The organism is Chromatiaceae bacterium, from assembly GCA_024235395.1.
GTDB lineage: Bacteria > Pseudomonadota > Gammaproteobacteria > Chromatiales > Chromatiaceae > Thiosocius.
In genome coordinates, this window is sequence record JACKMK010000002.1 from 1 (window position 1) to 230,686 (window position 230,686).

Genomic DNA, 230,686 nt, shown 5'->3' on the forward strand with positions numbered 1-230,686 from the left:
TACGCGGCCGCGCATTATGGGCCAGGATCGGGCGCGACTCAACCGCGGGCGGCTGTCCAGGCGTAGGGCGCCGGGTCGACGATCGGTGTGCGTTCGAGGACCAGGTCGGCCAGCAGGCGCGCCGAGGCGGGTCCGAGTACGATGCCGTTGCGGAAATGGCCGGCGTTGACGAACAGGCCGTCGATCGCCGGGTGTCGACCGATATAGGGGACACCGGCCGGCGATGACGGTCGCAGGCCGGCCCAATGCGCCTCGACCCGACAGTGCGCGAGCAGCGGAAAACGTGCCGTGGCGATCGCGTACAACTCGTCGTACGCCGCGCGCGTCGTGGACTTGTCGAATCCAACGTCCTCGATGGTGCTGCCGAACAGCGTGCGCCCGTCACGACGCGGTATCACATATCGGTTGGCGTCCAGCACGATCCGCTGGATGCTGCCCGGCGCCGCATCGAACAACAGCATCTGCCCGCGCATCGGACGCACATCCGGCGGGGTGGGCAGGGTGTCCAGCAGCTTGCGGCTCCACGCGCCGGCACATACCACGGCCGCATCGGCTTCGTGGCGGGCGTCGCCTGTGTCGAGGCCGCGGTAGCGTCCGCCTCCGAGATCGAGTTGCCGTACCGACGTCTGGCTGTGTATCGGGACGCCACTGTCTAGCAGGTGCCGATGCAACGCGCGCGCCAGGCGAGGGTTGCGCACCTGTGCCACGGTTGGCATCCAAAGCGCCCGGTCGGCCGGTTGCGCCGCGGCGGGTTCCAGCCGGGCGAAGGTCTGTCGATCGATCGGCCGTACATCGCGCGCGTGCTGTGCTGCCCATGCGAACGCCTGGTCGGCCTCGTCGGGCGCCACCAGGATCATCCCGTTGACGGTGTACTCGGGATCGATACCGGTATCGCGCGCCAATTGGGAACAGAATTCCGGGTAAACTGCCTGACTCCAGGTCGCCAGATGCGTGACGCTATCCAGATAGCGCCAGGGAAACAACGGCGACACGATGCCGCCACCGGCCCAGGAGGATTCGCGACCGGGCTCGGCACGCTCGAACAGCGTCACGCGCAGGCCGCCACGATGCAACTCGAGCGCGGTCAGCATGCCGATCACGCCGCCGCCAACGATATGGATGTGATTCATGGACTGTGGATGGCTGCCGCTAACTGCTTATCGGCGCGCCGCAGTGCGGCCGTGGCCACGCGGTAGCGGTCGCCAATAACGACACCGTTCGTCGGGAAATAGCGGCAGTCTATCACCTGCGGCGGGATGCCATTAGATAAAAGTGCTATATCGCCAACTATGAGTACGAAACAACAAGGTCTCACACTGGTCGAGCTGATGGTCACGCTGGCCGTCGCGATCGTACTGCTCGCGGTCGGGATGCCGTTGTTCACCGGCGTTGCCGCAAACAACCGTGCGGTTGCGGAAGCAAACGCGTTGACTGCGGCGCTGAAACTGGCACGCAGCGAAGCGGTCAAGCGTCGCGTGACGGTCGTGGTGTGTTCGGATGATGCCGGCGCCTGTGGGGATGCCGCGGACTGGAAGGATGGCTGGATGGTGTTCGTCGACGAAAACGGGAACAGCGTAGTTGACGTCGATGACGAGGTACTACGCACCTGGGCGGCCCTGTCCACTGAGTCCAGTATCACGGTTACCGATGGGCCGACGGTCGCGTTTCAGGCGGCCGGTGATGTAGCGGCCCAGGTCACTTTCGAGTTGTTCAACTCGGCTGTCACGGCCACGGACGTCAATGACAAGAAGCGTTGCACGACGGTGGCAGACTCCGGGCAGATACGCAGTACGCGAGGGGCCTGTCCATGAAGCGGGGAACGAATACCGTGATCACCGATACGGTCATTGCCGGGCAAACGGCACAGAGTGGCTTCACGCTGCTCGAGGTACTGGTTGCGCTCATTGTGTTGTCGATCGGCCTGTTGGGTCTCAGCGGTCTGCAGACCACGTCGCTGCGCAGCAATCACAGCGCGTCGCTGCGTACCCAGGCCACGATCCTAAGCTCCGATATCGTCGATCGCATGCGTGCCAACCGCCAGGCGGCGGTGGGTCTCGCGAAATCGTATGACATCGATTTCGGCGACGTTGCCCCAACAGGCACCTGCGCATCCAGCTGTTCGGAGACACAGGTGGCCGCGCGAGACCTGTTCGAGTGGCGGGCTTATGTCGAACGCCTGCCGGGTGGTCAGAGCAGCATATCGGTCGATGACGACGGCGTGGTGGAGGTGCAGATCCGCTGGGCGGACAACCGCAACAGCGATGCCGCCGCCAAATTGAACTTCACGACGCGGACGATGATATGAAAGGACGGTTGCAGATGCGTCGCCAGTCCGGCCTGACGCTGGTCGAATTGATGGTCGCTATGACGTTGAGCATGGTGCTACTGGCCGGAGTGATGGTGCTGTTTTCGGGCAACAAGATCAGCTATCGGATGCAGGAGGGGCTTTCCGCGATCCAGGACAGCGGTCGCTATGCGATGGCACAGATCAAGCGCGATATCGAATCGTCCGGGTTCGGTGGTTGTCTCACCGAAGACCTCAAGGTTGATATCAAGCCGATACTCGCTATTTATGGGAGTGTTGTGCCTGCCTATGTAGGGGAATTTCAGAACGGCATCCGGATCACTGCCGACAACGATGTGTCGGGTGCGGACGTCGATGGCGAGGCCGTTGTCGACGGTACCGATGTCCTGCAGATCCGCGGCCTGATGGGCGGCACGGTGTTCTACGCCGCGCAGCGCATGTTTCCGAACAACCCGATAACGTTGCTGGGGGATGCCACCGACGAGTTCGCGACCGACGATTATGCCGTGCTCAGCGACTGTAGTGGCGCCGATATCGTCCAGGTTGCTGCTGATCCCACGTTCGCTGACAACAAGACAACAATTACCCACTTGCCGACACTACTGTCTCGCAAGTTCGGTTCGGATTCCGAGCTTGCTGCTTTGTCGCTGCGTACCTATTTCATCGGTACCTCGGCCGGGGTCAACAACTCGGGCGCCGCGGTGCGTGCGCTGTACCGCTCCGACGGCACTACCGTGCAGGAGATCGTTCAGGGTGTCGAAGACATGCAGATACTGTTTGGCGTCGATACCAATGCCGACGGTGTTGCGGATGCCTTCCAGGCCCCGGACGCAGTGGCCGATTGGAGCGGAGTCGTCAATGTGCAGGTGTCGCTGCTGGTCAATAGTATCGACAATACGACGGAGGAGGCGGCGCAATACATCTTCCGCCCGGACGATCCGGCGCCCCAGTTGCCGGCCACCGACGACCGCCTGATGCGGCAGGAATACACCGCGGTGATGACACTGCGTAACAACGTTTTGTGAGCAGATGCAGATGAATCGCAACAGCTTAGGAAATCCGGTTCTCAGGCAAAGGCAGCAGGGTGCCGTGCTGATAGTGGCACTGGTGCTGCTGCTGGTACTCACCGTGTTGGGCACGGCCGGGATCCAGGACACGATCATCACGGAGCGCATGGCCGGCAACCAGCGCGACCTCGCTTTGTCGTTCGAGACGGCGGAACTCGAGTTGCGTCGCTGGGAGAAACGGATGGACGAGGCCCCGGTCGTATTCTCGGCAACCGTGCATGGCTACGAGGTGACCGACGTCACGATCAGTGTCGACCCGGACGACAATACCAATTATGCCGATTCGACGGTGTCCACCAGCGAATTGTCGACCTATGTCGACACCCTGCCGCGTTATTTCCTGGAGCGGTTACCGGAGATACCGCTGCCGGACAGCAGTATCGTCCAGGGTTTTCAGGAAAAGCCGCCGGTGCTGCAGTACTACCGGGTGACGGCCAAGGGGTTCGGCGTGACGCCGAGCACGGAGTCAATATTGCAGAGCACCTACCTGCCGCCGTTCTGATGCGGTAGGTCCGGGTGTGATGGAAGGCGGTCTATTGCGCACGCGGTACTCATCGGCCGCTGCAATCGAGGTGACGATATGGACAACATGAAACGTAAACTGCTCGCCACCTTCTCGGTGGTGTACTCAGCCATCGCGGCGCAATCGGCGCACGCGGTCGCGCCTGCCAGCCTGGCGCAGGTGCCGCTTTTCCTGGTGAACTCGGCCGAACCGCAGGTGATGTTGAATATGTCGAACGATCACCAGCTGTTCTACAAGGCGTACGACGACTGGTCGGATGTCGACGGCGACGGTGTCATCGATATCACCTACGACCACGGCATCACCTACTACGGGTATTTCGATAGCTTCGTCTGCTATGACTACGATGGTGTCGCCGACCGCTTCGAGCCTGCGGAGGAAACGTCGGACAAATATTGCGACTCGGTAAGCGGCGAGTGGAGCGGGAACTTCTTGAACTGGGCCTCGATGACCCGTATCGACACGGTGCGCAAAATCCTGTTTGGCGGTGTGCGTTCTACCGATACTGGCTCGCTGACGGTGCTCGAGCGCGCCTTTCTACCCAACGATGCGCACAGCTTCGCGAAGTACTACGCGGAAGAGACCGCTGGCGAGATCGCCAAGCTGACGCCGTGGGATGTCGCCGAGATTACTATCTGCAATACGACTTACGGCACGGCGGGGTACTCAGAGGATTCTACGCAGCCACCGTTGATGCGTATCGCCGAAGGCAATTTCGCGCTGTGGGCGGCAAACGAGCGCTGGCAATGTCACTGGGACGGGGAGGCTGAAGGCACCAGTGACGGCGGTACGAACAACGGAAACAATCCCGACGACACTGGACTCGCGGCGGACCCCAACAATCCGGATTGGGATGACGACCGGCTTGGTGATGGCGACTACATAGTGCGTGTCGAGGTTTGCTCGTCCGATCCGGACAAAACGGCGACCGAGAAATGTAAGGTGTACCCCGACGGCAACAGAAAGCCCATTGGACTGCTGCAGGAGTATGGCGACGATGGCCAGATCGCTTTCGGCCTGATGACGGGCAGTTTTCAGCACAACAAGACCGGCGGTACATTGCGCAAAAACGTCGGGCCGATCACCGATGAGATCAATGTTGATACGAATGGTACCTTCAAGACGGCACCGGCGGCGGGCAATATCATCGGCAACCTGAGTGCGCTGCGGATCAGCGGTTACTGTTACAACTGTTTCGGTGCGCAGGGTACCTACAACTCTACGGGCGGTGACAACTGTATCTGGGGTTTGAATTCGTTCAACAACGGCCAGTGCACCAACTGGGGCAACCCGCAGTCCGAGATCTATTTCGAGAGTCTGCGCTACTTCGCCGGAAAGACGGCGTTAGGAATCTACCAAGCCGATGATTCCTCATATCTGTCAGACTTCATTACAGCGACGTCCTGGGTCGACCCGTTGAGCGAGGCGAACTACTGTGCGCCGCTGAACATCATCCAGTTCAATGCCAGCGTGTCGTCGTACGATTTTAACGACGACGAGTATCCCCAGCTTGGTGATCTCGAGGATCTGACAAGTATCAATACCTGGACGGACGACATCGGTGTTGCGGTGGATGACGTCGACGGTGCCGGTGAGGGCATTGATGATAACGAGTTTTTCATCGGGGGCGGAACCTATACGACCAACGGACTGTGTACTGCGAAGACCCTGCAGCACCTGTCAGCCGCCAAGGGGTTGTGTCCGGAAGCGCCGCGCGCACAAGGTAGCTACAAGATCGCCGGTCTGGCCTATTACGCCCATACCACTTCAATTCGTGACGATATTGATGACACCGACGGTGTCCCGGCGGAGATCAAGGTCAAGACCTACGGCGTGACGCTGGCGCCCGCGGTACCAAAGATCGAGGTGCCGAACCCGGCCAATCCCTCTCAGGCGCTGGTGACCATTCTGCCGGCGTGTCGTAACCAGAGCGTCGGCGGAAACTGCGCGATTGTGGACTTCAAGGTTGTGCAGAAGCACACCGAGAGCGTGGATTACGAGGGCGTCTATACCGGCAAGTTCTACGTCAACTGGGAAGATAGTGAACAGGGGGGTGATTACGACCAGGATATGGCGGGAACATTGAGTTACGAGTACAACTCCAACAACAACACCATCACCGTGATCACGAAGACGTTCGCCGACTCGACGCCGTACAAGATGGCGTTCGGGTATATCTTGAGCGGTACTCTCAATGACGGTTTCCACGCCCATTCCGGGATAGAAGATTTCGACGAAGAGGTGGATACTACGGGGGTGGCGACCTGTGGCAGTGGAGGGGTGAACTGCTCGGTCGATGAGCCGGCGACGTCGGTTACCTATACGCTTGGTACAACCGACGCCGAACTGCTCAAGGATCCACTCTACTACGCCGCCAAATGGGGTGGTTTCGAAGAGGACGAGTTTACGGTCTCGGAAGGCGGTACGCGCCCAGACGCTGCCGCGGAACCGAACGATAGGCCCGATCAGACGTACGAGTGGGATGACAACGGTGACGGCTTGCCGGATGCCTACTTCTACTCGACCAACCCGGCGGAGCTCGAGACATCGCTCGCGGCGGTATTCCTCGACGTGACCTCGGGTACCGCGGCGGCGTCGTCGACCGCGGCGAACTCGTTCCGCGTGTCGACCGGGACGACGATCTTCCAGGCACGCTTCAATCCCCTGGCGTGGACGGGTGAGCTACTGGCATTTCCGGTGAATCCTCTGAACGGCCAGTTGAGCGACACCCCCTCGTGGGATGCGGGCGCGAAACTACAGTTGCAGGCCTGGGACAGCCGCGTGATCATCACCAACAACGCCGGCACCGGTGTGCCGTTCGCGTGGTCGTCGCTGAATACCACGCAGAAGACCTTCCTGATGATGGACCCGGACACCCTGACGACGGACGCCGATTCTGTCGTGGCCGCCGCCATCGGCGAGGACCGGCTCGAATACCTGCGCGGCAACACCGACCACGAACTGCAGAATGGCGGCCAGTTCCGCGACCGCCTGCGCAAGCTCGGCGACCTGGTCAACTCGTCGCCTGCGTATGTCGGCGCACCTGGTTTCAATTATCCAAACTGGCTTGAAAAGTACGAAAACACCTCCGATCCCACCGTGGTGACCAACAGTTCGGCGGAGACCTACAGCGAGTACACCACCCGGATGGCGGCGTTGAATACCGGCGCCGGCCGTACGCCGATGCTGTATGTCGGCGGTAACGACGGCATGTTGCACGGTTTCACGGCCTACCCGGAGGCCGCGCTGGGCGGTATCGAGAAGCTGGCGTTCGTGCCCAATGCGGTGTACGCGCGCTACGAGGATTCGCCGCAGACGCCGTCGCTGGGTCAGCTGACCTCGCCCGACTACGAGCACCGCTACTTTGTGGATGGCTCGCCGACCGTCGGTGACGTGCTGATGACGGACAACGACTGGCACACGATTCTGGTCGGCGGCCTGAATGCCGGCGGTCGTGGCATCTACGCGCTGGACGTGACCAATCCGTCGGCCTATACCGAGGCGTCGGCGAGCAACATCTTCTTGTGGGAGGTGGAGACCACGTCCGGTGGTGATTTCGATCACCTGGGCTACACCTACAGCCGTCCGGCGATCGTGAAGAACCACAGCGGGACCAATGCCTATACCTACGAGGCTGGCGAGGGCAAGTGGGTCGCGATGTTCGGCAATGGTTACGCGAGTGCGTCCGGTTACGCGGTGTTCTACGTCGTCAATGCCGAGACCGGTGCGCTCGTCGACAGCGTCATCCTCGACGACACGGGTGACAACGGTCTGTCGACCGTTTCACCGGTCGACCTTGACGGCGATTACAAGATCGACGTGGTGTATGCGGGCGATCTGAAGGGCAACCTGTGGAAGCTGATCCCGGATGGCACCCTGACGGGCTGGCGCGCGGATTTCGTCGGCAGTACTTGTGCCGATCCGTCCACTGCAGACGACTTCTGTACGCCGTTGTTCGCGGCCCCAGTGGTTGATGGGGTGGACCCGCGACCGATCACGATGCGGCCCGAGGTTGGGCGGCACCCGGACGGTCTGCCGGGGACCATGGTGTATTTCGGCACGGGTTCCTATTTCAAGTCGGGCGACAACGTCGGCGATGCGGATACCCATTCGGTCTATGGCATCTGGGACCCGTGGGACAGCTGCTTCGATCCGGCCGACGGTTCGCGGCGCATCCGCTGCGCATCCAGCTACTCGAAAATAGTCGATGAATCGCCGGTGACACCCCCGACTACGCCGTCGATCAGTCGCAGCAACCTGTTGATGCAGTGCGTCACCGGGACCGACGGATCGACCTGTATGTCCAAGGTCACGTCGCCGGGGCCGTCGAACACGACGACCGGCCTGATCAACGACTTCGAGATCCGGCTGGTGTCGCAAAACGTCCTGGATGTCTGGGACTGGGATGCGAGCCGCGGCGTCATGGGTTGGTACCTCGACCTGCCGGACTATGGCGAGAAGCAGGTCACGCGGCATACATTGCGCGGCGGCCGCCTGATCTTCGTCACGATCATTCCGTCGGACCATGCGTGCGAAGACGGTGGTGAGAGCTGGCTGGTGGAGATGGACGCCCGTAGCGGTGGTCGGCTCGACGAGACGGTGTTCGACCTGGACGGCGACGGTTTCTTCTCGTACGACGACAACTGGGAGGGTAGCACCAGTGGGCCCGGTGGGGCGGTACCAGGTATCCCGGCGACGATGAAGCGGTCCAAGGAGGGCATCACGCAGCCGCCGAGCATCGTCGACGACGGCAAGGGTGAGAAAGAGTACAAGTACGCGAGCGGTTCCAAGGGCGGTGTCGAGGTCACGACCGAGTCGCGTGCTTCGTCGGCGCTGGGCCGCAAGTCCTGGGTCCGCCTCAAGTAAGGCGCGCGAGGTCAGTGATGCAAGCAAGACAGACGGGATTGACGCTAATCGAACTGATGGTGGTGGTCGCCGTGATGGCGGTCATCGCCGCGGTGGCCTATCCGATGTATACGAGCCAGGTGCAGAAGTCGCGGCGCGCCGACGCGATGGTTGCGCTGGAGACGATCGCCATGGCCGAGGAGCGCTATTACACGATAGCGGGTGAGTACGGACCCCTGGCATCACTACAGATCTCTGCAGACCTCCTCAGCGGCGATTCAGAGCAGGGTTACTACGACATCACGGTGAGCGTGACCGGCGCCGACGACGAACAGTTCACGGTGCGCGCCGAGCCCAAGTCGAGCGGGCCGCAGGCACAGGACGGCGATTGCACCTGGTTCGAACTCGACCAGTTGGGCGATCGGACCGCTTCTGACACTGGCAGTACCAAGTGTTGGGGCAAATAAGGCAACCCGACGCGGGCGGTCAGCGCTGACCGTCCGTGCCGGCGTCGAGCGTTTCTCCGGAATCCATCGCGCTCAGCAGGTTCTTCGGCAGCGCAAACACCACCGTCTCGCGTTCCCCGGCGAGTTCCTCGGCCGGGTCGGCGCCCCACGCCTGCAGCTGCCGGATCACATTGCCGACCAGGACCTCGGGCGCCGAGGCCCCGGCGGTGACGCCGACCCGCCTTACACCGTCCAGCCAGCTGCGACGTATGTCTTCGGGACCATCGATCAGATACGCCTGACGCTGCTGCTTCTCGGCGATCTCCTTGAGTCGGTTCGAGTTCGAGCTGTTCGGTGACCCGACCACCAGGACCAGGTCGCACTGTTGCGCCAGCCGTGTCACCGCGTCCTGGCGGTTCTGGGTCGCGTAACAGATGTCGTCCTTTTTCGGCCCCTTGATATCCGGAAAGCGCCGTTGCAGGGCCTCGATGACCCGAGCGGTGTCGTCCATGGACAGCGTGGTCTGGGTGACGAACGCGAGTTCGGTCGGGTTGCGGATTTCGAGATTGGCGACGTCGTCCGGCGTCTCGACCAGGTAGATACCAGCGCCATCGGCGCTGCAGCGGTACTGACCCATGGTGCCTTCGACCTCGGGATGGCCCTTGTGGCCGATCAACACCACCTCGTGCCCGGCCCGGCAGTGCCGCGCAACCTCCAGGTGCACCTTGGTGACCAGTGGGCAGGTTGCGTCGAACACCGTCAGGCGGCGCCGCGCCGCCTCTTCGCGTACCTGCTGCGATACCCCGTGGGCGCTGAATATCACGGTGCCGCCGTCGGGAATCTCGCTGAGCTCGTCGACGAACACCGCGCCGCGATCGCGCAACCGCTGTACGACGAATCGGTTGTGTACGACCTCATGGCGCACATAGATCGGTGCGCCGAAGGTGTCGAGTGCGCGCTCGACGATCTCGATCGCACGGTCGACGCCGGCACAGAATCCGCGCGGGTTTGCCAGGAGAATCTTCACGCCGGGATTGTCGAGCCGCGTGGCGCGCAATTCAAGGCGCAACCGCCAAGTCCCCCGACGATCGTGCGGTTGTACCGGCAAACGACCGGTTTCCGCCATCGGGTGAACGAAGCAGCGGCGCCCTTCGCGGACTTGGTGCAGAATGCAGGCATGTTGTCTGTGGCAGTGCTCGCTCGGTTGAAGTCGGATTCGGGAAGCCGTCACGTCTCGCGCGTGGCGTTCACCGCAGACGGTGATGGCATAAACCTGTGGACGCGGTAGGCGATCCGGACGGTATTTCGGTGGCGTCCGACGTGACCCGGCTCGGCGGCGCGGCGCAGGCGCTGTTCGAGCGCGGCGAGCGCGCCAGTTTCGACCTCGGCGCGGACTGGTTTGAACTGCTCGTCCGGCACGGGTTGCCGGATGGATGTGAGCCGCGATTCTACCAATCGTCCACCGAGGACGACGTGAGGTGTGTGCTGCCGGTCTTCGTCTGCCCGGGTGCGGTGAGCGGGCTGACAACCTTCTACACGAGTCTGTATCGCCCGCTGATGGCAGAGGGTGCGGTCGCGGCCGATTTGGCAGGACTGGTACGCCGACTCATGCGGGATACGCGATCGGGGTCGTTGCGTCTCGATCCGATGGATCCATCGCACCCGAGCTTTGTCATGACTGTCGATGCGATGCGTCTGGCGGGACTCAGGCCGTTCAGTTTCTTCGCATTTGGCAACTGGTACCTTCCGGTCGCCGGACGTGATTACCAGACCTATCTGGCCGGTTTGCCGTCGCGCCTGCGCAACACCCTGCGCCGGCGGGAAAAGCGCTTTCGGACCGAACTGCACGGAAGAATCGAAATGGTGCAGGATGGTGATGGCTTGGCGGAAGCGGTGAGTATCTGGCAGGCCATCTATGGCTCCAGTTGGAAGCGCGAGGAGCCGTATCCTGACTTCATGCCGCAATTGATCGCGCTGTGTGCGAGGCGGGGCTGGTTGCGCATGGCGATAGCCTACCTCGGCGATACCCCGGTCGCTGCACAGATTTGGATCGTCAACGCAGGGCACGCAGCGATCTACAAGCTGGCCCATGACGAACGCTATGCCCGGTACTCGGTGGGGACCCTGTTGACGGCGCGCCTGATGCAGCACGTGCTCGATGTCGATCGTGTCCACGAGGTCGACTACCTGATCGGCGACGACGCCTACAAGCGCGACTGGATGGATGCACGTCGCGAACGGCACGGTATCGTCGCCTTCGATCCCCACAGCCTGCGCGGGCTGGCCGGTATTGCCCGACAGCGGCTGGGCGATCTCCGGCGTCGCTTCATCGCGCGTCAGCGCAAAGACTAGGCCACCGATTCGATGACCGATGAACTCTACCGATTCACCTTTGAGCATTTCGGCGTACGCGGCGAAATTGTTGTACTGGATGCAAGCTGGCGCGCCGTTCTGGAGCGCCACGACTATCCGCCCGCTGTCGGCAGCTATCTGGGGCAGGCGCTCGCGGCAGCGACCCTGCTGTCTGGAACGATCAAGTTCAAGGGGTCCCTGATTCTGCAGATCCAGGGTGAGGGGCCACTGCGTACCCTGGTCGCGCAGGCAACCGAGCAGCGCCTGATTCGCGGGATGGCCCTGGCAAGCGGCACCGTTCCTGCGGGCGATCTACGCGCGGCTTTTGGCGAGGGACGCATCGTTCTGACCGCTGAATCCTCCAAGGGGGATCGCTACCAGGGCGTGGTGGCCCTGGATGGCGGCAGCCTCTCCGCCGTGGTCGAGAGCTATTTCGGTCAGTCCGAGCAGCTTCCGACCCGGATCTGGTTGGCGGCGAACGGAGAACGCGCCGCGGGCTTGCTGCTGCAGCGTCTGCCCGGCGACATCGACGGGGACGCCGACGGCTGGCAACGAGCCGCGCTGTTGGCCAATACCGTGACGGACGATGAGCTGTTGCAGCTGTCGCCAAAAGACGTACTGCGTCGTCTGTTCCACGAGGAGACCCTGCGCCTGTATTCCCCGGAGCCGGTCGCGTTTCGCTGCAGCTGCTCGCGCGGGCGCATTGCCGACACCCTGCGCACGCTGGGACCGCAGGAGATCGCGTCGATCATCGAGGAACGGGGGCAGGTCGAGGTGGCCTGTGAGTTCTGCAACGCCAAATACCATTTCGATGCCGTGGACGCCGCGGCGCTTTTCGCCGACGGTATCGTCACGGATTCGTCAGACACACAGCACTGATGCGCGCCGCAGCCGGTTGGTCGTGCCTATCAGTCCGCCAGCCAGTAGAACCGATACGGCGGGATCACCAACTGGTTCTTGAAGTGGGTGGGCGACTGACCGGAATACAGGTCGCGCAGGCGTCCATATTCGAAGTGCCCGCGATTGCCCAGATCGCTCAGGTCGAGTGACTGGGGACGGTTGTCGAAATTGCCCACCACCAGCACATTCTCGCTCGGCTGGAACGGATTGTTGCGCATGAATACGAACAGGTGCGGGTTGCCGGTCTCGATCAGCGTGCGGTTGTTGTAGTCCGCGAACGCCGGCGTGCTCTTTCGCACCGCGATCATTTTTTGCAGGCCGTCGAATATGCGTTGTTCGACCGACCCGTGGCGGTGCCGCATGTCCGCCTTTTCCCAGTCGATCCGGGGGCGGTGCATCCAGCGGTTGTCCTTTGCCTTGTTCTCATCCTGGAGGAAGGTGCAGTCGTTGAGGGTGCCGATCTCGTCGCCGTAATACAGCAGCGGTATCCCACCGAACGACATGATCATGCTGTGCAGCAGCAGGATGACCTCGATGCTATGCTGGATTGCCGTCTCGTCGCCACTCTCCAGCGCGGTCTCGAGCCCGGCCAGCGATGCCAGCGACCCTGAGATACGTGCGTCGCCGGTCTTTTCATTGCGTCCGAACGGTTGACCTCGGGCAGGCGAACCTTCGTAGACGCCGGTGAAATAGTCGACCAGGAAGCGTCGATGCGAGACCGGGTCGTAGTCGCACTTCACGATATCCGCGTCGTCGAATCCGAGTCCGATATCGTCGTGGCAGCGCACATAGTTCAACCAGGTCGCGCGATCCAGTTTGTCCGGCAGGCTGCGGATACTCTGGTCGAGCAGTTTCGCATTCTTGGTCGCGACCGCCTCCCACAGTAGTGCCATGAAGGTAGCGTTGTAGGCGATCTCACATTCCTTGGCGATGACCGCGTCTTCACCGAAGTATTTGATGATCTCGACCGGCGCGACGATCGCCTCCGCGATGAACAGCACGCCGGGCGCAGTGACCTGGCTGCAATCTTTCATCAGCTGCAGGATGAGGTGCGCCTCGCGTTCGTTCTGACAGATGGTGCCGATCTTCTTCCACAGGAATGCGACCGCATCGAGCCGCACGATATCCGCACCCTGGTTGGCCCAAAACAGGACGATGTCGAGCATCTCGATGAACACGGCGGGATTGCTGTAATTCAGATCCCACTGGTAGTTGTTGAACACCGTCATCACCCATTTGCCCATCGTCTGGTCAAAGGTGAAGTTGCCGGGTGCGGTTTCGGGGAAGACCTCCGGCATGGTCTCCTCGAACATGTCCGGGACATCGCGGTTGTCGAAGATGTAGTAGTAGTCCTGAAAGCGCTGTTCCCCGGCCCGTGCGCGTTGTGCCCACTCGTGCTCATCCGAGGTGTGATTCACGACCACATCCAGCGTCAGCAGCATATTGCGGCGGCGCATGTTCTGCGCCATTCCGCGCAGGTCATGCAGGGTGCCGACGCGCGCATCGATGTCGCGGAAATTGCTTACTGCGTATCCACCGTCGCTGGCGCCTGCCGGGCATTCGAGGATCGGCATCACGTGCAGCATGTTCACCCCGAGTTCCTGCAGGTAACCGAGGTGGGAACGCAGTCCCTGGAGGTCGCGGGCGAAGCCGTCGGCATACAGTGCCATCCCCACCCACTCCTGGCTCAAGAACCAGTTGTGGTCTTTCTCGCGCAGGCTGTCGAGCTGCTTCAGTTCGCTGTGACGTTCGATATAGCGTGACGCCATCACCTCGACCAGGCGGACCATCTGGGCGACGAAATCCTCGCGCTGGCCGTAAAGATGGTGGAACAGCGAATGGATGGCATAGAAATTGGCGCCCAGCCGCGTATAGAAATGGCGCAGATCGCGTTTGCGGATGTCCGGTTTGAGCTCGTCAAGGATCTGATTGAGGAGCGAATGCGATACCTGTTCGTACATGACGACCTGCAGCAGTTCAGTTAACGGTTTTCCATAGATCAAGATAGGGCGCGTAGAAGCCGCGCTCGGCGACCGTTGCGCCACGCAGACCGACGATGGCAGACGCGAACTGTTGCGCGCGTTGCAAAGTCAGGTCGAGAGGCCATCCGTTGAGCATGCCGAGTATGGTCACCGACGTGAAAGCATCGCCCGCACCGACCGTGTCGACGACCCTTGTAGTGGGTTCAGGGCGCGCACTGAATCGGGCTCCCTCTTTGGTCAGGATCTCTGCGCCGTCCGCTCCATGAGTGAGCACCAGCCCGTGCAGATCGTGGATTTCGAGGAACCTTTCTGCCGCGTCGCTCCCCTGGATGTCAGGCTGCAGCAACGCGAGCTCATCGGTGTTCAGCTTGACCCAATCCGCGTCTTTCAGCATCTCGTGCAGATGGCTTGCGTTCCACCATGGCGGGCGCAGGTTCACATCGACGAATACGATCTCGGCGCCGTGAGCCTTCAGCTCGGCAACGGCATGTCGCGATACGTCACCGCGCAGAGCCAGGCTGCCGTGATACAAGAGGTTGAAGTCGGCCGCGGGGGTCGGCTGGATCGCATCGTAGGCGCAAGGTTCGACGATATCGTAGTGCGGTTCGCCATCGCTGAACTCGACAACCACGCGGCCGGTAGGCAGCTCTGGATCGGTTTGCAACCCGCTGATATCCATCCCCCAATCACGCATGGCCCGGCGTACCTGATCGCCTTCGGTATCGGCACCGACGCGGCTCACGAAGTGCGGCGCCTGACCAAACGCCTGAAGGTGCCAGGCGACATTGAACGGCGCGCCACCAAGCACCCGCACGCCATCCGGAAAATGGTCAAACAGGACTTCGCCGAATATGCATGGGCGCGCCGCAGTCATGGCTTGCCTCCATCGTCTTCGAACGCCATCCACTCGACGACGTCGGGGTAGAAGTGCGCAATGCCCTCGAGCATGCCGCCGCTGTAGTTGCCATTGAGCCCCTTGAATCCGCCCTGCGCGATGTACAGGCGCTCCGGGTGACCGGTCTCTGCCGCCAGCATGCTGGCCATTTCACGGACCTGTGTCTGGCTGTTGGCGACCAGTACCGCGGGAATCGGGCTGGCCAGCACCTCGATGTCGTTACCGCTGTCTCCGCAAAAGACCGTGTTCGTCTCGTCGAAACCGTGCATCTTCATCAGCGCCTGGATCGCGTGAAACTTGGACGCGCGGGCCGGCAGCACGTCGAGCAGACCGATACCTGCCGGCTCGTCCACGCTCCAGATGAGGCGGGCCGCCACGTCGTGCTGTCCGAGTCGTGCCTCGATCAGTTTCGACAGGCTCTGCCGGTCGATGTGAAGCGGTACGTAGTAGCTCACCTTGTAGTCGTTCTGCTTGGTACTTTCCTGGAGACGCAGTCCGGGCATATCGATCAGCAATGACTTGATATCGGCATGCCGGCGCCCGCCCCAGTCCTTGGCGATCTCGGTCTCCCATTGCTCCTGTCGGATCCATTCGTGCCTGGGGCCGATTTCATAAATGGTCGTCCCGACGTCGCCGATCACGTAATCGGGCTGTGGCAGTTGGTAGAACGTAATGGCCTGTTCGACCAATGCCCGGTGGCGGCCGGTGACGTAGGTCAACATCACTTCGGCGCGGGTCGCGATTGCCCCAAAATGGCGCCGACCCGTCGGCGATTCCGATTGCGGGCCGTTCGGAATCAGGGTGCGGTCGAGGTCGGTGCAGATCAGCAACCGGTCAGTCATCGTTTTGCGGCAGCCTGCACGCGCCGAAGAAGTCGTAGTGGTCGATGGCTTCCATTATGCCCAGGGCATGCGGTTGCGCGGCGAAATAGATGCTCTCCTGGTCGACCAGCTGTGAGAGTTCCTCGTGATGACGGTTGGCGACCACCGCCGCGAGCGTGTTGCCGCGCATCAAATCCTCGTCGGCTCCCGAACCTCCAACCGCAAGGATGTGTTCCAGTGGTATGTCGAGTCGCTGTGCGACATAGCGCAGCGCCTGGCCCTTGGACGCCCGCGACGGCACCACGTCGAGAAACTGGCCGAATGAAATGATGACGTTCGCGGTCAATTCCTCCTGGCGCAGCAGGGTGTTGATCTCGTCCAGCGAAGGCGCTATCTGGGGATCGTAGTAATACGACAGTTTCAACGGTGTCTGTTCATTCTTGGGCTGGCGTTGCACGCCCGGCAGATCGGAAAGCGTCCTGTGCACCTGTTGCGGATTCCACAGGTGGTCGATATGCACTGCCCAATAATCATCCTCGGTCAGTGCGCGCCCATAGTGAATGCGTGTGCCCAGACTGCTGATCAGCACGTCGGGCGTGGGGATCCCCTGCTTCTTCATCAGCGCCAAGGCCGAGTCGATGCGTCGACCCGTGGCGACCATGAACGTCACGCACTTGCGGTTCTCGCGCATTACCTCGACGAAACGTTTCAGCGCAGTCGGATTGCCGATCAGATTCTGATCCAGGTCGGTGCATATCGCGCGGTCGCGATACCGGATCTCGCGCGGCGCCGTGGGGACGACCGTCGGCGAGCGGTAGCGTTCGGTCAGTTCGCGTACCTCGTCCAGATAGGCGCCGGCGTGTGCCGACCACGCGTAGTGGCGACGGACGCCATCGATTCCGCTGCGCGATGCCCGTGTCCACGCATTCGGGTCACGCAGCAGGTGAAGCAGCGCATTGCCGATCGCCGTCTTGTCGAGCGGATCCACCAGCAGGCCGTTGTTGCAGTTCGAGATGATGTCCACCGGGCCACCGTTTTCGGTCGCGACCACCGGAAGGCCGCTGGCAGCGGCCTCGAGCAGCGTCAGGCCAAACGGTTCTGTCAGTGCCGGATTGATGAACACGCCCTTGCGCGCCGCGGTCAACCGGTAGATCTCCGGCACCTCGGCGGCGCGATGGCTCTTCGGTATTGCGACCCGGCCGTACAGGTCGTAGGCGTCGACCAGCAGCAGGATGTTGGTCAGCACTGTCTGGGCACCGCTCTCGAGATCCCGGATGTCGTCGCGGTTGCCGGCGACGATCAACAGGTTGGCCAGGTGCTTGAGTTGCTGCGATTCACCGTACGCCTCGATCAGCGTAAGGATATTCTTGCGTTCGTCGGGTCGCGAAAGCGCCAGGATGAGCGGTTTCTGGGGGTTGGTCAGAAACCTGTCGACCTGCGGGGCGAACGCAAAGGTCTCGTCCTTGTGCGGTGGATGGAACTGCTCGAGGTCCGTTCCCGGCGGGATGACCACCATCCGTTTCGGATCGTAGTAGCTGTACAGGCCGTATTGCTCTTCGATCTCGTTGTGCGTGCTGGTGACGACGAGGTCGGCATTGGCCAGTACCTCTTCTTCGGCGTCGATCCGTCGGCTGATGTTGTACGTCTGCTCGATCGCATCGCGCGAAAGACCACGCGCGAGCAGTCGCTTGCGTTTGTCCCGTCCCAGCGAGTGGCCGGTATGTACCAACGGAATGCCCAGCAGATGGGAAAGCCGCACGCCGACATATCCGGCATCGGCGTAATGGCTGTGTACCAGGTCGGGCTTGCGCGCCTGGCCGTTCAGCCAGTCGCTCAGATTGTCGGTAAAGCTGTCGAGATGGTCCCACAGCTGTTCCTTGGGCAGGTAAGCCTCCGGACCCGCGTCGATTCGCACGATCCGGGCCTTGGGCGAGAGTTCCTCGATCGGCTGCGCGTACTCGGGATTGACCGCCGGATCGACGACTCGGCGCGTGACCAGATCGACCTGTGCCACGGCATCGTTGGCAGCGAGCGCGCGTGCGAGGTCGACGACGTATTTGGTCTGCCCGCCGGTGTCGGCATCGCGTCCAAGCTCGAGGTCATGCCCGCGGATGAGTCCGTGGACGCTGATCATCAAAATATATCTGCCGGCAGTGTCGGACATGATCAAGGTGTCGATGGGTGGTACGCGGGCAACGCAGCCCCGTGTTGGAATCTGTATTTCGTCGTCAGCTTATTTTTGGAGTATGCGCCAACAGATGCAACTTGGCATCTGCGCTCGGCGGAACGATAGCGGTCGGCTGCCGATCAACCGTCCATCGGGACGCTGCACCGAACTGGTGCTACCGGATTCGACAAGGCGCAGCTTGATCGGGCGGGGCCGTTTCGGTGGGCGAGGTTTGTCGTACAGGTTCGCTTGTGTAGAATCACCCAAAAATACCAGAAGAACTCATGGAGGGGCTGTGTCGCCAACATCTCACCTCAAGGCGGCATGCGTCGCGCTTGCCGCGTCGTTTGCGGTGCACTGCACGGTGTCCGTGGCCGACGATCTGCCGGCAGTGGCCATCAAGGAACCCAAGGTCGGCGAAAAAGTAAACAGTGCCGCACAACGCCATCTGAACATTGAACGGCTTTGGGCGGAACTCGAAGCCTCATTCCGCGCGACTCGTAAGCTCAGGGTGCTGAGCCGCGACAAGGAGGTCATCGCCGATATCCGTGAGGAACAGCAGTTCGCAGAGTCGGATCTTGCCAAGGGCGATGCGGCGGCCACCGGCGAGATGAGCAACGCTCACTATCTGATACTGCCCAAGGTGCAGGACTTCAAGTTTTACCGATCGGTGCAGCCGCTCCCGAATTTCGACAACAAGTACAAGCGCCAGGATTCAGGGCTTTTGCAACTGACCGCGCAGATGGTCGATACGACGACCGGTCAGGTCGAGACGACTTTCGATCTGTCGAGCCGCTTTGCTACCGCGTCGGAGATTGTAAACACCCGCGCCGGTGTCCCCAACTCGACGCATTTCACGAAGATGGCGAAAGATGTCGCGGCACAACTGGCCGATCAGTTCGTCGCCGCGGTATTCCCAATGAAGGTGGTGCAGCGCACCCGGTCCAACCAGATCATCATTAACCGCGGATCCGACGGTGGCATGAAGATGGGAGACGAGTTCGACGTCTTTTTCGCTGGCGAGGAGTTGATCGATCCGGATACCGGGAAATCGCTCGGTTCGAGCGAAGAGTTCGTCGGTACCGTAAAGGTGGTGCGCATCAATCCGAAGGTGACGTACGCCAAGATCGTATCGGAAGTCGATCCGCAGAATGCGCCGATCGGAATCGGTGACATCGTGAGAAAGCCGCAAAAAAGATAACGTCGTCGACGTCTGGCGCGTCAACGAGACCCAAGGCTGCAGGGACGGGGAGATCACAACTAATGTCGCTCAGACGCATCGCGCTTACTTTCGCCTTCGTGTTGGTCTCAAGCGTCGCCGTCGGCGCGCCGCAGGCACTGCAGGTTGCAGATAATCAGGTCAGGATGGCGGTGATGGGTCAGGATGATTTTCATCCCGACCGTGCAGCCCCCGGCAATGTCCGCAGCCTGCCAGACGGACTCGCTGCCCGGTTGATCGAGCACCTGAGCGCCACACAGCGATTCTCGATTGTCGAGCGTGCTGCGCTGCGCCGTGTCGTTCGCGAGCAACAGTTCGGCAAACAACGCACTGCGACCGACCTTGATCGCGTGATCGAGAAAACGGTCGAAAACCTGCCGGCAACCAGCGGTTGGACCATCGCCGCGGCGGCGACCGCGGCCGATCACAACGACGTGCTCAAGGAGTTCCAGGACCTCGGCACGACGGTCGGAGCGGATTACATCGTCTACGCGGTGCTGGAGAAACACCGGTTTTCGACTGAATCCAGCGCCGTACCATTCAGCGACCGCGGTCGCAGCATGACCTCGAACCGGATAGACGCGAGGCTCCGCTTGCGCGTCATCGAGACACGTCTGGGTCGGGTCATCGGTGCCGATAGCATCCGGGCACAGGTCAGCGAGGCCGTATTTACCGGACGCGAGGCAAGCAACGACGAATACGCGATGTTCGACCACCTCGGGCAAGAAGCGGCGTTGCGTGTACTCGATATCGTATTCCCTGCGCGAATCGTGGATCAGGACCCGTGGGTGATCAACCGCGGCAGCAATGAACGGGTGGCGGTTGGCGATCGTTTCCGGGTCGTGCGCGAAGGCAAGGAGATCAAGGACGACTCCGGCATCGTCATCGGTCGCCTGAAATCCCAGATCGGGAGTGCACAGGTTGCGCAGGTCCAGGAGACGATTGCGGTACTGACGCCCGTCTCGGGCGAGTTCGCGGTGAACGACCTGGCCGTGCAGGAACGCGACGATGCGACGACCGCGGCGCCTGCCACCAGCGCGCCGCCGGTTGCGCCAGGTGCCGCATCGGCAGCCGGTGGGTCGGGCGAGCGTCCACGCCTGGCGGTGGGATTGGTGAAGGCGTACTCGACGGCGACGACCGGCACGGACGCGAACCTGCACATCCCGGCATTCACCGACACGCTGATTTCCCGGCTGGCACAGACCCGGCGATTCCAGCTGATCGACCGGCAGGAGGTCGACCAACTGCTCGACGAGCAGCTGGCCCAGGCGATGGCCGAGAACCGCGACCTGCCGTCGGCCGTCGGGACCCTGGCCGGCGCGGATTACCTGGTGATCGGCAGCATCGCGAATTTTGCGATCGAGCGGCTGACGTCGAAGTTGCCGGGTTCGAACCGGATCCTCGTGACCCACCAGGGCAGGGTCGAGGGCAATATGCGCATCGTCGATGCGCGTAGCGGCGAAGTGCTCGATTCGCGCAAGGTGTCGATCAAGGAGGAGCTCGCGGAACCGGCTTCGGCGAACCAGGTGGTCAGTGCCTTGGCCGACGCCTACGCGGATCAGACCGTAGTGAACCTGATGAATGCGGTATTCCCGATCAAGGTCGCCGCGGTCGTGTCGGGTGTTGCCTATATCAACCGTGGCAGCGACGGTGGGCTCTCGGTCGGTGAGGTGCTGAACGTGGTACGTCCCGGACAGCCGATCATCGATCCGGATACCGGGGTCCAACTCGGCGTTGCCGAGACGGAACTCGGCCGGGTCACCCTGGCCGAAGTCGAGGACGCCCGATCCAAGGCGCCGGTCGGCGACCTGTCATTGCAGACCGGTGACATCTTGAAACGCCAGCCCGCGGCGCGCGGTCAACGCAGTGGGTCGGTCGCGACCGCAGCACCGCGGCGCAGCGGCGGTGATGCCGAGCGGCCCGACGGGACACCGCTGACCCTCGCAGTCGGCAAGATCCGCATCAATGAACGAGGTCGCAACCACGCCGTGCGCGGCGCCAACATCACGCGCGTGACCAACGACCTGATGGTGAAACTGTCGCAGTTCCCCGAGTTCGATGTGATGGAACGCGCCGAAATCGACCAGATCATCGATGAGAAGGCGCTGACCAGCATCGCCCAGGGTGGCTCGTTGCCGGGTGCGATGCGTGAACTCGAGGGTGCCGACTACCTGGTGATCGCCCAGATCGACGAGTTCCTGATCCGTACGGAACGCAAACAGGTCCCTTATACCGACGAGATCCAGACGCGCTATTTCGGCACTGTGGAATCGACCCTGCGACTGGTCGACGTGCATACCGGCAAGCTGGCGGCTGCGGACAAGATCCGCCTCAGTGAACGGGTTCGAGATGTGCCCGATGCGGCGCTGGCTGCCGCCGATCTGCTGGATCTGTATACCTCTGAGCTGGTGCACCGGATCAGCGACACTCTGGTTGCGCGGCAGCGTGGTGAGGATACCCGCCCGGATCGGCCGCTGGCTGATGTACCGCCTGCAAGGCCCCAACCGCGGCCGGTCAAGCGCCCCAATTTCTAACGAACAGGAGTCAGCACGATGTGCAGCATGCGAGCTCTGGCATTCGTTGCCGCTGCGGCGCTCACCGGCACCGCTTGGGCGTTCAATCCGCTCGAATCGTTCGGCAAGGCCATGCAGGACGCAATCCAGCAGCCACCGCAGCGGCAGGCGGCACCACCGCCACCGGCCGCAACCCGTACGGCCGATCTGGGCATCGCGATGGCTGCACATCGTCAGGTGGTGTACGAGGGATACGCGAAGGATATGCTGCCGATCAAGCGTCTGATCGCAGACGGCAAGGCGGCCGAGGCACTACGCGCTCCGCTGCCCAAGAATGGCAGTACCGGCAAGACCGATCTGCTTGGTAACCTGGAGCTCGGCACCATCGCAATCGATGCCCAAGTGCTCGAAGATGCGAAAAAGTACTTCGAGCTCGCGGAGCGCGGACTGAATCTTCGGGACGACCGCAGTACCGTCGGCGATTTCTTCTCGGGTGCATCGAGCACTGTACTGTCGACGCTGACCGGAAACGCCGAGCTTGGCGAGTACGAAGGCGCCGGTTTTGAGCGGGTCTTGATGCTCAACTACAAGTCTATCGCCCATCTGCTCGATGGCGAGCGCAGCGCCTACAACGTGACACGTCGGGCCATCGATCTGCAGAACATCGAAAAGAAGAAGTTCGATGAGTTGGTGCGCGAGGCCAAAGCCAAGATCAAGGAAGAGGAGCAGAAGCAGAAAAAGAAAGGTGCCGACATCGGTGCCTACGGATTCGAGGAGGTGGTCGAGGAGCAGTACCAGGCTACGGAGAAGCAGGCGTTGTCCGTTCCCCATGCCTTCGTCAATCCGTTCGGCTTCTACATCGCCGGCGTGGTCCAGGAGTTGGACAGCTACGAAGACAGCAGCCTGCGCGACAACGCCCGCATATCCTACGAGAAGGCACTGGAACTGAATCCGAAGAGTACGGCGATCAAGCAGGCGGTGAAGGACCTGAAAAAGCCCGCCAACAGGGACCGCCGGTTGGTCAATGTGATCATTGGCGACGGGTTCGCGCCGGAGAAAAAGCTGCTGAAGTTCGACCTCAGCCTCGGTGCGTCCCTGCCAACCAATGTCGAACTGCCGATCTACGAGCCGGTAACGAGCCGGGTGCACCGGGTCGAGATTCAAACGACCTCGGGCAAGCGGTATGCCACCGCATCGGAGGTCGCAGACATCACGGCACTCGCATTGAGGTTCCAGAAGGATTCCGGGCCCATCCAGCAACTGCGCATGGTCACCACCGTGGTGCGCAATCTCATCGAAGGTCAGGCCTGGAACCAGGCTCAGCAGCAGGCCGGCGTGTTTGGTTCGGTGCTCGGCAAGTTCAAGGATGCGCGCGACGAGATGGCGCATCCCGACATGCGGTCGTGGTCAACGCTGCCGTCACGCCTGCTGGCGGCACGCATATTCGTGCCCAAGTCGGTCTCCCGCATCAATATCGTGGCGTATGACGCCAAGGGCAGAAAGCTCAGCACGGAAACGGTGCAGATCGACAGCAGCAGTCACAACGTCGTGTTTGCGCGCACCCTGGACAACATCATTTACACGTCTTCGAGCAAACCAATGTGGGTCAAGTCATGAGAAGCCTTCGCTTACTGATACGCGGTCTTGTCGGCGTTTCGTCGATTGCCGCGCTGGTTGCCTGCAACACAGTCGGGGCAGGCGACCCGAACATTCGTCACTACGAGCAGAATACGATCAATGCATCGAATCCGCGTGCACGCTTTGTGCTCGGGTCCAAAGACCTTGTCGACCGCATCGCGATGACCGATGCCCGGATCGGCGCTGCGGGTGAGCTGGCAAAGGCCGAGGTCACGGTGCAGAACCTGAGCAACGACCGTTACACGCTGGAATACCAGTATGCGTGGGAAGACAAGGACGGTTTCAGCATTGGCGAGAATCAAGTCTGGAAGCGCTTCGTGCTGGCGCCGCGTGAATTGAAGAGTTTCAAGTCCGTCGCCAGCAATCCGAAGGCCTACGGTTTCACGATCACGGTGCGTTTGCCCGATGATTTCTTCATCCATCAAGAAAAGTATCTGGAGCGCAAATAGGCGCTGGGGAGTCGAGCAAGAATGAACAGAACCGGAAAACTGGTCGCAGTCACTTTCGTCGTCGCATTGGGCGCCGGTTGCCAGTCCAACGTGCCCAAGTTCGGCGGTCAGTCGAACGTGTCGATCGTCGATTCGGGAAGCCGCGAGCACCTCCAGGCCGAACTGACGATGGCTGACTACACCGAGTTGGCCGAGAAGGTGACGACGAAGATGCTCGATTCTTCGCTGGTGGAGGGGTGGAAGGGCAAGAAGCCGCGATTGATCCTGGCCAAGTTGCGCAACAATACCGACAACGAAAACATCCGCATGTCGGACATCTACGACCGAATCACCGAGACGCTGCTGAATTCCAACACGGTCCGCCTTGTCGACCAGTCGGCCACGAGCTTCGACTACGTCGTGCGTTCGGAGTTGTCGTCCAATCGCCAGTACGGCGCCAACGGTGAGGAACTCGTCGGCTACAAACTCGAACTGAAGCTGTTCACCATCAGCGGCGAGTTGAAAGGACAGTGGTCGGGACTGCTCACGCTCGCCAAGGGGCAGAAGCGGTTCCTCTGATCGCATCCATCGACCTGGAGGTCGGGGCCGGTTGCCGGGGTGCTGTCCGGCAGCCGGCCTTTTCATATCCGGACCCGGTTGGCGGTCGCGACTCCGCGACCGAAGCGCATTTGATGCTGCAAAAAATTGCAGATAACTGCAGAATTTTCGTAAGCAGCAAAACTTGTGCAATGCCAGTCTCGCCGCACCGCGCGGCAGATTGCACTCGCCCGCAGACCTGCCAGAATCGACCTTCTGTTCCAGCAAAATAAAGCGCGATTCACGCGCCGGCACATCGACGGAGGATGACCCCATGCAGCGAGCCCTGCACATAGACCCGGTCAAGTGCACCGGCTGTCTCCAGTGTGAAATGGCCTGTTCCTACGAGAACGAAGCCGTGTTCAACCCCGCGCGGTCGCGGATCAAGGTGTTCACCTTCCACGACGAAGGGCGTTTTGCACCTTATACCTGCACCCAGTGCGCCGAGGCCTGGTGCCAAAAGGCCTGCCCCGTAGAGGCTATCCAGGTCGATGCGGCGACCGGCGCCAAGGTGATCGTCGAGGCGCGTTGCGTAGGCTGCAAGGTGTGCACCATCGCGTGCCCGTTCGGCACCGTGAATTACAACTCGGCGACCGGCAAGGTCATCAAATGCGACCTCTGCGGCGGTGATCCGGCCTGCGCCCAGGCCTGCCCGACCGCGGCGATCACCTACATCGACGCCGATTGGACCGGGCTGGACAAGATGCGCGCATACGCCGGGCAGAGCCTGGCCGGCACCGCCTGAGGAGGAAACAGACATGGCCTGGACGAGAAAGATCCTGCGTGTAAACCTGACCAACGGCAGTTGTACCTCCGAGGCGCTCAACATGGCTTGGGCCAACGAGTATCTCGGGCAGCGCGGCCTGGCAACCAAATACCTGTCCGAAGAGATCGATCCGAAATGTGATCCGCTCGGTCCGGACAACAAACTGATCATGACCACCGGTCCCCTGACCGGGACCATGGCGTCGACCGGTGGCCGCTATTCGGTGGTCACCAAGAGTCCGCTGACCGGTCTGGTCGCGTGTTCCAACTCCGGAGGATTCATCGGCGCGGAGCTGAAGAACGCCGGTTGGGACATGATCATCTTCGAGGGCCGCTCGGCCGAACCGGTGTATCTGTACATCGAGAACCAGCAGGCGGAACTGCGCTCGGCGGCCGACATCTGGGGCAAGTCCGTGTGGGAGGCCGATGAGATCCTGCACAAGAAGCACCAGGACCCGCAGCTGCGTATCGCCTGCATCGGCCGTTCGGCGGAGCAGGGCTGCCTGTACGCGGCCGTGGTCAACGATCTGCACCGTGCCGCGGGGCGCTCCGGCGTCGGCACCGTGATGGCGTCGAAGAACCTCAAGGCGGTCGCCGTTCGCGGCAATCTCGGGGTCGGCAATATCCGCGATCCCAAGGCGTTCATGGCCGCAGTCAATGCCGGCAAGCAGGTGCTGGCCGAAAACGCGGTGACCGGCCAGGGCCTGCCGACCTATGGCACCCAGGTGCTGATGAACGTGATCAACGGCATGGGGGCGATGCCAACCCGCAACATGCGCGAGGTGCAGTTCGAGGGCGCGTCCAAGATCTCCGGTGAGGCCATGCACGAGCCGCGTCCCGGCGACGGCAAAGCGAACCTGACCACCAACGCCGGCTGCTTCGGGTGCACGATCGCGTGCGGGCGCATCTCGACCGTCGACAAGGGGCACTTCAGCGTGCAGAACAAACCCGAGTACTGGGGCAACTCGGGGGGTCTCGAATACGAGGCGGCCTGGGCGCTCGGTTCGGATACCGGGGTCGACGATCTGGACGCGATCACCTACGTGAACTTCGTCTGCAACGAGGACGGTATCGATCCGATCTCGTTCGGCGCGACCGTGGCGGCGGCGATGGAGCTCTACCAGGCCGGCGCGATCAACAAGGACACCACTGGCGGCATCGACCTGTCGTTCGGCAGCGCCGCGTCGCTGGTCCAGATGGCCGAACTGACCGCGCGTGGCGAAGGGTTCGGCAAGGATCTGGGGCTGGGTTCGAAGCGCCTGTGCGAGAAGTACGGCATGCCGGAACTGTCGATGACCGTCAAGGCGCAGGAATTCCCGGCCTACGATCCGCGCGGCATCCAGGGCATGGGACTGGCCTACGCGACTTCCAACCGCGGCGCCTGTCATCTGCGAGGCTATACCGTGGCCTCTGAAGTGCTTGGCATTCCGGTCAAGACCGACCCGCTGGCGACCGAGGGCAAGGCCGAGCTGGTCAAGGCATTCCAGGACGCGACCGCGGCGGTGGATTCGTCCGGCCTGTGCGTGTTCACCACGTTCGCCTGGAGCATGGAGAACATCGCGCCACAGGTCGATGCGGCCTGCGAGGGCGACTGGAGCGTCGACAAGATGCTCGAGGTCGGCGAGCGCATCTGGAACCTGGAACGTGATTTCAACCTGCGTGCCGGCATGACCGCGGACCAGGACACCCTGCCGAAACGCCTGCTCAAGGACGCGGCCAACGTCGGGCCGGCCAAAGGCCGGGTCAACGACCTCGACAAGATGTTGCCCGAGTACTACGCGTTGCGGGGCTGGACCACCGACGGCCAGATAACGCCCGAGACACGCGCACGCTTCGGACTCTGACCGGGCCCGTGACCGACCGCCGCGCGCCATCCGGCAGCGCGGCGGTCGTCGTCCTTTCATTGCGGAGGCGCAATCCATGCAGCATCTGATCATCGGCGCCGGGCCGGCGGGCGTGAATGCCGCCGAGGCCCTGCGCAAACTCGACCCACAGGCAACGATCCGGATCATCGGCGACGAACCTGAGCCGCCGTATTCACGGATGGCGATCCCCTACCTGCTGATGAACAACATCGACGAACATGGCACGCATCTGCGCGACCGTGCCGATCACTACGCACAGCAGCGGATCGACGTCGCACAAGGTCGGGTCATCAAGATCGATCCCGCTCAACATCGCGTGACGCTCGACCACGGCGACAGCATCAGCTACGACCGGTTGCTGATCGCCACCGGTTCGAGCCCGGCCCATCCACCCATCCCCGGTATCGACGCCGAGCATGTCTCGAGTTGCTGGACACTCGCCGACGCCCGCGCGATCGCGGCGCGCGCCGCCGCCGGCAGCCGGGTGGCGCTGATCGGTGCCGGCTTCATCGGCAGCATCATCCTCGAGGCGTTGGCGCGACGCGGGGTGCAGCTCACCGTGATCGAACAGGGCGAGCGCATGGTGCCGCGCATGATGGGTCCGCAGGCCGGTGGTCTGTTGCAGACCTGGTGCGAGTCGAAAGGCGTGACGGTGCTGACCGGTGCCGGCGTCGAGTCGATCGAGTCCAAGGGTGTTCGACTGGCGGGTGGACGCTTCGTCGATGCCGACCTGGTGATCACCGCGACCGGGGTGCGGCCAAATGTCGGTTTTCTCGATGGCAGCGGTGTCGAGGTCGACCAGGGCGTGCTGATCGATCGACAGTTCCGTACCAACGTGGCCGACATCTACGCGGCCGGCGATGTGGCCCAGGGCCTCGATTTCTCGACCGGCGACTACGCCGTGCACGCGATCCAGCCGACTGCGACCGATCACGGTCATCTCGCGGCACTCAACATGAGTGGCCACGACGCACGCTACGAGGGTTCGCTGAACATGAACGTGCTCGATACGCTCGGCCTGCTGTCATGTTCTTTCGGTCGCTGGGAAGGCACCGATGGTGGCGAGCAGGCCGAGCTGTACGCACCGGATGATTTCCGCTACCTGTCGCTGCAGTTCGACGACGACCACCTGGTCGGCGCCAACGCGGTCGGGCTGTATCAGCACGTGGGCGTGCTGCGCGGCCTGATCCAGCGGCGTACGCCCCTGGGCATCTGGCGGCAGCGGCTGCTGCGCGACCCGACACGCCTGATGGAGGCCTACATGGCGACCACCCAGGTGATCTGAGCACGATGCAGGTGCATCTGGAGCTGTACGCCGCGCTCATGCGCTACCTGCCGCCCGGCGCCGATCGACACCGGGTGACGGTGGACATCGAGCCCGGCGCCACCGCGCACGATCTGCTCGACCGTTACAAGGTGCCGCGCGAGCAGGCCCACCTGGTGCTGCGCAACGGGGTCTTTCTGCAGCCGGCGGAGCGCGACGGGCTGGCGTTGGCCGAGGGTGACCTGGTCGCCGCCTGGCCACCGGTGGCGGGCGGGTGAACGAACCCGCGGCGCGGGTCGTTGAGCGTGAAATGGGTTACACGTCCACCGAGTTCGCGGCAGTGCTCCCGGCCGCGATGCGCGACTGGACGGTCGCCGGCGGTCCCCGTCGGTGGCAGGTCTCGGGCCCGCGGCAACGGGCGATCGCGACCATCGAGATCCGTGCGCTGCCGGCGCGCGTGATCGGCGCCCTGCGCATCCCGGTCCTCGCCGTGAGTATCGACCTGAGGGCTGCGTCGGATACGCTGGCGATGGAGTTCATGCGCCGCTTCGAGCGCGGCTTCCACCGCGGCGGTGGTTGACGCGGAGCGCGCGCAGCGTGCTTATCCGTTTCCCGAATCTCGGTTCAATCATCGCGAACGCGCGCTGACGCCCTTCGGAGGGGCTCACGCGTCGCGTCGCGGACAGCGCCTGAGATCCAGCGTAAGGCCATCGACGGCGCTGGCCGGGGGCACGGCGCCGGCCGGGCATTGCGCCGCTGCCACCTCGCGCGTCTGCAGGCGTTCGGCGCGTCGCCCGGCGGCGTCCTTCCAGTCCACCGGCAGGCCGCTATAGGGCAGGCCGTGCGGATGCCAGTTGTGCAGTGTCGCGAGCAGCGCCCGGTCGTGTTGCGGGTGATGCAGTACCAGCTGCAGTGGGTCGAGTGGTGCGATCGCCGGATGCAGCCCGCGCCATGGCATGAAGTCGCGATAGCGCAGTCCACACAACCGGATGGCACCGTCGGCGTCGTGTTCGGGATGCAGCGGCACCTCGTAACCGGCGGCCTGCAGGCGCCATCGTTCCAGCGGCGGACCCGTATCCTCGGTGCGTCGCAGGCTCACCTGGATACGGATCGTGCTCGAGTCGACCGTGCGCGAACCACCGGATTCCTGCGAGGCGACGTCCCCGACCAGCGGCCAGAACTCCACCGCGCGTTCGATGATCAGCTCGCAACCGCCGAAACGGGTCTGCCAGGTCGCCTGGTGCGGCGCCTGCAACAGCAGCGTCCGCACGTTGGCGTCGAGTCCCAGGCCGTGTCTGCCCAGGTCAACGAAAACCGCGTTGAGATCCTGGCGCAGGTAGAAAGGCAGCGCGTAGCGGTCGTGCAGCACGTCTCCCCAGTCGCGCAATCCCGATACGGGATCGGTATCCGCGAGCAACGCGACCAGCGCGCGCAGCAATGCAGCGGTCGCTGCCGCGTGGCGCGCGGAGATCGGCATGCGAAAGGCGCGGAATTCGACCAGCCCGAGTCGCCCGCGACCGGGCAGGTAGGGGTTGCACAGCTTTTCGATGTTCAGTTCGCTGCGGTGGGCGTTGCCCGACGGGTCGGCGAGAAAAGGCGCGAGGCTGGCCCACAGCTGCTCCGGTGACGCCGATGGCTGCTGAGCCAGCTGTTCGAACGCGACCGCGAGTTCGCGAAAGTTTTCGCGGGTACCCTCGTCGGGCCGCGGCGACTGGCTGGCGCTGCCGACGTAATCCGGCGCAAACCAGTATGACAGGGCGGGGTGCCGGTTGAGGTAACGCACCAGGCGCGGCAGCAGCGCCGGGCGGACGAAAAACGGGCTGCCGGCGGGCGCTGGCCCGCCCACCGTGAACTGGCCGCCGCCGCCGGAGTCCGAGACGCCGCCGTTGTACTGCAGGCGATAGGGCGAGAGGCCGATGTCCCGGGCGACGCGGTATACCTCGTCGATCGCCGCGTGGAATCGTGCGGCGTCCGGCTCGGGGGCCTGGTTGACCTCGATCACCGCCGGATCCGGGGTGATCGTGGTCCACGCGACGCGGGCATCGACCGGCGGCGGAAAGCCGCGCAGTACCAGTTCCTCCAGACCGGCGGTCGCGGCCGCCTGCTGGATCGCGGTCAGGCAGTCGATGAAGGTGTCGACATCGGGGATTGCCGGCAGCTCGATGCAGGCCGCCTGTCCGTCGCCGATCGCGGTGCGATCGATGCCGAACAGGTAGAGTCCCAAGGCGGCGAGTTCGTCGTGCAGTCCGCCCGCGGGTGTCTTGTGGTCATGGACCGACGGGCGGCTCAGGCGGTCATCATCGCCCGCAATGGGCAACTCGGCGGTGCGGCTCAACAACAGCCGCCGACCGGGTGCCGAGTCGAACGTCAGGCACCGGCAGTGCCAGCCGTGTGCCTCGAACAGCGTGGTCAGCGCCGTGCAGAAGCGGTCGTCGCGTGTCGCGTCGGCGTTTCCGCTGGCCCGCGTCAACGGGTCGGGTGGCCCGCTCCAGAGTCGCTTGCCGTCACGTCGCCGGTAGAGGCCGAAAGACCAGCGCGGTCGCTTTTCGGCAGCGTACTGGCGACCGATGCTGCGCAGGACCACGCCGCCCGGGTGGCGGCGCCGCAGTGCATCGAGCATGTGCAGCGCATACGCCTGCTTGTCGCCGCCCAGCGGTTCGGACAGCCATTCGGGTGACTCCGCGCTGCGCAGCGTGAAGGTCGGTTCGGCGCCAATCCAGATCTGCAGACCGCCGCCGGCGACCGCGGCATCATGCGCCGCGAGTGCGTCGTCGATCGGTGCCGCGTCATCGGGCTGCCGGCGGGTTGGATCGTGCTCGCTCACACTGGGTCTGCGTGTGCCGCGGCGGGTGATTCGGTGCCCACACGATAACAGCTTGCAGCCGCGGTGCGTAACCGCTGTGCGGTCGCAAGTCGTTGGGCGTCACAGCGGGAAAGCTGTAGCGGTGACCGGGTTTCAGCGAGATCCGCACCGAAAAAAGTGTTTCTCCGGGCCGGACTCGCGCTCACTGCCCCCACGCTACGAGTCCGTCCTGGCGAACCTGACAGACCGCACCCGGTGGCGACCGGCAGCCAGCCACCGGGTACTGATTCCGCGCCGGGCCTTCCGCCCGGTTTTTTCGTCAAGGCTTCTTCACGATCGGCATCGGGTGGTCGCCTGCATGTTTCTTGGCCCGCTTGGCAGCCCTCTTCTCTTTGGCTGTATGCAAGGGCTCTTTTTTCGGTTCCTTGTTCGACCGCTGTTCGTGATTGGACATGTCGGTTTGCTCCCGCATCGTGGATCAAATCGCCGGTCGCAATGAACCTGGCGAGCGCTCACCTCCACAACGGTGCATGTGCACTTAGATCATACATCGCTGTACCGCTTGCGCACGAGGTGCCAGTAGGCGTGTGAACGACCTGGGAGCCGGGCGGAGTACGGCGGAACACAGGGCGCCTCGTTGACCGGTTGCGGGGACGTCGCCGACGCCAAGTGAACCGGGACCTCCGGGGTGGCGATTCGAATGCGCCCGGCAACCGGGTGGCACGCGCCGCCCCGATGCCCGCAGTGCCGACATGAAGCTTGATGTCGGCGTGAGTCACGCCGCCTCGACGGGTGCGGCTGCGCTCGTCCAGAACCCGGGGCAGGGGCGGCTTTGGCCGTCAGCCAGCGCTTGGGTCATCGATCATCGGGCTGCCCGGTGACGCGATGGATCCGGCTTGAAAAGAGTGGATCGGCGACGGTGTTTCGGGCGCTGCCGAAGCGTCGCCAGAACGTTGTGGCATACGCTTTCCACGATGTGGCCAATCGCCGCCGTGAGGTGTGGGATCCAGGTTTGCGTCGCTCTCGGAAAGTGTTTCGCCCCATTGCGTTCGCATGCGGCCCTTGACTAGACTGTAGCGCCCCGAGCGGCCGGCCGGCCGCTCCCGACGAGTCCTTTCGTCACCCGACTCCTGGAATCGCTATGACCGTTGCCACCGCCCCGACCGCGAGATCGCCGCGCGCTCGTGCTGACCCTGGTGCTCGGCGCCGCCAGCGCCGTGATGTATTTCGTGCTGTTTCTGTTCGCCGACGAGCTGACCGAGCTTGCCCGCCGCAGTCGAAGTGGCGACAGCAAGCTCGCCGCGCTGGTCCCGCTCGCTGTGGCGCTGGTGTTCTCGCTGGTGCACGGTGCGTTCACCGGGCATTTCTGGGACGTGCTCGGCCTTCGGCCCAAGCTGAAATAAGGGGCGCCACGATGGATAACATGTCCTTCCAGTTCATTGATTTGAACCTCGCGACGGTGGTGATCCTGTTCGTCGTGGGCTTCATCGGTGGCATGGTCAGCGGCTTCATCGGCTCGGGTGGCGCGTTCGTGCTGACACCGGCGATGATGAGCCTGGGTGTGCCGGCAGCGGTCGCCGTCGCCAGCAACATGGCGCACAAGTTCCCCAAGGCGCTGGTTGGTGCTTACAAGCGCAACAAGTACGGCCAGGTCGACATCAAACTCGGACTCGTCATGGGTCTGTTCGCGGAGGCTGGCGTACTGGTCGGCAAGAACGTGATGGTCGGCATCCGGGAGGCCTTCGGCACGGCCGGTACCAACCTCTACGTGTCGTTCATCTTCGTGGTGGTCTTGGGGATCGTCGGCAGCTTTGTGTTGCGCGACGGTCTGCGTGAGAAGCGCGGCGAGGGTTCCGGTAGCGGACCGAGACCGCTTGGGCCGCTGGCGCAACGCATACGTCGCCTGCACATCCCGGGGACCATGATCCATCTCAAGAGCATCGACGCGCCGGTCTCCGTTCTGGTCATCGCGCCGCTCGGGTTCGCCACCGGTCTGCTTGCTGGCACCATTGCAGTGGGCGGGTTCATCGGTGTGCCGGCCATGATGTACCTGTTGGGGCTGCCGGCGTTGATGGCCAGCGCAACCGAACTTGTGGTTGCGTTCATCATGGGACTCGGCGGCAGCTTCTTCTATGCGCTGGACGGTTTCGTCGACATCCGGCTATCGATGATCATCCTCGCCGGCTCACTGTTCGGCATTCAGATCGGTGCGATTGGCACCACGTACGTGAAGGACTACGTGGTCAAGTTCGTGATGGCCGCGATCATGCTGCTCGTGCTGGTCAGCCGGTTCTTCTACATCCCTGGTTACCTGTCGGACTTGCAGGTTCTCACCGGACTGTCCGACGGCGGCATCCGCATCCTCAATGCAATCGGCGAGGCATCGCTCGCGTTCGCGCTGGCGTTCGGTGCATTCATGATCATTCGCGCGCTGCGCCAAGGCATCCGCGAGCACCGCCTCGCCGAGGCGGCCGCGGCCATCACCACGGCACCGGCCGGCGCACCCACCGAGGCCGAAGTGGTGTCGGCGCCCGTGCAGGTATCGCCCCTGGCGCGTTTCGAGCGTTTCCTGGTCGCCAGTGACGGTTCAGAGTTCAGCGAGGCCGCGGTGCGCGAGGCGGTCGCGATGGCACGCAAATGCGGTGCGCAGATGCATGTCATGTCACTGGTCGCGATCGGCGTCGAACACGCTGCGCTCGGCGAGGCGGTGCTCAAGCAGGAAATGGACATGGCACAGGCGCATCTCGACGCGGTCCGCGCCCAGGCCCAGGCCGCGGGCGTCGCATGCGACATCCACCTCGTAAACGGCCATGCAGTGGATCGAGAGATAGTCGACATGGCCGAGCGCCTGAACGTCGACCTGATCGTGATGGGGCAGCGTGGGCGGCGTGGGCTGGCGCGCCTTATGCTCGGCCACGCCACCGCCCAGGTGATCGGCATGGCGCATTGCAACGTACTGGTCGTACCGCGTGACGTGAGAGTCGAGGGCCGGCACCTCGTTTTGGCGACCGACGGATCGCGCTATGCCGATGCCGCTGCGATTACCGCTGCAGGCATGGCCGGATTCTGCAAGGCGAAGATGACTGTGGTGTCTGTGGCCAGCAGCGGGCCTGGACCGGACAGCCGCGCAGAGGCCGAGCTGGTAGTGCAACGCGTGGTCGACCACATCCGTGGTGAAGGCATAGACGTCGAGGGACTGGTGCTCGAAGGCCGTCCGGATGAGCTGGTCATCGCGACCGCAAAAGAGCGCAACGCCGACCTGATCGTGACCGGTAGTCATGGCCACACCGGCCTCGAGCGTATCTTGTTGGGCAGCACGACCGAACGAATCCTCAACGACACCCTGTGCGCTGTGCTGGTCGTAAAAACATGAGGGGTTTCCGCACCGCGACTCGGTGTGATCCGACGAGGATGAAACGGCTCGCTGCAGGTACGGTTTAGGATCCAGTGGCGGTCGATGGCATCGAAGATGCGTGGCGTCCATGAACGCCAGGCGACGGTGCAACGGCAGAGTCGACGGTGTGTCTCAGTCAGAACTTTGGGAATGTCGGAATCGGTGTGTTTGATTTCCTCGTAGGTCTGGCGGCGCTGGTCTTCGGCGCCGAGCTGCTGGTGCGCGGTGCCTCAAAGCTGGCCCTTTCGTGGGGCGTGTCGTCTCTGGTGGTCGGTCTGACGGTGGTCTCCTTCGGTACCAGTGCTCCCGAACTTGCGGTGTCTGTGCAATCGGCGTGGTCCGGGCAGGTGGATATCGCCCTGGGCAACGTGGTCGGTAGCAACCTGTTCAACGTGTTGGTCATTCTCGGTCTGTCGGCCCTGATCTCGCCGCTGCTGGTACATCAGCAGCTCATCCGCCAGGAGGTGCCGATCATGATTGGCGTGAGCCTGCTGCTTTGGGCAATGGCCGTGGATGGCGGCATCAGCCGTTGGGAGGGACTGCTCCTCACCGGGCTGCTGATCGGCTACACCGTCATGCTGATTCGCCAGAGCCGGCGCGAGACTGCCACGACCCAGGTTGCCGTCGATGCCGAGTACGCGCAGGCCTTCGACGGCACGCCACGGGGTTGGGACGCGCACTGGGGTGTGCAGCTGCTCCTCATCCTTACGGGTTTGGTCCTGCTGGTGGTCGGTGCAAACTGGCTGGTGGAGGCCGCGGTTCGATTTGCCCAGGACCTCGGCGTCAGCGAATTGATCATCGGGCTGACGATCGTCGCCGCCGGCACCTCGCTGCCGGAGCTGGCCACGTCGCTGATGGCCGCCGTGCGCGGAGAGCGCGATATCGCGGTAGGTAACGTAGTCGGCAGCAACATATTCAACATCCTGGCGGTCCTGGGTGTCTCGGCGAGTGTCGCGCCAGCCGATCTTGCAGTGCCGCCGACCATGCTGGTTTTCGACCTGCCCGTGATGGTGGCCGTGGCGGTGGCCTGCCTGCCGGTATTTTTCACCGGGTCGCTGATCGCCCGTTGGGAGGGGGCGCTGTTCCTGACGCTGTATGCCGCCTATGCCCTCTATCTGATTCTCCACGCCATCGGTCACGACGGCGTACCAGGCTACGACGCAGCAATGGGCGGCTTCGTGATACCGCTGGTAGCGGTCACCCTGCTGGTGCTGGCTTGGCGGCATTGGCGGGCAGGACCCGGCCAGAAGCGGTGAGCGCTTCGGTGAAATCCGATCGGCCGACCGGGTGGGTCTCCCGCTTTTGATGCCGGCCGGCGACGCGGCTCACGCATGCCGGTTCATGCGGACAACCAAAGCCAGCTGGGCATCCCATGGATTCCGGTACACGCGTTCGTCGGTGTCCCTGCGTCGCGGCCTAAAGGAACGGCATCGGCAACCGATCTCCTGCTTGATGTCCCCGGAGCCCGTCTTACCGATGAACCTCTCCCCGTGGCTGCTCGTCGCAGCGAGTCTGGTTGCCGCACCGGCCCATGCCGGGGGTGCCGCATGTGTGATGGCCAAGTACCAGGGGGTCACGATGGACTATGCGCTGGCGGTCGGCACCGAGCATCCGTCGCTGGCGCAGGAGGCCGCGGAACGCGAACTGCGCGACAAGGGCTATGCCGATTTCCAGCAGCACCTGGACGTGATCCGCGCGCAGAACCTGAGCAATCTCGAGCATGCCCATGTGATCGTGATCCGCAGCGAATTCGAGGACTTTCGCGGCAAGCCGCGCAGCGCGATGGGTTGTGGATTCAGCGGCCGTTCCTACCGTGACGCCGAGCTCGACGCCGTACGTGACCTGCAGGCCCACTTCTGGGGCTGGAAACCGGACGCGCACGGTTACCGGGTGGTGCGCAAGTTCCAGTATTGACGCCCGTCACCGCGTCGTCGCACGGCGCCGGCGCTTATCCTGTCGCGACGCCGTTCCCGCGGCTGTCTGGCCCGGTGGCGCGTATCCGGTTTGATCCAAAACCGCCTAAAGATTAGAATATTAGCTGTTGTTTATGTAATCGGCACAGAGCCATCGGGCAGGGCGGTGAATGTTGGATCCCAGGGTGCAAATCGGCCAGGACACCGGTCGGACCGAGGTCAAGAACACGACCTGCTATATGTGTGCCTGCCGCTGCGGCATTCGCGTCACGCTGCGCGACGGCGAGGTCCGGCACATCGAGGGTAATCCCGACCATCCGCTGAACAAGGGTGTGATCTGCGCCAAGGGCGCCTCGGGGATCATGAAGCAGTACTCGCCGGCGCGCTTGACCCGGCCGCTGCTGCGTCGCACCGGCGGCGAGCGCGGCGCGTCCGACTTCGAGGAGATCTCCTGGGAACGGGCCTTCGAGATCATGCACGAACGGCTCGCCAGGCTGCGTGCCGAGGATCCGAAGCGGTTCGCGCTGTTCACCGGCCGCGACCAGATGCAGGCGCTGACCGGGATGTTCGCGAAGCAGTTCGGCACCCCGAACTATGCCGCGCACGGCGGTTTCTGCTCGGTGAACATGGCGGCCGGACTCATCTACACGATCGGCGGCTCGTTCTGGGAGTTCGGCGGCCCCGACCTCGATCGCGCCAAGCTGTTCGTGATGATCGGCACCGCCGAGGACCACCACTCGAACCCGCTGAAGATCGCGATCTCCAAGTTCAAACGCCGCGGCGGGCGGTTCATCTCGATCAACCCGGTGCGCACCGGCTATTCGGCGATCGCCGACGAATGGGTGCCGATCAAGCCGGGGACCGACGGCGCGCTGCTGCTCGCGATCACCCACGAGATCATCAAGCAGGGGCTGTACGACCGCGAGTTCCTGGTCGATTACACGAATGCCGCGGAGCTGGTGAATCTCGATTCGGCGTCAGACGACTTCGGCATGTTCATCCGCACCGACAAGCCGGTCGAAGAGGGCTGTTTCGACGCACAGAACAAGCTGTGGTGGGACCGCAAGACCAACGGCCCGGTCGACGTACGCTGCGAGGGCTGCGACCCCTACCTGCTCGGCAGCTACGCGATCGACGGGCGACCGGTGAAGACCGCGTTCCAGATGCTCAAGGAACGGGTCGAGGAATACACGCCCGAATGGGCCGCCGGTATCACCGGTATCCCGGTCGAGACGATCAAGCGCCTCGCACACGAGATGGGCGTCACCGCGCGCGATCAGAAGATCGAGCTGCCGATCCAGTGGACCGACGTCTGGGGTCGCGAGCACGGCTCGGTGTTCGGCAACCCGGTCGCATTCCACTCGATGCGCGGACTGGCCGCGCATTCCAACGGCTTCCAGACGATCCGCGCACTCGGCGTCCTGATGACGATCCTGGGGACCATCGACCGTCCCGGGGGCTTCCGTCACAAGGCACCCTTCCCGCGCCCGATCCCACCCTGTCCGAAGCCGCCGAAGGGTCCTCAGGGCGTACAGCCGAACACGCCGCTGGACGGCATGCCACTGGGTTGGCCGGCCGACCCGAACGATCTGTTTGTCGACGATGAAGGTAATCCGGTACGCATCGACAAGGGGTTCTCCTGGGAGTATCCGCTGTCGGTGCACGGCCTGATGCACAACGTCATCACCAATGCCTGGCGCGGCGATCCCTACAAGATCGATACGCTGTTGCTGTTCATGGCGAACATGGCGTGGAACTCGTCGATGAACACCGCGAAGGTGCGCGAGATGCTGGTCGACAGGGACGACGACGGCGAGTACAAGATCCCGTTCATCATCGTGTGCGACGCCTTCCAGTCGGAGACGGTGGCGTTCGCCGACCTGGTGTTGCCCGATACGACCTACCTGGAACGCCACGACGCCCTGTCGATGCTCGATCGGCCGATCTCCGAGTTCGACGGGCCGGTCGATTCGGTGCGCATCCCGGTGGTCGCCCCGAAGGGTGAGTGCAAGCCATTCCAGGAGGTGCTGATCGAACTCGGTACGCGACTGGGATTGCCGGCGTTCGTCGACGACAAAGGCGCGCGCAAGTTTCGTGACTATCCGGATTTCATCATCAATTACGAGACTTCGCCGGGCTCCGGGATCGGTTTCCTCTCCGGCTGGCGCGGCAAGGGTGGCGAGAAGTTCCTGAAGGGCGAGCCGAACCCGCGCCAGTGGGAGATGTACGCCAAGAACAACTGCGTGTTCCACTACGAACTGCCCAAGTCGTACCAGTACATGCGCAACTGGAACAAGGGTTACCTGGAATGGGCGCGCGCGCACGGTATGACCCGCTACGCCGAACCGATCAACGTGCACATCTATTCCGAGGTCCTGCAGAAGTTCCGCCTGGCGGCACAGGGCAGGCGACCGGGCAAGCGACCGCCGGCGCACCTCGCCAAGCGTGTCGCGACCTATTTCGATCCACTGCCGTTCTATCACGAGCCGCTCGAGGTCGAACTGGTCGATACCCAGGAATACCCGCTGAACGCGCTGACCCAGCGACCGATGGCGATGTACCACTCGTGGGACAGCCAGAATGCCTGGTTGCGCCAGATCCATACCCACAACTACCTGTTCGTCAGTCCTCGCCTCGGTGCGGCGCAAGGCTTCGACGACGGCGACTGGGTATGGGTCGAATCGCCGCACGGCAAGGTGCGTTGCATGGCACGGTTCTCCGAATCGGTCGAGCCCGGCACCGTCTGGACCTGGAATGCGATCGGCAAGGCGTCGGGCGCCTGGGCGCTGCACCCGAAGGCGAACGAGTCGCAAAAGGGTTTCCTGTTGAATCACGTGATCGCCGAGGAGCTGCCCCCCAGCGAGGCCGGCGAACACCTGTCCAATTCAGACCCGGTGACCGGTCAGGCGGCGTGGTTCGATGTGCGCGTCAAGGTGTACAAGGCCGATGACAGCGAGCCGCAGGCGAGCTATCCGCAGTTCAAGCCGCAACGGCGTTTGCCCGGTCAGGACGCCAAGCGTGGTCGCTGGCAGGCGTACTTCGCCGGCGTGTTCCGCCGCAAGACGGGCATCGAGTAGGAAAGGAGCGAGCCGATGACACAATTGGCCCTGGTGATCGATCTGAACGTCTGCGTCGGTTGTCACGCCTGCGTGACCTCGTGCAAGGAGTGGAACACCTCCGGATGGGCCGGCCCGATGGTCGATCACCACCCGTACGACGCCGATCCGACCGGCACCTTCTTCAATCGCGTGCAGATGTTCGAGATCGGTGAGTTCCCGAAGACCGAGACCGTGCACTTCCCGAAGAGCTGCCTGCACTGCGAAGAGCCGCCCTGTGTCCCGGTATGTCCGACCGGTGCCTCGTACAAACGCGCGGACAACGGCGTGGTGCTGGTCGACTACGACAAGTGTATCGGCTGCAAGTACTGCTCCTGGGCCTGTCCGTACGGCGTGCGCGAACTCGACGAGCAGCAGAAGGTGATGAAGAAATGCACACTGTGCATCGACCGTATCACCGACCAGAGCCTGCCGGAGAAGGAGCGCAAACCGGCCTGCGTGCTGGCCTGCCCGACCACGGCGCGGCTGTTCGGCGATGTGCATGATCCGGATTCCGAGGTATCGATCGCGATCCGCGAGAACGGTGGCTACCAGCTGATGCCGGAGTGGGGCACGCAGCCGGCGAACCACTATCTGCCACGCCGCAAGACGCGCATCCAGATCTTCGACGACGAACTGGAACGCGCCGACAATCCGCTGAAGAAAGAGGCACCGCTGCCGGCCGCAGAGGGCGAGACCCTCGACGACGTGGCGTATTGATCGGGCCCCGGAGAAGACAACATGCATCCCGCGTTTTCCGTGATCTTTCTCACCACACTGATCGGTGCCGGGCAGGGGCTGTTCATGGCACTGGTCACCGGCCAGGTGTATTCACTCGCGAATCTGCTCGAGCCACAGGACAGCGTGAGCTTCTACGCCGCGGGTAGCATGCTGGCGCTGGTTCTGCTGGGTCTCGGCCTGATCGCCGCGGTGTTTCACCTCGGCAAACCGAGCTATTTTCTCACCCGCGCCTGGCGCGGAATCACCCAGTGGCGCACTTCGTGGCTGTCGCGCGAGTTGATCGCGCTGCCGGCATTCATGTTGCTGGTCGCGCTGTATGGCGGTGCACACTATTTCGGCCTGACCACGCCGTGGCTGGTGATCAAGGGTCAGCTGCCGATCGATGCCACGCTGGTACTCGGCACCCTGGGCGTCCTGTCGGCGATCGTGCTGTTCATCTGCACCGCGATGATCTACGCCAGCCTGCGTTTTCTGCAGGAATGGCACACGCCGTTGACGGTCGCGAACTTCATGCTGTTCGGGTTGGCGTCCGGTTTCACACTGGCGGCGGCGTTCTCGGCCTGGATCGGCGCGGCACTGGTGACCTTCTACGGTGTCTGGGCGGTGATCTTCACGGTACTCGGTGCGATCACGCGCGGTTTCTCGATGTACCGCAATGCGCGCATCAAGCACAAATCGACCCTGCAGACGGCGATCGGCGTGCGTCACACGAAGATCCGGCAGAAGTCGATGGGCTTCATGGGCGGCGCGTTCAACACCCGCGAGTTCTTCCACGGCGCGACCGGTGCGACGCTGGCGACGGTCAAGCTGTTCTTTCTCGCAACGGTGTTCCTGGTGCCGGTCGTGCTGCTCGGCACCTCGAACGTGCTCGAATCCGCGTACCTGCCGATGCTCGCGTTCGTCGTGCAGTACCTGGGGTTGATGGCGGAACGCTGGTATTTCTTTGCCGAGGCGCGGCATCCGCAGAATCTGTATTACCAGTCGGTTGCCTGACGCATCGGGTAGATTGGCTGGGGCGGTTTCGTTGCGCGCGGGCGGTTTTTGAGAGCGCTCGGCGGAGCGCGCCCGCGATCCTTTTCTTTGCGTGCCCAAAGAAAAGGACCCAAAAGAAAGGGCACCCGACGACTTGTCCCTCGCCGTAGGCGAGGGGTGCCCTGTGCTTCTCGCGTCGGGCGGCGCTCGGGAACTCGCTCCCTGGCGGTCGCTCAGACACCCCTCGCTTGGATCCGCCCGCCGCTGCGATGCTCGGCGGCGTCCAAGGGTCTCAGGGAGGCAGTGGCCGGTTACGCAGCACAGACCAAGCCTTGGGGTGCCCTTTTCTTTGGTTCGTTTCTTTTGGGCAAGCAGAAGAAATGAACAAGGTTTCAGTTTCGCCCTGGTGCGCTGAGCCCAGCGCATCAACAAGAATCCCCTCCAACATCACTCAACGAGACGTGCTTCGGGTAGAAGATCCCGCGTTGCCCCGGTGACCCCGAGCATGCCGCGGTACAATCTCCGCGATCCCAACAGACACTATAAGGACGCGGACCCGATGCGCCTGATCGAGATCGTCGCCGATGCCGGCCATACCGATACGCTGTCCGGGATTGCCGACCAGCACCAGATCACCGACTACTGGTGGGGTGCGTCGGCCGAGGACGGTCGTCGTTCGTTCCGCATGCTGGTCAACGACCAGCTACGCCAGACCGTGATGGATGCGCTGCAGAACGTGTTTGGTGGATCGGAAAACATCCGCATCGTCGTGCTGCCGGTGGACGCGGTGCTGCCACGCGAGCCCGAGGACCGCGAACTCGCCGCCGCAGCGACCCGCGAGGAGTTGTACAGCCAGATCGAGAAGGGGGTGCGGATCGACAGCAGTTTTCTGCTGCTGACCATCCTGTCGACCATCGTCGCGGCGATCGGGTTGATCGAGGACAACGTCGCGGTCGTCGTCGGTGCGATGGTGATCGCACCGTTGCTCGGGCCGAACATCGCGCTGGCGTTCGGTTCCACGCTGGGCGACGGCGCGCTGGTGTGGAAGGCGCTGCGTACCAGCCTGGTGGGCCTGGGCATTGCCTTTATGTTATCCCTGACGATCGGCCTGCTATGGCCGGTCGATGTCGCGCGCGGCGAGATGCTGGTCGCAAGCCGAGAGATACTGGCGCGCACCGACGTCGGGCTCGATGGGGTCGCGCTGGCGCTGGCCGCGGGGGCGGCCGCGGTGCTGTCGTTGACCACCGGTCTGTCGTCGACGCTGGTCGGCGTGATGGTCGCGGTTGCGTTGTTGCCGCCGACCGCGACCATGGGCATGTTGCTCGGTGCCGGCTACCAACAACTCGCCGTCGGCGCGGCCTTGCTGCTCGCCGTCAACGTCGTCAGCGTGATCGTCGCCGCCAAGATCGTGTTCATGATCAAGGGTGTCAGGCCGCGTACCTGGTATCAGCGCAGCAAGGCCCGCCAGTCGACGCTGATCTCCGGAGTCTTCTGGTTGGCGCTGCTGCTCGGCCTGTTGCTGATTGTCTATGCGCGCGACAAGGTAATGCTCTGACGGCGACGAAGGATAATTAGAAGATTGCACTTCGATCAGGTACAGCGATGACGACCCCGGAACTGCTTGCCCCGGCCGGCACCCTGCGCAACATGCGCTATGCGTTCGCCTATGGCGCGGACGCCGTGTATGCGGGCATGCCACGCTACAGCCTGCGCGTACGCAACAACGACTTCCGGGAGGACAACCTGCGGACCGGGATCGACGAGGCACACCGTCAGGGACGCAAGTTCTTCGTCGCGACCAACGTGATGCCTCACGGCGCCAAGTTGAAGACCTTCGTCGACGACATAGCGCCGGTGGTCGCGATGCGGCCCGATGCGTTGATCATGGCCGATCCGGGCCTGATCATGCTGGTACGCGAGCGCTGGCCGGAGATGCCGATCCATCTCTCGGTGCAGGCGAACACCGTGAACGCCGCCGGTGTCCGCTTCTGGCAATCGGTCGGCCTGACGCGCGTGATACTGTCGCGCGAACTGTCCCTCGACGAGGTGGCGGAGATACGCCAGGCCTGTCCCGACATGGAGATCGAGGTGTTCGTGCACGGCGCCTTGTGTATTGCCTACTCTGGGCGCTGCCTGCTGTCGGGTTACTTCAACCACCGTGACGCCAACCAGGGCACCTGCACCAATTCCTGTCGCTGGGATTACAAGATCGCGCGCGAGGATCTGGACGCCGTCGCGCAGGTCCCGGTCTCTGAGATCAGGCGTCATCCGCGCGCCGACGAGGTGTATTACCTCGAGGAGCGGGAACGTCCCGGTGAGTTCATGCCGATCTTCGAGGACGAACACGGCACCTACATCATGAATTCGCGCGATCTGCGTGCGGTCGAGCACGTCCAGCGCCTCACCGAGATCGGGGTCGACTGCCTGAAGATCGAGGGGCGCACCAAGTCGCACTATTACACGGCGCGCACCACCCAGGTATACCGTCGGGCGATCGATGACGCGGCGGCCGGGCGGGCGTTCGACCCGGGGCTGCTCGCCGAGCTCGAGCATCTGGCGAATCGCGGCTACACCGACGGTTTTTTCCAGCGTCACCCGAGCCAGGAGATGCAGAGCTACCGCGAAGGGGCGTCACGCAGCACCCGGTCACAGTTCGTCGCCGAGGTGACCGGGGTGGACGCCGCGAGCGGGCTCGCCGAGCTGGCGGTGAAGAACAAGTTCAGCGTCGGTGACGAGCTGGAACTGGTCACGCCGGGCGGGAACCGGCGGTTTCGGCTGCAGGTGTTGTTCGATCGCGCGGGCAATCCGCTCGACGAGGCGCCGGGCGGTGGCTGGACCGTGAGGGTTGCGCTGCCGGCGCCGGCCGACCCGATGGGGTTGCTGACACGGATTCTGGCGTAACGTCAAATAAGCGTCGCAATTCTTGTCATTGTTGGGAATCGCGTTTGTTCTTGATCCATATTAGGGAAATCGCTTGCCACCGCGCCTATGATCCGCCGCCTTAAGGCAAATCATGGTCTGTCAGGGGGGGCGGCGTGGTTATCCAGCGGATCAAAGGCAGCGCGACTGCAGTCGTATTAGTCGGCATCTTTTCTGGCGCTCATGCGACCAACGGCTATTCGCCGACCGGTTTCGGCGCGGCGAACAAGGGTATCGCGGGGGCCGGGGTCGCCCTGCCTCAGGATGCGCTGGCCGGTGCCACCAATCCGGCCGGGATGGTGCATGTTGGCGAGCGGCTGGACGTGGGGCTCGCGGTGTTCAATCCACACCGGGGATTCACCGCGGACGACAATGGCGCCGCGAACCCACCGCCGCCGAGCGTGCCGGCCGGCAGCTATGACAGTGAGAATGACCTGTTCCTGATCCCGCATTTCGGTTGGAACACGAAACTCACCGCGGACAGCAGTATCGGCGTGCTGCTCGGTGCCAACGGCGGCATGAACACCGAATACGACACCGCCGTGTGGCGCAATTTCAGCAACCCTGCAGGCACCGCGAGCGCACCGACCGGCGTCGACTTTGCGCAGATGTTCATCGGTGTGCCGTATGCGGTGCGGCTCAACGACAGTCACTCGTTTGGGGTGATGCCGATCGTTGCCGTGCAGCGCTTCAAGGCCGAGGGACTGGAACCGTTTCGCGCCTTCTCGGTGGCACCTACGAAGCTGACCAACAACGGGTATGACCTCTCCTGGGGATGGGGGTTGCGGGTCGGCTGGCTTGGCCAGATAAACGACCGGCTGGCACTCGGGGCGTCCGCGCAGACGCGACTGCGCATGCAGCGTTTCGATCGCTACGAGGGGTTGTTCGCCGAGCAGGGCGACTTCGATGTCCCGCCGACGGTCACCGCCGGCTTCAGCTTCGACGTCACGCCGGACCTGACCCTGGTGGGCGATTGGCAGCGGATTTTCTACGGCGAGGTGAAATCGCTGAGCAATCCGAACGATACCGTGATCGGACCCGATACGCTGCTGGGGTCGGACGATGGCCTGGGTTTTGGCTGGCGCGACATCGACATCTTCAAACTCGGGGTCGTTTGGCGCTACAGCCCGCAGTTGACGCTACGAGCCGGCGTGAGCCACGCCGACCAGCTGTTCAACAACGGTGAGGCCCTGTTCAACGTGCTCGCCCCGGCCACGGTGCGTACCCACGCCAGCCTCGGGATGACCTATCGGCTCGAAGACGGCAATGCGCTGACGCTGGCGTACACCCGCGCGTTCTTCGAGAGGATCGACGGTGTGAATCCGAATTTCACCGGCCCGCAGACCGGCAGCGCGCAGATGGACCAGCACGAACTGGAGCTCAGCTGGGCCTGGATCTTCGACTGAGCCGCGTGGCTCGGACGCGGCTATTCGGGCACCGCGTCGGCGCTCGACACCATGCACGCGAAGGCCTCACGGGCGGCGCTGCCGATGCGTGCACCGCGCAGCATGTCGCGCAGGGGTACGGCGAGTTCCGGCAGACTGAGCAGGTCGCGAATACCGTGTTCGAAGGCGGTCTGACCGCGCCCGTTGGCGGCCAGGCGGTCGACGAAGCGGCGTAGCCGGTCCGCATCCAGCAGCGTCTCCCAGGCCCGCCCCGCGATCGCCGCGAGTACCTCGATGTCGACAGCCGCCGGGTGACCGAGCACGGCATCGACGGCCGCGCCGCGCGCGGCCGGCTCGCGGCCGAATGACAGGCCGCGCACCAGCGCGGCGATCAATGGGGTGTCGGCGGGTTCATCGGCGAGCGCGCGACGCAGCCGGTTCGCCAGCGCCTCGCTGAGCGGTTCGCCCAGCGGCTGACTCTCCAGGCAATGGCACAGCGCGATCAGTGGTTCGCGCGGCAGCCGCGGAAGCGCCGCGGTCAGTGGCTTGTCGTGATGCCGACACGCGACGTCGGCGATGCCCTGATAGCCGACGAAGCCCCATTGGTCCCAGCCCGGCCCACCTGAGAAATAGTCCAGCGCATGCGCATAGAACCGGGACGCCGGTAGGCCGAGTTCGACGCTGAGCAGGGCGTGGAACAGCGCCATGCGGTCTTCGCGCGGCTTGAAAGCGTAGGGGTTGTCCTGCAGGAACGCCTGCGGATCGGCACCCGTGCTGCGTGCCTGGGCCGATTCCAGGAGGCGCCGCAGCAGGTAGTCGCGCCCCGCCTGGACCAACAGCCCCTGTTCGTCGAGGTCGAGGCGCAGAAACCAGATCACCGGTTGATCGGGGGTGGCGTCCGAGGTATGCGCGAGCGCCAGCCAGGCCTTGTGTTGCATCGGCGTCGGGTAGGGCTCGCGCGCCTGTTCAAACGCCCGCAGACGGACGGGATCGAGCCGCGCGATGCGTCGTCCGAGGTCGTAGGCGCGCACCTGCAGGCCGCTGCCTTCGAGCATTCCGAGCAGCGAGTTGTCGTCAGCCATCCGAACGGGCGCAGAAGGGCGTGGATGTTGGCGCGTTCATTCGATCCAGTCCACCAGGTGGTCTTCGAGGTCGCCGGCCTCGTCTTCGCTGATCGCGCGCCGGCAGGCCCGCTGGCCGGCGCGCGCCACGCTGTCTCGGGTGCCCGATATCAACGGGTGCCATGCCGGCAGGTCGCGTCCCTCGGCGAGCAGGCGGTAGGCGCAGGTGCGCGGCAGCCAGTACGGGTCCTGCAACAGGTCGAAGGTGATCGTCACGCAGTCCGGTACGCGGGCCGCTCTGTGCGCATAGTCGCGGCAGCGGCCGGTTTCAGAATCGAGGAGGCGGCAGTGGACGTTGGTGTAATAGATCTCGCGCGTGTCCGCGTCCTCGAGCCGGTACAGGCAGCATTTCGCGCAACCGTCGCACAGCGATTCCCATTCTTCTTGGCTCATCTCGGCGAGTGGCTTGTGCCACCAGTCGGCCGGCTGGCTTCTTGACATCTGCCGATTCCGTGCTTGTTGGTAATTAAATTAGAGAATATTTATACACAGGCCGCAACACGGGGCGCAAAGTGCTGTGGGTTGCCGCGGTTTTAACAAGTGACGCATGAAAGAGTCTCTGTAACATATTGAAGATAAATGCTAATTAATGTTTTGGTCACTTTTTGGTCAATTTAACCCGGGGTGTGCCAGCATGCGGACTTGGCGGCATTGTCTTCATGTTTCCCACAGAATTTTCCACAGGCAATGTGGAAAAAATCCGCGTTCATCTAATTGAGGCCCGCGTCGCGATCACTTAATAAGGTGTCGATGTGACCGAGGATCACGATCAGGCGAGCACCGCCGGCATCGTCGTTCTCGTACATCTCTTCGGCCATCGGCCGGATCGCACAATTGGTCGGCAATGGTAGCTGGCGGCACAGCAGGTCGTGCAGCCGCGGTAGCAGGATCCACTGCAGCCACTGGTCGAAGCTCAGCGTGTCCACCGCAAACGGTTGCTCGCTGCGCAGCGCCTGTGGCGATGGGGGTTCGAGATCCCAGCGGTCCTGCGCGCGCAGTTCCATCTCGAGCGACTGCAGCAAACGGGTCAGCTCATCGCGCACGTCGGCTCCCACGGCCTCGAATGCGGGTTATCCTTGCACGCGGGTGCGGTGAAATCCACCGCGGCGGACCGAGTGGACGAGTTGGGCCGGCGACCGAATCGGGCAGCAACCGGGCGGGGTGGCGATACATTGCACGACCGCGATGCGCAATTGATCGAGCGCTTTGCCGACGCGCTATGGATGGAGCGCGGCCTGTCCGCGAATACCCTGCAGGCCTACCAGTCCGATCTGAGGGACTGCGCGCGCTGGTTGCATGACGGCTCGGCGGATCTCCTCGCTGCGCGGCGCGACCAGTTGCTCGGATATCTGGCGGCCGCGGTCGACGCGGCCCTGCATCCGCGCACCAGTGCGCGGCGTCTGTCGAGCCTGCGTCAATTCTACCGGTGGGCGGTGCGTGAACAGCTGGTCGCGTCCGACCCGAGCGCGCAGATCGATGCGCCGCGGCTTGGTCGTCCCTTGCCCAAGTCGTTGAGTGAGGCCGAGGTGGAAAGGTTACTGTCGGCACCCGATTTCGGCACCGCCGAAGGGGTGCGCGATCGCGCGATGCTCGAGGTCCTGTATGCCACGGGCTTGAGGGTCTCCGAGCTCGTCGGTCTGCAGCCTGATCAGCTCAATCTCGCGCACGGCGTGGTGCGCGTGGTGGGCAAAGGTGGCAAGGAGCGGTTGGTGCCGTTGGGCGACGAGGCAGTCGAGTGGGTAGACCGTTTCGTCGGTACCGCGCGGCCGGAATTGCTGAGTGGACGGCCCTGCGGCGCACTGTTTCCCACGCGACGTGGTGCGGGGATGACGCGCCAGGCGTTTTGGTATCGGATCAAAAAGCATGCTCAGAGCGCCGGTATCCGCCAGGCGCTCTCGCCCCACACGCTGCGGCACGCCTTCGCGACCCATCTGGTCAATCACGGCGCGGACCTGCGCGTGGTGCAGCTGCTGCTCGGCCACAGCGCGCTGTCGACGACCCAGATCTACACACACGTCGCCCGCGAGCGGTTGCGTGCGCTGCACGCCCGGCACCACCCGCGTGGCTGAAGTCCCCGGTGTCGACTCAAGGACACGCGCCGCCGGCCGCCCTAGTGGGTTATCGATGACGAGCCGGCCGCGGTGGAAGAATCTTCCGCTCGTTGCGGCCGGCGGGCACAACAGTGGCCGGCCTATGTGGTAGCCTTGCGGCGGTTTTGTTTCGGAGCCCGGTGATGCCTTCATTTGACGTCGTGTCCGAGGTCGATCTGCAAGAGGTACGCAACGCGACCGACCAGGCCAACCGGGAGGTCGGCACACGCTTCGACTTCAAGGGCAGCGAGGCGCACTTCGACCTCGATGGCGCGGTCGTCACGCTGCATGCGCAAAGCGAGTTTCAACTCGAACAGATGATGGACATCCTGCAAAAGAAGCTGGTCAAGAGGTCGGTGGACATCGATTGTCTCGAGATCGGAAAGGTCGAGACCGCGAACAACCGGGCACGACAGGCGGTCACAATAAGGCAGGGCATCGACACGGATACGGCGCGCAAGCTCGTCAAGGACATCAAGGCCTCCAAGATCAAGGTGCAGGCCCAGATCCAGGGTGAGCAGGTCCGGGTCAGCGGCAAGAATCGCGACGACCTGCAAAGCGTGATCGCGCTGTTGCGCAAGGGGAGCTTCGGTCTGCCCCTGCAATTCATCAATTTCCGGGATTAGCAAACACCCATGAACAAGCTCGTCTTTCTGTTGTGTGCCATATTGGGCACCGCGTCTCTGGCCGCGGACATCGACGCCGCGGCAGAGCAGCGCATTCGCAACTCGCTGGCGGTCCTGCTGCCCGGCCTGGTACCGGACACAATCGTCGCCTCGCCGGTCGGTGATCTCTACGAGGTCACGTTCGGCATGCGGGTGGTGTACGTAACCGGCGACGGCCGCTATCTGCTGTCCGGCAAGCTGATCGATCTCGAGACGCGTACCGAGATCACCGAGAACCGGCTGTCCGAGTTGAAGCTGAAGGCTCTGGCCGAGGTCGGCGAGGACGAGATGCTGATCTATGGTCCGGACGATGCACCTCACACCCTGACGGTGTTCACCGATATCGATTGCGGCTTCTGCCGCAAGCTGCATTCGGAAATGCCCAGTTACAATGCGCAGGGCATACGCATCCGCTACCTGTTCTATCCGCGTGCCGGCATCGGTAGCGAGTCCTACGACAAGGCCGTGTCCGTGTGGTGCGCCGATGACCGCCGCGCGGCGATGGATGCCGCCAAGGCGGGCAAGGCAATCGAGCCGCGCAAATGTGAGAATCCGGTCGCCGAACACTATGCGCTCGGTCAGGCGATGCGCGTACAGGGGACCCCCGCCTTGGTGCTCGAGGATGGCGAGATGTTGCCCGGGTACCTCCCCGCCGACAAGCTGCGTCGCCTGCTCGATCAGAGCCGGGAAGGCAAGGGTGGTTGATGCGGCCTAGACCGGCGTTTTTCCCGCTCAATCGCGCTGTGGCGTCCTGATCCGGCGATGGCGATTCACACAATCGACGTGGCGATCCGTTCCCACCAGGGGCTGGTCCGGACGCGCAACCAGGATTCGTTCCGGGTCGACAACGACCGCGGCGTGATCGTGCTCGCCGACGGCATGGGTGGACACCGCAGTGGCGAAGTGGCCAGTCGGGTGGCCGCGGATGCGGCGATCGAGGATCTGTTGACCGCACGGCACGACAACAGTACCGCGGACAGCACCCAGAGCCTGTTGCGCGTGGGCCATGCCGCCGAGGCGGCCAACAAGGCGCTGGTCGACATGTGCGAAGTGCATCCCGAACTCCAAGGCATGGGCACGACCGTGGTGCTGGCGATGTTTCGCGACGGGCGCATTTACTATGCACATGTCGGCGATTCCCGCCTGTACCGCGTCCGTTACGGTCGTATGCGTCGACTGACGCGGGACCATTCGTTGATTCAACAGATGATCGATGACGGCGTGTTCATGAATCGCGCCCAGGCGCGCGAGGCCGGCGTACGGGAGAACGTGTTGACGCGCAGCCTCGGCATGCGACGTCAGGCGGATGTGGATGTCGGTGACGCGTTGATCGAGCCGGGCGACACCTACCTGGTATGCAGCGACGGTCTGCACGGTCTGGTCCCGGACAACATGATCTCGCGCATCCTGCGTGATCCACAAGGCGACCTGGAGGAACAGGTTCAGGCGCTGGTAGACGCCGCACTGACCGCCGGCGGCAACGACAACGTCACCTGCATCCTGGCCCGGCCGCGGCTCGCCTAGCGCGCCCCGGGCGTGCGTCGCCGGTCAACGTTCCAACAACTTGCGCTTGTCGGGTTTGCCGTCCCAGTCGGCGGCGTCGGCGGGTGCGGGTTTGCGTTCGGTGATCACCGGCCAGAGCGCGCACAGTTCGACATTCAACGCAATGAAATCGCGCTGATCCGCCGGCACGTCGTCTTCGGCGAAGATCGCGTTGGCCGGACATTCCGGCTCACACAACGCACAATCGATGCACTCATCGGGATCGATCGCGAGGAAGTTCGGGCCCTCGTGAAAACAGTCGACCGGGCAGACCTCGACGCAGTCGGTGTACTTGCACTTGATGCAGTTCTCGGTGACGACGTATGTCATGCCTCCTCCCCGGTCATGCCTCCCTCCGGGTCAGCATTGCGCAACGCACGCAGTTCGTAAAGCGCTTCGAGTGCCTGTCGCGGCGTCATTTGATCCGGGTCGCACGTCGCGAGGCGTTCCCGCAGCGGGTCGTGCGCCGCGGGCCGCGCGGCGGGCGCCGCTTGAAACAGCGACAGCTGGCTGGATTCCGCCTGTGCATGCCGTTGTGCCGCCTGCTCCAACTCGCGCAGGCGGCGTCGGGCCAGATCGATCACCCGCCGCGGTACCCCCGCGAGCGCCGCGACCTGCAGGCCGTAGCTCTGATTGGCCGGACCATCGCGCAACGCATGCAGGAAGACGATCCGGTCACCGTGCTCGACCGCGTCGAGATGGACGTTGGCGATGCCCGGGTGCTCGTCGGGCAGCGTCGTCAGTTCGAAGTAGTGGGTGGCAAACAATGTGAACGCGCCGATCCGCGTGGCCAGTTCCACCGCGCAGGCCCAGGCCAGCGACAGGCCGTCGAAGGTGCTGGTGCCGCGCCCGATCTCGTCCATCAGCACCAGTGAACGGGCGCTCGCGTTGTGCAGGATGTTGGCGGTCTCCTGCATCTCGACCATGAAGGTCGATCGCCCGCCGGCGAGGTCGTCGGACGCGCCGATGCGCGAGAAGATGCGGTCGAATGGGCCGAGTTCGGCACTGGCGGCCGGCACAAAACAGCCCGCATAGGCCATCAGCACGATCAGCGCCGACTGGCGCATGAAGGTCGATTTTCCGCCCATGTTGGGGCCTGTGATGATCAGGATATTGCGCGCGTCGTCCATCGACAGGTCGTTGGCGACAAAGGGCTCTTCGACCACCTGCTCGACGACCGGGTGGCGACCGCCAACGATGTGCAGGCCGGGCGCAGTGCGGAATGTGGGACGACACAGGTCGAGGCGCTGTGCGCGTTCGCCGAAACACGCCAGCACGTCGAGCCGGGCGATGGCCTCGGCGCTCGTCTGCATTGGCGCCAGCGAAGCCGCGAGGCGCGTCAGCAGTTCCTCGTACAGCGCCTTCTCACGCTGCAGGGCACGCTCACGTGCCGATAGCACCCGGTCCTCGAAGGCCTTCAGCTCCGGGGTGATGAAACGCTCGGCAGTCTTCAGCGTCTGCCGGCGGATATAGTCCCCGGGGACCTTGTCCGCCTTGCTGCGGCCGATCTCGATGTAATAGCCGTGCACCCGGTTGTAGCTGACCTTGAGCGTGTCGATCCCGCTGCGCTCGCGTTCGCGCCGCTCCAGGTCGACCAGGAACTGGTCGGCGTTCTGCGACAGATCGCGCAGTTCATCGAGTTCGGCGTCGTAGCCGGCAGCCAGTACACCGCCATCACGCAACACGACGGGTGGGTTGTCGATCACCGCGCGGGTCAACAGTTCCACCGTCTCCGGGTGCGTGCCGATCTCGCCGGCGAGCGCGATCAGCTCCGGGTCGTCGATATCGCAAAGTTCGCCCTGCAGCGCCGGCAGGAGCCCGAGGCTGTCGCGCAGCGTTGCGAGGTCGCGTGGCCGGGCGCTGCCCAACGCGACGCGTGCCAGGATGCGTTCGACATCGCCGACCCCGCGCAGCACTTCCTGGACCGGCGCAACGCGGTCCGCATCCAGCAGGCTGGCGACGGCCGCGTGCCGTGCGCGCACCCGCCCCTGATCACGCAGCGGCTGGCTGATCCAACGGCGCAGCAGACGGCCACCCATCGGCGTCGCGGTGCTGTCGAGCAGGCCGGCGAGGCTTTGTCCGCGTCGGCCGGAGGTCGCCTCGACGATCTCCAGATTGCGCCGGGTCGCGGCGTCTATGACGATCGCGGCATCGTGACGTTCGACCTTCAATCGGGTGATATGCGGCAGCGCGCTGCGCTGGGTGTCGGCCAGATACTGCAACAGGGCGCCGGCCGCGCCGATCGCCAGTGGCAGATCGTCGCAGCCAAAACCGCTCAAGTCGCGTACGCCGAACTGGTCGGTAAGCAGGCGCACCGCTGCCGCATGTTCGAAGTGCCACGGTGCACGGCGGGTAACGGCACGCCCTCCGTTGGTCCAGGCCGGTGCTGCCTGGTCTTCGGGGACCAGGATCTCTGCCGGCGTCAGGCGTTCCAGCTCGCTGTTCAAGGTTTCCTCGCCGACCAGTTGTTCGACGTGGAAACGCCCACCTGTCAGGTCGAGCCAGGCGAGCCCGGCGACGCCGTCCAGCCGTAACAGCGCGGCCAGCAGATTGTCGCGGCGTTGGTCCAGCAGAGCCTCGTCGCTGACCGTCCCCGGGGTGACGATACGTACCACCTGCCGCTCCACCGGGCCCTTGCTGGTGGCGGGGTCACCGATCTGCTCGCAGATCGCGACCGATTCGCCCAGTCTGACCAGCTTGGCGAGATAGCCCTCCGCCGCGTGAAAGGGCACACCGGCCATCGGGATCGGTTCACCGGCGGACCGGCCACGCTGCGTCAGGGTGATGTCCAGCAGATGCGCGGCATGGCGCGCATCGTCGTAGAACAGCTCGTAGAAATCGCCCATGCGGTAGAACACCAGCCGGTCCGGGTGCTCGGCCTTGATGCGCAGGTATTGCTGCATCATCGGAGTGTGGCTATCTAGCTGGCTGGTAACGGAGCTTTCCGTCATGGTGCTGTGGGCGTGAGGCGAAAAGAGGTGCCATGGTAAGGCACTGGCGTCTTGCAAGCACCGCGGATCACCCGTGGGGGAAGGTTTGACAGCGGCGATTTGGCGCCGAATCAAGCGAGCATGAGGGAGGACGAGGCCCGAGCGATCGGTGCTAGCCGCGCAGGCGCATCGGCTTTCCGTCGGCACCTTTGGCCCTTTTCGCGGGTGGCGTCAACGGCTGGCCGGCGACCTGATCGCATCCGTCGTTGTTCGATTCGTGTGTCGACGGGTTCCATTGCCACGGCGGTACCGGGTTCTCATAGGCCCACAACCCTATGCGGTCCGCTTTGGCCACCGATTGCGCGAAGGCGTAGCGGTCAGACGGGGAACGGGTCGTAGTCCAGGCCCATCCCAATTGAACCAGCGACTGGTTGACCTCCCGCCCATCCACGTACAGGCGGATCTGGCGTGCACCTTCTTTGCTCCGACCGGTCGTCTCGTACGTGAGGGTGCCGTCGAGCAGCGCCGCCAGCACCTCGCGTGCCTGAATGCCACCGGGCTGACACAACTCCGGCGAATCGATGTCGACGAGTTGCACCAGCTCGCCGTCGAGGCGCACTTTGTCGCCGGCAACGACGTCAACGTTGGCGGCCTGTGCTAATGCGGTCAAGGCGAAAGTCGAGGCCAAAATTGCAGATCTGAACATTCGGTAGGACCGTTTGGTCGGTGGGTTCGGGGTTTGCGCTCGCTGCCGTGCGTCGGTGCTTCCGCGGCCGCGCCGGACGCCTGGTCCTGCTGATCGGCCCTTGCAGCAGCGGGCTATATATTAGTAAAATCTAATACGCGCCCCAATTACCCAGGTTAAGCGTTGCGAACACATCGTTTATCGGCCTCGCCAACCGAGGCTTGACGGTATGTTGTGTCGGACCGTCGAAAGTCGCGGTGGTTTCCGCGATTTTCCCGCTTACGGCCCCCAACGCGCGAATTGTGAGCTGGCGCAAAGAATTCACTCGGCATCCGCGGCCGCCAGCTGTCGCCACGACTCACTGGCGGATGGGTGCCGTGTGTCCCGACACGTTGCGGGGAGCGGCGGCAATGGGTGGCTCGCGAGTCGGGTCGTCAGCCGCTGTCGCGCAAGTATTCCGACTGCCCGGCGGCCATCCCCGCCGGTCCGCGGGAGTCGCTCCGGGCCGCGTCGGCGTCACCGAAACCGGTACCCCGTTCGGGTTGTGACCGGCGTCATGCAAAGTGCGCGCGACACTGGACTAACGTTGAGACGTGGCATCAAATTTAGTATCGACTAATGCGTTGGGGCGAGGACTGCCATGAACCGCGCGAGCCTTCTGATCACCCTGTTGATGGGTATCCTTAGCGTACTGCTGTGGGCGGTCGTCAACAGGCCGGACATCGAACCGCCCTGGCCGGCGAAGATCGCCGGTTTCTCCTTCTCGCCCATGCGCGGCGAGCAGAGTCCCGTGCGCCGCGAGTATCCGGAAATTGACAAGATCGACGAGGACCTCGCGTTGCTTGCCGGCGACGTATATGCGGTGCGCACCTACACCGTGGAGGGGACCATGTCCGAGGTCCCGCAGCTCGCCGCGGCACATGGCCTGAACGTCGCCCTTGGCGCATGGATAAGCAAGGACGCGGCGCGCAACGACGCCGAGATCGAGCGTCTGATCGACGTCTATCGCGAGAACCATCGGCAGGTGGTGCGCGTGATCGTCGGCAACGAGGCGATCCTGCGCGAGGAACAGACGGCCGAACAGATGATCAGCCACATCAAGCGCGTGCGGCGCTCGGTGTGGGCGCCGGTCAGCACCGCCGAACCGTGGCACATCTGGCTGGAGCATCCCGAGCTCGTCGAGCAGGTCGACTTCATCGCGGTCCACATGCTGCCGTACTGGGAAGGTATCGCGGTCGACCAGGCGGTCGACCACGTGCTGTACCGCTACAACGAACTCAAGACCGCCTATCCCGATAAACCGGTCGTGATCTCCGAGGTCGGTTGGCCGAGCAACGGCCGCACGCGTCTCGACGCAGTCGCCAGCCACGCCAACCAGGCGAAGTTCCTGCGCCGCTTTATCGCCGCCGCCGAACGCGAAGGCATCACCTACTACGTGATGGAGGCGTTCGATCAACCGTGGAAGCGCCAGATCGAGGGCGACGCCGGCAGCCACTGGGGCGTCTACGATGCCGACCGTGAGCCCAAGTTCGAATTCACCTCCGGGGTTGTCCCGGTACCCAACTGGACCAGCCTTGCGGCGATCAGCATCGGTGCCTCGGTGTTGATTCTGGCCTTGATGTTTCGCGACAGCGCGGGCCTGTCGTCGGGCGGGCGCGGCTTCCTGGCGATGGTCGCCTATGCGATCACCACCTTCGTGGTCTGGCTGTTGTACGACTTCACCCAGCAGTACATGACACCGGCGATGCTCGCGGTCGGTATCGCGCTGTTCATCGCTGCCCTCGGCGTGATCGTGGTGTTGCTCGCGGAGGCGCACGAGTGGGCCGAGGCGCTTTGGCGAAGGGAATGGCGGCGAGCCGCGTTGCCGGAACCAGCCCCCGACCATGCGCTCCCCAAGGTCTCCGTGCATGTCCCGGCGTACAACGAACCGCCGGACATGATGATCCAGACTCTGGACGCGCTGGCCGCGCTCGACTACCCCGACTACGAGGTCCTGGTGATCGACAACAACACCAAGGATCCTGCCGTTTGGCAGCCGGTGCAGGCGCATTGCGAGAAGCTCGGTGCGCGGTTCCGTTTCTTTCACGTCGATCCACTCACGGGATTCAAGGCCGGTGCCTTGAACTTTGCATTGCGCAACACGGATCCGGCGGCCGAGGTGGTCGCGGTGATCGACAGTGACTACGTGGTCGAGCGCAACTGGTTGCGTGATCTGGTGCCGGCCTTCGGTGACGCCAATATGGCGATCGTGCAGGCACCGCAGGATTACCGCGACGGTGACGAGAACCTGTTCAAGGCGATGTGCCAGGCGGAGTACCGCGGTTTCTTCCGCATCGGCATGCAGACCCGAAATGAACGCAATGCGATCATCCAGCATGGCACCATGACGATGGTGCGCCGGCGGGTGCTCGAAGAGGTCGGCGGCTGGGCGGAATGGTGCATTACCGAAGACGCGGAGCTGGGCCTGCGCATCTTCGAACGGGGCTACAGCGCGACCTACATCGCGCACAGCTACGGCAAGGGGCTGATGCCCGACACCTTCCTCGATTTCAAGAAGCAGCGCTTTCGCTGGGCCTACGGTGCGGTGCTGATCATGCGCCAGCATCTGGCGCAGCTGATGGGCCTGGAAAAGACCAAACTGACCACCGGTCAGCGCTATCACTTCCTCGCCGGCTGGCTGCCGTGGCTTGCCGATGGTTTCAATCTGGTGTTCAACCTGGCAGCGCTCGCCTGGTCGGCCGCGATGGTGCTGGCACCCGAATACGTGGCGCCGCCGCATGTCGTGTTCGCGGTCCTGCCTTTGTCGCTGTTCGCCTTCAAGATCGCGAAGATGTTCTTCCTGTACAAGCTGCGGGTGCGTGCGAGCCTGCGACAGAGTCTGGCAGCCGGCCTCGCCGGGCTGGCGCTTTCACACGTGATCGCACGGGCGATGCTGACAGGCTTCGTGACCCGCGGTGTCGGTTTCTTCCGTACGCCGAAACGGGCCAAAGCCAACGGTCTGATGCGCGCGCTGCTGGATGCGCGTGAAGAACTGCTGTTCCTCGCCGGGACACTGCTGGCGGCGTATGCGGTGACGCTGCGAATCGACGGTGCACTGCTCGACGTGCGCATCTGGTCGCTGATGCTGGTCGTGCAATCGGTGCCCTATGCGGCGGCCGTGCTGTTGTCGATGATCAGTGCCGCGCCGCGCCTGCCGGGTGGCCTGGTCGGTGCGATGCGGCGTCTGACGCATCACCATGCCTGAGGCCGGTCGTCGCTAGCCGAAGTCGTAGTGCTTTTCGACGTCTTCGAGAATCTCCCAGGTGCAGCGCATGCCCTGGGGGAAGGTGATCAGGTCACCGCGTTGGAAACTCTGCGGCTCACCCCCCTGCGGGGTGACCGTGAAGCGCCCGCGTAGTACGTAGCAGGTCTCCTGCTGCTGATAGGTCCACGGGAAGCTGGACACCTCCTTGCGCCAGATCGGCCAGTCATAGACGCCGAGCACCTCCAGTTTCATCGGCGAAGGGTTGCGTTCGAGCAGTATCTGCGCTTCGCTCATCGTCGGCTCCTGGGTGATGATGTCGGGCCTGGAGCCCAAACCGGGGCTGCAGTTTAGCGAATTGGCGATGCCGAGGGGGTGCATTGGAACGCGCGGAGATGGTGTTCGACCTGGCGAGCGGTCTGCATCGCCGCGGATGGTGGCTGACCACGGCCGAATCCTGTACCGGCGGTGGCATCGCCGCCGCCCTCACCGACGTGGCCGGTTCGAGCACCTGGTTCGAACGTGGCTTCGTCACCTACAGCAATCTCGCCAAGCAGGAGATGCTCGGCGTTTCGGCGGTCACCCTCGAGCGCTTTGGTGCGGTCAGCCGCGAGACGGCGATCGAGATGGCGACCGGTGCACTGGCACACAGTCAGGCGCAGTTGAGCGTGGCGGTCACCGGCATCGCCGGACCGGGCGGGGGTACGCCGGAGAAACCGGTCGGTACCGTGTGGCTGGCCTGGGCCACCGCCGACCAGGTGTCGGCGGTCCGCCGGCACTATCCGGGCGATCGTGCGCAGGTGCGCGCGGCAACCATCGACAATGCGCTGCGCGGTCTCGTGGAACTCGTCCGGTGAGCGCCCGGCCGCGGGTATTCTTCGCGCTGTGGCCCGGCGACGAGGTCCGTCACCAGCTGTTTCACTGGCAGACGCAGAATCTGCCCAGCGGGGTACGCCGTCTGCACCGCGATGACCTGCACCTCACGCTGCATTTCCTCGGCGAGGTCGAACCGCCCCGGATCGAGGTGCTGAAGCGGCTTGCCGACAGCCTCCGGCTGGTGGCGTTCGAACTGGTGCTCGATCGGATCGGTTACTGGCCACGGCCGCAGGTGCTCTGGGCGGGACCCTCGGCAATCCCGGTCGCGTTGGTCGATCTGCACGCGCGACTCGGCGAACGCCTGCGCGAGGCGGACTTTGCGACCGAATCGCGCGAGTATCACCCGCATGTCACGCTGGCGCGAAAGGTCCGGCAGCGGCTGCAGGTTGGGCCGCTGGTACCGCTGAGCTGGCCGGTGACCGAACTCGCGCTGCTCGAGTCGCGTCCCGGCAGCGCACCGAACTACCGCCCGCTGGCGCGTTGGACGGTCCGCTGACCGGTCTGCGCGACGATTGACACTAGAAAACAAAAAGAGAACCAACTACACTCCGCCTCATCGCAGTCACAAAGCGCTTCGGGGGGAGCTGGAATGGACGAGAATCGCAAAAAGGCACTGGCGGCCGCGCTCAGTCAGATCGAAAAGCAGTTTGGCAAGGGCTCGGTGATGCGCATGGGCGACGCGAATGCGGTGCGCAACATCGAGGTGGTCTCGACCGGCTCGCTGAGTCTCGACCTGGCACTCGGTGTCGGCGGCGTGCCCAAGGGACGCGTGGTCGAGATCTATGGTCCGGAATCGTCCGGCAAGACCACGATGACGCTGCATATCGTCGCCGAGGCACAGAAGGGCGGTGGTACCTGCGCCTTCGTCGATGCCGAGCATGCACTCGACCCGGTGTATGCCGAAAAGCTCGGTGTGGATATGGACGAACTGCTGGTCTCGCAGCCCGACACCGGTGAACAGGCATTGGAGATCACCGACATGCTGGTGCGGTCCGGTGCCGTCGACGTGGTCGTGGTCGACTCGGTCGCCGCGCTGACGCCGAAGGCCGAGATCGAGGGCGAGATGGGCGACTCGCATGTCGGTCTGCAGGCACGCCTGATGTCGCAGGCGCTGCGCAAGCTGACGGGCAACATCAAGCGCTCGAACACCGTGGTCATCTTCATCAATCAGATCCGCATGAAGATCGGCGTGATGTTCGGTAACCCGGAGACCACGACCGGCGGCAACGCGCTGAAGTTTTATGCCTCGGTACGCCTGGATATCCGTCGCACCGGTGCGATCAAGAAGGGCGACGAGGTGGTCGGTAACGAGACCAAGGTGAAGGTGGTCAAGAACAAGGTCGCCCCGCCGTTCCGCCAGGCGACGTTCGAGATTCTGTATGGCGAAGGCGTATCGCGCGAAGGCGAGATCATCGAGCTTGGTGTCGCGCAGGGTCTGATCGAGAAGTCAGGTGCCTGGTACAGCTACAACGGTGACCGTATCGGCCAGGGCAAAGAGAACGTCCGTAACTTCCTGAAGGAGAACCCGGAGATCGCGCGGCATATCGAGACGCAGATCCGCGCGACGCTGATGCCGGCCTCTGCGGATGAAGACGCCGCCGACGTGCCGGCGTTGGACGGCGACGCTTGACGCAGTCCGCGGAACGGCGGCCGGCCGCCGACGTCCTGTCGGCGGCGGTCGGTTTCTTGAGCGCGCGTGAGCACAGCCGCGCAGAGCTGCGCCGCAAGCTGCTCGCCCGCCGGCATCCCGACGACCTGGTCGAGTCGGTGCTCGACGACCTCGAGCAGCGTCGGTTGCAAAGCGATGCGCGCTTCGCCGAGGCCTATGTCGAACAACGGCTGCGCAAGGGTTATGGTCCGCTGCGTATCGACGGCGAACTGCGCGCGCGCGGCGTTGCCGTGGCGCTGATCGAGCAATTCCTCCGGGAAGACGACGATGCCTGTACCGAGCGTCTGTGCGCCATCGCCGCGCGCCGCTTCGGGGATCAGCCGACCGACGATCCGCGCGAACTGGCCAGGCGCGCACGCTTTTTCGAACAGCGCGGCTTCCCGAGCCGCTTGGTACGACGCTACCTGGCAGGCGCCGGCGAAGCGGGCATCTGTGTCTGACGCGCAGCCGGTGGCTGCGCCAGGATGGGCGTCAACCCCTAATTGACTGAAATACCACGTATTTGGCGCCATTCCGCAGATGACATTTGCGACGAAGCTGCATAACATCCCGGTTTTGCAGCTGACCAAACGCCATACATGAAGACCAGCGCCGAACTCCGTACCGCCTTCCTCGAATATTTCGCCGATCGGGATCATGCGATCGTCGAATCGAGCCCCCTGGTCCCGGGGAACGACCCGACACTGCTGTTCACCAATGCCGGGATGGTGCAGTTCAAGGATGTCTTTCTCGGCAAGGACAAGCGCAGTTACGTGCGCGCGGTGAGTTCGCAACGCTGCGTGCGGGCCGGCGGAAAACACAACGATCTCGAGAACGTCGGCTACACCGCCCGCCATCACACGTTTTTCGAGATGCTGGGCAATTTCAGCTTCGGTGACTACTTCAAGCGCGAGGCCATCGGCTACGCCTGGGAATTCCTGACCAAGACCCTGCGCCTGCCGCCGGGCAAACTCTGGGTCACCGTGTACCAGGACGACGATGAGGCGGCGGCAATCTGGCTGGACGAGATTGGTGTCGATCCGGCGCGATTCACGCGCATCGGCGACAAGCCGGGTGGCAAGCGTTTCGAAAGCGACAACTTCTGGTCGATGGGTGAGACCGGTCCCTGCGGACCCTGTTCCGAGATCTTTTTCGACCACGGACCTGAGATCCCGGGCGGACCGCCGGGAACGCCAGAGGAAGACGGCGACCGCTACATCGAGATCTGGAACCTGGTGTTCATGCAGTACAACCGCGACGCGAGCGGTGAGATGACGCCGCTGCCCAAACCGTCGGTCGACACCGGCATGGGCCTGGAACGCCTGGCCGCGGTGATGCAGGGGGTGCATTCCAACTACGAGATCGACCTGTTCACGGCGCTGATCGAGGCCGCGGCACGTGCCACCGGGACCAGTGACCTCTCTTCCAAGTCGCTGCGTGTGATCGCCGACCACATCCGCTCTTGCGCGTTTCTGATCGTCGACGGCGTGACGCCGGGCAACGAGGGGCGCGGTTACGTCTTGCGGCGCATCATACGGCGGGCTATCCGGCACGGTTACCAGCTCGGTCAGCAGCAGCCGTTTTTCTACCGATTGGTCGAGGCCCTGGACACGGAGATGGGTGCCGCCTATCCGGAGCTGACCCGCGCCAGGGACATGGTCGCGCGCGTCCTCCGACTCGAGGAAGAGCGTTTCGCCGAAACGATCGAGCAGGGCATGAAGATCCTCGACGAGGCGATCTCGGGAATCGATGGCAAGACCATTCCGGGAGAGGTCGTGTTCAAGCTGTACGACACCTACGGCTTTCCGACCGATCTGACCGCCGATATCGCGCGCGAGCGCGGCCTGGAGATCGATCAGGAAGGATTCGATCGCGAGATGGACGCCCAGCGTAGCCGGGCGCGAGCGGCCAGCCAGTTCGGCGTGACCCAGATGGCCGAGTTCGATCTCGATGGCGAGACGGATTTCACGGGTTACGACCGCTTGCAGGATGCGGCGACGGTGATCGCGCTGTACCGCGACGGCTCCTCGGCCGATCAGCTGGATGCCGGGCAGGATGGCATGGTGGTCCTCGATCGCACGCCGTTTTACGCGGAATCGGGTGGGCAGGTCGGCGACGTCGGCCTGTTGCGGGCATCTGGCGGCGGCGCGTTCCAGGTTGCGGACACGCGCAAGCAGGCCGGCACTGTGTTCGCCCACGTCGGCCGGCTGCTCGCCGGCGAACTGCGTGTCGGCGACTCGGTCACGGCCGAGGTGGATGCGCAGCGGCGCGGCGAGACCGCGCTGAACCACTCGGCGACCCATCTGCTGCACGCAGCGCTGCGCCACGTGCTCGGCGAGCACGTTGGGCAGAAGGGATCTCTGGTCGAAGCCGAGCGTCTGCGTTTCGACTTCTCGCATTTCGAACCGGTGACACGCGAGCAGCTGATAGAGATCGAACGTCTGGTGAACCAGCAGATCCGCACCAACCACATGGTCGAGACGCGCATCATGGCGCTCGAGGATGCGAAGGCATCCGGTGCGATGGCACTGTTCGGCGAGAAATACGACGAGCAGGTGCGGGTATTGCGCATGGGCGATTTCTCTACCGAGCTGTGCGGTGGGACGCACGTCAAGGCGCTGGGTGATATCGGCCTGTTCAAGATCACCATGGAGACGGGCATCGCGTCGGGTGTACGGCGTATCGAGGCCGTGACCGGTGCGCGTGCCGTCCAGTGGGTCGAGGACGACGAGGAGCGGCTGTTGCGCATCGGCGGCCTGATCAACGCCGGGCGGGACGAACTCGAGGACAAGCTGGCCAAGCTGATCGAGCGCAACCGGCGCCTTGAGAAGGAGCTGGAACAGATCAAGGGCAAGCTGGCCTCCGCGGCCGGTTCCGACCTCGCGGCGCAGGCGGTCGAAATCAAAGGGGCGAAGGTGCTGGCGGCACAACTCGACGGCGTCGACCCCAAGGCGCTGCGCGACACGCTCGACCAATTGAAAAACAAGCTGGGCAGTGCGGTGGTATTGCTGGCCGCGGTCAATGAGGGCAGGGTGAACCTGATCGCCGGTGTCACGAAGGACCTGACCGACCGCTGCCGCGCGGGCGACCTGGTCAAGCTCGCGGCCGAGCAAGTCGGCGGCAAGGGCGGTGGGCGTCCCGATATGGCGCAGGCCGGCGGCAGTGACCCGGCCGGCATTCCAAAAGCGCTCGAACTGGTCCGCAGCTGGGCCGGGGAAAAGCTTTAAGTACACCGAGAAATGGTGTTAAATCGCGCGTTCCCATGGCCCGGCGAACACCGGGCCTTCGTTGTTGGGTAGAGACACACAAGACCAGCATGGCGTTGATCGTTCAGAAATTCGGCGGTACCTCGGTCGGCACGGTCGAGCGGATCTGCAATGTCGCCGCGCGCGTCAAGCGCCACCGTGAACAGGGTGACGACGTCGTGGTCGTGGTGTCGGCGATGTCGGGCGAGACCAATCGCCTGATCGCGCTCGCACAGGAGATCAGCGAAAGCCCGAATCCGCGCGAGATGGACGTGCTGGTGTCGACCGGCGAACAGGTGACGATCGCCTTGCTGTGCATGGCGCTGCAGGAAATCGGCTGTGACGCACGCTCCTACACCGGGGCCCAGGTGCACATCCTGACCGACAGCGCGCATTCCAAGGCGCGCATCATGGACATCGACCATGCCCGGGTCTGTGCCGATATCAAGGCGGGGCGGGTGGTGGTCGTGGCGGGATTTCAGGGTGTCGACGAACACGGTGACATCACCACGCTCGGGCGCGGTGGATCCGACACCACCGCGGTCGCGATGGCTGCGGCGCTGAAAGCCGACGAGTGCCAGATCTTCACCGACGTGGACGGTGTCTACACGACCGATCCGCGGGTTGAGCCAAAGGCGCGCAAGCTCGACCGGATTACCTTCGAAGAGATGCTGGAGATGGCCAGCCTCGGTTCGAAAGTGCTGCAGATCCGTTCGGTGGAGTTTGCCGGCAAGTACAATGTGCCCCTCCGGGTGCTGTCGAGTTTCGAAGACGGCGGTGTGGGTACCCTGATCACGTTGGAGGACGAGAACGTGGAAGCGGCGAAGATTGCTGGCATTGCGTTCAATCGCGACGAGGCCAAGCTGACGATACGCGGCGTACCGGACAATCCGGGGATCGCCTACCAGATTCTCGGCCCGATCAGCGACGCCAACATCGAAGTCGACATGATCGTGCAGAACATCGCCAAGGATGGGACGACCGACTTCACGTTCACCGTGAACCGAACCGATTACAAGAAGGCGCTGGAGATCCTGAACCGGGTGTCGGCGCAGTTCGGGGCGCGCGAGGTGATCGGCGACAACCGTATCGTGAAGATCTCCCTGGTTGGGGTCGGGATGCGGTCGCACGCGGGGATCGCCAGCAAGATGTTCGCGGCGCTGTCGAAAGAAGGCATCAACATCCAGATGATTTCGACTTCAGAGATCAAGATCTCCGTCGTCGTCGACGAGAAATACCTCGAACTTGGTGTGCGTTCACTGCACGAGGCGTTTGAATTAGCTGAGGAATCTGCCGCCTGAACGACGCATTTGCCTTTCTTCTCCAACCCGGTTGTTGCTAAACTTGCGGCGCCCCTGATCCATAATTACAAGCGGGGCGTGGTTGGCAAACGGACACATCGGGCGGGCTCCTGGGATCGCGGGGTCGTTGCTTGTGTGTTGGAAAGGAGTGAGTCCATGTTGATTCTGACGCGTAGGGTTGGCGAAACCCTGATGATTGGTGATGAGGTCACTGTCACCGTACTGGGCGTGAAAGGCAACCAGGTACGGATTGGCGTCAACGCACCGCGCGACGTGTCGGTGCATCGCGAAGAGATCTACGATCGCATCAAACGCGAGAGTGTCGAATCGAAAGATTGACGACGGCCCAAGGGGCACCCGACCGGATCTGCGGCGTCGAAACGATGTCCGGTCAATTCGGGTAAGGGTGCCGGCAGTGCACAATGTGCCCCCGCCGCATCTTGGATGCATCCGAACCCGTCGGGGACGAATGGATGCGGGGCAGCGGCGGATGGTGCAAAAACGAGTTTCGGAGAGATGGCCGAGTGGCTGAAGGCGCACCCCTGCTAAGGGTGTATAGGGGAAACTCTATCGAGGGTTCGAATCCCTCTCTCTCCGCCAAATTCATAAGGCCCCCGTGCGGGGCCTTTTGAATTTGTGGGGTCGGTTGGATTCGAACCCGAGAAAGTCAAAATGGTGGTTCGACAAGCCGCCGGAGGCGGTGCAGATCGTCGTCGCGTAGCGACGGCGACCCGTAGGGCGAGGCTTCGTCTATGCTTGCCGTGTCTCGACGCCAAGGCGCCGAAGCAATGAATCATTCCGAGGAGGGAACCCCATGGTCCGTTCGATCACGCCAAACCGATTCCTCATGACGTTCTGCATCGCCGTTTCAGTGTGGCTCGCCGGTTGTGCAACGAGTGATGCCACGCTGCGCCAAGGCGGGCACAGTGAGGCCTATATCCAGGGATTTCATGATGGCCGTCACTCCGGAATGAAGGAGGCCGGCAACTACCTCGAACATGTCGTCAAAGACCACCGGCGTTTCGAGTCCGATGCCGATTACCGGACGGGCTGGCTCGACGGTGAGGATGAAGGTATGCGGATGCAGCAGGAGGCGAACGCGGCGACCGGGAATGCCAGCGCCTACCGGATGGAACGGGAGATCGATCGTTCCAGACCGGACGCAGAGGCGATCGGTCACGACGCCATGCGGGGGATCGATCCGGCCACCTTGAGGGTGCTCGAACAGAAATAGTGCCTGCGCGAGCCAACCCTCCCTGGGTTGGCCGGCGACTCAGCTCGGGACAACCGACTCCCCGATTCGGCCCCGCTCCTGGTTCCAATCCGCGATGCGAACCGGCATCGCGGAAACCACGGCGTCATCACGCCGGCGGTCGTTCAACTGCAAGGAATCGCGCCACCCGCTCTGCCGGGTATCGCAGACCGGCCGTCGCGAAAGGCGTCGCCGGGCTTGACCATCGTGCACAGACCGCGGCCCGTCGCGCGGTGGGTAGCCGGGGGAGGCCGTTGTTTGCCATCGGATACCGTTTGTCCCCTGGAGGACGCCGGGGGATTCCCATGTTGATCGAGGGTGCAGCTTCAGTAATCCCTGACTTCGTCTCGTGTCATGCCTCCCCGATTGCATGCCGGTACCGGAAGTAACCGACTCCATTGTGTGAAGTCTCGGCGCCCCGCGCCGCCAATACATATGGAACCCCGGAGCTGGCTCAGGAGCCGCCTATGGCCGCCCAAACGAAAAACGCGCAGGAGGCGTGGTCGACAGAGATCACTGTCGAAGACCTGCTTGCCGACTCCCCCTGGGACAACCAGCCCGAAGAGTGGGTTCGAGACGTCACGCTCGAAGAACTGCTGGCCGATTCACCGTTGGATGATACGCTCGAATGTGAACTCAGCGAGCCGCCGATGGGAAGAAACGATCCACCTCATCCTGCGGCAAGGTTGATCCTCCACCCGAGTGAGGTTGCCGCCATGCTCGGTATATCGGAATCGTCGTTACACGAGCTCCTGCAGCGCGACCCGACTTTCCCCCGGCCAGTGCAGGTCTTGCCGCGCGAGCCGACGATCGGGTTTATCGGTTACGAGGTCGAAGACTGGGTGATGGCTCGACCGCGGGTCGGTGCAGCCTCGCACGTTTGAGTAGCGGCTGAAACGACGACCCGTGCCACGGGATCCACGCCGGGTGACGTGCCCGCTGGCGGTCGGTCGGCACTCATCCCAATCCCTGCAGCAGCCGGTTGCGGAAACCAATGGCCTTCTCGGGATCGTCGATTTCTGTCGCCACGTCTTTGATCAGCTGTCGTAGATCGAGGTCGGCATCCGCTCCGCCAGCACGTTCCAGGTGCTCTTCCCACACCAGTGCGCCCATCGGGCCCAACACGTCGACCAACTGCTGTTCGATCTGTTCCAATGCCTCGGCGGTAGAGGCCCTGCTCGCGGCGCCGCTGCCGGCGCCGGCGGCAGGTGCCTGTGCGGCGGGCTTGACGGGTTTGCCACCGAGTTGCGCCAGCACGGTCTCGGTCGCTGGCAGGGGGGCCGGCTTGTGCGAGATCACCTTGCCATCCTTGAAATCGAACGAGCCAGTCTCGATCTCGCGGAACAAGGGGATGGCGTCGCTGCCCTTTTTCAGCCGGTATTCGAAATGAATGATGTTGCCGGCAACGATCACGATCCGCGCAAGACTGTTGGTCTCGCTGATCACGAACAGGCTGCCGGTGCGCCCTTCTTCGCATAAGGTCGAGACCAGCGTGAGCAGCTCCCGATAGTTGCGAAACGGTTGGTAGGTGTCAGGCACTAGGCTCTCCAAGACTCCGGTGTTCTACCCGCTCGGATCCGTTACGCTCGCTTCTTGCGCAAGCGTTCCATCGCGAGACGAATGCTCGCACCCATGCGATCGATCGCCGCGGCCAGTTGGCCGATCTCGTCTCCACGCTGCGCCTCGGCGATTTTGCCCGGGTTGCCGCCGCGGCTCAGTTCGTCGGCGATCGCTGTAAGCCCCTTGATCGGGCGCGACAGGCCCTGCGAGAACGAGTAGGCGACCAACGATACGATGGCCAGGGTCAACACGAGGACCATGATGCCGCGCCACTGCGCCTTCTTCAGCGGCGCGTAGGCTTCGGCACTGTCCTGCTGCGTCACTACATACCAGCCTGATGCGGAGCGTCGGACTGCGGCAACCACATCCTTTCCATCGGTGCTGTAGCTGATCAACGTACTTCCTGAATCGGGTCGCTGCAGATAGGCGGGATGTTTGCTGAAGTCGGTTGTCGCGGGGGCCGAGCCTTTCTGCTGGTGTGCAACGACCTTCCCGGATTCATCGAGTATGAACGCGAAGCCGGTGTTGCCGATCGCGGTGTTGGTGATGCGCTCCGAGAGTTCCTCGATATGCATGGCCATGGCGATCACGCCTGTCACCGAATCGCGCACCGACTGGGTGCCCTTGATCGGTGTGGCGAGGATTACCGCCGGCAAGCCGGTCGTCTTGCCGATCACGACTTGCTTCGCCAGGGGTTCTCCACGCACGACGGCCTTCACATAGGCGCGATCGCTATAGTCGGCCGGCGGTTTGTCGTCGCTGCGCCCGATATTGATGCCACGGTTGTCGGTTGTGAATACCAGGTACGACCAGTCGTACTCGTTCAGAATGGATCGCAAAACCGGCTTCTGTCGTTCCGGATCCATCGACGTGATATCGCCGAGCGCCGCGTTCTGCTGCAGCACCTTCTGATTCATTCGCACCCACTGATCGACTTCGGTAGCGAGTTGCACCGAGGTGTTGTCCAGCTGTTGATCGATAGACTGCTCCAGCCCGTCGCGAATCAGCAGATAGTCCAGGTACCAGACGACGCCCAGCGGTACCGCTGCAACGATCAACATGGTGACCAGGATCTTTCCGAATATGCCGAAACGCACGCCTTGCTTGTCGCTACTCACACTCAAATCTCCACGGTTTATTGTTTTTCCTGCATGGATACTCGTTTTCTGCGCAGATGGTCGTCTGCAATCAACGGCGGCAGGCCGCGTCGCCAAAGCGGCGGATCGCGCGACGATGCCTGTTGATCGGCGTGCGACGGACCTTTGGAGTTGCACCGCGTTCAACCCGTTTTCGGCAGCAAGCCTGTGAACATTAGGGTTTTTACGGTTGGCGGCCGAGTCGTCTCCGAGCACCAGAGGTGAAAAGACGATTGCTTGAGCCAGCGGTTGCGGGTCGCTCGAACCGGGATCCGTGAAAACCGTTCGCAAATACGAGGGTCGAGGTTTGCCGTCGGGTCCGGTCGGCCGTGGTCCGGTGTTGCGGGCGCTGGTCTAGGGACGCTCAGCAAACTGCGCGTCGAACACCTCTTCAAGGTGCGGGTGATCGCCGCGCAGGCCGTCGATCACCTGCTTGGCCCAGTCGAAGTATTCCCGGCGGCGTGCGTGCGACCAGTCGGGCGGCGGGTTGGCAACGACGTCGCGCAGGTTGGCAATCTTGTCGGCGAGTTTGATCGCTTTCGCCTGCACGCTCAGCAACGGTGCGCGCTCGATCTGTGCCTGTTTGCGGGCTCGCTTGTCCATGCTTTCGTCGTCGGTGACCTCGACGACGATCGCGGTGATCGTGGGACCGAACAGGACCGCGAGCTCTGCTTCGGTGGCCTCCGTGTCTTCGATCACGTCGTGCAGCAGTGCCGCACAGAGTGTCTCCGGATCCGTCACCTGGCCTTCGTTCACGAGCACATCGGTCAACGCGATCGGGTGGTTGATATACGGGGATGCATCCCTGTCTTTGCGCCGCTGATTCCTATGGCAGGCCGACGCGAACGCGAGCGCCTTGATCAAGAGCTTGAGCTCATCGGTCTCCATCGTTGTTCCCTGCTGATACCCGGCATCGCCATCCGAGTATGCCATCGTCGTCGTTGCTGGCAATTTCTGTACGGTCGACTAACCTTTGTACCGAACGGTACAGAATCATTCAGGAGACGACCGATGTCCGAGCGCCCCCCGTTGCCTCCCTTCGATCCCGAAACCGCGAAGCAGAAGGTGCGCATGGCGGAAAATGCCTGGAATCTGCGCGATCCGGAGAAGGTGTCGCTCGCCTACACCGAAGACAGCCGCTGGCGAAACCGTGCAGAGTTCGTCAATGGCCGCGCCGAGATCGTCGCGTTCCTGAAGCGCAAATGGGCGCGTGAGCTCGACTACCGTTTGATCAAGGAGTTGTGGGATTTTCGTGAGAACCGCATTGCGGTCAGGTTCAAGTACGAATGGCACGACGATTCGGGCAACTGGTACCGCTCTCATGGCAACGAGCTGTGGGAGTTTGACGAACACGGCTTGATGCGCCGTCGTGAGGCGAGCATCAACGACACGCCGATCCCGGAGAACGAGCGTCTGTTTCGCTGGCCTCAGGGGCCACGGCCCGAGGATCACCCGGGACTGACTGAGCTCGGGCTCTGAGCCATTGCCACCCGGGTAACCTCGATAGAAAACCATGGCGCGCAAGTTCAGTGAACGCCGCGACCTGGTTCCGATACTCGGCGAGCTCTTCCGCGAACACGGATTCGCCGGTACGAGCCTGTCGATCATCACGGCCAGGACGGGACTGGGTAAGGGAAGCCTCTACCATTTCTTTCCTGACGGCAAACAAGGCATGGCCGATGCGGTGTTGGACGATGTCGCCACCTGGTTCGAGGACGAGGTGTTCACGCCGCTGCGCGAGAGTCGGGATCCGGCGGCCGGAATCGAGCGGATGTTCGAGGCGACAGTGCGGTTCTTTCAATCCGGTCGGCGCATCTGTCTGGTCGGTACTTTCGCACTGGATGACACGCGCGACCGTTTTGCGTCGATCGTGCAGGGGTATTTCGCCGCGTGGCGGGATGCCCTCGCCACCGCATTGCGGCGACGCGGATACACTGGTGCGGCGGCGCGTGAGATCGCGGAGGACATTCTGGCCGGCATCCAGGGCGCCCTGGTGCTGGCGCGTTCACAGGACGATCCGCAGATCTTCATGCGCGCCGTCCAGCGGTTGCGCAACAGAGCGCTGGTGACCGCATATGCCGACTGAGGCCGATGCATTGATGTCCCGTTGCGAGGAATGGCGCAATCGCCTCGCGCGCCACCCCCTGCACAGGGTGCTCAACGAAGTCGGTGCGCTGCGCATCTTCATGCAGCACCATGTGTTCGCGGTGTGGGACTTCATGTCGTTATTGAAGGCCCTGCAGGCCAACCTGGCGCCATGCCAGGTGCCGTGGAAGCCACCGGCGTATCCGCAGGCTGCGCGCCTGGTCAATGAACTCGTGCTCGAAGAAGAGTGCGACCCGACATTCGCCGACCCGGCCGGTGCCGCCGTGGTCAGTCATTTCGAGGCCTATTGTCAGGCGATGGACGAGATCGGGGCCGATACCGGCCCGATCGTCCACTTCGTGCGTTGCATAGACGGCGATGGTCTGGCGAGCGCCTTGCGCAGTGACGCGGTACCGGAGCCGGCGCGCCGCTTCATGCATTTTACCTTCGACGTCATCGCGCGCAACCAGCCCGGGGAGTTGGCAGCGGCCCTTGCATACGGCCGTGAGCTGATAGTTCCGATGCTGTTTTCCGCGTTGCAGGGTCGTATCGCGCTAGAAGTCGGTGGTACGCAGCGGCTGCAGCGTTACCTGCAGCGCCATATCGAACTCGATGGCGACGAACACGGTCCGCTCGCTTTGCGCCTGGTGAATGAGGTGTGCGGCGGTGATGCTGTCGTTCGGCAGGCGGCGATGGCCACCGCCGCCGACGCCCTGCAGGCGAGATGGGTGTTCTGGAACGGCATCCTGCACGCGATCGACCCATCCGCCACGACCGGTACCGGCGCACAGCCGGAGATCTCAGGTGCCGACGCCGGATAGGCGTTGGCGTGTCAGGTGTTGGCGGGCCGTTGATGCGTCCTAGTGATCCTTGTGCTGCCGGCAGGCGTCGGACATGGGACAGGGTCCGGCATGCTGTCGATCGGGTTTGGGACAGCCGGAGAGCCCCCAGTCGTTGGCGAGCTGGCGGAAGGCGAGGCACGCGGGGCTCTTGTACCCGTCTCTGCGGCAGATCAGCGTGATGGTGTGATGCGGCAGCTCGGGCAGCAGGGTGACCGGGTAGAGGCCCTCCTGGGTGCAGGCGATGGACTCGGGCAGGATGGTGGCCATGCGGCCGAGCCGCACGGTCTCGACGATCACGCTGAGCGAGTTGGTTTCGAGCATGACGCGCGGAGTGACGTTGTGCTCGATGCAGTACAGGTCGACATGCCGGCGCAGCGCGAAATCGTCATTGAGCAGCACCAGTGATTCCTGTTCGAGCACATGCTTGTCGACCGGCGTCTGCTGGCCGGCATACGCATGGGCCTTGCCGACGGCGAGATTGAGGGTCTCGATGAACAATACCTGGGTCTCGATCTCGCCGGAGCGTGAGTCGATCGACAGGGTGTTGGTGAACGCGACGCCGATATCGATGCGGTCCTCGATGATGCCGGCCTCGATGTCGTCCTGCGGCATTTCGAGGGTGCTGACGCTGATGCCGGGGAAGTGGGTGTTGAAGGCATCGAGCAGGGGCGCGGCGAGATAGTCGGTGATCGGCGTCATGCCCAGGCGCAGTGAGCCACGGCTGAGGTCCTGCAGTTCATGGATCGCGCGTTTGCCGGCATCGAGTTCGCCGAGCGCGCGGCGTGCGTAGCCGAGGTACACCTCGCCGGCATCGGTGAGTTGGACCTTGCGACCGGAGCGATCGAGCAGCTGCACGTTGAGCGACTCCTCGAGTTGCTTGATCTGCTGCGAGAGGGTTGGTTGCGAGACATACAGTGCCTCGGCGGCGCGCGTGAAACTGTGGTGTTCGGCGATCGCGATCAGGTAACGCAGCGAGCGCGGACACAGGATATTCGGGTCCATAGCCAACCCCTATAGAACTGATCAGATTTCGATCTTGGACAATTAGATTCGCGTAGTAAATAGTTCTGCTGTCGGCAGCGTGCGCGCAGCATTCGTTTCACACACGTTGGCCAGAAAGTAGACGTTGATGAAATAAGAATATTCGGGAATGTTTGTAAATTCCCGCATCCAGGGTTCGGCAAGGCCGGAACCTGAAACCTGAGGAGTATCAAGACCGGGCGGGCCAGTGCTGCCTTTGGTGTCTTGTACCAGCGACCCACGAGTCGAACAACAAGCAGTCAACAGCGAGGAATGAGAACTATGAATCTTGGAAAGTACCTTCCGAAAGACCATGTGCGCGGGACGCTTGCGGTATCCACCGGGCTGCTGCTGACCGCTTCGTTCCCGGCGTTCGCCCACCACGCGATGGGTGGGATGACGCCTCAGACCTTCGACCAGGGCCTGCTGTCCGGCCTGGCGCATCCGGTGATCGGGCTGGATCACTTTGCTTTCCTGGTGGTGGCGATGTTGCTGACCGCTGCGATGAAGGGCAGCGCACGCTACATCGTGCCGCTGGCATTCGTCGGTGCGACGATCGGTGGCACGGCGCTCCACCTTGGTGCAGCGGATATCCCGATGTCCGAGACCCTGGTCGCGCTGTCGGTCGTCATTGGCGGCGTGCTGGTGCTGACCCGTCACTATCCGGGCGCGTTCGCGCTGGGTGCGTTGTTTGCCGTTGCGGGCATTCTGCACGGCTATGCGTACGGCGAGTCGATCGTCGGTGCCGAAGCCACCCCGTTGTTGGCCTACCTGATCGGTTTCGCCGCGATCCAGTATGCACTGATCATCGGCGGTGTGTTGGGATTGCAGAAACTGGCCGAACGTTCGGAGACCGCGCGTTCGATGGCAGCGCACATCGGTAGCACTGCCGCGCTGTTGACCGGCGGCCTGTTCCTCGCGTTGAGTTTCGCGTAACTGGGTGTGTGGGACGAGGGCCGGGGTGACTGTTTCGGTCACCCCGGTTCCTGCAACGCCCGTGCGGCATCGGCCTGCCGTTAGTCCGCGCGGTTTCCTGGGCCATGCTCTGCTGAGACGACCATGAACAAATCCGAAATGAAACAGGCGATTCTTGCGGCCAAGGTCGAGAAGGACCTGACGTGGAAGAAGATCGCCAAGGCGACCGAGTTTTCCGTCGAGTACGTCTGTTCGGCGTGTCTCGGTATGAACCACCTCGACAAGGCCGCGGCCGACGCGGTGGCCGATGTACTGGGGCTGGGCAACGAAGTGTCGGTTGCGCTACAGCAGTTCCCGCACAAGACCTGGAGCCAGTCGATACCCACCGATCCGGTGATCTATCGCTGGTACGAGATCGTCGGTGTGTACGGCGAGACCATCAAAGAGCTGATCCATGAGAAGTTCGGCGACGGGATCATGAGTGCGATCGACTTCAGCCTGGATATCGACAAGCAAGAGGACCCGAAGGGAGACCGGGTTGTCGTGACCCTCAACGGTAAGTTCCTGCCCTACAAGACCTGGTAGGGCGGACACCGACTCTTTGCGACGGGATTCCCGGGCGAGGACCAGATGGCAGACGCCGCGGCGCGCGATCCGCACCGGTTCGTCAACGAGCTGGATGCCGCGGCGATCGATCGCCTGATCAGCCGGTTGGAGAGCCGCGCCAAGGATGCGGTGTTCACCAATCTGTTCGACAAGTACGCCGCGCGGCTCGACCTGCCGAAGGATGCCCGGGTTCTGGATGTGGGCTGCGGCACGGGCGTGGTGCTGCGATCGCTCGCCAGGCGCGGTGACTTCAACGGCGAATTGTACGGCGTCGATCAATGCCAGCGCTTCGTCGAGGCGGCCGGCGGGTTTGCGAAAGACGATGTACCCGATGGGCGCCTGCATTTCCAGGTTGGCGATGCGCATCGCCTGGATTTCCCCGATGCCACCTTCGATGCAGCGATAGCCCACACACTGATCAGCCACGTGACAGATCCGCGGGGTGTACTGAAAGAGATGGCGCGGGTCGTGCGTCCAGGTGGCGTGGTCGTGATATTCGACGGCGACTACGCGTCATTGACCTACGGCTTTCCCGATCATGAATTCGGCCACCGCATGGACATGGCGCTGGCGCACGCGACGTTCAACAACGTCCGGATCATGCGGGACCTGCCGCGCCTGTTCCCCGACTTTGGGTTGACGATGCAGGCTGCGTGGGGTGATGCCGTCGCAGAGATCGGTACCGGCAGTTATTTCCGGTCGTTTGCCGAGACCTACGTGCCGTATGTGATCAAGGCCGGCATGCTCGACACGGCCGCGGTCGAAGACTGGTTTGCGGTCCAGCTGAGGGCGATCGACGACGGCACCTTCTTCGCCGCGTGCAACTACTACACCTATTTGGCCCGCCGCGTCTGACGCGGGTGGTTCGGCGACACACGCAGCCAGGCCGGTCGTACGGACCTGGTTGCAACGGGGCGGGGTCTGTCTGCGGAGAGCCGTGTATGCCTTTGTGGGAGAAACCGTGATGGCCTCAGAGACGATTCGCTGGCATTGTGATGGCCACGACATGGTGATCGGACTCGACCGCATGGGGACGGGTCCGACCGTGCTGATGCTGCCCGCGCTGAGCTCGATCTCGACACGGCGCGAGCTGCACCCCTTGCAGTTGCGTCTTGCCGACGAGTTCGAGGTGGTTTCGATCGACTGGCCGGGTTTTGGCGATCTTCCCAAGCCTTTCGTCGAATGGCGCCCGGACGTCTACGAACGCTTCGTGGCGTTTCTGTTCGAGCAGGTTGCACCGTCTCCATTCGCGGTGGTGGCCGCCGGTCATGCCGCCGGTTACGTGACCCGCCACCTGGCCGCGCATGACGAGTCGGTGCAGCGCCTGGTGCTGCTGTCGCCGACCTGGCGCGGACCCTTGCCTACGATGACGAATGGCAAGTACGGGCGGTTCCCGCGCATCGCCAAGGCCGTCGATCTTCCGCTGATCGGACCCCTGCTGTACCAGCTGAATGTCAATCGTGCGGTGGTCGGCATGATGGCACGGGGTCATGTCTATGCGGATCCGGACTGGCTCGACGACAACCGCATGCAGGACAAGCTGACGGTCACGCGTGTGCCCGGTGCCCGTCACTCGTCGGTGCGTTTCGTCGCCGGCTGCGTGGATCCGTTCTCCACCCGGAACGAACAGCTCGATGCGCTGCGTCATGTGCAGGTGCCGATGCTGAACGTGTTCGCCGACACGGCGCCGCGCAAGTCGCGTGGCGAGATGGAGGCCATCGCCGAACTGCCCGGTGTGGAGACAATCCGGCTGCCGCTCGGCAAGCTGTCTTTCTACGAAGAGTTTCCCGAGCGTGCCGCAGAAGCGATACGCGGCTTTCTTTCAGTGGACGCGGCCGCCTGACCGCACGTGCCGACGCCGGATAGGCGTTGGCGTGTCAGGAGTTGGCGGGCCGTCGATGGCGTCCTAGTGATCCTTGTGCTGCCGGCAGGCGTCGGACATGGGACAGGGTCCGGCATGCTGTCGATCGGGTTTGGGACAGCCGGAGAGCCCCCAGTCGTTGGCGAGCTGGCGGAAGGCGAGGCACGCGGGGCTCTTGTACCCGTCTCTGCGGCAGATCAGCGTGATGGTGTGATGCGGCAGCTCGGGCAGCAGGGTGACCGGGTAGAGGCCCTCCTGGGTGCAGGCGATGGACTCGGGCAGGATGGTGGCCATGCGGCCGAGCCGCACGGTCTCGACGATCACGCTGAGCGAGTTGGTTTCGAGCATGACGCGCGGAGTGACGTTGTGCTCGATGCAGTACAGGTCGACATGCCGGCGCAGCGCGAAATCGTCATTGAGCAGCACCAGTGATTCCTGTTCGAGCACATGCTTGTCGACCGGCGTCTGCTGGCCGGCATACGCATGGGCCTTGCCGACGGCGAGATTGAGGGTCTCGATGAACAATACCTGGGTCTCGATCTCGCCGGAGCGTGAGTCGATCGACAGGGTGTTGGTGAACGCGACGCCGATATCGATGCGGTCCTCGATGATGCCGGCCTCGATGTCGTCCTGCGGCATTTCGAGGGTGCTGACGCTGATGCCGGGGAAGTGGGTGTTGAAGGCATCGAGCAGGGGCGCGGCGAGATAGTCGGTGATCGGCGTCATGCCCAGGCGCAGTGAGCCACGGCTGAGGTCCTGCAGTTCATGGATCGCGCGTTTGCCGGCATCGAGTTCGCCGAGCGCGCGGCGTGCGTAGCCGAGGTACACCTCGCCGGCATCGGTGAGTTGGACCTTGCGACCGGAGCGATCGAGCAGCTGCACGTTGAGCGACTCCTCGAGTTGCTTGATCTGCTGCGAGAGGGTTGGTTGCGAGACATACAGTGCCTCGGCGGCGCGCGTGAAACTGTGGTGTTCGGCGATCGCGATCAGGTAACGCAGCGAGCGCGGACACAGGATATTCGGGTCCATAGCCAACCCCTATAGAACTGATCAGATTTCGATCTTGGACAATTAGATTCGCGTAGTAAATAGTTCTGCTGTCGGCGGCACGCGTTTTTTTATCTCGGTCATCGCCGCGACTTACGTTATCAAATGGTCACGAATAAGCCACAGACGCATCGTTGTAATAGAGCATAAGCATATTCGTAATGCTTTATAGATCGTTGAGCGCATCCAGCATCGGAAAGTAGAGAGGAGCCAAGCCTATGTCATCGTCGACCCGAGAAAAAGTGATGCGGCATCTCGATATCGTCGGTCACCTGCAACCGGCGTTGCATCTGCCCCAGCACGCACCAGCTCCGGACATGATCGATTCGGCGCACTATCGCGCCTATACCCGCTCTTCGCACGACGTTGGTGGGGAATACGACGTGCCGATCCGTTGGGAAGAGAAAGAAGAAGAACAGTGGGAACTCAATACCTTTGCGACCTGCGAGTGCCTGGCCTGGCGCGGCGTCTGGAACGCCGAGGAACGCCGCCGGCGGCAGAATGTCGACCTGGGTCAGACGATCTACCTCGGTATGCCGTACTACGGACGCTGGTTGCTGACGGCCGCACGCATCCTGGTCGACAAGCAGTTCGTCACCCTTACCGAACTGGTCAACAAAATCGATGAGGTGAAAAAGCGCTATGAGTAAGCCGCATTACGATACGGAGCATCACGCGAAGAAGGCGACCGGGGTCGGTGATCCGCAGTGCTTCGCGGGTGAAGCGGGTGCCGCCAAGTTCAAGGTGGGTGACCGGGTGAGGATCAGGGATCTCCCGGACGTGTTCTACACCCGCTGCCAGATCTACACGCGCGGCGCCGAAGGGGTGGTGACCGAGCTTGTCTATGAGAGCCCGGCTGCCGAGGACGAGGCCTGGGACAACACGGAGAATCCGGAATGGTTCTACAGCGTGGTGTTCAAACAGAAAGACCTGTGGCCGGAATACACCGACTACTACGAGAACGACACGCTCGAGACCGAGTTTTCCGAGCGCTGGCTTGAGCCCGCTTGAGACCCGGCGAACGGCAACAGAACACAAGAGGAGAGGCAAATGTCCGAACACAAACCCGCGCCGATGGTCGACGAGGTCAGCGACTTCGAAATCCTCGAGATGGCCGTCCGCGAACTGGCAATCGAGAAAGGGCTGTTCAGTGCCGAGGATCACCGGCGTTGGACCGAATACGTCCACACCCTGGGTCCGCTGCCGGCGGCGCGTCTTGTGGCCAAGGCCTGGCTGGACCCCGAGTACAAGGAACTGGCGATCAAAGACGGCGTCAAGGCCAGCCTGGAGGTTGGTGTCGACTGGATCAACGATATGCCGACCGGGTTCGGTACGCCGAGCGACTACTGCAACCTACGCGTGCTCGCCGATACGCCGACACTGAAGCACGTCGTGGTGTGCACCCTGTGTTCCTGCTATCCGCGGCCGATCCTCGGCCAGTCGCCGGAATGGTATCGCACGCCCAACTACCGGCGCCGGCTGGTGCGCTGGCCGCGCCAGGTGCTGGCCGAGTTCGGCCTGCAACTCGATCCCGAGATCGAGGTCCGGGTCGCCGACTCGAACCAGAAGACGCGCTACATCGTGATGCCGGTACGGCCGGAAGGCACCGAGGGTTGGACCGAGGACCAGTTGGCCGAAATCGTCACGCGTGATTGCCTGATCGGCGTGGCCGTGCCCAAGCCCGGTGTCACTGCTAACGCGGAGCGTCCGATACGTCCGGCGGTCCACCCGGTTGAGCACGGTCATTGAGGAGAGCGTCGATGAGTTCAACGGAAAAGATGTTTCCCGAGAATCGAAAGTTGCCGGACCTCGATACCGCACCGATCTCCATCTTGGAGAAGGTGCGGGTCGAAGGCCGGGTCTGGAGTGATCTGTGTGACCAGTATGGCGTGACCAACCCCGATCCTCCGTGGAAGGTGAATCTCGAGAGCACCTGTGACGCCCTGGCCGAAGAGGCATGCGCCTTGCCGGTACTCGAGCGCCGCTGGGAGGAAGACGAACTGTCGGAGTCTTTGTATGCCGACGTGCCGTTCCCGGAGCGGCAGTTGCTTGCGCTGGCACATTCAATGATCCGGCGCGGGATCTTCGACGAGGAAGAGTTGTCGCAGCGGATGCAGCAGGTTCACGACCGTCTGAATATGGTCTAACTAGCTGGGGTATGTGCAGATGTCGATACGTGGAGTCCGCATCTCGATCAAGGATCTGAGTCACCGGTACACGCCGAGGAGTCCGATCACGTTCGACAACGTGAATCTCGAATCACCACCCGGCGAGGTGCTGGCGATTATCGGCCGGTCGGGATGCGGTAAGTCGACGCTGTTGCATATCCTGGCCGGGTTGCTGCACTCAACCTCCGGCAAAGTCCTGCTCGACGAAGAGCCGGTCGAGAAACCGTCGCCACGTTGGGTGATGATGTTTCAGGCGCCACACCTGTTTCCCTGGATGCAGGTAAGCCAGAACGTCGGTACCGGCCTGCGGTTTGCCGGGTGGAAAGAGGCCAAGATCGCCGAACGCGTCAACGAGGCGCTGGAACTCGTCGACCTGCAGGAGTATGCCGACAACAACACCCAGGATCTCTCCGGAGGCCAACAGCAGCGCGTCGCCCTGGCGCGCTCGCTGGTGATGGAGCCGGAGCTGCTGCTGCTCGATGAGCCGTTTTCAGCACTTGATGCGTTCACCCGCGCCGCGCTGCAGCGCGACGTGCGGTCGATCGCGAAGCGGCTCGGATTCAACGTGGTGATCGTCACGCACGATATCGACGAGGCCGTCATCATGGCCGACCGTGCCGTGATCATGGCCGGTAGCCCAGGCAAGATCGTTCACGAACTCGAGGTGGACCTCGAGGACCCGCGCGACCGACAAGACCCGGCCGTTCAGGCGATGCGCGCACGCCTCATGGAAGCCTTCCAGGACGCGGCCCAAGCGAAGTCCAATGGCGCCGGCGACTCATCCGGCGATGAAGTTGTGCCCGAACCCAAACCACACCTGGTCAAGCGATAAGCCTGACCCTGCGCCGGTTCGGGCAACCGACCGGTCGGAGGAGGAAAGCGACAATGAAGAATCTGCTGACGGACTACAAGAAGCACGAAGGTGGTATCGACGATCCCGGACTCGCCCTGGATATCGATCCGCTGTTCAGCGGCGTATTGGGCACCGGCGTCAGCCGGCGCGATTTCCTGGCGACCGGCGGCAGCCTCGCCGCAGCGCTCGGTGGACTTGTACCCTCGGCCGCGACCTTCGCGGCAGAAAAGAAATTCAATCCGGTCGTGAAGATCGGCTACATCCCCATTACCGATGCGGCGGCGCTGTTGGTCGCGCACGAACTCGGCTTTTTCAAGAAGGAAGGCATCGAGTCGGAGCGTCCGACACTGATCCGTGGCTGGTCCCCGCTGGTCGAGGCGTTCGCATCGCACCGTTTCAATCTGACCCACATGCTGATCCCGATCCCGATCTGGATGCGCTACAACAACAAGTTCCCGATGAAGATCACGGCCTGGGACCACACCAATGGTTCGGCGATCGTGGTGCACAAGAACAGCGGGATCAATTCACCGAAGGACTTCGGTGGCAAGCAGTTTGCGGTTCCCTACTGGTATTCGATCCACAACATCGTTTCGCAGAAGATCATGCGGGATGCGGGCATCAAGCCCGTGATCAAGCCGCAGTCGGCAGAGCTGGCGCCGGATGAGTGCAACTTCCTGGTGCTCAACCCGCCGGACATGCCGCCTGCGCTGGCCGCCAAATCGATCGACGGTTACTGTGTCGCCGAACCGTTCAACGCGCTGGGCGAGCTCAAGGCCGGCGGCAAGGTGTTGCGTTTCACCGGCGATGTTTGGAAGGGCCATCCCTGCTGCGTGGTGGTCATGCACGAAGCCGATGCGATGGACCCGGATCGTGCGGCCTGGGCGCAGGGCGTACACAACGCGATCATCGCTGCACAGATCCACCTGGCGGAGAACCGCGAGGAGATGGCCGAGATGCTTTCGCGGGACGGCAAGAAGTATCTCCCGTTCCCGAAAGCGGTGGTCGAGCGCGCGATGCTGTTCTATGACCCGGCCTATTACAACAATCCGATGGCGATCAAACACCCGGAGTGGGGAATGGACCGGATCAACTTCCAGAGTTGGCCGTATCGCTCCGCCACCGAGCTGGTCGTCAGCGATCTCAAGAAGTCGGTGATCACCGGCGATGCCGGGTTCCTCGATACGCTCACCCCGGAATTCGTCGCCAACGATCTGGTGAACTACGACTACGTGCGCAAATCCCTCGAGGCGAATCCGGCATGGCGCAACGACCCGAGTGTGCCGAAGGGTGACGACCCGTACAACCGCGTGGAGGTGGTGGAGCTATGAGCAACGGCGCCGTACCCGCTGGAGGGATCCAAGAAACGGGATCATCCCGTGTCCTGGCGTCCACGGGACGGCGCCTCGCCAACTTCTTTGGTGGGTTGGCGATTCTGCTGGCGGTCTGGTGGATTGGGGCCTATTTCATCGCCGCCAATCCGAAGACGGAAAGCTTTGCCTCGTTCGGGCCGGTGCCGACTTTCCAGGCGTTCCCGGTGCTCTGGGAGGAAGGCAAGATCCAGAAAGCGGTGGCCGCGAGCGGTTTCCGACTGGGATCGGGATTGGCGATCGCGATCATCATCGGCGTGCCGATCGGCATCCTGATGGGGCGCAGCAAGCGGTTTCGTGAACTGAGCAACTCGCCGTTCCAGTTTCTGCGCATGATCAGCCCGCTGTCATGGATGCCGCTGGCGGTCCTGGTGTTCGCGACGTGGAATGGTTCGATCATCTTCCTGATCGCGATGGCCTCGGTCTGGCCGGTGGCGTTCTCGACCGCGGCTGGACTCGCGAAAGTGGATCCGGCCTGGTTCAAGGTGGCTCGGAACCTGGGGGCCAAGCCGCTGGACATGCTCACCAAGATCATCCTGCCGGCCATCAGCTATGACGTGTTCACCGGTATACGCCTGGCGCTCGGTGTCGCGTGGATCGTGCTGGTGCCCGCCGAATACCTCGGGGTCACTTCGGGGCTGGGGTATTCGATCGAAGATGCGCGCGAGACACTGTCTTACAACCATCTGACGGCGATCGTGCTGGTGATCGGAATCATCGGCTACGCACTCGACAGCATATGCGTGCTGTTGATCAAGCACTTCAGCTGGGAGCGCAAGTAAATGAGGCGTTCCGCGACTGATTGTTTTGGCGACGCACAGCGTTTGGGATGCAACGCGCTGTGGGCCACGACGGTACCTGAGACGGGGCGGTAGATGAGCGTCAACAACACGTCGTCAATGGTCGTAGCCTGCACCGCCAGGGTGTATGGCGCCGTATCGGCGGGGGTCGCGCACTCGACGCGTGGCCTGACGAATTTCTTCGGTGGCCTGGCCATTCTGTTTGTACTTTGGTGGATCGGCATCGCTGCAATCACGCTCGATCCCGAAATGGAGCATTTCGCCGACTTCGGGCCTATACCCGCATTCAAGGCCATCGGCTACATGTGGGAAGAGGGCACCATACAGAGTGCCGTGGTCGCCAGCGGTTACCGACTGGGACTCGGCCTGCTGATCGCGATCGGTATCGGTGTGCCGCTCGGCATTCTGATCGGGCGCAGTCGACGTTTCCGGGAGCTGAGCAACTCACCTTTCCAGCTGTTGCGCATGATCAGTCCCCTTTCCTGGGAACCGATCGCGGTGATCGTGTTCGTCACCTGGGACCAGGCGATCATCTTCCTGATTTCCATCGCGTCGGTCTGGCCGGTCGCGTTCGCCACGGCGGCCGGTCTGGCGAAGGTCGACCCGGCGTGGTTCAAGGTTGCGCGTAACCTTGGCGCCAAACCTTGGCAGCTGGTCACCAAGATCATCGTCCCTGCGATCACGTTCGACGTCCTTACCGGCATACGCCTGGCGCTCGGGGTCGCGTGGATCGTGCTGGTGCCGGCGGAGTTCCTTGGTGTCCATTCCGGCTTGGGCTATTCGATCGAAGATGCACGCGAGACCCTGTCTTACGACCATCTGATGGGGATGGTCCTGGTGATCGGTGTGATCGGCTATGTCCTCGATAGCGCCTGCGTGCTGCTGATCAAGCGTTTCAGCTGGCACCGCGGACAGACAGCCTGAACCCAGCCCGCAGGGGCATTCGGAGATGTGCTGGGTGGGTGATGCGGTTCGCCCCCGTCGTTGTGTGCAGTGACCCGGGCAGAAGAGGAGATACCAAACGGGGAACAAGGAGACCGTGATGTCAGAGTCGCGATTTACCGAAGCGGAGATCAGCGCGGTACTGCAGGAAGCCGAAAACGGGGCGGCACTCGACGAGCTTTGTCGCAGGCACGGGATTTCGGAAGCGACACTGGTTGAATGGCGCGCCAATCGCGGAAATGCGGCGGTATCGCAGGAACGCAGACTCAAGGAGTTGGAAGAGGAAAACCAGAGACTGCGATCGTTGGTCGCGGATCTGACGTTGCGCAACGAGGCGCTGAAAAACGTGATGTCCAAGAAGTGGTAGGTCGCGCCCGAATCGGACCTGCAGCAAACGAGGCAACGAAAGCATGGCTCAGCAGTTAAACATTGTCTGTGTATCAGGAACCCGCGAGAAACTTCAGATGGCAGCGATGATTGCCTCTGTCGCGGCTGCAACCGGCGACGAGGTATCCGTCTTTTTCTCGATGAACGCGCTGCCACATTTCATCAAGGGCAACGATCAGGCGGCTCCCGTAGAGGGCGAGTTCGGTGCCCTGATGGACCGTACACAGGGTGTGCCGCCGTTCAAGCAACTATTCAAGCAGGCCGCGGAGCTCGGCGATGCAAAACTCTTACCGTGTTCGATGGCGGTGGATCTGCTGCAGGTCGCGGAAGATCAACTCGAACCGGAACTCGGTCCGCCGACCGGCCTGACGCGCTTCCTGAGCGATGCCGAAGGCGGGCAGCTTCTGACGTTCTGAACGTTTGACGCGGGCAAAACCCCGGTTCGAAGAGGAACAAGACAATGAGTGAAAGTAAGGTCGTCGATGCGCGCAACACGTTCTGCCCGGGCCCGTTGATGGAATTGATCACCTACATGAAGCAGGCCAGCGTCGGTGATACGTTGGAGCTGCTGTCGACCGACGAGGGCACGGCGGCCGATGTCCCGGAGTGGGTCGCGAAGGTGGGCCATGAACTGATCAGCAATGAAAAGGTCGAGGGGGTCTGGCATGTCAAAGTCCGCAAGGCGAAATAACGCCTCGACGGCGGTGCCGGCGGGCATTCACCAGGTCGATCTGATCGCAGGACTCTATCCTCGGAGGAAGCGCCAATGAGAATTCTGATAGTGGGAGGCGGCACCGGCGGCACCATCGTTGGCAACAACCTCGCGCGACGACTCGCTGGTGAGATTCGGGAAAAGAAGGTGCGGATCACGATGCTGTCGGCATCGGACAAGCACATGTATCAACCAGGGCTCTTGTACGTCGCTTTCGGCCAGATGATGCCCGACGAGCTGTACCGCAAACAAGCCAGCCTGCTCGAATCCTGTATAGAGTTCCATGTCGATCCGGTGGAAGAGTTCCAGCTCGACCGGAACCAGGTCAAGACCAAGAGTGGCAAGACTCACGCCTACGATATCCTCGTGATCGCGACCGGGTCGCGCATCGTGCCAGAGGAGATACCGGGGTTGTCGGAAGGATCCGAGACCTTCTATTCCGAGAAAGGCGCAGTGCAGATGTACAAGCGACTGCGCGAGTTTCAGGGCGGGACCATTGCGATCGTCGTGGGCGTGCCGCATAAATGCCCGATCGCACCGGTCGAGGTGACCTTCTCGCTGCACGACTACTTCAAGGCGCGTGGTATCCGCGACAAGGTGCATATCAAGTACCACTACCCAATCGGACGCATCCATACGATCGCGAACGTCGCGACCTGGGCCAAGCCCGAGTTCGATCGCATGGGCATCGAGTACGAGACATTGTTCAACGTCAAGGAGGTCGACGTGGAGAACAAGGTCGTGCACAGCGAAGAGGGTACCGAGACCAAGTATGATCTGCTGATCTCGATCCCGCCGCATCGGGGCCAGGAAGTGATCGAGCAGGGTTCGCTCGGGACCGGCGGCTGGATTCCGACCGATCGTCACCAGCTGACGATGGAGGGTCACGACAACGTGTACGTCGTCGGCGACACGACCAATCTGCCGGTCAGCAAGACCGGTTCGGCGGCGCACTTCGAGGCCGAGGTGATCGCCGAGAATATTTCTTCGATCGTGAAGATCGGCACGCCGGTGAAAGAGTACGACGGCAAGGTGTACTGTTTCATCGAGACGGGCCACGACAGCGCGACCTATGCGATGTTCAACTATGAAAATCCCCCGGACCTGAAATCGCCGAACAGGTCGATGCACTGGTTCAAGATGTCGTACAACAAGATGTATTGGACCAGCGTCCGCGGTCTGCTGTAAGGAGCCAAACGCCATGACAACCGACACTCAAGCTGAAACCGACATGACTGTCAGTGCCGGTGATCTGGAGCAGCTCGCCGAACTGTCGTCGGTGCTCGCAGCGGCACGCGATGCCTTGTCCGACGACATGGTCAGCCGGTTGGCCTCGGCATTCAGCGAGGGGATCACACTGCTCGATCGGCTGACGCGCAACGAAGGATTGATCCACCTGCTGCAGGAGCTCGACCGCCCCGAGAACCAGCAGTTCCTGATCAGCCTGTCCAATGCGTTTACCGAGGCGAGCCGCGATCTGGCGACTGCGCCACCGGCGTCGGGTGGCATCGGGGGGCTGCTGAAACTGGTCAGCGACCCGGGCACACAGGAGGGCCTGCGCCTGATGTCCCTGATCGGGGCCCGCCTGAGCGACAGCATGCGGGAGATGCACAGCCGCGGTGGCTGAGTCCGGGTAGGCGATTGGCCGGTTTCGCCAGCGCGCGGAACCGGGCCCGGTCTTCTCCGCCGGGTGGTGTGGCGGGCCCCGACGCCCCCTCGTACGCTGACATCATCCGAGAAGGCCGTATGCCGCGCAATCCACTGAGCCACCTCAGAAATCGGCCGCGGCCCATACCTCCTGAGGTGCTCCGGGTCGTCCTGGTCGCCATCAATTGACAGCGCAGCGGAAAAAAACGAAAATTCGCGCCTCGAATTTGCGCATGTAGCTCAGTTGGATAGAGTACCTGGCTACGAACCAGGCGGTCGGGAGTTCGAATCTCTCCATGCGCGCCATTCAAAACAAAGGCTTGGCTCTTCAGGGCTGAGCCTTTTTGTTTTCGAGGCCGACGCGTTCCAGCTCAAGGGACGGCCAAGCAGAACGCCAGACTATCAAACACCAGCCGAGCGATTTAACCCATGTGTTGCGTCGGCCGGTTGGATCCGCAGCCGCAAGCCGCCGTTATCGCTCAAGAATCACAATTCCGCGCTCCGCGTGGCGCTTTGTCGTTTCCTGGTTCAGTTGTCCGGAAAGAATGGGCTGATCGAAAAGTACAGCACCAGCCCCGCGACCAGGCTGTAGAGAATGATCTGCACGGGGTTCTCTTTCAGGTTCTGTAGAAAAGTGCGGTGTCGACCAGCGCTACGCAGGCTCTCGTACTCAGCGCGTTTGTCGCGGAAACGCTGTTCCTCGTAGTCAGCCAACAACGCCTTCGCACGGTCATACTGGTGTTCGCTCTTCAGCCAGATACCCGGGGCGGAGACGCCCCAGGGTCCAGCCTGCGTCTCGTAGAAAGCTATGTGGTGCTTCTCTAACAGGCCACGGATTTCCTGAATCTCGTCCTCGGGCGCATGGCGCAATTTGATCAGTAGCTTGGACATGTTCTGCAGAGATTGTCTTTTTGGGGAGCAACAGGCAACCCCGTTGGTGACCGAAGCAAGTCCCGGCGTGATCCCACTGATTCCTTCACTCAATGGCGGAGCTGGCAATGCCATTGCTCACATAGGGTCCGACACGCTTCGCCCATCCTGCGCCCTGGGACAAAGGGAAGCGGGTCGGCCCGGACCTGATACTCACGAAACGCGCGTACGAACCACGAGGTCGGGAGTTCGAATCTCTCCATGCGCGCCATTAAAGACAAAGGCTTAGCAATTGGCTCTGGGCTTTGTTTTCTGATTCCGCGTGTAGCCATCATGGATGTGACCGCCAACTTCGGCGCCCACAACCGCTCCCCGCACTTCGCCGGGTGCGCGGCCGTCAGGTCGGCGTAGCGCAGCACCATCGCGCATCCGGCCCGCCATCGCGTACCTGGAATACGCGCGACGGTGTCCTGGTCCGCACCTGCCGACTCGGTCGAGCGGACCGGATAACTGACCGCGCCAAAGGACCTTCAGATCGTCGCCGCCATTGGAAGGGTCCGGCCGCCCGTCACCACGCTGAGCGCGTTCGTGCGTTTCGGTCTCCGGCCGTGTCACCGGGCTCAAACGATCGCTAGACTTCGGGATACGTCCCACTTCCGGGCGATTCTGCTGGTGGATCTGATAATGCTCAGCTTTTTCAAAACGACGGTGCTTGGGGGCATCGTTTTTCTGGTTCCCATCGTCATTTTCATTGCCATCGTCGACAAGGCGCTGCAGCTGACCGGTAAGCTCGCACAACCGGTAGCGGCGGCGCTGCCGGTCGACACGTTTGGCGGCGTGGCCATCGCCGAACTGGTCGCGTTGGCGATCGTTGTCGTCGTCTGTTTCCTCGCCGGCCTCGCGGCACGGTCGCCGGCCGCGAAAAGAGCGGTTAACTCCCTGGAGGCCAACGTACTGGATCACGTTCCCGCGTATGCGCTCATGAAGGCCAAGGCGGGCAGCGTGCTCACGCCCGACGATACGCGGGACCTGGCACCGGTACTGGTCAGGTTCGATGATTCCTGGCAGCTGGGCTTCGAAGTGGAGTCGCTGGACGGGGAAAAGTGCCTTGTCTATCTGCCAGGTGCGCCGGATCCCTGGTCGGGGTCGGTCTGTGCGGTGGCCCGGGGTCGCGTGACGCCACTCGATGTCACTATCAAGGATGCCAGCAATCTGATGAAACGCCTCGGCAAGGGCGCGACACAAAGCCTGAAAGAGCTACTGAAGCAATCAGAGGAGAGCGGTGCAGCGTCGTCGCATCCGTAATTCCCGCGAGGGGGTTGTTCGCAGTCGCGACGGGCCAAAAACAACACGGGCCGGCGACAAAGTCCCACGGGTGACGGAGCTTCCGATGCAAGGTTCAGAAACGGCAATACTATGGCCTATGAAACCAACCGCTCCCGCGAGCAGCGGGAAGATGCTGGCGCATCGATGATGCGCGGGTCGACCATGCGCAGCACAGCCCGACCGGACGAATCACATGACCTGCCGCTGACAGGGTCGTCCGTTCGGACAGGGGGTAACCGGTTGCCTGGCGCTATGGCTTCAAATAGGCGTAGCCCTCTTTGATCTGCAGTCGCGCGATCTCAGACAATCCCGAAGGCACTATGCTTGCTTCGTCTACGACGCGTTCCTTCGCAAGCTGTCTTGCGCCGAGCGTCGCCGCGCATACCTTGAAGGCGACGCCTTTGGCCGCCAATTCCATGACCGCCGCGTCATAGGGGTTGCCCCGTCCGTCTTCGGCGCCGTTGAGCAGGAAGTCTATCCCGGGTCCGAAAGCCACGATAACAATCCTCGCGCCAGGGCTATCGTCGAGATAGGAGTTGGCGAGCATGAGCGCCCATCTCGCATTGCGCGCCTCATCGATGTGGAAAACCATCTTCTCCCAGCCCTCGCCCGGCTCGTCTGCACAGGCGGCAGACGCCAATCCCAGCATCAGCACAACGAGTACGATTTGCTGCACCTGTCTTTGCGTGTTCATTTTCGCATCCTCCATACCGGCGGCATTTCACCGTCAGTGGCCGTTGAGCAGTGATTTCAGTGTGCCGATCACCGCAGGATCGTCCCAGTCGATTGCAGCATTCACGCCATACCGGATATTCCCTTCCGGATCGATAATGAACGTCGACGGATATGAGACGACGTTCCATTGCCGCGCGAACTGGCCGTCGCGATCCAGCAGCACGGGAAAATCGACTCTCACCCTTTCCATGAACGACTGGATATCGGCGATGTTTTCGGCGTAATTGATGGATATCAGTTCGAAGGGAAGACCAGCCATTTTGCTGCGCAGGCGATTCAACGAAGGTATCTCTTCGACGCAGGGCGGGCACCAGGTGGCCCAGAAGTTGATCAGCGTCACCTTGCCCGTGAAGTTCTCCCTTACGACGTTGTGGCCAGCAGTATCCGGCAACGCGATGGGGACCGGGTCAACACCACCCCGGAAGGGCTTCAGGGCAACATCGATACCACTCTTGACGGATACCCCGGCATCAAGCGCGACGGGTTGGGCCGGAAGGGGATGCCCCTCCAACAATGTCAGCATCCGGCTTACCTTCGCCGGCAACAGTGCCAGCTGCTCGGACATCGCGACGGTCGGTGGATCCTGATAGAAGAAACCCATCATGTCCGGTACGACTTGTGTGTACACGGGGTTGCCGTGTTGCTGCAACTTCTCCAGCAGCGTCGGCAGCTGGCTGAAGATCGCACTGCCCTTTGTCTGATAGATCAACATGGGGACATTGCTTGCCGAGACGATGGGAAGATACTCCGGCAGTTCACCCAGTGGAGGTATGGAGGCGTAGGTATAGGGTGAAAACAGAATGGCGCCCAGCAAGCCCGGATCATTCTGCCTGCGCAGTTGCCAGCCGCGGGCACCCAGCAACGCCACCACGGATCCATACGAATCCCCGGCAACCACAACCCTTTTCCCCGTGCTGTCGTGGGCAAACTCGATCATGTCCGCTGCGAAACTTCCGTCCAGTTGCCTGATCGATTCGGTCCCGTTCGGCATGAACAGGGATTCCGGGATGTTGCTCAACCAGACCTCGATCCCCTCTCGGGCAAGTCCCGCGGCCAGCGAGCGGTGGTTGCCGCGAAATCCGTATTCCGGCGCAAACCACACGATCAGGTACCGGCCATCGGCAGGGAATCGCTCGGCGGTCAGCTCTTCCCCGGAGGGCGTCGGTACGAGGATGTCATCGGCGTGACACTCGGCGCTCGCGCAAACGACAAACAACAACAACCTGAGACTCAACGAAGGTGAGGTCATCTTGTTCGGCTGTTGTCCGCATCCGGGGCCCACAGGCCAAGGTGCAGGTCGTCGGGGCTGCCCTTGCGATTCAAGCGTGACTCCAGGTGGTACATTGACGATTGATTCGCTCTGGAGTGAGGTATCTCCGGGCTTTCAGGCCTGATCACTGTCGTACTCGGTAAAGAACCGCCGCGATTCCTGAAAGTCGACAAACTCACGCTGCGCCGCTTCCATCTGTCGTGTGAGTTGTTGAAATTCCTCGTCGTCGAGCAGCTCGGCAACGTCGCGTCCCGACTGCCAGAGGATCTCCAGGACACCGTCGAAGGGGTGTCTTGCGCCGCGTTCCTGTTGAAGCACCTTGTTCGCGTCGATGTCGAGTGTGAGGTTCTTTTTTACACCGGCCGTCAGCGACAGGCCGAGCATTCTGTCGAGGAGGTCGTTGAATTCGGCGCCGTGCCAAAACGCGCGGAATGCCTCGATGGAAACATCTTCCTTACGTTTCATACAGTGGATGAATCGAATCACGATCCAGGCTCCTTCTTGGGGATATGTCCGGGTTCAAGATTAGCTCCCAACTCAAGGTCGGGCGAGGGTCTGCGTAATCCGGGGGCGCGCTGTTCCGACTTCGCGGTGAAATCTCGCCGTCGATGCGTGCCGAAAATCGGAGCCTCCATTCCCATCGGCCGACAGGCGGCCGCGCCGGACCCGTCAGGCACAGAGTGCGGTCTGCCGACGGTCGGGGAGGTGGACGATTTCGTGCGTCCAGTGAATTCCACCAGCTCGGAGCGCGGCGATTTCCCGGACCGCCGCTTTCGATGTTCGGCTGAGTGTCGGGTGTTCGCGGGTAAGAAATTGAAATCGGGGATTTATTTCTACAGCTAACCCGGTCCCTGGGAAACCTGCGCATCTTGTGTGGAAATGGGCAGACGACCACGGGGCCGGAACTATTCGGCGTTCCCTGGCTCTGAGTTAGCACCTTCAACAGGGAGTGCCTATACTCGTTGCATGTTCAGGAAGACGAACAAGGTGCTGATTGCCCTGCTCGTTTTGCTGGTCGGTATCGGCCCGATCGGCGGCGTCATGGCGGGTTCGCATACCTGTGCCCCTAACGCCGGGCAGGCAGCCATGGTGGCCCACAGCATGGTCCACGGCCATCATGAGCGTCTGACGGATACGAGCGATACCTACGATGCGTCACAGTCACCACAGGACTGCGACGGTTGTGACAAAGACTGTTGTCAGGGTGGTGTCTGCAAGATGGGGCACTGCGCCGGCACCGCAATTGTGTTGGATACATCGCCAATGCTCGCGTTCGAGCAGTTTGCATCCAGTGAAGCCGCACTGACTGGCGACCGCCCGGTCGCCGGCATGCTCACCCCACCTCTCCGTCCCCCGCAAGCCTGACTTCCTTTCGCTGACTGAACGGCTGCCTGTTCAGCAGGCGGCTTTGTCCGGTGTGCCGGTGTATTCGCATCGCACACAGCAACGAGGAAGTCGTATCTATGTCGAAGATTCTTCTGCCTTCGCGTGGCAGTTTCTCACTCTCGCGTCGTCGCTTCGTCCAGGGTCTCGCCGCCGGTGGGGCGTTGCTGGGTATGGGCGTGAGCCCGCGTCCGAGCCAGGCCGACGTGCTGCGGGCACGGATGGGACCGCAGGTACTCTCGGGCACACGGTTTGACCTCACTTACCGCCCGACGCCGGTCAATTTCACCGGCAAGGACCGTTTTGCCACCGCGATCAACGGCTCGGTGCCGGCGCCGGTCCTGCGCTGGAAAGAGGGCGACACCGTTACGCTGAACGTCACCAACCACCTTGCCGAGGACAGCTCGATCCATTGGCACGGAATCATCCTGCCGAGTTCGCAGGACGGTGTGCCGAATATCAGTGACGGGTTCAAAGGGATCAAGCCGGGCGAGACCTTTAGCTACCGGTTCACCGTCAGGCAGAGTGGCACTTACTGGTACCACAGTCATTCCGGATTTCAGGAGCAGACGGGCGCCTACGGCGCAATCGTTATCGATCCGAAGGAGCCAGAGCCCTTCTCCTACGACCGGGAATACGTGGTCGTGCTTTCGGACTGGTCCGACGAAGACCCGCACGCGATCTACGCGAAGCTCAAGAAGCTGTCGCACTACTACAACTTCCGCGAACGTACCGTCGGCGAAGCGGTGGCCGAGCTCGAGGAAAAGGGCTGGAGCGGCTTCTGGGCGAACCGCGGCATGTGGAACGAGATGCGCATGTCGGACCGTGATATCTCGGATGTCACCGGCTACACCTATACCTTCCTGATGAACGGCGTGACACCCGCCGATGGGTGGCTGGGCCTGTTCAGACGTGGCGAACGTATCAAGCTGCGGTTCGTCAATGCCGCGGCAATGACCTTCTTCGACGTGCGTATTCCCGGCCTGAAGATGACGGTGGTCGCCGCCGACGGTCAGTACATCGAGCCGGTCACCGTCGACGAGTTCCGCATGGGCGTCGCCGAGACCTACGACGTGTTGGTCGAGCCGCACGATGATCGGGCCTACACCGTGTTCGCCCAGGCGATCGACCGCTCGGGGTACGCGCGAGGGACGCTTACGCCGGACGCATCGCTGGTTGCCGAGGTACCGTCGATGGACCCCGCACCGATCCTGACCCATGGCGACATGGGCATGGCAATGGACCACGGCATGCACGGCATGGGGTCCATGGATCACAGTCCGGATGCCATGGCGGCCATGGATGACGCCAAGCCCGCCATGGGTGCGATGAAGTGTGGCGCCGCCATGATGTCGGGTATGGATCATGGGCAGCACAACATGACGGATGTGGGTCATGCCCAAGAGATGCCGATGGGGTCCGGTCCTGCCGGATACGGCAGTGCCGAACCCGTGACCCATGACGAGGTGCGGATGGGGCCGCAGGTCGACATGCTTGCCGACGCGGCCCAGTACCGGCTCGACGATCCAGGCATTGGCCTGCGAAACAACGGACGCCGCGTGCTGACCTACGCAGACCTGTTCCGACTCGGACGTACAGATGACCCGCGCGAACCCGAGCGCGAGATCAATCTGCATCTGACCGGCAACATGAGTCGATACATGTGGTCGATGAACGGGATCAAGTTCGCGGATGCCGAACCTCTGCAGCTGAAGTATGGCGAGCGGGTGCGCATCAACCTGATCAACGACACGATGATGAATCACCCGATCCATCTGCACGGCATGTGGAGCGACGTGGAGACCGGCGAGCCGGGAAAGATACCGCGCAAGCACACGGCGATCGTGCAGCCGGGCGCCATGCTCAGTTACCTGGTGACGGCGGATGCGATGGGCGGCTGGGCCTACCACTGCCATCTGCTTTATCACATGCCCGGCATGTTCCGCAAAGTCGTGGTCAGCTAAGGAGTATCGGGAATGAGAACAAGATGCTATGGCATGGCCGCGCTGGTGTTGTTGCCTGCTTTGACGCAAGCGGCTGGCAACGACGATCCGATCCTGGCGAAGGTCATGATCAACCAACTCGAGATCCGATCCACCAACGGGCCCGACCCGCGCGTGCTCGAAGCCCAGGCATGGATCGGGCGGGACCTGAACAAGCTGTGGCTGAAAGCGGACGTCGAGCATGTCGATGGCAAAACGGAGGAGGCCGAGGTGCAGGCGCTGTATAGCCGAGCCGTCGCGCCTTACTGGGATCTGCAGGTCGGCTGGCGACATGACATCCGACCCAAGCCGGATCGTGACTGGCTGGCGATTGGTCTTGAGGGGCTTGCGCCGTACTGGTTCGAGATCGACGCCGCTGCTTTCATCGGCGAGAGCGGACAGGTCGGTGCACGCCTGGAAGCGGAGTACGAGTGGATGTTCACCCAGCGCTGGGTGTTGTCGCCAGAGATGAAAATCGATCTGCATACGAAGAACGATGAAGCTACCGGAACGGGCTCCGGCCTGTCCGACCTGGAGCTGGGGTTGCGCCTGCGTTATGAGATCCGCCGCGAGTTCGCGCCCTACATCGGCGTGAACTGGACCAGGAAGTTTGGCAACACGGCCGACTTCGCGCGTGCAGAGGGTGAAGATACCAATGATGTGCAATTCGTCGCCGGCGTACGCGCCTGGTTCTGATGGTGCGATATTGAAACCTTATGCGAGGTACCGATCATGGCGTTGTTCAAGGTGACGCAGGTGACGAAACCGGTGCTGATGGTTGGCGCGATCATCGCCGCGACTGCCTGCGAACGCGAACAGCCGGATACGCAACCACGCTGGACGGATACAGCGGCACCGGCCGGGATCCCCGTCAAAATGCGCTGGTACACGGCCGAACAGGTTGACACCGGCGCGACCCTTTACGCGCAGCACTGCGCGAGCTGCCATAAACCCAACGCCGAGGGTACGCAGGACTGGAAGACCCGCGACGCGAACGGCAGGTTGCCACCTCCACCGTTGAACGGAACTGCGCATACCTGGCATCACCCGCTCGAGATCTTGCGTACCGTTGTCCGGCGAGGCGGCGCGCCGGTCGGGGGCAGTATGCCGGCATTCGGCGACAAGCTGTCGTCGCAGGACATTGACGCGATCCTCGCCTGGGTACAGTCGCACTGGTCGGACAAGATCTACGCCATCTGGCACGAGCGTGACCTCGCGGTCAGTGGTGGCATACAGGCCACCCGTTAGGCAGAAAGGGACATGCGATCCCTATACCAGGAGACATGACGATGAATAGAAGAGGCAAGAGCCGGTCGCAGCCCGTTTCTGCAGTGCGACGGGCATTCTGGGGCATCAGCCTGACAGCGCTGGTCGGAGGGCTTGGTCTGCTCGTCACCCAGCAGAGCGCTGCCGCCGATATCGTCGTTTACAAGAGTCCAAGCTGTGGTTGCTGCGGGAAGTGGGTCAAGCACATGGAAAACGCCGGGTTCAGCGTGGAGGTCGAGAATCGACGCGATCTGCAGGTGATCAAGCGTGAGCTTGGTGTCCCTGGTCGCATGCAGTCCTGTCACACGGCGAAGGTGGGCAACTATTTCATCGAAGGGCACGTACCGGCCGACCTGGTCGAGCGAATGCTCGACGAGAAACCCGATATCAAGGGGTTGGCCGTGCCGGGCATGCCGATGGGATCGCCCGGCATGGAAGGGCCGCGCCAGGACCCCTACGACGTGATGGCGATCGGCAACGACGGACGCGAACGCGTGTTTGCGCGCCGATGACGGCGAAACCAATGAGGCGAAGATCCAGTCTCAGTGAGAAAAGGACCACGGTTGGCGTCCAGGCAAGGAATCAGATCGGATAGGGGCCGGCGTGATCGGGGCGGGATGGTGACGCTCGTTATTCGGCGCTGACGGTTGGATCATCTTCGGGTTCGGACATCGACACGCACAACCCGATCCGGTTTTCTCGACTTCGGCGGTCTTCGAGGGTGTGAATGAACACATAGAGAGGTCAGCCATGAGTTCGACCATCTTGGGACGGACCGCGGAACCCCGTGGTCGATACGTCGATCCGGTCTGCGGAATGACGGTGTCGGGTGACAGTGAGCTGCATGTCGGCTATGCGGAGAAGACCTACTTCTTCTGCAGCGAGCATTGTCTCCACAGGTTCAAGCAGGCGCCTGAAACCTACGTTGGCCAACCGGCTGAAGAGGGCGGCGCACATCACCAGGCGGCAAGCCCGGCGGCGAACGACAGTTGTTCGCGATGTGCCGAAGCCGAGGCGACCTCGTCGGTCCATACCTGCCCGATGCACCCCGAGGTTCGCCAGAATGCCCCGGGGGCTTGCCCAAAATGCGGTATGGCGCTGGAGCCCGCATCGCCGGGGACAGCGGCAAGACGTACGGAATACACCTGTCCGATGCATCCCGAGGTGGCGCAGGACCATCCCGGCAACTGCCCGATCTGCGGCATGGCCCTCGAGCCGCGTGAGGTGGCGAGCGACGAGGAGAACCCCGAGCTTGCCGACATGTCCCGCCGCTTCCGGGTGAGCAGCGTACTCGCCGTACCGGTGTTCATGCTCGCGATGGTTGCCGACCTGGCGCCGCATTGGCTGCCCGGGTGGGTCGGGATGCGTCTTGTTCAATGGATCGAGTGCGTGCTCGCCACACCGGTGGTGCTGTGGGGTGGCTGGCCGTTCCTCGTGCGCGCCTGGCAATCCGTGCGGTCGTGGAATCTGAACATGTTCACGCTGATCGGCCTGGGGGTGAGTGTCGCCTGGCTGTACAGCGTCGTCGCACTGTTGCTGCCGGATGTCTTCCCGCCGGCGATGCGCCATGCGGACGGCACGGTACCGGTCTATTTCGAGGCCGCGGCCGTCATCACCGCGCTCGTATTGCTTGGTCAGGTCTTGGAGTTGCGCGCACGCAGTCGGACCGGCTCCGCGATCCGGTCGCTGCTCGGCCTGGCACCGAAGGTGGCACGCGTTATTCGTGCCGACGGTACCGAAGAAGACGTCCCGCTCGAGCAAGTTGATCGCGGTGACCGCCTGCGAATCAGGCCGGGCGAGAAGGTGCCTGTGGATGGGAAGGTCATCGACGGGCGCAGTGCGGTCGATGAATCGATGGTCACCGGCGAGTCGGTTCCCGTCGAAAAGCAGGCGGGTGACCGCCTGATCGGCGCCACGGTGAACGGTACGGGTGGGCTGGTGATGGAGGCGGAAAGGGTCGGTAGCGATACCCTGCTTGCACGGATCGTCCAGATGGTCGGTGAGGCTCAACGCTCGCGGGCGCCAATCCAGCGTCTGGCCGACATCGTTGCGGGCTATTTCGTGCCGACGGTCGTGTTGGTCGCTTTGCTCGCATTCACGCTTTGGCTGGTCTATGGGCCGGAACCGCGGCTGGCGCATGCGATCGTCAATGCCGTCGCGGTGCTCATCATCGCCTGTCCCTGTGCGCTGGGTCTCGCGACTCCCATGTCGATCATGGTCGGCACCGGCAAGGGTGCCGGCCTCGGCGTTTTGATCAAGAACGCAGAGGCGCTGGAAGTCATGGAAAAGGTCGACACGCTGGTGGTCGACAAGACCGGCACCTTGACCGAGGGGAAACCAACGCTGGTCGGTGTGGCGGTCTCGCAGGGATTTGACGAGAAGGCGTTGCTGCGTCTCGCTGCGAGTCTCGAGCGCGCCAGTGAACACCCGCTTGCCCAGGCGATCGTCCGCGGAGCAGAGGAACGGGACATCGCCCTGGACTCTGCCGAAGGCTTCGAATCGATAACCGGCCAGGGGGTGAAAGGGACGATCGCCGGGCAGTCCGTGGCGTTGGGCAACGTCAGGTTTTTGCAGTCACTGTCGCTGGAACCGGGCGAATTGACATCCGAAGCCGACTCGCGTCGCACAAAGGGTCAGAGCGTGATGTTCGTCGCGGTGGACGGTCGAGTGGCGGGGCTGCTCGCCGTGGCCGACCCGGTGAAATCATCATCCCGCGTGGCGATTGCGGCGCTGCACGACGACGGCATCCGGGTTGTCATGCTGACCGGCGATAACCATACGACGGCCAAGGCGGTGGCAGAACAACTCGGCATCGATCGGGTCGAGGCCGAGGTGCTCCCGGATCGGAAAGCCGAGATCGTCCGCCAGCTGCAGGCCGAAGGACACAGGGTCGCGATGGCGGGTGATGGTATCAATGATGCGCCAGCCCTCGCACAGGCGCACGTTGGCATCGCAATGGGTACGGGTACGGACGTGGCGATGGACAGTGCCGGCGTGACGCTGGTGCAAGGGGATCTGCGCGGAATCGTACGCGCGAGACGCCTGAGTCGCGCCACGATGAGAAACATTCGCCAGAATCTCTTCTTTGCTTTCGTCTACAACGCCCTCGGCGTGCCCGTGGCTGCCGGTGTGTTGTATCCGTTTTTCGGTTGGCTGCTGTCGCCGATGATCGCCGCGGTGGCGATGAGCTTCAGCTCGGTATCGGTCATCGGCAATGCGTTGCGGTTGCGACGTGCACAGCTGTAGCAGGAGGTAAGGTCATGTTCGATGGCCATGGCATGGGTTTGGGCGGAGGCTTCATGTGGCTGTTCTGGATTCTGCTGATCGTCGTGATCGTATGGGTGGTCAAGGCCGCAACGTCCGCAGACAGCAAGCGAGACAGTTCGCACAGGTCACCGCTCGAAATTCTGCAGGAGCGGTTTGCGCGGGGAGAGATCGACGAGGAGGAATACGAGCGAAAGCGAAATTTGTTGCAAAGGTGAGCCCTGTAGGGACGCCCGTGGCGAGTGCAGTGGTAAAGGCCAGCGGGTTCCTGGCGGGTCTGACCGGGGCTCAAGATTTCCGTGTCATCGGGTTCCGCGTATGAGCAGCGAGATCTGCAGTTCAAGTTGGAAATCCTGATAGGAGGACTTCATCATGAGATGGCAGACTTTGACGAGTGGAGTGATCGCTTCGGCACTCCCAGCGTTTACCTCGGCGGTTGGAGGCGGCGAGCTTCACCGACCACCCTATGACTTCGTGATGGGCAACCACATCGATTCCCATATGGAGAACAAGCGCCAGCGGGACGGCTCGCTCAAAGGGCGGTTGTACATCTATTTCACCGGAGAGACCGACGAAGCCTCAGGCCTGCCGGTGGCCCGCCATCCAAGGGGCGCCGGGGAACACAACGAGGAATGCGGTGTCGATTCGATCGATTGTGTGGTCGGCTGGCACGTGCGTGCGGTACCCGCCGAGGCGGTGTTCGTTTCGCACAGTGGTGTGAATGGCGACGATCACCCGATTTGGCTGATCAATGCGCGTAGCGGGATTCCCCAGCCGGGCAGTTTCACGCACTTCCATTGGATCACCTCAACCAGCAGTGACGAGCGGTGGGACCTGGTTCCGGCCGAGTGTGACGTTGCCATGGCCGGAATGCTGGAGGGTGATGTCGTGACAGGGAGCCTCGAGCTGGACGATGGCACCGACCCACCGATCACCTGGGCTGATGCCGAGGTGCACGTGGGTGGAGGCGCCGAGAACCTGGTTTGCCCGGGTTGGCTGCTGGAACTGAGGGCGGTCCGCAGCTTCGCGTTTGAGCATGGAGGCGAGAAGATCCCGGTGTCGCGCGGCATCGATAACAGCACGCACCTCAACGTCGTCACCAATTACGCGATAGTCCCGGTGATCGTTGGGCACCATGCCGGGGGTGGCGGGGGCCACTGAGCGGGTAACTCTCAAGCTGAAAAGCGGCACGGCCCGGTTTGGGTCGTGTTGCACTCGCGTTCCGAAGCCATAAAAGGAACTTCGCAGGTTCGCGATATTTCTCACCCACGAAGAACTGGGCGACGAGAATTTCGCCCATTCTGGCGAAAAGCTCGAAGTGGACCACTGGCGCAGCGACATGCCGGGATCGACGTCTTCGGTGAAAGTTGTTGATTGCAGCGAAGGGTGGCCGCGGCACATCGCCGAGTACGGCAATCTGGTCTCTGGCTTTCAGTGACACATGGAGTTTGACCCAGGGGCCATCGGACGGCTTATCGCCAGTGCTGGTCCCGCACCTGAAACACTTACCCGGCACAGATTCGTGCGGCAAGCGGAGGCGCTCAGGCGAAACGTCGGTTCGGAAATGAAAGCAAGGCCGTTCATCTTCCTGGAAAAGTTGTCAGGGGGATACAATACTGCGCGGCAGTGACGGCGGCAGTCGTCCGTCATGGTTCGCCAGCAGTCGTCGAGCGCGTCCAACGCGAACTCTATCCAATCCCCACTGTTGGCGCCGATAAGGGAACCGCATTGTTCGACTCACAACTGGTTGCATTTACGCTCGTGGCAGCGGTTCTGGCCATTACTCCTGGAGCCGACACAATGCTGGTAGTGAAGAATGGCATTCGATTCGGTAGCGGAGCCGGTTGGGCAACGACATTCGGCGTACTCGGCGGCACTGTAATTCATGCGGTCGTTTCAGCATTGGGGATATCCGTAATCGTTGCGCAGTCAGAAACGCTGTTCCAACTGATCAAAGGGCTCGGCGCGCTGTATCTGGTATGGATCGGCGTGCAAACGCTGCGCACAGCCGGTCGAATGCAAGCGAACGAAACCCTGCGCGGAAGGCTGGCAATCCGCGGTGCATTCAGGGAAGGCCTGACAACAAACGTTCTCAATCCGAAGGTCGCGATTTTCTACGTCGCCTTCCTGCCGCAGTTCATCTCACCAAGCGATCCGGTCCTGGCAAAATCACTGCTGATGGCGTGCATCCACAATGTGCTCAGCCTTCTGTGGCTTGGTAGCCTGGTCTTAGTGATATCTCGTGGCAAGAGATGGATGCAGAAACAAAAGGTGCAGCAGGGGCTGTCCCGGGCATCTGGGGTGATTCTGGTTGTCCTCGGTGTGCGCCTGGCGATGGAGAGCGGGTAGCGATATCCCAGGTCAGTGATTGCACGGATGTATCTGCACCCGTCGAGGGCGTGCCGACCAGACTAACGCTCAGGTGACATGAGCATGGCCCGCGTCGACAACGGGATCGTATGGCTGTAGCAGTCGCGAGAGGCCGGTTGGCCTGCCTTCAAAGCGACTCCCGGCTGATGCGGCCGAAGCCGTATTTCAAACGGGTCGCCCCGTCGACATCGTCCCGCTCGACCCAGGCCACATGCAAATTGCCTTCGCGATCGAGCGTGACCGTTGGGTTGCTCTGCACTCCCGAACCGGACGCGCCCGGCAACGGCCAGTCGTCGCTCCAGCCGCCGTCTTCGTACCAGCTCAGCACTACATCCGGGTTGCCTTCCCGCTCGTCGTCCCAGGCGACAACCAGTAGTCCGTTAGCGTTGCCCGCAACGGCAGCATGGTGCTGCTTGGCGAGTCCGCCGAAGTCATCCTGCACCTTCTGGTTTTGTTCGAACTCGGACTCGCCGATCTGGTAGAAGGCGCCCCAGACGTCGTAGCCTTGACGGAAGTCGCGCTTGTCGGCCCACGCGGCAAAGAGGCGTTGATCGCTGATACGGTCGAGTGCGACGCGCGAGACGCCATGCCCTGCGCCGTAGGGTAGATTTCTGCCCGGTGGCTTCTCGCTGATCCGCACAGGCGCGCTGAAACGGCAGGACGCCGGCTCGTCTTCGATGGCAGCCATGATGATCGTGTGCTTGGGCCGCCGGTCCTCCCAGGCCACGACCAGCCGCCCCTGGAGTTCGACACCGGTCGGATACAGTTGTTCGTCGACAGGCGGCGCGGCATCGACTGCACAGTCGTCGTTTTGGACGACGTTCAATCCATCGGTTCCCAGGCGTCTCGTACGGATGCGACCGAAGCGCTCCTCGCGCTCCGACCAGACGACGAGTACCCCGTTTCCGTCCTGTACCAGGCCAGCCTGTGCACCATTGCCGTGGCTGATTCTCTGCGGCGGCCCGAGCGCAGGCGTGCCTTCAATCTGCAGCAACCGCAGCCAGACGTCGCCGGCCTCCTCCCAACTGACAGCGAAGCGTTTCCCACCTAGCGCAAGGACGCTCGGCTCAAAGGCCTCGTCCGTGCCGCTGATTTGCAGCGGCGCGGTGAATTCAGCCTGCTCGTAGGCCTTGTGGGCAAAGTAGATACGGGGCGCGCCATCGCTGTCGTCCTCCCAGGTGACGACTACCTCCCCTTCGGCCGCGGCGATGTTACGGCGGCCCGATGAATCGAGGTGGTGAAAAACCGTCTTCTCTGCCGGCGGCGTTGTCACGACCAAAGGTGTGTCGAATGTCCAGGGTGCGCCGGCCGCTGCAAGTGGCAACAGAGAGCCGACCAGGACCTTGAACACAAGCCACTTCATGGTTGCCGAACCTTCGCGAGCGCAGCCTGGACCCGGTTGTCGGCGTCGATCAGGTCCTCGATGCGCTGCACGCCCACAAGGCGAAGGACGGGTTTCCCCTCGGGTGTCATGAAGGTGAAGACCGGTGTCACCAGGGCATCGTAGCGCGTCCCCAGCTCCCGTTCGGGGATCCGCTCGCCGCTCGGCAGACGCAGGCGCCGGCCGCTCTCGGCGTCAACATAGGCGAGCACATAATGGCTCGTATAACGTTCTTTGACCTCCGGGTCGACAAAGGCCTCCTTGTTGGTCTTTTCGCAGTAGCCGCAGCCATAGCGCCCGAAGTAAACGAACAGCAGTTTGCCGTCACTCCTGGACTGCGACATCGCCCGGTCGAAAGACAGGAAGGGATAGGCGTCCGGGGGGTCGGCGAGCACGCGCATCGGCAGTGCCAGCAGTCCGGCGATCAGGTAGGCGTACGACCTGCAGTTCATGGTCCCTGTCTCCCGCTGGGCATGGCAAAGGCCGCCCGGTCATCTACAGCGTAGTCTCCCGGCTGGCGCTGGGCGACCTGGTCGCCTCCATCCGGACCGATGCAGGCAGTGCGAATCCCGTGTTTGTACCGGACGAGGTCCGGCGCACGCTTTCCGTCGTATGGGCGGTGCGGTTCCCCTTTTCGAGTCGGGGCGGCAGACCGCGTAGCATCAGAATCGCCAGGCATAACTCGCCTCGATCTCCCAATGCTCACTTGCGATGTTGATGCTCTTTGGACCGCCGGTCATCGGCAAGGTGCAGCCACAGTCCAGGTCATTGGACAGTCCGTGCATGGCCGAAAGACTGAACTCATTGTCCTTGCCGATCTGTTTCGTCAGGCCCAGCGTGACATGTTCTTCGATCACCGCCGGCGCGAGCACGTTGAACAGGATACCCGACGTCGGTACCGGCTGATTGCCCTTGCTATAGCCGATGCGCAGCGTCCAGTCCGGCGTCGCCTGCCACTGCGCGCCAATCTTGTAGACGGTGACGTCATCCCAGCCGAAGCCGGCGCCCCCATCCGCCCCGAGGCAGGCGTCGAGGTCGCCTCCTGCACAGGCCGTGATGTTCGCAGACATGGCATTGCCGAGGGCGGGGACGTCGCTGTAGAAGATGCGCTGTACGTCGAACACGAAAGTGAGATCGTCGCGCGGCGCGAAGGCGAGACCCAGTGTCGCCGTTGCCGGAATGTCGAAGTCACCCTGGCCGGCGAACAGGTCGCTGTAGTCGTCGAACCTGGTCATATACATCTTGGTCTGGTAACTCGCACCGACCGACCAACGGTCGCTGAGTTGCCACAGCGCGCCCGCCTGGATCCCGGCGCCATAGGACAGATCGTAGCCGTTGTTGGTGAGGTGATCCGCCGTCCCGTCGGCAACCATCGCACCAAAGTTCGCCAATCCCTTGGCCGCGAAGCGTTGGGCCGCAATGATGCCGCCGACGCCCAGTGTCAGGTCTGTGGAGACCCGCCGGGCATAGCTGAAGTTGACGAACAGCTGCGCCAGGTCGACACCGGTGTCGCCTGCGCCGAAGGTACCGAGGTCCATGGTCGTATCGGCGGCACGGTAGGTCGAGTTCATACCACCGTTGCCGTACAACGCGATCCCGAAGGCGCTGTCGGCGTCGACGGCCCTCGCATATCCGAAGTGCGGAACCGGGAACGCGTTCTTGTCGCTTTCCACGGTGCCGGTGAAATCGGCATTGCTGCCAAATGGCATCGGCGGGCCGCCGCCCACGGCGCTGTTGGCGTTCTGCGTGTACTCGCGCGGCGGCGAGAAGATCGAGAGGCCGGCATCCATGCGATCACCGACGTGAAGCGTCCCGGCCGGATTGGTTGCTGCGGCGAGCGCATCCTGCGGCAAGGCGACGCCGGCACCCGCCATACCTTTGTTCTTGGTGCCGAAACCGTACGAAAAATAGCCATTGCTGGCCTGAGTGGTGGGAGGCAAGAGGCCTGTCGAGGCCAATGCGGCGACAATGAGATACTTCTTCACAGAATGGCTCCGTAGCCTGTACTTGGGGTTAGTGGTTTGAAACAGGGTGCTTAAATGGGTGTCGTAGCTGCCTGCGCTGAGATTCCGACCTGATCGAACGTGCAGTGGCGTGTTATGGCGTGGCATCTGTCGGTGTTGCAGCGATCGTTGCGCGCCTCCCTGCCGAGCCTCTCCCCGACGCCGGAGATCGGCGGTTGGATTCACGTCAATTGCCTGGGCTCCTGTCAGCTACCGCTGAAAGCCAGGCGAACGGCGGCAACGCCGAAAACGCTCGAAAACACCACCTTCGCCGCATTCTGGATGCAACGCGCGCCGGATAGCCGCCTGGCAAGGGTCGATGCGGAAAACGCATAGATCGCATCGAACAACAAGCCAAGCCCTACCAGGGCGCTACCGAGAATTAGGTATTGCCCGGTGAGGTCGTGCTGCGTGGAGACGAACTGGGGCAGCAGCAGCGCGCAAAACATCAACGCCTTGGGATTCAGCAGATTGGTGAGAAATCCCCGCCGTAGCCCGGTCAGGCCTGAGTGCGCCTCTGTCGCTGTTTCCGATGCGCGGATTGCATCAGATGAAAACATCTTCCAGGCAAGCCACAGCAGGTACGCGGCACCGATCCAGCGGACACTGTCGAACAGCAATGGGTGGGTGTGGAACAGGGCAGCCAGGCCGAGTGCCGACAGCGCCACGTGCAGGGCCCTGGAAAAGGCGAGGCCAAGTGCGACCATCAGGCCGCTGTTCGGACCTCTGAGCGCCGATGTCGACATGACCAGGACCATGTCTGGGCCGGGCAGCAGATAGACCGCGGTCAGCGCAGCCATGAACACAGCGACGTCTGACAGGTCCATCATCACGACTCTGGGGGGTGGGCAATATCGGGCGACAGGTTCCCACATGTGGCGTGGAATTATCCTGCTATTTATCTATTAAAAAGCCGATAATTGGAAAGAATATTTCAAAATATGGGGTAAATTGGAAATGAATGTTTCAAGTCACGATCTTGACGACACTGACCGGGCGATCCTCAGGGCGCTGCAGACCGACGGGCGATTGTCCAACGCGAAACTGTCCGAGAGGCTGGCTTTGAGTGAAACCCCCTGTTGGCGCCGTTTGAAACGCCTCGAGGCGGATGGGTTTATCCAGGGCTACCAGGCCAATCTCAGCCGCACCAAGCTGGGATATGGCGTCGTGGCTTTCGTCCAGGTGACATTGGGGCACCATGCCGGCGAAGTGCCGTTGCGTTTTGAAGAGCTCGTGGCCGACATGCCCGAGATACTTTCATGTCATAACGTCACCGGCGATTGCGACTACATGATGCAGATCGTGGCGGAAGACCTCGACGCCTACGGCACCTTTATTCGGGACCGGCTGCGCAATCTGCCGGGGGTCGCGTCGGTGCAGTCGAATCTTTCACTCCAGGACGTGAAGTCGTCGACCGCATTGCCTGTTTGAGCCAAGAGGGTGACGGGTCAGGTACGGCAGATCGGTCACCCAGTCGCTTCGGGCCTCGGGCGATGGCAATGGAAGAAACATCGGTAGCCGAGTCTGTGCATCGTCAAATACAGGATTGGCCTTATTGTCGACAGGCTCTCTTGCCGTCTCTCCAACCCCGCATGAAACCCAAAAGAAATGCTTCCGGAGAACACGTCTGGCCGAACTGTATGCACTGTGCCCGGTTTCCCTGCTTCGGATGAAAAGGGGTGACATGGGGTAGCAGAGGCTGATGGGGCAATCCTTCAATGGCTGATGATGGACCGGACAAACGCTCCGGTGCGATCAGTCGCTTCTGTCCAGATTGTGCGAACGCTGAGCACGGAATGGCTGGAGCCTAGTCGCGGCTGAACGAACAGGGGTTGGTTTACCCGGGTATTGGCTCGAACGGTCATCGTCCATCCTCCTTGTGGGGCCGACTGGCCCGGCCGGCCCCACAAGGGTGGATTCACAGTCTTTGCGCGATGTGGGTGTCGACAGCTGCAATCATTCCTCGCCGTTCATGAAGCCCAGCAGATGCAGCAGGCTGGTGAACAGGTTGAAGATCGATACATAGAGGGTCACGGTCGCCATGATGTAGTTTGTTTCGCCGCCGTGGATGATGTTGCTGGTCTCGAACAGGATCAGTCCCGCCATCAGCAACACGAACATCGCGGACACCACCAACGACAGGCCGGGCATCTCGAAAAAGACCGCCGCGAGTCCGGCCAGGAAGGCCACCAGGATGCCGGCCATGAGGAAGCCGCCCATGAAACTGAAATCCTTGCGGCTCGCCAAGGCGTAACCGGACAGGCCCAGAAAGATGACGCCGGTCCCGCCCATCGCAGTCATCACGATCTGCCCGCCGTTCGCCAGGCTGAGATAGGCGCTGAGAATCGGCCCGAGCGTGTAGCCCATGAAACCCGTGAGGGCGAACACGAACACCAGGCCGAGGCCGCTGTTGCGGAACTTGGCGGTCGCGAACAGCAGGCCGAAGTAACCGACCAGCGAGATCAGCAGTCCGGGATGCGGCAGGTTGAGCGCCATCGCCGTGCCCGCCGTCAGCGCACTGAACAACAGCGTCAGGGACAGCAGGGCGTAGGTGTTGCGCAGTACGCGGTTCGTGGCCAGGGCGCCTGCGTGCGTCGTGGCGCCAGTGTTCACGGCAAATGCTTTGGTGTTCATGGTCGTCTCCTATGCGTTGTGCAATTCGGGGAGATGGGCATCGGCGTCGGTGTCTTGCTCCAGCAGGCGTCGTGCCGCCGGGACCTGTGGCCGCTTGACGTCGCGCCGGCGGCCCATCCATCGCTTTACACCGTGGCGCGCACGGGACGCAGCGCGGTCGATGGCGACGTACAAGTCCGCCCTGGTGTCTTTGACCACTACCGTCTGGCCCGGCAGCAGCACCTCGAGCTGACACCGCTTGTCGTTGCCGCCACGCGGGCCGTTGACGTCGGACAGGCGCACCAGGACACGTTTGACGTGCTCGTAACCGGCTTTCAGCGCGAAGCCCAGGCGCCGCTCGATATGCGCACGCATCGCGCGGGTAAGGGAAAAATCGCGTGAGTGAATCTCGACCTTCATATCGACCTCCAGACCGCTGTTGCCTTAAGGGACGCTTGCGAGATTAGTGCCGCTGGAAGCACAGGAATAGTCGAATATAATTGAGCAATACTTCGAAAATAACGAAGCATTGGCGCCCGATGATCAACTACAAGCATCTGCACTATTTCTGGGTCGTCGCCAGGCAGGGCGGTATTGCCCGGGCCGCTGAGCGTCTGCACCTCACGCCCCAGACCATCAGCGGCCAGATCGGCCTGCTCGAAGACAGTGTCGGCAAGGCGTTGTTCAGCAGGGCGGGTCGAAACCTGGAACTGACCGAGGCGGGGCGACTGATGCTGGGTTATGCCGACGAGATCTTCGCCCTGGGAGGCGAGCTGGAGGCCGCCGTGCGCAACCTGCCGCTGGAGCGGCAGATGGTGTTCAAGGTGGGCATCGCCGATGTGGTGCCAAAGACCATCGCCTACCGGCTGTTGGCACCGGCGCTCGCGATGCCCGACCCTGTACGCCTGGTCTGCCGGGAAAACAGTCTGGCGAACCTGCTGGCGGAGCTGGCCCTGCATCGCGTCGACATGGTGATCGCGGACGGCCCCATCCCGCCCGGCATCAACGTGCGCGGCTTCAGCCACGTACTTGGCGAATGCGGCATCAGTTTTCTCGCGGTACCGCAACTGGCCAGGCCATTGCGCAAGGGATTTCCAGCGAGCCTCAACGGCGCCCCGCTGCTGATGCCCAGCGAGACGAACCTTGTCCAGGCGAAACTGCTCGAATGGCTGGACAGGCTGCGCATCTCTCCGCGCATCGTGGGCGAGTTCGATGACAGTGCGCTGATGAAGGTGTTCGGCCAGGCCGGCACCGGGATATTCATCGTATCGACGCCCATCGCGAAAGAGGTGGCGAAGCAATACGGCGTGCAGATCATCGGCAGCACCGAGGACGTGCGTGAACAATACTTTGCGATCTCGGTGGAACGCCGGATCTCGCACCCGGCTGTGTCGGCGATTACCAAGACGGCGCGCGAATGGCTGAATCCGGCGCCCTGACCGGCTGCGTGACAGCGTAGCCTTCCGCTGCCCGCGTCGCGCCGGCGCGGGCGGGCGATGCGCACAGATACGGAACGGGTGGTAGGGGCGGACACCCCGGTCCGCCGACCGGTCGTCTCAGCGCACGCAGGCCTCGAAGATCATCGCCGCATACAGGCGTGCGGCCTGCTGGGTCTCGCGCAACGAGACGTTCTCGTGGCGGGTATGCGCCACCTCCAGCCGGCCAGGACCGCAGATGACCGGCAGCGAGCCCTTCTTGTGGAACAGGCTGCCGTCAGAATGGGAGCGGAACGCCGCCGGCTCCCATGCAGTCCCGGTGGCCGAGAATGCACGACGCAGCGGCGCCAGCAGTGGGTCCTGGGGCAGATTGGCATAGCCGGTCGCCCAGTACAGGTTCTCGTAGCTCAGCTCGCAGCGCGGGTGAGTGGCCTGCGCCTGCTCGCGCGCCCGCTCGATCAGGGCGTCGATCGCCTCTTTCGCGACGCCGGGCGGGGCATGGATGTCGACGGCCGCCTCGCAGTGCTCCGCGACCATGAACAGACCCGCGCCGCCGCTGATCTGGCGCGGGCTGATGGTCAGCCCCTCGGCGAAATCGGTCTCGCCGCCGGACTCGAGGATCTGCTGCATCCACGCCAGCATCGCGTGGATCGCACTGGCACCCATCTCGGGGAGGGCCGCGTGGGCGCGTGCGCCGCGTGCGGTCAGGCGGCATTCGTAGTACCCGTAGTGGTCGACGCACGGAACCAGGCCGGTCGGTTCGCCGATCACCGTGAGCGGGGCGGTGCGCCACTCAAGCAATGCCTCGGAACCGTCCCCGTACTCCTCTTCTCCGACCACCAGCGCGACGGTCAGGCCGCGCTGCAGCTCGACGCCTGAGCGCACCAGCGCCACGACGGCCTCGACGATCGCGGTGCAGCCGGACTTCATGTCGGCGGTACCGAGCCCGTGCAGGATATCGCCCTCGCGGTGCATGCGCTGCTGCTCCTCGTCGACCATCGGCACGGTGTCCACGTGACCGACCCACATCATGGCAGCGGGCTGCGGGCCGAGCTCGATGATCAGATTGGCACGATGGTCGCCACCGGGACCGTGCTCCTCCGGTATCGGCTGACGCATATAGCGGATACCCGCCTCACTGAGCCGCTCGGCAAAGATCTCCATGGCCGGCTCCTCGGCGTACGAAGGGCTGTACTGTTCCACGGCATCGCTGAGCAGGCGGACGACTTCGGCGTCGTCGACAAGGTCGAGAATGGCGCGCAGCGGATCAGTCATGGCCTTTGGACTCCGGCGGAGAGGGGGGGGACGCTGTGCTCACGGCTTGTGGCGCCGCAGCCGCTGGTAGTCGGGGTGGCTGGTCAGGTTCTTGCTGAGGTAGACGTGGCGGTCCTCGTTGCGGAAGTCGTGGCGGCGGAAGAAGCTGATCGCGACGTCGTTCTCCGCATCGGTATCGACGATCATCATGCGCGCGCCGGCACGGATGAAGGCCTCGGTGATCTCGTCCATCAGCTGGGTCGCGATGCCGCTGCGCTTCACCTCCGGGTCGACTGCGAGCCAGGTCAGGTAGCCGTAGCTCCAGGCGCTCTTGCGCTTGTCGATCAGTGAACCGAGCGCAAAGCCGACCACGGTGTCGTCCGCATCGGCGACGAAGCAGAAGTCTCCGTCCGAGTTGAATAGGCCCACGGGCTCGTACTCGTCCCAGGTACGGTACAGACTGGGCCACTTGTCGGCGGTGAACACCGACTCGCCAAGGGCATAGACCGCCGGCAGATCCTCGAGCTCCATCTCGCGGATGACGACGTTTCTGTGGGTTTGGTTCCGCATGTGCTGCTGGTCTTTCGGTGGAATCCGCTACAGATTAACGCAACTTTGCGGTCGCAGGTGGCTGCGGAGTGGATTCGGTCGATTACCAATCCGCCGCTGTGATGCAGCGTCGCCAACAGCATCGGAAGGCCGACGAAGACCTGGGCCGTGGGCTGTGACGTGGGGACCCCAAGGCCTGGCGACCATGAGGCCCCGGAAGTACTCAGCGGGCAGGCTCCCCGACCCGATCGTCTGAGCACACGGCGCGGTCCGGCTGCTGCGGGATGTCGCGCAATGTTGCGTTGATCGCGTCGAGCAACCCTGGCGCGTCAACACCGGCGATCTGCAGCGCGCGTCGCGCCAGCTTGCGCGCGGCGCCGTAGCAGCCGCGCGCGGCCAGCACCTCGGCCAGGTTGTTGAGTGCAGCCACGTGTCGCGGTTGGCGATCGAGCAACTCGCGATAGGCGTGCTCGGCATCGGCCAGATCGCCCGCGGCATGCAGCGCAAAGGCGCTGCCGAAGTGCGCGGTCGCATCGTCGGGCCAGACCTGCAGTGCGGCCTGATAGGCGGCGCCACGTGCCGCCGGTGTCAGATAAGGCTCGGTCAGCGCCGCGGCGTGCAGGTAGCGTTCGCGGTCCGGGCCTGCCGGCAGCTCGCCAGGGCGCAGTACGACCATCGCCCAGTGACCGGCCAAGCGCCAGGTCCGCAGGAACGATCGCGCCGGACTGAGCAAGCGCCGCTCGGTACCGGAACGCAGGATGAAACTGTCGGAGGAAAGGTCGAAGCCGATCACTACCGCATAGTGCCAGGCCGGCATCCAGGTGAAACCCAGGTTCTGCAGTACCAGCACCGGCCGCCCGGCGGCGAGCTCGGCGAACAGCGACTGTGGCCGCGGGTCTATGGCATAGGGGATGCGTCCGGAACGACGGGTCGCCGCCAGCAGCTCGACCTGCAGGCTGCCTTTTTGTCCGGGAAGATAGACCTGCTCGGCAAGGGCGTCGGGCGACGCGTCCACGCCCGTGCGGTGCAACACCGTGGCCAACGCGGCCGGGCCGCATTGGTAGGCATCCTGGGCAAAGAACGGGGTGTCGGAAAGCTCGACAGGTGCTGCGCCCGCCGCGACCCATTCGGGCAGCAACGGCGGTCGCGACGCACAGGCCGACAATGCGACGGCGGCCGCCAGCAAGACGGCGCCCGGGCGGCCCGACACCCGGCGTCGCCGGCGCCGATCAGATCTTGCTGAAGACGTTGGTTACACCCACCAATTCGAGGATCAGCAGCACCACAAACACCACACCGATCACGGCCAGCACGCTGCCACCCGCCGGCAGCTCGTCGAGTTGTTGCGCCACCAGCTGCAGCTCTTCGTTGCTCAGCGCGGCGAGGCGTGCATCCACCTCAACCGGTGAAACGCCACGCGACAGGAACTCGGCCCGCACGTCGTCGCGCGCCAGGCCGGTCTGAATGCGTGACAGCAATTCACCACGCTGGTCGAGTTGTACCAGTGTGTCGGTGCCGATTGGCGCGGCAACAACAGCTGTCGGCAGCGCCAGTGTCGTCATCGACAGGATCAGTGTCGTGGCCACGGCCTTATTCAATGTCTTGTTCATTGCATGTCCTCAAGGTAACAGCCTGCGGTCCCAGCGCCGCGTTATTGGTTTTGACGCTAGCACGCAGCGCCGACCGGCGGCAAATCGACCGCCACGAAACGTTTTCCGGATCATGTTTCTGAGTGCAACCAACGCGAAAATCCGGGGATGGCGGCCCGTGTTCAAAGGTGGCCCGACGATGACTGAAATGGCGCCGCGGTCGAGGCCAGCTTGAGCAAACTCCAAGCTGCGAGAATCGCAGAACGTTCGAATCTTCCCCGCCGACCACCAAACCCCGCAGGGTATCTAACGTCGCCGGATGTTCGAGCCGTTCACTGCTCGCGCAAACGTCAGGACAGGTCGCCATGAAACGCGGGTTACTACAAGTTGTCGAAGCGACCGGCTGGTGTTGAACAAGATGACGAGGCGTTGATTGTGGGAGGCGTGGTAACCGGTTGATCGATTCGGCGGAATCGCCCGCAACGTCGGCCTTGGGTCCACGCGCGACATGCCGGCATCTGGCCCGATTTCAAACCGGCCGGTATGCGGTCTTCCGCCGAGTCAGGTTGAATCCCGTCAGGCCAAGACCCAGCAGTGCCAGTGTGCCCGGCCCAGGAACAGCGGCTGCGGCGTCGCGTACCGTCCAGACGAAATCCGACGCATCGGCTGTATCCACGGGCGAGTCGATCAATGCAAAGACGGGATCGAACACGATCTCGGTGTACTGCAACGTTACTGTCGATATGGGCAAGGTATACAGACCGGTGGCAACCGGGTCTCCCGGGCTGCCCCCGAGCGGAAAAGGTTGATAGGTGACGAGATCGAACTCGACACTCTCGCCCGTTCCCAGCGTAAGCGAGAATGGAATGCCGGGAAGTCCGCTGTCGATGTATTGACCAAGGATCTGCGACGGAATCGGTCCAATGCCCAGCATCGACGGGAATGCGCCGCTGATCGGGTCGCCGACATTGGAGATCCTGGCGCTGATAGTAACGTCGTCTGTCGGGCCGACGACCTGTCCTGAATTGGTAAATTCGAAAGACAGCATGGGTGAAGCGCCTGCGTAGGCGCATGCCAGAAGCATGCTGGCCGCTGCCGTAAGAGAATTTTTTAGTGCCATGCTCATCGTGTTTAGTACCCACAAAATCCAAAGGGCTTGTGGGCATCAGTCAGCAAAATACATACCACCGAGCTTATACAATGACTTACCGGTCATTGAGTCGCAGCATGTAAAAATATCGGACGTTGGCGGTTGGGGTAATTGAAAGGATAGGATCGCCGCTGCTTCTCGGAGACGGTCAAAAGCTGTCGGCCTCGACCTGGAGCCAGACGGCGCTGATGTTGCGTCCCATCATGTCGTCAAATCGAGAGAGTTGCTGCCAGCGAGCAATGTCGAGGCCTTCGCGCACCTGCGACATGTCGCCGCCTGCTTCATAGATTTCCGCAACAGTGTTGTACAGGTTATTCATAAGATCTTGGAACACAGCGATATCGCTAGGTTGCATGATGTCGCCATGCCCCGGCATGACCGCTTTAAGCGGTAACTGGCGAATATCGTCCATCACGGCAAGCCACGATTTCAGATTGCCATCGGCGATGTTCGGGTTGACGCCATGTACGAGAACATCGCCGGAAGCGAGGACGCCGTCGTTCGGCAGGTAGACCATCATGTCGCCCGGGGTATGGGCAATGGCCGGAGTAATCAGTTCCACTTCAACGCCCTGGATGTTGACGTGTTTGCGCGTGTTTTGCGGAATCACTCGGCTTGGCACCACGGCCTTGGTATCGGAAAGGTTCATGCCGGTCATCCGGCTCATCCCATTGATCAAGCTTGCCCCCCGGTCGCGTATCTGCTCTGCACAATATTCGCTGGCGGTCACGCGGGCATTGTCAAAATACGAGGCGCCGAGGTGATGGTCTCCGTGGTGGTGAGTCACCAGGATATCGGTAACGGGCTTGCTGGTGATCTTCTTGATCTCTTTGTCTATGTGCTTTGCAATCCCCTTGTGTGAACCGGCATCGACCAGGATTACGCCTGCATCGCCGATGATGACGAGTATATTGTTGACATAACCATGATTTGATTTGTTGGGTACATCGATACCGCCCAGCATCGCGTAGATGTGGTCGTTTATCTTTTGAACGTTGACCGCGGGATAATTTCCCGCTGATACCGTCAGCGGAGACACCAGCAAAAAAAGAAAGAATGCAAGTTTGCGCATCATGATGGATGCCCCGCGATGTTTTTTATTGAACTTTTATTGTAGCCGGATTCCCGTCTGCAGTCGGATTCCCTTCTTGGTGGAACGGACGCCAAGCGTCACTTTGAGTGTAAGGCTCGGGCTTGTGCTGCACTGGGCTGCACGTGTCAGAAGCAGGCCAAAGGAGCTTGGCTTCCCCTCAAGGTTGTGCTGTCGTCTGCGCCCCTGGGTGGTTCTTGATGTTGGCTTTGGGACCCGAAACGCCGACCCAGTTACCAAGCTCCAACTTCTGCCAAAGGCTGCGACGTCCATCCAATCCAGGGCCATGGACGCATATCACGAGATGTGTCAGCGGGTGATGGCGCACAGGGGGTCGTCGGATATCTGACGTACTGGCATTGGAAAACGCCCGTGGCCAACCCGGAAGCGCCACAGGAGCGACCACTCCGCGCTTACCGACAGCTTTGTTGCCTAACCGAAGGGGACTGTGAAAGCGAGATCGTGACTGTGCCCACGACGTCGCTCGCGCGGTCGTTCCGCCATTCGAACGACGATGCTGCGTGTTTGCGCACCACGCCTCAGGTTCGGCTGGCGGTCGTTTGACCCCTGGGCCACTGGACCGGAGTATCGCCTTGTTTCCGGCGCAGGATGGCAACACCAGCCAGTCCGGCCAGCAACAGCGGCAGCGGAGCCGGCAGGCAGCTTGGTCGTCCGGACTGGCAATCTCGCAGGCTGTCTTCGTGACCCAGTGCATCCGGGAAGTTCGCTTCTTATCTCCAGTGACAGCGGTCGACCTGTTCCCTTCAGTGTTGGCGAAACCCGCAAGAGGCCGCTGTGAATTCAGCGCCCCTGCGAGCCCTGCTCCGGCAATGATCGTCCTCGTCCGTCAATCGCGAAATGCGTCGGTGAGATTGATGGCCTGCTCCAGGTTCGCGTCGCCAGCGCCAATCAACCCCCGCAACTTTGCCGAATGCACGTCGGCCTTCTCGAAGTCTGCGTTGGACACGTCGGCGTTGGTCAGGTCCGCGCCGCTGAGATCCGCGCGTTGGAGATCTGCACCGCTGAGGTTCGCCGCGCGCAATGATGCGAATGCGAAGTCCACACGGTTGAAATCAGTGTTGGAAAGATTCGCCCCTTCCAGGTCGGCATTGCGAAGCACGCCGTGGATCAATCCCATCGACTGGTTGCGCATGTCGGCACCGAGATGCGCTCCCTCCAGTTTGGCGCCTCGCATGCTGGTGCGGCTGAAATTGGCCGGTGCCCGGGTGTGGGAAAGATCGGCTTTGTCCAGTTTTGCGCCGATCAGTTGCGCCTGGAACAGGCTTGCGCCGCGCAGGTTGGCACCGGAGAGATCCGCGTCAAGCAACCAGGCCTGGTCCAAGATGGCGCCCTCGAGGTTCGCATTCCGCAGATCGGTGTGATTGAGACGGGCGTCGCGCAGCACCGCTCCAGCGAAATCGATCCCGGACAGGTCCAGCCCGGACAAGCGCATGCTGGTGAAATCAGCGGGCTTACCGCCATGCGCATCGGCTACCCGCTTTACGACATCGGCCCGACTGATCTCTGCCTCCGTCATATCCGGGGAGTCGAGATCAATGCTGTCGAGCATGTTCTGCGCCGAGGCGGATGAAATGACCGCCAGCAGCACAAGATCAAGCAGCAGACGGGTGTGGATGACTTTCATCGTCGTTGACCTCCCGGCAAGGCAGCGCGCTGTCTGGTGTTGGACGAGTCGTCACGGAGTCGGCGACAGCTATCGTGCATAAAACGCTCAGACTCCGCCAACGGTTGATTGGTTTCAAGGTCCGTACTCGCTGGCGCACCTGTTCGACGGCCTATGAACGAGCCGCCTTCAGCAAAGACCGAACGGACCGGGGTTGTATTTCATCCGCGCGGACAGCTGGGTGGGGCCGCATCTGGTGGCCGTTTCACGGCACACTCAATCTGTGTCCATCGCACCTCATCGGGCGCGCTGTGACGTGCTTCACATCGAGGTGCCTTGCGGTCTCCGCATGTCAACGTTCTGTCAGCTGCGCCGCGTTAAAAAAGGGCGGGTAAACCCCTCGAGGGCGGCGTCACGACGTGACCGTCGCGGCCTTCCCCGGGTTTACGGAACCGATCGCATTCACACGGACACCTCAGGGAGCGTCAGATGTACCGTAGATCCCTCGTTTTACTCAGTGCCATGTTTGGCATTTCTTTGACCGTTCAATCCGCAGACTGGCAGCCACTGCCCAGCAGCCCGCCGATCCCGGCAGACAACCCGCAGACCGACGCCAAGATCCTGCTCGGCAAGACGCTGTACTTCGACCCGCGTTTCTCCGAACACGGCACGCTGTCGTGCAACTCCTGCCACAACGTCATGGCGGGTGGGGACGATAACCGGCCGAACTCCATCGGTATGCACGACGCACGTGGCGGGCGCAGTGCGCCGACGGTGTGGAACGCGGCCTTCTACTCCACCCAGTTCTGGGATGGCCGTGCCGCGACGCTGGAGGATCAGGCCAAGGGCCCGATTCAGAACCCCATCGAGATGGGCATGGCGAACCTCGATGAGGCCATGGGTCGGCTCCACAAGATCGCTGGCTACGAGCCGATGTTCAAGGCTGCGTTTCCCGACCAGCCGGATCCCGTGTCCGCCGACAATGCGGCCAAGGCCGTTGCCGCTTTCGAGCGGACGTTGATCACGCCCGATTCGCCCTACGACCGCTTTGTGAAAGGTGACAAGGGCGCGCTCGATGCGCAGCAGGTCCGCGGCATGGAGACCTTTGCCGAGCTGGGCTGCGTCGCTTGTCATTCAGGTCCGAATTTCAGTGGCCCGGCGCTACCGATGGGGAATGGCTTCTTCATGAAATTCCCGACCTATGCGGGCAGTGACTACGACGCCCGGTACCGTTTGCTCGATGACACGGGCCGCCACAGTGCGACGAACCGTGAAGAAGACAGGCACATGTGGCGCGTGCCGACGCTGCGCAATGTGGCGCTTGCTGCACCTTACTTCCACAACGGCAGCGTGCCGACGTTGGGCGAGGCCGTTCGCGTGATGGCCAAGGTTCAGCTGAACAAGGATCTGAGTCATGCTCAGACCGAGGACCTGGTTGCGTTTCTGAATGGTCTCACCGGCGAGTTTCCGGAGATGACTATGCCGCGTCTGCCGGCCACGCCAGACGTGACTGTGATCCCGCCAGTGGATCCGCATCTCAAAGTCACGCCGCACAAGTAAACGATAGTGGCCCACGCCTACCCGGCGCCCACCGTGGCGGGCGCCGGGGGGTGATCGGGATCGCCCATGCTGAGGTGCCGGCAGCCTCGTCGGTTCTTTCGCAGTCGCATTGGGTCTATTGCAAAAGGTTCTGCGGGTTGAAACTGCAGTAGCAGCAGAGAAGGGGGCAATTTGATGAGCGGCAATCCAGCAATCGCAGGTGACGCGACGACACCAGGATCGGTGCTGTAGCTACGGCCGAATACAGAGAAGATCCAGCCGCCGCCGAATTCGAAGAGTGTTCGAATCGCCCCCGTGGACGCGCATGAGCGCAAGAGCGAGTCCGAAAGGCAAGTGCCTATTCGCCGGGTTGATCCCACCGAACTTCGGCTGCGCTGCGCGGCAGCGTGACAGTGAATATTGTCCCCCCATTGGATGCCGACTTGACTGTGATCGTGCCTCCCAACAGTTGGTGTACCCATTGATGGACAAGGTGCAGACCCAGGCCAGTGTGGCCCTTGCCGCGACCGGATGTGATAAACGGATCGAAGATACGGTCCTTCAGCTTCGGATCAATACCACGACCATTGTCTGCGACTTCCAGTGTTACCAGTTGATCGTCACTGAGTGATGCGGAGATCCGGATCACGCCATCGCGCTGTGCGCCGATTCCATGGACTAGCGCGTTATCGACCAGGTTCTGGAGTATCTGCGAGATGATGCCTGGATAGCTCGTCATCTCTATGTCGGATGCGATGGACGTTTCGAGTCGTACTTTTGTTCGTTTCGTCTGAGGTCGCAGGCTGAGTACAAGGTCTTCGACGCGTTCCAGCAGTGAGAAAGAGGCCTGCGTCTCGTCTGCCCGGTCGATTGCGAGCCGCTTGAAACTGCGAATCATCGAGGTGGTGCGCTCGAGATGTTTCATGGCCATCGACAGCCCCTCGCGTGACCTCGCAAAGTAACCATCCAGCTGTTCGCGGCTCATGCCCTCGTATGCAACCTTCTCAAGGTTTTGCTGTGCCCCCTGCAACACCGAAACGCACATCATCGCGCCTCCTGTAGGCGTATTCAGTTCGTGTGCGACCCCTGCGACCATCAGGCCGAGCGAAGATAGCTTGCGAGTTTCGACCAATTCGTCCTGGACGAGCTGTAGGCGTTCCAGCGCGATTTTCAGTTCTTCGTTGCTGCGTGCCAGTGTGGACCGTTCCTGGGACAACGACTCGGTCAGGCGCTCGCGCTGATGGTCTGCGCCAACGATGTGACCGATCAGCGCGAGTCCTGCCAGCAACGCAAGCAGTGCAGGTGGCAGTATTTCAGTGACGACTTCTTGGCGAAGCGCCTCTAATTCTGGGGAACCGGTCAGAGCAATCAACTGCAAGTGGCGTCCTTGTAATCGATTCTCGCGCGAGGCCGCCAGCGTGACGTCAGTGGACGAAACCAATGCCCCATCGATCACTTCACTGGCCAGATTGCTGCCACTCTGCAGGCGGGCCCAGAGTACAGGGTTGAGACTCGCCAAAGTCACTTCCTTTCGGTCCAGCATCCAGCCCCATTCTTGTCTCGGGTCGGAATGCAGCAACCAAAAGCCCCGATTATTCAGCAGTTGCACATCCGGCCCTTTTTTGCCGATCTCGCGCAGCCTGTTGAAGACGTCCGTTAAATCGAAATTGATTACCAAGGCTCCATCGTGCAGCACATTGCTGCCGCCTCGGAGACCGAGACGAAGCATGGGCTTGAATGGCCTTTCAATTTCTCCATTCTCCACGTTCAAGTCGATCGGTGAGACATAAATCTCATCGGAATTGAGCTTCATCGTCTCCGAAAAGTAATAGCGGCTTCGCTTGTTCTGCAGATCGCCTTCTTTCCGCACAATTACGTTGCGCTGATGGTCCGCATCGATCCTTACGACTTCCCAACCCTGCTCGTCTATCCAACGAACTTGAGCGACGCTCGGCACGACCTCGGCAAAAATCGTGAACTGTCGCTCAAGAAGTGCCTTGTCGATGGTCGGATCCGCTAGCAATGACTCGCTGACAGCAACGGTTTTTCGGAGGAGTTGCGCCAGATGGAGTGTATCGCCAAGCTCACCTTGCAGGAGGCTCAACGCCGATTGGATGGTTTCGCTGTGTTGGATCCGTATCGGTTCCATGCGCATGCGCATGAGCTCGAAGTAGGCGACGATAGAGCCGGCTACGACGGTGACAAACAACAGTGAGGCGAGTATCCAGAAGCGCAACCGCGGACGCAGCTTGCGGAGCTTTGCATCGTCAATGGCGGAGGAGGGCGGTGTGTCCATCGCCGCAGCATCGTTCGCTGGCCAGCTAGGCAACGCTCTTGGTCCAATCAATCAGCTGAACCATCGGCATGGGACGTGCGAACAGGTAACCCTGTGCTATTTCGCAACCCATCTGGAGGAGTGCATGCGATTGGTCCTCGGTTTCCACTCCTTCGACGACAACCTCGAACCCAAACTGCTTCCCGAGCGTGATGATGGCGCGTATGAGCGAGCGATCGCGATCGGATTCGAGCATGCGGTCCACGAAGATCTTGTCCACCTTGAGGGTCGTCGCGGCCAACTGGGTAATGTAGCTGAGTGAGGAATAGCCGGTCCCGAAATCATCGATGCTGACGCCCATTCCGAGGTCGAGCAGCTCCCGCATTCCCGATGCGACATCGCTGAACTGCTGAATCGTTCGGTTCTCGGTTATTTCGAGGTCAAGCTGTGTCGGGGATACACCACTGCGGCGGATGGTTGTCAAAAGATTTGAAAAATAGCCGGGGCGTGCGATTGCACTCGGTGAGGCATTGAACGAAATTGGTACATGTATGCCGCAATCCGCGAGTTGCTGCGCGGCATCGCAAACCAGTTTTAGGACTTGCTGGTCAAGCTGGTCGATCAGCCCTGTTGTCTCCGCAAGCGGCAGAAATTGACCCGGCGGGACCATGCTGCCATCGTCCCGCGGCCAGCGGACAAGGGCCTCCATTCCCACCATGCGGCGATCTGTGAGCTTGACTTTGGGCTGCAGCCAGACAATGAGCTGTTGTTCGCGCAAAGCTTTGCGCAGGTCGGACAAGAGTGAGTACTTCGCCGAAATGGACACTTCGAGCTCTTGATCGACCTCGGCGTAGCGTTCTCCCCGGCGACGCAGGGCAGTGACGCGACTTTCCAGCAATGAGAGTAGTTGTTCGGGTTGCCGGCCCGGAAAGTTTCCCAGTCTCATGATCGCTGTGGTTGCCGTGACCATGTGCTCGCTGTCGCCTACGCGCAGGGGGTGGCGGAAATGGTCTTCGAAGAAGACACCGTCAAACCGGTTCCTGTCCTGAACGAGGATACAGAAGCCCGCCTCGTTGCAGTGTGCGACCAGACTCCCCGGAAACAATGTCTCGAGGCTTGCATAGATGCCACGCATCAAGTTCCGATAGAACGCTTCACCCAGCGACACGACGATGTCGCGCGTATGGTCGATCTGGATGATAACGAGCTTGTGGGCGGCGCGTTCGGTTGGCGTCAGGTTGGCCAACTCGAGCACCAGGCGGTTTCGGTTCGGGCAGTCAATGCCCGTATCGGTGTAGGCGAGCTGATTGACACGGTTGTGCAGGGAGACGTTTGTGAAACCGGTGCCGACATTCTCATTGAAGATCTGCAGCAGCGCGGACTCGTTGGGCAGCAAGCGGCGCGGGGTTTTTATTATCGTAATGTATTCCTGGCCACCCAATCCCTTGTCGGAAAATCGGAAAGCCGAGTAGTCATCTTCATGCAGGGCATCGCCACTCTGAATGATCCGTTGCAATAGGCCTTCCGGAGCCTTCAGCGTATCTTCAAGACGCCCGATCGTGGTCCCGGTCAGACCGCTGTAGACACCCGTGGCTGCGGCTATTTCGAGATTGCTGCAGCCGTCCTCCGTGTCCCGGCGAACGCACACGATACCGTGCTGGTCGGTTTGAATGATCTTTGCGATCTGCCGCAATACCTCGCTGCTGAAATCGTGGAGATCCCGGGGCAGGCTGATGGCCTTGCAGGCGCTGACCACCATGAGCAGGCTCTCCTTGGCATGCCGAAGGTCTTCCAGGTGCTTCCAGGTCCGGAGGTTTGCTGTTACGACGCTGACGAGTTGTTCGCTCGTGATCTCTGATTTGCACCAATAATCGTCAATGTCGTAGCTCGACATGACATCCTTCCGGGGGGCCATGCCCGGCTGCCCTGTCAGCAGCACAATGCGGACGCTCGCATTGCCGATGAAATCGCGCACCGCACCCACGAGGCGCAGCCCGGCATCGTCGTCTTCCATGACGACATCCAGCAGGATCACGCCGATGTCTTTTCTCTTCGCAATGATCTTTGCCGCATCGGTCGCCGATTGCGCTGTGATCAGTTCCACTGGGCGTCCGGCAACCTCCAGTCCGGAGAGTGCGAATGCGAGGGTCGCCTGGTAATCGGTGTCATCCTCAACGCTCAAGACAAGCCAAGGCGGCTCGGCTGTGGTTTCGGCGGGTCGAGATTCATCCTTCAGGGAGGAAAATACGGACATTTCCGACATGCTGCGCTTCCTGGGTGGACCGGGTTTGGCTTCTTCGGATCCAATGTAAGAAATTCGACTATGAATCGGCGGTCGCGTGGTGTTCTTTAGTTCCTGGCGTCCTGATCACAATCTGCCGCTGGCCGGCTTGCGAAGGCGTCCTTTTTTCGAGGCGGGAGACGGACGTGGTGGACCGCCTTTCCACTGAAATGCGGAATGGCTGCCTACCCATCGGCCGCACGGCCCAGCACCCGGGTTTCCGTGGCGCTACAATCTCCAACGGCCGAGCATGGACCCGGAGGCATAACCCCTAACCGACCCTGGCGAACACCGCATGCGGGCCACCTTTGGGCCCGATCCACAGTGGGGGTAATTCAGTGCGACTGGCGTTCGACGACTACGTGATCGACACCGAAGCCTACGAACTTCGACGTTCGGGTGCGCGTTGCCACGTCGAGCCCAAGGTCTTCGATCTGATCGTCCACCTCACCGGGCACCCGGGCCAGGTATTCAGTCATGAGCAACTGATCGATGCCGTCTGGGACGGACGTTTCGTCTCCGAGAGTACCGTCTCCACCTGTATCAAGAGCGCGCGCAAGGCATTGGGTGACAGTGGCAATACGCAGCGCTACATCAAGACCATGCGGGGCCGCGGATTTCGTTTCGATGCAGACGTGCGACAGGCGGGCGAATCACTCGCACCCGCAGTACAGGCCTCGGGCCCGCAGATCACGACGCCCGCCCTGCTGATTCGTACCTTCAGGGTGCTGGCGAAAGAGCCCGACACCCTCCAGCTGGCCGGCGCCTTCGCCGATGACCTGGGCCGAATTCTGACGCGCATGCCCCTGCTGCGCATCCGCGTGCAGCCCAACTCCGGAGTCTCGGGCGAAATCGGCCCGACCCCGCGCGAGTTGCACGAATCGACCGGTGTGGATTTCGTACTGGATGGAGCGCTGCAGCGACTGGGTGGGCGCTATCGCATCAATATCCAGTTATTGGATGCGCGCAGCGGCTTTCAGCTGTGGAGCGAGCAGATCCACGTGGACGGCCCGCTGGACAGGGCCTTGGACGATGCGCCGATTGCGCTGATCTCGCGACTCGAGCCGCAGCTGCAGCGCGCCATCTACGATGCCGTGAGATCCGCGTCGGGTGCACCGAACTCGCGACAGCTGTTCCTGGAGGCGGCCGGTGTGATGGTATTCAACGGCTGGGGCCACAAGGGGTTCAGCCGGGCCGCTGAGCTGTTGCGCCGGAGTCGTGGCCTGGAACCGGACTTCGCTTTGGCGCATGCGTTTCTGTCGCTGGTGATGGGCTTCGGCGATCGCGTCGGGTTGATGGCCAACCGCGATCGGGCGAAGGCCGAATCACTGGAGGCGGCCGAGCGCGCACTTGAACTCGACAGCATGGACTCGACGGTGCTGGGTTATGCGGGATGCGCAATCGCCGACGTCGGTCAGCGAGAGCGTGCCCTGCCGATCCTCGAACATGCAATCGAGATCAATCCGTCGAATGCGCAGGCCTGGGTGGCGTTGGGCTCTCTGCACGTGTTCGATGGTCGCGTCGAACCCGGTATCGAGGCACTCGTTCATGGCATCGGCATCAGTCCGCTGGACAGTCGCCTGTCAGTCTGGGGGACGATCCTGACGATGGGCCTCGTCCAAGCAGGGCGGCTGGAAGAGGCGGTTCGCGAAGGCCGGCTGGCGTGCCGGCGCGATCATCGCTGCTACCTGCCGCGCGTCGCGCTCGCCGGTGCGCATCTGCTCGGCGGGGCCACGAAGGAGTCCGGTGTTGCGTTGCGTGAGGCCTACCGTATCAAACCCGACCTCAGCGACGATCAGATCTGTTCGATCGTCGGGCGCCGACTGGGCGCGGAGCTCAAGCGCCTGTCCGCCTGAGCGACGTCCGCTCAATCTCCAAGAAATCCCCAAGGTCTCCTCAAGTACCCGGGCAGGCGGGACTCTAGTCTTGCTTTCGAGCGCCGTGTTCACGGCGACGAAGAACGACTGAAAAGAGGAGGGGGCGATGCACAACGCGCAACATCAGATCGAAACAGAAGGTCCCGACTACGCGGCCATCAAGACAAAGCAGCAGGCAACCTGGGGCTCGGGTGACTACGGCAGGGTCGGCGTCACCCTGCAGCTTACCGGCGAGGAGCTGTGCGAGGCGCTGGATCTGCGAGCCGGCGCCAGGGTGCTGGATGTGGCGGGTGGCAATGGCAATGTCTCGCTGGCAGCGGCGCGGCGATTCTGCAAGGTGGTCTCCAGCGACTATGTGCAGGCCCTGCTGGACCAGTCGCGGGCGCGTGCTGAGGCCGAAGGGTTGGCGATCGACTATCAGTTCGCCGATGCGGAAGCGCTGCCTTTTGACGACGCCAGCTTCGACCATGTCGTGTCCACGTTCGGCGTGATGTTTGCGCCGAATCAGGCGCAGGCCGCCGCCGAGCTGCTGCGCGTCTGTCGCCCGGGTGGCAGCATCGGACTTGCCAGTTGGACGCCCGACGGTTTCGTCGGACGTCTGCTCAAGACGGTCGGGCGATATGTGCCGCCACCCGCCGGCGTCCAGTCACCGGCGCTTTGGGGCACCGATGCCTTCCTGACCCGGCAGTACGCCGGAAAGGTGAGTGCGATCGGCGTCAAGACCAAGCGGTTCGTATTCCGCTACCGCTCGGGCGAGCACTTCCTGCAGGTGTTTCGCGACTACTACGGCCCGGTACACAGGGCCTTTCAGGTACTCGACGACGCGCAGCAGGCGGCGCTGGGCCGCGACATCCTGGCTTTGGTCGCCGAGCTCAACCGCGCTGGGGACGGCAGCATGATCGTGCTGTCGGACTATCTGGAAGCCGTCATCACGCGTTGAACCCGGGGCCTGGTGGACCTGCAGGTCCACCAGGCCCGATCCCACGATACGGAGGACCTGCCATGTCACTTGCACCGCAACCGGACCGGGCCGCATTGCAGCGGCGCATCGCCGAACGTCAACAGGCCACCTGGGCGGATGGCGATTACGGACGCATCGGTATCACTTTGCAGATCACCGGTGAACACCTTTTGGAAAGCATGGATCCCAGTGCGGGATCGACGTTGCTCGATATCGCGAGTGGCAACGGCAATGCCGCACTCGCGGCGGCGCGCCGAAACTGCGATGTGACGGCCACCGATTTCGTGCCGGACCTGCTGGAGCAGTCGCAGGCCCGCGCGGTCGCCGAGCATGCGCACATCGAATATGCCCAGGTCGACGCGCAAAACCTGCCTTACGACGACAACGCGTTCGACCACGTCAGTTCCACCTTCGGCGTGATGTTTGCCCCTCACCAGCCGAAAGCCGCGCGCGAAATGCTGCGGGTGTGCCGCCCGGGGGGCAGGATAGGACTGGCGAGCTGGACGCCGGACGGGTTCGCCGGCCGCTACTTTCAACTGTTGTGCGACTATGTACCGCTGCCACCGGGCCTGCGCATGCCCACCACCTGGGGGACGCGCGACTTCATCGCCCGGCAGTTCGGTGAACGCGTCAGCGATGTGAGCATCCGCGAGCGTGAGTTCGTGTTCCGCTACCGCTCGCCGGAACACTGGCTGCATATCTTCAGTACCTTCTGTGGCCTGACGCTCGGCGTGTTTCGTCAGCTTGATGCCGAGCAGGATGCCGCGCTGCGCGGCGATGTGTTGAGGTTGATCGACGAACTCAACCGCGCTGGGGATGGGACCATGGTCGTCGGGTCGACCTATCTGGAATGCGTGATCACCAGGTAACGAGATCGGCCGCCGCGCCGGTCTGCGGTTCCTGGTACGGAGCCGCCCGGTGCGGCGGTGTAAAGAGCGCTTTCGAGGGGAGGATGCGATGTTCGTGCTGGAACCGCGTGACACAGGTTGGCGTTACTGGCTGATCACGGTGATGCTGCTGAGTGCCGGCGTTGCAGGCTGGCCAACCGGATTCGTCGCCGCGATCGGACTGACGATCGTGCATCTGCTGCATTACCTGTGGCGCGAGCGCAGTGTCGCGAGCTTCCCGGTCCAGGTGCGGATCGGCTACCTGCTGCTTCTGCTGGTGTCCCTGCCGGACCCGATGCAGTGGCTGTTCTGGGTACCGACGATCGGCACCTGGGCCCAGGTGTTGTTCGGGTATTGCGCGATGGCGCGCATCGTGTCGTTGATGCCGTGGAACAAAAGGGAACCGTACAGCGGGGGTCTGTTCTGGCGGACTTTCACGGCCAGACCGACCCGCGGCAACATACTGCAGGGCCTGCCACCGGCACCGTCCGGCCATTGAGTGGCCGCGCGGGCCCAAGGTGGGCGCCGCTCGCCGTCGTTCTCTCCGCGGCCACTGCCTGCCCCGTACGATGCCCATGCCAGGGTGCCGACAAAGCGGTCGGCGTTGCCGTTATCATGTGCGGTAACCGGGATGTTCACGACCCCCGGGTCGCCCATCCATATTGGCCCACAGCGAGGGACTTCGCCGATGTCGACACCCATACCCGCACGCCTGCTCGCAGGCCTCTTCTGCGCCTTCCTGATCTCCGCGGCCGATGCCGAGACCGCGCTCGGACAGGATGGCGACTGGCAGGTCAGGCTGGAGAAGGGAACCACGGGCATGACCGGGGACCTCTGCGTGATTTCGACCGTGAGCGACGTCGAGGGCGGGCGGCGCGAGCGACCGCGGATACGCATCATTCCGTCGACCCGCCAGATCGTCGTCGATCCGGACCGCTACCTGTCCGGTGTGATTACCGGGGTCGCCGTGTTGGAGCACCGATCGGACCGCAGGCAGCCGCAACGGGTCCTCGAGCACCGGGCACGCATCGACGAGGGGGAGATCTTCACGTCGATCGAAAAGGACCCGCGTTTCGGTGCCGTGGAGGTCACCAAGTCACCGGATGAGTTCGCGCGCATCATGCGCTCGATGTCGACCGGCAAGGTGCTGCGCTATGAATGGCAGCTCGATCGCGGCAGCAGGAGCTACGAATACGGGCTTGCCGGTTTTGCCTCGATGCTGGGGGTCGTCGACACGAACCCGGCCTGCAATGCCGGCGGCAACTGATCCGGGCCTACGATGCCATCCACAAGCCGGGGCCCGGTAGCGGCCGGGTCTTGGAATGGGTGAATACGTGCGCGGGCGAGACACCGGCGCCTGTGCGACACCGCCGGCCCAGCTGCGCATGGAACCGGGTGCATCGGGGCGACGCCTGTCGCACCGTCTCGCGTCGGGCGCGCTTCAGCCCTTGGCGACGGGGCGCCCGAAGAACGGGTATTGCGGATCGTTGTACCCGGGGGTGGACGCGTGGCCGGGTGTGACCAGCCGGTCCACCAGCGCCTCGTCCCTGGCCGTCCAGGCGACGTCGAGCGCACCGCGATAGCCCTCCCATTGCGCCAGGGTCCGCGGTCCCGCGATCACCGAGGTGACGATCGGATTGGCCAGCACCCAGGCGACCGCGAACTGCACCAGTGGCAGGCCTTTCTTTTCGGCGTGCCTGGCGAGCCTCTCGGCGATCTTCAGCGACTCCGGACGCCACTCGGTCTCCATCATCCGCCGATCCTGGCGCGCGGCACGTGAACCCTCGACCGGCGCACTGCCGGGTTTGTACTTGCCGCTCAGCACGCCACGGGCGATCGGGCTGTAAGGCACCACGCCGAGGCCATAGTGTGCGCACGCGGGCAGTATCTCGACCTCGGGCTGGCGATTGAGCAGGTTGTAATACGGCTGGCAGACCACAGGGCGCGCGATGTCCATCGCGTCGCACAGGCGCACGATCTCGGCGATGCGCCAGCCACGGAAATTCGAGACGCCGAAGTAGCGGATCTTGCCTGTGCGCACGAGATCGTCCATCACGCGCAATGGCTCGTCGAGGGCGTCGTGTTCGAAGTCGCGGTGCAGGTACAGGATATCGATGTAATCGGTACCGAGGCGGGCGAGGCTGGCATCCACCTCGCGCACCATCCACTTGCGCGAGTACCGCGACTCGTTCGGCGCCGACGACATCGCGTTGCCGAGCTTGGTCGCCAGCACCCACCAGTCACGCTGTTCGCGAATCAGTGGGCCGACCACGGACTCGGAGGCGCCGCGGGTGTAGACGTCGGCGGTGTCGATGAAGTTGACACCCTGTTCGCGCGCGCTCGCGACGATGCGCGCAGCCTCCTGCGCATCCGTCTGGTCGCCGAACATCATCGCGCCCAGGCACAGGCGAGAGACCCTGAGGTTGCTGCGGCCGAGCCGCAGGTACTGCATTTCGGCCATGGTGTACTCCTACGGTTGCTTTGGCGTCTCGCGCTGACACACCGGGTCGTGCGCCGCACGCAGCGGGCTCTGCAGCGCAGCAGTGTACAGCGGTTCGGACGGCGCCGGCGCATGCATGTGATCGCGTTCGCGCAACGCCGGGAACAGTCGTCGCCACAGCAGCGCGACTCCGAGCGTGCCGATCCCCCCGATGACCACCGCCGGCACCGTGCCCCACCAGTGCGCGGTGACGCCGGACTCGAATTCGCCCAGCTGATTCGAGGCGCCGATGAACACCGAGTTGACCGAGCTCACCCGCCCACGCATCGCGTCCGGTGTCTCCAGCTGCACGATCGTCATGCGGATCACGACGTTGACCATATCGGCCGCACCGAGTACGAAAAGTGCCGCGAGCGACAGCCACAGGTCCGCGGAGACGCCGAACACGAGGGTGGCGAGTCCGAATACGGTCACCGATGCGAACAACCGCTGTCCGACGTGCCGTTCGATCGGGTGGCGCGCAAACCACAGCGCGGTCAGCAGCGCACCGACCGCGGGTGCCGAACGCAACAGTCCTAGGCCGTCCGCATCGGTGTGCAGGATCTCGCTGGCATAGACCGGCAGCAGGGCGGTCGCTCCGCCGAGCAGCACGACGAACATGTCGAGTGAGACCGCCCCGAGCAGCAGCGGGGTGCGGAAGATGAACCGAATCCCGGCGAGCAGGTGCTCGGCGCTGACCTTGCCGCGGCTGCGCACGGCGGTCGTGTCGGCGTGGGTGGCGACCAGTGGCATCACCAGCGCCGAGATGAGGAACAAGCCCGCGCAGAGCCCGTACACCAGCGGGGCGCCGGCCAGATAGAGCCAGCCGCCGAGTGCGGGCCCGACGATCGTCGCGGCCTGGACACCCGAGGTGGACCACGCGATCGCGCGGCTCAACAGTCGGGTGGGTACGAGGTTGGGCACCAGGGCCTGGCCGGTCGGAAACTCGAACGCGCGTGCGCTGCCGAGCACCAGTGCGAACCCGAGCAGCCATTCGCGATCGAGCCACCCGAAGGCGCTGCCGAGCGTGAGCACCGCCATCGCCAGTGCCACGACCGCGCGTGCGACGCCGATGATCGCACGCCGGTCACAGCGGTCCGCGACCTGCCCGACGACCAGCAACAACGCGATCGAAGGCAGGAACTGCACCAGGCCGATCAGGCCCAGGTCGAAGGTGCTGCCGGTCAGCCCATACATCTGCCAGCCGACGGCGACGACCTGCATCTGGTAGGCGAGCGTCGACAGCAGCCGCGAACTCCAAAACACGAGATACGGGCGATGTTGGAGGATGGAATCCTGGGCGTGCGTATCGATCATTGACGTACGAAAACGATAACAAAGTTGCGCTGTCCGAATCCGCCGGTGTTTGTGGGGCTGGGGAATCCTTCGCGCGTGGCGGGACGGGCGGGCGATCGGTCCTGCGAGACCATGCGGTGGACCGCGGCCGACGCGCCGATGGCGTCCGGCTGGACCCCGGTACTGATCCGATGTCGGGTGACCGGCGTATAAAGCGGTGTATGCACTCGACCTGCATACCGGAAAACGTGGTCATCCCTCAGACAGGTCGAAGGTCGCCCACAGGGCGTTGTCGCTCCGCAAGGGCCTGCGACCCGAGCAACAAGGAGGTCCAGATGGACATATCGAATCTGCACGCAGCGGTGCACGGAAACCCAACCACTTCGCTTCAGGCCGTCGCAGCGCGTCGGACCGCGATCGCCTTGGCGATGGGCCTGAGCCTCGGTACGGCGCATACCGCGGCGTCCCTCGACGGTGGCGTGGCGAAGCAAGACCTCGTCGGCGTGTTCGTGCCGGACATCAGGCTGAACCTTCAGCCGTACCTGTACGCGACGAAGTTCGTTTGCGGACAACAACTGAATCCGGGCATACAGATCGGCCAGACGGTGCGCTATGCCGCACTGGAACCGGGTGTCTATTCGACGGCGCTGAACATGTTGACCCTGAAGCAGGGCATACCCGGGATCACCGTCAGCGCCTCGATGGACGGCTATGCGCCGGTGTCGGTAACGACGCAGTTGTCGGGAGCGACGGCCTTCGACACGCATACCGTGACCTGCGATGACATCCTGCAGGCATTCAATGTGCCACCCGGCGCGGACGCGTACGAGGGGTTCCTGTACGTCCAGCGTCAGCGGCCCGATCTGCGCATCGATGCGGTCTATACCTACGCATCGCGCGAACGCTTCCAGGAGTTCCGCGGGGTCGATCTCAATGGCAACGTCGTCGTGAACCCTGAACTCGGGGTGTATTCGATCGGTGGTGCCGGCGGCCTGGGTGTCGGCGCATCGATCGCCCTGCAGCGCGTCGAGCCGGTGAACCTGAACAGCATCTGAGTGCATGGGCGCTGTGGCCTGTGCCACCCTCCGCGGTCGGACGACCGCCGGGGTGGTCACCGGTACCGTCTGGCGAGGAGCTACGACGGATCCGGCGCCGGGGTTTCCGCGTCCCCGGCGTTCGTGGCCGGTTCGGCCGGCGCCTCTGCAGCGGGACGACAGGGATCGTCGGGCGCGGGCGGCGTCTTGCGCATCGACAGGGTATCGATCTTCTCGGTGCTGCCTTCGGCAAGCCGGCATTTGCCGTTCAGTTCGTCCTGCCCGTCCGCCGCGAGCACACAGGTCCGCCATGCACCGAGCAGATTGATCCTGAAGCTCAGCGTGTCACCCGTGATCTGCATCTGTTCGAACTCGACGGGTTCATTGCCCGGTGGGTCCAGCCTGAGGCGCATGGTCACCGTCCAGGGCGGCGTACGTGCCCCGTGCGCCTGGACGCAGAAGGTCGCATCGATGTAACTGCCCAGGCTGGCGGGTTCGTACTCACCCTTCCACGAACCTGCCTCGAGCAGGTCGCCGGCCGCCGGTACGGCGCCGGGCAGGCAGAGCAGGCAGAGCACCAGGCACGCAGTGTGCCCGGCGGATCTTGGCGTCGGGTGCCTGTCGGATCGTCGGCGGCAATATGTCATGACCGGATGTCCTAGGGGATGTTTCCTTGGGCGCGCTCAAGGATCTGCAGCGATTCACGCATCGTGGGTCGGTCGCGCAGGCTTGCGTGCTCCGACGGGAACAGGACGATCGAAAGGTCCAGGGTCGACGGGCATTCGCCCTGGTCCTGGCCGCCGAGTGCGAAGTCCTCGAGCACGACGGCGAAACGTTCGTTGCTGGGAAGGCGCGTGTTGTCGATCGTCGGGAAGTTGAAATAGTCCAGGGTGAAGGTCCGTTTGACGGTGCTCGGGTCGTCGTCGTTGCAGGCAGGCGCAGCTCCGGTACCGCAGACCAGCAGCGAGACGCGCACCGATTTCCGCTCCGGTCTGGGTTCCGAAAACACCGCGGTCACGAAACGCTTCTCGGCCTCCGGCTTGTCCAGTGCGATGCTGGCGGTGTCCACCATCAACTGTTGCAGCTCCGTGACCGGGATGAAGGCGCCGTCGGTCTCGTCGGGGCAGACCGGCAGTATCCTGCCGTCGTAAACGACCGGTTCCGCGGTGGCCCCGCGAGGCGGCCGCTCCGCGCAGGGCTGCAGCGTCGTGAACAGGTCGTCGGGCCACTTGTATTCGATCCGGTCGTTGCAGAATTCCTGGCCGTCGGCGGTCAGCGGCACCTGAATGCGTACCGAGCTGCCGCGCTGGGCGAGAAACGACAGCTGGGCGCTGGCGACTCGCTGGGCCAGGGACCGGAGACGGCCAAGCAGTTCGAGGGCCGCCGGCCGGTCGGCGGGTTCCGACGCCATATGCCGGCGGAGGTCCTTCTCGAGCTCGGCGAACAGCGGCGACAGGAAGATCGAATCGCCGAAGTTGAGTGCCAGGAGTTCCAGTTTCAGCAGACGTTTCGAATGGTCCTCGATACTGTCGCGGCCGGCCTCCGCGGCCTGTGTGCCGATCAACGCCGCCACGGCCTGGCCGAAGACATCCTTGCGCAGGTCGCTCTCTGCCTGTTCACGCTGGATCTGGAGATTCGTCACCAGGCGGGCGTTCTCGGCCTTGCTGGAGGCACTGGTGATCACCCACTCGCCGACGAAGCCGGCCAGTGCGATCAGCAGGCCCGGGATCACTGCCCGCAGAAAGGCATTTTCCCAGCTGAATGACGGGCCTGGTGATGATCTGTAATCGGACATGGGCCTGTGACCTTACCGCGATACGCTGACGGCAGGCTCAGCGAGGGATCAGCACGACCTTCCTGCCCACGGCGCGCGTCTCGCAGCTGAACTGCACCACAGGCTTGTTGATCGCGACCGTGCGCGACGCGCGTCCCTGCGAGGTATGCACGGTGACCTTGCAGTTGCCGCTCGGGACATTGCGGATGCTGTATGCACCGCTGCCTGTCAGCGGATGTGGGTTGGGACTCGGGTCGCCTCCACAGCTCAGCTCGAGCGAGCCGCCTGCCGGAGCGGCACCGGTCGCAGCGTCCCAGATACGGCCGCGAAGCTCGGCGGAACAGGCGGCGCCGGAAAGCAGGGATGTGCCGATCAAAAGCCACAGGCCAATGCAGGCGGCAGGTGTGGTCGCCGGGGTCGCGTCAGGACTGTCACTCGGTCGACGCATCCGTGTCATGGTCCCCTGTCTCCGCGGGCTGCGACGCAAGATATGAACGAGTATAGTGAAGATCGGCCTGATTCGACGGCCGTGCGCGATCGTCCGCTGCGCCGAAGTCTGTTCGGTGGCGGTGCTCGGACCGCGTTGCAGGGGGTGGCGATCCTCTGCGCGAGTGTCGGGCCTCGGGCACCGTGCCCGGCAGTGGCGGCGCCGTGGTGGCCTGGCATCTGATTCAATGCAGTGCGGTTCCCAATGGCAGTGCGAGCGAAGGATACATGCGACTCCTCAAGATCCTCGGCATCACCGTCATAACGCTGCTGGCGATCCTCGTCGTGATCGTGGTCACGATCAGGGTCGTTCCCGGCAACTATTACAAGGATCTGATCAGTGCCGCGGTCAAGTCCTCCACCGGCCGCGAACTGACGATCGGTGACCTCGACGTCAGACTCGGTTCGCGTGTTGGCTTCATTGCCACCGATGTCAGCCTGTCGAATGCCCCCTGGGGGTCGCGCCCGCAGATGTTCACCGGCCGACTGGTCGGGGCGGAGCTTGCATTGCGTCCGCTGCTCAGCCGCGTGCTGGATCTGCGCCTGGTGCTCAAGGTACCGGACCTGCTGCTCGAGACCGACGGCGACGGGCAGGGCAACTGGCAACTGCCCGGCCCGTCGGATCGCGTTGCGGGGGACGAGGCGGGCGCAGGGCGCGATCGGATGGGGTTGCGCCCACTGATCCGCGAGGTGCGCCTGGAAAACGCCAGTGTCGGCTTTATCGATGCACAGTCCGGCCGCCGCCATCAGGCGTCGATCGACAACCTGGTCCTCGGTGCACAGGGCGAGCGGATCGGGCTGACGCTCAAGGGGCAGGTCGACGATCACCCGCTGACGCTGGACGGCGGCATCGACGATGCCGTTGTGGCCGCCCCGGGCACACCGGCCGACTTCGACCTCACTGGCGGCCTGGGTGAGGTCGCGCTCAATGCGCGCGGCACCGTGGATGCGGGATCGGACACCGCGCAGGTGGATCTGCGGCTGGACCTCACGGCGCCGACGCTCGCGGCCCTGTCGACGTTCGCCGGCAGGTCACTGCCCGACCAGGGGCCCCTGCAGGCCAGCCTGCGCGTGAGCGGAGCCGGCGGTCGCTACAGCGCAGGTGACATCAAACTGGATCTGGATGCCGATCTGTTGGAGCTGACCCTGGGAGGTGCGGTTGCCGATCTTGCGGCTGTGCGCGGCGTCGACCTCGATGTGTCGGCCAAGACCGCCCGCCTGCCGGACCTGGTGGGCGCGTTCGGCGTGGCTGTGCCGGTCGAGCTGCCGCCGAGTGTCGAGGCCCGCGGAAAGATCCGCGGCGGACTCGAGGCGCTGGCGCTCGCCGACCTGCATGTCGACCTCGAGGACGACGGTGTCAAGGCCTCGATGGTGGGCCAGGTCGACGACGCCATCACCCTCACCGGCGTCCAGGCCGACGTCGACATCCAGACCGACCGCCTGTCGCGCCTGTCGCGCTACGCCGGGACCACGCTGCCGGATGCCGGACCCCTCGGGCTGCGGGGCCGCCTGGCCAGTCCGCAGGGACTCGGTAAGCCGAGCGACGTCTCGGCAACCCTCAGCGCCGATGGCGTGACCGGCAGGATCGACGGCCGGATCGAAAACCTGCTCGCGGCCACAGGGATCGCACTGGGCGTCGAGCTCGAGGGCGATTCGCTGCAACAGGTCGCGCACCTGGCCGGGCAGCAACTAGCGAACCGCGAGCCGCTGCGCGTCAAGACGCAGTTTTCGGTCGCCGACCAGCGCTACCGGGCCGATGATCTGCAGATCGCGCTCGGCGATACCGCTGTGAACGGGGCGCTGGTGTTCGCCCCGGCCGCGCAGGACGGTGGGCAGCCCCGGCTCGAAGGGCGCATCCACCTCGGCACCCTGAAGCTGCCGGAGCCCGATGCGACCGACACCGCGGCCGCGCAAGCGCCGGCCAAGCCGCAGGTCGTGCCCGCCGTCGGCACCGATCCCGAGGCGACGCCCGCCGAACCGCCGGCCGACGGCAAGCGGGTCTTTTCGAGCAAGCCGTTGCCGGTCGTGGTGCCGCGCGATTTCGATGTCGACCTGGCTATCACCGCGGACGGGATCGGTACCCCGCACCTGATGCTGGAGCAGGTCGACGCCCGGCTGAGCCTGCACGCCGGTGTACTCAAGCTCGCGCCGGTGACCGCCGTCGCCGGCAGCGGGCGTCTCAAGGCCAGCGGGGTACTCGACACGTCGGGATCGCCGCCGACCCTGGCCGTGGACGTCGACCTGAAGGACGGCACCTCGCGGAAGTTCGATGGACGCTACAGCCTGCACGTGGACCTCGATGGCCACGGCGATTCGATCGCCCGGATCATGGCCGGGCTCGACGGGCAGGTGATCCTCGATCTGCGCGACTTCAAGATGGAAAAGTCGGTGATGACGCGCTTCGGTCGCGGCCTGCTCGACACCCTCAATCCGTTCGAGAAAGAGGCGCAGAACACCGAGCTCGTATGCGCGATCGTGCGCTTCGACGTCGCCGACGGAATCGCCGATGCGCAGGACAAGATCGTGGCCCAGCTCACCAAGGTGACCTGGTTCGGTGGCGGTACCGTGAACCTCAAGGACGAGACCCTGGATCTCGGCGCCCAGTCCAAGCCGCGCACCGGCCTGGGGATCGACACGCTCGTTGGGCTGCCCGGGCTGGTGCATGTGGGCGGCACCTTGGCGAACCCCCGCATCGTGCCCGATCCCAAGGGTGTCGCGAAGACCTACGGCGAGGGTTACCTGACGGTCGTGACCGGTGGTGCCTACCTGCTCATCAAGGGCCTGTGGGACAAGGCGCAGGCGAACTCGGACGTGTGCGCCAAGATCCTCGAGCGACACGAAGACGTGAAAGTCGGGCCGGCGACCGGGGAGTCCGATGGAAAGGTGGTGCCGGTCACCGGCGACGATGCCGAGGCGACTGCCACGCAGTAGCCACCGACCACCGGGGGGCGATCGATCAGGGCGCCCCGATCCCGAATCGCGTGCGTTCGCGGAAGACGACCACGCGGCCGCAGGGGTCAGGTCGCTTGCTCGCGCCCGACCGCGTTCAACAGGATCACCTCGATCTCCTCGATCATCTCTTCCTGGCGCAGACTGCGCAGGCGACGCTGCAGGTCTCCCGCCCGGTCGTCGAGATAGCGCCCGGCGGCGTCGAGATGACGCATGCGGCGATCGTTTTCGGCCAGTAGCGACGCGTACAGCAACGCATGCAACGCAGCGAACAGGTACTGCTCGGTCAGGCCGAGCAGCAGGTCCCCGGGTGGGAGGTTGATCAGCGGGGCCAGCGCGTACGAGGGGGGCGGGTCGTCCGGCGGACCGAGGAATGGCGGCAGCAACTGGCGGACCCGGGGCTGCGGGTCGTCCGGATCCTGCCACAACACCTTGAGGCTCGCCGGCCCGTGCGCCTCCTCCAATGCCGCGAGCGCGGCGACCACCGCACTCATCACCGGCGGTATCTCTTCGGCCACATCGGCCCCTTCGAGCGCGGCGGCCAGTTCGAGGTCGTCGCCGAGGCGGGCGCACAGCTTGTGGCCGACCGCGATGACGGCGGTGTCTCCGGCGGTCGGATCGAACTCCGCCAGCAGGCGGGTGCGCAGCCGCTCGTTGAAGTCGCCGCAGAAGCCGCGCCGCGAACCGACCGCGAGCCATACCACGCGGCCGCCGTCGGTCGCCGGGGCGATGTGCGGATGCCAGACGAGAAAGTCCGCCGCGACGCGTTCGAGTTGCTCGACCAGTGCCTGCTGGTTGGCGAGTAGGCGGGACAGCCTGCGCGTCTCCATGTAGGCGAGGTTTTTCATGCTGCGCATGATCTCGGCGATCTCACCCAGTCCGGCGACGCGCTGTTCGAGTTCACGACGCTGGGTCATGTGCCGTCCTCGGCAGACCGCGCAGGCAGCCATCGGTGCAGTGCCGCCAGCCAGTCGTCACGCGGCGTGTCCAGGGCCAGCTCGGAATCGGCCAGCTGCCGGGCCAGGGATTGGAGGACCTGCCCGACCTGTTCCGGATCGACATCATCGAGCAGGCCATCGTTGAACGCGACCAGCCAGGCGAGTTGGAAGCGGGCCGGCAATGGATGCAGGCGGTCCTGCTTGAGTACCGCACGCAGCAGGTGTCCGCGCCGGATCGCCTTTTCCATCGCGGGTTCGAGCCGGGCACCGAAGCGGGTGAACACCTCCAGTTCGAGGAACTGCTGGTAGTCGAGCTTCATCCGGCCCGCCTCGGCCTTGATGCGCGGGTGCTGCGCGGCGCCGCCGATGCGTGAAACCGACTTGCCGATGTCGATCGCCGGACGCAGGCCGGCGTCGAACAGTCCGGCATCCAGGTAGACCTGGCCATCGGTGATCGAGATGAGATTGGTCGGGATATAGGCGGCGATCTCGCCCTGGTTGGTCTCGACGATCGGCAACGCAGTCATGCTGCCGTTGCCGGAAGCCGCGGCGAGACAGGTCGAACGCTCCAACAGCTTGGCGTGCACCGAGAACACATCGCCCGGGTAGGCCTCGCGCCCGGGTGGCCGGCGCAGCAGCAGCGACAACTCGCGGTAGGTGCGTGCATGGGTCGACAGGTCGTCGTACACGACCAGGGTATCGCGACCGCGGTTCATCCAGTACTCGGCGATCGCGCAGCCGGCGAAAGGGGCCAGGTGCTGCAGCCCCGGCAAGGCGCTGGCCTCGGCGACCACCACGGTGGTGTACGCCAGTGCGCCATAGTGGCGCAACAACTCGATGGTGTTCACCACCGTGGATCGCTTCTGGCCGATCAGCACGTACACGCATTCAACCGCCTGGTCGCGTTGGTTGATCACCGCGTCGATCGCCAGCGCGCTGCGCCCCAGGCCTTCGTCGCCGACGATCAGCTGACGCTGGCCCTTGCCGATCGGTATCAGCGTGTCGAGGATCTTGTTGCCCGTGTACAGCGGTTGCTTGACGAAGTCGCGGGCGATGATCGGCGGCGATGCCGCCTCGAGCCGTTGGTGCGCGGTGCACTGCGGTGCCGGCCGCCCGTCCAGCGGCTGTCCCAGCGGATCGATCACGCGCCCGAGCAACGCATCGCCGACCGGTATACCGAGTCGCTGGCGCGCCACCCGGACCTGGGTCCCGGCGGTCAGCGCCTCGGTCTGCTGCAGCAACACGGCGCCGACGTGGTCCGGGGTCAGGTCGAACACCAGTGCCTGGCTGCCGTCGGCGAATTGCAGGATGTCGTCGATCGCCGCGCCGGGCAGACCGCCGATCCACGCAATGCCGTCACCGACCGCGGTCACGCTGCCACGTTGCGAGACGCGCAGTCCGAAGCGGTAGGTCTCCAGCCAGGCGGCCTGCCGCGCCAGCGGACCCCCGGACCCTGCGTGCACGCTACTCGACGACACCGGCCTGGTCCGCGAACGCGCTGAGTTCGTCGTGCAGGTTCGCGCCCAGCACCCAGTCGCCAAGCGACATCCGTATGCCCGAGATCAACGCCGGATCCTCGAGATAGCTGAACCTCGCCGTGTCGCCGAGCAAGGCCTGCAGTGCCTGTTCGAGTGCCTGGCGCTGCGCCGCGGGCAGCGGGTGCGCGCTGGCGATCTGCACCGCGCCGGCGTGGTTGTCGGCGGCGTGGTGCAGCAGGCCGCGTTGTTCCGCAGGTAACCTGGAAAGATCCCGCCGCACCATATCGACGATGCGCGACTCGAGTTCCGGCCCGGCCAGGGCCTGCAAGAGCCGGGCGGCGAAGCGTGCACCGATCACCAGGCCTTCGCGCTCCTTCTGTTGCGAGAGTTCGCGTTCACGCTGCTGTTCGACCACGCGTGCCTTTTCGCGCAGGTCGGCGAGCTGGACCTCCAGGGCCTCGATCGCCTGGGTGCGCTGTTGCTGCAGTTCCTGCTGCAGCACTTCGCGCGCGGCGTCGCGTTCGTGCTGCCATTCGGTCAGGCGGTTCTCGTACTGGCTGCGCAACTGATCGGCCTGCTGCTTGCCCTGCCGGGCCTCGTCCAGGGTCGCCGCGATGCGGGCCTGGCGCTGCCTGATCACGTCCGATACCGGGCGGTACAGGAAACGCTTCAGTATCCATACCAGGATCAGGAAGTTCACGACTTCCAGAACGACAGTGGTCCAGTTCAACTCCATGCCGTCGGCCTCCGCCTGCGTCGGTCGCTCAATGCGGCAGCAGATATTCGAGTAAGGGATTGCGGAACAGCACGATCAACACGATCACCAGTACGTAGATCGCCAGCGATTCGATCATCGCGAGACCGATGAACAGGGTTCGGGTGATCGCGCGTTCCGCCTCGGGCTGCCGCGACAGCGCATCGAGCGCGCTGCTGATCGCCCGCCCCATCGCGTAGGCCGGCAGGATCACACCGATCGCGATCGCAAGCACCGCGCCGACCGTCGAGGCCAATACGAACCAGGTCATGTCTGTCATGTCTGCGTCTCCTGCTGTGCACGCTGTCTGAGTTGTCCCGACTGGATCCCGCCGGCGACGTAGATCAACGCCAGCATGCCGAAGATATAGGCCTGCACCAGCGCCTCGATGATGTGCAGTGCCAGGATCGGCACCGGCACCAGGAACCCGGCGACCAGCAACACCAGCAGGGCCGCCATCTCGAGGCTCATCATGTTGCCGAACAGGCGCACCGCGAGCGCGACCGTCCGCGTCACTTCGCTGATCAGGTGGAACGGCAGCAGTATCGGGCTCGGCCTGAGGTAGTGGCGCAGATAGTTGCGCAGTCCCTGGCTGCGGATCCCGAACCAGTGGGTCGATGCGAACACCAGTAGTGCCAGACCGGCGGTGGTCGACAGGTCCGCAGTCGGCGAACTGAGGCCCGGGATCACCCCTGCCAGGTTGGCAACCACCAGGAACAGCCAGAGTCCGCCGATGAACGGCAGCAGCCCATCCGCCTGCCCGGGCAGCACCTGGGCGATGGCCTGTCGCTGCACGGTCACGATGCCCTCGAGCGCGGCCTGCAGGGCTCCCGGCTCGGCGCGCAGCCGCCGCGTCAGCAGCACGCACAGTAGCCAGATGACGAGCAGGATGCCCCAGGTGGTCAGCACCGTGGTGCTGATGGCCAGTGGTCCCCAGTGCCAGACGATCGTATGTGTCTCCATGACCTCGCGCTCCCTATTCGCGCAGCATCAGCCACACGTTGACCCCGCCGATCACGATGCCGGTGAAGATCAGGCTGATGGTCCAGCTCATCGAGTACCCGGCGAGCCGGCTGTCGAGCCAGCGCCCCAGGTAGGCGCCGAACACCACCGGCAATACGAACACCAGACCCAGCGTGCCCAGATAGACCGTCTGCGCAAGCAGGGTCGGGCGGTCGCGCTCGGCCTGGCGCAGGCGCTCTGCCTGACGCTCGACCTGCTCGGTCAAATCGTGATTGTCTTCGGTCGCCATCGGTTCAGCCCCCCGCCTGGCCGAGTTGCCACAATCGGCGCAGCAGCGCCTCTTCCATGCGTCGCAGACTGTCCTTGGTGCTGTGCAACTCCTGCTCCTCGGCCGCCAACTGTTCGCCCAACACGCGGCTGATGCGCCCGTAGTCGTCGTCCAGCAGGTAACGCCGCGTGCCGATCCACAATCGGGTTCCGGCGAAGTACAGCACCGCGCCCGGGACCGCGAGGTACTGCCAGCCACCATCGCCGACCCGGAAACGGGCCAGTCCGAATCGCAGCGTGGTGATCAACCGGGCGTGACCGGGCAGCAGGCCGAAACTGCCGGATGCGTCGCTGCCGACGAAACTGCGCACGTCGTCGATGTCGCGCGTCTGCGTGGCGTCCTGGATCTGCAGCGTGAACCCGCTCATGCCGTCACCGCCGCCTGCTGCATGCCGCCACGCATGTAGCACTGTGCCTCGCCCAGTTCGTCGTAGCGCCCGGTCAGAAAGCCGTCGCAGTCCGCCAGCGTGGTCTCCAGCGGTACGCTGACGCCCGGCATGCCGGTGTGTTCCGCGGTGACCCAGAACGGCTGCGCGAGGTACCGCTGCAGTCTGCGCGCGCGGTGCACGATGCGCTGGTCTTTCGGCGAAAGCTCCTCGACACCGAGCATCGCGATGATGTCCTCGAGTTCCTGGTAGCGCGCGAGGTGTTCGCGCACGCCCTCTGCGATGCTGTAGTGACGATCACCGAGCAGGTGCCGGTCCATCAGCTTGCTCGACGAGCGCAGCGGATCGACCGCCGGGTAGATGCCTTTGCTGGCCTGGGTCCGTGACAGGATCACGGTCGTGTCCAGATGGCTGAGGATCGCGTTGACCGCCGGATCGGACATGTCGTCGGCCGGCACGTAGACCGCCTGTACCGAGGTGATCGCACCATGTGCGGTGGAGAAGATGCGGTCCTGCAGCTCGGCGACCTCGGTGACCAGCGTCGGTTGATAACCGACCGTCGCCGGCATGCGCCCGAGCAGGCTCGAGATCTCGCTGCCGGCCTGGACGAAGCGGAAGACATTGTCCATCACGAACAGCACCTCCTTGTGCAGACTGTCGCGCAGGTATTCGGCGTACGCCAGTGCGGACAGGCCCACACGGAAACGTACCCCGGGCGACTCGTCCATCTGGCCGAACACCATCAGCGTCTGCGGCATCACGCCGGCCTGGCGCATGCCATGCCACAGCTCGTGGGCCTCGCGTATGCGTTCGCCAACCCCGGCGAACACCGAGACCCCGGCATGCAGTTCGGCCACCGCGTGCATGAACTCCATGACCAGCACGGTCTTGCCGACCCCGGCGCCGCCGAACAGCCCGGTCTTGCCGCCGCGCACGAAGGGGCACAGCAGGTCGACCACCTTGATGCCGGTCTGCAGCACGCCACTCGCGCCGACCACCTCGTGCAGGGGCAATGGTTTCGCGTGGATGTCGCGCGTGGTGCCACCGGGCAGCGGTGCCTGGCCGTCGAGCGGTTCGCCGAAGATATTCAGTACCCGTCCCAGGCACTCGGAGGTCACCGGTACGTGCAGGGGTGCGCCTTCGTCGTAGACCGGCATGCCACGTTCCAGGCCGCTCGCGTAGTGCAACGTGATCGCACGCACGTGGTGTTCGTCGAGGTGCTGGTGGACCTCGAACAGGTAGGTCTCGCCGTCGCGCGTCGCACGCAGCGCCTGGCGCAGCGGCGGCAGCGTCGAGCAGGCCACCACCACGACGGGTCCGTGTACCTCGGTGATTTCGCCGATCGGTTCGGGCATGGCTGGATCGACCACCTCATGCGACGCGAGCGCCATTGCTGGGAACACAACAGCACATCCGGGGCGAAGCTGTCCACGGCCGGGCGCCCGGTCGTGACGTGTCCAGCTGATCTGCATCAAGCGCGGGTGCGGCGTCGTCGGCGAGCCGCCGTCACATGCGGTCGACCGGGTCTCAGGTCGCCTCTTGGCGCAGCGTGGAGGTCAGGCGTTCGAACTCGCGTTTCATCTCGAGATTCTCGAACGCCCTGAGTGGCGGGACCTGCAGCTGGAACAGGCTGTCGAGCAGGTGACGGCTGTCCTGCATCAATGCGACCAGGTCACCCGACATCTTGACCGTCTCATAGGTGTTCTGGGCGACGGCGATATCCTGCGACAGGCGCCGGCGCGACACCGTGATCTGCTGTTCCTGGTGTTTGAGGTAGTCGCGGTAACGCGACGCGGCGTCGATCGTCAGCTGCTGCGCCTGCAGGTTGGACTGCAGCAGCTTGCTCGGATTGCGGGCGTTCAGGGTGCGCGTTTCCCGCTGCAACCGCTGTGCACGCTCGCGGATGGCGTCGATGCGCGGGCCATAGTCGGTCGCGATACTGTCCAGCAGGGTTGCATGCATGTGATCCAGCGCCTTCAGCAGAACCGCATACATGCCGTAGTAGCGCCGTGCGGTCGGAAGGTCCTCGCGGCTCTCGACCGTCAACGCCTCGAGCTGCTGCGTCAGGCGCCGCACCTTCTCGAACGCGAGCGTCATGTCCACGACATCGTCGCCGACCACGGTCGAGAGCAGGAAGTCCACGCCATCGGCATCGATCTGCAGTCCCTTTTTGCGCAACTCCGATGCCGTCTCGGCGTGCAGGCCGGCGATCGCGCCCTGCTGCTCGACCAGCAACGCCTCGCGTTCGGCGATCTCCTCGCCGATATCCGCGATCGTCTTGCGCCACATGGAATCCGACGGCGCCGTGAGTTTGCGTCGGTTCAGTTCGACGATCGCCGCGCGGTTCTCCTCCATCGCCTGGTTGAGGGCGTGCATGCGTTCCCGCAGCAGGTTGTCGCCCACCAGCAGCGTGGCGACCTCGTCGAGGAGTGCGTCGATCGCCGCGGCATTCGACACCTGGTCGTCGCCGAACCACGCCGATGTCGGCAGTTGATCCTGACGTTCGTCCAGCGCGATGACCTCGTCGAGCCGCGGGATCAGGTCGTCCCACAATCTTGCGTCAGCGGGGTGTTCTTCGCGCCAGAAACGACGCGCGCTGTCCAACGTGGCGCCGGCGTACTCGACGGTCCTGTCCCAAAGGGTATCCGCCCTGTCCGGTGGCTGCTCGACCACATCGGCCGGGGCCCCTTGGGACAACAGGGCGACTGCGAAAAGGGTGGCCAGGTGTCGGCTCATGTCGGCGCTTGGCAGATCGGTCGCTACGGTGCTTACGTGATGCCGGGGCGGCTACTTCAGCCCCTCGACCACATGGCGCAACTTGTCGCGGATGATGGTCGCGATCTCCGCGAGTTGTGGATTGTCGATCGCCTGCATCGAGGCGATCGGGTCGATCGCGGCCACCTGCGTACCGCCGCCTTCGGCCTCCTGCACGATCACGTTGCACGGCAGCATTGCACCCACCATGCGTTCCGCTTGCAGCGCCTTGTAGGCGAACTGGGGATTGCAGGCACCAAGAATCTGGTAGCGGCGAAAGTCCACGTCGAGCTTTTTCTTCAAGGTCGCCTGGACGTCGATCTCGGTCAGCACACCGAATCCCTCGGCCTTCAAGGCCTCGGTGACCTTCGTGATCGCCTCTTCGAAGGGTATCCCCAGCGTCTTTTCGACGTAATAGCTCATGCCGCGTCCCCGTTGGTCCAGGTGTATGCCCGTGGTTGAAATCTTGCAGTGTGTGGCCCGGCTTCGCAACCGCGTCGCCGACCCCGTGTCGGTTCGCAGCGGAACAGCCGTGACGCAGGCCGGAGGCGGGTCTTCGGCGGCGGTGTGCGTCGCTGTTCGATGTGTGACGGGCCGCGACCGCGGCCTACGGGGCCGCCTTGAATTGTTTGGCCAGGGCCTCGAGGTTGTCGCGGTGGGTGATCAGCACGACCTCGTCTTCGGCCTCGAGGCGCAGTTCGCCGTCGGGCAGCAGGAAATCGCCGTCACGGTACAGGCACACCACGCGGGTCTGTTTGGGCAGGCCGATCGCATCGACAGGCCCCGCCTGTTCGTCGCGCACCACGAACGAGAATACCCGCGCCTCGTCGCGAATCATGGTCGAAAACTCCAGCGGATCGCGGCCCTCGAACAGATCGGCGAGATGAATGCCGATGGTGCGCGACGGGATGATGGTGTCTTCGAGGCCGAGTTCGATACAGATGTGCTCGAGTTCGGGATCATCGATCTTGGTGACCACACGGCGGAAGCCGAGTGAGCGGCCGACCAGGCTGGCGATGATGTTGGTCTGATCCTGATTGCTCAGGCAGTACAGCACCGCGGTATGCTGTGGGTCGGCCTCGCGCAGGATGGCCGGTCGACTGCCGTCGCCGTGGATGAAGCCGCAGTCGATCTCTTCGGAAAGCGTCTCGATGACGTCCTTGTCACGCTCGATCACGACCACCTCGTGGCCGCGTTTGAGCAGTACCCGCGCAGTGCTCACGGTCAGCGATCCGGCACCCAGGAAAACCGCTCTCATCTTTGGTCGATCCTCCGTCCCCACCAGGTCGGGGGATAAAGTAGCACCAGCAACGCGATGATTTCCAACCGGCCGAGCAGCATGTCGACGCACAGCAACAGCTTGAGTCCTGTTGCGAGGTCGGGGGATGTGACGCCGGCAGACAGGCCGACGGTACCGGTCGCGGAGACGACCTCGAACAATGCGTCCAGGGTCGGCTGACCACCGGCGACCATGATCAGCCACGACAGCAGCACGGTGAGCACGAACAACAGGATCACGAGCAAGGCGCGTTGCATCTCTTCGGCCTCCAGGTTGCGCCCGCCGAGGCGCACCGCGGCGACCGCGTGGCCGGGCATCGTCGTACGGCGCAGCGTGAAGGCAACGAGTTTGGCGAGTATCAGCAGGCGCAGCAGTTTGATGCCGCCGGCAGTCGAACCGACGCTGCCACCGGAGAGCATCGCGACGATCAGCAACAGCTTGGCGGTGTCGCCCAGTTGCGTGACCGGCAGCGTGGAAAAGCCGGCGGTGGTCTGCGCGGAGGCACCGAGCAGGCCGCCGTGGTACAACGCGTCCGACCAGCTCATACCGCTGTCCAGACGCAGTGCCAGCGCGAGCAGCGATGCGACCAGGCACACGACCAATGGCAGCGTCCACCACTCGGGGTCGCCGGCCAGCTCCCAACGGCGTCGGCGCACGACCTGGTAATAGAGCACCAGCGGCAGGGCGCCAAGCAGCGCGATGCCGATCGTCAGGTAGGGTGCGACCACGGACGGCATCCCGGCGAGGCTCAGATCGTAGCCGGAAAAGCCGCCGGTGGAGATCGCCGCGAGGGCGTGCAACAGCGCCTGCAGGCCGTCTCCAAGGGAAAGCCACAGCGCGGTCACCGCCACCAGTGTCAGCAACAGGTAGGCAGTGAGTACCTGGCGCGCATAGGTCCTGGCCGATGCGGGCAGTTCGTCCTGGGAGTCGAGGCCGGTGAGGCGACGCGCGCCGGACAGGTGACCGAGCACCAGCGCGACCGAGAACACCGCGATTCCGAGCCCACCGTACCACTGCATCCAGGCACGCATCAGCAGCAGTCCCGGGCTGTGGTCGTGCACCGAAACCAGGGTGCTCAGCCCGGTGGTGGTGATCGCCGACACCGATTCGAACAACGCGTCTTCGGCGCTCAGTCCTTCGCCGATGAACGGCCATGCCATCAGCAGCGGTGCGAGCACGAACGTCAGCGCGACGGTCGCAAGGGCCTCGTTGACCTGCAGTCGACGGGGCGGAGCGGTGCGCCGCCCGGGCACCCAGAGCAGCCCCAGCACAGCGACGGTCAGCGCGAGATTCACCGCGAGGCGCAGTTCCCCGAACGCCAGTGCGGCCACCAAGGGGACCAGCGTGAGTCCGCCCAGCACCAGTGCCAGCCGGCTGAGGTAGTAACGCAGGACCCTGGGGCGTACGGCGTAGCTCAGACTGGCGGCGGCACGATCCATGGTGTGGTTCTGCTCCCGGGATGCAGGCGGTGCGAGACAGCCGACAGGCGTCACGCTTGCGTTTTCAGTATACGTGACCGGTCGCCGCGGCCGGATCCTCGCCCTGCACGCAGCCTGCGCTTGCACCGGCATAAACCGGTCTTGCGACGCGTCAACTGCCAGGCCGCCGTTCGTTGTGGCACCATGTTCGGAGACGACATGCCGAAGGCGACAGGGATATTTCGCGAATGGGTAAGAGACCGCTGCTGGTGATCCCGATCGTGCTGGCCGTGGCGGGTGCGGCGGCGTACTTCTGGCAACAGGAACGGGCGGTCGGCGAGGAGGTCACCGAGTTGACCTTGTACGGCAATGTCGACCTGCGCGAGGTCGACCTGGCGTTCAACGCCGCCGAACACGTCGCGGAGGTGATGGTCAACGAAGGCGATGCGGTGGTGGCCGGACAGGTGCTGGCGCGCCTGCACGGCGACAAGTTGCAGGCCGCCGTGGATGCCGCGCAGGCGAATGTCGATGCCGCGACGCAGGCGCTGGCCAAGCTCAAGGCCGGCAGCCGACCGCAGGAGATCCGCATCGCTCAGGCACAGGCGGATGCGTTGCAGGCCAAGGCGCACAGCGCGCGGATCAGTTATGCGCGACTGCGCAAGCTGGAGACGCAAAAACTCGCTGCACCGGAGGACGTCGACCAGGCGAAGGCGACCGCAGATGCCGCGGAGGCCGAGGCGCGCGCGGCCCAGGAGACCTTCGCGCTGGCGGTAGCCGGCCCGCGTGTCGAGGATATCGCGCAGGCCGATGCACAGCTCGCCGCGCGCCAGGCCGAGCTGGCACTGGCCCGGCAGCAACTCGACGATGCCACGCTGCGTGCACCGGCCGCCGGCGTGGTGCGCGACCGGATCCTCGAACCGGGCGACATGGCCGCGCCGCAGACCCCGGTGCTGACCCTGGCACTCACCGAACCCCTGTGGGTCCGCGTGTACGTGCCCGAGCCACAACTCGGCCGGATTGCCCCCGGTATGCGGGCCCGGGTGATCACCGACAGTTATCCGGGCAAGGTCTACGACGGCTGGATCGGCTTCATCTCACCGACCGCCGAGTTCACGCCCAAGAACGTCGAGACCACCGAACTGCGCACCCGGCTGGTGTACCAGGCGCGGGTGTTCGTCTGTGATCCGCAAGGGGAACTGCGTCTCGGGATGCCCGCGACGGTCAGCGTTCCGCTCGAGCAGGCGCGGCCGAGCGACGATGCACCGCCCTGCCGGGATGCCTGAGATGGCGACGCCGGCCGATGCTGCGGCGGCGTTGTCGCTGAGGGGCGTCAGCAAGACCTTCCATATCGGTCCACGCGCGATTCCGGCACTGCGCGACGTGAGCGTGCAGATTTCGCCGGGCAAGGTCACCGGCCTGATCGGTCCGGACGGCGCCGGCAAGACCACGCTGATGCGCCTCGCGGCCGGGTTGCTCGCGGCCGACAGTGGCCGCCTCGACGTGCTCGGTATCGATGTCGCCGCCGACCCGCTCGCGGTGCAGTCTTCGATCGGCTATATGCCGCAGCGGTTCGGACTCTACGAAGATCTCAGCGTGCGGGAAAACCTGGACCTGTACGCCGATCTGCAGGGTGTTCCGGTCGACGAACGTGCGTCGCGCTACGAGGCGTTGATGCACATGGTCGGCCTGGCGCCGTTCATGCGGCGCCTGGCGGGTCAGTTGTCCGGCGGCATGAAGCAGAAGCTCGGCCTGGCGTGCACCCTGGTATCGCCGCCACGCCTGTTGCTGCTCGATGAACCGACGGTCGGTGTCGACCCGGTTTCGCGCCGCGAGCTGTGGTCGATCGTGTATCGACTGGTACGCGAGCAACGGACCAGCGTGCTGCTCAGTACCGCCTACCTGGACGAGGCCGAGCGTTGCGACGCGGTGATCCTGCTGCACCAGGGGCGGCTGCTTGGAAAGGGGACGCCGAGCGAATTCAGCGCGCCGCTCGCCGGACACAGCTTCTCGCTGAGCGCCGCCGTGCCGAAGCGTCGGCTGCAGATGCTGGTGGCCGCGCTGCCGGATGTCGTCGATGCGATCATCGAAGGCGAACACGTTCGCGTGGTCAGCCGTGCCCCCCGCCCGCCCGACATGCGTGCACTGCACGGGCAGTTGCCCGGACTCGAGGTCGAGCCGGTCACTGCGAACTTCGAGGACGCGTTCATCAGCCGGTTGCGCGCCGAACGCGGCACCGTGCCGGCCGACGCGGCGATCGCGCCCACCGATCGGGACGCGGGCACCGGCCCGGACGGCGAGACCGTGATCGCGGTGCACCAGGTGCAGCGCCGCTTTGGCGATTTCTACGCGGTGAAAGGGGTCAGTTTCGAGGTGCGGCGGGGTGAGATCTTCGGCCTCCTGGGGGCCAATGGCGCCGGCAAGTCGACCACCTTCCGCATGCTGTGTGGCCTGCTGCCGGCCTCGGCAGGCAGCCTGCGCGTCGCCGGGCACGACCTGCGCCACGCGGCCGCGCGGGCACGCGCGCGCATCGGCTACATGGCACAGCGCTTTTCCCTGTATGTGAACCTCAGCGTCCAACAGAATCTGGCGTTTTTCGCCAGTGCCTATCAGCTGAAGGGTGCGCGGCGCGCGGCGCGGATCCGATGGGCCCTGGACGGTTTCGAACTCGCCGAATTCGCGGATCTGCCGAGCGGGGATCTCTCGCAGGGTTACAAGCAGCGCCTCGCACTCGCAGCGGCACTGATGCACGAGCCGGAGATCCTGTTCCTCGACGAGCCGACCTCGGGGGTCGACCCGCTGGCACGCCGCGAGTTCTGGCAGCGTATCAATCTCCTCGCCGAGTCCGGCGTGACGGTGCTGGTGACGACGCATTTCATGGATGAGGCCAACTATTGCGATCGCCTGCTGATCATGGCCGACGGCGAGACCCTGGCGCAGGGGACGCCGGCCGAACTGAAGGCACGTTTTCGCAGTCCGGAGCGGCCGGACCCGACGATGGAGGACACCTTCATCGGGCTGATCGAACGGCGCACGGCCGCAGCCGGCGAAGCCGCATGACCGGCCCGCGTGGCGGCGCCGCGATGCGCCTGAAGGGGATGGTGCGCAAGGAGGTCCTGCAGATCCTGCGCGACCCGTCCAGCATCGCGATCGCGTTCGTGATGCCGGTGGTGCTGTTGCTGCTGTTCGGTTACGGCGTGTCGCTCGATGCCCGCGACATACCGCTCGGCCTGGTGATCGAAAGGGCGGACGCCAACAGCAGCAGCTTCGTCGCGTCGTTCGAACAGTCGGAGTACTTCAGCCCGCGCTACTACACCGATATCCAGCACGCGGAACAGGACCTTGCCGCCCGCCGGATCGACGGCATCGTCTGGCTGCGCGCGGACTTCAGTCGGCGGCTCCTGGCGCAGGGCGACGCGCCGGTCGGAGTGATCCTGAACGGGGTCGATGCCAACCAGGCGCGCATCACCTCGGGGTACGTCCAGGGTGTCTGGCAGAACTGGCTCGAACACTATGCCGCCGCGCAGGGGCAGGACCTGGAGATGCCGGTCGCGGTCGAACCACGCGTCTGGTTCAACGCGGCGTTGCGCAGCCGCAATTTCCTGGTGCCGGGCCTGATCGCGGTGATCATGACGCTGATCGGCGCCCTGCTGACCGCGCTGGTCGTCGCCCGGGAGTGGGAACGGGGCACCATGGAGGCGTTGATGGTCACGCCGATACGGATCCGCGAGCTGCTGCTCGGCAAGGTGATGCCGTATTTCGTGCTCGGCATGGGCGGCATGCTGCTCAGTGTCGCGATGGCGGTGTGGCAGTTCGGCGTGCCTTTGCGTGGCTCGTTCTGGCTGCTGCTCGGCGCCTCGGCGATGTTCATGCTGGTCGCGCTGGCGATGGGTCTGCTGATCTCCACCGTATCGCGCATCCAGTTCGTCGCCGGGCAGATCGCGATCCTGGTCACCTTCCTGCCCGCATTCATCCTGTCCGGGTTCATCTTCGACATCGGCTCGATGCCAGTCGTGGTCCAGGCGATCACGCATATCGTGCCGGCACGCTATTTCGTCGCGGTGCTGCAGACGCTGTTTCTGGCCGGCGATGTCTGGCAGGTGGTGCTCGTCAATACGGCGGCACTGCTGGTGATGTTGCTCGTACTGTTCGCCGTGCTGCGCCGCAAGGCCCGCAAGAGCCTGGAGTAGCCGATGCTGCAGCACATCCTGGCCCTGGCGCTCAAGGAACTGTTGGCGTTGCTGCGCGACAAGCGCAGCCGGATCCTGCTGATCGGCCCGCCGATAGCGCAGTTGCTGGTCTTCGGATTCGCCGCCACCTTCGACCTGCAACATGCTGCGCTGGTGGTCTACGACGAAGACCGCGGTGCAGTCGCGCGCGAACTGGTCGCGCATTTCCGTGGTTCGCGCAACTTCGAGGTGGTGGCCGAACTGAGCCACGACGCGCAGGTGGCGCCGCTGATCAACAACCGTGACGCGCTGCTCGTGCTGCACCTGGGTGCGGACTTCAGCCGGCAGGTGCTGAGTGGCGGCAGCGGCCCGCTGCAGGTCATCATCGACGGTCGCAACTCGAACACCGCGATGCTCGCGCTGAACTACGTGCGCACCATCGTGACCGATTTCAACATCGCGTGGGCGGAACGCCACGGTGGCCGGGTGCCCCCTGTGCAACTCGAGATGCGTCCCTGGTACAACGCGAACCTCGAGTCACGCTGGTTCATCGTGCCGGGTATCGTCGGGTTGCTCACCCTGGTGATCACGCTGGTCGTGACCGCGTTGTCGGTCGCGCGTGAGCGCGAGGCAGGGACTTTCGATCAGTTGCTGGTGACCCCGCTACGGCCGACCGCGATCCTCATAGGCAAGTCGATCCCGGGGATACTGATCGGTCTGTTGCAGGGCAGCCTGATCATCGCGATCGCGGTATACGGATTCGGCGTGCCGCTGCGAGGCGACATCGGTGCCCTGTATCTCGGGATGCTGCTGTTCCTGACCTCGGCGGTCGGTGTCGGCCTGATGATCTCTTCGCTGTCGGTCACCCAGCAGCAGGGTCTGCTGGGCGCCTTCCTGTTCCTGGTGCCCTCAGTGATCCTGTCCGGTTTCGCGACACCGATCGCGAACATGCCGCCGGTGGTGCAGGCGCTGACGTTGGTCAACCCGCTGCGCTACTTTCTTGTCATCCTGCGCGGCGTCTTTCTCGAGGGCTATTCCTATTCGGCGCTGGTCAACCAGTACTGGCCGATGGCGCTGATCGGCGTCGTCAGCCTGGTCGCGGCCGGTTGGCTGTTCCGTCACCGGATGTACTGAACGGCGATAGCTGCAAAGCGGCGCATCCGGGCGCGGGCGGTCCGTCGTCCGATCCTAAAGCGTTGTCCGGCAAGGCCGCTAAAAGGGGATGCGCCAGGAAAGCCCGACATGAAGAACCCTATTGCCCCGACCGCAATCGAACGCTCGCTGGTGGAGGACTCCTTCATCGTCTCCAAGACCGATCCGAAGGGTCGCATCACCTACGCAAATCCGGTGTTCATGGAGATCTCCGGGTATGCCGAACACGAACTGCTCGGCAAACAGCACAATATCGTGCGCCACCCGGACATGCCGCGCGCGGTGTTCGGCCTGATGTGGGACACGCTCAAACAGGGTCGGGAGTTCTTCGGCTACGTGAAGAATCTGGCGAAGGACGGCAGCTTCTACTGGACGTTCGCCAACGTCACACCGAGCCTGGATGCGGGCGGCCATCTGCTGGGGTATTACTCGGTGAGGCGGATGCCCAAGCGGTCGGCGCTCGAGCTGCTCGGTGACGTCTACGCGCGGATGTGCGAAATCGAAAAGGCCGAGGGTCCGAACGAGGGACCACGGAAGTCCGCGGCCTATCTGACAGATATAGTGACCCGGGAACATGAAGACTACGATCGTTTCGTCCTTGCGCTTTGACGCGGTCACGTTGGGCGGTGTCGCCGTCGGGGTGGCGGCGGTCGCGTTGTTGTTGTCGCTGTGGCCGGTCGGCACACCCTGGTTGCAGGGGGTGCTGGGCATGGTACTGCTTTTGATTGGCGGCGCGCTGGTCGAGGCACGACGGCGCGATCGCGCGATGTTCGACAAGTTCAAGGCGCTGGGCAAGGCCACCGCGACCGGTGATACCGAGTACCGGATTACCGGTATCGATGCCCGGCACGAACTGGCCGAGACCGCCTGGCAGCTGAACGGTGGCCGGGATCAACTGGAGGCGCTGTTCCGCGAGGTCGACACGGCGTTCAAGCTCGTCGAACAGTCGAAGTTCCACCGCAGGCCTATGACGGCCGGACTCAAGGGGGGATTCCGCCGGGTCATGGAGCGCGTCTGCAACTCGTTCCAGGCGATGCAGACAGCCGCCAACAAGCAGGGCGAAGAGCTGTTCCTGGGTGAGGTCAATGCACTGAAATCGCGCGGTCTGCTCGAAAATCTGCGCCTGATGCAGACCGATCTCGTGCATATCTCCAAACACATCCAGTCGCTGGAAGGCAACACCGAGGCATCGGTGCAGATCGCCGACCGTGGCCGCACCTCGGTGGCGCAGGTGCTCGAAGACCTGCGCAACATGTTGCCCTTGCTCGGGACCGTGAACAGTTCGGCGGGCAAACTCGGCGAGGAGAGCGAGCAGGTCTCGGTCATCCTGTCGCTGATCGCCGGGATTGCCGACCAGACCAATCTCCTGGCACTCAATGCGGCGATCGAGGCGGCGCGCGCCGGGGAACACGGACGGGGATTCGCGGTGGTCGCCGACGAGGTGAAGAAGCTTGCCGAGCGTACCAAGTCCGCGACCGGCGACGTGAGCCGGGTGATCGGCGAGTTCAGCGCCGCGACCCACCGGCTGACCGAGCATGCCCAGCAGCTCGAACAGATGGCCGGTGGCTCACAGCAGGTGATCGGCGCCTTCGAGTCCGATATCGAACGGTTCTATCATCAGGCGACAGAGGCACAGTCGATGGTCAGCATGGCACTGACCCTCGGTTCGTCGACGCTGAGCAAGGTCGACCATATGATCTACGTGCAGAACCTGTATCGCGCGTTCGAGCTCGGCGGAGAGGCGCCGGAGCGCAACGCCGTCGCCGTCGATTCCCGGTCGTGCCGCTTCGGACGCTGGTATCACGAGGGTGAGGGGCAGCACATGCTCGGTCACCTGCCGTCATTCAAGGCACTGGATACGCCGCACGATCGTGTGCACGACGGTGCCCATCGTGCGCTGGCATTGTCAGAGGGTGACTGGAAGCGCGATGCGGGGATTCAGCGTCAACTGGTCGAGGCGTTCAGCGAGACCGAGATGGCCAGTCGCGAGTTGATCGCGACACTCAGCCGGTTGAGCGACGAGAAACAGCAGTTCGAGATGCCGTCCAGCGGCCACACCGGTTCCGCAGAGTTGTTCTGAGTTCTACCGGATCTATCGAACACCGGGTGCCCTGCGTCGATACCCGGCGACCACTCAAGCGCCGGCCTCGGCATTCGTCAGCGAAGCGCCTGGCTCACCGGCGGTGGCGGCCGCGCCTTCGACAACCTGGTGCAGCTGCCGCAGCAGGTCCTCTGTCGAGCCACTCAGCTGTTTGATCTGCGCATCCCCGGCATCCTCCCGGTATCCGCGGATCGCGAACTCAAGCGCCTTCGCGGCCTCGGCCAGGGCCGTCAGGCCAAGTGTCGCGGCGGCGCCCTTCAACGAGTGTGCGACACGCAGCGCCTCTTCATGCCTCTGCTCGGCCCACAGGTCCGCGAGCTGTGGCATGTCGTGCTCATGCCCGGCCAAGAACTTGCGCAGGATCTGTACGTAGCGCGGACGCCGGCCGCGCATCACCGTCAGGCCCTGGCTGAGGTTGATGCCCGGATCGCGCGCCAGTGCCGCACACACGGCTTCCGCCTCGTTGTCGTCCGGCGCCGGGACCTCTAACGCCGCGGCGCCTCGCGACGCGTTCCCGGGACGCGCCGACGGCGCGCGCTGCGGCAGCCATTTCAACAACGCCCGGTACAGGGCGTCCGGGTCGATGGGTTTGCCGACGAAATCGTTCATCCCGGCCTCCAGGCAGGCCGTGCGGTCGTCCTGGAACACGTTCGCGGTCATCGCCAGGATCGGGCGTTCCTTCCAGCGCGGTATGCGGCGTATCGCTCGGGTCGCTGAGAGGCCGTCGACGCGCGGCATCTGCACGTCCATCAGCACCAGTGCGTAGTCACCTTTGGTGGCCTTGTCCACCGCGACCTGCCCGTCCTCTGCAACATCGGTGTTCAATCCCGCGTTGACCAGCAGCTCCATGGCGACTTCGCGGTTGGTGGGATCGTCTTCGACCAGCAATACCGCCACGCCGGCATGCCGGCGACGCAGTTCGTCCTCGGCGTCGACCGGCAGCGCCTCGTCGTCGATGCCTCCGCCTTCGTGTTTGGCCAGCCAGACATCGAACCAGAACAGGCTACCCTTGCCGGGATCGCTGCTGACCCCCGCATCGCCGCCCATAAGGCGGGCCAGGTGGCGGGTGATGGTCAGGCCGAGTCCCGTTCCTCCGAAGTTTCGCGTGGTCGAGGCGTCGGCCTGCTGGAAGGCCTGGAACAACTGCGGCAGTTCCGCAGGCGGGATGCCGATACCGGTGTCCTCGACCTCGAAGCGCAGGTGCACACGCTGTTCGGCCTGCTCGAGCAGGCGCATGCGCAACGCGATCGAGCCGTGTCGGGTGAACTTGACCGCGTTGCTGGCGTAGTTCAGCAATGCCTGCCGCAGGCGGACCAGGTCGCCACACAGGCCGAAAGCAAGCTGGTCGCGCTCCATCGTGACCACTATGCCCTTGCTGCGTGCGCCCTCCGCGACCATGGAGTGCACATGGTCGAGCACCTGTTCCGGCGTGAAGGGCCGCGAATCCAGCTCCAGGCGTCCGGCCTCGATCTTCGAAAAATCGAGGATATCGTTGATGATGGCCAGCAGGTGTTTTGCGGCGCCTTCGATCTTTTGCAGGCGGTCGGCCTGCGTCGGCGACGGCTCGGCCCGCCGCAGCAGGTGGGTCAACCCGAGGATCGCGTTCATCGGCGTGCGGATTTCGTGGCTCATGTTCGCCAGGAAGGTGCTCTTTGCCGTGTTCGCCGCCTCGGCGGCGACACGTGCCTGTTCGAGTTCGGCGGTACGTTGATCCACCAGCTCCTCGAGGTGGTTGCGGTGGTTTTCCAACTCCGCGTCGAGACGCCGGCGCTCGGTGATGTCCTCTTGTGTGCCGACGTAGTGGCTGATGGTGCCGTCCGACTGCCGCAGGGGGGTCACGGTGACGCGTTCGATGTATTCGCTGCCGTCCTTTCGACGGTTGTTCAGTTCGCCACGCCAGCTCTCGCCCGTGGACAAGCGGCGCCACATCGCGTCGTACACCTCGCGCGGCGTCGCACCCGACTTGAGCAATCGCGGTGTCTTGCCAAGCACTTCGGCGCGCGCATAACCGGACGTCTTCTCGAATGTCCGGTTCACGTATTCGATGTTCCCTTCGAGGTCGGTGATCAGAATGGATGCAGGGCTCTGTTCGACTGCCAGGGTCAACTGGCGTATCGCGTTGTCGCGCTGCTTACGTTCGGTGATGTCCAGCCAGGTGACCACTGCGCCGATCCTGACACCGTCGCGATACATCGCGTGTGCGCGGTACTCGACCGCAAACGGGGTTCCGTCGTGCCGCCAGAACACTTCGTCATCGACGTGCACCGTCTGGCCGTCCTCGATCACCGAATAGGCGCGGCAGGTCGTCGCGGGATAGTTCGAGCCGTCGGCGTGCGTGTGATGGATCAGATCGTGGATGCGGCGCCCCAACAACTGCTCCGGCCGATCGTAGCCGAGCATACGCAGAGCGGCTGGATTGACGAAGGTGCAGATGCCGTGCACGTCCACGCCGTATACGCCTTCGGCCACGGAGTTCATCAGCAACAGGGTCTGCGCCTGGCTCTCGACCAGCGCTTCCTCGGCACGTTTCTGCTGGGTGATGTCACGCGCGATGCCCACCATGCCGAAGATCTGCCCGTTCGCGTTGCGCAAGGGATACTTGCCGGTCTGGAAGATGTGATCGCCATCCTTCGCGGGGATGCGTTCCTCGACGAAGATGCTTTGCCCTGTGCCCATCACGCGCGCGTTCTCGTCGACATGCCGTGCCGCGACGTCCTCCGGAAACACCTCCTTTTCGCCGAAGCCGATGATTTCGTCGGCGCTTTTGCCGGCAAAGCGCTGCGCCGCATTGTTGAACAGCACGTAACGGCCGTCGCGGTCGATCGCGAATACCGCGTCTTCCGAGCTTTCGGTGACCGCATTCAGCAGGCTCAGCGTCTCGATACGTGCCGCCTGGGCCGCCGAATTGGCGTTCGCGAGTACCAGCCGCTGGCGTTGACGCTGCGCGAGCACCGTGGCCGCCGCCATCATCAGCGCAAGCAGTCCGGTCAGCGCGATCAGGATGGCGTCCTCCACCGCTTCTCCATACAGCTCGGCCCGGTCCACTTTGGCGATCAGAAACCAGTCGCTGCCCGGTATCGACCTCGCCACGCCCAGCACCGGCTCGCCGCGATAGTCTTTGCCCTCCACGACACCGTTGTCGGCGACCTCGCCACGCAGCACGCGGGCGGCCGGCAGGTCTTGCGTCTCTATCGGCAACTTCAGGTTCAGCGCGGCACCGCGGCGATGCAGCAGGTTGCTGATGAACAGGACCTGGTCGCCATCGCGCCGGAACAACAACGACTCGCCGGTCTCGGTCGGTAGCGGCCAGCGCGACAGCGTCGTATCCAGCCAGTCACCCGGGTCGGTGTGCAGCACGATGGCCGACACAGCATCGTCTACGTATGCCGTACCGACGAAATCGAGGTGCTGTCGCTGCGCCGGGTCGCGATAGGGGTTGACGAGTTGATCTTTGCCGTCGCGCAGTGCGGCCTGGATTGCGGCCCGCAGCTGCGGGGACACCATCGCCGGTGTCCCCGGTGTGGCCATCACCCGGTTGATGTCGCGATCGAACAGGCTGATGCCCCGGTAGTGGCGCTTGCGCACCAGCTGCTCGACATGTGAGTTCAGGTGATCTTCGGTCTCTACCGGGTCTTGTTTCCGCCCGCGCAAGAGGGACTCTTCGGCCGCGACGCTGTACTGCAGGTAGCCAAGGTCCTCGCGGCGCTCGGTCAACCAGTCACTGACCTGATTGGCCTTGAGGTTGGCGATCGCGCGCAGACGCTCGATCTCAGCGGAGCGCTGTTCCTCGAAGTTGTCGACGATGACACCGGCCGTGAGCCCGACGATGGCCAACACGGCGACCAGCGGCGCCAGCCACGACCGCCATCGATTTCGTCCATGTGTGGCTGGTGTCACGCCCATCTGTCGCTACTGCTGCGCCGGGACCCGACGCCCCGGCCGAGGCAGGACACTTTGCGGGTCACCCGGGACCCCTTTGCCCCCTGGCCAGGCGGACCGTGCTGTGTCCGGCCGGCCAGGTCCCTTTTCGTCGAGAAATATGGGACCGGGCGAGGGGCCCATCGAAACGGCGTCGATGCCGGCATTCAATCGTCCGTGCCCAGTACCCTTACGAGGGTGGCGGCCAGTTCACGCGGTTCGAACTTCGGGATGTAGGCGTCCGCACCGACGCCCTTGCCGAGTGCCTGGTTGGCGTCGGCGCTCAGCGACGAATGCATCAACACCGGTATATCCTTGAAACGCGGATCACCCTTGATCTTCTGGGTCAGCACATAGCCGTCCATCTCGGGCATTTCGACGTCGGTCAGAACGAACTGTACGAATTCGTTGACCGGTTTGCCGGCCGCCTCCGCACGCTCGGCGATTTCCTTCAGCTTGTTCCAGGCCTCGGCACCGTTGACCGCCGAGATGTGTTTGATGTTCATATGGTCGAGCGTGGTCGTGATCTGCTTGCGGGCGACGCTCGAATCGTCGGCGAAAAGACCGTGGATCTCGCGCTCTTCATAGACGTCGATCTCATCGAACAGCAGCTCGTCGTCATAGAACTTGGCCGTTTCGGCGAGCACCTTTTCGACATCCATGATCATTACCAGGCGTTTGTCGGCCAGTTCGGCGACCGCGGTCACCAGGCCGCCCAGCCGGCTGGTCACCATCGGCGGCGGTGTCTTGACGTCCTCCCAGCTGAGTCGTTCGATAGTCTCCACCGAATCGACCAGGAAACCCTGAACGTGCTTGTTGTACTCGGTGATCATCAGGATCTTCGGGCGTTCCTGGCATTGCACGCGACAAAACTTCTGCAGATTGATCACCGGCACCATGGTGCCCCGAAGGCTGACCATGCCCTCGACGGCGTCGGGCATGTCCGGCGCGCGCGTGATGTCGGGCACGTGCATCACCTCCCGCACCTTGAATACATTGATGCCGAACACCTCTTCGCGCTCGCTGCCGACGTCCTCACCGAGACTGAAAAGCAGCACCTCGAGGCGGTTGGCCCCAGCCAGCTGGGTGCGCTGATCGACCGAATTGATGAAGCTCGTCATGTGATACTCCTGAACCGCGCGGGTGTGCGTCGGAAACGCCCTGATAGGTGAGGGGTATGTCGGCCGCGGCAGTGCGGTCTTTAGCGCCCCGGGGTGCGTCGGAACCCCCCGCAAAGCCCGTCAGAGAAGGAATTTCGGCCCGGTTCGCCCTGTGTTTACGGAGACGCCTGCAGGTCGTCGGGCGAATCGATGTCGTGCAGCACGCCACGGTCGTCGGTTGTGTGCAGCTGCAGGGCCCCGGGATGCGCCTCGATCAGGTCGCGCGCACCGCGATCGCCGCGCAGGGCACGCAACGCCGGGCCCCAGTGTCCGGCGAAGCCCACCGGATGTCCGCGTCGACCGCCGACCTCAGGCGCAACGATCGAGGCCCCGTCACGCACGGCACCGGCCAGCGCCGCAATGGTCGCAACGCGGATGAACGGCATGTCGCCGAGCGCGATCAACCAGCCGTCGGCGTCCGCGGACGCCTCGACCCCGACCGCGAGGCTGCTGCCGAGGCCCCCTTCGGGGGCGGGGTTCTCGACCAGGCGTACGCCGAGCCGCGTGAGTTCTCGATGCAGGAGGACGTCACCCGGGCGCACGACCGCGACGCAATGCGGCAGGGCGCTGAGCAGGGACCGTGCAGCGGCGACGCCGATCGGTTCGCCGTCGGGCAGCGGATGTAGCAGCTTGGCGGTACCGAAACGCTGCGCGGATCCGGCGGCGAGCAGTACCCCGACGATCGTCTTCACGTGCTGGTCGCGGCCGTACCGGTGCTCGATGCGACGCCATTGCGTACCGCGGTGACCTCGGCCAGCATCGACAGCGCGATCTCTGCCGGGCGTTTGCTGCCGATCGGCAGACCGGCCGGTCCGTGGATGCGCGCGATCTGCTCCGGGTCGAAACCCAGCGATTCCAGTCGGGCGCGCCGCGCTGCGGCCGAACGCGTGGAGCCGAGCGCGCCGATGTAGAATGCCGCCGATTCGAGTGCGGCGCTCAGCGCGAGGTCATCCTGCCGCGGGTCGTGGGCCAGGGTCAGGATCGCGCAGCGTGCCTGATTGCGCAGTGCCTGTACCTCGTCGTCCGGCATGCGCCGCGAATAGCGCACGCCATCGAGCGGCCGGGGGTCGGTGAATGCCTCGCGCGGATCGCAGATCGTTACGCGGTAGTCGAGCTGCAGCGCCATGCCGGCCAGATGCCGGGCGAGTTGTCCGTCGCCGACCAGCAGCAGCTGCCATGACGGACCGAACGTCTTCACCACGCGGTCATCGTCGACCAGCAGCTCGACGTTGCCCTGCGCCGCGTGCAGGCTCACTTCGCCGGTATGCAGGCAGATTCGTCGGGCGACGCGTTCGCCCCGGTCCAGGCGCGCGATCAGCGTCTCGATCGGTCGCGTCGAACTCAATTCCTCGACCAGCAGTTCGAGGCGCCCACCGCAGGGCAACCCGAGCCGTGTGGCCTCGGCGCGTTCGACGCCGAAATCCACCAGCGTCGGCTCCGGTCCGGCCACCTCGCCCGCGCGGTAGCGCATCACCAGGGTCTCTTCGACGCAGCCACCCGAGACCGAGCCGACGAAGCGTCCGGCATCGCTCATCGCCAGCATTGAGCCGGGTGGGCGCGGCGACGAGCCCCAGGTGCGCAGTACCATTACCAACGCGACCCGTCGCCCCTCGCGCAGCCATTCCAGCGCCACCTCCAGGACATCGCGGTCGTCGGCGTGGCCGGTGATCGCTGCGCGGCTATCGTGCATGTCGTTCTGATGCTCCGGGATCGGGTTGCGCAGCCGGCCGCCGGCCCGCCTGCTTCGGTGAAACGCACACCAACTATAGCGTGTGCCCGGCGCATGGCGCGCCGCGTGGGGAAGTCGTGCCCCGAGACTTTGCACCCGGCAGCTGAACTCGTGACAATCGGTTCCTGGGGTCATCCTCCGGACACACCGAGGTGGACGCGACGTGGGATTGAAGAGATGAACGCAAGGCCGGCAGACGATCGCTATCCGGTGTTGGTCGGGGACATCGGCGGGACCAATGCGCGATTCGCGTCGATTCGCGCACCGGGCGCCCCGCCGGAATTCATCGAGGTCCTGCATTGCGCCGATTTTCCCGGGCCGTTCGAGGCGATCCAACACTACCTCGCCGTCACCGGCTCGCCCACACCTCGGCGTGCGGGGTTGGCGGTCGCCACCCCGGTCAGCGGTGACCAGGTCAGGATGACCAACAGCCACTGGTCGTTTTCGCGCGCCGCGCTCAGCGCTCAGCTCGGGCTGGAGGAACTGTTGGTGCTGAACGACTTCGCCGCCTTGGCGCTGGCGCTGCCGCACCTGCATGACGACGAACTGCGCCAGGTGGGTGGTGGCGCCGCACAGCGACGACGGCCGCTCGCGGTGCTTGGACCAGGTACCGGGCTGGGAGTCTCCGGACTGCTTCCGTGTGACGATGGCTGGGTGGCGCTGAGTGGCGAGGGCGGGCATGTCAGCTGTTCGCCGGTGACCCCGCGGGAGTCGGCGATTGTCGAGATCGTGCGACGTCGCTACCCGCACGTGTCCGCGGAACGATTGATCTGCGGCGATGGACTGGTGAACCTGTACCGGGCCCTTGCCGAACTCGGTGATGTCACTGCGCTGCCGCTCACACCCGAGGAGGTCAGCGCGCGCGGACTGAACGGCGAATGTGCGATCTGCAACGAAGCACTCGGTGTGTTCTGCGCGATGCTCGGTACCGTGGCATCCAATCTGGTATTGACCCTGGGTGCGACCGGTGGGGTCTACATCGGCGGCGGCATCGTTCCGCGGCTCGGCGATTTCTTCGTCGATTCGGCGTTCCGCGCCCGCTTCGAGGACAAGGGTCGCTTCACCGATTACCTGGCGGCGGTGCCAAGCTTCGTGATCACCGCCGCTTATCCCGCCCTGCACGGAGTGGCTGGTGCACTGCATGCCACGGCTGCGAAGCCATCAGCCTGATGGGGTGATCCGGGTTCACGGGAGCCATGCCCGACCTGTGTTTGAGGTCGGGTGGGTTCAAGATCAGGGCGGCATGCCGCCATTCACTGATACATGCGCCAGTACGATGTCGAACAGTCGGTGATTGCTTGAAGATCCTCGCGTTGATAATGGCCGGCGGCGAGGGAAGACGACTGTCCCCGCTGACTGCTGACCGGACCAAGCCCGCAGTCCCGTTCGGCGGCCGCTACCGGATCGTCGACTTCGTGCTCAGCAACTTGGTCAATTCCGGGATTCGCGCGATCTATCTGCTGGTTCAGTACAAATCGCAATCGCTGATCGAACACCTGCGTCAGGCATGGCAGACATCGCCCACTGCGCTGCGGCATTTCGTGACGGTCGTGCCCCCACAGATGCTCGGTGGGCCCTACTGGTTTCAGGGCACCGCCGACGCGGTCTATCAGAACCTGAACCTGGTGCGGATCCATCGTCCCGATCATGTCGCGGTATTCGGCGCGGATCACGTCTATCGCATGGATGTGCGGCAGATGGTGCAGTTCCATGAGGACAACGGTGCGGACGTCACGGTGGCCGCGCTGCCGGTACCGGTCGAGCAGGCGCATGGGTACGGTGTCATCGACGCCGATGCCAACGGCATGGTGCGCGGTTTCCAGGAGAAGCCGGAACAGGCTGTCGGGATGGCGGGCGATCCCGGTCGCTGCCTCGCATCGATGGGCAACTACGTGTTCAAGGCGGAAGTGCTCGAAAAGGTGTTGGAAGAGGCGCACGCGGCCGGCGAGAAAGATTTTGGCCGGGACGTGATCCCGCGCATGCTCGACGGTCACCGGGTATTCGCCTACGACTTCACCTCGAACCAGGTCCCGGGCCTGAAGTCCTACGAAGAGGCCGGCTACTGGCGCGATGTCGGCACGATAGCGGCCTATCACAGGGCCAATCTCGACGTGCTCGGACTGCAACCACGCTTCAACGTGTTCAACCCGGACTGGCCGATCTTCACCAGCAACTACCCCGGGCCGGTACCGAAGATCGTCGGTGGCGAGATCTACAACAGCATATTCGGCGGCGGCACCATTGTGAACGGTGCGCGCGTGCGCAACTCGATCGTGCGTCGCGAGGTATTCATCGATCGCGATGCCGAGCTCGACGACTGCATTGTCATGGACTATTCACAGATCGGGGCGGGCGCCCGTCTGCGACGTGTCATCGTCGATCGATACAACGTGATCGCTGCCGGTACACAGATTGGATACGACCTCGAATCGGACAGTCGGCGCTATCATGTCGATGACGACGGTATCGTCGTCATCGCCCGCGGCGTTCGCGGTCACCAAACGATTTACTGATCGACACGCGGCAGAGGCATCTGACGGCAGACCGCCGGGGCGATCGGGATGGTTCAGTGCGGGTTGCCCGTGGCGCCGTTGCCGCGACCCGCGGGCGATGCCGCTTCATCGCCGTCCTCTCGCAGATAGCGTGCGGACACCCAGCCGACCAGCCGCTGATAGCGTACCTTGCACCAGCGGCGGTCAGCACTTGCCGCGCGCTGCTGTTCGCTCATGCCCTGCCATTCGGCAAACGACGGTCCACCACGACATCCCAGATTCTGGATGCCGCGGGCCCCATGCGGTATCTGGCCGATCTTCGTGGTCGCGGTCGTCGGACCCAGGCGTACGTTGAGGGCGCCTCCGACAGCGATGCCGGTGACCGCGAAGTAGTCCGGTCCGGAGGCCTCGGACAGTGCTGCGGGAGAGAGCAGAGTCGCGAAGCCAAGCAGGCCGCTGCACACCATGCATCGAAGTGAACGGACCGGCGGCATCTGTCGTCTAGCGCAGTTGATCGACACTGTGGTCGCCGTTCGACGCCACTTCCTGCGACACCTGGACGACGCGATGACTGCCGAACAGGATCGCGGCGAGCAGCAGGATCTTCAACGCCTGGCCGAACGAGAGTGTTTTCAAGCCGAAGACCTCCGGCATCGTGGTGTTCCACAACCAGCGAAAAACGACCACGAAAACGGCGATGAGTACTGCAGCGATCGCGAGTCCTGCTATGACTGCGGCGGCATTTTCCATTTCCGTTCTCCTCAGATGACAATCGACAGGGACTGGCGCTAGTTCGACGCCTGGATTGCGCAGTCGAGCGCGGGTTCGCCCGGCCATTCGAAAAGTGCCGTGTCACGCTTGATCCAGAATACATAGTCCCCATCGGTTTCATGGGCCATGTATTTCGAGCCCGAAGCGGCCGGCGCGAGCGTCGCCACGAGGTGCCTGTCCGACCACTGGAGATAGGCGTGTGGTGTGTCACTGTCGACGAACGTCAGGCTGACTGGGGACTCCAGCCCGCTGCAGGTCATCACCATCGGGCCCTTACTGATGCCCTCCTCGTCGCGGCTCCTGGACGCGGCATGGTCGCGGCGCAACGCATGTATCCGCTGGACATAGCTGTCGAGCATGCAGCGCGCCAGGTCTGCCGATTTTTCGCATGCGTCGCGTTGTCTGAGCCACAGGTGCTGCCGCTGGACGATTTCGGCACGCCCGGCCTCGCTCAGGTGATTCGCGTCTTGGGCCAGTTGGAACAGCCGTTCGACTTCGCGATCGAGTCCGGACAGATCCTGGTCGCGGCATACAAGGGCCGTGGCCGCGCCGCCCGTTTCGAGGCAGTCGAAGCTCGGTGGCTCGGCGACCGCTGCCGTGGCAAGCAGCAAAATGATTCCCAACGGGATCAGGTCGGGTCTCAATGTGCCGGTTCGTGTCGGGGGACGTCGCCTCATGGCATTAGCTTAGCGTGGACCGGGCATTGTGATCCACGCGTCAGAGGGATCGCATCAACGATCTGCGATCATGTGCTCTGCACGATGCAGTGTAACGGGGGCCTGCTTGTCGAGGGGTGCGCGTCGGAGCCACTCGACCAGGTTCCGCCAGTCCGTCTCCGGCAGGCGGGCGAGCATCGAGGTGCGGGCTTCGAGGAAGGCCCCGGCGGCGTTCACGACGACTTGTCCACCTCCGCCGGATGACGGTGGATGGGCCGCCAGAATCTCCCAGTCGATGCGATAACCGCGATCTGCGGCGGTACGGATCGCCTGGTCCAGTTCGACGAGTTCGCCCGCCGTCTCGCGGCATGCGGCCGCCTTGTCCTCACGCCGCATCAGGTCGGTGAATTCGCAGCGCAGTACGTCGTCGACCTCAAAGGTCGGCGGCGCCTGTTGGCTCAGCAACCAGGCGCCCACCAGGTCCCGCTTGTCGGGGGAGCGCGATGTGCCTTGATCGTTTACCACGCTGCAGTCGTTGAACCGGCAGAATGCCGCCAGCACCCGTTCTTCGACATCGCGTTCGGCCTCTGGACGCGGCGCGGTCACTGCGACCGGCTGACCGTCGATGATGATGAACAGTTGCTGTTGCGCATCGACGTGGAGCACGAACGGCGTACCCTGCGAGAGCCGCAGGCGCGCCTGCTCAAGCTGGTTTGCGACGCCGGCGGTCGCCTGTCGCCATCGCGCCAGCTTGTTGCGCCGTGCCGGCGTGCTGAGACGCTCCCGAGCGGCATCGGAGAGTTCGGCATCGTAGCTGTGCAGCATTGCCTCGAGCACGATATCTGCGAACTCCCATTGCGTCGTGGGATCGGCATCCTGCAGAGCGCGCGCGAGCGCCGTCAGGCGTGGTGGCTGGAGTTGGATCCGTGCGCCCGGCGGGCGCTGATCGGCCGCCATACACATCTGTGAGGCGAACACCCACAGAGGTACCGCAAGCAACGAGACAAATCGATTCAGGATACGCGACATCGTCTGGGCGATCTCCGCAAAGTGACGGCATGTTATCCCGATCCGGCCCGGAGGGTCGCAATGTTCGATGCTATGCTCAGGTGGGTCGGTGGCGCCGCCGACTGGAACAACAGTGGGGCCGACAGACGTTGAGTATCAAACCGCACGCGTTCGTTGCGATGCCGTTTGGCATCAAGCCGGGTCCGGACGGCCAGCCGGTGGACTTCAATCGTGTCTATGCAGAGCTGATCAAGCCCGCACTGGAGCGTGCCGGGCTGTTCGCGTTCCGCGCCGACGAAGAGACGCGGGCAGGCGATATCCGCGTGGACATGTTTCAGGAGTTGCTGATCGCCGATCTCGTGGTGGTCGACCTGACCATCGACAACCCGAATGTCTGGTACGAGCTCGGCGTGCGGCACGCGTTGCGTGCGCGCGGCGTGGTGCTGGTCTCGGGTGGACAGGCGACCAAGGCGTTCGACGTATACACGGATCGCAAGCTGCGCTACGGCATCAGCGAGGGTGGGCCTGATTCGGCGTCGCTCGATGACGACATCGAGCGCCTGTGCGGCATGATTCGGGACTCGATGGAATCCTGGCACGGGCGCAAGATGAGTCCGGTCTACCAGCTGATTCCAAACCTGATGGAGCCGGACTGGCGCAGTCTGCGGGTCGGCGATTTCCGCGAGTTCTGGGATGCCTACGAGGCCTGGGAACGTCGCATCGTCCAGGCGCGTCGTCAGGGTCGGGTTGGCGACATGCTGGTGTTGGCCGACGAGGCACCGGTTGCGGCGTTCCGTGCCGATGCCTGGATTCGGGCAGGCAAGGCCCTGCGGCGTATCGGACACTACGGCTTCGCCGTCGAGCAGCTCGACAAGGGGCTCGCGATCGATCCGGAAAACCTGGACGGGCTGCTCGAAAAGGGGACCTGTCTGCAGCGCCTCGCGATGCAGGGACGGCGTGGCTTCAGTCTCGACATGGCGCGCAGCCACTACGACGATCTGCTGCGCAGCCATCCGAAGAACGCCGAGGCCTGGGCCTTGCGCGGTCGCGTCGACAAGGATGCCTGGCTGCTTGGCTGGCGCCTGCCCGGTGCGTCGGGCCAGGCGATGGTGGAAAACGCGCGTTACGAAGAGGCCCTGCTCAAGGCCGCGGTCGCCAGTTACGAGATCGGGTTCCGTGCCGATCCGCGCCATTACTACTCGGGGATCAACGCCCTGATGCTGATGTACCTGCACGAGCACCTGCTCGCCGACGGCACCTATGGGCCGAAGATGGGGCTGCTCGCCGGCGGTGTGCGCTTCGCCGCAGAATGCGAGACGAACGACGAGCAGCTCTACTGGGCCAAGGCCTCGCTCGGCGATCTGCAGGTGCTGATCGGTACGCCGCAGTCCACTGCGGCCGCGTACAAGGAGGCGGTCGCGGTGAATCGCGGCAACTGGTTTGCACTGGATGCCTGTCGTGCGCAGTTGCTGATCCTGCGTGACCTGGAATTCGCGACACCGAATGTCGATGCGGGACTGGAGGTGTTCGACCGAGCCCTGCAGCGTCTGCCGATGCCGGGGCGCGAATGGGAACCGAACCGGGTGTTTCTGTTCAGCGGGCACATGGTGGATGCCCAGGACCGGGCGGACGAGCGATTCCCGGAACGCCTGGTCGACAAGGCCGCGGAACGCATCAGCGAGCTGTTGACTGAACTGGAGGCCGGCCCCGAGGATCTTGCGCTGACCCAGGGAGCCTGCGGCGGCGACATCCTGTTCACCGAGGCCTGCCTGGCGCGCGGGGTTCGCGTGGAGTGGCTGCAACCGTTCACCGAACCCGAGTTCATCGCGCGCTCGGTCGCACGTTGTGGAGAACAATGGCGATCGCGCTATTTCGATGCACGCCAGCAGATGACGTTGCCCGTACTCTCGGCACAACAGGAGCTGGGTGAACACCCGGCTTGCCAGGATCGCGGATACGCCTATGAGCGCTGCAACCGCTGGTTGTTGTACACCGCGCTCGCCTGGGGTGTGGGCAAGGTACATTTCGTCTGCCTGTGGAACGGTGGCGGCGGTGACGGCCCGGGGGGCACTGCGCACATGTATGGTGAAGTCGCACAACGGACCGGCCAGGTGCATTGGATCGACACGCGTACCTTGTGAACGGCAGCGCGGAAGGTTTCGGTACGCGGCCACCGCCGTGAATCGTGTCCAAGGGGAGAAGAGAGATGCAAGAACGACTGCGCGAACGAATCCGGTCCGCCGGGCCCAAGAGAATCCTGGCGTGCGACGGCGGCGGTATCCTCGGGCTGATGTCGGTCGAGATCCTCGCCGGCATCGAGCGGGATCTACGCGGCCTGACCGGGAACCCGGAACTGGTGCTCGCCGACTGGTTCGATTTCACCTGCGGTACCAGCACCGGCGCCATCATCGCCGCCTGTATTTCGAGCGGGATGTCGGTGGACCAGATCCGCAGCTTCTACCTCGACAGCGGCAAGCAGATGTTCGACAAGGCATCGTTGCTCAAACGCCTGCGCTACAGCTACAACGACGAACCGCTCGCGCGGAAGCTGCAGGCCGAGCTCGACCGCGCACTCGGTCATCGACCACAGCCGGACCAGCCGCACGCGACCCTCGGCGACGAAGGTCTGCGGACCCTGTTGATGATGGTGATGCGCAACCATTCGACCGACTCGCCCTGGCCGGTCAGCAACAATCCCTTCGGGGTCTACAATCAACGCGTGCGTGCCGACGGTACGCCGCGTCTGGACTGCAACCTCGATCTGCCACTGTGGCAGCTGGTGCGTGCGAGCACTGCGGCACCGACGTTCTTTCCGCCCGAGGTCGTCACCTTTGCCGAGGGCACCGACCGCGAGTACCAGTACATCTTCGTCGACGGCGGCGTGACGACATACAACAACCCGGCATTCCTGGCCTACCAGATGGTGACCGCCGGATCGTACGGCATCAACTGGCAGGGCGGGGTCGATGACCTGCTGATCGTGTCGACCGGCACGGGCCACTGTCCAAACGAGCGTCTGGACCTGCGCGAAGGCGATCTCTGGCTGCTCGACCACGCGGTCAACATCCCGGGTGCACTGATGAATGCCGCCGCCGATGGCTGGGACATGGCGTGCCGGACGGTCGGCGAATGTCGCTACGGGGCCGAGGTCGACCGCGAATTCGGGGCCCTGGTCACGCCCGCGGAACGTTGGGGCAAGGACCCGGCGAAGCGGTTTTCATACCTGCGCTACGACGCGGATGTCACGCCGGACGGACTCGCCGCGCTCGGTCTTGCGGATATCGAGGCGGAACATGTGCGCAAGATGGACAGCACCGACTACATCGATGAGATCCGGCGGGTGGGTGTCGCCTTTGCCGAACGCCACCTCGATACGGCGCGCCATTTTTCGGGTTTCTATTGAGGCCGCTGCGCTCGGCGGGCGAGGTACGGCCCTGCGGTCGGGCCGTCCGTGCATCACAGCCAGTCGGTCAGCGCGAGCCCGAACCCGATGCGGTGAACATACTGGTCGTAGTCGATCAGACTCTCACCGTAGCCGCTGAAATACTGCACGTAACCCTTGAGATATGGATAGTCGCCGAGCGGAAAGCTCCAGGCGAGTTCCACGGCGCCGCGACTGAAACCCGACTCGATGTTGTTGCGTGACATCGCGCTGAATACATGCTGGCCGCGCTTGTGGACGATGCGCAGCTCGTGATGTCCCAGGTAGTCCTCGATGTCGGGATTGTCGTCGTCCTCGTCGTCTTCGGGGATCCGGTACCAGGGTTTGAACGCGAACGCCCAGCTGCCGCGTTCGAGAATCAGGCTCGCATAGATCCGGTTCCAGCTGCGCGAGAGGTCGCCGCCACGTCCGTTGGATTGATGGACGACCCCGAGCGTGTTGGCCGTGTTGGTGAATCCGAGAAACTTCCAGCCGGGGTTGAACTGCGCCCAGACCTCGGGCTCGTGGTTGGTCTCACGAAACGGCGATGACGCGTCGTTGTAGAGCTGCCAGAACGATCGGTTCGTATAGGCCGCGTACAGATCCATCCGGTCGTCGAACAGACCCACTGCCAAAGGCGTCTTGATGCTGACCTGAAACTGGACCTCGGTGTCGTCGACACTTCCGAACTGGTTGCCGGCGAGTTGGCGGTAGGGTTCGGGGTCGTAACCGCTCGCGTTGTAGGCGGCGAGCAGGATGTAGTTCGGCCGATGGGACATCAGCGTGAACGGCTGCAGTACGTTTTCCTTGTCCTGCCGAATGCGCTCGGAAACCACCTCGGGCGCTTTCTCCTCGGGCACGAACAGGTTCTCGCTGAGGGCCTTCTGACAGGCCAGTCGCAGCTCGGCGATGGTTGTATTGTCTTGGACCTGGAGCATGCGTGACGCCATGCACTCGCTCAGATCGTCGGCCTGTACAAGGCCTGAGAGGATTAGACCGGCCAGCAACAGTACCGGGTCCGCCGGCTTGCAGGTCAGTGTGGGCCGTCCGCTGATCGCGTGCGCAGGTGTCTGTCTCATCTCGGTCTCTTGTCAGCGATGGTTCCGCGGGTGACCGGAGATGTGTGGAACGACGCCGATGCCGCATTCCACGTTTTCTCTCCGGTCCAGGCCAGATGATAACCGCAGGCGGTGTCCGGTGTGGGCACGACCGGTGTGCGGTGTTGCGCAGATCGCGGATTACGTGCGGTGTTTATCGGAGCAGATGGGCCGCCGTGGCGGGCGCCCGCGTCGTGCGAACAGGCCTTAGAGAAATGTCTTGCTGCCGATCAGGCGCCCCTGCCAGTAAGGGTTGTCGAGTGATGCGCGACTGACCCGCTTGCCACTCGATGGAGCGTGAATGAAACGGCCTTTGCCCTCGTAGATCGCGACATGCTTGTCTTTTTTCAGGCCGACATCGAAAAACAGCAGGTCGCCCGGCAGCAGGTGGCGTCGCTCCGGCGTCCTGGCCCGTCGCCACTGGGCGACCGCGGTACGCGGAACCTGGATGCCGATCTGCTGATGCAGGTATTGCACCAGGCCGCTGCAGTCGAAGCCTCTCCGGTTGTTGCCACCGTACCGGTAGGGGGTGCCGATCTGTCCCGCCGCGAGGCGTGCGAGCTCCAGACGTGCCGGTGCGACGGCAGCGGGCGATGGATCGGTCGTGTCGACCGGTCCGGCGACACGCGTCGAACTGCAGCCTGCCAGCTGCAGCCAGGCGAGCAACACCCCGATGGTGAGTGTGAGTCTTCCCGCTGTGAAATGCATGGCACCCGGAATGCACGACGATCTGTTTCAGCATAGTCGGCATTCCGGATGTCCGCTTTAGCGGCGCCTTCGGCTCACGGCTTGCGAATACCCTCGATGCCGAGCCACAGATGCACCTCCTTGGACGCCGGTCCGAGGTCACGAGGGATGCCGAAGTCGCTCAGCGCGAAGCTCGTGCGCCCCTCGAAGCCGGTGCGGTATCCGCCCCAGGGATCGGGTCCCGCGCCGATGTGGGTCACGTCGATGGTGATCGGGCGCGTCACGCCCCGCAGGGTGAGGTTGCCCTCGAGTTTGCCCTTGCCATTGCCCAGGTCCCGATACGAGGTGCTGAGAAAGCGCGCCTTGGGAAACTGGTCGACGTCGAGGAACTCCTTGTCGCGCAGGTGCTTGTCACGTTCGGCGTGGTTCGAATCGATGCTGGCGGTGTCGATCGACACCGAGACCCGCGACGCCAGCGGATTGCCCTCGTCGTAGTTGAACTCGCCGCTGAACCGGTTGAAGCGACCGACCAGCCAACTGTATCCGAGGTGCTGGATATGGAACTGGATGAAGGCATGGGCACCTTGGGTATCGATCACATAGTCGGTGGCCCCGGCGGTGCCGGCGGCCGACAGCAGCATGCCCGCGGCAATTGCGCGGATCTTGGGATTGGCCATGGTCGTGCGTTCCTCCTTATTGGTGATGGTCGGTGCGCGGCCTGAGCATGCGGCGCAGGGTCGCGTCCTTGAACACGAAGTGGTGGCGCAACGCGCCGGCGACATGCAGGGCGATCAAAGCGATCAGCAACATCGCGAGCCAGTAATGGATGCTGCCGGCAATGTCTTCCTGGGCCTCGATCCCATGCAGCGTCGAAGGGACCTCGAACCAGCCGAACACCTCGACCGGGCGGCCGTCTGCGGTCGAGATCAGATAGCCGCTGATGACCAGCAGCACCGGGACCAGGTACAACGCAGCATGTGCCAGCGATGTCGCGACGGCGAGACCGCCCCGCACATTCAGCGGGCGCGGCACTTCGCCACCGATGCGGACCAGTCCGCGCAGCACCAGGGCGATGCCGCATAACACGCCGATCGAGCGATGCAGGTTCGGGCCCTTGTTGTACCAAGGATGGTAATAGTCCAGTCCGGTCATCCACAGACCCAGCGGCAACAGAAAGAGCAACATGCCGGCTATGATCCAGTGCAGAGCGATTGCGGGTATCCCGTAGCCGTCGCCCGAGTTTGTCCAGGTCATGTTCAATCCTTCGTGACGTGCAGGGTCGTCGCGGTCCCGGGTGCGTGGCGCAGCATCACGCTCAGGCCGGTCAGGATCAGCAGCAAGACCAGCAATGTGCCGATGAACGCCGGCCATCCCACCCGCTGGTAGATGAAACCCGGCAGGTAGGAACCGAGTGCGCCGCCCGCGTAGTACGCCGAAACGTATAGACCATTGACAAGGCCCTTGCGTTCCGTCTCGAGGTGGTTGAGGAAGGCGGACAATACGCTGTGCAGCGTGAACATGCCGGCTGCGAACACCAGCATCGACAGGTATGCAAAGCCGTTGCCGGGCAGGCCGAATGCGGCGGTGCCGGCGATATACACCAGACTCCCGGCGACCAAGGTACGGCGTTCGCCACCGAACAGCCGGATCAGGCGCAGCGACGACAGTGCGATCACGATACCGACCATATAGCCTGTATAGACCAGCGCGATCGCGCTCTGCGAGATCGTCGGATCGTTGTCGCGCATGTGAAACGGCAGGAAGTTCAGCATCGCGGCGAACACGAAGAACAGCAGGAAGGCGCTGGCCAGGGCCTCTGCGTAGACAGGACGGCGGGCCAGGTCACGGATCTCAGCGAGGCGCACCTTGCCGAGCCGTAGGCGTGGGTCGGAGTCGAGGCGCGTGGTCAGCCAGGTCGCGAGCAGTGCCGCACACGCCCAGAACAGGAATGCCGCCTGCCAGTCGATCAGGTCGGTGAGCAGGCCGCTGAGTACACGGCCGCTGTAGCCGCCGGCGATCGTCGCGGCGATGTACACAGTGATGTTGCGGCGCGTCTTGTGCTGTCCCCCGGCCGCCGAACTGTAGGTCATCAGCGCGGTGAAGATCGCCGGCAGCATCATCCCTTCGAGCGTGCGCAAGACAAAGAACAAGGGGTAGTCGGGACCCAGGCTGATCGCGAACTGCGCAATGCTCAACACCGTGAATCCCGCAGTCAGCATGTGCTTGGTCGAGACGTGTTCGAGCACGTAACCGTACAGCAGGGGTCCCAGTGCGAGCGGAACCATGGTTGCGGTGGTCAACAACGCGGTGTCGCCGATCGGTCGGCCCCACTGCGTCGCGAGCAGCGGTAGCAACGGCTGGGTCGCGTACAGCACGGCGAATCCGACGATGGTGCAATAGACGACGATCGCCAGGTTGCGGGTGCCCATGGCCCTTCCACAAACAGTCGAAAGGGGTGAGTATAAGGGCGCGCGGCACCCGGGTCGGGCGACGGTTGTGGGAAATTCGTCAATCCTTACCCGCTGGTTTTGCGGTCATTTTGGGTCTGGTGGTAGCTGGTCGGGGGTGGTTTGGATGTCGGATGTCCTGCAGCTGCGTTTTCTCGGGGTCGGCAACGCGAACGCGCAGGCGCTCGGCAATGCGTCCGCGGTCCTGGAGGACGGCGACGGCCGGCCTTTGCTGCTGATCGATTGCGGTCCCAGCGTATTGCCCGCGTATCTCGCCCGCTACGGGGCATTGCCGGCGGCGCTCTTCGTCACGCATACCCATCTCGATCACATCGGCGGTCTCGAGGGACTGTTTTATCGCCTGGCCCTGGAGGAACCGGGGCTGTCGCCGGTGCGGCTGTACCTGCCGGCCAGTATCGTTCCGCGGCTGCATCAGCAATTGGCCGACGATCCGTTCAAGTTGGCCGAGGGTGGAATGAACTTCTGGGACCGCTTTCAGGTGATCCCGGTCGGCGATCAGTTCTGGCATGCCGGCCTGTTGTTCGACGTGTTTGCGGTGAGTCATCACGCCTACCGCGCGGCGTTCGGCCTCGGTTGCCCGGGACGTTTCGTCTATACCGGCGATACCCGGCCGATTCCCGATGTGCTGCAGCAGTTCGGCAACCACGGCGAATGGATCTTCCACGACTGCGCGCTGAAGGGCAGCCCATCGCATACCGGGGTCGCCGATCTCGCCGCGAGCTATCCGCCCGCGCTGTGCGAGCGCCTCGTGCTGTATCACTACGAATCGCCGGGCGCGGCGGATCAGTTGCGCGCCCTCGGCTACCGGGTTGCCGACCCCGGCGAGGTGTTCAGGCTGCCACCCGGTCGAAGCCCGATATTGCGCTGCGTGGGTTAGTCAAAGACCCGGAACGGATTCCACCGCCGGCGCGCTTGACGGATAATCTTTCGCTTGTCCATTGGCATGGAGTATGTCGTGAAGTTCACGGTCGGGGAATTCCGCAACTGGCAGAACAAGAAGGTCACCCTGCTCGGGATGTCCGGGGTCGGCAAGACCTACATCTCGGACATGTTGCGCAAGCACCAGTGGTATCACTACTCCGGTGACTACCGGATCGGTACCCGCTACCTCGACGAAAGCATCCTGGACCTGATCAAGGAGCAGGCGATGCGGGTGCCGTTCCTGAGCGAGTTGTTGCGCAATGACTGGATCTATATCCGTAACAACATCAAGGTCTCCGACCTCGGTCCTGTGCTGTCGTTCGTCGGCAAGCTCGGCAATCCGGAGCTCGGCGGTGTGCCGTTGGAGGATTTCGAACGCCGCCAGGCACAGTACCGGGAGGCCGAGATCGCGGCGATGCACGACGTGCCCTCGTTCATCGAGAAGGGACAGAAGATCTACGGCTACAATCATTTCGTGAACGACGTCGGCGGATCCTTGTGTGAACTCGATGAGCCCGGCGTGATCGAGTTGCTGGTGCAGCACACCTTGATGTTGTACATCCAGGTGACCGACGAGGAAGAGGAGCAGAAGCTGATCCGTCGGGCGCAGAGCGACCCGAAACCGCTCTACTACCGGCCCGAATTCCTGCGCGAACAGCTTGCGCGCTACCTGGAGGAATCGGGGCTGCAGTATGCCGCGGAGATGGACCCCGATGCCTTCACGCGTTGGATTTTTCCACGCCTGTTCCATTCCCGCGTGCCGCGTTACGAGGCGATCGCTCAACAGGGCTACACTGTGACCTCGCGAGAGGTCGCCCAGGTGCGCGACGAACAGGATTTCCTGGGCCTTCTGGAAACCGCGATCGCCCGGTCGCAATAGATGCCGTCATGCCGATAGTCGCCCACAACGCCCTGCCGACCTTCGACCGCCTGCGCGCCGAAGGGGTCAATGTGCTGCCGCCCGACCGGGCGTTGCATCAGGATATCCGCGAACTGCACATCGGCCTGTTGAACATGATGCCGGACAAGGCATTGGCGGCGACCGAGCGGCAGTTCTTCCGCCTGGTCGGAGAAAGCAACCCGATCGCGCAGTTCTACGTGCATCCGTTCACGCTGCCCGAGCTGGCGCGCGGCGCCGCCGCACGTGAGCACGTGGACAGTTTCTACGACACCTTCGCGGCGGTGCGTGAGCAGGGGCTGGACGCCCTGATCATCACCGGGGCGAACGTGGTCGGCTCCGACCTGGCCCGTCAGCCGTTCTGGCAACCCCTGATCGAGGTCATCGACTGGGCCTACGAGAACGTCACCTCGACGCTGTGCAGCTGTCTCGCGACCCATGCGGTGCTCGAGTTCCGCTATGCGCAACGCCGGACGCCGCGTCCGGCCAAGACCTGGGGGGTGTTTCCGCACTGGGTCGTCGATAAGCGACACCCGCTCGTACACGATGTGAACACGCGTTTCGACGTGCCGCACTCGCGCTGGAACGACGTGTCGAGGGCGCAGTTCGATGCAGCCGGCCTGCACGTGCTCGCCGAGAGCGCGGTGGGCGTGCACCTGGCGACCAGCGCGGACGGCATCCGCTTCGTCTTCTTCCAGGGACATCCCGAGTACGACACCATCTCGCTGCTCAAGGAGTACAAGCGCGAGGTGATGCGCTACGTCAGCGGCGACGCTGAGGTGTATCCACCGTTCGTCCAGAACTACTTCACCGAGCGCGACCGGGCGATCCTGCGCGAGTATCGCCAACGCGTCGATGCGGCCGGCGCCGTCGGCAGTGACCCGCCGGATTTCCCCGATGCCTTGTTGACCGCGGGGTTGGACAACACCTGGCGCGACACGGCGCATGCGGTGGTTGGCAACTGGATGGGACTGGTCTACCAGCTGACCCACAGCGACCGGCGCAAACCCTTCATGGACGGCATCGATCCGGACGATCCGTTGCGCCTGGGGCCCCGCCGCTAGACAGGTGCCCGGAAGGCGCGCAGCGCGCCCGATGAGGCACCCGGGTCAGTCGCGAAACCGCCGGGCGATCCAGTAGTCGACGCTGAAATAGCGGCCGGCACCGGTGAAAAACAGCGCCAGCAACATGATGAAGTAGGTCGCCGCGAATTCGATGCCGTTGTTCAGGATCACGAACTCGCCGGAACCGGTGAGCCATTCGTAGTTGCCATGTTCCCGGAGCAGCGAGGTCGCTGCCGACAGGCGTTCCGCCGCTTCGGGTGTCTCGGCGATCGCGGCCCAGCCGTTCTGCAGGTGGACGGTGACGGCGGCAACGACCATCGTGACCATCAGCGGGATAGAGATCCAGCGCGTCGCGAGTCCGATCAGCAGCAGTATCGCGCCGCCGGCCTCGGTCAACGCGGCGGCCCAGGCCATCAGCGCCGGCATCGGCAGACCGAGGCCCCAGTCGGGGTTGCCAAACCAGGCGATCGTGCTCTCCATGTCGGCCAGTTTCTTGGTGCCGGCCATCCAGAAAACCGGGACCAGGTACAGGCGCATCGCCAGCGGCGCGAGAAAATCGAGTGCCCGCAGCTGGTCGAGCAGGTCTTGTAGGCGGTTGGCTATCGCAATCATCGGGATCTCCGGCTTGGATGTCAGGGGCCTCGTCGGTCGGCGCTCAACCGGTGTTCAGACCCGCGTGCCGATGACCACGTTGCGGCGGCGCAGGTCGTCGAGCAGTTCCCGGCCCGCCGCGATGACCACGTCGGGCTGCGGATGCGCCATCTCGTCGACGATGCTGTTCAATACCTCGAGACCGGTGCATTCGGGATCTTCTTTCAAGAGTTGCAACAGGCGCTGGGTGACCGCGTTGATCTGCAGGAAGTGCACGCCATCCCGGCGGTCCCGGTAGACCACGAGATGGGTGGGCTCCGCGGGTGGCGCATCGGGCAGAAAGTCGGGTCCGATCTGGTGCACCGGCCAGACGTAGCTCAGGTTCCATGCCGTGGGCGCGACCAGGGGTCGATTCGCCAGCAGGTCGCCGTTCGGATCGCATGCGGCCAGGTCGACATCCGCCTCACTGATCGATACGGCCAGCTCGACATATTCGTAATGTGCGAGTTCGAGCATGAATGGCCGGTCGCCCGGCTGTGGCTCGCGCTCGTTCTGCAGGTAATCCAGGAACTCCAGCCCGACCTGGGTGAACAGCGGCGTGCGGCTGCGGTGGCGGACCATGAAATCGCGGATCAGTGCCTGCCAGTCCGCGTCGCTGGTGATCTGCCGCAACACGGGAAAATTGGTCGCCATCTGGCTGTCGATGTTGTTGAACAGCAGTTCGGTGTACACCGCCATGCGCCGCGTCGGGATCCCCGCCGGCACCGGGTTGCCGTCCGGGTCGCGAATGTGCGCGGTGAATGCCAGCTGCTGTCGCTGGAAGCGTGGCAACGGCAGTTCGTCAGGCGACGTGTGCACCAGGCGCCTCCTGCCATCTGTTTTGCCGACGCACGATCTGGTCGACCTCCTCGAGCAGTACGTTCAACGGTGGGATGTTGAAGTCGCGTTCGAGCAGGGTCGGGAAGACGCCGTGCATCGCATACGCCTGGTCGAGCAGGTCCCAGACCTCCGGCACGACGTCCTCGCCGTGGGTGTCGACGCGCAGATCGTCGTCTTCGCGGAAGTGGCCGGCGATATGCGCATACACGATGCGGTCACCGGGGATCCCCGCGAGGTAGGCGCGGGCATCGAATCCATGGTTGATGCTGTTGACGAACACATTGTTGATGTCGAGATGCAGATCGCAATCCGCCTCGCTGATCACGGCGTTGAGAAACTCGAGCTCGCTGAGTTCGCCATCGGGGACCACGTACGTCGAGACGTTCTCCATGCCGATGCGGCGTTCGAGCACGTCCTGCACATGGCGGATGCGCCCGGCGACGTAGTGGACGGCGTCTTCGGTGAACGGGATCGGCATCAGGTCGTAGAGGTGACCGCTGTCCCCGCAATACGAAAGGTGTTCGGTGTAGGCGCGTGCCCGATGGTCGTCGAGGAAGCGCTTCAGGTCGGAAAGGAAGGCATCGTCGAGCGGTGCCGGGCCGCCGATCGACAGGGACAGACCATGACAGACCAGTGGATAGCGCTCGGTGAAATAACGCAGCGTCTTGCCGCGCGCGCCACCGACGCCGATCCAGTTTTCCGGAGCAACCTCGAGGAAGTCGACCTGTGACGGCGGCGTGGCCTGCAGTTCATCGACCAGGTCGTAGCGCAGTCCAAGGCCGGCCCCGGTCACCGGATGGCTTCGGGTTCGTTGGGTGTCGCTCATCGCTGTATTCCCGTCGATCGAGGGGGCGGGGGACGGCAGGTCGATTGGACCTGCCGTCCCGCTTCAGGTGCGGGTCAGATCAGTTCTTGTTGCCGCCGCACTTGCCGGCACCGCACTTGCCCTCGGCCGGTGCCTTGTTGCCACCGCACTTGCCAGCGCCACACTTGCCTTCAGCCGGTGCCTTGTCGCCGCCGCACTTGCCCTCGGCCTTCTTCTCGCCGCCGCACTTGCCGGCACCACACTTGCCTTCGGCCGGCGCCTTGTTGCCGCCGCACTTGCCCTCTGCAGGCTGGCTGCCGCCACACTTGCCTTCGGCGGGTTTGCTGCCGCCGCACTTGCCTTCGGCCGCGAGCTGGGTGTAGCCGCTCGCCATCTCGGACAGGGCGAACGGGTTGGTCGCGGCGCTGGCAGCACCGGCCAACAGCATGGAACCGGCGAATGCCGCACCGATGGCAGCAGCGACGGGCTTGACGGTCTTGTTCGACATTTTCTCTCTCCTCATGGGTTTAGGTGTCTGGGACGCCGGCCCATAGGGGTCGGCAGTTCGCCAGTTTGGTTCGCCGCCGCGGTGAACCGCTGGGATTCTCCGCGGTGGAAAAATTCGGTTAATGAACTCCTGGGGCCTCGTTTGTGACCACCGGACCCCGGTTTGGGGTTCCCTGCTAATGACCGGCGATAAGTTGCGGATATTTCAGCCGCCCAGTTTTTTCAGGCAATCGATGTAGTGGCGCTCGTCGGGCAGCGCATTGGCGCGTTGCGCCTCCCACAGGCTCATGCCGAGGCAGTCCATCATCGCGTGCTCGGTACTGTGCGCGTCACCGAGACGCAACATGATGCGATGATAGATCCCACGTATACCGGGCGGGCGATCAGCCGTGATTTGTTCGCCGAGGGTGACGTGCATGCCCATATGCAACCAGGGATTGACCTCCCCGTCTGTGGCGTCGAAGTCGCGTTGCAGTGCCCCGGAACCGGACAGGAGGGTGTGATACTCCGGGTGTTGGGCGACGACCTCGGCTACCAGGCGTTCCAGCGGCTGCAGCGGTTCGCCCGCGCAGCGCTTGTCCCAGCTGGTCTTATAGAAGCGTCGCAGCTCCTCACGATTTTGTCCGAACATGCCGGCGCGTCCCTGACGAAATGAACCCGGATGGTGCCACAGCCGGCGCCGGGCCGCAGGGCGCATGGGAATCGATAAACCCTGCAGATAGGATGACAAATGGGCCCGGGCCGGCACCGGCCTCAGGTTTTGTGACGGTACTCACACAGATCCTCGATCACGCAGGCGCCACAACGCGGTTTGCGTGCGACGCAGGTGTACCTGCCGTGCAGGATCAGCCAGTGGTGGGCGTCGTGCAGGAACTCCTTCGGTACCACGCGGAGCAGGCGTTTTTCGACCTCCAGCACATTGCGGCCGGGGGCGATGCCGGTGCGGTTGGCGACCCGGAAGATGTGTGTGTCGACCGCCATCGTCGGCTGTCCAAACGCCGTGTTGAGTACGACGTTTGCGGTCTTGCGACCGACGCCTGGCAGCGCCTCGAGTGCCGCCCTGTCGGCGGGGATCTCGCCCGCATGCCGTTCGATCAACAGTGCGCAGGTCTTGATGATGTTCTCGGCCTTGCTGTTGTACAGGCCGATGGTGCGGATGTAGCGCTTGAGTCCGTCGACACCGAGCCCGAGGATCGCCGCGGGGGTGTTGGCTTCCGGGAACAGGCGGGCGGTCGCCAGATTGACGCCCTTGTCGGTCGCCTGCGCAGACAGGATCACGGCGATCAGCAGTTCGAAAGGTGTGGAATAGTGCAGTTCCGTGGTCGGGTGGGGGTTTTCCGCTCGCAGGCGTTCGAAGATCTGTTGGCGTTTGGCCTTGTTCATGGACCACCGGGGAGGGGTTGCAGCGCCTGCTATTATCGCTGCCTATGATAACAAGCATGACGCGGGCGGCGTGCCGGCCACGCTGAACCGCCGTCAGCCAGGGGGAGCCATGCCGCTACGGCGTCTCGCGCAAGAGATACGTACCTCGCAGGAATTTCAATCGGCGTTGATCCGCCTCGGGATCTGGGCATTCATGCTGACGATCCTCGCGGCTGCACGCCTGATCGGCGACTACGACTTTCCGTGGAGTCACTACGCGCTGTTGTTCGGCGTCCACCTGGTCTGGTACCTGTGGATCCTGGTCAGCACCATCCGGCGCCCGGAGACCTGGGCGGCACGCACCTACCTAAGTATTGTCGCGGATCTCAGCGGTACGACGCTGATCATCTATCTCACCGGCGACGCCACCGGCCCCTTCTACCTGTTGTATGCCGTTTCCTTCCTTTCCCAGGGCATGCGTTACGGCAGGACCAACCTGCTGATCGCGTCGGTGTGCAGCCTGCTGGCATTCTCATTCGTCGCCGCGGTACTCGGGGACTGGCGGTCCCAGTTGATCGAGGTGTTGTTCGTGTCGTTGGTGTTGGTGGTATTGCCGGCCTATGAATACACCCTGCTGCGCAAGCTGCAGACGGCCAAGCAGCTCGCCGAGCAGGCCAATCGGGCGCGTGGCGATTTCCTGGCCACCATGACCCACGAGCTGCGCACGCCGTTGTCCGGTGTGATCGGCATGGCGGGGCTGCTCAAACGCACCGGCCTGGATGACGAGCAGCGCGAGTACGTCGACTCGATCAACACCTCGGCCGACGTGTTGCAGGCGCTGATCGGCGACATCCTCGACCTGTCGAAGATCGATGCCGGCAAGCTGGAACTCAAGCCCTCCACGTTCAGGATCCGCGAATCACTCAACGAGACCTGCTGGGCGCTGAGCAACCAGGCGCTCGACAAGGAGGTCGAGCTGGTCTGCCGGGTGGCGCCGGATGTTCCCGAACAGGTCTTCGGCGACGAGCTGCGGTTTCGTCAGATCCTGTTCAACCTGGTCGGCAATGCGGTCAAGTTCACCGAGCGCGGCTATATCCGGGTGCAGGCCCAGGTGGTCCCGGCTGACCAGGACGTCGCCGAGCCGCACCTGCTGGTCGCGGTCAGCGATACCGGCATCGGCATAGCGCCGGACCGCATACAGAAGGTGTTCGACACCTTCTGGCAGGCGGACCCCTCGTCGACCCGTCGATTCAGCGGCACCGGCCTGGGCACCGCGATCGCACGCGATCTGACCCGCCTGATGGGCGGCGTGATCGGCGTGCAGAGCGAGGAAGGGATCGGCAGCACCTTTTGGGTGAAGCTGCCGTTTCTGCGCGTTGCCGGGGCCGTTCCACCACAACCGCCCGCGTCACTGCGCGGAGTGCGTGCCGTGATCTTCGAGCAGCACCCGGAGAGTGCGGCGGCGATCATCGAGGCCTGCGCGGCTGCCGGCATGCAGACGCAGGTGGTCGGCGACATCGACCAGCTCGGGGCACTGGACAACGAAGGTGCGGCGGACCAGCCACGCGTGATCCTGATCGTGGATGCCCCGCGAGGCCTGGACCTGGAACGGGTCGGCAACCTGGTCAGGCGGCTGCTCGGCAACGATACCCCGGTGGTCTATCTGCACTACCCGCGCCGCAAACCGATGATCACCGATGCGTCGGCCGGGCGGGCATTCAAGCCGATCGAGATGCTGCAGCTCTGGCAGTCGATTGCGCAGGTGCTCGGACCCATCGCCGTGCCGTTGCCCGAAGACGACCCGCCACCGCCGCCGGCCGAGGCGGTCGAGCATGGCGGACACCTGCTGGTCGCCGAAGACGACGACATCAATGCGAAGCTGATCGAAAGCCTGTTGCGCAAGGCGGGATGCCGGGTCACGCTGGTCAAGGACGGCAGGGCGGCGCTCGAGGCCGCCACCGCCGGGCACTTCGACCTCGCATTCATCGACCTGCGCATGCCGCATATGGACGGGATCGATTTCACCAAGGCGTACCGTGCCCAGGAGGTCCCCGGGACACACCTGCCGATCGTTGCGCTGACCGCGAATGCGGCCGAGGATGTGCGAGCCGAGTGCATGCGGGCCGGCATGGACGATTTCGTGACCAAGCCGGTCGATCCGCAGCTGCTTCAGGAACTGATCCTGCGTTACGGTCTGATGTGCGTGGCGCGTTGAGCAGCGCGCATACCGCGCCGGCGGTCGATCAGGCGGTGGCCGGTGCCGCGTCGGTGGTCGCAACCGCGCTCTGTCTGCCGATCCTGCGGTCGATCACGTTCTTGATTGCGATCAGCATGCCGAGTCCGATGAAGGCGCCCGGCGGCAGGATCGCGATCAATACGCCGGGATAGTCATCGCCGATGCTCCAGCGCCAGTCGCGCGCCGTCTCGCCGAACATCAGATGAGCGCCGTCGAACAGGGTACCCTGACCGATCAGTTCCCGGCTGCCGCCCAGCACCACCAGCGCCAACGTGAATCCGACACCGATCGCCAGGCCGTCGAGCAATGCCTGAGGCACCGGATGGCGCGACGCAAACGCCTCGGCGCGACCGATGATCGTGCAGTTCGTGACGATCAACGGGATAAAGATGCCCAGCACCTTGTAGAGCCCGTGGAAGTACGCATTCATCACCAGTTCGACCGTGGTCACAAAGGAGGCGATGATCAACACGAACACCGGCAGCCGGATCTCCGGGCGCACCCAGTTGCGGATGATCGAGACCGACACGTTGGACAATGCCAGTACCGCGGTGGTCGCGAGGCCGAGGCCGAGGCCATTGATCAGCGTGTTGGACACCGCGAGCAGTGGGCAGAGGCCCAGCAGCGCGACCAAGGCCTGGTTGTTGTGCCACAGCCCGTCGAACAGGATCTTGCGGTAACCGTCACTCATCGTGTTTCTCCGCAGGCGTCCCGCCCGCAAACAGTTGCTCCCGATGATCGGCAAAGTATTCGAGGCTGGAGCGTACACCACGGACCACCGCACGCGGCGTGATCGTCGCACCGGTGAACTGATCGAAGACCCCGCCGTCGCGCTGCACCTTCCAGCGCCCGGCCGCGGGTGCGTCCAGCGACTTGCCGTCGAAACCCAGAATCCAGTCGGAACGCTCGGCCTCGATCTTGTCGCCGAGTCCGGGCGTCTCGTGATGCGACAACACTCTTACCCCGGCCAGGGTTCCATCGTGACGGATCGCCACGATCAGCTTGATCGGGCCATTGTACCCCTGGGTCACGACCGGGCTCAGCACCGCGGCCACTGGCTCGCCGGCGCGCCGTGCGCGGTACACGCGGGTCAGGGGTGCGCCCAGCTGTGCGGGTGCCGAAACCTCGATCATATCGCTGAGCATATCGTTGTCGGTCTGTCCGGCGGGGACCAGCAGGTGCAGCTGGGTCAGCAGTGCCTCCCGTTCATTGTGCGCGATGCGCTCGGCGGTGACCTCGTGGCTCAGGCCGACCATGGTCGCGCCGAGCACGCCGAACAGCCCGAGCAGCAGGCCGGAGATGATCACCGGAAAGCTACGCATCGCCGTCCCTGCGCTGACCGAAGATTCGCGGCTGGGTGTAGTAGTCGATCGTCGGCGCGGCCATGTTCAGCAGCAGCACCGAAAATGCCACGGCATCCGGGTAGCCGCCCCAGGTGCGGATCACGAACACCAGCATGCCGATCAGGGCCCCGTAGATGAGTTGGCCACGCGGCGTCGTGCAGGCCGAGACCGGGTCGGTCGCGATGAAGAACGCGCCCAGGATGGCCCCGCCGCTGAACAGGTGGAATGCGGGGAACGGATGGGTCTCGGGGTCGATCGCCCAGAACAGTCCGGCAATCAGGGCCAGGCCGCCCAGCATGCTGGCCGGGATGCGCCAGCTGATCACGCGTCGCCAGATCAGGAAGAGCCCGCCCAACAGGAACCAGTTGGCGATCCATTCCCAGCCGCGTCCGCCGAAATCGCCCCACAGCGGGTTCTGCCGGATCTCGCTGATCATGCGGTTCTGCGACAGCTCGGTGCGCATCTGATCCAGCGGTGTTGCGCGGCTGATGCTGTCCCAGGTCTGGTCCGAGGGTGGATGGCCGGCGAAGATGATCTGCAGGCTGTCGGCAAGGGAAAGTGGCTGGCCGCTGACCACGTCGGGTGGAAGCCAGCGCGTCATGGTCACCGGAAACGACACCAGCAGCAGCACGTACCCGGCCATCGCCGGATTGAACGGATTCTGGCCGATGCCGCCGAACAGCTGCTTCGCGATCACGATTGCGAATGCGCTGCCGACCACGGTCTGCCACCACGGCAGCAAAGGCGGCAGCGCGATCGCCAGCAGCCAGGCGGTGACCAGGGCGCTCAGGTCGATCAGCGTGGTGCCGACGTCACGGCCGCGCATCCGCAGGATCGCAGCCTCGCTCGCCACCGCGGTCAGCGAGGCAATCGCGATGTTGATCAACACCCCCCAGCCGAAATACCAGACCATCGCCAGGGTCCCGGGGATCAGCGCGAGCATCACCATGCCCATCACACGGGTGATGCTCTGTGGGCCGCTCAGGTGCGGGGAACTGCTGGTCGCGAACTGCATGTCTACTCGCCGCCGGGGTTTTCGGTCTCGGCCTGTTGGGCCGCTTTTTTCGCCGCGACGCGGCGCATCGCGGCCTCGATCGCGGCCTTTTTCGGATCGGTGGCGCCGGTCTGCTTGGCATCGAGCGCCTCTTTCTTCTGCCGCAGTCGTGCCTTGCGTTCGAGTTCGAGGCGTTCGAGGCGCGCCACGCGCGCGGCATGCCGGCGGCGTGCGAGATCGGCCTTCTCTCGATCGCGTTCGGACGCCCATATCTCGGTCTTGGCGAACCGGAAGTACTGCACCAGCGGGATATGGGCCGGACATACGTAGGCGCAACAGCCGCACTCGATGCAGTCGAACAGGTGGTAGTCCTGTGCCTTGTCGAAATCGTGCGCGCGTGCATTCCAGTACAGCTGCTGTGGCAGCAGGTCGGCCGGACACACCCGGGCGCACTCGCCGCAGCGGATGCACGGGCGTTCCGGCTCGGCCGGTGGCAGCTCTTCGCGGGACGCGGCCAGCAGGCAGTTCGCCGCCTTGGTCACCGGCACCTGGTCGGTGTGCAGATTGAAGCCCATCATCGGACCACCGAGGATCAGTTGATCGACGCGGTCGCTGTAACCACCGGCCTGCGCGATCACGAATGCCGCCGGCGTCCCCAGTGGCACGCGCAGATTCCCCGGTTGCACGACCCCCTGACCGGTGACCGTGACGACCCGGTCGATCAGCGGCCGACCACGCAGTACTGCATCGGCGACCGCTACCGTGGTCGCCACGTTCTGGCACAGCACGCCGATCGCTGCCGGCAGTCCCTGCGACGGCACCTCGCGACCGGTCAACAGCTTGATCAGCTGCTTCTCCCCGCCACTGGGGTACAGGGTCGGGACCTCCACGACGCGGGTGTCGGTGTCGCCCGCCTCGGCGATCGCCGCGCGCAGCGCCGCGGCCGCTTCGGGTTTGTTGTCCTCGATGCCGATCAGGCACTGCGGGGCACCGACCAGATGACGCAGGATCGCGATCCCGTCGATCACGTCGGCGGCCTGCTCGCGCATCAACACATCGTCGCAGGTGATGTAGGGTTCGCATTCGGCGGCGTTGATCACCAGGGTGTCGATCGCCTTCTGGCCACTGATGTTCACCTTGACCGCGGTCGGGAACGCGGCGCCGCCGAGCCCGACGATGCCGGCCCAGCGGATGCGTTCGCGCAGGTCGGCCCGGTCGGCGTGCCGGTAGTCGGCGATCGCCGGGGGTAGGGTCGCCCAGGTGTCGTTACCGTCCGGCTCGATCACGATGCAGGTGTCGCTGAGGCCGGAGGGGTGCGGTATGGGCTGGGCGGCGACCTCGATGACCCGGCCGGACGTCGGCGCATGCAGGGGCGCACTGACGTAGTCGACGGCGCGTGCGATCAACTGTCCCTTCAGCACCGGGTCGCCCGGGCGCACGACCGGCTCGGCCGGTTCGCCGATGTGTTGCTGCAGCGGCAGTGTCAGGCGCGGCGCGAGCCCCATCTGGCCGATCGGGCGGGTGTTGGATTCGGCCTTGTGGTCGTCCATGTGCAGGCCGCCATGGAACGCGCTCAATGCGGGTACTTCAGCCATGACCGGCCTCCGCGGCGCGCACCTCGGGGTATGGCCACTTCCAGGTCTGCGGCGTCACCGGCAGCGGATGCATATGGATGCATTCGACCGGGCACGGCGGCAGGCACAGCTCGCACCCGGTGCATTCGCTGGCGATCACGGTATGCATCTGCTTCGCGGCGCCGACGATCGCGTCCACCGGGCAGGCCTGGATGCACAGCGTGCAACCGATGCACTCCTGTTCGACGATCACCGCGACCGACTTCGGCTTTTCCGCGGCCTCGGCGTCGTCCAGCGGTACCTGGTCGCGGCCGAGCAGCTCCGCGAGCGCGATCATCGTCGCCTCGCCGCCGGGCGGGCAGCGGTTGATCTCGGCTTCACCACTGGCGATCGCCTCGGCGTAGGGGCGGCATCCGGCGAATCCGCATTGTCCGCACTGGGTCTGCGGCAGCAGTGCATCGACCTGATCGGCGATCGGGTCGCCTTCGACCCGGAAACGGATCGCGGAGTAACCGAGCACCAGGCCAAACAGCGTGGCCATGCCGGCAATGGTGGCGATCGCGGCGAGCATGCGCGGTCTACCCGCTGACCAGGCCGGCGAAGCCCATGAACGCCATCGACATCAGGCCCGCGGTCACCAGGGCGATCGCGTTGCCCTGGAAGGGCTCCGGTACGTCGGCCACGGCGACCCGCTCGCGTACCGCGGCGAACAGCACCAGCACCAGCGAGAACCCGACCGCGGCGCCGAAACCGTACAACGCCGATTCGACGAAACCGTGCTGTTGCTGGGTGTTGAGCAACGCGACGCCCAGCACCGCGCAGTTGGTCGTGATCAGCGGCAGAAAGATGCCCAGCACCTGGTACAGCAATGGGCTGGTCTTGTGCATCACCATCTCGGTGAACTGCACGACCACCGCGATCACGAGGATGAACGCGATCGTGCGCAGGTATTCCACGCCCAAGGGCACCAGCAGGTACTCGTTGACCAGGTAGCTGCAGACCGACGACAGGGTCAGCACGAAGGTCGTCGCCAGGCCCATACCGAGCGCGGTCTCCAGCTTGCGCGACACGCCCATGAACGGACACAGGCCAAGGAACTTCACCAACACGAAGTTGTTCACCAGCACGGTGCTGACCAGGATCAGGGCGTATTCAGTCATCGGACCTCAGTTGTCGCCTCACGTCGGGCATCGCGGGGGGCTGCGCTCGTCAGGGATGGCGGCCATAAAATGGACGTTCCCAGGTGGGAGCCGTGCGGCGCACGCTTCTTTTAACCGATTGTCCGGCGGACCGCCTTGCGTTTGCGCAAGGTCGTGGCATGGTCGGCAATCGGTTCAAGCGCCACAGTTTATCAATCTCGGCCGATGCTGTCGGGTCCGGGACGCCGGCGAACACGCAATAACACGAAGGTTTTGGATGGCTTGACCCTGTGCAGTGACTGCGGCAGGGTGCGAGCAGGTCGAACCGGAGGGGGTCGCCGACCAGGTCGGAGGCGCGGGATCCAGGCAGACGGGAGGTCGGCGATGCCATCAGCGAACCAGGCCCATGCGCAGGATGACGCGGTGCGTGCCGATGTCGCCGCCCGCTATTGCCGCGTCAGGGCCGCCAGCGAGGCGTTGTGCCGCCCGCTGGAGATCGAGGATTACGGGCTGCAGACGATGCCCGACGTCAGCCCCGCGAAATGGCACATCGCACACACCAGCTGGTTCTTCGAGACCTTCCTGCTGCTGCCGTTTGCCGGCGCTTACCGGGTCCACGATCCGGCCTTCGATCACCTGTTCAACTCGTACTACCTCACCCACGGGCAACCTTTCCTGCGTCCGCAGCGGGGGGTCCTGTCACGCCCGACGGTCGCCGAGGTCTACGACTACCGGCAGGTCGTCGATGATGCAATGATCACGCTGATCGGTGCGGCCGACGGCGCCGAATGGACGCGGATCGAACCATTGATCCAGCTCGGACTGAACCACGAACAACAGCACCAGGAGCTGTTGTTGACCGATTTAAAGCACGCCTTCTTCGCAAATCCGCTGCGGCCCGCCTACCGCCAGGACCTGCCGGTGCCGCCGGTGCGCGCGCCGGTGCCCGGCGGTTGGCAGGCGTGGGACGGGGGGCTGCACGAGATCGGTGCCGCAGGGCCGGATTTCGCGTACGACAACGAACGGCCCCGGCACCGCTGCTGGCTCGAGGACTTCGCGCTGGCCGAGCATCCGGTGAGCAACGCCGAGTACCTCGCGTTCATCGAGGACGGTGGTTACCGAGAGCCGCAGTGGTGGCTGTCGGAGGGCTGGGCGACCGTCCAGAGCCAGGCCTGGGAGGCGCCCCTGTACTGGGAGCGACGTGACGGCGCCTGGTGGCAGTTCACGCTGGCCGGCATGCGCCCGCTCGACCTGGCCGCGCCGGTCACGCACGTCAGTTTTTACGAAGCCGACGCGTTCGCCGCCTGGGCCGGCAGGCGACTGCCGCTGGAGACCGAATGGGAGCGGGTCGCGGTGTCGACCGCCCGAGGCACCGACGCGAACCTGCGTGACACGGGCTGGCTGCAGCCCGTCGCCGGTCCGGCCGGGCAGGGCATGCGCCAGCTGTTCGGTGATGTCTGGGAATGGACCGCGAGCGCGTACACCGCTTACCCGGGGTTCCAGACCGCCGAGGGACCGGTCGGTGAGTACAACGGCAAGTTCATGTCCGGGCAGATGGTGCTGCGCGGTGGTTCCTGCGTGACCCCGGCCGATCACATCCGCGCCAGTTACCGGAACTTCTTCTACCCGCACGATCGCTGGCAGTTTTCCGGTATACGCCTCGCGGAGGATCGATGAACGCACCGGTGGTCAATTTCTACGATGCGCATCCCGGCACTGCGAACCTGCGGCGCGAGGTGCTCAGCGGCCTGGCCGCACAACCGCGCGCCATTCCGGCCAAGTTCTTCTACGACGAGCGCGGTTCGGCATTATTCGACCAGATCTGCGAGCTTCCCGAGTATTACCAGACGCGCACCGAGATGGCGATCCTGCGCCGCGCGTTGCCCGAACTGGCGCAGTTGGTCGGCAACGAATGCCTGTTGGTCGAGTTGGGCAGCGGTGCCAGCCGCAAGGTACGGCTGCTGCTCGAGGAGCTGCGTCCGAGTGGCTACGTCGGCGTGGACATATCACGCGAATTCCTGCTCGCCGCGACCCAGACCCTGGCACGCGACTATCCCTGGCTCGAAGTACACGCGGCGTGCGTGGATTTCACGACCGGCCTGGATATTCCACAATACGCGGCGCACAGCGAGATGCTGGCGTTCTTTCCCGGGTCCAGCATCGGCAATTTCGATCCCGACGATGCGGCGGTGCTGATGTCCGACATCGCACAGATGGTCGGTCCGCTGGGGCACCTGTTGATTGGTGTCGACCTGAAGAAGCCGGTCGAGCTGTTGAACGCCGCGTACAACGATGCGTCCGGGGTCACCGCGGCGTTCAACCGCAACCTGTTGCATCGCATCGCCAATGAGCTCGACAGCGACATCGATCCGGACGCGTTCGAACACTACGCGTTTTACAACCCGTCTGCCGGGCGGGTCGAGATGCACCTGGTAAGTCGCCAACGCCAGACGTTGCACATCGAACGCCGCGCATTCGCCTTCGAGCCCGGCGATGCGATCCATACCGAGAGCTCTTACAAGTATCGCGTCGATGAATTCGGCCACCTCGCGGCGCGCGCCGGCTTTCGCCAGCGTGCCGTCTGGGTCGACGAGGACGAACTCTTCAGCGTGCAGCTGCTGCAATGTCTGCCACGCGCGGCCTGAATCGGTCATGGAGCTGCGTCTAGCCGCATCGGACGACCAGCGTCTCGCCGTCTACCGGCTGCGTTACGACGTCTACATCGACGAGCTGCGCTACCACCTGCCGCTCGCCGACCATGCACAGCGTGCCATGCACGACGACCTCGAATCTGGCAGCGAACTGATCATGGCGCTCGAGGATGGCCGGGTGGTCGGCTCATTGAGGGTGCACCTGGGCGGCGACGGCGGCCTGCCGGACGCCTTCATCGACAATTTCGACATCGCCCGCTTCGTTTCGCACCTGCCTATCGATCGCATCATGGTGGCGTCACGTTTCGTCGTGCGCACCAGCCATCGGCGGCGGTCTCTGTCGTTCCGGTTGATCGAGTTCGCCTTTCGCATGGCCGCGGAACGCGGCATGGAGCTGGCGTTCATCGAGTGCCTGCCGCACCTGATACCGCTGTACCAGAAGCTCGGCTTCCGGCGTGTGGGGCCGGGGTTCTATCGCGACGATTCCGGCGTGCTGTCGCCGATGTGTCTGGTGGTGCGCGACCTGGCCTATCTGAAAGAGCGGCGTTCGCCTTTGTACGCGACCGCGCGGCAGTTGTTCGGCGAGGCCCTGCCGCCGTCCTGGCTGGAGGCATTGTTCCCGGACGGCGAGCCGGGTGACGACACGGCGGCGGCCATCGAACGCTGGTCCGAGGCGCACGGCGTGCTGAGTACCGGCGAATTGCATGCGCAGACCGTGCTGGGTGGTTTCTCGGCCGACGAGCTGCAGCGGGTGATCGAGCGCGGGGTGGTGATCGACTGCAGTGCCGGCGAACGTCTGATCCTGAGCGGCTCGGGTCACCGCAACCTGTACATCGTGCTGGAAGGGAGCTGCGAGGTGCGGCTCGACGGCCGCAGCCTTGGCGTCGTCGCCGCGGGCGACGTGGTCGGCGAGATGGCGTGGTTACTCGATTCGCAGCGCACCGCCGATGTTGTCGCGACCAGCGACCGGGTGCGCGTGCTGTCGTTGACCGATGCCGACCTCGATCGGATGGTGGCCTCCGGGTCGCGCGAGGCGATCAAGTTCCTGTTGAATCTGTCACGCGTGCTCGGCCGCCGGTTGCTGGCATTGCGCGCGCTGCTCGGACCCGTGGGCGTCTGAACCTGCATGTCCGCCCGCGCCGCGGGCATAGGGAGTGAAATGATGCGTCGCGCACTGCTGCTCGGGATCTGTCTGGTTGTCGCCGGCGGCGCGGCCGCCCGTGAGCTGCACAGCTATGCACTGGTGCAGGACGACGGATCGCTGCTGGTAAAGGGCAAGCGAGTCCACCTGTACGGCATCTATCTGCCCGATACCGGTCAGCATTGTCGCAGCAACCTCCGGCCGGTGCGTTGCGCGTCGCGTGCGGCCCTGGCGCTGGATTTCCGCATCCAGGGCTTCGTGCACTGCTATCCGCAGTCCCGCAATGCGGACAACAGCCTCAACGCGATCTGCTTTGTCGACCGCAGCGCGTTCGACGACGGCGAGGATCTGGCGGCCCATCTGTTGCAGCTTGGATGGGCCATGGCGTTGCCCGGGGCTCCGTACGAGTACCATGCGCTCGAGCGACTTGCACGACACAAACAGCTCGGTATCTGGGGAACCGTGGTAGACGGCGTCTCGCGTCGTTGACGCCGGCGGCGGGGCACGCCCGGGCGCCGCGTCCGGTCAGCTTCCGGCCGCTGCGGCGGTCGACGGTGCGACGACCCTGGGCAGGATGAACTCGAAACGTGTCCCGCCGCCGGGCGGGCTGTCGCAATGCAGCTCACCGTGCAGCGTGTTGTGCACCAGGTTGTGCACGATGTGCAGGCCCAGGCCGGTACCACCGATATGTCGGCCGGTCGTGAAGAAGGGCTCGAATACACGCTTGATGTCGTCCTGCGGGATCCCCCGGCCGTCGTCGGCATACACCAGGCGGATCTCGTTGTCGCCGGACGCCTCGGCGGCGATGTGCAGCCGGCCGACCTGGCCTGGTTCGAACGCGTAGCGCAGCGAGTTGGTGATCAGGTTGGTCAGGATCTGCGACAGCGCACCGGGGTAGCTGTCCATCTCCAGGTCGCGCGGGCAGTCCACCTCTACGATATGCGGGCTGTGTTTCAGCGCGGGCCTCAGGCTCAACAGGATGCCGTCGATGTACTCGGCCAGCGCAAACCGGCGGCGTTCGTGATGGCTCTGGTCAGCGGCGACCTGCTTGAAGCTGCGTACCAAGGTGGCGGCACGCTGCAGGTTGCCAAGGATGATCTCGTTACCCTCGCGAAACGTCTCCGCAAACTCGGTCAGTTGACGCCGCGTGAGGGTGTTGGCATCGATCTGCGTGGACAGCTCGCGCAGCTTGTCCGTCAGGTGCGAACTGGCCGTCACGCCGATGCCAATCGGCGTGTTGATCTCGTGCGCGATGCCGGCCACCAGCCGCCCGAGGGCGGCCAGCCGCTCTGCCTCGATCAGGCGTTCGCGCGACTGCATCAGTTGCTCGGTTCGCTCCGCAACCCGGGTCTCGAGCGTCTCCTTCGCGGCGACCAGTTCCAGTTCCTGTTGCTTGCGGTCGGTGATCGGAAAACGGATCGCGACATATTGCTGTGGTCTGCCGTGTTTATCGAGAATCGGCACGATGGTGGTGTCCACCCAGTAGTGGCCGCCGTCCTTGTCGCGGTTGCGGATCTCGCCCTTCCAGACCCTGCCGCTGGCAATGGTGCCCCACATGTCCGCGAAAAACTGCTTCGGGTGATGGCCCGAGTTGACGACTCGGTGCGTGTTGCCGAGCAGCTCGCCGCGGTCATAGCGCGAGATCTCGCAGAACTTCTCGTTGGCGTAGGTGATGGTGCCGTTGACGTCCGTGATCGAGACGATCGCGGCGTGGTCGATCGCCCGCTTGTGTTGCTGCAGCAACACCTCGGCATTTGCGAGTTCCACCAGCATGGCGTTGAAACCTTCGTAGAGCGCGCCGATCTCGGTGCGGTCTGCGGTATGCACGCGCAACGAGAAGTCGCCGGTCGTCGACACCTGTTGCATCGCGGCTGTCAGAAAGCGTATCGGACGCGTGATCCTGCGTTGAAGGCCCATCGACACGCCCAGCGCGAGCAGCAGCGACAAAGGGATGAGCGCAGCGATCGGTACCAGGTTGGTGGTGAGCCAGTCGTCGCGCAGGTCGGCGGAGATGTCCAGCATCGCCGTGGCTCGTTCACCCCCCTGCAGGGCGAAGCTGGACCACAGCCGCATACCGCCCGGGGCCGGCGCATGTCCCGGCTGTTCCGATGGGTCCGGTGCGTCGAGCGCAGGGCGGTCGGCCCGATGGTAGCTGTACAGCGATTCTCCGGCGGGGTCGTAGGCGAACAGGTAACGGACATCAGAGAAGGCGCGCAGCGTCGTGGTGATGTCCGAAGTGGCATCCGTGTTGTCAGTGCCGGTCAGACGGATCAGCCGGGGTGTCAATGAATGCAGAATCGCGCGGCCGATGTGTTCTCGATCGTTTTGAAAGGTGCGGTAGTCCCAGTATCCGACCACGGCCGCCACGCTGGTCGTCACGATCACCGTGACCGCCAGCATCATGCCGATCAGTCGGTTGCGCAGCATGGATTCGCGGGCGGTGCGCACCGGAGAGGGCGGGGGGGTGTCCTGATGCATTTCAGCCGGTTGCCATGCCGAACGCCGGTGGACCGGTGGGCCGGGTGTCTACGGGCGCCATTCCTGCGGTGTACCTCGTTGTCGGCCCGCAACGTTCAATGCAGGCGCGGTACCCTGTCGCGCAACGCCACGATGTCGTCGATGTGTTCGATCAGCAATTCTGCGATCCGGGGGTCGAAATGCCGACCGCGCTCGGCGCGGAAATATTCGAGGATCTGTTCGAGCGGCCATGCATCCTTGTAGCAACGCTTGGAGCCGAGCGCATCGAACACGTCGGCGACCGCTACGATACGCCCGTACAGATGGATGTCTTCGCCGGCGGCGCCATGCGGGTAACCGCTGCCGTCCCAACGCTCCTGGTGATCGCGGGCGATGACCGCGGCGGCGGCCAGGATGGGTCGCTGCGAGTGCTTGAGCATGTCGTGACCGAGCGTCGCGTGGGTCTTCATCACCTCGAACTCCTCGTCCGTGAGGCTGCCGGGTTTTTCCAGGATGAGGTCCGGGATGCCGATCTTGCCGATGTCGTGCAGTGGCGCGGCCAACCGGATCAGTCTCGCCTCTGCTTCGTCGAGACCCAGCTTGAGTGCCAGGAACTCGGAATAGGCGGCGACACGGTCAACGTGTCGGGCGGTCTCCCATGAGCGGAACTCGGCCACTGTGCCGAGCATGTTGACGATCTCGCGCTGGGTATGCTCGATCTCGCGGTTCAGCATGATGTTGTCGAATGCCACGGAGGTGTTCGCACAGAACAATTCCACCATGCGGCGCAATTCGGGGCTGAGGTCGCTGCCGCACCCGGCGAGATAGACCTGTCCATGCTGGCCCTGGCTGTTCTCGAAATAGAACACGCAGGCGTCCTCCTTGAACAGCGTGCGCTGCGATTGCCGGGATTCCAGCAGATGCCCGTAGACGTGTTGGTCGACGACGTCTTGGATCGGTCTGCCGATGTGCGCGGCGAAGCGCCCGGTACCGGCGACCATCGTCTCGACGCCGATTTCGGACTGGTAGTTGCCGGAAACGAAGGCCGCCGAGGTACAGAAACTGTCGCGCTCGGGGCGGATCATCGATCCGAGCTGGATCATCAATCCGGAAAAGAAATCGTCGAGGTCGCGGTAGCGGAAGATGTTGGCGGTCGATGCAATGACCCTCTCGAGGCCGCGCCGATGACCGTCGATCGTCAGCAGGTCGGCATAGCCGCGGATCGCCGCGTACAGCGCGGTCGAAAGGCGTTGCGCGGTGAGTTCGGTCTTTTCCTTGTAGTCGTTGATGTCGTACTCGCGAATCACCCGGCCTTCGGGTGCCTGACCCGGCTGTCCGGTACGCAGGATGATACGCAGCAGTCGGTTGCCGATGTCCTCTCGGATCGTCTGCACCAGGCGCAACCCGGCGTCCTGGGTCTCCATCACCACATCGACCAGCGCGGCGGCGATCTCGCGCTCGGTCCGCAGCAACGATTCCGCTTCCTGTGCCGAATAGGCGTGCAGCAGTTCCAGCGGCTGGCCCTCGTATTCGAATGAGCGCAGCGCCAGCCGGGTGACGTCGTGTACCGATTGCTCGTCGTCGACCACCAGGACCTTCCACGCGGCCGTGGGCGACCGTCGCGAGGTCGGCTGCTGCTCGTCGAGTTCGGTGGCGAAAAGCGGTTCGTCGAGTTGTGAGTTCATCGCTGTTACGTGCTGCTGTTGTTATTCGGTACGGGCGGCCAAGGGGCCCGCCTCCAGGCGAATAGCGGCCATCAACAGGCCGCCTTGACCATGATCCGGCCAGGGTTTGGATTTTCGGAACGGTGTTCCCGGAATGGGAACCGCGTGCGGCCCGGTACCGGGTTACTTGACCTTCATCCCCGGTTGGGCACCTGCGTCCGGGTGCAGCACAAATATCTCGCTGCCACCGGGACCGGCAGCCAGCACCATGCCCTCGGACACGCCGAACTTCATACTGCGCGGCGCGAGGTTCGCGACCATCACGGTGAGTTTGCCCTCGAGATCCTGCGGCGCGTAGGCGGCCTTGATGCCGGCAAACACGTTGCGCGTCTCGCCACCCAGGTCCAGCGTCAGTCGCAACAGCTTGTCGGCACCCTCGACGTGCTCGGCCTTGGCGATCCGCACGACCCGCAGGTCGACCTTTGCGAAGTCGGCAAAGTCGATCGTTGCGGCGATCGGATCTTTCGCCAACGGCGAATCCGCAACGGTGGGCCGACCGCCGGTCGCCCGTTCTGCACCCAGGTCCTCTTTCGAATCCTCGATCATCGCGGCGATCCTGTCTTTCTCCACCCGGGTCATCAGCGGCTTGAAGCGCGCGATCTCATGACCGAGCAGCGGATCGCGCTGCGAATCCCAGGTCATCGGCGCGACATTCAGGAATGCCTCGGTGTTCTCTGCCATGACGGGCAGGATCGGCTTCAGGTAGCCGATCAGTACGCGGAACAGGTTGATCCCCAGCGAACAGACCGCGTGCAGCTCCGCATCGCGTCCTTCCTGCTTGGCAAGCACCCAGGGTGCCTTGTCGTCGATGTACTGGTTGGCGAGATCGGCCAGCGCCATGATCTCGCGGACCGCGCGTCCGAATTCACGTCGCTCGTACAGGCTGGCGATCTCGTCCCCCGCGTTGACGAAGGTGCCGAACAGATCGGGTTGATCGAGTTGGTCGCTCAGCCGGCCGTCGAAACGCTTGCTGATGAAGCCCGCGCAACGGCTGGCGATGTTCACCACCTTGCCGATCAGGTCCGCGTTCACGCGTGCGGCGAAATCGTCCAGGTTGAGGTCGAGGTCGTCGACCCGCGAACTGAGTTTTGCGGCGAAGTAGTAGCGCAGGTACTCGGGATCCAGGTGTCGCAGATAGGTCTCGGCCTTGATGAAGGTGCCGCGCGATTTCGACATCTTGGCACCGTCGACGGTGAGAAAGCCGTGCGCATACACCCCGCTGGGTTTGCGGTAGCCCGCGCCGTGCAGCATCGCCGGCCAGAACAACGCGTGGAAATAGATGATGTCCTTGCCGATGAAGTGGTACAGCTCGGCGGTCGAGTCCGCGTTCCAGTAGCTGTCGAAATCGATCCCGGTCTTGTCGCAGAAGTTGCGGAAGCTCGCCATGTAGCCGATCGGTGCGTCCAGCCAGACATAGAAGTACTTGCCCGGCGCATCGGGGATCTCGAAACCGAAGTACGGCGCGTCGCGGGAGATGTCCCAGTCGTTGAGGCCGGCCTCGAACCACTCGTTGAGCTTGTTCGCGACCTCGGCCTGCACATGGCCGGCCTTGTGCCAGTCCTTGAGCACCCGCTCGAAGTCGCCGAGCCGGAAGAACAGGTGTTCCGAGTCCTTCTCGATCGGTGCCACACCGGAGACCGCCGACACCGGGTTCTTCAGCTCGGTCGGCGAATAGGTCGAGCCGCAGACCTCGCAGCTGTCGCCGTATTGGTCGGCGGCGCCGCACTTCGGGCAGGTCCCCTTGATGAAACGGTCCGGCAGAAACATCTCGGCGACCGGGTCGTAGGCCTGCGAGATGGTGCGCCGGGCGATGTGCCCAGCATCGCGGTTGCGCTCATAGATGGTCGTCGCGCACACGCGGTTCTCATCGGAGTGGGTCGAGTGGTAGTTGTCGAAGCCGATCGCGAATCCGGCGAAATCGCGGGTGTGTTCCTGCCAGACCCGCGCGATCAGCGCCTCCGGTTCGATGCCCTCGGCGCGCGCGCGCAGCATGATCGGGGTACCGTGTGCGTCGTCCGCGCAGACGTAATGACACTCGTGCCCGCGCATCTTCTGAAACCGGCTCCAGATGTCGGTCTGGATGTACTCGACCAGGTGGCCGAGGTGGATCGAGCCGTTGGCGTACGGCAGGGCGCTGGTGACCAGGATCTTGCGCGGTTCGGTGCTCATCGGGTCTGCGGATCATCGGTTGGAAAGCGCCTGAGTATCCCATACTCGGTTGCCGCGGTGACAGGCGCCGCGCCGGTGCTGCCGGTCCGGCCGCATGGCACTACCGCACTCGACCAACGGTTGAATCCGCGTTGCGCTGCTCCATGTTGAAAACCTGAGTAAAACACTGAGTTTTGCCAAGTGCTTTCGTGTAGAATCGCCCGTCTTCTGGAATCCCGCTTCCGGCCATCGGGCGTCGAACACCGTACGGGATTGGGTAAACGACAAACATGACGCAGGTAAACATCATGGCAGAGATCACCAGAGAACAGGTCGAAGAGGCCATCAAGGGCTACATCGAACCGCATCTCGAGACCGATCTGGTCACCGCGAAATCCGTCAAAGACATCAAGATCGATGGCGACAAAGTAAGCGTCGAAATCGTGCTCGGTTTCCCTGCCAAGGGCGCGCACGGTGCGATCGCCGACGCGGTCAAGGCCGCAGTCGAGGGTGTCGCCGGTGTGACCGGTTGCGAGGTCAGCCTCGCTACCAAGATCGTCGCACATTCGGTGCAGAAATCGCTCAAGCCGATCGACAACGTCAAGAACATCATCGCGGTCGCCTCGGGCAAGGGCGGGGTCGGCAAGTCCACCACCGCGGTGAACCTGGCACTGGCGCTGTCAGTCGAAGGCGCACGGGTGGGGATCCTCGATGCGGACATCTACGGCCCATCGCAACCGCGCATGCTCGGCATCACCGGCAAGCCGGAATCGAAGGACGGCAATACGCTGGAACCGATGGTGAGCTACCACCTGCAGGCGATGTCGATCGGCTTCCTGATCGACGAAGAGACCCCGATGATCTGGCGTGGCCCCATGGTCACCCAGGCGCTCGAACAGCTGCTCAACGATACCAACTGGGACGAACTCGACTACCTGGTGATCGATCTGCCGCCGGGCACGGGTGATACCCAGTTGACGCTCGCGCAGAAGGTGCCGGTGTCGGGGGCGATCATCGTCACCACGCCGCAGGACATCGCGCTGCTCGACGCGCGCAAGGGTTTCAAGATGTTCGAAAAGGTCGAGGTGCCGATCCTGGGCATCGTCGAGAACATGTCGATCCATATCTGCTCGAAGTGTGGTCACGAGGAACACATCTTCGGCGAGGGCGGTGGTCAGCGCATGGCCGGAGAATACGGCGTGACCTTCCTCGGCGCGCTGCCGCTGGAGACCCGGATCCGCGAGGAAACCGACTCCGGCAAACCGACCGTGGTCGCTGAACCGGAATCGCGTCCGTCCGAGATCTATCGCGAGATTGCACGCAAGGCGGCCGCGAAGCTGGCGCGCCAGGCGAAGAGCTACGCGGCGAAATTCCCGAACATCGTGATCCAGAACAACTGATCCGCGACGGCAGCCCCGCAGGGGTACCGGAAGCCCGCGTCGAGCGGGCTTTTCTTTGCGCGCTGCCCGGCGGTATGCGGACCGGTCGTCGTTCGACACCGGCGGCGTGCCGGTGCGCGGCATCGAGCCCCTTCGGTTTCGAGCGGGTGGTGCGGCGCGCGGATGCCCCGATGCGGCGACTCAACTCACGTCAAGCCATGCTGCTGCCACCTCGCAGACACGCGCGGTGTCTCTCCGTGGCACCCATCGATGACCAGTCCTGGAATCCGCCGGCCTGCACGCTTCTCCGGCCGGTTACTCGGGGAATATCGGCGTCGTCGTCCATTTGCGCCAGAAAGCGAGTGTAGTTACACCTTTTACTTCGTCGTCGTTTGGTCAGCGGGAGCCCGTTGCCGGCCGCCTGCATCAGGGATTGCGGGGTCGTGCGGAATACCCTTCCAGCAAGGGTTGAAACGCAATTTGAATGCTGCAAGGCCGTTCAATCTACCTTTCAGGAAGCGTTTTCCTCAGGTACCGGTGAATTCGCCGCGTGCGGTGGTTTATGTCGTGATTCACGTCAAAAACGGGCATCGCGATCGGCGGAGAATAGGTTCTCGAATGGACCGATAAGTATCACTAGAAGTGCCGAGGACGCAGGCAGTCCGGTGGGAATCCGAGAAAGCCTGCGCAGTGAAAGCCATGCAGAACGCCAAGCCGGTCAAGCCAGTAAGGGTTGTGAATTCGCGGCATCAGCGGATCGACTGCACAGCATTCGCTATAGGAAGCCAGTTCTTAGTTGTCAGAGACCGGCACTGCGCCGGTTCTTCCGTTGCTGGCCGGCTGCCAGCCCGGAGCAATTGCGTTGCGCACTTCTCGATTGACGTCCGTTCGTATCGGGGAGTCGGTGCGATGGCGGGAAGCCATTACCCAACCCCGTAGCGGCGCAGGCGCAAGCCGAGACGGCGACACGGCCGTATCGACCACCTGCAGGTCAGATAACTATAGAGACACAGGAGAGTCCCATGCGACTAGGAATACTACCCTTCGCCATCGCGACCGCGTTTGCCGCGGGCGTGGCGACAACCGCGTTTGCCGATGACGGCGCTCAGGTACTCAAGAGCATGTCGAAGGCCTCGGGAAATCCGGTCTTCGAACATATCCCCGAGGCCGAGCACGCGTTCATCGACATGATGAAATTCTATGTGCCGCTGCAGGCTGCCAACGGTACGGTCGGCGAAGTTGACTATCTCAACGCCGACGCCCAGTCGGAGGGTACGCGCCTCTACGGCAAACCGCTGGTCGCGGTCTACATCAACGGCCCGGTCGAGGGTGTCGAGGGCGTCGGTTTCGTCGGCCACGGCAAACGCGAGGCCTACGGTGCGGTCAGCCTCGATGATGGCGTGACCTGGAAATCCACCAACCTGTCCGAATCGGCCGATGATTCGTCCAGCGATGTGGTGCGATCCGATATCGAACTGTTCGCCGACAGCGGCGGTTTTTACCCTGGCGATGTGGTGAACGTATTCCAGGCGACCTCGGGTACCTATACGCTCGCAGTGTGGCCGAGCCGTTTCTGTGCCGGTGGCGAGCCCAACTACTCGCTGGATGTCAGCAACATCGAGCGTCGCGAATCGATCGCGACAGCACTCGGTATCGACCTGGATACAGCGAGTTTCGATGACCTGTACCTGGTCGACATGTACGGTGTCGGCGGTACCCAGGGTTCGGTCGACTATTCCGAAGACGAGTTCGAGCAGAACCAGCCGGTCGGCGAGGTGCCGTTCAGCTGCCTCTGGGCGGCACGCGGTGTCCTGGTCAACGGCGACGACCCGCGTACCGAGGCCCTTGAAGAAAACTACATGCGCTGGTTCAAGGCCGAGCGTCTGACCTCCGGCGCACGTGACGTCAACCGGATCGAGACCTTCTGTGCGGCCGGTGCGGGCTGCGCGATCACCTGGCAGGAAGACCCCGAGGGTCTGCGTCCCGGACAGGGTGAAGGTCCCGGCGAGGGCTGGAGCGGCGCGATTGCGAACAGCCAGACCGACGTCTGGTATTCGTACATCCCGTGGGACCAGTTCGCGAAGGTACAGGACCCCGAGGACAACGGCGTGACGATCCATTCGTTCGAAGACTGGCTCGCCAGTGGCGATACGACCAAGCCGCAACCGGGTATCCCGTTCGCGATGCCGATGCGTATCACCGACAACGCACGCTGCAACGTCACCAACCCGAAGCCGTACTGCAACGGCGCCGCGGTCGCGAATGACGAGCTGCTGAACCCGCTCGATTATGGCCTCAAGGACATGTGTGCGAACACCGTGCAGATCCCGACCGGGCCTCAGGGTACGCCGGCCGATATCTGTGTCACCGAGGACGGTCTGCCGCTGGTCGGCAACATCGCCGCGACCCGGCCGCGCCTCTCCCTGAAGGAATACGACGTCGACGAGGATGGCATCGTGGATGGTGCCTTCGCGGTGATCGTGGCCGAAGAGTCGAAAGGTCTTGGCGCATTCGGCTTCATCGACAATGGTGACGGCACCTATGGCGAGTCCTGCGATCCCGACGGTGACGTCGAGAATTGCGTGGTCTTCGATGAAGGCAAGAACATGTGGTACTACAGCTTCGACATGCTGCTGAAGTCCACGTTCGCCGGTTCGACACCCAAGTCCAACCCCGACAGCCTGGTCGCGAACCTGGTGGGTCACGGCAACATGCTGAACCAGCCCGAGGTCGACTGGCGAACCGGTGAGTTTTCGCCGGCACACAGCACCGCCGAGCTTTGGGACTTCGGTGAATACAACTATGAGCTGTGGAACACCGAGATCGCGCGCCGTGGCAGCCTGCTGGTACAGGGCATCGGCAAGGCCGCGGACAGCACGAGTGGACTGCTCGCGTTGCCGGCCTGGAAACAGGGCGTGATGAACCAGGGTGGGCCCGCCGACGTCATGGTGCGCCGGATCCTGCTCGCCGGGTATGGCGGCGGTACGGGTGAGACCTGTCCGGTCGTGGTCGACGGCGATCAGCCGGTGATCACCACGGCGGTGTTTGATGCCACGACCAATCTGCTGTCGATCGCAGGTACCGGGGCCGACGGGTGGAACAAGAGCCTTGTCGTGTTCCGCGACGCGTCGAGTCAGGAAAACCTGTACAACGGCAGACGTCTGCTGTCGGCTCGCGATGACGTGAGCGGCGCCTTCTCGGCAAGTGGAGACCAGGTCGATCCGATACCCTGTGCGATCCAGGCCGCGGATGCGGACGGTTCGCTCGAGTACGGTCCGTTCACCCTGGTGACCGACACTGCCGGTGTCCCGCTCGCCGAGCAGGAAGGTGCCTGCGCGAATCCGCTGCCCGACGTCTGTCTCGACGGATCCGGTGATGCGGAAGGTCCGGGCTGGGACGGCCTGAGCAATCCGTATGCATTCCGCAATATCGATTGCGACAACATGCTGTACGGGCGCAATGCCGACGGTACGCCGATCAACCCGTTCTACCCGGACGGGCTGTGCATGGACCCGGCGATCAACCTGTCCGCGGTGGTGCCGGATGTCTGCACCGACTCGCAGACCGGGGAGACTGTCAGTTGTCCGGCGGTCGACCTGACCCAGGGTACGACCTTCGGTGTGGGTGATACCAACCCGGTGTTGCAGGGCAATACCGTCGAACCCAACCAGACCAAGGTCCTCAGCTGGCACCAGTGCCCGTATTCGGCCACGGTGGTCGCTGCTGACGACACGAATCTGGTGTTCGACTGCAGCAACGACGCGCGTACCGACGACAGCACGCTCGCGGATCAGTCGTGGTACAACCCGCTCGACGTAGCCAAGGGACACCGCGGCTTCCTGAACGGTGACTTCGTGATGATGCTGTATGCCTGGTCGCCGAACTGGCGGTTGAACGCCAAGGGCAGCGACCGTTACGAGCTGTACATCCGTCGGTCATTCGACGGTGCCCAGACCTTTACGACCACGCCGAGTGGCTTCGAGGGCGACGGTACCGTGACCTGCGAGACCTTCCGTTCCGCCGAAACGGGGACCGGAGAGCCGAGCGAGCCCCGGGTGTGCAACGAGTACGCAGCCGGTGCTGACGAGCAGGCCCGCAACGTCACGCAGCACAAGTCGATGCGCATCACGACGCTCGACCCGCGTTACTCTGAACCTGTGGCGACGATAACCGCGGATCCGTTCGAGTACGGCATCCCGGTCTATGAGACCGCGGACGGCACGGACGAGAACGAAAGTGATCCGTCGCGTTACTTCGTGGTCTTCGAGACCGGTGACAACACCACCACGGCAGAAGGCGAACCCGAGCCGCTCGACCTGTACTACGGTCGTGCGATCAACTGGGGTGACGACTACGTGGTATGGGCGGATGAGTACCTCGACCCGACGCTCAGTCAGTGCTTCCCGTCCGATCCGCACGAAGAGGATGTCGCCGAAACCCTCGTGGGCACGGGCTTCTGCAACGAGTTCGACAAGACGGAACAGGGTACGCCGGGACTGGAGGCCAGCGAGGCCAGCCTCGAGGCCAACCCCGGTGGCGAGTTCCTGTACGCCGTCTGGACTCAGGCAGAGTTGGATGAGGCCGGGGAACTGGTCGACTCCGACGCGATGGCCCGCCGCGTCTGGTGGATCGACAACTACCTGCCGGCTGACGCCTGGGATTTCGGCCAGGGCGACGGCAGCGGTACGCCGGCCAACTAGGCAGGCCTGACACAAGGGCCTTGACGCGGAACTGAGCGTCCGCACAGGGGCCGCCGGAAACGGCGGCCCCGTCTGAACGCCACCCAAAGCAGTACGGGAGGTAACGTGCATATGAACTATCGGCGCCTGATGGTCCGGGGCGGCATCGTGCTGGCACTGGCGGGGTCTTTCGTCGTGTCCGCACAGACCGAGGACCCTCCATCGGACGCCCTTTCCAAAGGATGTACAGACCGGTGGCCGGGTTATCCGACAGGCCCCGGTTTCGGCGCCTATGGGCCATCGCAACCGCGTTACGCGATGCCGTGGTCCGGGCGCTATCCACCGCCGGCACCGATGCCGAGACCCGTGCCGGGTACGGGATGGAACAGGCCCGGTTTCAGCGGGCCATCGGGGCTCGGCGAACGCGGAACCGGGATCGGGTTCGGTCGCGGTGCCGAAGGCCGCGGGCGAGGTCCGGGGCCGGTCGATACGGCGCCTTGACCGGCGCGGTCCTTTTTTGGGGTCCTCGACAACCGCGACGCGCGGCGACGACGTTCCGATCAAGATCGCTTGTCAGAACGCGCGGTCACGGGTCCCGGTGGCAGCCGTACAGCGCGACGGCCGCGAGATCCCGGCGACGCTGATCGGGGAGGGTGTTGTTCACTGCAGCGACGTCCGCGCCGCTGTGTACTCGGAGAAACTCAGATGGACGACAGGGAAAGTGTTTTCAGCACAGCCAGAGCGGCTGTGATGGCAGGGGGTTTGGCGATGCTGCTCGGCGCCCCGGCCGCGCAAGCGGTCGACGGCGTGACCTATGATTTCGAGGATTTGCCGCTGAACCATGTACTGAACGCGCAGGACGGTTGGTATTTTCAACCGGATTTCGGTTGGTTGGTAACGCGCCAGGACGATTCGCCGGCCAACGGCACCCAGGTTGTACAGCCACTCGCCGGTGTGGCGTCCGGTTTCTTTGCATACCTGACGCGTCCCAACAATTCGGCGTTCCGCTACAGTCCGTACTTCGGAAACGAGACCTCGGCTGTATCGCAGGTCGATGTGAATGCGATGGCCGCCGCAGGGGTCGCGCTGGGGAGGGATATCAACGGCGATCAGCTGTTGATGTTGGAGTCAGGTGAACGCGGCCCGGCTTTCGGGACCTTTCGCGACTCACAACAGAGTGTGGCGAACTTCGTCATCCAGTCGGTGGATGGTGTCGTGCATGCCGCACCGCTGATCACCGCACAGCGTTGCTGCAACCAGGACGACGACTGGTACCGTCTGCAACTGCGCATGGACCTGACGGCCAACAATGGCGCCGGGGCAGGCAGTCTGTACTACAAGAATCTGACCCGCGGCGACGATCGCTTTCAGGCGGTCGCCGAACTGCAGAACGTGAATCTGCACCTGGATCAGATGTCCGCGCTGGCCGGTCCCACGCGTTGGCTGGCGATGCACTTGATCATGCGCTTCGACGGTTCGCAGCACATGCCGAGCCTGGACAATGTCGTACCGCGGGTACCGATCGTGCTGCAGCGTGATCTGACGATGCATGTACAGGCGGTCGATGCGACCGTCCCGATCGGTGCCAAGTTCGATCTGTTGCTGACCCCAGCGACGGTCGCCAGCGATCCGACGGGCCTGTACTGGCGGCTGGCGCAGTTTCGGGTCGTCGACGGCAGCACGCCGTCGACCACGACGATGCAGTCGAACTGGGACCTGACGATGGCCAGTGTCGACGTCATCGATGCGCTGGACGACGCCGATTCGGTGTCCAGCGTAGAGCTCGAATTCCAGAGCTGGGACGGCGTGAACCCGACGTCGATGCTGTGGAAGCTGGGCAGCTTCATGGTGCCTTGATCGGTGTGGCAGCAGCGTTTCCGTCCGCATTGAGATCGATCGGCTGCGCCAGCCGACGATCCTGGCGGACGGTAGTGCCGCTCCTCTGCTGCATCGTGATTTCGGGGGCACGCGCGACACCGCCCGGTGCAGACGCGGTTGCCCGCGAGATCGAATTCGTGAATCACTTCGCAGCCGTGCGCAATATCCACTACGGCACACCGCAGGCGCCCGTCGTGGTGTTCGATCGCTCGGCCGACGGACAGACGCGCGTCAACACCTTCGAGCGCTGGCGCCGCAACGACCATGGCGACGGCCCGGTCGGCGCCAGTGACCTGGCGATCTTTCGCAGCGGCAAACTGCGCGGCACCGGCATCCTGGTGACCGAGCCACGCGATCCGACGCGCAGCCGCGACTACCGTCTCTGGCTGCCGTCGCTACGCAAGGTGCGCCGTTTTGCCGAGCCGGATCCGGCAGACAACTGGGGTGGGTCGAATTTCTCGTACGGCGATATCTACGTACGGCGGCCGCACGACGAGCAGCACAGGCTGCTCGGTCGAGAGACCTTCGACGACTGCCTGGGCGTCGTTCAGTTGCCGCCCACCGAACGCGATCGCCACACAGCGGCGATCCCCGGCGCAGACTGCAGTGCGCGCGGGCGTGCGGTGTTTCGCCTGCAGAGTCGTCCGTACCGCAACGACCTGGGTTACGACGAGCGTATCAGCTGGGTCGACGTGGAGACCTTCGCCGACTACCGCGCCCTCTATTATCGGGACGGTCAACCCGTCAAGGTGATCGACAAGGCATGGCGCAGCATGCAGTTGGACGACCCCCGTGCCCAGTACTGGGTCTACTGGTATGCGCGCAGTTTCGCGGACGATCGACAGGGCATGGCGTTCGTGGCGCCCGATGCGGTGCAGTGGAATACCGAACTCGATCCCGATCTGTGGTCCGAACAGACCTTGCGCCGTATCCGTCGCTGATCGTCCCGCCTGCCCGCCGGGCCTGACCGCGTTCGACCGGCGTCCCGCCCATTTTTTGTCCATCGGTTTGCACACAGTCATTTATGATGGGCGCGCCTTCGAATGCCAGCCCGGAGTCGTCGATGTCACCGCCCGTCCACAAGACCAAGCTGGTCTGCACCATCGGCCCTGCGTCGGACGATCCGGACGTCTTGGTGCGGATGCTCGAGGCCGGCATGGATGTCGCGCGCCTGAACTTTTCGCACGGCGATTTCGACGGTCATGCACAGACCATCGCGCATCTGCGCGATGCGGCGCAACGTTGCGGACGACGCCTTGCGATCATGGCCGATCTGCCCGGTCCGAAGATCCGCATCGGTGAGTTGGCCACCGACAAGGTCGAGCTCACGATCGGCGATCCCGTCATCCTCACCACCGAGGAGATCGTCGGCGACGCGCGCCGACTCTCGGTCAATTTCGACCCGCTGCCGCGCGCGGTACATGCAGACGACAAGCTGTTCCTCAACGACGGCCTGATCTCGCTCAAAGTGGTCCGTGTGGACGGCATCGAGGTGCATTGCGAGGTGCGCGCCGGCGGCGAGCTGTCGCCGCGCAAGGGCCTCAATCTGCCCGGTATCGACCTGGGGATCAGTGCGTTCACCGCACGCGACCAGGAGTGCCTGGAGTTCGCCCTGCAGCATGGCGTGGATGCCGTCAGCCAGTCGTTCGTCGCCGGTGCCGACGACGTGAACGCCGTGCGCGAGGCGGCCGCATCGCTCGGTTACCAACCGTTCCTGATCGCCAAGATCGAGCGCGCGCGCGCGATCGAAAAACTCGACGAGATCCTGGCCGCGGCCGACGGTCTGATGGTCGCACGTGGCGACCTCGGGGTGGAGGTGCCGATCGCCGAGATGGCGATCGTACAGAAGCAACTGATGCGCGCGGCGAATCACCTGGGTAAACCGATCATCACCGCGACCCAGATGCTCGAGTCGATGATCGAACACCGGCGTCCGACGCGCGCCGAGGCCACCGACGTCGCGAATGCGATCCTCGACGGCACCGACGCGGTGATGCTGTCGGCAGAGTCGGCAATGGGCCGCTATCCGGTCGAGGCGATCGAGATGCTGGCCGAGATCGCCGCGGCGACCGAGCCGCACCGGCCGCGCTCGGTGTTCGATGCGCGCTGCCCGGCCAATGCGCGGCTCGCCGACCTGATCGCGCGCAGCATCCACCAGGCGGTCACCAATATGGATACGGTCGCGGTGATGGTGCCGACCCGCAGCGGATCTATGGCCCGCAATGTTGCGCGCTTTCGACTGCCGACCTGGATCACCGCGCTCAGCAAGGAGTTCGCGACCTGTCAGGCGCTGCAGTTTTCCTACGGCGTGCATCCGTTGCAGGTCGATGCCGATCTCGCCGACTGGACGCCGTACGTCCGCGACTGGGCGCACAGGCAGGGCTTCGACAGGGGCATCGCGGTACTCGCCCAGGGACCGTCCGAGGAGTACCCCTGCGGCAACCACCGCATGGAGATCGTCGACCTCAGCCTGTGACGGGCACGCGGTTCAATACTTCACCGAGCAGCCGTACGGACGGGTCACGGGCTCGCTGACGGGCGCGCCGCTCAACACCTCGTCGAGCGCGACACGGACATAGGGTGTCGCGCGTTCGATGTCGGCCGGGTTGGCGCTCGGCACGCTGTCGATGCCGCCCATGTAGACCAGGGTGCCGGCGTCGTCGATGACGTACATGTGCGGTGTCGTGCGGGCGCCGTACCGCCGGCCCACGTCACCACTCTCGTCGAGCAGCACCGCGGCCGGTGCGGCGTTGCGATCGGCGGTCAGCCGGTTGGCCTGCGCCGGGCTGACGTGGCCCTGCTTGCCGGGTGCCGACGAGATCACCGACAGCCAGACGACACCGCGTGCCGCGGCATCGCGCTGTTGCGCCTGCATATTGTCCGCACCGTAGTGTTTGCGGACATAGGGGCAGTCGTGGCTGGTCCATTCGAGCACCACGGTCTTGCCGCGGTAGTCGCCCAGGGTGTGCACCTTGCCCTGCGTGTCGGGCAGCGTGAAGTCCGGGGCCGGCTGGCCGACCTGCACGGCGGCCTGGACGCCGCCGCTGATCAGCAGGGTCATGATTGCAAACAGACGGTTCGTTGGCATCTGCATCACTCCTTCGGTTGGATGGCTTGGATCGCCTGCAACAGCAGGCCCTCGGTCAGTAGCTGGGGCAGCACGCGGGGTGGGGCGTCGCCGCCGGGATACAACAGGTACAGCGGTACGCCGCTGCGCCCGTGGCGTTGCAGTTCAGCGGTGATCGCGTCGTCGCGTCGTGTCCAGTCACCTGTCAGGTAGGTGATCTGCCGCGCCGCGAGCGCCTCCTGGACGGCGTCGCGGCGCAACGCGACGCGCTCGTTGACCTTGCAGGTGATGCACCATGCGGCGGTGAAATTGACCAGCATAGCGCGGCCCTCGGCACGCAACCCGGCGACCCGTTCCGGGCTCCACGCCAGCGCTTCGCTGGACGCGGCATCTTCGCTGCGCTCGGAATAGGTCGCCCATGCGGCAAGGCTCAGGCCGGCCAGCCCGACGGCCGCGGCGATCGTCGCCTGTCGACGCCGGTCGCGCAGCCCCAGGCCATACCACCACAGCGCGAAACCGAGCAGCACCGCGCCGCCGAGCACGGCCGCCAGCGTGCCTGCGCCGACCTGCTGGCTGAGCACCCACAGCAACCAGGCGGCGGCCGCGTACATCGGAAACGCCAGGCCATTGCGCAGGCGCTCCATCCAGGGACCGGGCGGTGGCAGGTGCTTCGTCCAGCGTGGCCAGATGCTCAGCACCAGCACCGGCAGCGCAAAGCCGCTGCCCAGCGCGAAGAACACCAGCAGGGCTTCCGGGACCGGACGGGTCAGCGCGTAACCCAGGGCGCCACCCATGAACGGTGCGGTGCACGGGCTGGCGACCAGCACGGCGAGTACGCCGGTGGCGAAGGTCCCGGCCAGTCCCGGTCGCTCGGTCAGGGCCTGTCCGGCGCCGCCCAGACGGTCGCCGAATGCGAACACCCCGGACAGGTTCAGGGCGATCACCAGCATCAGGTACAGCAGCGCGACGACCACCAGCGGTTGCTGCAGCTGAAAGCCCCAGCCGAGCGCCTCGCCACCGGCGCGCACCCCGAGCAGCAGGCCGGCCAGCGCCGCGAAACTGAGCTGTACGCCGGCAAAGAACGCCACACCATGACCGGCGGGCGAGCCTTCCGCATGCTGCACCAGGCCGAGCACCTTGATCGACAACACCGGCAGCACACAGGGCATCAGGTTGAGCAGCAGGCCACCGGCGGTGGCCAGGGCGAGCACCAGCCAGAGTGTCGGGGTGGCTTCGGCGGGTGTCGCGGGCCGCGGCTCGGCGGCCACCTCGAACCCGCGCGTCAGGTTTGCGCCGGTCCCTTGCTCGCTGACCACCAACAGGCCGCGCAGCGACGAGCGGCCATCGGGCGGTAGCTCGCCGGTCGGCACCGACAGCCGCAGCGTATCGCCATCGCGTGTCCACGACTGTCCGCCGGCGGCCGCGACCGGACCCCACTCCTGGGCGGCGAACCACAGGTCGGCGATCCTGTCCACCGGTCGGTCGCCGCCTGAAATCTGTAGCTCCAGCGAAGCGTCGCCGGTCCTTCGATAAGTCACCCGCCCGGGGAACGCCCCGGGCAGCCGGTCGCGCGCCTTTGTGAACCGACCTGCAGGCACCGATGTCGCGGCGCCGGGTTCGGTCACCGGCAGCTCCAGCGTGAGGCGGCCGTCTTCCGGGATGCACTCCTCGCGGCACACCAGCCAACTCGCGTCGACCGCGATCTGCGCCCGCCCGGGCGGTGCGGCCGCCGGGATCTCGACCGGTACCAACAGGGTGACCTCGTCGTCGTAGCCGTAGTTGACCAGCGGGCCGACCGGGATCCGCCGCGGCACCGGCCAGTGGATATCGCCGGCCCGCCAACCGTCGGGCAGTGTCCAGCGCAGACGCGGTGCTTCGCCGGAGTCGCCGGGGTTGCGCCAGTAGACATGCCAATGCGGTATCAGCTCGAACCGCAGCCCCAGCCACAGCGTCTCGCCGGGCACCACCACCTCGCGCTCCGCCTCGAGGTGCAGGGTCAGGTGCGGCGTCTGCAGGGTGCTGCCGGCCACGGTCAGACCACTGATCGCAATCAGCAGCCCGGTCAGCCAGTAGCGAAAGCAATGTGCGCGGCCCACGTCTCCCCCTCGCGTTGCCGATGCGAGTTTAGTCCGCGGTGACGCCGGATCGTTCGCAGACCGTCGGCGCGATCGGCGGCATGGACATTGCTGCTGCAGGCGGTAACCTGGAACAGGGACTCCACTCGATCTTCAAATGCGTCGACGGCCTGACGATCCACCCAGTACTGCGGCACCGGCAGCGACGCTCGACGACCTGATCCGGCGTCGTTGCACGCGGCGTGCCCTGCTTGGTGGCGGTTGCGGTGTGCTGGCCGCCGGCCTGCTGCCGGACGGCATCGGCCGGGTCCTGGCCAACGTGCCCGACGCGACGCGTTTCCGTTTCACCGAGATCGCGCGCGGCGTCGACCGCACCCACCATGTCGCGCCGGGATACCGGGCCGCGGTGCTGATCCGTTGGGGCGACCCGGTGCTTGCCGGCGCCGCGGCGTTCGATCCCCGTGCCCAGTCGGCCACCGCGCAGCGGCGTCAGTTCGGTTACAACAACGATTTCATCGGCTATGTCCCGCTGCACGCGGGAGCGCAAGGCTCCGCACACGGCCTGCTGTGCGTGAATCACGAGTACACGGTCGAATCACTGATGTTCCCGGCGACCACCGCCGACACGGACCGGCACCCGGGTGCGAGCGGTCGACGGATCGACACCGAGATGGCCGCACATGGCGGCTCGATCCTCGAGGTCCGCCGCGTGGCCGGGCGTTGGCGGGTGGTCGATGCCAGCCGTTACGCGCGTCGTATCAGCGCGCTGGACACGCCGATACGCCTTTCCGGGCCGGCGGCCGGCCACCCGCGCCTGCGCACCGCGGCCGATCCCCGCGGCACCCGGGTGATCGGCACCCTCGCCAACTGCGCCGGCGGTATCACGCCCTGGGGCACCTATCTGATGGCCGAGGAAAACTTCGACGACTATTTCGTAGGCGAGCTGCAACACGGCGCCGAGGCGGCCAATCATGCGCGGTATGGCATCCCGGGCGAACGGTTCGCCTGGGGTCGGCGGCATGCGCGTTTCGACCTGGCGCAGACGCCCAACGAGGCCAACCGGTTCGGGTGGATCGTCGAGGTCGACCCCCTGGACCCCACGTCGACGCCGGTCAAGCGCACCGCGCTCGGGCGTTTCAAGCACGAAGGCGCCGAATGTGTGCTCAACGGCGACGGGCGCGTGGTGCTGTATTCCGGTGACGACGAGGCATTCGAGTATCTGTACCGGTTCGTCAGCGCCGGAGCGGTGGATCGCAGCGACCGGCGCGCCAACCGCGACCTGCTCGACCGGGGCACCCTGTACGTCGCGCGATTCAACGCGGACGGCAACCTCGACTGGCTGCCGCTGGTCCACGGCCGGGGGCCGCTGACCGCGGAACAGGGCTTCGCCAGCCAGGCGGACGTGTTGATCGAGACGCGGCGCGCCGCGGACCTGCTGGGGGCGACACCGATGGACCGCCCGGAGGATGTCGAGCCGGACCCGGTGAACGGCCGGGTGTACCTGATGCTGACCGGCAACCCGCAGCGTACGCCCGCGCAGGTCGATGCAGCGAACCCGCGCGCCACGAACCGCTGGGGGCACATCCTCGAGCTGATCCCGCCGGGCGGCGATCATGCAGCGGACCATGCGCGCTGGGAGATCCTGGTGCGCGCCGGGGATCCCGCCGATCCGGCGGTCGGCGCGTCGTGGAACCCGGCGACCGGGGCAGACGGTTGGTTCGCCTGCCCGGACAACGCGGTGATCGATCCGCAGGGACGCCTATGGGTGTGCAGCGACCAGGGTGGCGCCTGGTCGCGGCTCGGTCGCACCGCGGACGGTGTCTGGGCGCTCGAGACCCAGGGGGCCGGGCGCGGCACCGCGCGGTTGTTCTACCGGGCCCCGGTCGGCGCCGAGGTCTGCGGTCCACGCTTCACCCCGGACGGGCGCACGCTGTTCGTCGCGGTCCAGCACCCGGGCAAGGACGGCACCCGGCAGTTCGCGGGTTTCGAGCGTCGTTCGACCTTCGACGATCCCGCGACCCGCTGGCCGGATTTCGACGATCGGATGCCACCTCGCCCGGCGGTCGTCGCGATCACCCGCGACGATCTGGGCGTGATCGGCGATTGAGCCGGCGCGGGCTCAGTCGGTGCCCAGGAAACCGTGCAGCGGCGCCAGCTGCAGGATGGCGCGGAACAGCAACTGGCTGCCGTGCAGCACGCCGAAGCAGTGGAACCGGTACTGTTCCACCGCGGCACCGCCCAGGCCCTTGGCGGGCGGCAGCAGTGCGGGTCCGTCGACCAGGATGTGCACCCGGTCGTTGCTGCGCAGCCCGTCCTGGACGCGGTGGTCGACCGAGATCTGGTGGCTGGTATAGACCAGCGGGTCGACTGCGAAGTCGTGGTGGTCGGCCCACAGTTTTTCGAGCAGGGCGCACGACAGCAGCGATGCAGTGAACAGCGGGGCGAACTGCACGCGTTCGGTGAGTTCGTCGAAATAATCGTGCTGGTCGCACAACGCCGCGAGCGCGAAATTCTTGCCGTTGCTGGTGTTGAGGAACTTGCGCTTGAGAAAGAACGGGCTGCCCGGTATCCGGCTTCGGTCCGGGAAGCGTTCGAGCTGCGGCAGGCCGCTGGGCGTGGCGTCGGCAAGGAAGCGCGGTTCCGCGGTCGCGCTCTGCGAGCCCATCAGCACCGGGCGGCCGCTGTCTTTGCGCAGCACCACGCGATTCGACAGGCCGCCCCCCTTGGCGGTCCTGTCGACGGTGTTCTTCACGGTGACCTCGAAGCCCTCACCGGCGCGCAGCGCGTCGGTGAACAGGAACTCGTAGTTGCTGAAGTGCAGGCCCTTGTCGACCGCGCGGCCGTCCTCGCCGTTGTCGCGACGGTGTCGTGCGATTCGGTCCGCGGCGAGGAACTCCATCTGGAAGCCGAGTACGATCGGCGCGCCGAACGGGTTGCCCTGGACCTCCTGCCAGCGCTGCGGATCGTGGAAGGGATTGAAATCGTCGGTGGAATTGCGCGCGACGTCGATGTGGATCTGCTCGAAGCTCAGCATGGAACGGAATACCGATGGGTGCTGTTTGGGCCTGCTTCAGGATAGCGGTCACACCGCGATCGCGCTTGAGGAGGCCGCGGCGGACGCCGGCGTGTCTTAAAGAAACCCCACCGACAGCCGATGTATTGGTTCGATTCTGTCGGGAAGTGAATTCCCCGTCTCAATTTTGACATGCCGGCCTGGCGAGGAGCTCCGATGGCACTGCCGAACCTGACGTCACTCAAACACAAGCTGGCCGCGGTAACCGCGTTCACCTTCGTACTGCTGCTGGTGCAGGCCGTGCTGATGAGCGGCAAGATCGACCGCATCGTGGACAACGGCGAGTTGATCAAGGACAGGACGTCCGTGGTGATCGCCAAGTCGTTCGAGCTCAAGCTGCACGTCGTCCAGGTGCAGCAGTGGCTGACGGACATCAGTGCGACGCGGGGTCTGGACGGCCTGAACGACGGCTTCGACCAGGCGGCCGAGCACGCGAAGGCCGCCGAGGCGCTGATCGGCGAGCTGCAGCGCCTCAATCCGTCGCAGGCGCCCCTGTACGAGGCGATGCGCGGCGATTTCGCCGCCTACTACGCGGTCGGAAAGCGCATGGCCCAGGCCTATGTCGATGCAGGCCCGCAGGGCGGCAACCAGGTGATGGCCGAGTTCGACGGCGCCGCGGAGAAGCTCCAGGAAGAGGTCGCCCAAGCGATGGCGTCGGCGCGCGAGCTGTCGGCCCAGTCGCTGGATCAGTCGATCGCGTTGGCCGAAGGCGTCCGCTTCTGGACCCTTGCCGCGTCGGGGGTGTTGTTGTTGCTGGTGCTCGTCGGTGGCGTGTTCATGCACCGCTCGGTGATCGGGCCGATCTGCTCGACCGCGCACCTGGCGGCCGAGTTGGCGGACGGCGACGGCGACCTGACGCGTCGCCTGGATGACCAGCGCCGTGACGAGATCGGCAAGGTCTCGCGCGGTATCAACACCTTCGTCGACAAGATTCAGGCCACCGTGGTGGCGATGCGCTCGGTCGCGACGCAGTTGACCGACTCGTCGCAGCACCTGACCCAGGCCGCGTCACAGGGCCAGCAGAAGGCATCCAACCAGCTGCGCGAGACCGAGACGGTCGCCGCGGCGATGACCGAGCTCAAGGCGAGCGCCGACGAGATCGCCGTGACCGCGAGCGAGACCGCGCAGCATACCCAGACCGCGGTCGGCCAGGCCAACGGCGGCAATCAGGCGGTGCAGAACGCGGCGCGCGTGATCAAGAACCTCGAAGGCGAGATCGAGCGTGCGCAGGCGGTGATCAACCAGCTCGGCGAGGAGAGCAGCAATATCGGGGCGGTCCTCGACGTGATCCGCGGGATCTCCGAGCAGACCAATCTGCTCGCGCTGAACGCGGCGATCGAGGCCGCGCGTGCCGGCGAGCAGGGCCGCGGGTTCGCCGTCGTGGCCGACGAAGTGCGCACCCTGGCCAGCCGTACCCAGCAGTCGACCGAAGAGATCCAGACGATGATCGGCAAGCTGCAGGCGCGTGCCGGCGAGTCCATCAAGGTGATGGCGGAGAGCCGCACCATGGCGACCGCGAGCGTCACCGAGGTCGAGACCGCACGCGATCTGCTGCAGGCGATCCAGTCGGGGTTCAGCGGCATCCAGGAGATGACCCACCGCATCGCCACGGCGGCCGAACAGCAGAGTCAGGTCTCGGGCGATATGGACCGCAACCTGGTGAACATCGCCGACCTCGCCAAGGAAAACGCGGCGACCGCCGACAGCATCTCCGCGGCCAGCTCCCAGCTCGGCAACCTGTCGGGCGAGATCGGCTCCTTGATCAGTCGCTTCAAGACCAGCTGACCATCGCCGTCAGGGACCCGGAAGCGGCGGTAGCGAACGCAGGTAGGCGACCATCGCGCGGCGATCGACGGCGTTCCATCGCGAGGTGGTGTTGTCGATCACCTCGCTCATCACGCTGCCGGTGTAGTCGCCGTCCGGCAGTGCGCCGGTCTCGAAAAAATACTCGAGCTCATCCGCGTCCCATTTGCCGATTCCGTCTCCACGCTGCGGCGTGATATTCGGAATCTTCTCACCCTCGGGGCCGTCGGGGTTCCCGGCCAGGTAGTGTTCACGGCGTGTAACGCCCGCCCAGTTGCGCGGCGTGTGGCACTCGCCGCAATGCCCGAGGGCATCGACCAGGTAATGGCCGCGCGCCAGCACCGGGTCGCTCGGCGGTGGCGCCGGCGGGTCGAGAAACAGCCATTGCCAGAGCCTGATCATCCAGCGCCACAGCCACCACACCAGGTCGTGCTCGCGGTTTGCCTCGTGCACCGCGTCGCGCGTCTGCAGATAGTCGAAAATCCTGCCCGCATCGGCGTCGCTCATCTGCCGGTAGGACGGGTAGGGGAACACCGGGAAATAGGCGCTGCCATCGGGCGCAGTGCCGTGCTTTACCGCATCGATGAACTGCGCGCGGCTCCAGCCGCCGATCCCGGTCTCCCGGTCGGGCGTGATGTTGGGTGAATAGAAAGTGCCGTACGCCGTTTCGAACGACCGCCCGCCCGCCAGCGGTCGGCCGTCCTCGGCCGTGTGACAGGTCAGGCAGCCGGCCGCGTTGAACAGGTATTCCCCGTCATCCGCCGCGGCCGCGCCCAGCGCGAGCGAGCCGCACAGCAGGCAGGTCAGGTGGCCCTTCACTCGTCTTTCTGGCGGAAGTCCTCGTGGCAGCCCTTGCAGGCCTGGCCGACCTTTTTGTGCGCCGCCGCGATGGCGTCCGCGTCACCGCCGGCCACCGCCGCCGCGAATCCGGCGGTCGCGTCTTTGGCCTGGTTGGCGGCCTGTTCGAACTTTGCCCAGTCGTCCCAGATCTCGGCCTTGGCATGCGTCTCGCCGAAATCCGAACCGCGCGGGAACAGTACGGTCAGGTCGCCGGTCAGGTCGGCGAGTGCCTTGGCGTGCATCGCCAGATGCCCCTCTGGTGCAACCTTGCCGCGCACGATCTGGGTCGCGGCGCCCATGTGGCCACCGATCGCCTCCATCATCTCCTGGCGATACTTGATGTAGTTCTCCGGCTCTTCCGCAAAGGCGGTGGCGGCACCCGCCGCAAGCAGTGCGACAACGATCCTGGACAAACGCATTGTGACTCCTCCTGAATTGATGGACTCAAACCCCACGGCGCGATCTTGGCGACTCGTGCGGCCAAGGACAAGGTGCGGCGCGGACCGCAGCCTGCTCCGCCGATAGACAAGCAGCGTGTCACCGAGTTCGCCGGCATGGGCGAAATCGGCCCGAGTGCCCCAGGTCACCTGGAACGCACACATGCGGTATCCTTAGCCGGTCCGCTGTACGGGTCAGGGGTCCGCGAGATCCACGGCTCGGCAGCACACGGCGTCGCACGGCTCCGCAACTGCATCCACAACAAGCACCGGACTGCGCGATCAATCGTTGTTCCACAGAGGGGGAGAATCACCATGACCGACTATGTCGCCGACGTTAAGCGTTACGACGCGGGCGCGGATGCCGATACCGTACAGAAGATCGTCAAGCATCTCGGTATCGCGCTGCGCAGCAAGGACGCCTCGCTGGTTTCTTGCTCCGACAAGAGCGAATTGGACCGCGTGCGCGAGAAGTGGTGCGCGAAGAAGCTCGGCCAGACCGATGCGGCGGCCGCGGACGCGGTGATCAAGAAGGTCTGCGAGACGATGAAGGGCGACAAACAGAAGCAGCGCGTCACCTTCTACTACCTGGTCGCCAGGGAGATGGGGAAGCTCGGCGACCTGTAGCCTGTTCGCACGTCGCGTGCTCCCAGGGTCCCGAGGGAGTGTCGCGACGCGTTCTTGGCAGGATATTTGCCTGATCTGAAGCGCGTCGCGCCCGATCTGCAGGCACGTCCGGAATTCCGGTCCAGAATGGTGCGCGCGATACGAGGAGCCGTCCCGATTTGGAGCACGGGGCGTCGATTTACGCAGCGCATGGACGCCCGCAGGGATCAGGGTGCGTGTGCGCCCGGAGAACACGCAATGCTTGATAACGTTTCGACCCGGAGTGGGCAGGGTCTCGAGGCACAGGGCCTCTACAACCTCAACGAAATCTTCTGGAATCTGCCGACCCCGGCGCTGTACGAGCATGCGATACAGCGCCGCGAGGGGGCGCTTTCGCACCTCGGGCCGCTGGTGGTGCGCACCGGCCACCACACCGGGCGTTCGGCAAACGACAAGTTCATCGTCGACGAGGCCGACAGCCACGATCAGATCTGGTGGGGCACGATCAACAAGCCGATCCCCGAACAGAACTTCGACATCCTGCATCAGCGCATGGCCTCGTACCTGCAGATGAAGGACGTGTATGTGCAGGACTGCTACGCGGGCGCGGATCCCGAGTATCGACTGCCGATCCGCATCATCACCGAGTATGCGTGGCACAGCCTGTTTGCGCGCAATATGTTCATCCAGGCGAAACCGCACGAACTCGATAGCCACGAGCCGTACTTCACGGTGATCAATTCGCCGCGCTTCCACGCGATCCCGAGTCAGGACCACACCCGCAGCGAGACGTTCATACTGGTCAACTTCCATCAGCGCATGGTGTTGATCGGCGGCACCAGCTACGCCGGCGAGATCAAGAAATCGATCTTCTCGGTGATGAACTACCTGTTGCCGGATAAGGGCGTGCTGCCCATGCACTGCTCTGCGAACATCGGCAAGGACGGCAAGACCGCGCTGTTCTTCGGGCTCAGCGGTACCGGCAAGACGACACTCTCGGCCGACCAGTCGCGCGTCCTGATCGGCGACGATGAACATGGCTGGAGCGACAACGGCATCTTCAACTTCGAAGGCGGCTGCTACGCGAAGATGATCAAGCTGTCGCCGCAGAACGAGCCCGAGATCTATGGAACCACGTTGCGGTTCGGCACCGTGCTCGAGAACGTCACGATGAACGCCAGGGACCGCCGCCTGGATCTCGACGACGGTTCGCTGACCGAGAACACCCGCGGCGCCTACCACATCAGCGCGATACCGAATGCCGCACCGGATGGGCTCGGCGGTCAGCCAGAGAACATCATCTTCCTGACCTGTGACGCATTCGGGGTGCTGCCACCGATCGCGCGATTGTCCCCGCAGCAGGCGATGTATCATTTCATCTCCGGTTACACGGCGCGTGTCGCCGGCACCGAGAAGGGTGTTACCGAGCCCTCGCCGGTGTTCAGCGCCTGTTACGGCGCGCCTTTCATGCCGCTGCATCCGCGGCGCTATGCCGAGTTGCTCGGCGAGCGCATCACCCGGCACCAGGCCAAGGTGTGGTTGATCAATACCGGCTGGACCGGCGGGCCCTATGGGGTTGGCGAACGCATGGCGATCCCGCACACGCGCGCGATGGTCAACGCGGCGCTGGACGGCCTGCTCGACGGTGTACCGACGCGCCGCGACCCGGTGTTCGGCGTCGAGATCCCGACCGAGTGTCCAGGGGTACCGGCGGAGATCCTCGATCCGCGCGAGAGCTGGAGCGACAAATCGGCCTACGATGCCCAGGCGAACCGCCTGGCGAAGATGTTTCACGAAAACTTCGCGCTGTATGCGGACGAGGTTTCGGACGAGGTGCGCGCCGCCGGTCCGGCCGGCTGATGCGTGGACGCGAGGTTGGGGGGTGCGGCGATGATCGACCTGAAAAATGTCGATGGGCACTTCTACCCGCCTTTTCACGGTGAGTGGGGCGGCTTTGCGGAGGAGCTGTTCCACTACACCTCGCGTTACTACGTTGCGACCGAGGCCTTTCTGCGTCACCTGTCGCAAGACCACGATTTCGTCATGAGCGGCTACCGCGCCGCGTTGCTCAGCGAGGCGCAGCGCGAACTGATGGCCGTTGTCCTCGCCTGTCGTCCGGATCGTGATTCGGCCAGTGCCGCGGTGAGTATCGTCGGCGCGGTGATCCGCCAGGACGACCGCATCGAGCGGGACCTGATCGAGCGCCTGCGCGAGCGCCTCGCGGCGGTCGACCCGCTCACCTCGCTGGCCGAGCACACCCATCACGTCGAACACCCGCCACCGCCCGGGGTCGCGCCGCTCGATCCCTTCCTGGCGATCGCCGAGCGCCTGCAGCTGCCGGTCGCGGTACGCGAGCGGCACGTCGAGGTGAGCCTGCACACGCTGGCCGAGCACCTGGATTCGCCCAACTCGGCGCTGCGCACCAACCTGCACAACGCGGTCCTGCAACTGCACGCCGGCGGGTACGTGTTGCGCAACCATCCGCATCTGACGCATTCCGAGGCCCAGACGATCGGCGACGAAGGCGCGGTCTGACGCGGCGTCTGGCGCGGCCCGGTGCCGGTTTGCCACGAGCGCTGGTGTAGACTTGCCGGCACCCAGACCTGCCGAGAGGTGAAGCCAGCATGCGACTCTGCGACAGCGACATCATCGCTGCGCTGAACGAGCAGCGCATCCGTATCGAGCCGCGACCCGACGATCGGGCGATCAGCGGTGTCAGCGTCGACCTGCGACTCGGTCACCGGTTCCGCGTATTCAGTTCGCACACCATCCCGTTCATCGACCTGTCCGGCTCGCGCGAGCAGGTCAATCAGGCGGTCGAGAAGGTGATGGGCGACGAGATCTTCATCAGCGAGCAGGACACCTTCGTGCTGCATCCGGGCGAACTCGCGCTGGGCATCACCCTGGAGGCGATCACCCTGCCCGACGATCTGGTCGGCTGGCTCGACGGTCGTTCGAGCCTGGCGCGTCTCGGACTGATGGTGCACGTGACCGCACACCGCATCGACCCGGGCTGGAGCGGCAACATCGTGCTGGAGTTTTTCAATTCGGGGAAACTGCCGCTGGCGCTGCGTCCCGGCATGGCGATCGGCGCCATGAGCTTCGAGACGCTCACCGGACCTGCGCGCCGCCCCTACACCACGCGGGACGACGCCAAGTACCGGGGGCAGAGCGGCCCCCTGGCGAGTCGCATCAGCGAGGATCGCTCCGACGCCGGTTGACCTCTTCGAGCTGCATCTCGACCACGTTGTCATCGCGCTGGTGCACGATCCGCAACGGCAGCGGCACCAGTCGGGTGTCGAACCACAGCGTGCGGTGTTCGTCCGGATCCGGCGAGATGCGTCGGATGCCGGTCGCCTGATAGTGTCCGAGCGGCACCTCGACCACCGACTGGCCGGTGACCTCGAGGATCGTCTCCTCGGCCGCGTCGGCGGATGCGACCTGCAGTTGCCGACTGCCCTCACCGGTCGCTGCCAGGTCGTGTGCGGCCAGCAGATAGCTGAGCCGGTCCTGGGTATCCGGCAACAGGGCCATGCGGCGAGGCTGCGGGCCCTCGAGCCACAGGGCCTGCTGCGCCCAGTCGAATTTCAGGCCGACCAGTTCAATCTCGCCATCCTGCATCACGCTGTGCTCGAACCGCTCCGGACGCGCACCCTGCGCGTCCAGAACCCCCTCGCTGCTCTCCAGCACCTCATGGTCGGCGCGGTTCTGCATCTGCCCGGCCGGGCGGGTGAACGCATCCAGCCGGTAGTGGCCGTCGCGGCCGATCTCCAGCACGAACAGTGCCTGCCCGACCAGTGCGTCGTTGAACAGCAGGCGGTAGCTCGCCTCGATGGCGAGCGGGCCCTGCAGGGTGCGGGGTGTCGGTGTGCATGCCGCGAGCAACAGGCAAAAGGCTGCCAGGTACCGATACATCGCGCCGGTACTCAGATCTGCAGCGGTGCGTCGAGGGCGCGGTCGTCGAACCATACCTGTCCCCCGGTGAGGCGCAGCCGGCCCTCGGCAAACCAGCGGACGACCTGGGGTAACAGCTGGTGCTCGCGCTGCAGCACACGGGCGGCCAGTGTCTTTTCGTCGTCACCGGCCGCGACCGGCACCCGCGCCTGGGCGATCACCGGGCCACCGTCGAGTTCGTCGGTGACGAAATGCACGCTGGCGCCATGCTCCGACACCCCGGCCTCGAGCGCGCGGCGGTGGGTGTGCAGGCCCTGGAAGGCCGGCAGCAGCGACGGGTGGATATTGAGCATGCGGCCGGCGAAGCGGGCCACGAAATCGCGCGTCAGGATGCGCATGAAACCGGCCAGTACGACCAGGCCCGGTGCACCGGCCTCGACTGCGTCGCCCAGGGTCGCGTCGAACGCCTCGCGGCTCGGATATTCGGTGTGATCGATCACCCTGGTCGGGATCTCCGCGCGCTGCGCGCGTACCAGGCCATAGACGCCGGGGCGGTTGCTGATCACGTTGGCGATCCGGTAGGGTTGCCCGGCCGCTGCGCCGTCGATCAGCGCCTGCAGGTTGGTGCCACCGCCCGAGATCAACACCGTGACGGGCAGCGGCTGTTCGGTCCCGGTCATTGGTAACGGACGCACGGCTCTGCGCAGTCGCAGCCGTGGATCTCGCCGATGCGATACACCGTCTCGCCCCCGGCGCTCAGCAGCGCGCTGGCGCGGTCCGCCTGGTCCGCGGCAACGCACACCACCATGCCGATGCCGCAGTTGAAGGTGCGCAGCATCTCGGCCTCGCTGATCCGCCCCTGTTCCTGCAACCAGCGGAATACCGGCGGCAGGGTCCAGGCAGCACGGTCGATCTGGGCGCAGCTGTGCTGCGGCAGGACGCGCGGCAGGTTTTCGGTCAGGCCACCGCCGGTGATGTGCGCCAGCGCATGCACCTCGACTTCGGCGAGCAGCGCGAGCAACGGCTTGACGTAGATCCGGGTGGGCGCGAGCAGCGCATCGCCCAGGGTCGTGCCGTCGAACGCCAGATCGAGCGCGGCGTCACTGACCTCGAGCACCTTGCGGATCAGCGAGTAGCCGTTCGAATGCGGTCCGGAAGAAGCCAGGCCGAGCAGCACGTCGCCGGTGCCCACGCTGTCCGGATCCAGGATGCGTGACTTTTCGACGATCCCGACCGCGAATCCCGCCAGGTCGTAGTCCTCGCCTTCGTACATCCCGGGCATCTCGGCGGTCTCGCCGCCGGTCAGGGCGCAGCCGGCCAGTTCACAGCCGCGCGCGATGCCCCCGATCACGCTCGCCGCGGTATCGACGTCGAGCCGGCCGGTCGCGTAGTAGTCGAGGAAGAACAGCGGTTCGGCGCCGGCGACGACGATGTCGTTCACGCACATCGCGACCAGGTCGATGCCGATGCTGTCGTGACGTCCCATCTGCATCGCCAGCCTGAGTTTGGTGCCCACGCCGTCGGTACCGGAAACCAGCACCGGCTCGCGGTAACGACCGACCGGGAGTTCGAACAGCGCGCCGAAACCGCCGAGGCCGCTCATCACCCCGGGTCGAAAGGTACGTTTGACTACCGGCTTGATACGTTCGACCAGCGCATTGCCGGCATCGATGTCGACGCCGGCCTGGGCGTAGCTCAACGGGGCGCGATCGGTAGGCGTGCTTTGCTCGCTCAAGGGTGACTCCGGGCGGGGGACTGCGAAACCGCCATTTTAGCCTGCATCGTTCGTCACTGTCCCATTGCGGCCCCCGGTTGTTCGGACACTCGGGATGTGGGGGCGGCCGCGTGCCGGTGGAGCGCCCGGCGGCGGTACGTCCCGGGTGCGACGGACAGCCGGCCGGCGACTGGACGGGAAAAACGAGGTTAGAATTCGCGCCATGCAAAATCTAGCCAAGTTGATGTTGCTCGCGCTGTGGTTCGCTTGCTGCCAGGCAACGGCCGCGACGCCCGCCGATCTGTACGATGCCGAGGCCGTGGTCGCCGACGAGGGGGTCGAGACACGCAATGCCACGCTGTCGCGCCTGTTGGGCGACGTGCTGGTCCGCGTCAGCGGCAACGCCCGGATCGGCGCACAACCGGCGGCGCGTGAGGTCCTCGACCGGGCACCGTCTCTGGTCGAACAGTACCGTTACCGGACCGCGGACCAGGATGGCGAGGTACAGCGCATCCTGTGGGCGCGGTTCGACCGCGGGGCGGTCGAGCGCATGCTGCGCGAGCGCAATCTGCCGGTATGGGTGCAGCGGCCACGGGTGTTGCTGTGGGTCGCCACCGAGCGCGGCGGGCGGCGCGCCCTACTGAACCTGGACAACCTGCCCGAGGGTCGCGCGGCGGTGCTGGCACGCGCTCAGCAGCGCGGCATGCCGTTGCAGCTGCCCTTGATGGATCTGGAGGACCAGGGCGCGCTGACCCCGGCCGACCTGTGGTCCGATTATGCCGACGGCATCCAGCGGGCGTCGGCACGCTACCCGCACGAGGTGGTCGTCACCGGGCGCCTGCGTGCGGCATCGAGCGGGAAATGGAGCGGCAGCTGGTCACTGATCGACGGCGATGCGGTCCAGGTGTTTGAGACCCCGCCGCAGCCGCTGACGGAGGCGCTCGCCGCAGCGGTGGATCAGACACAGGATCTGCTCGCCGCACGGCTCGCACCCCTGGCGTCGAGCGGCACGGACGCCGGTACCCTGGTAAGTTTCTCCGGGGTACGCGACCTGGCGGCATACGGTCGACTGGCCGCGTTGGTGAAGGACGTCGAGACCCTGGGTCAGGCAGCGCTGCGCCATGTCGAAGGCGATCGGTTCGTGTTCGAATTCCGCGTACGCGGCGACCAGCGTGACCTGGCGCGGGCACTCGAGGCGAGCGGGCAGATCGCGACCGAGCCGGCGCCGCCGGTTCCGCTGCGACCCTGGCCGGCGGACACCCTGTCCAGCGGGGGCCCGGCGCCACTCGGTGCGCCGGTCGACGACCTGTCCGGCACCGGTGTGCCTCCGGGCGAACCGCCGCAGCTTGCCGATCTCTACTATCGCCTGCTGTATTGATCCATCGCCGATGCCTGCGTTGTGATGTCCGCCTACCTGCGCCATCTGCCAAACGTGATCAGCGTTGCGCGGATCGTGCTGGTCGGCCCGATCGTCTGGAGCCTGCTCACCGAGCGTTTTTCGCTGGCGATCGGGTTGTTCCTGGTCGCCGGTGCCTCGGACGGGCTGGACGGTTTCCTTGCCAAGCGTTTCGGCTGGAGTTCCCGCCTCGGCGGCATCCTGGACGCACTGGCGGACAAGTTCCTGTTGATCTCGACCTTTGTCTGCCTGGGTTGGCTGGGGCTGTTCCCGTGGTGGCTGGTACTGAGCGTGCTGGCGCGCGATCTGCTGATCGTCAGCGGCGCGATCGTCTACAACTTCCGTATCGAGGCGGTACAGCCGGAGCCCAGTCTGATCAGCAAACTCAACACGCTGCTGCAGATCGCGCTGGCCGCGGTCGGTGTCGTCGAGGTCGGGTTCGGCGGGATCCCCGGCTGGCTGCTGTGGACCCTGATCTGGGCGGTCATGCTGACCGTGCTGCTCAGCGGCACCGGCTATGTGCGCGAATGGAGCCGACGCGCGCGCGCCGGCGGGACAGGTCTGCATGACTGACGCATACCGCCTGTGGCTGCTGGTCTCACTGTCGCTGCTCGCGTGGTTGCTGTATCTGTTGTCGCCGATCCTGATGCCGTTCGTTTTCTCGGCGCTGCTGGCCTATCTCGGCGATCCGCTGGTCGACCGACTCGAGGCACGCGGTCTGAAGCGCACGCCGGCGGTGGCGCTGGTGTTCTGCGTCCTCACGATGCTGGCGATCCTGTTGCTGCTGTTGCTGGTGCCGCGGCTCGAGGCGCAGATCACCCAGCTGCTGCAGAAACTGCCGGGCTACCTCGAATGGCTGCGCGGGCACCTGCTGCCGCGCCTGCAGGCGCTGTTGCCCGGCGAAGTCGGCGATTTCCAGTTCGCGATGCTGCCCCAGGCGCTGGCGAAACACTGGCGCGAGGCAGGCGGCGTGCTCGCCGGGCTGTGGTCGTCGGTGTCCAGTTCCGGCATGGTCCTGGTCGGCTGGCTGGCCAATCTGGTCCTGGTGCCGGTACTGACGTTCTACCTGCTGCGCGACTGGGATCACCTGATCGCAGGGATCCACGCGCTGCTGCCGCGTCGCAACGAGGTCGCCTGGGTGCGTCTCGCGCGGGAATCCGACGAGGTACTGGGTGCCTTTCTGCGCGGTCAGCTGCTGGTGATGGCGGCGCTGGGCGTGATCTATACCACCGGCCTGTGGCTGGTCGGCCTGGATTTCGCGTTGCTGCTCGGCATGCTCGCGGGCGTGGTCAGCTTCGTGCCCTACCTCGGGCTGATCGTCGGCATCCTGGTCGCCGGGTTGGCATCGGTGCTGCAGTCCCAGGGCATCGCGGATCTGCCGTGGGTGGTGGTCGTGTTCGTCGTCGGTCAAGTGATCGAGGGCACCTTCCTGACGCCGCGGCTGGTCGGTGAGCGCATCGGACTGCACCCGGTCGCAGTGATCTTCGCGGTGATGGCCGGCGGCCAGCTGTACGGTTTCTTCGGCATCCTGCTGGCGTTGCCTGTGGCGGCGGTGGCGATGGTCCTGGTGCGCCACCTGGTCGCCCGTTACCGTTCGAGTACGCTGTACGGGGAGGCAAGTCCCGCGGAGGTGCCGCCCGATCAATCGACCGATTGACCGACCTGCAGGCGGTCGCGCACGAACGGGATCGTCAGCCGGCGCTGCGCGGCCAGCGAATCGTGATCGAGGCGTGTGAGCAATTCGACCAGGCCGCCCGGATGGCGCGGTCCGCGCTCCAGGAGATACCGTGCGACCTCGTCGGGTACCTGCAGTGCCCGCCGTGCCGCGAGTGCCAGCAGCAGCGCGTGTCTGGCCGCATCGTCGAGCGGCTGCAGGCCGATCGTCAGCCCCCAGGCGAGACGGCTGCGCAGGTCGGCCAGCGTCAGCGGGAGGGCGGCGGGGCCACGGTCGGCGCTGAACAGCATCCGGGTGCCCCGGTCGCGGCAGCGATTGAACAGTGCGAACAATGCCTCTTCCCAGGGCCGGTCGCCGGCGATTGCGTGCACGTCGTCGACCGCAACCAGATCCAGCGTCTCCAGCCCGTCTAGCATCGCGGTAGCCAGTTCCTCGCGCGCGGCGAGCGGCAGGTAGGCACAGCGCAGGCCGCGAAGCTGGGCGGCCGCGCACTGGCCGAGCAACAGGTGGCTGCGACCGCTGCCCGACGCGCCGAACAGATAGATCAACGGCTCGCGTTCACCGTCCAGACCTCGTCGCAGCGCATCGAGAATCGCCTGATTGGGACCTGCGACGAAGTCGCGCAGGTCGGGCGCATGGCGCAGCGCCAGCGCCAGCGGCAGTTGCCGGATCATGCGCCGTGTGCGACCGCGCGCCAGCGGATGAACAGGCTCGCACTGATCAGGTAGACGAGGCTGAGACCCGCCTCGCTCAGGCCGAGCCAGCGCGCGGGTCCACTCCAGGCCACGACGCCTCCGTGCACCGCGTAGGGCAACGCGACCAGTGCGCCCCATACCAACGCCTTGTCGCGTCCGTGCAGGACGCCACGCAGCGGAATCAGCAAGGGCGTCACGAAAAGTACCAGATAGAGCGAGATCCGGGACTTCTCCACGTCGCCGAGAAACACGATCCAGGCCATCACGACGGCGATCAACGCGAGGTACGCGGCCAGCGAAAGCATGCGCGCGGCGCGGGTCATCGCTGCGCTCCCTGCAATGCCACCACGAGTCCGGCGAGCCGCCGGCCCAGTGCCTGGCAGAGATTCTTCTCCGCGGCGCTCAGTGGCAGCTTGCTGTCCCTGCCGGCGAGGTGCGAGGGGCCGTAGGGCGTACCACCTTCGCGGGTCTCGAGCAGGTCCGGCTCGCTGTATGGCAGGCCGGTGATCAGCATGCCGTGATGCAGCAGCGGCAGCATCATCGACAGCAGGGTGGTCTCCTGTCCGCCGTGCAGGCTGCTGGTCGAGGTGAACACGCCGGCGGGTTTACCGGCCAGGGCGCCTTCGATCCACAGGCCGCTGGTACCGTCGAGGAAGTATTTGAGTGGCGCCGCCATGTTGCCGAAGCGCGTCGGGCTGCCGAGCGCGAGCGCGGCGCAGCCGGCGAGGTCGTCGGGCGTCGCGTACGGTGCCCCGCTGTCCGGGACCGGCGGCGCACTCGCCTCGTGGTCGGCGGATACCGGCGGCACGCTGCGCAGCCGTGCCTCGCACCCCGCCTGTTCGGCGCCGCGCGCGACCAGGCGGGCCATCTCCGCCGTGGCGCCGTGACGGCTGTAGTAGAGCACCAGGAGGTAGGCCATCAGATGATCTCCAGCACCCGTTCGGGTGGCCGGCCGAGGGCCGCCTTGCGGCCGTTGACCACGATGGGCCGCTCAATCAGCTTGGGATGCTCGACCATCAGGTCGATCAGCGCCTCGCGGCTGAGCGACGGGTCGGCGGCGCCACTCGTCTTGTATTCCGCCTCGCCCTTGCGCATCAGATCACGGGGTTCGAGGCCGAGCATGTCGAGTAGGCGGCCGAGTTCGGCAGCATCCGGTGGGGTCTTGAGGTATTCGACCACCTGCGGGCTGATCGCGTGCTGTTCGAGGAGTTGCAGCGTCTGGCGGGACTTGCTGCATCGCGGGTTGTGGTAAATCTTTACAGTCATGGACAGGGTCAGGGAGTAGGGAACGATGTCGCGCGATTTTATCAGGCCTGGTTGCGGGGTGCGGCATGCAAGCTGATGCGAAGGATGGGGTCTTGGCGTGGCTGCGCATCGGGGTGTATCAGCTGTACGGCTTCCTCGTGCTGGTCGCCGAGCGGTTCCGGCGTCACGAGGGTGCGCAGAATGCAGCCGCGCTCACCTATACCACGCTGTTGTCACTGGTCCCCCTGATGGCGGTGTCGCTGGCGGTCTTCTCGGCGTTCCCGGTCGCCGACCGCGTCTACGACACGATCCAGATGTTCCTGTTCCGCAACTTCGTGCCGGCGTCGGGCGAGGTGCTGCAATTGTATCTGTCCCAGTTCATCGCCAAGGCATCGCACCTGACCGGCGCCGGCGCCGCCTTCCTGGTGATCGTCGCATTGCTCATGATGGCCAATATCGACCGCGCGCTGAATGCGATCTGGGAGGTACGCGAGCGTCGCCGCTTCGCGATCAAGTTCCTGATCTACTGGGCGGTGCTGTCGCTGGGTCCTGTGTTGATCGGGGCCAGCGTACTGGTGACTTCCTATCTCGTCTCGCTGCCGATCCTGTCGGAGGCCGCGAGCAGCGGCATAGGCCGGCAGCTGCTGGGAATCTCCCCGATCGCCGCCTCGGCCGTGGCGTTCACGATGCTGTATCTGGTGGTACCCAATCGCCGTGTCCGGTTGCTGCACGCCTTGCTCGGCGGGGTGATCGCGGCGCTGCTGTTCGAGGCGGCGAAGCGCGGGTTCGGTTTCTACCTGACGCGTTTTCCGACCTACGAGGCCATCTACGGTGCGCTCGCGACGATCCCGATATTTCTCGTCTGGTTGTACCTGTCGTGGATCGTGGCCCTGCTCGGCGCCGAGATCACCCATTGTCTCAGCATCTATCGCTGGCGCAGCCGCGACCAGAGCCGCTGTCAGACCGGTCTGGGCGATGCCGTGGGGGTGTTGTTGGCACTCGACGAGGCCGCGGCGCTGGGCGCGACACCGAGCACCGCCGAACTGGCACGGTTGCGGCCGCGCTGGATGGAACCGCAGCTCGAAGACCTGCTCGGCGAGTTGAAGCGCATGCACTGGGTGCAGCTGACCCGCGACGGCAACTGGGTGTTGGCGCGTCGCCTGGTCGATGCTTCGCTGGCGGAGTTGTACGCCAGCCGGCGGTTCGCGCTGCCACGCGAGGACGATCCCGACTGGCCCAGCGACCGGCGCCTGGCCGAGGCGCTGCGGGCGGCGAACGACGGCATCACCCGGGCGCTCGGTGTACCCTTGGCCAGTTTCCGTTTGCAGCGTGCCGCGGCGGTCCCACTGCAGCGGCCGGACGACGGATCCGCTTGATCCGCTAGGCGTCGCTGCAGTCGACGAGGATGTAGGCCGTCTGCTGCACGGCCTCGAGCAGGCCGCGCATGCGCAGCACCTGGCGTGTGTGGGCACCTTCGGCGGTCACCGAATCCTCCTCGCGGAACAGGCTGCGAGCGGCGATCAGCACGTAACGCCCGGCGTCCTGGTCGTGTTGCAGCAGTGCCAGGGTGTCGCCGCGCAGCCGCTGTGCCGCGCCGCCACTGAGTTCCACCGGGGTCAGGCGGCCGGCCAGCTTTTCGACCCCGATCTCGACCTGCTGGTCGGGTAGATTGACCAGCCGTCGGATGCGCCCGATGAACCCGACCGCGGCATTTTCATTGGCGGCCGAGACCGCCTCCATCAAGACCGGATCACCGATCCCGAGCGGCGGCCGCAAGGGGCCCTGGAGGCGGAACGCCGAGCCGGATTTCGACTGGTCGATCTGTCGGCACGCGACCGGTGCGGGTTCGCTTCCACCGGGCAGCCCGCCCTGGATCAATTCGCTGAGTCGCGCATGGATGCTGCGCAGACCGTGACGCATCGCGAACGGGTGATTGCGCGGTTGGCGCGGGTTCTGGCGCTGCTCCGGCGACTTGCGTCCGCGGATCAGGTCGTGCAGGGCGCCGTGCAGTTCGCGCGGTCCCTGCGGATCCTCCTGCAGGACCTGCAGAAAGCGGTCGGCAGCCAGGTACCGGATCTCCGGCCCGGGTTTGCCTCGTCGTGCGGCTGCAAGCGGATCGAGGCTGCCGCTGATGTCGATCGGCATCGCGTAGGGGCCCTGCGGCAGCACCGTCATCTCCAACAGATTGGCATGCGTGCCCGTCCACGTTCGCCAGGCCTGCAATTGGTCGGGCCGCCGGTGGTTCGAATCGTACAGACTGCTCATCAGCGCACGATAGAACAGCCCCTGGATCGTGCCAGGGTCGCCGTCGCGACGGAGCTCCCTGCTGACCTCGTGGTCGGCGATCTCAAGCGCCTCGGCATTCAGGAAGATGCTCAGCAGCAGCCGCCAACCGTCGAGGCTCGGACGGTAGTAGCGCAGGCGTTCGAGGTTGAGTGCGCGTTCGAGCAGCTGCAGCGCCCTGTACAGCAGTTCGGCGTCCGGGATCTTGCCGGAGGACAGCGCACTGTTGGCGATGCGCAGCTGCCCGTAGGCGAGTTCGCTGAGCAGTTCGACCAGGCTGAACTCGAGCTGATCGAGGGGCAATGCGGTGTCCGGCCCATTCTGCAGTCGTTCGTCGACCACATCCTGCAGCTCGTCGACCGGGGTAGTGTAGGCTTCCAGCAGGGCCCCCATGCGAGCGCCCGGCTCGGGGTCGCGGACCAGCAGGCGCAACTGCTCCAGCAGCATCCGCGCGGCCTTTGGCGGGTTGGCCAGCGGTAACTCGACGATCCATTTGTTCAGCGCGCGTGGCGCCAGCAGCGCACCCGGATGTCGGGCGACCGCCGGGTCGGGGACCCGGAACGGGCTTAGCGAAGGCGGAAGTGTTGGTGCCTTTGCCATGCCCTGATGCCTTTAGAAAGAGGTCGACGATCCCAGCGCCGCACTTTTTGCGTCTCCGTGGGTCTAGAGTGGATGCGGGCGCTTGCACTGCCCCCGGTCTGCTGACCTAAAATTCGCCGGCGCCGGGGAATATTACGGCAATCGGCGTCGTCTCTTGATGGTACTCCAAGTCGTTAAGGCTTTGTCTTATGCAAAAAATCTGTTTGTCTGTTCACGCGGCCCGGCGATTTCTCAGTGTGCTGGTGATCTCTGGCGCCCTGACCGTCGGGGCGCATGCAGCAACCGAGGATTTTACCCTGCCCGACCTCGATGGGCAGCAGCATAGCCTTTCCGACTACCGTGGACGCTGGGTGCTGGTCAATTACTGGGCCACCTGGTGCCCACCCTGTCTCGAAGAGATCCCGGAGCTGGAGGTATTCCACACCGGTTCCGAGGG

Annotated in this window: 210 protein-coding genes, 2 tRNA genes and 1 pseudogene (1 of these 213 cut by a window edge); 117 read left to right on the forward strand and 96 right to left on the reverse strand. The window is 64.0% G+C overall.

The annotated features are described in order from the left end of the window. Positions 1-38: 38 nt before the first annotated feature. Positions 39-1,130 (reverse strand): glycine oxidase ThiO, encoded by a 1,092-nt coding sequence (gene thiO, locus H6955_08025; GenBank protein MCP5313490.1) that lies wholly within the window; start codon positions 1,128-1,130, stop codon positions 39-41. Between the two features lie 159 nt (positions 1,131-1,289). Here thiO and H6955_08030 point away from each other — a divergent pair, with 159 nt between their 5' ends. The 6 genes from H6955_08030 (at position 1,290) to H6955_08055 (ending at position 9,207) form a co-directional block, all read left to right on the forward strand. Then, the gene (locus H6955_08030) at positions 1,290-1,811 is read left to right on the forward strand and encodes a GspH/FimT family pseudopilin (GenBank protein MCP5313491.1); all 522 of its coding nucleotides are present in this window, start codon (positions 1,290-1,292) and stop codon (positions 1,809-1,811) included. Positions 1,812-1,846: 35 nt separating this feature from the next. Further along, positions 1,847-2,305 (forward strand): type IV pilus modification protein PilV, encoded by a 459-nt coding sequence (gene pilV / locus H6955_08035; GenBank protein ID MCP5313492.1) that lies wholly within the window; start codon positions 1,847-1,849, stop codon positions 2,303-2,305. Next, positions 2,302-3,330, forward strand: coding sequence for a PilW family protein (locus tag H6955_08040; GenBank protein MCP5313493.1), 1,029 nt, complete (start codon positions 2,302-2,304; stop codon positions 3,328-3,330). The genes pilV and H6955_08040 overlap by 4 nt, the downstream gene beginning before the upstream one ends. 10 nt (positions 3,331-3,340) lie before the next feature. Further along, positions 3,341-3,874 (forward strand): pilus assembly protein, encoded by a 534-nt coding sequence (locus tag H6955_08045; protein MCP5313494.1) that lies wholly within the window; start codon positions 3,341-3,343, stop codon positions 3,872-3,874. A gap of 87 nt (positions 3,875-3,961) precedes the next feature. Next, positions 3,962-8,761: a hypothetical protein gene (locus H6955_08050; protein MCP5313495.1), complete on the forward strand. Its 4,800-nt coding sequence runs from the start codon at positions 3,962-3,964 to the stop codon at positions 8,759-8,761. A 17-nt stretch (positions 8,762-8,778) separates the two neighbouring features. Next, positions 8,779-9,207, forward strand: a complete 429-nt coding sequence (locus tag H6955_08055; GenBank protein MCP5313496.1) for a type IV pilin protein — start codon at positions 8,779-8,781, stop codon at positions 9,205-9,207. A 19-nt stretch (positions 9,208-9,226) separates the two neighbouring features. Here the strand turns inward: H6955_08055 and ispH are convergent, their stop codons facing one another. Beyond that, positions 9,227-10,213, reverse strand: coding sequence for a 4-hydroxy-3-methylbut-2-enyl diphosphate reductase (gene ispH, locus H6955_08060; GenBank protein ID MCP5313497.1), 987 nt, complete (start codon positions 10,211-10,213; stop codon positions 9,227-9,229). A gap of 248 nt (positions 10,214-10,461) precedes the next feature. Between ispH and H6955_08065 the strand changes: the two genes are divergently transcribed. Then, positions 10,462-11,538: a GNAT family N-acetyltransferase gene (locus H6955_08065; GenBank protein ID MCP5313498.1), complete on the forward strand. Its 1,077-nt coding sequence runs from the start codon at positions 10,462-10,464 to the stop codon at positions 11,536-11,538. 12 nt (positions 11,539-11,550) lie between these two features. Then, a complete protein-coding gene (hslO, locus tag H6955_08070; protein MCP5313499.1) occupies positions 11,551-12,417 on the forward strand; it encodes an Hsp33 family molecular chaperone HslO in 867 nt (288 codons plus the stop codon). Positions 12,418-12,446: 29 nt separating this feature from the next. On the opposite strand, the gene H6955_08075 is transcribed toward hslO, so the two are convergent. From H6955_08075 to H6955_08090, 4 genes are read right to left on the reverse strand one after another with little or no spacing between them, the layout of a single operon-like run. Then, positions 12,447-14,399, reverse strand: coding sequence for an alpha-glucosidase C-terminal domain-containing protein (locus tag H6955_08075; protein ID MCP5313500.1), 1,953 nt, complete (start codon positions 14,397-14,399; stop codon positions 12,447-12,449). A gap of 16 nt (positions 14,400-14,415) precedes the next feature. After that, positions 14,416-15,294 carry a carbohydrate kinase gene (locus H6955_08080; protein ID MCP5313501.1) on the reverse strand — a complete coding sequence of 293 codons (879 nt, stop codon included), beginning with the start codon at positions 15,292-15,294 and terminating at the stop codon, positions 14,416-14,418. Beyond that, on the reverse strand, positions 15,291-16,157 hold the full coding sequence (locus H6955_08085; GenBank protein ID MCP5313502.1) for an HAD-IIB family hydrolase: 867 nt from the start codon (positions 16,155-16,157) through the stop codon (positions 15,291-15,293). The genes H6955_08080 and H6955_08085 overlap by 4 nt, the downstream gene beginning before the upstream one ends. After that, a complete protein-coding gene (locus H6955_08090; protein ID MCP5313503.1) occupies positions 16,150-18,300 on the reverse strand; it encodes an HAD-IIB family hydrolase in 2,151 nt (716 codons plus the stop codon). Before H6955_08090 ends, H6955_08085 begins: the two co-directional genes overlap by 8 nt. Positions 18,301-18,673: 373 nt before the next feature. On the opposite strand from H6955_08090, the gene H6955_08095 reads away from it, so the two are divergent. The 10 genes from H6955_08095 (at position 18,674) to H6955_08140 (ending at position 29,172) form a co-directional block, all read left to right on the forward strand. Further along, positions 18,674-19,504: a hypothetical protein gene (locus tag H6955_08095; GenBank protein ID MCP5313504.1), complete on the forward strand. Its 831-nt coding sequence runs from the start codon at positions 18,674-18,676 to the stop codon at positions 19,502-19,504. 62 nt (positions 19,505-19,566) lie between these two features. Further along, positions 19,567-22,056, forward strand: coding sequence for a hypothetical protein (locus H6955_08100; protein MCP5313505.1), 2,490 nt, complete (start codon positions 19,567-19,569; stop codon positions 22,054-22,056). A gap of 18 nt (positions 22,057-22,074) precedes the next feature. Further along, positions 22,075-23,652 carry a hypothetical protein gene (locus H6955_08105; protein MCP5313506.1) on the forward strand — a complete coding sequence of 526 codons (1,578 nt, stop codon included), beginning with the start codon at positions 22,075-22,077 and terminating at the stop codon, positions 23,650-23,652. Continuing rightward, complete coding sequence (locus tag H6955_08110; protein ID MCP5313507.1) at positions 23,649-24,122, forward strand: YcfL family protein; 474 nt, start codon at positions 23,649-23,651, stop codon at positions 24,120-24,122. The genes H6955_08105 and H6955_08110 overlap by 4 nt, the downstream gene beginning before the upstream one ends. Positions 24,123-24,143: 21 nt before the next feature. Further along, the gene (locus H6955_08115; protein MCP5313508.1) at positions 24,144-24,680 is read left to right on the forward strand and encodes a hypothetical protein; all 537 of its coding nucleotides are present in this window, start codon (positions 24,144-24,146) and stop codon (positions 24,678-24,680) included. Positions 24,681-24,972: 292 nt separating this feature from the next. After that, positions 24,973-25,443: a 4Fe-4S dicluster domain-containing protein gene (locus H6955_08120; protein MCP5313509.1), complete on the forward strand. Its 471-nt coding sequence runs from the start codon at positions 24,973-24,975 to the stop codon at positions 25,441-25,443. A 13-nt stretch (positions 25,444-25,456) separates the two neighbouring features. Beyond that, positions 25,457-27,307 carry an aldehyde ferredoxin oxidoreductase family protein gene (locus tag H6955_08125; GenBank protein ID MCP5313510.1) on the forward strand — a complete coding sequence of 617 codons (1,851 nt, stop codon included), beginning with the start codon at positions 25,457-25,459 and terminating at the stop codon, positions 27,305-27,307. 76 nt (positions 27,308-27,383) lie between these two features. Beyond that, on the forward strand, positions 27,384-28,613 hold the full coding sequence (locus H6955_08130) for an NAD(P)/FAD-dependent oxidoreductase (protein ID MCP5313511.1): 1,230 nt from the start codon (positions 27,384-27,386) through the stop codon (positions 28,611-28,613). Between the two features lie 5 nt (positions 28,614-28,618). Then, a complete protein-coding gene (locus H6955_08135) occupies positions 28,619-28,870 on the forward strand; it encodes a MoaD/ThiS family protein (protein MCP5313512.1) in 252 nt (83 codons plus the stop codon). Beyond that, the gene (locus H6955_08140) at positions 28,867-29,172 is read left to right on the forward strand and encodes a hypothetical protein (protein ID MCP5313513.1); all 306 of its coding nucleotides are present in this window, start codon (positions 28,867-28,869) and stop codon (positions 29,170-29,172) included. The genes H6955_08135 and H6955_08140 overlap by 4 nt, the downstream gene beginning before the upstream one ends. A gap of 84 nt (positions 29,173-29,256) precedes the next feature. On the opposite strand, the gene H6955_08145 is transcribed toward H6955_08140, so the two are convergent. Further along, positions 29,257-31,416, reverse strand: a complete 2,160-nt coding sequence (locus H6955_08145) for a transglutaminase family protein (GenBank protein ID MCP5313514.1) — start codon at positions 31,414-31,416, stop codon at positions 29,257-29,259. Positions 31,417-32,543: 1,127 nt separating this feature from the next. Between H6955_08145 and H6955_08150 the strand changes: the two genes are divergently transcribed. From H6955_08150 to H6955_08195, 10 genes are all read left to right on the forward strand, one after another. Next, the gene (locus H6955_08150; GenBank protein ID MCP5313515.1) at positions 32,544-32,798 is read left to right on the forward strand and encodes a hypothetical protein; all 255 of its coding nucleotides are present in this window, start codon (positions 32,544-32,546) and stop codon (positions 32,796-32,798) included. A gap of 11 nt (positions 32,799-32,809) precedes the next feature. Then, positions 32,810-34,768: a universal stress protein gene (locus H6955_08155; protein ID MCP5313516.1), complete on the forward strand. Its 1,959-nt coding sequence runs from the start codon at positions 32,810-32,812 to the stop codon at positions 34,766-34,768. Between the two features lie 179 nt (positions 34,769-34,947). Further along, positions 34,948-36,045, forward strand: a complete 1,098-nt coding sequence (locus H6955_08160; protein MCP5313517.1) for a calcium/sodium antiporter — start codon at positions 34,948-34,950, stop codon at positions 36,043-36,045. A 220-nt stretch (positions 36,046-36,265) separates the two neighbouring features. After that, complete coding sequence (locus tag H6955_08165) at positions 36,266-36,703, forward strand: hypothetical protein (protein MCP5313518.1); 438 nt, start codon at positions 36,266-36,268, stop codon at positions 36,701-36,703. Between the two features lie 169 nt (positions 36,704-36,872). Then, positions 36,873-39,779, forward strand: a complete 2,907-nt coding sequence (locus H6955_08170; GenBank protein MCP5313519.1) for a molybdopterin-dependent oxidoreductase — start codon at positions 36,873-36,875, stop codon at positions 39,777-39,779. Positions 39,780-39,794: 15 nt separating this feature from the next. Then, positions 39,795-40,517 carry a 4Fe-4S dicluster domain-containing protein gene (locus H6955_08175; protein ID MCP5313520.1) on the forward strand — a complete coding sequence of 241 codons (723 nt, stop codon included), beginning with the start codon at positions 39,795-39,797 and terminating at the stop codon, positions 40,515-40,517. Positions 40,518-40,538: 21 nt separating this feature from the next. Then, entirely contained in the window at positions 40,539-41,531 is a 993-nt protein-coding gene (locus H6955_08180; GenBank protein MCP5313521.1) for a dimethyl sulfoxide reductase anchor subunit, read from the forward strand. A gap of 538 nt (positions 41,532-42,069) precedes the next feature. Continuing rightward, on the forward strand, positions 42,070-43,065 hold the full coding sequence (locus tag H6955_08185; GenBank protein MCP5313522.1) for a TIGR00341 family protein: 996 nt from the start codon (positions 42,070-42,072) through the stop codon (positions 43,063-43,065). A 47-nt stretch (positions 43,066-43,112) separates the two neighbouring features. Beyond that, positions 43,113-44,411 (forward strand): tRNA 5-hydroxyuridine modification protein YegQ, encoded by a 1,299-nt coding sequence (locus H6955_08190; protein ID MCP5313523.1) that lies wholly within the window; start codon positions 43,113-43,115, stop codon positions 44,409-44,411. 140 nt (positions 44,412-44,551) lie between these two features. After that, positions 44,552-45,835, forward strand: coding sequence for an outer membrane protein transport protein (locus H6955_08195; protein MCP5313524.1), 1,284 nt, complete (start codon positions 44,552-44,554; stop codon positions 45,833-45,835). A 20-nt stretch (positions 45,836-45,855) separates the two neighbouring features. Here the strand turns inward: H6955_08195 and H6955_08200 are convergent, their stop codons facing one another. The 3 genes from H6955_08200 to H6955_08210 all read right to left on the reverse strand — a co-directional run bounded on the left by H6955_08200 (position 45,856) and on the right by H6955_08210 (position 47,939). After that, positions 45,856-46,896, reverse strand: coding sequence for a DUF3549 family protein (locus H6955_08200; GenBank protein MCP5313525.1), 1,041 nt, complete (start codon positions 46,894-46,896; stop codon positions 45,856-45,858). A gap of 36 nt (positions 46,897-46,932) precedes the next feature. Next, positions 46,933-47,376, reverse strand: a complete 444-nt coding sequence (locus H6955_08205; GenBank protein MCP5313526.1) for a YcgN family cysteine cluster protein — start codon at positions 47,374-47,376, stop codon at positions 46,933-46,935. 269 nt (positions 47,377-47,645) lie between these two features. Next, positions 47,646-47,939, reverse strand: coding sequence for a YqcC family protein (locus H6955_08210; protein ID MCP5313527.1), 294 nt, complete (start codon positions 47,937-47,939; stop codon positions 47,646-47,648). A gap of 219 nt (positions 47,940-48,158) precedes the next feature. Here H6955_08210 and xerD point away from each other — a divergent pair, with 219 nt between their 5' ends. The 4 genes from xerD (at position 48,159) to H6955_08230 (ending at position 51,214) form a co-directional block, all read left to right on the forward strand. Then, positions 48,159-49,004, forward strand: a complete 846-nt coding sequence (xerD, locus tag H6955_08215) for a site-specific tyrosine recombinase XerD (protein ID MCP5313528.1) — start codon at positions 48,159-48,161, stop codon at positions 49,002-49,004. Between the two features lie 164 nt (positions 49,005-49,168). Further along, positions 49,169-49,651 (forward strand): YajQ family cyclic di-GMP-binding protein, encoded by a 483-nt coding sequence (locus H6955_08220; protein ID MCP5313529.1) that lies wholly within the window; start codon positions 49,169-49,171, stop codon positions 49,649-49,651. 9 nt (positions 49,652-49,660) lie between these two features. Beyond that, a complete protein-coding gene (locus H6955_08225; GenBank protein ID MCP5313530.1) occupies positions 49,661-50,395 on the forward strand; it encodes a DsbC family protein in 735 nt (244 codons plus the stop codon). Positions 50,396-50,452: 57 nt separating this feature from the next. Further along, positions 50,453-51,214 carry a serine/threonine-protein phosphatase gene (locus tag H6955_08230; protein MCP5313531.1) on the forward strand — a complete coding sequence of 254 codons (762 nt, stop codon included), beginning with the start codon at positions 50,453-50,455 and terminating at the stop codon, positions 51,212-51,214. 24 nt (positions 51,215-51,238) lie between these two features. Here H6955_08230 and H6955_08235 read toward each other — a convergent pair whose 3' ends face one another. The 3 genes from H6955_08235 to H6955_08245 form a co-directional block, all read right to left on the reverse strand. Beyond that, entirely contained in the window at positions 51,239-51,562 is a 324-nt protein-coding gene (locus H6955_08235) for a ferredoxin family protein (protein MCP5313532.1), read from the reverse strand. Further along, positions 51,559-54,183: a DNA mismatch repair protein MutS gene (gene mutS / locus H6955_08240; protein MCP5313533.1), complete on the reverse strand. Its 2,625-nt coding sequence runs from the start codon at positions 54,181-54,183 to the stop codon at positions 51,559-51,561. Before mutS ends, H6955_08235 begins: the two co-directional genes overlap by 4 nt. 151 nt (positions 54,184-54,334) lie before the next feature. Beyond that, complete coding sequence (locus H6955_08245) at positions 54,335-54,832, reverse strand: thermonuclease family protein (GenBank protein ID MCP5313534.1); 498 nt, start codon at positions 54,830-54,832, stop codon at positions 54,335-54,337. 655 nt (positions 54,833-55,487) lie between these two features. Here H6955_08245 and H6955_08250 point away from each other — a divergent pair. Further along, a complete protein-coding gene (locus H6955_08250) occupies positions 55,488-58,091 on the forward strand; it encodes a glycosyltransferase (GenBank protein ID MCP5313535.1) in 2,604 nt (867 codons plus the stop codon). A gap of 12 nt (positions 58,092-58,103) precedes the next feature. Here H6955_08250 and H6955_08255 read toward each other — a convergent pair whose 3' ends face one another. Continuing rightward, on the reverse strand, positions 58,104-58,385 hold the full coding sequence (locus H6955_08255) for a cupin domain-containing protein (protein ID MCP5313536.1): 282 nt from the start codon (positions 58,383-58,385) through the stop codon (positions 58,104-58,106). Between the two features lie 98 nt (positions 58,386-58,483). Here H6955_08255 and H6955_08260 point away from each other — a divergent pair, with 98 nt between their 5' ends. From H6955_08260 to H6955_08305, 10 genes are all read left to right on the forward strand, one after another. Further along, a complete protein-coding gene (locus tag H6955_08260; GenBank protein MCP5313537.1) occupies positions 58,484-58,945 on the forward strand; it encodes a CinA family protein in 462 nt (153 codons plus the stop codon). Beyond that, on the forward strand, positions 58,942-59,460 hold the full coding sequence (gene thpR / locus H6955_08265) for an RNA 2',3'-cyclic phosphodiesterase (protein ID MCP5313538.1): 519 nt from the start codon (positions 58,942-58,944) through the stop codon (positions 59,458-59,460). Before H6955_08260 ends, thpR begins: the two co-directional genes overlap by 4 nt. Positions 59,461-59,553: 93 nt before the next feature. Beyond that, positions 59,554-60,594, forward strand: coding sequence for a recombinase RecA (gene recA / locus H6955_08270; GenBank protein MCP5313539.1), 1,041 nt, complete (start codon positions 59,554-59,556; stop codon positions 60,592-60,594). Positions 60,595-60,629: 35 nt separating this feature from the next. Next, a complete protein-coding gene (locus H6955_08275) occupies positions 60,630-61,073 on the forward strand; it encodes a regulatory protein RecX (GenBank protein MCP5313540.1) in 444 nt (147 codons plus the stop codon). Between the two features lie 138 nt (positions 61,074-61,211). After that, positions 61,212-63,839 carry an alanine--tRNA ligase gene (gene alaS / locus H6955_08280; protein ID MCP5313541.1) on the forward strand — a complete coding sequence of 876 codons (2,628 nt, stop codon included), beginning with the start codon at positions 61,212-61,214 and terminating at the stop codon, positions 63,837-63,839. An 89-nt stretch (positions 63,840-63,928) separates the two neighbouring features. Beyond that, complete coding sequence (locus H6955_08285) at positions 63,929-65,158, forward strand: aspartate kinase (protein ID MCP5313542.1); 1,230 nt, start codon at positions 63,929-63,931, stop codon at positions 65,156-65,158. A 156-nt stretch (positions 65,159-65,314) separates the two neighbouring features. Beyond that, complete coding sequence (gene csrA / locus H6955_08290) at positions 65,315-65,497, forward strand: carbon storage regulator CsrA (protein MCP5313543.1); 183 nt, start codon at positions 65,315-65,317, stop codon at positions 65,495-65,497. 171 nt (positions 65,498-65,668) lie between these two features. Continuing rightward, positions 65,669-65,758: transfer RNA gene (locus H6955_08295), tRNA-Ser, on the forward strand. 214 nt (positions 65,759-65,972) lie between these two features. Continuing rightward, a complete protein-coding gene (locus tag H6955_08300; GenBank protein MCP5313544.1) occupies positions 65,973-66,392 on the forward strand; it encodes a hypothetical protein in 420 nt (139 codons plus the stop codon). Between the two features lie 485 nt (positions 66,393-66,877). Continuing rightward, on the forward strand, positions 66,878-67,294 hold the full coding sequence (locus tag H6955_08305; GenBank protein ID MCP5313545.1) for an AlpA family phage regulatory protein: 417 nt from the start codon (positions 66,878-66,880) through the stop codon (positions 67,292-67,294). 73 nt (positions 67,295-67,367) lie between these two features. On the opposite strand, the gene H6955_08310 is transcribed toward H6955_08305, so the two are convergent. From H6955_08310 to H6955_08320, 3 genes are all read right to left on the reverse strand, one after another. Further along, positions 67,368-67,949, reverse strand: a complete 582-nt coding sequence (locus H6955_08310) for a DUF4388 domain-containing protein (GenBank protein ID MCP5313546.1) — start codon at positions 67,947-67,949, stop codon at positions 67,368-67,370. A gap of 41 nt (positions 67,950-67,990) precedes the next feature. After that, complete coding sequence (locus H6955_08315; GenBank protein ID MCP5313547.1) at positions 67,991-69,088, reverse strand: HAMP domain-containing protein; 1,098 nt, start codon at positions 69,086-69,088, stop codon at positions 67,991-67,993. A 372-nt stretch (positions 69,089-69,460) separates the two neighbouring features. Continuing rightward, positions 69,461-69,994: a bifunctional (p)ppGpp synthetase/guanosine-3',5'-bis(diphosphate) 3'-pyrophosphohydrolase gene (locus H6955_08320; GenBank protein MCP5313548.1), complete on the reverse strand. Its 534-nt coding sequence runs from the start codon at positions 69,992-69,994 to the stop codon at positions 69,461-69,463. A gap of 123 nt (positions 69,995-70,117) precedes the next feature. Between H6955_08320 and H6955_08325 the strand changes: the two genes are divergently transcribed. The 3 genes from H6955_08325 to H6955_08335 are packed head-to-tail and all read left to right on the forward strand — an operon-like array spanning position 70,118 to position 72,012. After that, on the forward strand, positions 70,118-70,585 hold the full coding sequence (locus H6955_08325; protein ID MCP5313549.1) for a nuclear transport factor 2 family protein: 468 nt from the start codon (positions 70,118-70,120) through the stop codon (positions 70,583-70,585). Between the two features lie 34 nt (positions 70,586-70,619). After that, positions 70,620-71,192 (forward strand): TetR/AcrR family transcriptional regulator, encoded by a 573-nt coding sequence (locus H6955_08330; GenBank protein ID MCP5313550.1) that lies wholly within the window; start codon positions 70,620-70,622, stop codon positions 71,190-71,192. After that, positions 71,182-72,012 (forward strand): DUF3050 domain-containing protein, encoded by an 831-nt coding sequence (locus H6955_08335; protein MCP5313551.1) that lies wholly within the window; start codon positions 71,182-71,184, stop codon positions 72,010-72,012. Before H6955_08330 ends, H6955_08335 begins: the two co-directional genes overlap by 11 nt. Before the next feature lie 39 nt (positions 72,013-72,051). On the opposite strand, the gene cynR (H6955_08340) is transcribed toward H6955_08335, so the two are convergent. Next, positions 72,052-73,035: a transcriptional regulator CynR gene (gene cynR, locus H6955_08340; protein MCP5313552.1), complete on the reverse strand. Its 984-nt coding sequence runs from the start codon at positions 73,033-73,035 to the stop codon at positions 72,052-72,054. A gap of 300 nt (positions 73,036-73,335) precedes the next feature. On the opposite strand from cynR (H6955_08340), the gene H6955_08345 reads away from it, so the two are divergent. The 4 genes from H6955_08345 to H6955_08360 all read left to right on the forward strand — a co-directional run bounded on the left by H6955_08345 (position 73,336) and on the right by H6955_08360 (position 76,417). Then, positions 73,336-73,989: a HupE/UreJ family protein gene (locus H6955_08345; GenBank protein ID MCP5313553.1), complete on the forward strand. Its 654-nt coding sequence runs from the start codon at positions 73,336-73,338 to the stop codon at positions 73,987-73,989. Positions 73,990-74,127: 138 nt separating this feature from the next. Further along, complete coding sequence (cynS, locus tag H6955_08350; GenBank protein ID MCP5313554.1) at positions 74,128-74,553, forward strand: cyanase; 426 nt, start codon at positions 74,128-74,130, stop codon at positions 74,551-74,553. Positions 74,554-74,598: 45 nt separating this feature from the next. Further along, positions 74,599-75,429 carry a methyltransferase domain-containing protein gene (locus tag H6955_08355; GenBank protein ID MCP5313555.1) on the forward strand — a complete coding sequence of 277 codons (831 nt, stop codon included), beginning with the start codon at positions 74,599-74,601 and terminating at the stop codon, positions 75,427-75,429. Positions 75,430-75,538: 109 nt separating this feature from the next. Continuing rightward, the gene (locus tag H6955_08360) at positions 75,539-76,417 is read left to right on the forward strand and encodes an alpha/beta hydrolase (GenBank protein ID MCP5313556.1); all 879 of its coding nucleotides are present in this window, start codon (positions 75,539-75,541) and stop codon (positions 76,415-76,417) included. Positions 76,418-76,480: 63 nt separating this feature from the next. Here H6955_08360 and cynR (H6955_08365) read toward each other — a convergent pair whose 3' ends face one another. Next, positions 76,481-77,464: a transcriptional regulator CynR gene (gene cynR / locus H6955_08365; protein ID MCP5313557.1), complete on the reverse strand. Its 984-nt coding sequence runs from the start codon at positions 77,462-77,464 to the stop codon at positions 76,481-76,483. A 263-nt stretch (positions 77,465-77,727) separates the two neighbouring features. Between cynR (H6955_08365) and H6955_08370 the strand changes: the two are divergent. The 13 genes and pseudogenes from H6955_08370 to H6955_08430 all read left to right on the forward strand — a co-directional run bounded on the left by H6955_08370 (position 77,728) and on the right by H6955_08430 (position 86,667). Next, a pseudogene (locus tag H6955_08370) lies at positions 77,728-78,493 on the forward strand (nitrile hydratase subunit beta). Between the two features lie 39 nt (positions 78,494-78,532). After that, positions 78,533-79,231: a thiocyanate hydrolase subunit gamma gene (gene scnC, locus H6955_08375; protein ID MCP5313558.1), complete on the forward strand. Its 699-nt coding sequence runs from the start codon at positions 78,533-78,535 to the stop codon at positions 79,229-79,231. Positions 79,232-79,242: 11 nt separating this feature from the next. Then, the gene (locus H6955_08380; protein ID MCP5313559.1) at positions 79,243-79,629 is read left to right on the forward strand and encodes a hypothetical protein; all 387 of its coding nucleotides are present in this window, start codon (positions 79,243-79,245) and stop codon (positions 79,627-79,629) included. A gap of 19 nt (positions 79,630-79,648) precedes the next feature. Beyond that, entirely contained in the window at positions 79,649-80,482 is an 834-nt protein-coding gene (locus tag H6955_08385) for an ABC transporter ATP-binding protein (protein MCP5313560.1), read from the forward strand. A 53-nt stretch (positions 80,483-80,535) separates the two neighbouring features. Next, positions 80,536-81,834, forward strand: coding sequence for an ABC transporter substrate-binding protein (locus H6955_08390; protein ID MCP5313561.1), 1,299 nt, complete (start codon positions 80,536-80,538; stop codon positions 81,832-81,834). Next, on the forward strand, positions 81,831-82,655 hold the full coding sequence (locus H6955_08395) for an ABC transporter permease (protein MCP5313562.1): 825 nt from the start codon (positions 81,831-81,833) through the stop codon (positions 82,653-82,655). Before H6955_08390 ends, H6955_08395 begins: the two co-directional genes overlap by 4 nt. Before the next feature lie 117 nt (positions 82,656-82,772). Next, entirely contained in the window at positions 82,773-83,597 is an 825-nt protein-coding gene (locus H6955_08400) for an ABC transporter permease (protein MCP5313563.1), read from the forward strand. Positions 83,598-83,715: 118 nt separating this feature from the next. Continuing rightward, positions 83,716-83,982 (forward strand): transposase, encoded by a 267-nt coding sequence (locus tag H6955_08405; GenBank protein MCP5313564.1) that lies wholly within the window; start codon positions 83,716-83,718, stop codon positions 83,980-83,982. Between the two features lie 97 nt (positions 83,983-84,079). After that, positions 84,080-84,418 (forward strand): DsrE/DsrF/DrsH-like family protein, encoded by a 339-nt coding sequence (locus H6955_08410; protein MCP5313565.1) that lies wholly within the window; start codon positions 84,080-84,082, stop codon positions 84,416-84,418. Positions 84,419-84,462: 44 nt separating this feature from the next. Next, the gene (locus H6955_08415) at positions 84,463-84,693 is read left to right on the forward strand and encodes a sulfurtransferase TusA family protein (GenBank protein ID MCP5313566.1); all 231 of its coding nucleotides are present in this window, start codon (positions 84,463-84,465) and stop codon (positions 84,691-84,693) included. A gap of 75 nt (positions 84,694-84,768) precedes the next feature. Further along, positions 84,769-85,902, forward strand: a complete 1,134-nt coding sequence (locus tag H6955_08420; GenBank protein ID MCP5313567.1) for an NAD(P)/FAD-dependent oxidoreductase — start codon at positions 84,769-84,771, stop codon at positions 85,900-85,902. 43 nt (positions 85,903-85,945) lie between these two features. Then, a complete protein-coding gene (locus H6955_08425) occupies positions 85,946-86,341 on the forward strand; it encodes a hypothetical protein (protein MCP5313568.1) in 396 nt (131 codons plus the stop codon). Between the two features lie 249 nt (positions 86,342-86,590). Continuing rightward, positions 86,591-86,667, forward strand: a tRNA-Arg gene (locus H6955_08430). Positions 86,668-86,889: 222 nt separating this feature from the next. Here H6955_08430 and H6955_08435 read toward each other — a convergent pair. Beyond that, entirely contained in the window at positions 86,890-87,252 is a 363-nt protein-coding gene (locus H6955_08435; protein ID MCP5313569.1) for a hypothetical protein, read from the reverse strand. 663 nt (positions 87,253-87,915) lie between these two features. Between H6955_08435 and H6955_08440 the strand changes: the two genes are divergently transcribed. Continuing rightward, positions 87,916-88,536 carry a DUF502 domain-containing protein gene (locus tag H6955_08440; GenBank protein MCP5313570.1) on the forward strand — a complete coding sequence of 207 codons (621 nt, stop codon included), beginning with the start codon at positions 87,916-87,918 and terminating at the stop codon, positions 88,534-88,536. 271 nt (positions 88,537-88,807) lie between these two features. Here H6955_08440 and H6955_08445 read toward each other — a convergent pair whose 3' ends face one another. The 3 genes from H6955_08445 to H6955_08455 form a co-directional block, all read right to left on the reverse strand. Then, positions 88,808-89,251: a DsrE family protein gene (locus H6955_08445; GenBank protein MCP5313571.1), complete on the reverse strand. Its 444-nt coding sequence runs from the start codon at positions 89,249-89,251 to the stop codon at positions 88,808-88,810. Positions 89,252-89,284: 33 nt separating this feature from the next. Next, positions 89,285-90,514, reverse strand: a complete 1,230-nt coding sequence (locus H6955_08450; protein MCP5313572.1) for a redoxin domain-containing protein — start codon at positions 90,512-90,514, stop codon at positions 89,285-89,287. 162 nt (positions 90,515-90,676) lie between these two features. Beyond that, entirely contained in the window at positions 90,677-91,027 is a 351-nt protein-coding gene (locus H6955_08455; protein ID MCP5313573.1) for a hypothetical protein, read from the reverse strand. Positions 91,028-91,549: 522 nt separating this feature from the next. Between H6955_08455 and H6955_08460 the strand changes: the two genes are divergently transcribed. From H6955_08460 to H6955_08500, 9 genes are all read left to right on the forward strand, one after another. After that, positions 91,550-91,927 (forward strand): hypothetical protein, encoded by a 378-nt coding sequence (locus H6955_08460; protein MCP5313574.1) that lies wholly within the window; start codon positions 91,550-91,552, stop codon positions 91,925-91,927. 98 nt (positions 91,928-92,025) lie between these two features. Continuing rightward, positions 92,026-93,909: a copper resistance system multicopper oxidase gene (locus tag H6955_08465; protein MCP5313575.1), complete on the forward strand. Its 1,884-nt coding sequence runs from the start codon at positions 92,026-92,028 to the stop codon at positions 93,907-93,909. Positions 93,910-93,942: 33 nt separating this feature from the next. After that, positions 93,943-94,623: a copper resistance protein B gene (locus H6955_08470; protein ID MCP5313576.1), complete on the forward strand. Its 681-nt coding sequence runs from the start codon at positions 93,943-93,945 to the stop codon at positions 94,621-94,623. Between the two features lie 36 nt (positions 94,624-94,659). Beyond that, the gene (locus H6955_08475; GenBank protein ID MCP5313577.1) at positions 94,660-95,175 is read left to right on the forward strand and encodes a cytochrome c; all 516 of its coding nucleotides are present in this window, start codon (positions 94,660-94,662) and stop codon (positions 95,173-95,175) included. A 35-nt stretch (positions 95,176-95,210) separates the two neighbouring features. Beyond that, positions 95,211-95,705 carry a DUF411 domain-containing protein gene (locus tag H6955_08480; GenBank protein MCP5313578.1) on the forward strand — a complete coding sequence of 165 codons (495 nt, stop codon included), beginning with the start codon at positions 95,211-95,213 and terminating at the stop codon, positions 95,703-95,705. Between the two features lie 238 nt (positions 95,706-95,943). Then, positions 95,944-98,439, forward strand: a complete 2,496-nt coding sequence (locus H6955_08485; GenBank protein MCP5313579.1) for a heavy metal translocating P-type ATPase — start codon at positions 95,944-95,946, stop codon at positions 98,437-98,439. A gap of 14 nt (positions 98,440-98,453) precedes the next feature. Beyond that, entirely contained in the window at positions 98,454-98,675 is a 222-nt protein-coding gene (locus H6955_08490) for an SHOCT domain-containing protein (protein MCP5313580.1), read from the forward strand. 154 nt (positions 98,676-98,829) lie between these two features. Continuing rightward, positions 98,830-99,618: a hypothetical protein gene (locus H6955_08495; GenBank protein ID MCP5313581.1), complete on the forward strand. Its 789-nt coding sequence runs from the start codon at positions 98,830-98,832 to the stop codon at positions 99,616-99,618. Positions 99,619-100,185: 567 nt separating this feature from the next. Further along, entirely contained in the window at positions 100,186-100,806 is a 621-nt protein-coding gene (locus H6955_08500; protein ID MCP5313582.1) for a LysE family translocator, read from the forward strand. A 148-nt stretch (positions 100,807-100,954) separates the two neighbouring features. Here the strand turns inward: H6955_08500 and H6955_08505 are convergent, their stop codons facing one another. The 4 genes from H6955_08505 to H6955_08520 form a co-directional block, all read right to left on the reverse strand. Further along, on the reverse strand, positions 100,955-102,178 hold the full coding sequence (locus tag H6955_08505; GenBank protein MCP5313583.1) for a hypothetical protein: 1,224 nt from the start codon (positions 102,176-102,178) through the stop codon (positions 100,955-100,957). An 8-nt stretch (positions 102,179-102,186) separates the two neighbouring features. Beyond that, positions 102,187-102,660 (reverse strand): thioredoxin family protein, encoded by a 474-nt coding sequence (locus H6955_08510; GenBank protein MCP5313584.1) that lies wholly within the window; start codon positions 102,658-102,660, stop codon positions 102,187-102,189. Between the two features lie 210 nt (positions 102,661-102,870). Continuing rightward, a complete protein-coding gene (locus H6955_08515) occupies positions 102,871-104,319 on the reverse strand; it encodes a TonB-dependent receptor (GenBank protein MCP5313585.1) in 1,449 nt (482 codons plus the stop codon). A 98-nt stretch (positions 104,320-104,417) separates the two neighbouring features. Beyond that, entirely contained in the window at positions 104,418-105,041 is a 624-nt protein-coding gene (locus H6955_08520) for a LysE family translocator (protein MCP5313586.1), read from the reverse strand. Between the two features lie 127 nt (positions 105,042-105,168). Here H6955_08520 and H6955_08525 point away from each other — a divergent pair, with 127 nt between their 5' ends. After that, positions 105,169-105,642, forward strand: a complete 474-nt coding sequence (locus tag H6955_08525; GenBank protein MCP5313587.1) for an Lrp/AsnC family transcriptional regulator — start codon at positions 105,169-105,171, stop codon at positions 105,640-105,642. Between the two features lie 525 nt (positions 105,643-106,167). On the opposite strand, the gene H6955_08530 is transcribed toward H6955_08525, so the two are convergent. After that, on the reverse strand, positions 106,168-106,845 hold the full coding sequence (locus H6955_08530) for a Bax inhibitor-1/YccA family protein (GenBank protein MCP5313588.1): 678 nt from the start codon (positions 106,843-106,845) through the stop codon (positions 106,168-106,170). A gap of 9 nt (positions 106,846-106,854) precedes the next feature. Next, positions 106,855-107,244 carry a ribosome-associated translation inhibitor RaiA gene (locus H6955_08535; protein MCP5313589.1) on the reverse strand — a complete coding sequence of 130 codons (390 nt, stop codon included), beginning with the start codon at positions 107,242-107,244 and terminating at the stop codon, positions 106,855-106,857. Positions 107,245-107,363: 119 nt separating this feature from the next. Here H6955_08535 and nhaR point away from each other — a divergent pair, with 119 nt between their 5' ends. Further along, complete coding sequence (gene nhaR / locus H6955_08540; GenBank protein ID MCP5313590.1) at positions 107,364-108,263, forward strand: transcriptional activator NhaR; 900 nt, start codon at positions 107,364-107,366, stop codon at positions 108,261-108,263. A 117-nt stretch (positions 108,264-108,380) separates the two neighbouring features. On the opposite strand, the gene H6955_08545 is transcribed toward nhaR, so the two are convergent. The 7 genes from H6955_08545 to H6955_08575 all read right to left on the reverse strand — a co-directional run bounded on the left by H6955_08545 (position 108,381) and on the right by H6955_08575 (position 115,537). Further along, on the reverse strand, positions 108,381-109,535 hold the full coding sequence (locus H6955_08545) for a M20/M25/M40 family metallo-hydrolase (protein MCP5313591.1): 1,155 nt from the start codon (positions 109,533-109,535) through the stop codon (positions 108,381-108,383). A 39-nt stretch (positions 109,536-109,574) separates the two neighbouring features. After that, positions 109,575-110,084 (reverse strand): GNAT family N-acetyltransferase, encoded by a 510-nt coding sequence (locus tag H6955_08550; GenBank protein MCP5313592.1) that lies wholly within the window; start codon positions 110,082-110,084, stop codon positions 109,575-109,577. A 202-nt stretch (positions 110,085-110,286) separates the two neighbouring features. Next, entirely contained in the window at positions 110,287-111,273 is a 987-nt protein-coding gene (locus H6955_08555) for a PA2778 family cysteine peptidase (GenBank protein MCP5313593.1), read from the reverse strand. A 19-nt stretch (positions 111,274-111,292) separates the two neighbouring features. Beyond that, positions 111,293-111,673 (reverse strand): PA2779 family protein, encoded by a 381-nt coding sequence (locus H6955_08560; GenBank protein MCP5313594.1) that lies wholly within the window; start codon positions 111,671-111,673, stop codon positions 111,293-111,295. Positions 111,674-112,181: 508 nt separating this feature from the next. After that, a complete protein-coding gene (locus H6955_08565; GenBank protein ID MCP5313595.1) occupies positions 112,182-112,778 on the reverse strand; it encodes a PEP-CTERM sorting domain-containing protein in 597 nt (198 codons plus the stop codon). A 172-nt stretch (positions 112,779-112,950) separates the two neighbouring features. Next, positions 112,951-113,877, reverse strand: a complete 927-nt coding sequence (locus H6955_08570) for an MBL fold metallo-hydrolase (protein ID MCP5313596.1) — start codon at positions 113,875-113,877, stop codon at positions 112,951-112,953. 862 nt (positions 113,878-114,739) lie between these two features. Next, complete coding sequence (locus H6955_08575) at positions 114,740-115,537, reverse strand: pentapeptide repeat-containing protein (GenBank protein MCP5313597.1); 798 nt, start codon at positions 115,535-115,537, stop codon at positions 114,740-114,742. A 468-nt stretch (positions 115,538-116,005) separates the two neighbouring features. Here H6955_08575 and H6955_08580 point away from each other — a divergent pair, with 468 nt between their 5' ends. Then, complete coding sequence (locus H6955_08580; GenBank protein ID MCP5313598.1) at positions 116,006-117,076, forward strand: c-type cytochrome; 1,071 nt, start codon at positions 116,006-116,008, stop codon at positions 117,074-117,076. 337 nt (positions 117,077-117,413) lie between these two features. Here the strand turns inward: H6955_08580 and H6955_08585 are convergent, their stop codons facing one another. After that, positions 117,414-119,351, reverse strand: coding sequence for a hypothetical protein (locus H6955_08585; GenBank protein MCP5313599.1), 1,938 nt, complete (start codon positions 119,349-119,351; stop codon positions 117,414-117,416). Between the two features lie 25 nt (positions 119,352-119,376). Beyond that, positions 119,377-121,593 (reverse strand): EAL domain-containing protein, encoded by a 2,217-nt coding sequence (locus H6955_08590; protein MCP5313600.1) that lies wholly within the window; start codon positions 121,591-121,593, stop codon positions 119,377-119,379. Between the two features lie 356 nt (positions 121,594-121,949). Between H6955_08590 and H6955_08595 the strand changes: the two genes are divergently transcribed. The 5 genes from H6955_08595 (at position 121,950) to H6955_08615 (ending at position 126,603) form a co-directional block, all read left to right on the forward strand. Beyond that, on the forward strand, positions 121,950-123,467 hold the full coding sequence (locus H6955_08595; protein ID MCP5313601.1) for a winged helix-turn-helix domain-containing protein: 1,518 nt from the start codon (positions 121,950-121,952) through the stop codon (positions 123,465-123,467). 127 nt (positions 123,468-123,594) lie between these two features. Next, a complete protein-coding gene (locus tag H6955_08600) occupies positions 123,595-124,428 on the forward strand; it encodes a class I SAM-dependent methyltransferase (protein ID MCP5313602.1) in 834 nt (277 codons plus the stop codon). Between the two features lie 62 nt (positions 124,429-124,490). Continuing rightward, entirely contained in the window at positions 124,491-125,318 is an 828-nt protein-coding gene (locus H6955_08605) for a methyltransferase domain-containing protein (GenBank protein ID MCP5313603.1), read from the forward strand. Between the two features lie 88 nt (positions 125,319-125,406). Continuing rightward, positions 125,407-125,835 (forward strand): hypothetical protein, encoded by a 429-nt coding sequence (locus H6955_08610; protein ID MCP5313604.1) that lies wholly within the window; start codon positions 125,407-125,409, stop codon positions 125,833-125,835. A gap of 189 nt (positions 125,836-126,024) precedes the next feature. After that, the gene (locus tag H6955_08615; protein MCP5313605.1) at positions 126,025-126,603 is read left to right on the forward strand and encodes a hypothetical protein; all 579 of its coding nucleotides are present in this window, start codon (positions 126,025-126,027) and stop codon (positions 126,601-126,603) included. A gap of 174 nt (positions 126,604-126,777) precedes the next feature. Here the strand turns inward: H6955_08615 and H6955_08620 are convergent, their stop codons facing one another. Together H6955_08620 and H6955_08625 are read right to left on the reverse strand one after the other, a co-directional pair. After that, positions 126,778-127,788: an aldo/keto reductase gene (locus tag H6955_08620; GenBank protein MCP5313606.1), complete on the reverse strand. Its 1,011-nt coding sequence runs from the start codon at positions 127,786-127,788 to the stop codon at positions 126,778-126,780. A gap of 18 nt (positions 127,789-127,806) precedes the next feature. Further along, the gene (locus tag H6955_08625) at positions 127,807-129,132 is read right to left on the reverse strand and encodes an MFS transporter (protein MCP5313607.1); all 1,326 of its coding nucleotides are present in this window, start codon (positions 129,130-129,132) and stop codon (positions 127,807-127,809) included. A 314-nt stretch (positions 129,133-129,446) separates the two neighbouring features. Between H6955_08625 and H6955_08630 the strand changes: the two genes are divergently transcribed. Continuing rightward, positions 129,447-130,166, forward strand: a complete 720-nt coding sequence (locus H6955_08630) for a hypothetical protein (GenBank protein MCP5313608.1) — start codon at positions 129,447-129,449, stop codon at positions 130,164-130,166. 80 nt (positions 130,167-130,246) lie between these two features. Here the strand turns inward: H6955_08630 and H6955_08635 are convergent, their stop codons facing one another. From H6955_08635 to H6955_08645, 3 genes are all read right to left on the reverse strand, one after another. Next, the gene (locus H6955_08635) at positions 130,247-130,723 is read right to left on the reverse strand and encodes a hypothetical protein (GenBank protein MCP5313609.1); all 477 of its coding nucleotides are present in this window, start codon (positions 130,721-130,723) and stop codon (positions 130,247-130,249) included. An 80-nt stretch (positions 130,724-130,803) separates the two neighbouring features. After that, on the reverse strand, positions 130,804-131,940 hold the full coding sequence (locus H6955_08640; protein MCP5313610.1) for a hypothetical protein: 1,137 nt from the start codon (positions 131,938-131,940) through the stop codon (positions 130,804-130,806). 37 nt (positions 131,941-131,977) lie between these two features. After that, a complete protein-coding gene (locus H6955_08645) occupies positions 131,978-132,376 on the reverse strand; it encodes a hypothetical protein (GenBank protein MCP5313611.1) in 399 nt (132 codons plus the stop codon). A 257-nt stretch (positions 132,377-132,633) separates the two neighbouring features. On the opposite strand from H6955_08645, the gene H6955_08650 reads away from it, so the two are divergent. After that, positions 132,634-135,336, forward strand: a complete 2,703-nt coding sequence (locus H6955_08650; GenBank protein ID MCP5313612.1) for an AsmA family protein — start codon at positions 132,634-132,636, stop codon at positions 135,334-135,336. Between the two features lie 86 nt (positions 135,337-135,422). Here the strand turns inward: H6955_08650 and H6955_08655 are convergent, their stop codons facing one another. The 12 genes from H6955_08655 to H6955_08710 form a co-directional block, all read right to left on the reverse strand. Beyond that, complete coding sequence (locus tag H6955_08655; GenBank protein MCP5313613.1) at positions 135,423-136,271, reverse strand: F0F1 ATP synthase subunit gamma; 849 nt, start codon at positions 136,269-136,271, stop codon at positions 135,423-135,425. Then, positions 136,268-137,770 (reverse strand): F0F1 ATP synthase subunit alpha, encoded by a 1,503-nt coding sequence (locus H6955_08660; GenBank protein ID MCP5313614.1) that lies wholly within the window; start codon positions 137,768-137,770, stop codon positions 136,268-136,270. The genes H6955_08655 and H6955_08660 overlap by 4 nt, the downstream gene beginning before the upstream one ends. Next, positions 137,757-138,506 carry a F0F1 ATP synthase subunit delta gene (locus H6955_08665; protein MCP5313615.1) on the reverse strand — a complete coding sequence of 250 codons (750 nt, stop codon included), beginning with the start codon at positions 138,504-138,506 and terminating at the stop codon, positions 137,757-137,759. The genes H6955_08660 and H6955_08665 overlap by 14 nt, the downstream gene beginning before the upstream one ends. A 28-nt stretch (positions 138,507-138,534) precedes the next feature. Next, positions 138,535-138,804 carry an ATP F0F1 synthase subunit C gene (locus tag H6955_08670; GenBank protein MCP5313616.1) on the reverse strand — a complete coding sequence of 90 codons (270 nt, stop codon included), beginning with the start codon at positions 138,802-138,804 and terminating at the stop codon, positions 138,535-138,537. Beyond that, the gene (locus tag H6955_08675; GenBank protein MCP5313617.1) at positions 138,801-139,487 is read right to left on the reverse strand and encodes a F0F1 ATP synthase subunit A; all 687 of its coding nucleotides are present in this window, start codon (positions 139,485-139,487) and stop codon (positions 138,801-138,803) included. The genes H6955_08670 and H6955_08675 overlap by 4 nt, the downstream gene beginning before the upstream one ends. Positions 139,488-139,500: 13 nt before the next feature. Beyond that, positions 139,501-139,776, reverse strand: coding sequence for an AtpZ/AtpI family protein (locus H6955_08680; protein MCP5313618.1), 276 nt, complete (start codon positions 139,774-139,776; stop codon positions 139,501-139,503). 4 nt (positions 139,777-139,780) lie between these two features. After that, entirely contained in the window at positions 139,781-140,182 is a 402-nt protein-coding gene (locus H6955_08685; GenBank protein ID MCP5313619.1) for a F0F1 ATP synthase subunit epsilon, read from the reverse strand. Beyond that, the gene (locus H6955_08690) at positions 140,179-141,555 is read right to left on the reverse strand and encodes a F0F1 ATP synthase subunit beta (protein ID MCP5313620.1); all 1,377 of its coding nucleotides are present in this window, start codon (positions 141,553-141,555) and stop codon (positions 140,179-140,181) included. Before H6955_08690 ends, H6955_08685 begins: the two co-directional genes overlap by 4 nt. Positions 141,556-141,727: 172 nt before the next feature. Beyond that, positions 141,728-142,936, reverse strand: coding sequence for a hypothetical protein (locus H6955_08695; protein MCP5313621.1), 1,209 nt, complete (start codon positions 142,934-142,936; stop codon positions 141,728-141,730). A gap of 51 nt (positions 142,937-142,987) precedes the next feature. Further along, positions 142,988-143,377, reverse strand: a complete 390-nt coding sequence (locus tag H6955_08700) for a DUF302 domain-containing protein (GenBank protein MCP5313622.1) — start codon at positions 143,375-143,377, stop codon at positions 142,988-142,990. Positions 143,378-143,561: 184 nt separating this feature from the next. Then, on the reverse strand, positions 143,562-144,212 hold the full coding sequence (locus tag H6955_08705; protein ID MCP5313623.1) for a TrkA family potassium uptake protein: 651 nt from the start codon (positions 144,210-144,212) through the stop codon (positions 143,562-143,564). Next, positions 144,209-145,594 (reverse strand): TrkH family potassium uptake protein, encoded by a 1,386-nt coding sequence (locus H6955_08710; GenBank protein ID MCP5313624.1) that lies wholly within the window; start codon positions 145,592-145,594, stop codon positions 144,209-144,211. The genes H6955_08705 and H6955_08710 overlap by 4 nt, the downstream gene beginning before the upstream one ends. Before the next feature lie 305 nt (positions 145,595-145,899). On the opposite strand from H6955_08710, the gene H6955_08715 reads away from it, so the two are divergent. The 6 genes from H6955_08715 to H6955_08740 all read left to right on the forward strand — a co-directional run bounded on the left by H6955_08715 (position 145,900) and on the right by H6955_08740 (position 153,049). Then, positions 145,900-146,934: an efflux RND transporter periplasmic adaptor subunit gene (locus H6955_08715; protein MCP5313625.1), complete on the forward strand. Its 1,035-nt coding sequence runs from the start codon at positions 145,900-145,902 to the stop codon at positions 146,932-146,934. Position 146,935: 1 nt separating this feature from the next. Further along, positions 146,936-148,708: an ABC transporter ATP-binding protein gene (locus tag H6955_08720; protein ID MCP5313626.1), complete on the forward strand. Its 1,773-nt coding sequence runs from the start codon at positions 146,936-146,938 to the stop codon at positions 148,706-148,708. Further along, positions 148,705-149,838 (forward strand): ABC transporter permease, encoded by a 1,134-nt coding sequence (locus H6955_08725; GenBank protein ID MCP5313627.1) that lies wholly within the window; start codon positions 148,705-148,707, stop codon positions 149,836-149,838. Before H6955_08720 ends, H6955_08725 begins: the two co-directional genes overlap by 4 nt. Positions 149,839-149,841: 3 nt before the next feature. Then, the gene (locus H6955_08730) at positions 149,842-150,951 is read left to right on the forward strand and encodes an ABC transporter permease (GenBank protein ID MCP5313628.1); all 1,110 of its coding nucleotides are present in this window, start codon (positions 149,842-149,844) and stop codon (positions 150,949-150,951) included. 108 nt (positions 150,952-151,059) lie between these two features. Beyond that, positions 151,060-151,578 carry a PAS domain S-box protein gene (locus H6955_08735; GenBank protein ID MCP5313629.1) on the forward strand — a complete coding sequence of 173 codons (519 nt, stop codon included), beginning with the start codon at positions 151,060-151,062 and terminating at the stop codon, positions 151,576-151,578. Beyond that, a complete protein-coding gene (locus tag H6955_08740) occupies positions 151,544-153,049 on the forward strand; it encodes a CZB domain-containing protein (protein ID MCP5313630.1) in 1,506 nt (501 codons plus the stop codon). The genes H6955_08735 and H6955_08740 overlap by 35 nt, the downstream gene beginning before the upstream one ends. A 54-nt stretch (positions 153,050-153,103) precedes the next feature. Here the strand turns inward: H6955_08740 and H6955_08745 are convergent, their stop codons facing one another. The 4 genes from H6955_08745 to H6955_08760 form a co-directional block, all read right to left on the reverse strand. Beyond that, positions 153,104-156,973, reverse strand: coding sequence for a PAS domain S-box protein (locus H6955_08745; GenBank protein ID MCP5313631.1), 3,870 nt, complete (start codon positions 156,971-156,973; stop codon positions 153,104-153,106). Positions 156,974-157,155: 182 nt separating this feature from the next. Next, positions 157,156-158,109, reverse strand: coding sequence for a chemotaxis protein CheV (locus tag H6955_08750; GenBank protein ID MCP5313632.1), 954 nt, complete (start codon positions 158,107-158,109; stop codon positions 157,156-157,158). A gap of 155 nt (positions 158,110-158,264) precedes the next feature. Next, positions 158,265-158,840 carry a nucleotidyltransferase family protein gene (locus tag H6955_08755; GenBank protein ID MCP5313633.1) on the reverse strand — a complete coding sequence of 192 codons (576 nt, stop codon included), beginning with the start codon at positions 158,838-158,840 and terminating at the stop codon, positions 158,265-158,267. After that, positions 158,837-159,838, reverse strand: coding sequence for an XdhC family protein (locus H6955_08760; protein ID MCP5313634.1), 1,002 nt, complete (start codon positions 159,836-159,838; stop codon positions 158,837-158,839). The genes H6955_08755 and H6955_08760 overlap by 4 nt, the downstream gene beginning before the upstream one ends. A gap of 216 nt (positions 159,839-160,054) precedes the next feature. Here H6955_08760 and H6955_08765 point away from each other — a divergent pair, with 216 nt between their 5' ends. Then, positions 160,055-161,047: a glucokinase gene (locus H6955_08765; GenBank protein ID MCP5313635.1), complete on the forward strand. Its 993-nt coding sequence runs from the start codon at positions 160,055-160,057 to the stop codon at positions 161,045-161,047. 26 nt (positions 161,048-161,073) lie between these two features. Then, positions 161,074-162,390, forward strand: coding sequence for a glucose-1-phosphate adenylyltransferase (locus H6955_08770; GenBank protein ID MCP5313636.1), 1,317 nt, complete (start codon positions 161,074-161,076; stop codon positions 162,388-162,390). A gap of 53 nt (positions 162,391-162,443) precedes the next feature. Here the strand turns inward: H6955_08770 and H6955_08775 are convergent, their stop codons facing one another. The 4 genes from H6955_08775 to H6955_08790 all read right to left on the reverse strand — a co-directional run bounded on the left by H6955_08775 (position 162,444) and on the right by H6955_08790 (position 164,825). Further along, positions 162,444-162,890, reverse strand: a complete 447-nt coding sequence (locus tag H6955_08775) for an SH3 domain-containing protein (GenBank protein MCP5313637.1) — start codon at positions 162,888-162,890, stop codon at positions 162,444-162,446. Continuing rightward, positions 162,871-163,119 carry a hypothetical protein gene (locus H6955_08780; protein MCP5313638.1) on the reverse strand — a complete coding sequence of 83 codons (249 nt, stop codon included), beginning with the start codon at positions 163,117-163,119 and terminating at the stop codon, positions 162,871-162,873. Before H6955_08780 ends, H6955_08775 begins: the two co-directional genes overlap by 20 nt. Before the next feature lie 38 nt (positions 163,120-163,157). Then, positions 163,158-163,784, reverse strand: a complete 627-nt coding sequence (locus H6955_08785) for an MliC family protein (protein ID MCP5313639.1) — start codon at positions 163,782-163,784, stop codon at positions 163,158-163,160. Positions 163,785-163,871: 87 nt separating this feature from the next. Next, complete coding sequence (locus tag H6955_08790; protein MCP5313640.1) at positions 163,872-164,825, reverse strand: hypothetical protein; 954 nt, start codon at positions 164,823-164,825, stop codon at positions 163,872-163,874. Between the two features lie 134 nt (positions 164,826-164,959). Here H6955_08790 and H6955_08795 point away from each other — a divergent pair, with 134 nt between their 5' ends. Together H6955_08795 and H6955_08800 are read left to right on the forward strand one after the other, a co-directional pair. Further along, entirely contained in the window at positions 164,960-166,945 is a 1,986-nt protein-coding gene (locus H6955_08795) for a DUF4071 domain-containing protein (GenBank protein ID MCP5313641.1), read from the forward strand. 65 nt (positions 166,946-167,010) lie between these two features. Then, positions 167,011-168,207 (forward strand): patatin-like phospholipase family protein, encoded by a 1,197-nt coding sequence (locus H6955_08800; GenBank protein MCP5313642.1) that lies wholly within the window; start codon positions 167,011-167,013, stop codon positions 168,205-168,207. Between the two features lie 53 nt (positions 168,208-168,260). Here H6955_08800 and H6955_08805 read toward each other — a convergent pair whose 3' ends face one another. The 5 genes from H6955_08805 to H6955_08825 all read right to left on the reverse strand — a co-directional run bounded on the left by H6955_08805 (position 168,261) and on the right by H6955_08825 (position 172,438). Next, complete coding sequence (locus H6955_08805; GenBank protein ID MCP5313643.1) at positions 168,261-169,304, reverse strand: phospholipase A; 1,044 nt, start codon at positions 169,302-169,304, stop codon at positions 168,261-168,263. A gap of 225 nt (positions 169,305-169,529) precedes the next feature. Then, entirely contained in the window at positions 169,530-170,030 is a 501-nt protein-coding gene (locus H6955_08810) for a C40 family peptidase (protein ID MCP5313644.1), read from the reverse strand. A gap of 74 nt (positions 170,031-170,104) precedes the next feature. After that, entirely contained in the window at positions 170,105-170,686 is a 582-nt protein-coding gene (locus H6955_08815) for a YceI family protein (protein MCP5313645.1), read from the reverse strand. Positions 170,687-170,702: 16 nt separating this feature from the next. Next, positions 170,703-171,263 (reverse strand): cytochrome b, encoded by a 561-nt coding sequence (locus H6955_08820; protein MCP5313646.1) that lies wholly within the window; start codon positions 171,261-171,263, stop codon positions 170,703-170,705. 2 nt (positions 171,264-171,265) lie between these two features. Continuing rightward, a complete protein-coding gene (locus H6955_08825) occupies positions 171,266-172,438 on the reverse strand; it encodes an MFS transporter (GenBank protein MCP5313647.1) in 1,173 nt (390 codons plus the stop codon). A 145-nt stretch (positions 172,439-172,583) separates the two neighbouring features. Here H6955_08825 and H6955_08830 point away from each other — a divergent pair, with 145 nt between their 5' ends. From H6955_08830 to H6955_08840, 3 genes are all read left to right on the forward strand, one after another. After that, positions 172,584-173,354 (forward strand): MBL fold metallo-hydrolase, encoded by a 771-nt coding sequence (locus H6955_08830; protein MCP5313648.1) that lies wholly within the window; start codon positions 172,584-172,586, stop codon positions 173,352-173,354. A 78-nt stretch (positions 173,355-173,432) separates the two neighbouring features. After that, positions 173,433-174,278, forward strand: a complete 846-nt coding sequence (locus tag H6955_08835; protein ID MCP5313649.1) for an ATPase — start codon at positions 173,433-173,435, stop codon at positions 174,276-174,278. 8 nt (positions 174,279-174,286) lie between these two features. Further along, positions 174,287-175,360, forward strand: coding sequence for a homoserine O-succinyltransferase (locus tag H6955_08840; GenBank protein ID MCP5313650.1), 1,074 nt, complete (start codon positions 174,287-174,289; stop codon positions 175,358-175,360). A gap of 45 nt (positions 175,361-175,405) precedes the next feature. Here the strand turns inward: H6955_08840 and H6955_08845 are convergent, their stop codons facing one another. From H6955_08845 to nth, 6 genes are all read right to left on the reverse strand, one after another. Then, positions 175,406-175,972, reverse strand: a complete 567-nt coding sequence (locus tag H6955_08845) for a DoxX family protein (protein ID MCP5313651.1) — start codon at positions 175,970-175,972, stop codon at positions 175,406-175,408. A 54-nt stretch (positions 175,973-176,026) separates the two neighbouring features. Beyond that, positions 176,027-176,782 (reverse strand): putative DNA-binding domain-containing protein, encoded by a 756-nt coding sequence (locus tag H6955_08850; protein ID MCP5313652.1) that lies wholly within the window; start codon positions 176,780-176,782, stop codon positions 176,027-176,029. A gap of 10 nt (positions 176,783-176,792) precedes the next feature. Next, positions 176,793-177,656 carry a DUF692 domain-containing protein gene (locus tag H6955_08855; GenBank protein MCP5313653.1) on the reverse strand — a complete coding sequence of 288 codons (864 nt, stop codon included), beginning with the start codon at positions 177,654-177,656 and terminating at the stop codon, positions 176,793-176,795. 79 nt (positions 177,657-177,735) lie between these two features. Next, positions 177,736-178,158: a hypothetical protein gene (locus H6955_08860; GenBank protein ID MCP5313654.1), complete on the reverse strand. Its 423-nt coding sequence runs from the start codon at positions 178,156-178,158 to the stop codon at positions 177,736-177,738. A gap of 189 nt (positions 178,159-178,347) precedes the next feature. Then, complete coding sequence (locus H6955_08865) at positions 178,348-178,773, reverse strand: DUF1841 family protein (GenBank protein ID MCP5313655.1); 426 nt, start codon at positions 178,771-178,773, stop codon at positions 178,348-178,350. 122 nt (positions 178,774-178,895) lie between these two features. Next, positions 178,896-179,525, reverse strand: a complete 630-nt coding sequence (gene nth / locus H6955_08870; protein ID MCP5313656.1) for an endonuclease III — start codon at positions 179,523-179,525, stop codon at positions 178,896-178,898. A 109-nt stretch (positions 179,526-179,634) separates the two neighbouring features. On the opposite strand from nth, the gene H6955_08875 reads away from it, so the two are divergent. Next, complete coding sequence (locus H6955_08875) at positions 179,635-181,719, forward strand: response regulator (GenBank protein ID MCP5313657.1); 2,085 nt, start codon at positions 179,635-179,637, stop codon at positions 181,717-181,719. A gap of 28 nt (positions 181,720-181,747) precedes the next feature. Here the strand turns inward: H6955_08875 and H6955_08880 are convergent, their stop codons facing one another. The 6 genes from H6955_08880 to rsxA are packed head-to-tail and all read right to left on the reverse strand — an operon-like array spanning position 181,748 to position 186,811. Further along, positions 181,748-182,431, reverse strand: coding sequence for an electron transport complex subunit E (locus H6955_08880; protein MCP5313658.1), 684 nt, complete (start codon positions 182,429-182,431; stop codon positions 181,748-181,750). Beyond that, on the reverse strand, positions 182,424-183,062 hold the full coding sequence (gene rsxG / locus H6955_08885; GenBank protein ID MCP5313659.1) for an electron transport complex subunit RsxG: 639 nt from the start codon (positions 183,060-183,062) through the stop codon (positions 182,424-182,426). Before rsxG ends, H6955_08880 begins: the two co-directional genes overlap by 8 nt. Beyond that, positions 183,055-184,098 (reverse strand): electron transport complex subunit RsxD, encoded by a 1,044-nt coding sequence (rsxD, locus tag H6955_08890; GenBank protein ID MCP5313660.1) that lies wholly within the window; start codon positions 184,096-184,098, stop codon positions 183,055-183,057. The genes rsxG and rsxD overlap by 8 nt, the downstream gene beginning before the upstream one ends. 2 nt (positions 184,099-184,100) lie before the next feature. Further along, complete coding sequence (rsxC, locus tag H6955_08895; GenBank protein MCP5313661.1) at positions 184,101-185,672, reverse strand: electron transport complex subunit RsxC; 1,572 nt, start codon at positions 185,670-185,672, stop codon at positions 184,101-184,103. Further along, on the reverse strand, positions 185,665-186,222 hold the full coding sequence (gene rsxB / locus H6955_08900) for an electron transport complex subunit RsxB (GenBank protein MCP5313662.1): 558 nt from the start codon (positions 186,220-186,222) through the stop codon (positions 185,665-185,667). The genes rsxC and rsxB overlap by 8 nt, the downstream gene beginning before the upstream one ends. Positions 186,223-186,229: 7 nt before the next feature. Further along, complete coding sequence (gene rsxA, locus H6955_08905) at positions 186,230-186,811, reverse strand: electron transport complex subunit RsxA (GenBank protein MCP5313663.1); 582 nt, start codon at positions 186,809-186,811, stop codon at positions 186,230-186,232. A 363-nt stretch (positions 186,812-187,174) separates the two neighbouring features. Between rsxA and H6955_08910 the strand changes: the two genes are divergently transcribed. The 4 genes from H6955_08910 (at position 187,175) to H6955_08925 (ending at position 191,071) form a co-directional block, all read left to right on the forward strand. Next, the gene (locus tag H6955_08910) at positions 187,175-188,467 is read left to right on the forward strand and encodes an ergothioneine biosynthesis protein EgtB (GenBank protein MCP5313664.1); all 1,293 of its coding nucleotides are present in this window, start codon (positions 187,175-187,177) and stop codon (positions 188,465-188,467) included. Beyond that, positions 188,464-189,435, forward strand: a complete 972-nt coding sequence (gene egtD / locus H6955_08915; protein MCP5313665.1) for an L-histidine N(alpha)-methyltransferase — start codon at positions 188,464-188,466, stop codon at positions 189,433-189,435. The genes H6955_08910 and egtD overlap by 4 nt, the downstream gene beginning before the upstream one ends. A gap of 376 nt (positions 189,436-189,811) precedes the next feature. Further along, complete coding sequence (locus H6955_08920) at positions 189,812-190,561, forward strand: cyclic nucleotide-binding domain-containing protein (protein ID MCP5313666.1); 750 nt, start codon at positions 189,812-189,814, stop codon at positions 190,559-190,561. 57 nt (positions 190,562-190,618) lie between these two features. Then, entirely contained in the window at positions 190,619-191,071 is a 453-nt protein-coding gene (locus H6955_08925; protein MCP5313667.1) for a nuclease-like protein, read from the forward strand. A 36-nt stretch (positions 191,072-191,107) separates the two neighbouring features. Here H6955_08925 and H6955_08930 read toward each other — a convergent pair whose 3' ends face one another. The 3 genes from H6955_08930 to metG form a co-directional block, all read right to left on the reverse strand. Next, positions 191,108-193,009, reverse strand: a complete 1,902-nt coding sequence (locus H6955_08930; GenBank protein MCP5313668.1) for a PAS domain S-box protein — start codon at positions 193,007-193,009, stop codon at positions 191,108-191,110. A 146-nt stretch (positions 193,010-193,155) separates the two neighbouring features. Beyond that, positions 193,156-194,724, reverse strand: a complete 1,569-nt coding sequence (locus H6955_08935; GenBank protein MCP5313669.1) for a DUF3369 domain-containing protein — start codon at positions 194,722-194,724, stop codon at positions 193,156-193,158. Positions 194,725-194,886: 162 nt separating this feature from the next. Beyond that, a complete protein-coding gene (metG, locus tag H6955_08940) occupies positions 194,887-196,932 on the reverse strand; it encodes a methionine--tRNA ligase (GenBank protein ID MCP5313670.1) in 2,046 nt (681 codons plus the stop codon). 287 nt (positions 196,933-197,219) lie between these two features. On the opposite strand from metG, the gene apbC reads away from it, so the two are divergent. The 5 genes from apbC to pyk all read left to right on the forward strand — a co-directional run bounded on the left by apbC (position 197,220) and on the right by pyk (position 207,323). Beyond that, complete coding sequence (gene apbC, locus H6955_08945; protein MCP5313671.1) at positions 197,220-198,311, forward strand: iron-sulfur cluster carrier protein ApbC; 1,092 nt, start codon at positions 197,220-197,222, stop codon at positions 198,309-198,311. 1,001 nt (positions 198,312-199,312) lie between these two features. After that, a complete protein-coding gene (locus H6955_08950) occupies positions 199,313-202,990 on the forward strand; it encodes a hypothetical protein (GenBank protein MCP5313672.1) in 3,678 nt (1,225 codons plus the stop codon). Between the two features lie 729 nt (positions 202,991-203,719). Continuing rightward, positions 203,720-204,826, forward strand: coding sequence for a hypothetical protein (locus tag H6955_08955; GenBank protein MCP5313673.1), 1,107 nt, complete (start codon positions 203,720-203,722; stop codon positions 204,824-204,826). A gap of 158 nt (positions 204,827-204,984) precedes the next feature. After that, positions 204,985-205,788, forward strand: a complete 804-nt coding sequence (locus H6955_08960) for an outer membrane lipoprotein-sorting protein (protein MCP5313674.1) — start codon at positions 204,985-204,987, stop codon at positions 205,786-205,788. A 122-nt stretch (positions 205,789-205,910) separates the two neighbouring features. Continuing rightward, positions 205,911-207,323 (forward strand): pyruvate kinase, encoded by a 1,413-nt coding sequence (gene pyk / locus H6955_08965; GenBank protein MCP5313675.1) that lies wholly within the window; start codon positions 205,911-205,913, stop codon positions 207,321-207,323. A 12-nt stretch (positions 207,324-207,335) separates the two neighbouring features. Here the strand turns inward: pyk and H6955_08970 are convergent, their stop codons facing one another. Further along, a complete protein-coding gene (locus H6955_08970) occupies positions 207,336-207,935 on the reverse strand; it encodes a thioredoxin family protein (GenBank protein MCP5313676.1) in 600 nt (199 codons plus the stop codon). A gap of 5 nt (positions 207,936-207,940) precedes the next feature. Next, complete coding sequence (locus tag H6955_08975; GenBank protein MCP5313677.1) at positions 207,941-210,010, reverse strand: thioredoxin family protein; 2,070 nt, start codon at positions 210,008-210,010, stop codon at positions 207,941-207,943. Between the two features lie 136 nt (positions 210,011-210,146). Here H6955_08975 and H6955_08980 point away from each other — a divergent pair, with 136 nt between their 5' ends. Continuing rightward, a complete protein-coding gene (locus tag H6955_08980) occupies positions 210,147-212,096 on the forward strand; it encodes a PhoX family phosphatase (GenBank protein ID MCP5313678.1) in 1,950 nt (649 codons plus the stop codon). A 12-nt stretch (positions 212,097-212,108) separates the two neighbouring features. Here H6955_08980 and H6955_08985 read toward each other — a convergent pair whose 3' ends face one another. Then, positions 212,109-213,023 carry a hypothetical protein gene (locus H6955_08985; GenBank protein ID MCP5313679.1) on the reverse strand — a complete coding sequence of 305 codons (915 nt, stop codon included), beginning with the start codon at positions 213,021-213,023 and terminating at the stop codon, positions 212,109-212,111. A 195-nt stretch (positions 213,024-213,218) separates the two neighbouring features. Between H6955_08985 and H6955_08990 the strand changes: the two genes are divergently transcribed. Then, complete coding sequence (locus H6955_08990) at positions 213,219-214,847, forward strand: methyl-accepting chemotaxis protein (GenBank protein ID MCP5313680.1); 1,629 nt, start codon at positions 213,219-213,221, stop codon at positions 214,845-214,847. 9 nt (positions 214,848-214,856) lie between these two features. Here the strand turns inward: H6955_08990 and H6955_08995 are convergent, their stop codons facing one another. Together H6955_08995 and H6955_09000 are read right to left on the reverse strand one after the other, a co-directional pair. Next, a complete protein-coding gene (locus tag H6955_08995) occupies positions 214,857-215,684 on the reverse strand; it encodes a cytochrome c (protein MCP5313681.1) in 828 nt (275 codons plus the stop codon). Next, positions 215,681-216,124, reverse strand: coding sequence for a cytochrome c (locus H6955_09000; GenBank protein MCP5313682.1), 444 nt, complete (start codon positions 216,122-216,124; stop codon positions 215,681-215,683). The genes H6955_08995 and H6955_09000 overlap by 4 nt, the downstream gene beginning before the upstream one ends. Positions 216,125-216,457: 333 nt before the next feature. Between H6955_09000 and H6955_09005 the strand changes: the two genes are divergently transcribed. The 4 genes from H6955_09005 (at position 216,458) to dcd (ending at position 219,969) form a co-directional block, all read left to right on the forward strand. Then, complete coding sequence (locus H6955_09005) at positions 216,458-216,769, forward strand: DUF2853 family protein (GenBank protein ID MCP5313683.1); 312 nt, start codon at positions 216,458-216,460, stop codon at positions 216,767-216,769. 237 nt (positions 216,770-217,006) lie between these two features. Then, complete coding sequence (locus H6955_09010) at positions 217,007-218,608, forward strand: phosphoenolpyruvate carboxykinase (protein MCP5313684.1); 1,602 nt, start codon at positions 217,007-217,009, stop codon at positions 218,606-218,608. A 30-nt stretch (positions 218,609-218,638) separates the two neighbouring features. Next, positions 218,639-219,283, forward strand: coding sequence for an endonuclease (locus H6955_09015; protein ID MCP5313685.1), 645 nt, complete (start codon positions 218,639-218,641; stop codon positions 219,281-219,283). Positions 219,284-219,372: 89 nt separating this feature from the next. After that, entirely contained in the window at positions 219,373-219,969 is a 597-nt protein-coding gene (gene dcd, locus H6955_09020) for a dCTP deaminase (protein MCP5313686.1), read from the forward strand. Here dcd and H6955_09025 read toward each other — a convergent pair. Genes H6955_09025 through purM form a run of 3 tightly spaced genes read right to left on the reverse strand, consistent with a single transcriptional unit; the run spans position 219,941 to position 222,377 of the window. Next, complete coding sequence (locus H6955_09025) at positions 219,941-220,663, reverse strand: DUF3108 domain-containing protein (protein MCP5313687.1); 723 nt, start codon at positions 220,661-220,663, stop codon at positions 219,941-219,943. The genes dcd and H6955_09025 overlap by 29 nt on opposite strands. 11 nt (positions 220,664-220,674) lie before the next feature. Then, the gene (gene purN / locus H6955_09030; protein ID MCP5313688.1) at positions 220,675-221,322 is read right to left on the reverse strand and encodes a phosphoribosylglycinamide formyltransferase; all 648 of its coding nucleotides are present in this window, start codon (positions 221,320-221,322) and stop codon (positions 220,675-220,677) included. After that, positions 221,319-222,377, reverse strand: a complete 1,059-nt coding sequence (purM, locus tag H6955_09035) for a phosphoribosylformylglycinamidine cyclo-ligase (GenBank protein MCP5313689.1) — start codon at positions 222,375-222,377, stop codon at positions 221,319-221,321. The genes purN and purM overlap by 4 nt, the downstream gene beginning before the upstream one ends. Before the next feature lie 202 nt (positions 222,378-222,579). Here purM and H6955_09040 point away from each other — a divergent pair, with 202 nt between their 5' ends. From H6955_09040 to H6955_09050, 3 genes are read left to right on the forward strand one after another with little or no spacing between them, the layout of a single operon-like run. After that, complete coding sequence (locus H6955_09040) at positions 222,580-223,734, forward strand: DUF2066 domain-containing protein (protein MCP5313690.1); 1,155 nt, start codon at positions 222,580-222,582, stop codon at positions 223,732-223,734. A 24-nt stretch (positions 223,735-223,758) separates the two neighbouring features. Continuing rightward, on the forward strand, positions 223,759-224,325 hold the full coding sequence (locus tag H6955_09045; GenBank protein ID MCP5313691.1) for a CDP-alcohol phosphatidyltransferase family protein: 567 nt from the start codon (positions 223,759-223,761) through the stop codon (positions 224,323-224,325). After that, entirely contained in the window at positions 224,318-225,409 is a 1,092-nt protein-coding gene (locus H6955_09050) for an AI-2E family transporter (protein MCP5313692.1), read from the forward strand. The genes H6955_09045 and H6955_09050 overlap by 8 nt, the downstream gene beginning before the upstream one ends. Here the strand turns inward: H6955_09050 and hda are convergent. Genes hda through arsC form a run of 4 tightly spaced genes read right to left on the reverse strand, consistent with a single transcriptional unit; the run spans position 225,394 to position 227,388 of the window. Next, the gene (gene hda / locus H6955_09055) at positions 225,394-226,101 is read right to left on the reverse strand and encodes a DnaA regulatory inactivator Hda (GenBank protein ID MCP5313693.1); all 708 of its coding nucleotides are present in this window, start codon (positions 226,099-226,101) and stop codon (positions 225,394-225,396) included. The two genes, H6955_09050 and hda, sit on opposite strands and share 16 nt — an antisense overlap. Further along, positions 226,098-226,445 carry a DUF2069 domain-containing protein gene (locus tag H6955_09060; GenBank protein ID MCP5313694.1) on the reverse strand — a complete coding sequence of 116 codons (348 nt, stop codon included), beginning with the start codon at positions 226,443-226,445 and terminating at the stop codon, positions 226,098-226,100. Before H6955_09060 ends, hda begins: the two co-directional genes overlap by 4 nt. Further along, on the reverse strand, positions 226,442-227,041 hold the full coding sequence (gene wrbA, locus H6955_09065) for an NAD(P)H:quinone oxidoreductase (protein ID MCP5313695.1): 600 nt from the start codon (positions 227,039-227,041) through the stop codon (positions 226,442-226,444). The genes H6955_09060 and wrbA overlap by 4 nt, the downstream gene beginning before the upstream one ends. Continuing rightward, a complete protein-coding gene (gene arsC, locus H6955_09070) occupies positions 227,041-227,388 on the reverse strand; it encodes an arsenate reductase (glutaredoxin) (GenBank protein ID MCP5313696.1) in 348 nt (115 codons plus the stop codon). The genes wrbA and arsC overlap by 1 nt, the downstream gene beginning before the upstream one ends. Positions 227,389-227,453: 65 nt before the next feature. On the opposite strand from arsC, the gene H6955_09075 reads away from it, so the two are divergent. Beyond that, on the forward strand, positions 227,454-228,743 hold the full coding sequence (locus H6955_09075) for a virulence factor BrkB family protein (protein MCP5313697.1): 1,290 nt from the start codon (positions 227,454-227,456) through the stop codon (positions 228,741-228,743). A 4-nt stretch (positions 228,744-228,747) separates the two neighbouring features. Here H6955_09075 and H6955_09080 read toward each other — a convergent pair whose 3' ends face one another. Then, positions 228,748-230,250, reverse strand: coding sequence for a hypothetical protein (locus tag H6955_09080; GenBank protein MCP5313698.1), 1,503 nt, complete (start codon positions 230,248-230,250; stop codon positions 228,748-228,750). 188 nt (positions 230,251-230,438) lie between these two features. Between H6955_09080 and H6955_09085 the strand changes: the two genes are divergently transcribed. Next, a protein-coding gene (locus H6955_09085) for a TlpA family protein disulfide reductase (GenBank protein ID MCP5313699.1) crosses the window boundary here: on the forward strand, positions 230,439-230,686 show its 5' end (the start). The gene runs 274 nt beyond the window's last position; only the first 248 of its 522 coding nucleotides appear in the window; the start codon lies at positions 230,439-230,441; its stop codon lies off the right edge, out of view.

Excerpts from the sequence above, each read along its gene's own strand:
- thiO (MCP5313490.1), bottom strand. The coding sequence starts at position 1,130 with ATGAATCACATCCATATCGTTGGCGGCGGCGTGATCGGCATGCTGACC.
- H6955_08030 (MCP5313491.1), top strand. The coding sequence starts at position 1,290 with ATGAGTACGAAACAACAAGGTCTCACACTGGTCGAGCTGATGGTCACG.
- H6955_08040 (MCP5313493.1), top strand. The coding sequence starts at position 2,302 with ATGAAAGGACGGTTGCAGATGCGTCGCCAGTCCGGCCTGACGCTGGTC.
- H6955_08045 (MCP5313494.1), top strand. The coding sequence starts at position 3,341 with ATGAATCGCAACAGCTTAGGAAATCCGGTTCTCAGGCAAAGGCAGCAG.
- H6955_08050 (MCP5313495.1), top strand. The coding sequence starts at position 3,962 with ATGAAACGTAAACTGCTCGCCACCTTCTCGGTGGTGTACTCAGCCATC.
- H6955_08055 (MCP5313496.1), top strand. The coding sequence starts at position 8,779 with ATGCAAGCAAGACAGACGGGATTGACGCTAATCGAACTGATGGTGGTG.
- hslO (MCP5313499.1), top strand. The coding sequence starts at position 11,551 with ATGACCGATGAACTCTACCGATTCACCTTTGAGCATTTCGGCGTACGC.
- H6955_08075 (MCP5313500.1), bottom strand. The coding sequence starts at position 14,399 with ATGTACGAACAGGTATCGCATTCGCTCCTCAATCAGATCCTTGACGAG.
- H6955_08080 (MCP5313501.1), bottom strand. The coding sequence starts at position 15,294 with ATGACTGCGGCGCGCCCATGCATATTCGGCGAAGTCCTGTTTGACCAT.
- H6955_08085 (MCP5313502.1), bottom strand. The coding sequence starts at position 16,157 with ATGACTGACCGGTTGCTGATCTGCACCGACCTCGACCGCACCCTGATT.
- H6955_08090 (MCP5313503.1), bottom strand. The coding sequence starts at position 18,300 with ATGTCCGACACTGCCGGCAGATATATTTTGATGATCAGCGTCCACGGA.
- H6955_08100 (MCP5313505.1), top strand. The coding sequence starts at position 19,567 with ATGTCGCTCAGACGCATCGCGCTTACTTTCGCCTTCGTGTTGGTCTCA.
- H6955_08105 (MCP5313506.1), top strand. The coding sequence starts at position 22,075 with ATGTGCAGCATGCGAGCTCTGGCATTCGTTGCCGCTGCGGCGCTCACC.
- H6955_08110 (MCP5313507.1), top strand. The coding sequence starts at position 23,649 with ATGAGAAGCCTTCGCTTACTGATACGCGGTCTTGTCGGCGTTTCGTCG.
- H6955_08115 (MCP5313508.1), top strand. The coding sequence starts at position 24,144 with ATGAACAGAACCGGAAAACTGGTCGCAGTCACTTTCGTCGTCGCATTG.
- H6955_08120 (MCP5313509.1), top strand. The coding sequence starts at position 24,973 with ATGCAGCGAGCCCTGCACATAGACCCGGTCAAGTGCACCGGCTGTCTC.
- H6955_08125 (MCP5313510.1), top strand. The coding sequence starts at position 25,457 with ATGGCCTGGACGAGAAAGATCCTGCGTGTAAACCTGACCAACGGCAGT.
- H6955_08130 (MCP5313511.1), top strand. The coding sequence starts at position 27,384 with ATGCAGCATCTGATCATCGGCGCCGGGCCGGCGGGCGTGAATGCCGCC.
- H6955_08135 (MCP5313512.1), top strand. The coding sequence starts at position 28,619 with ATGCAGGTGCATCTGGAGCTGTACGCCGCGCTCATGCGCTACCTGCCG.
- H6955_08155 (MCP5313516.1), top strand. The coding sequence starts at position 32,810 with ATGGATAACATGTCCTTCCAGTTCATTGATTTGAACCTCGCGACGGTG.
- H6955_08165 (MCP5313518.1), top strand. The coding sequence starts at position 36,266 with ATGAACCTCTCCCCGTGGCTGCTCGTCGCAGCGAGTCTGGTTGCCGCA.
- H6955_08170 (MCP5313519.1), top strand. The coding sequence starts at position 36,873 with ATGTTGGATCCCAGGGTGCAAATCGGCCAGGACACCGGTCGGACCGAG.
- H6955_08175 (MCP5313520.1), top strand. The coding sequence starts at position 39,795 with ATGACACAATTGGCCCTGGTGATCGATCTGAACGTCTGCGTCGGTTGT.
- H6955_08180 (MCP5313521.1), top strand. The coding sequence starts at position 40,539 with ATGCATCCCGCGTTTTCCGTGATCTTTCTCACCACACTGATCGGTGCC.
- H6955_08185 (MCP5313522.1), top strand. The coding sequence starts at position 42,070 with ATGCGCCTGATCGAGATCGTCGCCGATGCCGGCCATACCGATACGCTG.
- H6955_08190 (MCP5313523.1), top strand. The coding sequence starts at position 43,113 with ATGACGACCCCGGAACTGCTTGCCCCGGCCGGCACCCTGCGCAACATG.
- H6955_08200 (MCP5313525.1), bottom strand. The coding sequence starts at position 46,896 with ATGGCTGACGACAACTCGCTGCTCGGAATGCTCGAAGGCAGCGGCCTG.
- H6955_08205 (MCP5313526.1), bottom strand. The coding sequence starts at position 47,376 with ATGTCAAGAAGCCAGCCGGCCGACTGGTGGCACAAGCCACTCGCCGAG.
- H6955_08210 (MCP5313527.1), bottom strand. The coding sequence starts at position 47,939 with ATGGAACTGCGCGCGCAGGACCGCTGGGATCTCGAACCCCCATCGCCA.
- xerD (MCP5313528.1), top strand. The coding sequence starts at position 48,159 with ATGGAGCGCGGCCTGTCCGCGAATACCCTGCAGGCCTACCAGTCCGAT.
- H6955_08220 (MCP5313529.1), top strand. The coding sequence starts at position 49,169 with ATGCCTTCATTTGACGTCGTGTCCGAGGTCGATCTGCAAGAGGTACGC.
- H6955_08225 (MCP5313530.1), top strand. The coding sequence starts at position 49,661 with ATGAACAAGCTCGTCTTTCTGTTGTGTGCCATATTGGGCACCGCGTCT.
- H6955_08230 (MCP5313531.1), top strand. The coding sequence starts at position 50,453 with ATGGCGATTCACACAATCGACGTGGCGATCCGTTCCCACCAGGGGCTG.
- H6955_08235 (MCP5313532.1), bottom strand. The coding sequence starts at position 51,562 with ATGACATACGTCGTCACCGAGAACTGCATCAAGTGCAAGTACACCGAC.
- mutS (MCP5313533.1), bottom strand. The coding sequence starts at position 54,183 with ATGACGGAAAGCTCCGTTACCAGCCAGCTAGATAGCCACACTCCGATG.
- H6955_08250 (MCP5313535.1), top strand. The coding sequence starts at position 55,488 with ATGAACCGCGCGAGCCTTCTGATCACCCTGTTGATGGGTATCCTTAGC.
- H6955_08255 (MCP5313536.1), bottom strand. The coding sequence starts at position 58,385 with ATGAGCGAAGCGCAGATACTGCTCGAACGCAACCCTTCGCCGATGAAA.
- H6955_08260 (MCP5313537.1), top strand. The coding sequence starts at position 58,484 with ATGGTGTTCGACCTGGCGAGCGGTCTGCATCGCCGCGGATGGTGGCTG.
- recA (MCP5313539.1), top strand. The coding sequence starts at position 59,554 with ATGGACGAGAATCGCAAAAAGGCACTGGCGGCCGCGCTCAGTCAGATC.
- alaS (MCP5313541.1), top strand. The coding sequence starts at position 61,212 with ATGAAGACCAGCGCCGAACTCCGTACCGCCTTCCTCGAATATTTCGCC.
- H6955_08285 (MCP5313542.1), top strand. The coding sequence starts at position 63,929 with ATGGCGTTGATCGTTCAGAAATTCGGCGGTACCTCGGTCGGCACGGTC.
- csrA (MCP5313543.1), top strand. The coding sequence starts at position 65,315 with ATGTTGATTCTGACGCGTAGGGTTGGCGAAACCCTGATGATTGGTGAT.
- H6955_08300 (MCP5313544.1), top strand. The coding sequence starts at position 65,973 with ATGGTCCGTTCGATCACGCCAAACCGATTCCTCATGACGTTCTGCATC.
- H6955_08305 (MCP5313545.1), top strand. The coding sequence starts at position 66,878 with ATGGCCGCCCAAACGAAAAACGCGCAGGAGGCGTGGTCGACAGAGATC.
- H6955_08320 (MCP5313548.1), bottom strand. The coding sequence starts at position 69,994 with ATGGAGACCGATGAGCTCAAGCTCTTGATCAAGGCGCTCGCGTTCGCG.
- H6955_08325 (MCP5313549.1), top strand. The coding sequence starts at position 70,118 with ATGTCCGAGCGCCCCCCGTTGCCTCCCTTCGATCCCGAAACCGCGAAG.
- H6955_08330 (MCP5313550.1), top strand. The coding sequence starts at position 70,620 with ATGGCGCGCAAGTTCAGTGAACGCCGCGACCTGGTTCCGATACTCGGC.
- H6955_08335 (MCP5313551.1), top strand. The coding sequence starts at position 71,182 with ATGCCGACTGAGGCCGATGCATTGATGTCCCGTTGCGAGGAATGGCGC.
- cynR (MCP5313552.1), bottom strand. The coding sequence starts at position 73,035 with ATGGACCCGAATATCCTGTGTCCGCGCTCGCTGCGTTACCTGATCGCG.
- H6955_08345 (MCP5313553.1), top strand. The coding sequence starts at position 73,336 with ATGAATCTTGGAAAGTACCTTCCGAAAGACCATGTGCGCGGGACGCTT.
- cynS (MCP5313554.1), top strand. The coding sequence starts at position 74,128 with ATGAAACAGGCGATTCTTGCGGCCAAGGTCGAGAAGGACCTGACGTGG.
- H6955_08355 (MCP5313555.1), top strand. The coding sequence starts at position 74,599 with ATGGCAGACGCCGCGGCGCGCGATCCGCACCGGTTCGTCAACGAGCTG.
- H6955_08360 (MCP5313556.1), top strand. The coding sequence starts at position 75,539 with ATGGCCTCAGAGACGATTCGCTGGCATTGTGATGGCCACGACATGGTG.
- cynR (MCP5313557.1), bottom strand. The coding sequence starts at position 77,464 with ATGGACCCGAATATCCTGTGTCCGCGCTCGCTGCGTTACCTGATCGCG.
- scnC (MCP5313558.1), top strand. The coding sequence starts at position 78,533 with ATGTCCGAACACAAACCCGCGCCGATGGTCGACGAGGTCAGCGACTTC.
- H6955_08380 (MCP5313559.1), top strand. The coding sequence starts at position 79,243 with ATGAGTTCAACGGAAAAGATGTTTCCCGAGAATCGAAAGTTGCCGGAC.
- H6955_08385 (MCP5313560.1), top strand. The coding sequence starts at position 79,649 with ATGTCGATACGTGGAGTCCGCATCTCGATCAAGGATCTGAGTCACCGG.
- H6955_08390 (MCP5313561.1), top strand. The coding sequence starts at position 80,536 with ATGAAGAATCTGCTGACGGACTACAAGAAGCACGAAGGTGGTATCGAC.
- H6955_08395 (MCP5313562.1), top strand. The coding sequence starts at position 81,831 with ATGAGCAACGGCGCCGTACCCGCTGGAGGGATCCAAGAAACGGGATCA.
- H6955_08400 (MCP5313563.1), top strand. The coding sequence starts at position 82,773 with ATGGTCGTAGCCTGCACCGCCAGGGTGTATGGCGCCGTATCGGCGGGG.
- H6955_08405 (MCP5313564.1), top strand. The coding sequence starts at position 83,716 with ATGTCAGAGTCGCGATTTACCGAAGCGGAGATCAGCGCGGTACTGCAG.
- H6955_08410 (MCP5313565.1), top strand. The coding sequence starts at position 84,080 with ATGGCAGCGATGATTGCCTCTGTCGCGGCTGCAACCGGCGACGAGGTA.
- H6955_08415 (MCP5313566.1), top strand. The coding sequence starts at position 84,463 with ATGAGTGAAAGTAAGGTCGTCGATGCGCGCAACACGTTCTGCCCGGGC.
- H6955_08420 (MCP5313567.1), top strand. The coding sequence starts at position 84,769 with ATGAGAATTCTGATAGTGGGAGGCGGCACCGGCGGCACCATCGTTGGC.
- H6955_08425 (MCP5313568.1), top strand. The coding sequence starts at position 85,946 with ATGACTGTCAGTGCCGGTGATCTGGAGCAGCTCGCCGAACTGTCGTCG.
- H6955_08435 (MCP5313569.1), bottom strand. The coding sequence starts at position 87,252 with ATGTCCAAGCTACTGATCAAATTGCGCCATGCGCCCGAGGACGAGATT.
- H6955_08440 (MCP5313570.1), top strand. The coding sequence starts at position 87,916 with ATGCTCAGCTTTTTCAAAACGACGGTGCTTGGGGGCATCGTTTTTCTG.
- H6955_08445 (MCP5313571.1), bottom strand. The coding sequence starts at position 89,251 with ATGAACACGCAAAGACAGGTGCAGCAAATCGTACTCGTTGTGCTGATG.
- H6955_08455 (MCP5313573.1), bottom strand. The coding sequence starts at position 91,027 with ATGAAACGTAAGGAAGATGTTTCCATCGAGGCATTCCGCGCGTTTTGG.
- H6955_08465 (MCP5313575.1), top strand. The coding sequence starts at position 92,026 with ATGTCGAAGATTCTTCTGCCTTCGCGTGGCAGTTTCTCACTCTCGCGT.
- H6955_08470 (MCP5313576.1), top strand. The coding sequence starts at position 93,943 with ATGGCCGCGCTGGTGTTGTTGCCTGCTTTGACGCAAGCGGCTGGCAAC.
- H6955_08475 (MCP5313577.1), top strand. The coding sequence starts at position 94,660 with ATGGCGTTGTTCAAGGTGACGCAGGTGACGAAACCGGTGCTGATGGTT.
- H6955_08480 (MCP5313578.1), top strand. The coding sequence starts at position 95,211 with ATGACGATGAATAGAAGAGGCAAGAGCCGGTCGCAGCCCGTTTCTGCA.
- H6955_08485 (MCP5313579.1), top strand. The coding sequence starts at position 95,944 with ATGAGTTCGACCATCTTGGGACGGACCGCGGAACCCCGTGGTCGATAC.
- H6955_08490 (MCP5313580.1), top strand. The coding sequence starts at position 98,454 with ATGTTCGATGGCCATGGCATGGGTTTGGGCGGAGGCTTCATGTGGCTG.
- H6955_08495 (MCP5313581.1), top strand. The coding sequence starts at position 98,830 with ATGAGATGGCAGACTTTGACGAGTGGAGTGATCGCTTCGGCACTCCCA.
- H6955_08510 (MCP5313584.1), bottom strand. The coding sequence starts at position 102,660 with ATGAACTGCAGGTCGTACGCCTACCTGATCGCCGGACTGCTGGCACTG.
- H6955_08515 (MCP5313585.1), bottom strand. The coding sequence starts at position 104,319 with ATGCCACGCCATAACACGCCACTGCACGTTCGATCAGGTCGGAATCTC.
- H6955_08520 (MCP5313586.1), bottom strand. The coding sequence starts at position 105,041 with ATGATGGACCTGTCAGACGTCGCTGTGTTCATGGCTGCGCTGACCGCG.
- H6955_08525 (MCP5313587.1), top strand. The coding sequence starts at position 105,169 with ATGAATGTTTCAAGTCACGATCTTGACGACACTGACCGGGCGATCCTC.
- H6955_08530 (MCP5313588.1), bottom strand. The coding sequence starts at position 106,845 with ATGAACACCAAAGCATTTGCCGTGAACACTGGCGCCACGACGCACGCA.
- H6955_08535 (MCP5313589.1), bottom strand. The coding sequence starts at position 107,244 with ATGAAGGTCGAGATTCACTCACGCGATTTTTCCCTTACCCGCGCGATG.
- nhaR (MCP5313590.1), top strand. The coding sequence starts at position 107,364 with ATGATCAACTACAAGCATCTGCACTATTTCTGGGTCGTCGCCAGGCAG.
- H6955_08545 (MCP5313591.1), bottom strand. The coding sequence starts at position 109,535 with ATGACTGATCCGCTGCGCGCCATTCTCGACCTTGTCGACGACGCCGAA.
- H6955_08550 (MCP5313592.1), bottom strand. The coding sequence starts at position 110,084 with ATGCGGAACCAAACCCACAGAAACGTCGTCATCCGCGAGATGGAGCTC.
- H6955_08560 (MCP5313594.1), bottom strand. The coding sequence starts at position 111,673 with ATGAACAAGACATTGAATAAGGCCGTGGCCACGACACTGATCCTGTCG.
- H6955_08565 (MCP5313595.1), bottom strand. The coding sequence starts at position 112,778 with ATGAGCATGGCACTAAAAAATTCTCTTACGGCAGCGGCCAGCATGCTT.
- H6955_08570 (MCP5313596.1), bottom strand. The coding sequence starts at position 113,877 with ATGATGCGCAAACTTGCATTCTTTCTTTTTTTGCTGGTGTCTCCGCTG.
- H6955_08575 (MCP5313597.1), bottom strand. The coding sequence starts at position 115,537 with ATGAAAGTCATCCACACCCGTCTGCTGCTTGATCTTGTGCTGCTGGCG.
- H6955_08580 (MCP5313598.1), top strand. The coding sequence starts at position 116,006 with ATGTACCGTAGATCCCTCGTTTTACTCAGTGCCATGTTTGGCATTTCT.
- H6955_08585 (MCP5313599.1), bottom strand. The coding sequence starts at position 119,351 with ATGGACACACCGCCCTCCTCCGCCATTGACGATGCAAAGCTCCGCAAG.
- H6955_08590 (MCP5313600.1), bottom strand. The coding sequence starts at position 121,593 with ATGTCGGAAATGTCCGTATTTTCCTCCCTGAAGGATGAATCTCGACCC.
- H6955_08600 (MCP5313602.1), top strand. The coding sequence starts at position 123,595 with ATGCACAACGCGCAACATCAGATCGAAACAGAAGGTCCCGACTACGCG.
- H6955_08605 (MCP5313603.1), top strand. The coding sequence starts at position 124,491 with ATGTCACTTGCACCGCAACCGGACCGGGCCGCATTGCAGCGGCGCATC.
- H6955_08610 (MCP5313604.1), top strand. The coding sequence starts at position 125,407 with ATGTTCGTGCTGGAACCGCGTGACACAGGTTGGCGTTACTGGCTGATC.
- H6955_08615 (MCP5313605.1), top strand. The coding sequence starts at position 126,025 with ATGTCGACACCCATACCCGCACGCCTGCTCGCAGGCCTCTTCTGCGCC.
- H6955_08620 (MCP5313606.1), bottom strand. The coding sequence starts at position 127,788 with ATGCAGTACCTGCGGCTCGGCCGCAGCAACCTCAGGGTCTCTCGCCTG.
- H6955_08625 (MCP5313607.1), bottom strand. The coding sequence starts at position 129,132 with ATGATCGATACGCACGCCCAGGATTCCATCCTCCAACATCGCCCGTAT.
- H6955_08630 (MCP5313608.1), top strand. The coding sequence starts at position 129,447 with ATGGACATATCGAATCTGCACGCAGCGGTGCACGGAAACCCAACCACT.
- H6955_08640 (MCP5313610.1), bottom strand. The coding sequence starts at position 131,940 with ATGTCCGATTACAGATCATCACCAGGCCCGTCATTCAGCTGGGAAAAT.
- H6955_08645 (MCP5313611.1), bottom strand. The coding sequence starts at position 132,376 with ATGACACGGATGCGTCGACCGAGTGACAGTCCTGACGCGACCCCGGCG.
- H6955_08650 (MCP5313612.1), top strand. The coding sequence starts at position 132,634 with ATGCGACTCCTCAAGATCCTCGGCATCACCGTCATAACGCTGCTGGCG.
- H6955_08655 (MCP5313613.1), bottom strand. The coding sequence starts at position 136,271 with ATGACCCAGCGTCGTGAACTCGAACAGCGCGTCGCCGGACTGGGTGAG.
- H6955_08665 (MCP5313615.1), bottom strand. The coding sequence starts at position 138,506 with ATGGAGTTGAACTGGACCACTGTCGTTCTGGAAGTCGTGAACTTCCTG.
- H6955_08670 (MCP5313616.1), bottom strand. The coding sequence starts at position 138,804 with ATGACAGACATGACCTGGTTCGTATTGGCCTCGACGGTCGGCGCGGTG.
- H6955_08675 (MCP5313617.1), bottom strand. The coding sequence starts at position 139,487 with ATGGAGACACATACGATCGTCTGGCACTGGGGACCACTGGCCATCAGC.
- H6955_08680 (MCP5313618.1), bottom strand. The coding sequence starts at position 139,776 with ATGGCGACCGAAGACAATCACGATTTGACCGAGCAGGTCGAGCGTCAG.
- H6955_08685 (MCP5313619.1), bottom strand. The coding sequence starts at position 140,182 with ATGAGCGGGTTCACGCTGCAGATCCAGGACGCCACGCAGACGCGCGAC.
- H6955_08690 (MCP5313620.1), bottom strand. The coding sequence starts at position 141,555 with ATGCCCGAACCGATCGGCGAAATCACCGAGGTACACGGACCCGTCGTG.
- H6955_08695 (MCP5313621.1), bottom strand. The coding sequence starts at position 142,936 with ATGAGCCGACACCTGGCCACCCTTTTCGCAGTCGCCCTGTTGTCCCAA.
- H6955_08700 (MCP5313622.1), bottom strand. The coding sequence starts at position 143,377 with ATGAGCTATTACGTCGAAAAGACGCTGGGGATACCCTTCGAAGAGGCG.
- H6955_08705 (MCP5313623.1), bottom strand. The coding sequence starts at position 144,212 with ATGAGAGCGGTTTTCCTGGGTGCCGGATCGCTGACCGTGAGCACTGCG.
- H6955_08715 (MCP5313625.1), top strand. The coding sequence starts at position 145,900 with ATGGGTAAGAGACCGCTGCTGGTGATCCCGATCGTGCTGGCCGTGGCG.
- H6955_08720 (MCP5313626.1), top strand. The coding sequence starts at position 146,936 with ATGGCGACGCCGGCCGATGCTGCGGCGGCGTTGTCGCTGAGGGGCGTC.
- H6955_08725 (MCP5313627.1), top strand. The coding sequence starts at position 148,705 with ATGACCGGCCCGCGTGGCGGCGCCGCGATGCGCCTGAAGGGGATGGTG.
- H6955_08730 (MCP5313628.1), top strand. The coding sequence starts at position 149,842 with ATGCTGCAGCACATCCTGGCCCTGGCGCTCAAGGAACTGTTGGCGTTG.
- H6955_08735 (MCP5313629.1), top strand. The coding sequence starts at position 151,060 with ATGAAGAACCCTATTGCCCCGACCGCAATCGAACGCTCGCTGGTGGAG.
- H6955_08740 (MCP5313630.1), top strand. The coding sequence starts at position 151,544 with ATGAAGACTACGATCGTTTCGTCCTTGCGCTTTGACGCGGTCACGTTG.
- H6955_08745 (MCP5313631.1), bottom strand. The coding sequence starts at position 156,973 with ATGGGCGTGACACCAGCCACACATGGACGAAATCGATGGCGGTCGTGG.
- H6955_08750 (MCP5313632.1), bottom strand. The coding sequence starts at position 158,109 with ATGACGAGCTTCATCAATTCGGTCGATCAGCGCACCCAGCTGGCTGGG.
- H6955_08760 (MCP5313634.1), bottom strand. The coding sequence starts at position 159,838 with ATGCACGATAGCCGCGCAGCGATCACCGGCCACGCCGACGACCGCGAT.
- H6955_08765 (MCP5313635.1), top strand. The coding sequence starts at position 160,055 with ATGAACGCAAGGCCGGCAGACGATCGCTATCCGGTGTTGGTCGGGGAC.
- H6955_08770 (MCP5313636.1), top strand. The coding sequence starts at position 161,074 with ATGCCCGACCTGTGTTTGAGGTCGGGTGGGTTCAAGATCAGGGCGGCA.
- H6955_08780 (MCP5313638.1), bottom strand. The coding sequence starts at position 163,119 with ATGGAAAATGCCGCCGCAGTCATAGCAGGACTCGCGATCGCTGCAGTA.
- H6955_08790 (MCP5313640.1), bottom strand. The coding sequence starts at position 164,825 with ATGTCGCGTATCCTGAATCGATTTGTCTCGTTGCTTGCGGTACCTCTG.
- H6955_08800 (MCP5313642.1), top strand. The coding sequence starts at position 167,011 with ATGCAAGAACGACTGCGCGAACGAATCCGGTCCGCCGGGCCCAAGAGA.
- H6955_08805 (MCP5313643.1), bottom strand. The coding sequence starts at position 169,304 with ATGAGACAGACACCTGCGCACGCGATCAGCGGACGGCCCACACTGACC.
- H6955_08810 (MCP5313644.1), bottom strand. The coding sequence starts at position 170,030 with ATGCATTTCACAGCGGGAAGACTCACACTCACCATCGGGGTGTTGCTC.
- H6955_08815 (MCP5313645.1), bottom strand. The coding sequence starts at position 170,686 with ATGGCCAATCCCAAGATCCGCGCAATTGCCGCGGGCATGCTGCTGTCG.
- H6955_08820 (MCP5313646.1), bottom strand. The coding sequence starts at position 171,263 with ATGACCTGGACAAACTCGGGCGACGGCTACGGGATACCCGCAATCGCT.
- H6955_08825 (MCP5313647.1), bottom strand. The coding sequence starts at position 172,438 with ATGGGCACCCGCAACCTGGCGATCGTCGTCTATTGCACCATCGTCGGA.
- H6955_08830 (MCP5313648.1), top strand. The coding sequence starts at position 172,584 with ATGTCGGATGTCCTGCAGCTGCGTTTTCTCGGGGTCGGCAACGCGAAC.
- H6955_08840 (MCP5313650.1), top strand. The coding sequence starts at position 174,287 with ATGCCGATAGTCGCCCACAACGCCCTGCCGACCTTCGACCGCCTGCGC.
- H6955_08845 (MCP5313651.1), bottom strand. The coding sequence starts at position 175,972 with ATGATTGCGATAGCCAACCGCCTACAAGACCTGCTCGACCAGCTGCGG.
- H6955_08855 (MCP5313653.1), bottom strand. The coding sequence starts at position 177,656 with ATGAGCGACACCCAACGAACCCGAAGCCATCCGGTGACCGGGGCCGGC.
- H6955_08860 (MCP5313654.1), bottom strand. The coding sequence starts at position 178,158 with ATGAGGAGAGAGAAAATGTCGAACAAGACCGTCAAGCCCGTCGCTGCT.
- H6955_08865 (MCP5313655.1), bottom strand. The coding sequence starts at position 178,773 with ATGTTCGGACAAAATCGTGAGGAGCTGCGACGCTTCTATAAGACCAGC.
- nth (MCP5313656.1), bottom strand. The coding sequence starts at position 179,525 with ATGAACAAGGCCAAACGCCAACAGATCTTCGAACGCCTGCGAGCGGAA.
- H6955_08875 (MCP5313657.1), top strand. The coding sequence starts at position 179,635 with ATGCCGCTACGGCGTCTCGCGCAAGAGATACGTACCTCGCAGGAATTT.
- H6955_08880 (MCP5313658.1), bottom strand. The coding sequence starts at position 182,431 with ATGAGTGACGGTTACCGCAAGATCCTGTTCGACGGGCTGTGGCACAAC.
- rsxG (MCP5313659.1), bottom strand. The coding sequence starts at position 183,062 with ATGCGTAGCTTTCCGGTGATCATCTCCGGCCTGCTGCTCGGGCTGTTC.
- rsxD (MCP5313660.1), bottom strand. The coding sequence starts at position 184,098 with ATGCAGTTCGCGACCAGCAGTTCCCCGCACCTGAGCGGCCCACAGAGC.
- rsxC (MCP5313661.1), bottom strand. The coding sequence starts at position 185,672 with ATGGCTGAAGTACCCGCATTGAGCGCGTTCCATGGCGGCCTGCACATG.
- rsxB (MCP5313662.1), bottom strand. The coding sequence starts at position 186,222 with ATGCTCGCCGCGATCGCCACCATTGCCGGCATGGCCACGCTGTTTGGC.
- rsxA (MCP5313663.1), bottom strand. The coding sequence starts at position 186,811 with ATGACTGAATACGCCCTGATCCTGGTCAGCACCGTGCTGGTGAACAAC.
- H6955_08910 (MCP5313664.1), top strand. The coding sequence starts at position 187,175 with ATGCCATCAGCGAACCAGGCCCATGCGCAGGATGACGCGGTGCGTGCC.
- egtD (MCP5313665.1), top strand. The coding sequence starts at position 188,464 with ATGAACGCACCGGTGGTCAATTTCTACGATGCGCATCCCGGCACTGCG.
- H6955_08920 (MCP5313666.1), top strand. The coding sequence starts at position 189,812 with ATGGCCGCGGAACGCGGCATGGAGCTGGCGTTCATCGAGTGCCTGCCG.
- H6955_08930 (MCP5313668.1), bottom strand. The coding sequence starts at position 193,009 with ATGCTGCGCAACCGACTGATCGGCATGATGCTGGCGGTCACGGTGATC.
- H6955_08935 (MCP5313669.1), bottom strand. The coding sequence starts at position 194,724 with ATGAACTCACAACTCGACGAACCGCTTTTCGCCACCGAACTCGACGAG.
- metG (MCP5313670.1), bottom strand. The coding sequence starts at position 196,932 with ATGAGCACCGAACCGCGCAAGATCCTGGTCACCAGCGCCCTGCCGTAC.
- apbC (MCP5313671.1), top strand. The coding sequence starts at position 197,220 with ATGGCAGAGATCACCAGAGAACAGGTCGAAGAGGCCATCAAGGGCTAC.
- H6955_08950 (MCP5313672.1), top strand. The coding sequence starts at position 199,313 with ATGCGACTAGGAATACTACCCTTCGCCATCGCGACCGCGTTTGCCGCG.
- H6955_08955 (MCP5313673.1), top strand. The coding sequence starts at position 203,720 with ATGGCAGGGGGTTTGGCGATGCTGCTCGGCGCCCCGGCCGCGCAAGCG.
- pyk (MCP5313675.1), top strand. The coding sequence starts at position 205,911 with ATGTCACCGCCCGTCCACAAGACCAAGCTGGTCTGCACCATCGGCCCT.
- H6955_08970 (MCP5313676.1), bottom strand. The coding sequence starts at position 207,935 with ATGCCAACGAACCGTCTGTTTGCAATCATGACCCTGCTGATCAGCGGC.
- H6955_08980 (MCP5313678.1), top strand. The coding sequence starts at position 210,147 with ATGCGTCGACGGCCTGACGATCCACCCAGTACTGCGGCACCGGCAGCG.
- H6955_08985 (MCP5313679.1), bottom strand. The coding sequence starts at position 213,023 with ATGCTGAGCTTCGAGCAGATCCACATCGACGTCGCGCGCAATTCCACC.
- H6955_08990 (MCP5313680.1), top strand. The coding sequence starts at position 213,219 with ATGGCACTGCCGAACCTGACGTCACTCAAACACAAGCTGGCCGCGGTA.
- H6955_09000 (MCP5313682.1), bottom strand. The coding sequence starts at position 216,124 with ATGCGTTTGTCCAGGATCGTTGTCGCACTGCTTGCGGCGGGTGCCGCC.
- H6955_09005 (MCP5313683.1), top strand. The coding sequence starts at position 216,458 with ATGACCGACTATGTCGCCGACGTTAAGCGTTACGACGCGGGCGCGGAT.
- H6955_09010 (MCP5313684.1), top strand. The coding sequence starts at position 217,007 with ATGCTTGATAACGTTTCGACCCGGAGTGGGCAGGGTCTCGAGGCACAG.
- H6955_09015 (MCP5313685.1), top strand. The coding sequence starts at position 218,639 with ATGATCGACCTGAAAAATGTCGATGGGCACTTCTACCCGCCTTTTCAC.
- dcd (MCP5313686.1), top strand. The coding sequence starts at position 219,373 with ATGCGACTCTGCGACAGCGACATCATCGCTGCGCTGAACGAGCAGCGC.
- H6955_09025 (MCP5313687.1), bottom strand. The coding sequence starts at position 220,663 with ATGTATCGGTACCTGGCAGCCTTTTGCCTGTTGCTCGCGGCATGCACA.
- purN (MCP5313688.1), bottom strand. The coding sequence starts at position 221,322 with ATGACCGGGACCGAACAGCCGCTGCCCGTCACGGTGTTGATCTCGGGC.
- H6955_09040 (MCP5313690.1), top strand. The coding sequence starts at position 222,580 with ATGCAAAATCTAGCCAAGTTGATGTTGCTCGCGCTGTGGTTCGCTTGC.
- H6955_09045 (MCP5313691.1), top strand. The coding sequence starts at position 223,759 with ATGTCCGCCTACCTGCGCCATCTGCCAAACGTGATCAGCGTTGCGCGG.
- H6955_09050 (MCP5313692.1), top strand. The coding sequence starts at position 224,318 with ATGACTGACGCATACCGCCTGTGGCTGCTGGTCTCACTGTCGCTGCTC.
- hda (MCP5313693.1), bottom strand. The coding sequence starts at position 226,101 with ATGATCCGGCAACTGCCGCTGGCGCTGGCGCTGCGCCATGCGCCCGAC.
- H6955_09060 (MCP5313694.1), bottom strand. The coding sequence starts at position 226,445 with ATGACCCGCGCCGCGCGCATGCTTTCGCTGGCCGCGTACCTCGCGTTG.
- wrbA (MCP5313695.1), bottom strand. The coding sequence starts at position 227,041 with ATGGCCTACCTCCTGGTGCTCTACTACAGCCGTCACGGCGCCACGGCG.
- arsC (MCP5313696.1), bottom strand. The coding sequence starts at position 227,388 with ATGACTGTAAAGATTTACCACAACCCGCGATGCAGCAAGTCCCGCCAG.
- H6955_09075 (MCP5313697.1), top strand. The coding sequence starts at position 227,454 with ATGCAAGCTGATGCGAAGGATGGGGTCTTGGCGTGGCTGCGCATCGGG.
- H6955_09080 (MCP5313698.1), bottom strand. The coding sequence starts at position 230,250 with ATGGCAAAGGCACCAACACTTCCGCCTTCGCTAAGCCCGTTCCGGGTC.